The sequence below is a fragment of the Vibrio mediterranei genome (assembly GCF_013364395.1).
Taxonomy (GTDB): domain Bacteria; phylum Pseudomonadota; class Gammaproteobacteria; order Enterobacterales; family Vibrionaceae; genus Vibrio; species Vibrio mediterranei.
In genome coordinates this window covers 2,360,512-2,591,197 of the sequence record NZ_JABXGK010000001.1, presented here as the reverse complement: position 1 = coordinate 2,591,197, position 230,686 = coordinate 2,360,512, and the positions used below count along the sequence as shown (strand labels likewise).

196 protein-coding genes, 3 tRNA genes, 1 pseudogene and 1 riboswitch (1 of these 201 cut by a window edge) are annotated in these 230,686 nt (G+C 44.7%); of the genes and pseudogenes, 132 read left to right on the top strand and 68 right to left on the bottom strand.

Annotated elements, in window-relative coordinates; translation table 11 throughout:
• The first annotated feature begins 39 nt into the window (after window positions 1-39).
• The 22 genes from HOP38_RS12005 (at window position 40) to flhB (ending at window position 20,881) form a co-directional block, all read left to right on the top strand.
• The gene (locus HOP38_RS12005; RefSeq protein ID WP_006069954.1) at window positions 40-486 is read left to right on the top strand and encodes a flagellar protein FlaG; all 447 of its coding nucleotides are present in this window, start codon (window positions 40-42) and stop codon (window positions 484-486) included.
• 43 nt (window positions 487-529) lie between these two features.
• Entirely contained in the window at window positions 530-2,452 is a 1,923-nt protein-coding gene (fliD, locus tag HOP38_RS12000; protein ID WP_198558137.1) for a flagellar filament capping protein FliD, read from the top strand.
• 27 nt (window positions 2,453-2,479) lie between these two features.
• The gene (gene fliT, locus HOP38_RS11995; protein ID WP_006069956.1) at window positions 2,480-2,782 is read left to right on the top strand and encodes a flagellar protein FliT; all 303 of its coding nucleotides are present in this window, start codon (window positions 2,480-2,482) and stop codon (window positions 2,780-2,782) included.
• A 10-nt stretch (window positions 2,783-2,792) separates the two neighbouring features.
• On the top strand, window positions 2,793-3,203 hold the full coding sequence (fliS, locus tag HOP38_RS11990; RefSeq protein WP_006069957.1) for a flagellar export chaperone FliS: 411 nt from the start codon (window positions 2,793-2,795) through the stop codon (window positions 3,201-3,203).
• A 236-nt stretch (window positions 3,204-3,439) separates the two neighbouring features.
• Window positions 3,440-4,900 carry a sigma-54 dependent transcriptional regulator gene (locus tag HOP38_RS11985; RefSeq protein WP_006069958.1) on the top strand — a complete coding sequence of 487 codons (1,461 nt, stop codon included), beginning with the start codon at window positions 3,440-3,442 and terminating at the stop codon, window positions 4,898-4,900.
• Window positions 4,901-5,078: 178 nt separating this feature from the next.
• Window positions 5,079-6,152, top strand: coding sequence for a sensor histidine kinase (locus tag HOP38_RS11980; RefSeq protein WP_198558136.1), 1,074 nt, complete (start codon window positions 5,079-5,081; stop codon window positions 6,150-6,152).
• The gene (locus tag HOP38_RS11975; protein ID WP_198558135.1) at window positions 6,152-7,567 is read left to right on the top strand and encodes a sigma-54-dependent transcriptional regulator; all 1,416 of its coding nucleotides are present in this window, start codon (window positions 6,152-6,154) and stop codon (window positions 7,565-7,567) included. Before HOP38_RS11980 ends, HOP38_RS11975 begins: the two co-directional genes overlap by 1 nt.
• 130 nt (window positions 7,568-7,697) lie before the next feature.
• Entirely contained in the window at window positions 7,698-8,009 is a 312-nt protein-coding gene (gene fliE / locus HOP38_RS11970) for a flagellar hook-basal body complex protein FliE (protein WP_006069961.1), read from the top strand.
• Window positions 8,010-8,063: 54 nt separating this feature from the next.
• Window positions 8,064-9,776, top strand: coding sequence for a flagellar basal-body MS-ring/collar protein FliF (gene fliF / locus HOP38_RS11965; RefSeq protein ID WP_412104837.1), 1,713 nt, complete (start codon window positions 8,064-8,066; stop codon window positions 9,774-9,776).
• Window positions 9,776-10,828, top strand: a complete 1,053-nt coding sequence (gene fliG, locus HOP38_RS11960) for a flagellar motor switch protein FliG (protein ID WP_006069963.1) — start codon at window positions 9,776-9,778, stop codon at window positions 10,826-10,828. The genes fliF and fliG overlap by 1 nt, the downstream gene beginning before the upstream one ends.
• 55 nt (window positions 10,829-10,883) lie before the next feature.
• A complete protein-coding gene (gene fliH / locus HOP38_RS11955) occupies window positions 10,884-11,684 on the top strand; it encodes a flagellar assembly protein FliH (RefSeq protein ID WP_198558133.1) in 801 nt (266 codons plus the stop codon).
• Window positions 11,684-13,006, top strand: coding sequence for a flagellar protein export ATPase FliI (fliI, locus tag HOP38_RS11950; protein ID WP_006069965.1), 1,323 nt, complete (start codon window positions 11,684-11,686; stop codon window positions 13,004-13,006). The genes fliH and fliI overlap by 1 nt, the downstream gene beginning before the upstream one ends.
• Window positions 13,007-13,013: 7 nt before the next feature.
• Window positions 13,014-13,457, top strand: coding sequence for a flagellar export protein FliJ (gene fliJ / locus HOP38_RS11945; protein ID WP_198558132.1), 444 nt, complete (start codon window positions 13,014-13,016; stop codon window positions 13,455-13,457).
• Between the two features lie 120 nt (window positions 13,458-13,577).
• Entirely contained in the window at window positions 13,578-15,356 is a 1,779-nt protein-coding gene (locus tag HOP38_RS11940) for a flagellar hook-length control protein FliK (RefSeq protein ID WP_198558131.1), read from the top strand.
• 33 nt (window positions 15,357-15,389) lie between these two features.
• A complete protein-coding gene (gene fliL, locus HOP38_RS11935) occupies window positions 15,390-15,884 on the top strand; it encodes a flagellar basal body-associated protein FliL (RefSeq protein WP_198558130.1) in 495 nt (164 codons plus the stop codon).
• A gap of 7 nt (window positions 15,885-15,891) precedes the next feature.
• Window positions 15,892-16,941, top strand: coding sequence for a flagellar motor switch protein FliM (gene fliM / locus HOP38_RS11930; RefSeq protein ID WP_006069969.1), 1,050 nt, complete (start codon window positions 15,892-15,894; stop codon window positions 16,939-16,941).
• A gap of 18 nt (window positions 16,942-16,959) precedes the next feature.
• A complete protein-coding gene (gene fliN / locus HOP38_RS11925; RefSeq protein ID WP_006069970.1) occupies window positions 16,960-17,370 on the top strand; it encodes a flagellar motor switch protein FliN in 411 nt (136 codons plus the stop codon).
• A gap of 1 nt (window position 17,371) precedes the next feature.
• Complete coding sequence (gene fliO / locus HOP38_RS11920) at window positions 17,372-17,803, top strand: flagellar biosynthetic protein FliO (protein WP_006069971.1); 432 nt, start codon at window positions 17,372-17,374, stop codon at window positions 17,801-17,803.
• A complete protein-coding gene (fliP, locus tag HOP38_RS11915) occupies window positions 17,796-18,659 on the top strand; it encodes a flagellar type III secretion system pore protein FliP (RefSeq protein ID WP_006069972.1) in 864 nt (287 codons plus the stop codon). The genes fliO and fliP overlap by 8 nt, the downstream gene beginning before the upstream one ends.
• Before the next feature lie 13 nt (window positions 18,660-18,672).
• Window positions 18,673-18,942 carry a flagellar biosynthesis protein FliQ gene (gene fliQ / locus HOP38_RS11910; RefSeq protein WP_006069973.1) on the top strand — a complete coding sequence of 90 codons (270 nt, stop codon included), beginning with the start codon at window positions 18,673-18,675 and terminating at the stop codon, window positions 18,940-18,942.
• A gap of 7 nt (window positions 18,943-18,949) precedes the next feature.
• The gene (gene fliR / locus HOP38_RS11905) at window positions 18,950-19,732 is read left to right on the top strand and encodes a flagellar biosynthetic protein FliR (protein ID WP_006069974.1); all 783 of its coding nucleotides are present in this window, start codon (window positions 18,950-18,952) and stop codon (window positions 19,730-19,732) included.
• 18 nt (window positions 19,733-19,750) lie between these two features.
• Window positions 19,751-20,881, top strand: coding sequence for a flagellar biosynthesis protein FlhB (gene flhB / locus HOP38_RS11900; protein ID WP_198558129.1), 1,131 nt, complete (start codon window positions 19,751-19,753; stop codon window positions 20,879-20,881).
• Between the two features lie 13 nt (window positions 20,882-20,894).
• On the opposite strand, the gene HOP38_RS11895 is transcribed toward flhB, so the two are convergent.
• Entirely contained in the window at window positions 20,895-22,217 is a 1,323-nt protein-coding gene (locus HOP38_RS11895) for a patatin-like phospholipase family protein (protein ID WP_198558128.1), read from the bottom strand.
• A 269-nt stretch (window positions 22,218-22,486) separates the two neighbouring features.
• Between HOP38_RS11895 and flhA the strand changes: the two genes are divergently transcribed.
• The 22 genes from flhA to HOP38_RS11785 all read left to right on the top strand — a co-directional run bounded on the left by flhA (window position 22,487) and on the right by HOP38_RS11785 (window position 43,538).
• Window positions 22,487-24,586 carry a flagellar biosynthesis protein FlhA gene (gene flhA / locus HOP38_RS11890; RefSeq protein WP_124940102.1) on the top strand — a complete coding sequence of 700 codons (2,100 nt, stop codon included), beginning with the start codon at window positions 22,487-22,489 and terminating at the stop codon, window positions 24,584-24,586.
• A 28-nt stretch (window positions 24,587-24,614) separates the two neighbouring features.
• On the top strand, window positions 24,615-26,165 hold the full coding sequence (flhF, locus tag HOP38_RS11885; protein ID WP_198558127.1) for a flagellar biosynthesis GTPase FlhF: 1,551 nt from the start codon (window positions 24,615-24,617) through the stop codon (window positions 26,163-26,165).
• Between the two features lie 12 nt (window positions 26,166-26,177).
• A complete protein-coding gene (locus HOP38_RS11880; RefSeq protein ID WP_031495379.1) occupies window positions 26,178-27,065 on the top strand; it encodes a MinD/ParA family protein in 888 nt (295 codons plus the stop codon).
• Complete coding sequence (locus HOP38_RS11875) at window positions 27,058-27,789, top strand: RNA polymerase sigma factor FliA (protein ID WP_006069979.1); 732 nt, start codon at window positions 27,058-27,060, stop codon at window positions 27,787-27,789. The genes HOP38_RS11880 and HOP38_RS11875 overlap by 8 nt, the downstream gene beginning before the upstream one ends.
• A gap of 45 nt (window positions 27,790-27,834) precedes the next feature.
• The gene (gene cheY / locus HOP38_RS11870) at window positions 27,835-28,203 is read left to right on the top strand and encodes a chemotaxis response regulator CheY (protein ID WP_006069980.1); all 369 of its coding nucleotides are present in this window, start codon (window positions 27,835-27,837) and stop codon (window positions 28,201-28,203) included.
• A gap of 31 nt (window positions 28,204-28,234) precedes the next feature.
• Window positions 28,235-28,951, top strand: a complete 717-nt coding sequence (locus HOP38_RS11865; RefSeq protein ID WP_198558126.1) for a protein phosphatase CheZ — start codon at window positions 28,235-28,237, stop codon at window positions 28,949-28,951.
• 9 nt (window positions 28,952-28,960) lie between these two features.
• A complete protein-coding gene (locus HOP38_RS11860; RefSeq protein WP_198558125.1) occupies window positions 28,961-31,174 on the top strand; it encodes a chemotaxis protein CheA in 2,214 nt (737 codons plus the stop codon).
• A gap of 13 nt (window positions 31,175-31,187) precedes the next feature.
• Entirely contained in the window at window positions 31,188-32,315 is a 1,128-nt protein-coding gene (locus tag HOP38_RS11855; RefSeq protein ID WP_124940099.1) for a protein-glutamate methylesterase/protein-glutamine glutaminase, read from the top strand.
• A gap of 2 nt (window positions 32,316-32,317) precedes the next feature.
• A complete protein-coding gene (locus tag HOP38_RS11850) occupies window positions 32,318-33,097 on the top strand; it encodes a ParA family protein (RefSeq protein WP_198558124.1) in 780 nt (259 codons plus the stop codon).
• On the top strand, window positions 33,087-34,100 hold the full coding sequence (locus HOP38_RS11845) for a chemotaxis protein CheW (protein WP_198558123.1): 1,014 nt from the start codon (window positions 33,087-33,089) through the stop codon (window positions 34,098-34,100). The genes HOP38_RS11850 and HOP38_RS11845 overlap by 11 nt, the downstream gene beginning before the upstream one ends.
• A gap of 71 nt (window positions 34,101-34,171) precedes the next feature.
• Window positions 34,172-34,666: a chemotaxis protein CheW gene (locus HOP38_RS11840; protein WP_006069986.1), complete on the top strand. Its 495-nt coding sequence runs from the start codon at window positions 34,172-34,174 to the stop codon at window positions 34,664-34,666.
• Window positions 34,666-35,169, top strand: a complete 504-nt coding sequence (locus HOP38_RS11835; protein WP_006069987.1) for a DUF2802 domain-containing protein — start codon at window positions 34,666-34,668, stop codon at window positions 35,167-35,169. The genes HOP38_RS11840 and HOP38_RS11835 overlap by 1 nt, the downstream gene beginning before the upstream one ends.
• 289 nt (window positions 35,170-35,458) lie before the next feature.
• Entirely contained in the window at window positions 35,459-36,076 is a 618-nt protein-coding gene (gene ccmA, locus HOP38_RS11830) for a cytochrome c biogenesis heme-transporting ATPase CcmA (RefSeq protein ID WP_006069988.1), read from the top strand.
• Between the two features lies 1 nt (window position 36,077).
• Window positions 36,078-36,746 (top strand): heme exporter protein CcmB, encoded by a 669-nt coding sequence (ccmB, locus tag HOP38_RS11825; protein ID WP_006069989.1) that lies wholly within the window; start codon window positions 36,078-36,080, stop codon window positions 36,744-36,746.
• A 66-nt stretch (window positions 36,747-36,812) separates the two neighbouring features.
• Window positions 36,813-37,562: a heme ABC transporter permease gene (locus HOP38_RS11820; RefSeq protein WP_006069990.1), complete on the top strand. Its 750-nt coding sequence runs from the start codon at window positions 36,813-36,815 to the stop codon at window positions 37,560-37,562.
• A gap of 5 nt (window positions 37,563-37,567) precedes the next feature.
• Window positions 37,568-37,774 carry a heme exporter protein CcmD gene (ccmD, locus tag HOP38_RS11815; RefSeq protein WP_006069991.1) on the top strand — a complete coding sequence of 69 codons (207 nt, stop codon included), beginning with the start codon at window positions 37,568-37,570 and terminating at the stop codon, window positions 37,772-37,774.
• Entirely contained in the window at window positions 37,771-38,256 is a 486-nt protein-coding gene (ccmE, locus tag HOP38_RS11810) for a cytochrome c maturation protein CcmE (protein ID WP_006069992.1), read from the top strand. Before ccmD ends, ccmE begins: the two co-directional genes overlap by 4 nt.
• On the top strand, window positions 38,253-40,214 hold the full coding sequence (locus HOP38_RS11805; RefSeq protein WP_038229391.1) for a heme lyase CcmF/NrfE family subunit: 1,962 nt from the start codon (window positions 38,253-38,255) through the stop codon (window positions 40,212-40,214). Before ccmE ends, HOP38_RS11805 begins: the two co-directional genes overlap by 4 nt.
• Window positions 40,214-40,768, top strand: coding sequence for a DsbE family thiol:disulfide interchange protein (locus HOP38_RS11800; RefSeq protein ID WP_006069994.1), 555 nt, complete (start codon window positions 40,214-40,216; stop codon window positions 40,766-40,768). The genes HOP38_RS11805 and HOP38_RS11800 overlap by 1 nt, the downstream gene beginning before the upstream one ends.
• Window positions 40,765-41,250, top strand: coding sequence for a cytochrome c-type biogenesis protein (locus HOP38_RS11795; RefSeq protein ID WP_031493200.1), 486 nt, complete (start codon window positions 40,765-40,767; stop codon window positions 41,248-41,250). Before HOP38_RS11800 ends, HOP38_RS11795 begins: the two co-directional genes overlap by 4 nt.
• Window positions 41,250-42,467 carry a c-type cytochrome biogenesis protein CcmI gene (ccmI, locus tag HOP38_RS11790; RefSeq protein ID WP_198558122.1) on the top strand — a complete coding sequence of 406 codons (1,218 nt, stop codon included), beginning with the start codon at window positions 41,250-41,252 and terminating at the stop codon, window positions 42,465-42,467. Before HOP38_RS11795 ends, ccmI begins: the two co-directional genes overlap by 1 nt.
• 195 nt (window positions 42,468-42,662) lie before the next feature.
• Complete coding sequence (locus tag HOP38_RS11785; protein WP_124940097.1) at window positions 42,663-43,538, top strand: MlaA family lipoprotein; 876 nt, start codon at window positions 42,663-42,665, stop codon at window positions 43,536-43,538.
• A 72-nt stretch (window positions 43,539-43,610) separates the two neighbouring features.
• Here the strand turns inward: HOP38_RS11785 and HOP38_RS11780 are convergent, their stop codons facing one another.
• The 4 genes from HOP38_RS11780 to HOP38_RS11765 all read right to left on the bottom strand — a co-directional run bounded on the left by HOP38_RS11780 (window position 43,611) and on the right by HOP38_RS11765 (window position 47,875).
• On the bottom strand, window positions 43,611-44,852 hold the full coding sequence (locus tag HOP38_RS11780; protein WP_198558121.1) for an outer membrane protein transport protein: 1,242 nt from the start codon (window positions 44,850-44,852) through the stop codon (window positions 43,611-43,613).
• 291 nt (window positions 44,853-45,143) lie between these two features.
• Window positions 45,144-46,397 (bottom strand): outer membrane protein transport protein, encoded by a 1,254-nt coding sequence (locus tag HOP38_RS11775; protein WP_198558120.1) that lies wholly within the window; start codon window positions 46,395-46,397, stop codon window positions 45,144-45,146.
• Window positions 46,398-46,659: 262 nt separating this feature from the next.
• Entirely contained in the window at window positions 46,660-47,376 is a 717-nt protein-coding gene (locus tag HOP38_RS11770; protein WP_006070000.1) for a DUF3379 domain-containing protein, read from the bottom strand.
• Window positions 47,369-47,875, bottom strand: a complete 507-nt coding sequence (locus HOP38_RS11765; RefSeq protein ID WP_006070001.1) for a sigma-70 family RNA polymerase sigma factor — start codon at window positions 47,873-47,875, stop codon at window positions 47,369-47,371. Before HOP38_RS11765 ends, HOP38_RS11770 begins: the two co-directional genes overlap by 8 nt.
• A 523-nt stretch (window positions 47,876-48,398) precedes the next feature.
• Here HOP38_RS11765 and fadI point away from each other — a divergent pair.
• Complete coding sequence (gene fadI, locus HOP38_RS11760; RefSeq protein ID WP_006070002.1) at window positions 48,399-49,721, top strand: acetyl-CoA C-acyltransferase FadI; 1,323 nt, start codon at window positions 48,399-48,401, stop codon at window positions 49,719-49,721.
• Window positions 49,721-51,838, top strand: a complete 2,118-nt coding sequence (fadJ, locus tag HOP38_RS11755) for a fatty acid oxidation complex subunit alpha FadJ (RefSeq protein ID WP_198558119.1) — start codon at window positions 49,721-49,723, stop codon at window positions 51,836-51,838. Before fadI ends, fadJ begins: the two co-directional genes overlap by 1 nt.
• Before the next feature lie 39 nt (window positions 51,839-51,877).
• Here fadJ and HOP38_RS11750 read toward each other — a convergent pair whose 3' ends face one another.
• Window positions 51,878-54,661, bottom strand: coding sequence for an insulinase family protein (locus tag HOP38_RS11750; protein WP_198558118.1), 2,784 nt, complete (start codon window positions 54,659-54,661; stop codon window positions 51,878-51,880).
• A 293-nt stretch (window positions 54,662-54,954) separates the two neighbouring features.
• Between HOP38_RS11750 and sixA the strand changes: the two genes are divergently transcribed.
• Window positions 54,955-55,419, top strand: a complete 465-nt coding sequence (gene sixA, locus HOP38_RS11745) for a phosphohistidine phosphatase SixA (RefSeq protein ID WP_198558117.1) — start codon at window positions 54,955-54,957, stop codon at window positions 55,417-55,419.
• Between the two features lie 4 nt (window positions 55,420-55,423).
• Here sixA and smrB read toward each other — a convergent pair whose 3' ends face one another.
• Complete coding sequence (gene smrB / locus HOP38_RS11740) at window positions 55,424-55,954, bottom strand: endonuclease SmrB (protein WP_031493271.1); 531 nt, start codon at window positions 55,952-55,954, stop codon at window positions 55,424-55,426.
• A 62-nt stretch (window positions 55,955-56,016) separates the two neighbouring features.
• Here smrB and prmB point away from each other — a divergent pair, with 62 nt between their 5' ends.
• The 3 genes from prmB to fusA all read left to right on the top strand — a co-directional run bounded on the left by prmB (window position 56,017) and on the right by fusA (window position 60,481).
• A complete protein-coding gene (gene prmB / locus HOP38_RS11735) occupies window positions 56,017-56,949 on the top strand; it encodes a 50S ribosomal protein L3 N(5)-glutamine methyltransferase (protein ID WP_006070007.1) in 933 nt (310 codons plus the stop codon).
• 158 nt (window positions 56,950-57,107) lie between these two features.
• On the top strand, window positions 57,108-58,193 hold the full coding sequence (gene aroC / locus HOP38_RS11730) for a chorismate synthase (RefSeq protein ID WP_006070008.1): 1,086 nt from the start codon (window positions 57,108-57,110) through the stop codon (window positions 58,191-58,193).
• Between the two features lie 272 nt (window positions 58,194-58,465).
• Entirely contained in the window at window positions 58,466-60,481 is a 2,016-nt protein-coding gene (fusA, locus tag HOP38_RS11725) for an elongation factor G (RefSeq protein WP_006070009.1), read from the top strand.
• A gap of 98 nt (window positions 60,482-60,579) precedes the next feature.
• On the opposite strand, the gene HOP38_RS11720 is transcribed toward fusA, so the two are convergent.
• Both HOP38_RS11720 and HOP38_RS11715 read right to left on the bottom strand, forming a co-directional pair.
• On the bottom strand, window positions 60,580-61,050 hold the full coding sequence (locus HOP38_RS11720; protein ID WP_006070010.1) for a hypothetical protein: 471 nt from the start codon (window positions 61,048-61,050) through the stop codon (window positions 60,580-60,582).
• 180 nt (window positions 61,051-61,230) lie between these two features.
• Window positions 61,231-61,854, bottom strand: a complete 624-nt coding sequence (locus HOP38_RS11715; protein WP_006070011.1) for a trimeric intracellular cation channel family protein — start codon at window positions 61,852-61,854, stop codon at window positions 61,231-61,233.
• A gap of 194 nt (window positions 61,855-62,048) precedes the next feature.
• On the opposite strand from HOP38_RS11715, the gene HOP38_RS11710 reads away from it, so the two are divergent.
• The 3 genes from HOP38_RS11710 (at window position 62,049) to HOP38_RS11700 (ending at window position 63,502) form a co-directional block, all read left to right on the top strand.
• Window positions 62,049-62,579, top strand: coding sequence for an elongation factor P hydroxylase (locus tag HOP38_RS11710; protein WP_198558116.1), 531 nt, complete (start codon window positions 62,049-62,051; stop codon window positions 62,577-62,579).
• Between the two features lie 24 nt (window positions 62,580-62,603).
• The gene (locus tag HOP38_RS11705) at window positions 62,604-62,867 is read left to right on the top strand and encodes a YfcL family protein (RefSeq protein ID WP_006070013.1); all 264 of its coding nucleotides are present in this window, start codon (window positions 62,604-62,606) and stop codon (window positions 62,865-62,867) included.
• Between the two features lie 113 nt (window positions 62,868-62,980).
• Complete coding sequence (locus HOP38_RS11700) at window positions 62,981-63,502, top strand: NADPH-dependent FMN reductase (RefSeq protein WP_124940091.1); 522 nt, start codon at window positions 62,981-62,983, stop codon at window positions 63,500-63,502.
• A gap of 50 nt (window positions 63,503-63,552) precedes the next feature.
• On the opposite strand, the gene HOP38_RS11695 is transcribed toward HOP38_RS11700, so the two are convergent.
• Window positions 63,553-65,583, bottom strand: a complete 2,031-nt coding sequence (locus HOP38_RS11695) for a TonB-dependent siderophore receptor (RefSeq protein ID WP_006070015.1) — start codon at window positions 65,581-65,583, stop codon at window positions 63,553-63,555.
• A gap of 162 nt (window positions 65,584-65,745) precedes the next feature.
• Here HOP38_RS11695 and HOP38_RS11690 point away from each other — a divergent pair, with 162 nt between their 5' ends.
• The gene (locus tag HOP38_RS11690) at window positions 65,746-66,684 is read left to right on the top strand and encodes a helix-turn-helix domain-containing protein (RefSeq protein WP_198558115.1); all 939 of its coding nucleotides are present in this window, start codon (window positions 65,746-65,748) and stop codon (window positions 66,682-66,684) included.
• Window positions 66,685-66,790: 106 nt separating this feature from the next.
• Complete coding sequence (locus HOP38_RS11685) at window positions 66,791-67,768, top strand: Gfo/Idh/MocA family protein (protein WP_006070017.1); 978 nt, start codon at window positions 66,791-66,793, stop codon at window positions 67,766-67,768.
• 46 nt (window positions 67,769-67,814) lie between these two features.
• Here the strand turns inward: HOP38_RS11685 and HOP38_RS11680 are convergent, their stop codons facing one another.
• Entirely contained in the window at window positions 67,815-69,041 is a 1,227-nt protein-coding gene (locus tag HOP38_RS11680) for an MFS transporter (protein ID WP_124940088.1), read from the bottom strand.
• Window positions 69,042-69,269: 228 nt separating this feature from the next.
• Window positions 69,270-70,886, bottom strand: coding sequence for a long-chain-fatty-acid--CoA ligase (locus HOP38_RS11675; protein WP_198558114.1), 1,617 nt, complete (start codon window positions 70,884-70,886; stop codon window positions 69,270-69,272).
• A 335-nt stretch (window positions 70,887-71,221) separates the two neighbouring features.
• Between HOP38_RS11675 and HOP38_RS11670 the strand changes: the two genes are divergently transcribed.
• The 7 genes from HOP38_RS11670 (at window position 71,222) to HOP38_RS11640 (ending at window position 79,456) form a co-directional block, all read left to right on the top strand.
• Complete coding sequence (locus HOP38_RS11670; protein WP_006070020.1) at window positions 71,222-72,058, top strand: helix-turn-helix transcriptional regulator; 837 nt, start codon at window positions 71,222-71,224, stop codon at window positions 72,056-72,058.
• Between the two features lie 662 nt (window positions 72,059-72,720).
• Entirely contained in the window at window positions 72,721-74,352 is a 1,632-nt protein-coding gene (locus HOP38_RS11665; RefSeq protein ID WP_038221884.1) for an ABC transporter substrate-binding protein, read from the top strand.
• A 98-nt stretch (window positions 74,353-74,450) separates the two neighbouring features.
• Window positions 74,451-75,371, top strand: a complete 921-nt coding sequence (gene oppB, locus HOP38_RS11660; RefSeq protein WP_006070023.1) for an oligopeptide ABC transporter permease OppB — start codon at window positions 74,451-74,453, stop codon at window positions 75,369-75,371.
• 15 nt (window positions 75,372-75,386) lie between these two features.
• A complete protein-coding gene (gene oppC, locus HOP38_RS11655) occupies window positions 75,387-76,289 on the top strand; it encodes an oligopeptide ABC transporter permease OppC (protein WP_031493371.1) in 903 nt (300 codons plus the stop codon).
• Window positions 76,290-76,311: 22 nt separating this feature from the next.
• Window positions 76,312-77,283 carry an ABC transporter ATP-binding protein gene (gene oppD, locus HOP38_RS11650; RefSeq protein ID WP_006070025.1) on the top strand — a complete coding sequence of 324 codons (972 nt, stop codon included), beginning with the start codon at window positions 76,312-76,314 and terminating at the stop codon, window positions 77,281-77,283.
• A 5-nt stretch (window positions 77,284-77,288) separates the two neighbouring features.
• On the top strand, window positions 77,289-78,281 hold the full coding sequence (gene oppF / locus HOP38_RS11645) for a murein tripeptide/oligopeptide ABC transporter ATP binding protein OppF (RefSeq protein ID WP_038221908.1): 993 nt from the start codon (window positions 77,289-77,291) through the stop codon (window positions 78,279-78,281).
• A gap of 233 nt (window positions 78,282-78,514) precedes the next feature.
• Window positions 78,515-79,456, top strand: coding sequence for a glutathione S-transferase family protein (locus HOP38_RS11640; protein ID WP_124940085.1), 942 nt, complete (start codon window positions 78,515-78,517; stop codon window positions 79,454-79,456).
• Between the two features lie 61 nt (window positions 79,457-79,517).
• Here HOP38_RS11640 and pta read toward each other — a convergent pair whose 3' ends face one another.
• Window positions 79,518-81,662, bottom strand: coding sequence for a phosphate acetyltransferase (gene pta / locus HOP38_RS11635; protein ID WP_006070028.1), 2,145 nt, complete (start codon window positions 81,660-81,662; stop codon window positions 79,518-79,520).
• Window positions 81,663-81,789: 127 nt separating this feature from the next.
• Window positions 81,790-82,986 (bottom strand): acetate kinase, encoded by a 1,197-nt coding sequence (locus HOP38_RS11630; protein ID WP_006070029.1) that lies wholly within the window; start codon window positions 82,984-82,986, stop codon window positions 81,790-81,792.
• A gap of 338 nt (window positions 82,987-83,324) precedes the next feature.
• On the opposite strand from HOP38_RS11630, the gene yfbV reads away from it, so the two are divergent.
• The gene (yfbV, locus tag HOP38_RS11625; protein ID WP_006070030.1) at window positions 83,325-83,777 is read left to right on the top strand and encodes a terminus macrodomain insulation protein YfbV; all 453 of its coding nucleotides are present in this window, start codon (window positions 83,325-83,327) and stop codon (window positions 83,775-83,777) included.
• 72 nt (window positions 83,778-83,849) lie between these two features.
• Here yfbV and HOP38_RS11620 read toward each other — a convergent pair whose 3' ends face one another.
• Window positions 83,850-84,956 carry a PQQ-dependent sugar dehydrogenase gene (locus HOP38_RS11620; RefSeq protein WP_198558113.1) on the bottom strand — a complete coding sequence of 369 codons (1,107 nt, stop codon included), beginning with the start codon at window positions 84,954-84,956 and terminating at the stop codon, window positions 83,850-83,852.
• 392 nt (window positions 84,957-85,348) lie between these two features.
• Between HOP38_RS11620 and HOP38_RS11615 the strand changes: the two genes are divergently transcribed.
• From HOP38_RS11615 to malZ, 4 genes are all read left to right on the top strand, one after another.
• Window positions 85,349-86,314: an ABC transporter substrate-binding protein gene (locus HOP38_RS11615; protein WP_006070032.1), complete on the top strand. Its 966-nt coding sequence runs from the start codon at window positions 85,349-85,351 to the stop codon at window positions 86,312-86,314.
• Between the two features lie 71 nt (window positions 86,315-86,385).
• Window positions 86,386-87,327 carry an ABC transporter permease gene (locus HOP38_RS11610; RefSeq protein WP_006070033.1) on the top strand — a complete coding sequence of 314 codons (942 nt, stop codon included), beginning with the start codon at window positions 86,386-86,388 and terminating at the stop codon, window positions 87,325-87,327.
• Window positions 87,324-88,118, top strand: coding sequence for an ABC transporter ATP-binding protein (locus HOP38_RS11605; RefSeq protein ID WP_006070034.1), 795 nt, complete (start codon window positions 87,324-87,326; stop codon window positions 88,116-88,118). The genes HOP38_RS11610 and HOP38_RS11605 overlap by 4 nt, the downstream gene beginning before the upstream one ends.
• 155 nt (window positions 88,119-88,273) lie before the next feature.
• Window positions 88,274-90,106 carry a maltodextrin glucosidase gene (malZ, locus tag HOP38_RS11600; protein ID WP_198558112.1) on the top strand — a complete coding sequence of 611 codons (1,833 nt, stop codon included), beginning with the start codon at window positions 88,274-88,276 and terminating at the stop codon, window positions 90,104-90,106.
• Window positions 90,107-90,116: 10 nt separating this feature from the next.
• Here the strand turns inward: malZ and dusC are convergent, their stop codons facing one another.
• Window positions 90,117-91,079 (bottom strand): tRNA dihydrouridine(16) synthase DusC, encoded by a 963-nt coding sequence (dusC, locus tag HOP38_RS11595; RefSeq protein ID WP_198558111.1) that lies wholly within the window; start codon window positions 91,077-91,079, stop codon window positions 90,117-90,119.
• Window positions 91,080-91,202: 123 nt separating this feature from the next.
• Between dusC and HOP38_RS11590 the strand changes: the two genes are divergently transcribed.
• On the top strand, window positions 91,203-91,805 hold the full coding sequence (locus HOP38_RS11590) for a YecA family protein (protein WP_006070037.1): 603 nt from the start codon (window positions 91,203-91,205) through the stop codon (window positions 91,803-91,805).
• Between the two features lie 71 nt (window positions 91,806-91,876).
• Here the strand turns inward: HOP38_RS11590 and dsbB are convergent, their stop codons facing one another.
• Both dsbB and nhaB read right to left on the bottom strand, forming a co-directional pair.
• A complete protein-coding gene (gene dsbB, locus HOP38_RS11585; protein WP_006070038.1) occupies window positions 91,877-92,419 on the bottom strand; it encodes a disulfide bond formation protein DsbB in 543 nt (180 codons plus the stop codon).
• An 80-nt stretch (window positions 92,420-92,499) separates the two neighbouring features.
• Complete coding sequence (gene nhaB / locus HOP38_RS11580) at window positions 92,500-94,092, bottom strand: Na(+)/H(+) antiporter NhaB (RefSeq protein WP_038229448.1); 1,593 nt, start codon at window positions 94,090-94,092, stop codon at window positions 92,500-92,502.
• 672 nt (window positions 94,093-94,764) lie between these two features.
• Here nhaB and fadR point away from each other — a divergent pair.
• Window positions 94,765-95,604: a fatty acid metabolism transcriptional regulator FadR gene (fadR, locus tag HOP38_RS11575; RefSeq protein WP_006070040.1), complete on the top strand. Its 840-nt coding sequence runs from the start codon at window positions 94,765-94,767 to the stop codon at window positions 95,602-95,604.
• Window positions 95,605-95,653: 49 nt separating this feature from the next.
• Here the strand turns inward: fadR and HOP38_RS11570 are convergent, their stop codons facing one another.
• The gene (locus tag HOP38_RS11570; protein ID WP_198558110.1) at window positions 95,654-96,460 is read right to left on the bottom strand and encodes a hypothetical protein; all 807 of its coding nucleotides are present in this window, start codon (window positions 96,458-96,460) and stop codon (window positions 95,654-95,656) included.
• Window positions 96,461-96,660: 200 nt separating this feature from the next.
• Entirely contained in the window at window positions 96,661-98,727 is a 2,067-nt protein-coding gene (metG, locus tag HOP38_RS11565; RefSeq protein WP_198558109.1) for a methionine--tRNA ligase, read from the bottom strand.
• Window positions 98,728-98,894: 167 nt separating this feature from the next.
• On the opposite strand from metG, the gene apbC reads away from it, so the two are divergent.
• The 3 genes from apbC to HOP38_RS11550 all read left to right on the top strand — a co-directional run bounded on the left by apbC (window position 98,895) and on the right by HOP38_RS11550 (window position 103,082).
• Window positions 98,895-99,971: an iron-sulfur cluster carrier protein ApbC gene (gene apbC / locus HOP38_RS11560; RefSeq protein WP_198558108.1), complete on the top strand. Its 1,077-nt coding sequence runs from the start codon at window positions 98,895-98,897 to the stop codon at window positions 99,969-99,971.
• A 203-nt stretch (window positions 99,972-100,174) separates the two neighbouring features.
• Entirely contained in the window at window positions 100,175-100,816 is a 642-nt protein-coding gene (udk, locus tag HOP38_RS11555) for a uridine kinase (RefSeq protein ID WP_006070044.1), read from the top strand.
• 157 nt (window positions 100,817-100,973) lie between these two features.
• A complete protein-coding gene (locus tag HOP38_RS11550) occupies window positions 100,974-103,082 on the top strand; it encodes an AsmA family protein (RefSeq protein ID WP_198558107.1) in 2,109 nt (702 codons plus the stop codon).
• Between the two features lie 87 nt (window positions 103,083-103,169).
• On the opposite strand, the gene HOP38_RS11545 is transcribed toward HOP38_RS11550, so the two are convergent.
• From HOP38_RS11545 to cobO, 3 genes are all read right to left on the bottom strand, one after another.
• On the bottom strand, window positions 103,170-103,463 hold the full coding sequence (locus HOP38_RS11545; RefSeq protein ID WP_198558106.1) for a hypothetical protein: 294 nt from the start codon (window positions 103,461-103,463) through the stop codon (window positions 103,170-103,172).
• A gap of 217 nt (window positions 103,464-103,680) precedes the next feature.
• Entirely contained in the window at window positions 103,681-104,889 is a 1,209-nt protein-coding gene (locus HOP38_RS11540) for a NupC/NupG family nucleoside CNT transporter (RefSeq protein ID WP_063606545.1), read from the bottom strand.
• A gap of 322 nt (window positions 104,890-105,211) precedes the next feature.
• A complete protein-coding gene (cobO, locus tag HOP38_RS11535; protein WP_198558105.1) occupies window positions 105,212-105,820 on the bottom strand; it encodes a cob(I)yrinic acid a,c-diamide adenosyltransferase in 609 nt (202 codons plus the stop codon).
• Window positions 105,821-106,424: 604 nt separating this feature from the next.
• On the opposite strand from cobO, the gene HOP38_RS11530 reads away from it, so the two are divergent.
• The 4 genes from HOP38_RS11530 to HOP38_RS11510 all read left to right on the top strand — a co-directional run bounded on the left by HOP38_RS11530 (window position 106,425) and on the right by HOP38_RS11510 (window position 109,590).
• The gene (locus tag HOP38_RS11530) at window positions 106,425-107,375 is read left to right on the top strand and encodes an endonuclease domain-containing protein (protein ID WP_198558104.1); all 951 of its coding nucleotides are present in this window, start codon (window positions 106,425-106,427) and stop codon (window positions 107,373-107,375) included.
• Between the two features lie 204 nt (window positions 107,376-107,579).
• Window positions 107,580-108,014, top strand: coding sequence for a hypothetical protein (locus HOP38_RS11525; RefSeq protein WP_198558103.1), 435 nt, complete (start codon window positions 107,580-107,582; stop codon window positions 108,012-108,014).
• Entirely contained in the window at window positions 108,015-108,710 is a 696-nt protein-coding gene (locus HOP38_RS11520; RefSeq protein ID WP_198558102.1) for a TIR domain-containing protein, read from the top strand.
• Between the two features lie 136 nt (window positions 108,711-108,846).
• Entirely contained in the window at window positions 108,847-109,590 is a 744-nt protein-coding gene (locus tag HOP38_RS11510; RefSeq protein ID WP_198558101.1) for a YiiX/YebB-like N1pC/P60 family cysteine hydrolase, read from the top strand.
• 352 nt (window positions 109,591-109,942) lie between these two features.
• Here HOP38_RS11510 and HOP38_RS26115 read toward each other — a convergent pair whose 3' ends face one another.
• Genes HOP38_RS26115 through HOP38_RS11495 form a run of 3 tightly spaced genes read right to left on the bottom strand, consistent with a single transcriptional unit; the run spans window position 109,943 to window position 111,285 of the window.
• Complete coding sequence (locus HOP38_RS26115; protein WP_242456524.1) at window positions 109,943-110,464, bottom strand: tyrosine-type recombinase/integrase; 522 nt, start codon at window positions 110,462-110,464, stop codon at window positions 109,943-109,945.
• Window positions 110,382-111,071 carry a phage integrase Arm DNA-binding domain-containing protein gene (locus HOP38_RS26110; protein WP_242456523.1) on the bottom strand — a complete coding sequence of 230 codons (690 nt, stop codon included), beginning with the start codon at window positions 111,069-111,071 and terminating at the stop codon, window positions 110,382-110,384. The genes HOP38_RS26115 and HOP38_RS26110 overlap by 83 nt, the downstream gene beginning before the upstream one ends.
• Window positions 111,061-111,285: an excisionase gene (locus HOP38_RS11495; RefSeq protein WP_042474130.1), complete on the bottom strand. Its 225-nt coding sequence runs from the start codon at window positions 111,283-111,285 to the stop codon at window positions 111,061-111,063. The genes HOP38_RS26110 and HOP38_RS11495 overlap by 11 nt, the downstream gene beginning before the upstream one ends.
• Window positions 111,286-112,831: 1,546 nt before the next feature.
• On the opposite strand from HOP38_RS11495, the gene HOP38_RS11490 reads away from it, so the two are divergent.
• Window positions 112,832-113,380: a recombinase family protein gene (locus HOP38_RS11490; protein WP_198558100.1), complete on the top strand. Its 549-nt coding sequence runs from the start codon at window positions 112,832-112,834 to the stop codon at window positions 113,378-113,380.
• Window positions 113,381-113,659: 279 nt separating this feature from the next.
• Window positions 113,660-117,919, top strand: coding sequence for an NACHT domain-containing protein (locus HOP38_RS11485; protein ID WP_198558099.1), 4,260 nt, complete (start codon window positions 113,660-113,662; stop codon window positions 117,917-117,919).
• Window positions 117,920-118,134: 215 nt separating this feature from the next.
• On the opposite strand, the gene HOP38_RS11480 is transcribed toward HOP38_RS11485, so the two are convergent.
• The gene (locus tag HOP38_RS11480; RefSeq protein ID WP_198558098.1) at window positions 118,135-118,662 is read right to left on the bottom strand and encodes a hypothetical protein; all 528 of its coding nucleotides are present in this window, start codon (window positions 118,660-118,662) and stop codon (window positions 118,135-118,137) included.
• A 354-nt stretch (window positions 118,663-119,016) separates the two neighbouring features.
• On the opposite strand from HOP38_RS11480, the gene HOP38_RS11475 reads away from it, so the two are divergent.
• Window positions 119,017-119,481: a low molecular weight protein-tyrosine-phosphatase gene (locus tag HOP38_RS11475; protein WP_198558097.1), complete on the top strand. Its 465-nt coding sequence runs from the start codon at window positions 119,017-119,019 to the stop codon at window positions 119,479-119,481.
• 51 nt (window positions 119,482-119,532) lie between these two features.
• Here the strand turns inward: HOP38_RS11475 and ansA are convergent, their stop codons facing one another.
• Together ansA and sppA are read right to left on the bottom strand one after the other, a co-directional pair.
• Window positions 119,533-120,546 (bottom strand): asparaginase, encoded by a 1,014-nt coding sequence (ansA, locus tag HOP38_RS11470; protein ID WP_006070050.1) that lies wholly within the window; start codon window positions 120,544-120,546, stop codon window positions 119,533-119,535.
• Between the two features lie 113 nt (window positions 120,547-120,659).
• Window positions 120,660-122,513, bottom strand: a complete 1,854-nt coding sequence (gene sppA / locus HOP38_RS11465) for a signal peptide peptidase SppA (protein ID WP_006070051.1) — start codon at window positions 122,511-122,513, stop codon at window positions 120,660-120,662.
• 298 nt (window positions 122,514-122,811) lie between these two features.
• Here sppA and HOP38_RS11460 point away from each other — a divergent pair, with 298 nt between their 5' ends.
• The 3 genes from HOP38_RS11460 to HOP38_RS11450 all read left to right on the top strand — a co-directional run bounded on the left by HOP38_RS11460 (window position 122,812) and on the right by HOP38_RS11450 (window position 127,508).
• Entirely contained in the window at window positions 122,812-124,815 is a 2,004-nt protein-coding gene (locus tag HOP38_RS11460) for an NADPH-dependent 2,4-dienoyl-CoA reductase (protein WP_198558096.1), read from the top strand.
• 91 nt (window positions 124,816-124,906) lie between these two features.
• The gene (locus tag HOP38_RS11455) at window positions 124,907-125,455 is read left to right on the top strand and encodes an NAD(P)H nitroreductase (RefSeq protein ID WP_198558095.1); all 549 of its coding nucleotides are present in this window, start codon (window positions 124,907-124,909) and stop codon (window positions 125,453-125,455) included.
• A 100-nt stretch (window positions 125,456-125,555) separates the two neighbouring features.
• Window positions 125,556-127,508, top strand: coding sequence for a DNA topoisomerase III (locus tag HOP38_RS11450; RefSeq protein ID WP_198558094.1), 1,953 nt, complete (start codon window positions 125,556-125,558; stop codon window positions 127,506-127,508).
• Between the two features lie 18 nt (window positions 127,509-127,526).
• On the opposite strand, the pseudogene HOP38_RS11445 reads toward HOP38_RS11450, so the two are convergent.
• Window positions 127,527-128,212 (bottom strand): annotated as a pseudogene (locus HOP38_RS11445) (SDR family oxidoreductase).
• A 54-nt stretch (window positions 128,213-128,266) separates the two neighbouring features.
• Between HOP38_RS11445 and HOP38_RS11440 the strand changes: the two are divergent.
• The 3 genes from HOP38_RS11440 to HOP38_RS11430 are packed head-to-tail and all read left to right on the top strand — an operon-like array spanning window position 128,267 to window position 129,924.
• Entirely contained in the window at window positions 128,267-129,196 is a 930-nt protein-coding gene (locus tag HOP38_RS11440) for a histone deacetylase family protein (RefSeq protein WP_198558093.1), read from the top strand.
• Window positions 129,193-129,681, top strand: coding sequence for an NUDIX domain-containing protein (locus HOP38_RS11435; RefSeq protein ID WP_006070057.1), 489 nt, complete (start codon window positions 129,193-129,195; stop codon window positions 129,679-129,681). Before HOP38_RS11440 ends, HOP38_RS11435 begins: the two co-directional genes overlap by 4 nt.
• Window positions 129,682-129,735: 54 nt before the next feature.
• The gene (locus HOP38_RS11430; protein WP_006070058.1) at window positions 129,736-129,924 is read left to right on the top strand and encodes a DUF2986 domain-containing protein; all 189 of its coding nucleotides are present in this window, start codon (window positions 129,736-129,738) and stop codon (window positions 129,922-129,924) included.
• A 367-nt stretch (window positions 129,925-130,291) separates the two neighbouring features.
• Here HOP38_RS11430 and HOP38_RS11425 read toward each other — a convergent pair.
• The 4 genes from HOP38_RS11425 to HOP38_RS11410 all read right to left on the bottom strand — a co-directional run bounded on the left by HOP38_RS11425 (window position 130,292) and on the right by HOP38_RS11410 (window position 132,761).
• Window positions 130,292-130,382 (bottom strand) — tRNA-Ser (locus HOP38_RS11425).
• 161 nt (window positions 130,383-130,543) lie between these two features.
• Window positions 130,544-130,620 (bottom strand) — tRNA-Pro (locus tag HOP38_RS11420).
• 63 nt (window positions 130,621-130,683) lie between these two features.
• The gene (locus tag HOP38_RS11415; protein ID WP_198558092.1) at window positions 130,684-132,507 is read right to left on the bottom strand and encodes a DUF3413 domain-containing protein; all 1,824 of its coding nucleotides are present in this window, start codon (window positions 132,505-132,507) and stop codon (window positions 130,684-130,686) included.
• A gap of 26 nt (window positions 132,508-132,533) precedes the next feature.
• Complete coding sequence (locus HOP38_RS11410; RefSeq protein WP_006070060.1) at window positions 132,534-132,761, bottom strand: YejL family protein; 228 nt, start codon at window positions 132,759-132,761, stop codon at window positions 132,534-132,536.
• Between the two features lie 84 nt (window positions 132,762-132,845).
• Here HOP38_RS11410 and yejK point away from each other — a divergent pair, with 84 nt between their 5' ends.
• The 4 genes from yejK to asd all read left to right on the top strand — a co-directional run bounded on the left by yejK (window position 132,846) and on the right by asd (window position 137,890).
• A complete protein-coding gene (gene yejK, locus HOP38_RS11405) occupies window positions 132,846-133,844 on the top strand; it encodes a nucleoid-associated protein YejK (RefSeq protein ID WP_031494007.1) in 999 nt (332 codons plus the stop codon).
• A gap of 66 nt (window positions 133,845-133,910) precedes the next feature.
• A complete protein-coding gene (locus HOP38_RS11400; RefSeq protein ID WP_198558091.1) occupies window positions 133,911-135,218 on the top strand; it encodes an Hpt domain-containing protein in 1,308 nt (435 codons plus the stop codon).
• Between the two features lie 177 nt (window positions 135,219-135,395).
• Window positions 135,396-136,598 carry a chemotaxis protein gene (locus tag HOP38_RS11395; protein WP_198558090.1) on the top strand — a complete coding sequence of 401 codons (1,203 nt, stop codon included), beginning with the start codon at window positions 135,396-135,398 and terminating at the stop codon, window positions 136,596-136,598.
• A gap of 173 nt (window positions 136,599-136,771) precedes the next feature.
• Entirely contained in the window at window positions 136,772-137,890 is a 1,119-nt protein-coding gene (gene asd, locus HOP38_RS11390) for an aspartate-semialdehyde dehydrogenase (RefSeq protein WP_006070064.1), read from the top strand.
• A gap of 65 nt (window positions 137,891-137,955) precedes the next feature.
• Here asd and HOP38_RS11385 read toward each other — a convergent pair whose 3' ends face one another.
• The gene (locus HOP38_RS11385) at window positions 137,956-138,801 is read right to left on the bottom strand and encodes an ion transporter (protein ID WP_006070065.1); all 846 of its coding nucleotides are present in this window, start codon (window positions 138,799-138,801) and stop codon (window positions 137,956-137,958) included.
• Between the two features lie 143 nt (window positions 138,802-138,944).
• Window positions 138,945-139,583 carry a YchE family NAAT transporter gene (locus HOP38_RS11380; RefSeq protein ID WP_006070066.1) on the bottom strand — a complete coding sequence of 213 codons (639 nt, stop codon included), beginning with the start codon at window positions 139,581-139,583 and terminating at the stop codon, window positions 138,945-138,947.
• A gap of 659 nt (window positions 139,584-140,242) precedes the next feature.
• On the opposite strand from HOP38_RS11380, the gene adhE reads away from it, so the two are divergent.
• On the top strand, window positions 140,243-142,942 hold the full coding sequence (adhE, locus tag HOP38_RS11375; protein ID WP_198558089.1) for a bifunctional acetaldehyde-CoA/alcohol dehydrogenase: 2,700 nt from the start codon (window positions 140,243-140,245) through the stop codon (window positions 142,940-142,942).
• 133 nt (window positions 142,943-143,075) lie between these two features.
• Here adhE and HOP38_RS11370 read toward each other — a convergent pair whose 3' ends face one another.
• The 3 genes from HOP38_RS11370 to sodB all read right to left on the bottom strand — a co-directional run bounded on the left by HOP38_RS11370 (window position 143,076) and on the right by sodB (window position 145,173).
• The gene (locus tag HOP38_RS11370) at window positions 143,076-143,750 is read right to left on the bottom strand and encodes an SDR family oxidoreductase (RefSeq protein WP_038229491.1); all 675 of its coding nucleotides are present in this window, start codon (window positions 143,748-143,750) and stop codon (window positions 143,076-143,078) included.
• A gap of 209 nt (window positions 143,751-143,959) precedes the next feature.
• A complete protein-coding gene (locus HOP38_RS11365; protein WP_124940008.1) occupies window positions 143,960-144,466 on the bottom strand; it encodes a VC2046/SO_2500 family protein in 507 nt (168 codons plus the stop codon).
• Between the two features lie 122 nt (window positions 144,467-144,588).
• Complete coding sequence (gene sodB / locus HOP38_RS11360) at window positions 144,589-145,173, bottom strand: superoxide dismutase [Fe] (RefSeq protein ID WP_031493433.1); 585 nt, start codon at window positions 145,171-145,173, stop codon at window positions 144,589-144,591.
• A gap of 300 nt (window positions 145,174-145,473) precedes the next feature.
• On the opposite strand from sodB, the gene HOP38_RS11355 reads away from it, so the two are divergent.
• Window positions 145,474-145,812, top strand: a complete 339-nt coding sequence (locus HOP38_RS11355) for a Grx4 family monothiol glutaredoxin (protein ID WP_198558088.1) — start codon at window positions 145,474-145,476, stop codon at window positions 145,810-145,812.
• Window positions 145,813-145,903: 91 nt separating this feature from the next.
• On the opposite strand, the gene HOP38_RS11350 is transcribed toward HOP38_RS11355, so the two are convergent.
• Window positions 145,904-147,229 (bottom strand): Na+/H+ antiporter family protein, encoded by a 1,326-nt coding sequence (locus HOP38_RS11350; RefSeq protein WP_088875961.1) that lies wholly within the window; start codon window positions 147,227-147,229, stop codon window positions 145,904-145,906.
• A gap of 25 nt (window positions 147,230-147,254) precedes the next feature.
• Window positions 147,255-147,908, bottom strand: coding sequence for a ribonuclease T (gene rnt / locus HOP38_RS11345; RefSeq protein ID WP_062458260.1), 654 nt, complete (start codon window positions 147,906-147,908; stop codon window positions 147,255-147,257).
• Window positions 147,909-148,250: 342 nt separating this feature from the next.
• Here rnt and motY point away from each other — a divergent pair, with 342 nt between their 5' ends.
• A complete protein-coding gene (gene motY, locus HOP38_RS11340) occupies window positions 148,251-149,093 on the top strand; it encodes a flagellar protein MotY (protein ID WP_412104838.1) in 843 nt (280 codons plus the stop codon).
• A 69-nt stretch (window positions 149,094-149,162) separates the two neighbouring features.
• Here the strand turns inward: motY and gloA are convergent, their stop codons facing one another.
• The 9 genes from gloA to HOP38_RS11295 all read right to left on the bottom strand — a co-directional run bounded on the left by gloA (window position 149,163) and on the right by HOP38_RS11295 (window position 156,947).
• Window positions 149,163-149,579: a lactoylglutathione lyase gene (gene gloA, locus HOP38_RS11335; protein ID WP_006072936.1), complete on the bottom strand. Its 417-nt coding sequence runs from the start codon at window positions 149,577-149,579 to the stop codon at window positions 149,163-149,165.
• Window positions 149,580-149,597: 18 nt separating this feature from the next.
• Window positions 149,598-150,239: an endonuclease III gene (nth, locus tag HOP38_RS11330; protein WP_198558087.1), complete on the bottom strand. Its 642-nt coding sequence runs from the start codon at window positions 150,237-150,239 to the stop codon at window positions 149,598-149,600.
• A gap of 92 nt (window positions 150,240-150,331) precedes the next feature.
• Window positions 150,332-151,021 (bottom strand): electron transport complex subunit E, encoded by a 690-nt coding sequence (locus HOP38_RS11325; protein WP_006072938.1) that lies wholly within the window; start codon window positions 151,019-151,021, stop codon window positions 150,332-150,334.
• Window positions 151,018-151,650, bottom strand: a complete 633-nt coding sequence (gene rsxG / locus HOP38_RS11320; protein ID WP_124940006.1) for an electron transport complex subunit RsxG — start codon at window positions 151,648-151,650, stop codon at window positions 151,018-151,020. Before rsxG ends, HOP38_RS11325 begins: the two co-directional genes overlap by 4 nt.
• 5 nt (window positions 151,651-151,655) lie before the next feature.
• A complete protein-coding gene (gene rsxD, locus HOP38_RS11315; protein WP_198558086.1) occupies window positions 151,656-152,702 on the bottom strand; it encodes an electron transport complex subunit RsxD in 1,047 nt (348 codons plus the stop codon).
• The gene (gene rsxC, locus HOP38_RS11310; RefSeq protein WP_198558085.1) at window positions 152,702-155,395 is read right to left on the bottom strand and encodes an electron transport complex subunit RsxC; all 2,694 of its coding nucleotides are present in this window, start codon (window positions 155,393-155,395) and stop codon (window positions 152,702-152,704) included. The genes rsxD and rsxC overlap by 1 nt, the downstream gene beginning before the upstream one ends.
• Window positions 155,396-155,403: 8 nt before the next feature.
• A complete protein-coding gene (gene rsxB, locus HOP38_RS11305; protein ID WP_006072942.1) occupies window positions 155,404-155,985 on the bottom strand; it encodes an electron transport complex subunit RsxB in 582 nt (193 codons plus the stop codon).
• Window positions 155,985-156,566 carry an electron transport complex subunit RsxA gene (gene rsxA, locus HOP38_RS11300; protein WP_006072943.1) on the bottom strand — a complete coding sequence of 194 codons (582 nt, stop codon included), beginning with the start codon at window positions 156,564-156,566 and terminating at the stop codon, window positions 155,985-155,987. Before rsxA ends, rsxB begins: the two co-directional genes overlap by 1 nt.
• Window positions 156,567-156,871: 305 nt before the next feature.
• Window positions 156,872-156,947 (bottom strand) — tRNA-Asn (locus tag HOP38_RS11295).
• Between the two features lie 486 nt (window positions 156,948-157,433).
• Between HOP38_RS11295 and uvrB the strand changes: the two genes are divergently transcribed.
• The 3 genes from uvrB to luxU all read left to right on the top strand — a co-directional run bounded on the left by uvrB (window position 157,434) and on the right by luxU (window position 161,338).
• Window positions 157,434-159,464: an excinuclease ABC subunit UvrB gene (gene uvrB / locus HOP38_RS11290; protein ID WP_198558084.1), complete on the top strand. Its 2,031-nt coding sequence runs from the start codon at window positions 157,434-157,436 to the stop codon at window positions 159,462-159,464.
• Between the two features lie 132 nt (window positions 159,465-159,596).
• Window positions 159,597-160,994 carry a quorum-sensing sigma-54 dependent transcriptional regulator LuxO gene (gene luxO, locus HOP38_RS11285; protein ID WP_096442391.1) on the top strand — a complete coding sequence of 466 codons (1,398 nt, stop codon included), beginning with the start codon at window positions 159,597-159,599 and terminating at the stop codon, window positions 160,992-160,994.
• The gene (gene luxU / locus HOP38_RS11280) at window positions 160,991-161,338 is read left to right on the top strand and encodes a quorum-sensing phosphorelay protein LuxU (protein WP_198558083.1); all 348 of its coding nucleotides are present in this window, start codon (window positions 160,991-160,993) and stop codon (window positions 161,336-161,338) included. The genes luxO and luxU overlap by 4 nt, the downstream gene beginning before the upstream one ends.
• Before the next feature lie 64 nt (window positions 161,339-161,402).
• Here luxU and HOP38_RS11275 read toward each other — a convergent pair whose 3' ends face one another.
• Window positions 161,403-162,287 (bottom strand): YvcK family protein, encoded by an 885-nt coding sequence (locus HOP38_RS11275; RefSeq protein ID WP_006072948.1) that lies wholly within the window; start codon window positions 162,285-162,287, stop codon window positions 161,403-161,405.
• A 171-nt stretch (window positions 162,288-162,458) separates the two neighbouring features.
• Window positions 162,459-162,596, top strand: a riboswitch (molybdenum cofactor riboswitch).
• On the opposite strand from HOP38_RS11275, the gene moaA reads away from it, so the two are divergent.
• The 5 genes from moaA (at window position 162,585) to moaE (ending at window position 165,329) form a co-directional block, all read left to right on the top strand.
• A complete protein-coding gene (gene moaA / locus HOP38_RS11270) occupies window positions 162,585-163,574 on the top strand; it encodes a GTP 3',8-cyclase MoaA (RefSeq protein WP_198558082.1) in 990 nt (329 codons plus the stop codon). It overlaps the preceding riboswitch by 12 nt.
• A 44-nt stretch (window positions 163,575-163,618) precedes the next feature.
• Window positions 163,619-164,131 carry a molybdenum cofactor biosynthesis protein B gene (gene moaB / locus HOP38_RS11265; RefSeq protein ID WP_006072950.1) on the top strand — a complete coding sequence of 171 codons (513 nt, stop codon included), beginning with the start codon at window positions 163,619-163,621 and terminating at the stop codon, window positions 164,129-164,131.
• Window positions 164,132-164,147: 16 nt separating this feature from the next.
• The gene (moaC, locus tag HOP38_RS11260) at window positions 164,148-164,627 is read left to right on the top strand and encodes a cyclic pyranopterin monophosphate synthase MoaC (protein WP_006072951.1); all 480 of its coding nucleotides are present in this window, start codon (window positions 164,148-164,150) and stop codon (window positions 164,625-164,627) included.
• A complete protein-coding gene (moaD, locus tag HOP38_RS11255; protein ID WP_006072952.1) occupies window positions 164,624-164,869 on the top strand; it encodes a molybdopterin synthase sulfur carrier subunit in 246 nt (81 codons plus the stop codon). The genes moaC and moaD overlap by 4 nt, the downstream gene beginning before the upstream one ends.
• A 1-nt stretch (window position 164,870) precedes the next feature.
• A complete protein-coding gene (gene moaE, locus HOP38_RS11250) occupies window positions 164,871-165,329 on the top strand; it encodes a molybdopterin synthase catalytic subunit MoaE (RefSeq protein ID WP_198558081.1) in 459 nt (152 codons plus the stop codon).
• Between the two features lie 41 nt (window positions 165,330-165,370).
• Here the strand turns inward: moaE and HOP38_RS11245 are convergent, their stop codons facing one another.
• The gene (locus HOP38_RS11245) at window positions 165,371-166,174 is read right to left on the bottom strand and encodes a Cof-type HAD-IIB family hydrolase (RefSeq protein ID WP_198558080.1); all 804 of its coding nucleotides are present in this window, start codon (window positions 166,172-166,174) and stop codon (window positions 165,371-165,373) included.
• A gap of 169 nt (window positions 166,175-166,343) precedes the next feature.
• Complete coding sequence (locus HOP38_RS11240; protein ID WP_198558079.1) at window positions 166,344-167,114, bottom strand: glycoside hydrolase family 16 protein; 771 nt, start codon at window positions 167,112-167,114, stop codon at window positions 166,344-166,346.
• Between the two features lie 434 nt (window positions 167,115-167,548).
• Here HOP38_RS11240 and HOP38_RS11235 point away from each other — a divergent pair, with 434 nt between their 5' ends.
• Complete coding sequence (locus tag HOP38_RS11235; RefSeq protein ID WP_006072956.1) at window positions 167,549-168,535, top strand: glycosyl transferase family protein; 987 nt, start codon at window positions 167,549-167,551, stop codon at window positions 168,533-168,535.
• Window positions 168,536-168,584: 49 nt separating this feature from the next.
• Here HOP38_RS11235 and HOP38_RS11230 read toward each other — a convergent pair whose 3' ends face one another.
• From HOP38_RS11230 to HOP38_RS11220, 3 genes are all read right to left on the bottom strand, one after another.
• The gene (locus HOP38_RS11230) at window positions 168,585-169,952 is read right to left on the bottom strand and encodes a TrkH family potassium uptake protein (protein ID WP_038229531.1); all 1,368 of its coding nucleotides are present in this window, start codon (window positions 169,950-169,952) and stop codon (window positions 168,585-168,587) included.
• Window positions 169,949-170,611 carry a potassium channel family protein gene (locus tag HOP38_RS11225; RefSeq protein WP_006072958.1) on the bottom strand — a complete coding sequence of 221 codons (663 nt, stop codon included), beginning with the start codon at window positions 170,609-170,611 and terminating at the stop codon, window positions 169,949-169,951. The genes HOP38_RS11230 and HOP38_RS11225 overlap by 4 nt, the downstream gene beginning before the upstream one ends.
• Before the next feature lie 193 nt (window positions 170,612-170,804).
• Window positions 170,805-173,294 carry a molybdopterin oxidoreductase family protein gene (locus tag HOP38_RS11220; RefSeq protein ID WP_198558078.1) on the bottom strand — a complete coding sequence of 830 codons (2,490 nt, stop codon included), beginning with the start codon at window positions 173,292-173,294 and terminating at the stop codon, window positions 170,805-170,807.
• A gap of 427 nt (window positions 173,295-173,721) precedes the next feature.
• On the opposite strand from HOP38_RS11220, the gene cobA reads away from it, so the two are divergent.
• The 5 genes from cobA (at window position 173,722) to HOP38_RS11195 (ending at window position 180,861) form a co-directional block, all read left to right on the top strand.
• The gene (gene cobA / locus HOP38_RS11215) at window positions 173,722-174,528 is read left to right on the top strand and encodes a uroporphyrinogen-III C-methyltransferase (RefSeq protein ID WP_242456522.1); all 807 of its coding nucleotides are present in this window, start codon (window positions 173,722-173,724) and stop codon (window positions 174,526-174,528) included.
• Between the two features lie 17 nt (window positions 174,529-174,545).
• Window positions 174,546-177,101 carry a nitrite reductase large subunit NirB gene (gene nirB / locus HOP38_RS11210; RefSeq protein WP_198558076.1) on the top strand — a complete coding sequence of 852 codons (2,556 nt, stop codon included), beginning with the start codon at window positions 174,546-174,548 and terminating at the stop codon, window positions 177,099-177,101.
• 51 nt (window positions 177,102-177,152) lie between these two features.
• Window positions 177,153-177,491 (top strand): nitrite reductase small subunit NirD, encoded by a 339-nt coding sequence (gene nirD, locus HOP38_RS11205; protein WP_006072963.1) that lies wholly within the window; start codon window positions 177,153-177,155, stop codon window positions 177,489-177,491.
• Between the two features lie 55 nt (window positions 177,492-177,546).
• Window positions 177,547-179,016 (top strand): NarK family nitrate/nitrite MFS transporter, encoded by a 1,470-nt coding sequence (locus HOP38_RS11200; RefSeq protein ID WP_124939997.1) that lies wholly within the window; start codon window positions 177,547-177,549, stop codon window positions 179,014-179,016.
• A gap of 96 nt (window positions 179,017-179,112) precedes the next feature.
• Window positions 179,113-180,861 carry a bifunctional protein-serine/threonine kinase/phosphatase gene (locus HOP38_RS11195; RefSeq protein WP_124939996.1) on the top strand — a complete coding sequence of 583 codons (1,749 nt, stop codon included), beginning with the start codon at window positions 179,113-179,115 and terminating at the stop codon, window positions 180,859-180,861.
• Between the two features lie 4 nt (window positions 180,862-180,865).
• Here HOP38_RS11195 and HOP38_RS11190 read toward each other — a convergent pair whose 3' ends face one another.
• On the bottom strand, window positions 180,866-181,123 hold the full coding sequence (locus HOP38_RS11190) for a hypothetical protein (RefSeq protein ID WP_198558075.1): 258 nt from the start codon (window positions 181,121-181,123) through the stop codon (window positions 180,866-180,868).
• Window positions 181,124-181,376: 253 nt separating this feature from the next.
• Between HOP38_RS11190 and HOP38_RS11185 the strand changes: the two genes are divergently transcribed.
• From HOP38_RS11185 to udp, 4 genes are all read left to right on the top strand, one after another.
• Entirely contained in the window at window positions 181,377-181,793 is a 417-nt protein-coding gene (locus HOP38_RS11185) for a CBS domain-containing protein (protein WP_006072967.1), read from the top strand.
• 71 nt (window positions 181,794-181,864) lie between these two features.
• Window positions 181,865-183,331, top strand: coding sequence for an MATE family efflux transporter (locus HOP38_RS11180; protein WP_006072968.1), 1,467 nt, complete (start codon window positions 181,865-181,867; stop codon window positions 183,329-183,331).
• A 70-nt stretch (window positions 183,332-183,401) separates the two neighbouring features.
• Window positions 183,402-185,714, top strand: coding sequence for a zinc/cadmium/mercury/lead-transporting ATPase (locus HOP38_RS11175; RefSeq protein WP_198558074.1), 2,313 nt, complete (start codon window positions 183,402-183,404; stop codon window positions 185,712-185,714).
• Between the two features lie 253 nt (window positions 185,715-185,967).
• Window positions 185,968-186,726, top strand: coding sequence for a uridine phosphorylase (udp, locus tag HOP38_RS11170; protein ID WP_006072970.1), 759 nt, complete (start codon window positions 185,968-185,970; stop codon window positions 186,724-186,726).
• A gap of 67 nt (window positions 186,727-186,793) precedes the next feature.
• On the opposite strand, the gene HOP38_RS11165 is transcribed toward udp, so the two are convergent.
• Complete coding sequence (locus HOP38_RS11165; RefSeq protein WP_006072971.1) at window positions 186,794-188,050, bottom strand: MFS transporter; 1,257 nt, start codon at window positions 188,048-188,050, stop codon at window positions 186,794-186,796.
• A 643-nt stretch (window positions 188,051-188,693) separates the two neighbouring features.
• On the bottom strand, window positions 188,694-190,220 hold the full coding sequence (locus HOP38_RS11160; RefSeq protein ID WP_198558073.1) for a diaminopimelate decarboxylase family protein: 1,527 nt from the start codon (window positions 190,218-190,220) through the stop codon (window positions 188,694-188,696).
• Between the two features lie 683 nt (window positions 190,221-190,903).
• On the opposite strand from HOP38_RS11160, the gene HOP38_RS11155 reads away from it, so the two are divergent.
• The 3 genes from HOP38_RS11155 (at window position 190,904) to HOP38_RS11145 (ending at window position 194,397) form a co-directional block, all read left to right on the top strand.
• Window positions 190,904-191,839, top strand: a complete 936-nt coding sequence (locus HOP38_RS11155; RefSeq protein WP_031494278.1) for a bifunctional enoyl-CoA hydratase/phosphate acetyltransferase — start codon at window positions 190,904-190,906, stop codon at window positions 191,837-191,839.
• Between the two features lie 36 nt (window positions 191,840-191,875).
• A complete protein-coding gene (gene buk, locus HOP38_RS11150; RefSeq protein ID WP_006072974.1) occupies window positions 191,876-192,940 on the top strand; it encodes a butyrate kinase in 1,065 nt (354 codons plus the stop codon).
• 80 nt (window positions 192,941-193,020) lie between these two features.
• The gene (locus HOP38_RS11145) at window positions 193,021-194,397 is read left to right on the top strand and encodes an aldehyde dehydrogenase (RefSeq protein ID WP_031494279.1); all 1,377 of its coding nucleotides are present in this window, start codon (window positions 193,021-193,023) and stop codon (window positions 194,395-194,397) included.
• 74 nt (window positions 194,398-194,471) lie between these two features.
• On the opposite strand, the gene HOP38_RS11140 is transcribed toward HOP38_RS11145, so the two are convergent.
• On the bottom strand, window positions 194,472-195,353 hold the full coding sequence (locus tag HOP38_RS11140) for a LysR family transcriptional regulator (RefSeq protein ID WP_006072976.1): 882 nt from the start codon (window positions 195,351-195,353) through the stop codon (window positions 194,472-194,474).
• Window positions 195,354-195,717: 364 nt separating this feature from the next.
• Here HOP38_RS11140 and HOP38_RS11135 point away from each other — a divergent pair, with 364 nt between their 5' ends.
• Window positions 195,718-196,962: an MFS transporter gene (locus HOP38_RS11135; RefSeq protein ID WP_198558072.1), complete on the top strand. Its 1,245-nt coding sequence runs from the start codon at window positions 195,718-195,720 to the stop codon at window positions 196,960-196,962.
• A 58-nt stretch (window positions 196,963-197,020) separates the two neighbouring features.
• On the opposite strand, the gene HOP38_RS11130 is transcribed toward HOP38_RS11135, so the two are convergent.
• Entirely contained in the window at window positions 197,021-198,193 is a 1,173-nt protein-coding gene (locus tag HOP38_RS11130; RefSeq protein WP_198558071.1) for a DUF1887 family protein, read from the bottom strand.
• Between the two features lie 209 nt (window positions 198,194-198,402).
• Window positions 198,403-200,394 carry a methyl-accepting chemotaxis protein gene (locus HOP38_RS11125; RefSeq protein ID WP_198558070.1) on the bottom strand — a complete coding sequence of 664 codons (1,992 nt, stop codon included), beginning with the start codon at window positions 200,392-200,394 and terminating at the stop codon, window positions 198,403-198,405.
• Between the two features lie 418 nt (window positions 200,395-200,812).
• Here HOP38_RS11125 and hinT point away from each other — a divergent pair, with 418 nt between their 5' ends.
• The 9 genes from hinT (at window position 200,813) to HOP38_RS11080 (ending at window position 212,258) form a co-directional block, all read left to right on the top strand.
• Window positions 200,813-201,163 (top strand): purine nucleoside phosphoramidase, encoded by a 351-nt coding sequence (hinT, locus tag HOP38_RS11120; protein ID WP_006072981.1) that lies wholly within the window; start codon window positions 200,813-200,815, stop codon window positions 201,161-201,163.
• Between the two features lie 77 nt (window positions 201,164-201,240).
• Window positions 201,241-202,644, top strand: coding sequence for a COG3014 family protein (locus HOP38_RS11115; RefSeq protein WP_006072982.1), 1,404 nt, complete (start codon window positions 201,241-201,243; stop codon window positions 202,642-202,644).
• Window positions 202,644-203,036 (top strand): YcfL family putative periplasmic lipoprotein, encoded by a 393-nt coding sequence (locus tag HOP38_RS11110; RefSeq protein WP_006072983.1) that lies wholly within the window; start codon window positions 202,644-202,646, stop codon window positions 203,034-203,036. Before HOP38_RS11115 ends, HOP38_RS11110 begins: the two co-directional genes overlap by 1 nt.
• A gap of 40 nt (window positions 203,037-203,076) precedes the next feature.
• Window positions 203,077-203,667, top strand: coding sequence for a penicillin-binding protein activator LpoB (gene lpoB / locus HOP38_RS11105; RefSeq protein WP_006072984.1), 591 nt, complete (start codon window positions 203,077-203,079; stop codon window positions 203,665-203,667).
• 10 nt (window positions 203,668-203,677) lie between these two features.
• The gene (locus HOP38_RS11100; protein ID WP_198558069.1) at window positions 203,678-204,520 is read left to right on the top strand and encodes a phosphotransferase; all 843 of its coding nucleotides are present in this window, start codon (window positions 203,678-203,680) and stop codon (window positions 204,518-204,520) included.
• Window positions 204,521-204,635: 115 nt separating this feature from the next.
• On the top strand, window positions 204,636-205,175 hold the full coding sequence (gene ycfP, locus HOP38_RS11095; RefSeq protein WP_006072986.1) for an alpha/beta hydrolase YcfP: 540 nt from the start codon (window positions 204,636-204,638) through the stop codon (window positions 205,173-205,175).
• Window positions 205,176-205,386: 211 nt separating this feature from the next.
• Complete coding sequence (locus HOP38_RS11090; protein WP_198558068.1) at window positions 205,387-206,418, top strand: outer membrane beta-barrel protein; 1,032 nt, start codon at window positions 205,387-205,389, stop codon at window positions 206,416-206,418.
• A gap of 10 nt (window positions 206,419-206,428) precedes the next feature.
• Complete coding sequence (locus HOP38_RS11085) at window positions 206,429-210,574, top strand: Ig-like domain-containing protein (protein ID WP_198558067.1); 4,146 nt, start codon at window positions 206,429-206,431, stop codon at window positions 210,572-210,574.
• 394 nt (window positions 210,575-210,968) lie between these two features.
• On the top strand, window positions 210,969-212,258 hold the full coding sequence (locus HOP38_RS11080) for an NAD(P)/FAD-dependent oxidoreductase (protein ID WP_198558066.1): 1,290 nt from the start codon (window positions 210,969-210,971) through the stop codon (window positions 212,256-212,258).
• A 63-nt stretch (window positions 212,259-212,321) separates the two neighbouring features.
• Here the strand turns inward: HOP38_RS11080 and HOP38_RS11075 are convergent, their stop codons facing one another.
• The 4 genes from HOP38_RS11075 to HOP38_RS11060 form a co-directional block, all read right to left on the bottom strand.
• Window positions 212,322-212,867: a GNAT family N-acetyltransferase gene (locus HOP38_RS11075; protein ID WP_198558065.1), complete on the bottom strand. Its 546-nt coding sequence runs from the start codon at window positions 212,865-212,867 to the stop codon at window positions 212,322-212,324.
• A 58-nt stretch (window positions 212,868-212,925) separates the two neighbouring features.
• On the bottom strand, window positions 212,926-213,726 hold the full coding sequence (locus HOP38_RS11070; protein ID WP_031497044.1) for a peptidoglycan binding protein CsiV: 801 nt from the start codon (window positions 213,724-213,726) through the stop codon (window positions 212,926-212,928).
• A 108-nt stretch (window positions 213,727-213,834) separates the two neighbouring features.
• The gene (mfd, locus tag HOP38_RS11065) at window positions 213,835-217,293 is read right to left on the bottom strand and encodes a transcription-repair coupling factor (protein WP_198558064.1); all 3,459 of its coding nucleotides are present in this window, start codon (window positions 217,291-217,293) and stop codon (window positions 213,835-213,837) included.
• A gap of 5 nt (window positions 217,294-217,298) precedes the next feature.
• A complete protein-coding gene (locus tag HOP38_RS11060; RefSeq protein ID WP_198558063.1) occupies window positions 217,299-217,868 on the bottom strand; it encodes a PilZ domain-containing protein in 570 nt (189 codons plus the stop codon).
• Between the two features lie 174 nt (window positions 217,869-218,042).
• Here HOP38_RS11060 and lolC point away from each other — a divergent pair, with 174 nt between their 5' ends.
• The 3 genes from lolC to lolE are packed head-to-tail and all read left to right on the top strand — an operon-like array spanning window position 218,043 to window position 221,186.
• Window positions 218,043-219,251 carry a lipoprotein-releasing ABC transporter permease subunit LolC gene (lolC, locus tag HOP38_RS11055; protein WP_198558280.1) on the top strand — a complete coding sequence of 403 codons (1,209 nt, stop codon included), beginning with the start codon at window positions 218,043-218,045 and terminating at the stop codon, window positions 219,249-219,251.
• A complete protein-coding gene (gene lolD / locus HOP38_RS11050; RefSeq protein ID WP_038229573.1) occupies window positions 219,244-219,933 on the top strand; it encodes a lipoprotein-releasing ABC transporter ATP-binding protein LolD in 690 nt (229 codons plus the stop codon). Before lolC ends, lolD begins: the two co-directional genes overlap by 8 nt.
• A 14-nt stretch (window positions 219,934-219,947) precedes the next feature.
• Entirely contained in the window at window positions 219,948-221,186 is a 1,239-nt protein-coding gene (gene lolE, locus HOP38_RS11045) for a lipoprotein-releasing ABC transporter permease subunit LolE (protein WP_198558062.1), read from the top strand.
• Window positions 221,187-221,322: 136 nt separating this feature from the next.
• Here lolE and HOP38_RS11040 read toward each other — a convergent pair whose 3' ends face one another.
• Window positions 221,323-221,832: a DUF2062 domain-containing protein gene (locus HOP38_RS11040; RefSeq protein WP_006075333.1), complete on the bottom strand. Its 510-nt coding sequence runs from the start codon at window positions 221,830-221,832 to the stop codon at window positions 221,323-221,325.
• An 8-nt stretch (window positions 221,833-221,840) separates the two neighbouring features.
• Between HOP38_RS11040 and HOP38_RS11035 the strand changes: the two genes are divergently transcribed.
• Genes HOP38_RS11035 through kdsB form a run of 5 tightly spaced genes read left to right on the top strand, consistent with a single transcriptional unit; the run spans window position 221,841 to window position 227,831 of the window.
• The gene (locus HOP38_RS11035; RefSeq protein WP_198558061.1) at window positions 221,841-224,123 is read left to right on the top strand and encodes a DNA internalization-related competence protein ComEC/Rec2; all 2,283 of its coding nucleotides are present in this window, start codon (window positions 221,841-221,843) and stop codon (window positions 224,121-224,123) included.
• Between the two features lie 31 nt (window positions 224,124-224,154).
• Window positions 224,155-225,909 carry a lipid A ABC transporter ATP-binding protein/permease MsbA gene (msbA, locus tag HOP38_RS11030; RefSeq protein ID WP_006075336.1) on the top strand — a complete coding sequence of 585 codons (1,755 nt, stop codon included), beginning with the start codon at window positions 224,155-224,157 and terminating at the stop codon, window positions 225,907-225,909.
• Window positions 225,906-226,916: a tetraacyldisaccharide 4'-kinase gene (gene lpxK, locus HOP38_RS11025; protein WP_006075337.1), complete on the top strand. Its 1,011-nt coding sequence runs from the start codon at window positions 225,906-225,908 to the stop codon at window positions 226,914-226,916. Before msbA ends, lpxK begins: the two co-directional genes overlap by 4 nt.
• A complete protein-coding gene (locus HOP38_RS11020; protein ID WP_006075338.1) occupies window positions 226,897-227,076 on the top strand; it encodes a Trm112 family protein in 180 nt (59 codons plus the stop codon). Before lpxK ends, HOP38_RS11020 begins: the two co-directional genes overlap by 20 nt.
• Complete coding sequence (gene kdsB / locus HOP38_RS11015; RefSeq protein WP_198558060.1) at window positions 227,076-227,831, top strand: 3-deoxy-manno-octulosonate cytidylyltransferase; 756 nt, start codon at window positions 227,076-227,078, stop codon at window positions 227,829-227,831. The genes HOP38_RS11020 and kdsB overlap by 1 nt, the downstream gene beginning before the upstream one ends.
• Window positions 227,832-227,850: 19 nt before the next feature.
• Here kdsB and HOP38_RS11010 read toward each other — a convergent pair whose 3' ends face one another.
• On the bottom strand, window positions 227,851-228,573 hold the full coding sequence (locus HOP38_RS11010) for a pseudouridine synthase (RefSeq protein WP_124939982.1): 723 nt from the start codon (window positions 228,571-228,573) through the stop codon (window positions 227,851-227,853).
• A 313-nt stretch (window positions 228,574-228,886) separates the two neighbouring features.
• Here HOP38_RS11010 and HOP38_RS11005 point away from each other — a divergent pair, with 313 nt between their 5' ends.
• Window positions 228,887-230,686, top strand: the 5' portion of a protein-coding gene (locus HOP38_RS11005; RefSeq protein ID WP_124939981.1) for an NADP-dependent isocitrate dehydrogenase. Its footprint extends 423 nt past the window's final position; only the first 1,800 of its 2,223 coding nucleotides appear in the window; its start codon is at window positions 228,887-228,889; its stop codon lies off the right edge, out of view.

Sequence of the window (230,686 nt, the reverse complement as noted above, 5' to 3'; positions counted from 1 at the left end):
AGTTGGACAATAGAGAAGGTTAGAAACGGGAGAACGAAAGTGGATATCTCATCCTACGCGTCGAACATTCAGCCTTTTGCCTCTTCTAGTGGCACAGAACTTGCTTCGAAAAATACTAATAAAACAACACCGTCAGTTGATACCGATAAAGGCTCACAGCCGATAAAGGTCAATGAACTGAGAACGGCGGAAAGTGTGGCGTTTTCTAACCAGAAAACTTCCGAATTGATTCAGAAAATTGCGACCGAGCGTCATGACCTCAATCAGGCAGAACGTGAAAATATGGTCAAACGTCTTGATGAGTTTCTCACCTCAATGAATACGGGATTATCGTTTCGAAGAGATGAAGAATCAGGGCGCGACATCATTACTGTTTATGCAAAAGACAGCGGTGAGATCATTCGTCAATTTCCAGATCAAGAGCTTCTCGACGTACTAAAGCGTGTTGAAAAACATGGCGCACTCAGCATTGACATGTTGGTGTAGTCGCATCACTAAGATGCAATAGTATTAAATTCGAAGTGGTTTGGTGAATATGGGCCCGATAGGGATGTCTTCAGGCATGGATATCAATTCCATGGTGAGCAAAATAGTCGATGCTGAGCGGATTCCGAAACAGCAACGTCTCGACTATGAGCGTAGCAAAATTGATACCGGTATAAGTGCCTACGGACGACTCAAAGAGTCACTAGATACGATGAAAAATCTTATGGCAAGCTTTCGCCAGGAGAAGGCGTTTGCGCTGAGAAGCGTCAACACCTCCGAAGAAAGCGTTGTCACGGCAACAGCATCAACTGATGCTATTGCTGGCAAATACGCTGTCGATGTATTGCAGCTTGCTCAAAGCCATAAAATCGCTTCGGATGCTATTCCTGAAGATACGAAGTTTGGTCCAGGTAAGCTGCAAATTTCAATGGGTGATGACAGCTTTGATATTTCCCTTCGCAGTAATTCTCGTTTAACCGACGTAGTTCGTGCCATTAACGGCGCGAGTGACAATCCCGGTGTACGCGCATCTATCGTTAAAGACATCAACGGTCCTAGGCTTATTGTGGCGGCCAACCAATCAGGGGTTGAACATGCCTTGATAATTGATGTAGACGCTGAGCCCGGCAATGATCTCTATCGATTCGAATACAAAACTATTGAGCAGCGCGTTAAAGCGTTGGAGCAAGCTCAGGCTGATGCATTAGCTTTACTAGATGTTCCATCCTCTGAGGAAGATGAAGTTAAGAAAGCAGATGAGGTGAATGAAGCCACTGCTAATGAAGCTTTGGTAGAGGAAAACACCAAGGATGAACAAAGCGCAGAATCTGTCGCGCAAGAGGCAACATCTGGCCGCCCTGAAGACACTATTCCCGGTTGGACAGAAACTGCATCAGGAACCTTAATGGATTCCTATCAAGCGCCAGAGCCGGAGCTTGATCAAAAAGCATTAGAGAAATCGGGTGAAGTCCCGGGTTGGAGTAATACGGCCTCGGGCACTTTGACCGACTCTTATGTAACGCCAAGTGAAGCACAAGCTCAGCTAGAGCAAGAATTGGCCGATGAAAAAGCGGCCATTGCCCAAGCTGTTGCTGACGGTGATATGACCGAAGCGGAGGCCAAGCAACTAGAGCGTGCCAAGCTATCACCTGAAGAACGTGAGCGTTTAGAAAAAGTAGAATCAGTTCAAGCTGAACTTGCCGAAGCACAGCGATCGCTGCAAATCTACAATGGCATGTCACAAGTCCAAGCAGCGCAAGATTCAAAGGTCATACTCGACGGTATTGCTGAGCTATCAAGTCACAATAATGTCATTGAAGGTGCCATTGAAGGCGTGGATTTAACGTTGAAAGGCACGACCAAGCAAGGGGATCGTCCAGCTGAAATTGGTGTGGAATATGACCGCGCTAGTGTGCGTGCTGATATTGAACAATTTGTTGCCGCCTACAACCAGTTTTATCAAGTGTCCAAAGAGCTTTCTAGTGCAGATCCCACAACTGGGCAAACCGGTCCATTGGCGGGAGATAGTGTGGTGAGAAGTGCGGACTCGCGTTTGAAAAGTGTCTTTTCATCAGCGGTAGAAGGTGCCCCTGAAGGGTTAGAGACCTTAACTGAGTTTGGTGTCACTACGACGCGCCAAGGTAATCTCGAAATAAACTATCAAATGCTCGATAAGCAGTTGAATAATAACTTCAACAAGCTAGGCGAGTTTTTCGGCGGTAATAACGGATTTGCCAAACGCGTCGAAGATGCTATTCACAGTATGACCGGTGCTACCGGGACGATCCGTACTCGAGAGCAAAGCTTAGTTGAACAAAATTATCGACTGAATGACCAACAGGTCAATTTAGACCGTCGCATGGATAGCCTACAGAAACGAACTCACGACAAATTTGCCGCCATGCAAGACGCTACCGGAAAGATGCAGTCGCAATTAGCAGGCATGATGAGTGCGATGGGGGGATAAGCTGATGTCGAAAGTAGGGTCTACTAATTGAGCATATTCAATCAATTAGGTGATTTGGATCACCGTTTACAATCTGTTTTAGAAAATGATGAGTTGGATACTGAAGAAATTCACCTTCTGGTCGATAAAAGAGAACAGATAATCACGAAGTTAATAGCCGCTTGCCAAAGGAATCCGAACCTAAAGCAGAGTGATGAGTGGCTGCAAGTGGAACAGTCGACACGTCGAATTGCGACCCATATGCAAACCAAAACGGATCAATTGGGACTGGAACTTAGAAAGTACCGACATGGTAGAAAGTCCCTACAGCAGTACCAAAAATTTATTTGAGAGGATAGTGATGCGTGGTTCATTACAAGCATATAAGAAAGTATCTGTAGACAGCCAATTGAGTGCTGCGTCACCGCACAAAGTTATCCAAATGCTAATGGGTGGTGCGATAGAAAGACTGATTCAAGCCAAAGCAGCGATGGAACAAGGCAATGTGCCTGTGAAAGGCGAGCGTATCGGCAAAGCTCTAGATATCATCATTGCACTACGTAGTTGCTTGTCTATGGATGATGGCGGCGACATCGCTAAAAACCTCGACCAGTTGTATGAATTCATGATTGCGCAAATTACAACGGCTAATCACGAAAACAACCCAAAACCAATTGATGATGTGATAGAGATCATACGAGAGATAAAATCTGCTTGGGATCAAATTCCTAGTGATTACCACAACTTAACAGCACAAGAAGTTGGAATCTAAGCGGAATTAACCTCTTAAAGTCAACGTGACAAAGTTGCTATATCAGAATAATGTCAATAGAATAGACGCCATTCCCAGCCTAATGGCGTTTTTTTATATCTAACCACTTGTTTTATAAATTGCTTGTCAATTTTATAAGGTGTTTTTTGGCTTTTGTTAGCTCGGCGTAAAATTGACGAGTGACAAAAAATTGACGCCACTGTGGTTGGTTTTGATCAAGGCATAATTCCTGACTCATGCAAGGCTTAGCTAAACTTCTTGTTATTGCTGATGATCCGCAAATTCGCACTAATCTAAACACCATTTTGGAGTTTGTTGGTGAGCATTGTGTGGCGATTCCATCTACAGACATAAACCAAATCGATTGGTCCCAGACGTGGTCGGGTTGCATCGTAGGTGCTTTGGAAAGCCCAAATCTATCTCAAGTCTTGTTATCGCAGCTTTCGCTGTCTAATCATGTTCCTTTACTGGTGACGAGTGAATTTACCGGCGCGGTTGAGCCACTTTCCAACTTTGTTGGCGAGTTAGAACTCCCTCTCAACTACCCTCAGCTAAGTGATGCGCTGCGTCATTGTCGCGAGTTTTTGGGTCGTAAAGGCGTTCAGGTTCCGTCGAATCTTCGTAAAAATACGCTATTTCGTAGTTTAGTTGGACAAAGTCCTGGCATACAGGAAGTTCGTCATTTGATTGAACAGGTCTCTGGTTCGGAAGCGAACGTGTTGATTCTGGGCGAGTCAGGCACGGGTAAGGAAGTTGTTGCTCGCAACATCCACTACCATTCAACTCGTCGTAGTGGGCCGTTTGTTCCAGTGAACTGCGGAGCGATTCCACCGGACTTGCTAGAAAGTGAGTTGTTTGGTCATGAGAAAGGCGCCTTTACGGGGGCGATTACTTCTCGTAAAGGGCGTTTTGAGCTTGCCGATGGCGGTACCTTATTCCTTGACGAAATTGGTGATATGCCAATGCCGATGCAGGTCAAGTTACTGCGCGTATTGCAAGAGCGCGTGTTTGAACGCGTTGGCGGCAGTAGCGTGATTAAAGCCAATGTTCGCATTGTTGCCGCAACGCACCGCGATCTTGAAAGCATGATCCAACAGGGTGACTTCCGCGAAGACTTGTTCTATCGCTTAAATGTTTTCCCAATTGAAATGCCATCGCTTCGAGAGCGCAAAGAAGACATCCCTCTGTTGTTGCAAGAACTGCTAGCGCGTATGGAGGCAGAAGGTGGGCAACCTATCTGTTTCGCCCCTCGTTCCGTTAATTCGTTAATGGAACATGATTGGCCAGGTAACGTTCGTGAACTTGCCAACCTCGTTGAACGTATGGTGATCTTGTATCCAAATAGCTTGGTGGATGTGAATCATCTTCCGGTTAAATACCGCTATAGTGATATCCCAGAATTCCAGCCAGAAATGAATGCGTTCAAAACGATTGAAGAACAAGAGCGTGATGCACTAGACAGTATATTTGCGGAAAACTTTACCTTTGAAGAGCCTGAACTGGAAAGTCACAATGCGCCTCAATCGTTACCTCCTGAAGGTGTTAACCTGAAAGAAATGTTGGCCGACCTCGAAGTGAACATGATTAGCCAAGCTTTGGATGCTCAAGAAGGCATCGTTGCTCGTGCTGCTGATATGCTCGGTATGCGTCGTACCACCCTTGTTGAAAAAATGCGTAAGTATAACTTACACCGCTAGATTGGATCTGTTTGTGATGTGATTTAAGTCACGCTCAATTTGCTATGACAATTTATTGACGCGATTAACTTGTTGAAATATATAGGCTTAAGCCCGGCATGCTTTTTGCATTTTCGGGCTTAAGTCTTTTATGGACTACGTATTTCTGCGAGTCGTATTGAGAAGGAACACCTCGTAAATGGATCAGTTGGCAACGGGCGAATCACAACAAGATGAGCAATCAAGCTCACACTTAGATTCCTTGGAATCGCAAGTAGAACGATATCAGCAGGTTATAGAAGCGATGCCTGCAGGTGTCATTTTGTTGGATACACAAGGTGTGGTCAGGGAAGCGAACCCAGAAGCGCACCGTATTCTCGATATTCCCCTTGTTGGCCAAAAATGGTTTCATCTGATTCAAGTGGTTTTTGACCCCAAAGAAGATGATGGTCATGAGGTCTCTTTGCGCAATGGCCGCAAGGTTCGATTGGCTATTTCCGCTTCCTCAACTGGACAGTTGATTCTCATTACTGACCTCACTGAAACGCGCTTGCTGCAATCAAGAGTCAGCGATTTACAGCGCTTATCATCTTTGGGAAGAATGGTTGCTTCACTCGCGCATCAAGTTCGCACGCCGTTATCCAGTGCTATGTTGTATGCCTCTAACCTTGGTGCGCCTAACCTTCCACAACCTACTCGTGAACGCTTTCAAATCAAATTGGTCGACAGACTTCATGATCTTGAGAAGCAGGTTAATGACATGCTGTTGTTTGCAAAGGGGGGCGACAATAAGGTCATAAAGCCATTTACCTTAAAACAACTGGTGGATGAGTATCAGCCGATGGTCGAGACCACACTAAAAAGCAACAACATCGATTATTGTATAGAAGTAGAGCAAGACGAAGTAGCGCTGCTGGGTAATGTTAATGCGGTTGCCTCTGCCTTGAGTAACCTTGTACTTAATGCCGTGCAAATTGCTGGTAAAGGGTCGCAATTGGATGTGTTTTTCCGTCCAGTTAATAACGAATTAAAAATCTCTGTCCAAGATAGCGGGCCAGGCGTACCTGCTGAACTGCAACAGAAAATAATGGAACCGTTTTTCACTACTCGTTCACAAGGCACGGGTCTTGGTCTTGCGGTAGTGCAAATGGTTTGCCGTGCTCATGAAGGACGGCTTGAATTGATATCAGAAGAGGATGATGGCGCATGTTTTACCATGTGCTTGCCATTGGCAACGTCATCTCAAGAAGTAACAAATGAAGGAATAAGCTGATGGCTCAAAGCAAAGTACTTATCGTAGAGGATGATGAAGGTCTTCGCGAAGCTCTCGTCGATACATTGGCCCTTGCAGGTTATGAGTGGGTGGAAGCCGATTGCGCTGAAGATGCTCTAGTGAAGCTCAAAACTCAGCCGGTAGATATTGTTGTTTCCGATGTACAGATGGCGGGGATGGGCGGTTTAGCACTCCTGCGAAACATTAAGCAGCATTGGCCCAATTTGCCTGTGTTGTTAATGACAGCTTATGCCAACATTGAAGATGCCGTCGCAGCCATGAAGGAAGGTGCGATTGATTACATGGCGAAACCTTTTGCGCCGGAAGTGTTGTTGAATATGGTCAGTCGTTATGCGCCAGTGAAGTCAGATGATAATGGTGATGCGATTGTTGCGGATGCTAAGAGTATTCAACTGCTTACTTTGGCTGAAAAAGTTGCTAAGACTGACGCCAGTGTCATGGTGCTGGGGCCAAGTGGCTCAGGTAAAGAAGTCATGTCACGCTATATCCATAACAAATCGCTACGTGCGGACGGTCCTTTTGTCGCAATCAACTGTGCGGCCATTCCAGACAACATGTTAGAAGCGACCCTATTTGGCTATGAGAAAGGGGCGTTTACCGGCGCTATTCAAGCCTGTCCGGGGAAATTTGAACAAGCTCAAGGTGGCACCATTTTGCTTGATGAGATCAGTGAAATGGATTTAAACCTTCAAGCTAAATTACTTCGCGTACTACAAGAGCGTGAGGTAGAGCGGTTAGGTAGTCGTAAAAGCATTGCATTAGACGTTCGAGTATTGGCGACCAGTAACCGTGATCTTAAACAATATGTTCAGGAAGGTAACTTCCGTGAAGACCTATATTATCGCTTAAATGTGTTCCCAATTGCGTGGCCAGCTCTTTGTGATCGTTCTGGAGATATTGCGCCTTTAGCCCGTCATCTAACCGAGCGCCACTGTAAGAAATTGGGAATGCCAGTGCCAGAATTTGGTCAGGCAGCATTAGCAAAACTCATGAGCTATCCGTGGCCGGGTAACGTTCGCGAGCTAGATAATGTGGTGCAACGCGCTTTGATCTTATGTGACGAGTCAACCGTCTGCGCTGAGCACATTCTATTAGAAGGTGTGGACTGGCAAGACGCATCGAGCTTACAACAAGTGGTGTCGAGCCCTGAGCAAGTTGCACCGGAGATTGCTCCTGTTGCTCAGGTTTCAAGTGACGTGATGGGTCGCAGTGCAGCATCGAGCGAAGGCTTGGGTGGTGAACTTCGTGATCAAGAGTTTTCAATTATTTTGGAGACGCTGAAAGAGTGCGAAGGTCGCCGTAAAGAAATGGCGGAGAAACTTGGTATTAGCCCACGAACCTTACGCTATAAGTTAGCGAAGATGCGCGATGCTGGTATTGAGATCCCGAGCTAAGATGTGTCCTAAAGTGTTGGTTTAGAGCTAACACTTTAGGTTTAAACCATGGCATAATTTTTGCAATTTTCAGGAAAGAATCAAGATATTGTAAGGACACTGTCAAAAGATTGACGGCGATTGATAAAGCATGAAAGTAGACGGATTACACAATGAAATGCAGACCATGATGTTGGAAGCGGCCAACTCTAAGCCTGCAGCAAACGCCCATCAGGTTGGTGCTAACTTTGGCGACATGCTTTCTCAAGCGGTGAACAACGTGAATGGTCTTCAAAAATCATCCGGTGATCTGCAAATGCGTTTTGACCGAGGGGACGCTGATGTCTCTCTTTCTGATGTCATGATCGCTCGAAACAAGTCTAGCGTCGCCTTTGAAGCAACCATTCAAGTGAGAAATAAGCTTGTAGAAGCCTATAAAGAACTCATGAATATGCCCGTTTAATCTAGGTAGTAAAAAGTAGTGGCTCAAGAAAATCAATCGACAGACGTAGCGTTAATGGATAGTGGCTCAGATACCGCAATGGTGACGAGCTCAGACATCGCAGCAGAAAGTCAAAATCCAGACATCAACGAGAAAAGCAGCTCTAAGTTTGACTTAGCCGTAGGCGATCTCGATCTTCTCAGACAAATCGTCCTAGTTCTGTCTATCTCTATTTGTGTAGCGCTCATCGTGATGTTGTTCTTCTGGGTTAAAGAGCCAGAGATGCGCCCGTTAGGCGTATATGAGACCGAAGAGCTTATTCCAGTTCTTGATTATCTTGACCAAAAGAAAGTGCAGTACAAGTTAGAAGGTAATGCACTGAGTGTTCCTGCGAGTGAATACAATAACCTCAAACTTGATATGGTGCGTGCAGGAATAAATCGCGCATCAAACACCGGAGACGATATCCTGATGCAGGATATGGGATTTGGTGTTTCTCAGCGTCTTGAACAAGAACGTCTTAAGCTAAGCCGCGAAAGGCAACTAGGCAAAGCTATCGAGCAGATGAAGCAAGTGCGCACCGCTCGTGTACTTTTGGCACTGCCAAAACAAAGTGTTTTTGTTCGCCATAATCAAGAAGCATCCGCTTCAGTCTTTCTCACCTTAGCCACAGGCGCTGTATTAAGGCAGCAAGAAGTTGATTCCGTTGTGGATATGGTGGCGAGCGCCGTTCCGGGCATGAAGCCATCACGTATTACCGTTACTGATCAGCACGGTCGCCTATTGAGTTCGGGCTCTCAAGATGCTGCTTCTATGGCACGTCGAAAAGAGCAAGAACTAGAGCAAAATCAAGAACAAGCGTTACGTGAGAAAATTGATTCGGTATTGATTCCGATTCTTGGCTTAGGTAACTACACCGCTCAAGTTGATATTGAACTCGACTTTAGCGCCGTTGAGCAAACGCGTAAGCGCTTTGACCCGAATACGCCTGCAACTCGAAGTGAATATACCTTAGAAGACTACAACAACGGTAATGTTGTGGCTGGTGTGCCGGGTGCACTTAGTAACCAGCCGCCCGCTGATGCCTCTATTCCTACTGATGTCGCACAAATGAAAGATGGCTCGATCATGGGGCAAGGTTCAGTTCACAAAGAAGCGACACGTAACTTTGAACTCGATACCACGATTAGTCACGAGCGTAAACAAAGCGGTGTAGTAAATCGCCAGACCGTAGCGGTTGCAATAAAAAACCGTTCAAGCGTGAACCCAGATACTGGTGAGGTCACTTACCAGCCGCGTTCAGAGAGTGAACTGGCGGCAATTCGACAAGTACTTATCGGTGCTGTTGGTTTTAATGAAAACCGTGGTGATTTACTCAATGTTTTGAGTATGACGTTTGAAGAGCCTACGGCCGATCTATTACCGGATGTACCAATTTGGGAGCACCCTAATTTCAATGATTGGATTCGCTGGTTTGCGAGTGCCTTGGTGATCATCGTCGTGGTCTTTGTTCTAATTAGACCAGCAATGAAGAAGCTGCTTAACCCAGCAGCTCAGGAAGAAGACGACCAGCTTTATGGCCCGGATGGTCTGCCGCTTGGCGCCGACGGCGAAACTAGCTTGATTGGTACCGATATTGACGGCAGTGAGTTGTTCGAATTTAGTACCGGTATTGACCTACCAAACCTACACAAAGACGAAGATGTGCTTAAAGCAGTACGAGCTCTGGTGGCGAATGAGCCGGAACTCGCGGCACAAGTTGTTAAAAATTGGATGGCTGAAAACTAATGGCAAACGAGATCGTGGCAGCAAATGGCGGCCAACTTGCAGAAACCAGTGTCGACATTTCTAGCATTGGCGGAGATGAAAAAGCGGCTATTTTGCTACTCAGTTTGAATGAATCCGATGCGGCCAGCATCATTCGTCATCTTGAACCTAAACAAGTTCAGCGTGTGGGTAGTGCGATGGCGAAAGCCAGCGATCTGAGCCAAGACAAAGTGGGGGCGGTTCACCGCGCCTTCTTAGAAGATATCCAGAAGTACACCAATATTGGTATGGGTAGCGAAGACTTCATGCGCAATACCTTGGTAGCTGCATTAGGTGAAGATAAAGCCAACAACCTTGTGGACCAAATCCTTCTGGGAACTGGCTCCAAAGGTTTGGATTCATTGAAATGGATGGATCCGCGTCAAGTTGCCAGCATCATTGTTAACGAACACCCACAAATTCAAACTATCGTACTTTCTTACTTGGAAGCTGATCAATCAGCAGAAATTCTTTCTCAGTTCCCTGAGAGAGTTCGTCTTGATTTGATGATGCGTATTGCGAACTTGGAAGAAGTTCAGCCGTCTGCGTTAGCAGAACTGAACGAAATTATGGAGAAGCAGTTCGCAGGCCAAGCAGGCGCTCAAGCCGCGAAGATTGGCGGCCTGAAGGCGGCTGCGGAGATCATGAACTACCTCGACAACAACGTCGAAGGGATTCTTATGGATCAAATTCGCGACCAAGACGAAGATATGGCGACTCAGATTCAAGATCTTATGTTTGTATTCGAGAACCTTATCGAAGTGGACGACCAAGGTATCCAAAAGCTGCTTAGAGATGTACCGCAAGACGTGTTGCAACGTGCTCTTAAAGGTGCCGATGATGCGCTTAAAGAGAAGATTTTCGATAACATGTCGAAACGTGCTGCTGACATGATGCGTGAAGATATTGAGGCGATGCCACCTGTGCGTGTTGCTGATGTAGAAACGGCACAGAAAGAAATTCTCACGATTGCTAGACGAATGGCGGACAACGGTGAGCTGATGCTTTCTGGTGGCGCAGATGAGTTCCTATAAAAACTCATAACATATTCATTTGGAAAACTTTCTTAAGAATAAAAGGGAAGGCTTGATGTCTGGAGATAGAAAACGTGGCTTTTTGCGTCCGTCAGAAGACAATACCATAGAGTCAGCTCATTCTTGGGGGTTACCAGATTACACCTCACAAACTAATCAACATGCCAAAGAGACCGCGCTTAATTACGATCCTAGTTGGGCTCCTCTAGAAGAAGCACCCGCTGAAGAAGAGCCTTTGATGCTCACTGAAGAGCAGATTGAGCAGATCAAACAGGGTGCTTATCAAGAAGGCTTGTTCCAAGGCCAAGAAGCCGGTTTTAAACAAGGCTACGACAAAGGCAAGGAAGAGGGAACTCAAGCAGGACATGCCGAGGGACTTGAGTTAGGCAAAGTAGAAGGCGTTGCCGCTGGTGAAGAGTACATTAAGCAGCAGGTTGAAGTCTTCATGAACATGGCGAACCAATTTGCTCAACCGTTAGAGCTAATGAACAACCAAGTCGAAAAGCAATTGGTCGACATGGTTCTCGCGTTGGCCAAGGAAGTGGTGCATGTTGAGGTTCAAACCAATCCGCAAGTCATTCTCGATACCGTCAAGCAATCGGTCGACGCGTTACCGATTGTTGGTCATGCAATTACGTTAAAACTCCATCCGGCTGATGTTGATATTATCCGTGCCGCTTATGGTGATGAAGAGCTTGATATTCGCAATTGGACGCTTGTTATTGAACCGTCTCTCAATCGTGGTGATGTATTTATCGAAGCGGGTGAATCGAGCGTGAGTTACAAACTCGAAGAGCGTGTGAAAAGCGTATTACAAAGTTTTTGTGGAACCAATCGCCATCAGGGAAGCGAGTGATGCAAGCACTTGCCGAGCGACTGGCCAATTACAAAGTTGAAGGGCATAAGTCTCGCGCGATTGCTTCTGGCAAACTGGTTCGTGTTGTTGGATTAACACTCGAAGCCATCGGTTGCAAAGCACCCATTGGTAGTGTCTGTAAAGTGGAAACCATGCACGGCGAAATGGACGCCGAAGTGGTAGGTTTCTCCGGTGAACACTTGTATCTAATGCCAAGTGAACAGATTACCGGAGTTCTTCCTGGCGCTCGGGTAACGCCAATGACTTCTGATGCTGGACTTCCAGTAGGAATGGAACTACTCGGTCGAGTGATTGATGGAGTGGGAAACCCGCTTGATGGACTGGGTGAGATCTATACTGACAAACGCGCGTCGTTCAATGCTGAACCTATCAACCCGCTAGCGCGTAAACCCATCTCTGAACCACTTGATGTTGGCCTTAAAGCCATTAATGGCTTATTGACCGTTGGCAAAGGCCAGCGTATTGGTCTTTTTGCAGGTTCAGGTGTTGGTAAGTCGGTCACGCTAGGTATGATGACTCGTGGTACGACGGCACAAGTGGTTGTGGTGGGACTGATTGGTGAACGTGGCCGAGAAGTTAAAGAATTTATCGAAGAGATTCTAGGGACATCGGGTCGTGAGCGTTCGGTGGTCGTTGCAGCACCAGCTGATGCGTCACCACTTATGCGCCTGAAGGGCTGTCAAACCGCTTTAACCATTGCCGAGTATTTCCGTGATCAAGGGCTCGATGTCTTACTTCTGATGGATTCATTAACTCGTTTTGCGCAGGCGCAGCGTGAGATTGCGCTTTCAGTAGGTGAGCCACCGGCAACCAAAGGTTATCCGCCATCGGTCTTTGCCAAGCTCCCCGCTTTAGTTGAGCGAGCGGGCAACGGTGATGTGAATCAGGGCTCCATTACTGCATTCTTCACTGTGCTTACTGAAGGGGATGATTTACAGGATCCTATCGCTGATGCGGCGAGGGCGATTTTGGATGGTCATATCGTTCTGTCTCGTGAAATGGCAGATGCTGGTCACTATCCAGCCATTGATGTGGAAAAATCGGTGAGTCGTGTTATGCCACAAATCACGGATGATCAGCATGTACTAATGTCTAAAGCTGTTAGGCAGGTGCTATCGGTTTGTCGCAAAAATCAAGATCTGGTATCCATAGGCGCTTACAAACCGGGAACTGACCCTGCTATTGATAGCGCCTTTACGCTGAAACCTAAGCTTGACCAGTACTTGCAACAAAGTATGCGTGAAACGGTGCCATACGATATGTGTTTGGGTATGCTTAAACAACTGTTGCAGGTAAACTGATTCGGTTATGGATAATGCTCTCGATTTTCTTCTAGAACAAGCCAAAGACAGCGAGCAACAAGCGGTCTTAGCCCTCAACAAAGCACGATCAGAGCTTGAAGACTATTACAATCAAGTAAGACAAATTGAGCAGTATCGCCTTGATTACTGTAATCAACTTGTAGAGCGTGGCAAAGGAGGGCTGACGGCGAGTGAGTATGGTCACCTCAATCGTTTTTTGACACAGCTAGATGAGACATTAACCAAGCAAAAATCCGCAGAAAGTCACTTCAAACAACAGGTCGAAGATTGCCAAGATTACTGGCACAATACTCGTAAACAACGTCGGTCCTATGAGTGGCTTATCGATAAAAAAGCTAAAGAGAAACAACTGCAAGAACAAAAGATTGAACAAAAACAGATGGATGAGTTTTCTAACCTGCTTTTCGCTCGTCGTCGCTCTGCTCGTTAACCCTATCCTTTAGTAAAACTCACTGTTCGGTACAAATTTTGCATCGATAGATGACATAACTGTAAGCGGCGGCATTTTGCCACCTAGCGTATTTAACTCTTCTTTACGGGCCTTAATGGAATGAGTCTGGCAATTACTAACAACAGTATTTCAGCGACACCAAATGCTAAGTCTAGTGACAACACCACCTTGGTGGATTCCGCCGATAACGCGGAAGAACAGGGCTTTTTTGATAAGCTTAAAAGCGCAATTTCTTCAGAAAATACTGAGGAAAACCAAAAGGTTGAAGGTAAAAAATCAGGCGAAAAGATAACGTCGAGTTCGACAGGTGTTTTATTGGAAGATGGCGCTGAAGTGAGTGATGAGGTAGGAAAAGCCGCTGAGACCACGAAGTCTTCACAAGCCACCCCAGCAACGGTAAAGAGTCAGGCGAATGATGAAGATGTAGAAGGCACTGAAGAGAAGAGCGTCAAAAAAATGGCGGCTGGTGGTGCTATAGCTGTGGGTGATGAGACGTTAAGCTCCGATTCTCAAGGCAGCAGTGTCGAAGCCAAAAAAACCGTGAGCGACAGTGCTGAATTGCTTAATCGTTTAGATGAATCAAACAGTGCGCTAAAGCCCAAAGCAACATCAGTTGAGTCTCAAGATGAAGCCAAATTAGCAGGAGCCGCGATATTAGGTGCTACAACTGCAAACGCTCGCAACCCTCAAGCGATGAATCAAGTTGATGGACACGCAGCATCAATGAGTGGCGACGGCTCGTCAATAGAGAAACAAAGCAAGAATATCGTTGCTCCTGATGGGGTTGTCAGTGAAGCTACCGCCGAAGAATTGGCGGCACTTTCTGCGTCTCAGGGCAATCTTTCACAAACGGGGTCTACGCAAAATAATCCTACACAAGGTAGTGCTTCGCTTTCTGGTGATAACCTCGACGGTTCACACAAATCTAAGGCGGTTGCCGCAGGAACTGCAGCACATTTAGCGTCCGGGCAAGAGGTGAGAGCAACGACGTTTGATGGAGACACAAAAGCTGGCACACAAAACCAAATTGCTTGGTCTAAGCCTGATGCGGAGCAAGGCGGAAAATTAGACGCCAAGACTCTCGCGGCGACGGCTTTTACTGCAGATAAGCTTCATTCGAGTGCAAGTCAAAGTGCTGCTATGGCGACGCCAGCTACTCAGGCAACAGCAGTGCCAATACATAGTGCAACTCAAGCCGGCTCAGAGGGGGCGATGGCCGCAAGTGTATTAGCGGCTAATGCTGCCGCAACCAGTCACAATACCAATAATCCATCGTTAACCTCGGGGAATGCAAGTTTAGCTGGCGTGCAAAAACAAAAAGGAGCCGCCAACCTTGGACAAGCAAATGATGCTCCCGCCGGTATAACGCATGCCGCAGCAGCAGGTGTGACTGCTAATCAACTGCGAGCTGAGCAATCACAAGCACCAACAAACGTACAGTCGCCCCTAGTGCTCACCAAAGAGAACGCGAGTGACCAAGTTGCAGAGCGCGTTCAAATGATGATGGCGAAAAACTTGAAACATGTGGATATTCGTTTAGATCCGCCAGACTTAGGTCGAATGCAAATTCGCATGAGTTTAAACAATGATTCTGCGACGGTGCATTTTACGGTTCAAAACCAACAAACGCGCGATATGGTCGATCATGCTATGCCAAGGCTGCGTGAAATGCTGTCTCAACAGGGAATTCAACTGGCAGATTCGTCGGTTCAGCAACAGAGTCAAGGTCAGCAACAACGTCACGCTTCTCATGAATCGAGTGGTTCTGGATCTCAATCTAGTGGTCAGTCGAATCATGGTGTCGATGATACTGAAGAAAGCGTAAGCTTGAACGTGAATGTTGCCAATAAAAAAGATGGTATTAGTTACTACGCCTGACGCGAGTAATCTCATGGAAAATAGAAGAACAAAATGGCAGAAGATACTTTAGAACAACCTAAGAACAACAAAAAACTGTTGATCATTATTGTCGCAGCGCTGGTGCTATTACTGGCTGCTGGTGGTGTCGCCTATTGGTTACTGGGATCTGATGAGGCGCCAGCAAGTGCTCCCGCGGCACAAAGCGGTGCTGCAGCGGTGCCAGTTGACCCAATATCGTATGTGAATATCGCCCAACCATTTATCTTTAATGCCGCTGGCAAACAGCGCGATCGTGTTGTTCAGATCAAAGCGCAACTTATGGTCCGTGGCCTAGATAACGAAGAAGTGGCGCGTTATCACTCTCCTTTAATAGAAAGTACATTGTTGTCGACGTTTGCGTCGGCGACGGTTGAGCAATTGCGCAGTACGAATGGACGCGTTGAATTACGTGACCAAGCTACCGCTGATGTTCAAGCCAGTTTGTCTCAGGTTGTCGGTAAGCCTGTAGTCGAAAGAGTGTTATTTACCGATTTTGTAATCCAGTAGGTATTGTGTGACCGATTTATTAAGCCAAGACGAAATTGATGCGCTTCTCCACGGAGTAGACGATGTCGATGAAGTTGAAGATGAGCTAGATCAAGACCCCAATGATGTGGTGCATTTTGACTTCTCGTCGCAAGATCGCATTGTTCGTGGTCGAATGCCTACACTCGAACTTATCAATGAACGTTTTGCGCGCCATATGCGAATCAGCTTATTCAATATGTTGCGAAAAACCGCTGAAGTGTCGATTAACGGCGTTCAGATGATGAAGTTTGGTGAATACCAAAACACCTTATACGTGCCAACAAGCTTGAATATGGTGCGCTTTAGACCGCTAAAAGGAACAGCTCTCATTACTATGGAAGCGCGTTTGGTGTTCATTTTGGTAGAAAACTTCTTTGGTGGTGACGGCCGTTTTCACGCCAAGATTGAGGGTCGAGAGTTTACCCCTACAGAGCGGCGTATCATTCAGTTATTGATGAAAACCGTTTTCGAAGACTACAAGGAAGCGTGGTCGCCAGTTATGGGCGTTGAGTTTGAGTATTTGGACTCAGAAGTGAACCCAAGCATGGCGAACATTGTCAGCCCAACCGAAGTTATTGTGGTCAGCTCGTTCCATATCGAAGTGGATGGCGGTGGTGGCGATTTCCATGTGGTGATGCCGTATTCTATGGTGGAGCCTATTCGCGAATTACTCGATGCAGGTGTCCAGTCGGATAAGATGGAAACCGATGTCCGTTGGAGTAGCGCCCTGCGTGAAGAAATTATGGATGTTCCGGTGAACTTCCGCGTGAACCTGTTAGAGAAAGACGTATCACTTCGCGACCTTATGGAGTTGCAAGCCGGAGATATCATTCCTATCGATATGCCGGAAAATGCCACCATGTTTGTCGAGGAATTGCCGACGTTCAGAGTGAAGATGGGACGCACTGGCGAAAAAGTTGCCGTACAGATTTCCGAAAAAATAAGACGCCCAGATGTAGTGAAAACCGACTTAGCTTTCCTTGGTAAGGATATTATGGCTGAGTTGGAGCATGTGGAAGACGCAGACGAAGAATAACCAGAGTAGATATAAATAATGACGATAAGTGACGACCAAAAACTTGCGGACGAATGGGCAGCCGCTTTAGGTGAAGATCCAATGGCGCCAGAAATTGATGTGGATGAGGTACTCGCCGCACCACTGGATGAACTGCAAGACTCACCAGCGCCGATTTCAGAGGATGAGCGTCGTAAACTGGATACGATTATGGATATTCCAGTGACCATCTCTATGGAAGTTGGCCGCTCACAAATTAGCATCCGTAACCTACTTCAGCTGAACCAAGGTTCGGTAGTGGAATTAGACCGCATTGCCGGCGAATCGCTCGATGTCATGGTAAATGGCACCTTGATCGCTCATGGTGAGGTGGTTGTGGTAAACGACAAGTTTGGTATCCGTTTGACGGATGTCATCAGTCAAACTGAGCGAATTAAGAAGTTGCGTTAATATGGCGATAAAGCTTTTGTCTAGAGTTCTGCTAGTGGCAGTTTCATTAGGAGGGGCATCGACGGCGGTCGCCTCTCAAGAAAGTGCTCCACTAAGCGCTTCTGGTTCTCCATTTGACCTAGCTACTACGCTAGGTTCTTTAGTGTTAGTTATTCTGATAATTCTTGGTTTGGCATGGGTGCTAAAACGCATGAAGGTGCCATCACTGGTCAACCAGCAAGGGCTTAAGATTGTTAGGCAAATTCCAGTTGGGACAAAAGAACGTATTGCTATAGTACAGGCAGGTGAAGAGCAGTTTTTAGTGGGTATTACCTCGCAGTCAATTCAGCTGATTTCAAAGTTGGAGACGCCACTAGAGGAAGCCGATTTGGCTCAGCCTGCGTTTGCTGCGCAGCTATCGAAACTGATGAAGAAACCGAATTCCCATGACTAACTTAACTCGACTGATTTTCATCTGTTTGACGCTGCTTCTTGCGCCACTGTCATGGGCAGAAGAGGCGGTAGCGACACCAGTACCGAGTAATGCTGCACTAGACACAGGTGTGACTGTCACCGCTATGCAGAATGACCGGGGGGCAGCGGGCAGCGCCTCCTCAAGCTCGTTTGGCACAGGGCCAGGTATTCCGGCGTTCACCATGAAAACCAACCCTGATGGCAGCGAAGACTACTCAATAAACTTGCAGATTTTGGCGTTGATGACCATGTTGGGCTTTTTGCCTGCCATGGTTATTTTGATGACCTCATTTACCCGTATCGTTGTTGTGATGTCGATACTAAGACAAGCGATGGGTTTGCAACAAACACCTTCTAATCAGGTGATTATCGGTATCGCGATCTTCTTGACGTTTTTCATCATGTCGCCGGTATTGAATCAGGTGAATGACCAAGCGATTCAACCCTACTTGAATGAACAAATCACGGCAAAAGAAGCGTTTCAGCAGGCACAAGGTCCGATGAAATCCTTTATGCTGAAGCAGACAAGAGTCAAAGATTTGGAGACGTTTGTTGAAATGTCGGGCTCGACAGCACAGAACCCAGAAGATGTGTCAATGGCGGTACTGATTCCGGCATTCATTACTTCAGAGTTGAAAACGGCATTTCAGATCGGCTTTATGTTGTTCTTACCGTTTTTAATTATTGACTTGGTTGTGGCGTCGATACTAATGGCGATGGGTATGATGATGTTGTCACCAATGATCGTATCGCTGCCATTCAAGTTGATGTTGTTCGTGTTGGTTGATGGATGGAACTTAATACTGTCCACACTGGCCGGCAGTTTTGCTTTGTAGCTGGAGATAATCGATGACTCCAGAGGTATTTGTTGAACTGTTTAGAGACGCATTATGGATGGTGTTGATCCTCGTCTGTGCCATTGTAGTGCCAAGTCTTCTCGTCGGTTTGGTGGTGGCAATTTTCCAAGCGGCCACTTCTATCAATGAACAGACGCTGAGTTTTCTACCAAGATTGATAGTCACCATATTGGCGTTGATTGGCTTTGCTCACTGGGGCACTCAGATGATGATGGAGTTTTTCTATGAAATTATAGAGAGACTGCCACAGGTACTCTGGTAACAACATTATGGAGTACCCTACCAGCGCTGTACTCGAATGGATCAGTAATTACTTTTGGCCTTACGTGCGTATTTCTGCCATGTTGATGGTGATGTCGGTGACGGGGGCCAACTTTGTGTCACCTAGAATTCGATTGTTTTTGGGGCTAGCGCTGACACTGGCTGTCATGCCTTCTATCCCTGCCGTTCCGCAAACTATCGAGTTGTTTTCTTTCCAAGGCTTTCTTACGGTCGCAGAACAGATACTGATTGGTACTGCGATGGGGATGACGACCGTCTTCATGATTCAGACGTTTGTTATGCTAGGTCAGATCCTCGGTATGCAATCGAGTCTGGGTTTTGCTTCTATGGTCGACCCAGCGAATGGTCAAAATACTCCTTTGCTTGGTCAGCTATTTATGTTCCTAGCCACGATGTTTTTTCTGGCAACGGATGGTCATTTGAAGATGATTCAACTGGTGGTGATGAGCTTTAAGACTCTGCCTATCGGGTCTGGACATCTCTCTAGTGCCGATTTTCGTGAGATGGCTGGATGGTTAAGTATCATGTTCCAAACCGCCTTGAGTATGGCCTTAGCCGGGATTATCGCTCTATTAACGGTGAATTTGTCGTTTGGTGTGATGACTCGTGCGGCACCGCAGTTGAATATTTTCTCTCTTGGTTTTGCCTTTGCATTGCTGATTGGTTTGATGATCTGTTGGTACATCATGGCTGGCCTGTACAGTCACTACCAATTGTATTGGCTCGAAGTGGAAGGTCAGGTATGTCGCTTGATCGACCTGAACTGTTAAGCGAGTAGGAGGCTGACGATGGCAGAATCAGATGGCCAAGAACGCACCGAAGACGCCACCCCCCAGCGGCTTAAACAAGCTCGCGAAAAGGGGCAGGTGGCACGTTCTAAAGAGTTAGCGTCGGTCTCAGTACTGATTGTTGGTGCGCTTTCGCTGATGATGTTTGGTGAAGGGCTCGCGCGCGCTTTGTTTGGTTCAATGGCTCGGCTGTTTAACTTGAGCCGAGAAGAAATCTACGATTCGACCAAGCTGTTTGATGTGGCACTTGGCGCACTTTCCAGTCTATTGCTCCCACTTCTGCTTATCTTGTTTGTTCTATTTATTGCGGCGTTAATCGGAGCTGCTGGTGTTGGTGGTATTAGTTTCTCTGCAGAAGCGGCGATGCCAAAACTATCCAAAATGAACCCGCTTAGTGGCCTTAAACGCATGGTAGGAATGCAAAGCTGGGTTGAGCTGATCAAATCAATTTTAAAGGTCACGTTGGTGGCAGGGATGGCATTCTATCTCGTTAATGCCTCCAGAGCAGACTTGTTCCAGCTTAGTATGGAAGTCTTTCCACAAAACATTTTTCACGCGCTCGATATTTTACTTAACTTTATTTTGTTGATTAGTGCGACACTATTGATTGTGGTCGCCATCGATATTCCATTCCAGATTTGGCAGCATGCGAATCAGCTCAAAATGACAAAGCAAGAAGTCAAAGATGAGTTTAAAGATACCGAAGGTAAACCCGAGGTGAAGGGACGGATTCGAATGCTGCAAAGAGAAGCCGCTCAACGAAGAATGATGGCAGAAGTACCGCAGGCCGACGTTATTATTACCAACCCGGAACACTTCTCTGTTGCACTGCGCTATAAACAGGGGCAAGACAAAGCGCCTGTAGTGGTTGCAAAGGGTATCGACCACATGGCACTTAAGATACGAGAAGTGGCTAGAGAGCACAGCATCTACGTAATTCCTTCGCCTCCGTTAGCGCGTTCTCTTTATCATACAACAGAACTGGAACAGGAGATTCCAGATGGCTTGTTTGCCGCGGTTGCTCAGATATTGGCGTATGTGTATCAACTTAAACAGTATCGCAAAAAAGGTGGACAGCGCCCTACGCTGCAAAATGATCAAATTACCATTCCAAAAGATATGAGATTTTAATGAAGCACCTTATTTATTGGGTGTGCTGTAAAATCATAGTTTGAAATTCAGAGTGATTTAGTAATTGTTGACGACCCTCAGTGATCATTATGTCTATTGAGTCTGGTTCTAAGGTAAAGTCGGTGGGGATCTCATTCATTATCGCTTTGAGTTTTGCATCTTGTACATTCTGAACACTGATCTCAATAAAATAAGGCTTGATAACCTTGTGCTTTGTTGAGCCTTCTTGTGACCATTTCTGCATAGAATCGAGGATTAAATCCTTGGTTGAGTCATTGTAGCGATGGAGCTGAATGTCGGTTACCGCATCCAAGGTATCTTTGATACTTGGAGCTTCAGAGTGACGACCAATACCAAGTTCTGGGGAGGTGGAAGCGTCAACAGAAATAATCACGAATGGAATGCTAGATGATGAATGAGAGGCGTTAAGTATTTGTTCTGCTTCATAGTGCTCCATCAGTTCATAAATGGCTAATAAACCTAGGTTATCGGTAATTCCACCATCTACTAGGTGTATGTATTGGTTTTTCTTTTTGCAGCTGTAGCTATCTAAGCTGTCTACGAATTGTTGGCTTCGGTTAGGTGACCCATGATTGATTAGCTCAAGCGGGATTGGTGTAGATTCACATGTTGGATAATTTTCTAGCACAACGGGCGGAAACAAAACAGGCACTGCAGACGATGCCATGACGGCGCTTGAAATAGGGTAGTTATCTACGTTAGAACATAACAAATCAAAGTATTCCGGTGTAAATGAAAAACGCGTCCGAGTCGTAATATCAGAAGCATTAATAATAATGTATGGTGATTGGGTATTATCTATATCCGAAAAAATGGCGTCACCAAAGATATGATCTTGATAATAATTGGTGGCGTCGGCAGTTAGGTTTTTTGGAACCATCCATCGAAATGGTGAGAGGAAATGCGAAGCGATATCATGGGAAACCTCTTGATATAAGAAATCTTGCCTATATTGCTCTAGCTTGTCATGTCCATATAAGCCAAGGTAGGCCGCGGTGAAACTTCCTCCTGATACAGCACTTACGACATCTACCTCGTCAATTAACGAGATTGACTGGCCGTCTACTTGTATTTGAGTTTGCGCTAGAGCCTCCAGTACACCATAAGAGAGCGCCGCAGCTCGACTACCTCCTCCTGAAAATGAAAGCATAACAATCATATGGTTAGGTCGTTGTAGGTACTTTTGCAAGGTATAATCAGAAGTGGACTGTGATGTACTGAGTTTTTGGTTAACAGGTGGCGTGTGTGACGTACACCCTAGTGCCAAGCTCATTAACAACACTGGCACGGGTCTAAAATTTCTGATAGCTAACATTGATTCAAAATTTTCCTGCTCAATTCGTTATGACTTAGTCAGTTCGCGAAAATTAATGCGTCTGATCCTAAATTTAATCAACTCATTTTTTAAGCAGGGTAATATCGAATTGTCTGTCTCAAGAAATGAGACAATCAGAGGTGCCAGAATATAAAAATATCGTCAAATATTTGACGAATCTAGTGGCTTGATTCTTGCTAGTTGCTGTTGTTATAGGATTATTTTCACCAAGGGCTAGTGGTTTTGGTGACGCAGTGACGTAGTTATTAATGAAGTTGACTTTACCTTTTACCGATAGGTTGCCAAACATTCCTCGCAGAGCATTACCAGCTATTGGTGCGCCAATTATGGTTCTTGCAGCGTTGGCAATGATCGTTCTTCCGATACCGGCATTTCTTCTCGACCTGTTTTTTACCTTCAACATCGCGTTAGCGATGGTGGTACTATTGGTGTCGGTCTATACCCGTCGTCCTCTCGACTTTGCTGCTTTTCCGACGGTGTTGCTCATCGCTACTTTACTGCGTTTGGCACTAAACGTTGCTTCAACTCGAGTGGTGTTACTGTATGGTCACGAGGGAAGTGGTGCAGCGGGTAACGTTATTGAGGCCTTTGGTAACGTAGTGATTGGCGGTAACTACGCAGTTGGTTTAGTCGTGTTTATGATTTTGATGATCATTAACTTTATGGTGGTTACCAAAGGTGCGGGGCGGATCTCTGAAGTAAGTGCACGCTTTACTTTGGACGCCTTACCAGGTAAACAAATGGCCATCGATGCTGACTTGAATGCCGGCCTTATTGATCAAGAGCAGGCTAGAACACGCCGATTTGAAGTAACCAAAGAAGCAGACTTCTACGGCTCGATGGATGGTGCATCAAAGTTTGTTAAAGGTGATGCCATTGCTGGTATTCTGATTTTGTTCTTAAACATTATTGGCGGCTTGAGTATTGGGATGATGCAGTACTCACTCAGTTTTGGTGATGCCATCCAAATCTATACACTATTAACCATTGGTGATGGTTTAGTAGCACAGATTCCATCACTTTTACTCTCTATCGCTGCTGCAATCATGGTAACCCGTCAAAATACTGACGAGGATATGGGCCAGCAAGTTGTTTTCCAACTGTTTGATAATCCGAAAGCTCTAACCATTACAGCGGGGATCCTGGGTGTGATGGGTATTGTGCCTGGTATGCCTCATTTTGCATTCTTGATGCTGGCATTGATTGCCGGTTTGGGGGCTTACTGGTTACACAGAAAACAAGCTAAGAAAGAGGAACAGAAGAATCTTCCTGCGGAGATCAGCAGCAATGAAACCTCATCAACGCCTAAGGAGTTGTCTTGGGATGATGTTCACCCTGTGGATGTCATTGGCTTGGAAGTAGGTTATCGACTTATACCGCTTGTTGACCGAGACCAAGGTGGTGAATTACTCGAGCGTGTTAAAGGAGTTCGTAAGAAGCTGTCACAAGATTTTGGCTTCCTCATCCCAGCTGTTCATATTCGCGACAACCTAGAGCTAACACCAAATTCCTATCGAATCACGTTGATGGGAGTCGCGGTAGGTGAAGCAGAAATTCGTCCTGATCAAGAGTTAGCGATTAATCCGGGGCAAGTTTATGGTTTGATTGACGGCGAACAAACCATCGATCCAGCATTCGGACTTGAAGCGGTCTGGATTCAGGAAGCACAGCGAGAGCACGCTCAAGCACTAGGCTATACCGTTGTCGACTCATCTACTGTGTTGGCGACTCACTTAAGTCAGTTGCTAACTAACAATGCTGCGCAATTGCTTGGACACGAAGAAGTGCAAAACCTTCTTGAGATGCTGGGACGAAGTGCGCCAAAACTGGTCGAAGACTTTGTACCAGAGCAATTACCTTTAGGAACCGTGGTGAAAGTGCTGCAAAACTTGCTGCATGAAGCAATACCAATTAGAGATATTCGAACTATTGTGCAAACTTTGGCCGAGTACTCCGGCAAGAGTCAAGAACCTGACGTTCTCACAGCAGCGGTTCGAATAGCGCTAAAACGACTAATTGTTCAGGAAATCAATGGAATAGAGCCAGAGTTGCCGGTCATTACGCTCATTCCTGAGCTGGAACAAATATTGCATCAAACAATGCAAGCTTCTGGTGGTGAATCAACCGGAATTGAACCTGGATTAGCCGAACGACTGCAAGCGTCACTAACTCAAGCGACACAAGAGCAAGAGCTAAAAGGTGAGGCAGCTGTGCTGCTGACATCAGGGGTATTACGTTCGACATTGGCTAAGTTTGTGAAAAATACCATTCCTAACTTACGTGTCTTGTCTTACCAAGAAATCCCAGATGAGAAACAAATCAGAATTGTGCAAGCCGTTGGTAATTAGCGGTTTGGATGGAAAATGGATGTAACAGTTGAAAATTAAACGATTTTTTGCCAGAGATATGCGTCAGGCATTACTCCAAGTGAAAGAAGAACTTGGTGCTGAAGCGGTGATCATGTCCAATAAAAAAGTGGCGGGTGGGGTAGAAATCGTTGCTGCCGTCGATGGTGATAGTTCACCATCGGAACCACGTCAGATGCAAAGCAACGCATTGGCGGCACCAACACGTCCACAAAGCGGCTATGACGGTGGTCGTCAGACCAATGACCGTCAGGCTGATGGTAGAAACCATAACAGTGGACGCAGCCTCAAGGACGACGTTGTGAATCTCAATCAAAAAAGTTCAGCAAGCGCGCCTTCGGTCACCGATCGATTTGCCAATATGCTCAAAAACTATCGTGGTGCTGACAGCAACGCGAGTAAAAGCGCATCGACACCACCTGATTCTCTTTCTGCTTTGTTAGAAAGACAATCAGAGCGAGCAAAATCGGTCAGTGACGGTTATCAAAACAGCGATCGCTATCAATATGCTCAAGAAAATCGCTCAGATTTTGACTCTCGCGACAATCGCTTAAGCGTACGTTCCACAGGGCGTCATCAATTTGCTGAAAATAGCACAGATGCACCGCGCCGAGGTTCCAGTCCACGTGACGCGAAAATCGGTGAAGAGCTCGAAGCGATGAAGGAAGATATGTCATCCATCCGTCGCCTTCTTGAACATCAGGTGTCCGGTTTAATGTGGCAAGAAGTCGAGCGCCGAGAGCCACTTCGAGCCATGTTAATCAAACGATTAGAAAGAATGGGGCTGTCTCCAGAACTTTCCGATCAGCTCGCTTGTTATATCCCAGAAGATACGCCGCCTCAAAAAGCATGGAAGGCATTGCTGTCTTTAGTCTCAGATCAAATCGTTGTGAGCAAGCAAGATATTCTGCGCAAAGGTGGGATTGTCGCGTTGCTTGGGCCTACGGGTGTCGGTAAAACGACGACAGTGGCTAAATTAGCGGCAAGAGCCGCTATGGAATACGGTTCGGATAACGTAGCGCTAGTCACAACGGATACCTACCGAATTGGTGCTCATGAGCAATTATCCATTTATGGCAGAATTATGGGATGTCCCGTCAGAGTTGCTAAAGATTCTGAAGAACTTGCCGATGTACTATATCAGTTAAGAAACAGACGCTTAGTGCTAATTGATACCGCAGGTATGGGGCAGCGAGACGTTAGGCTTTCCGAACAGCTCGATACGCTGATGCAGGAAAGCGGAGAAGTAATACATAGCTACTTGGTGCTACCAGCGACAGCGCAGCGTCAAGTTTTGCAAGAAACGTTAGACCACTTTAGACGCATCCCGTTATCAGGGTGCATTATGACTAAGTTGGATGAGTCGTTAAGCTTGGGCGAATTTATCAGTGTTGTAGTACAAAATGCACTACCAGTCACCTATATTGCCAATGGACAACGGGTGCCAGAAGACATTGTAATTGCGCAGCCCAAATATATGGTCGCGAAAGCGAACGAACTATTAGAGAAGTCGACAGAGAATGAACCCCACTTCTGGAACAGTGATATGGAGGGGGTTTAGGTGCAAGCGAATATGACAAATAACATGATACATGACCAAGCGAGTGGCCTAAGACGTTTGACTCAGCCAACGTTGACGAAGGTAATTTCAGTTACTGGCGGTAAAGGTGGTGTTGGTAAATCCAATGTGACGCTTGGACTTGCAATCTGTATGGCTCGTCAAGGCAAAAAAGTAATGGTGTTGGATGCCGATTTAGGTCTGGCAAATGTCGACGTCATGCTTGGTATTCGACCTAAGAAAAACCTCGGCCATGTATTAGCAGGCGAATGTGATTTAAAAGATGCTATTGTCGAAGGTCCTCACGGCATTCGAATTATCCCAGCGACATCTGGAACGCAGAGCATGACGGAGCTGAGCCATGCTCAACATATGGGATTGATTCGAGCGTTTGGTAGCTTAGAAGAAGAAATGGACGTCTTGCTTGTTGATACCGCAGCGGGCATTTCCGATATGGTGGTGAGTTTTTCTCGCGCAGCGCAAGATGTAGTAGTGGTGGTTTGTGATGAACCAACCTCAATTACCGATGCTTATGCACTTATTAAGCTACTTAGTCGAGAGCATCAAGTTCAGCGCTTCAAAGTGGTGGCGAATATGGTTCGTAGCTATCGAGAAGGGCGAGAATTGTTTACAAAATTGACATTAGTCACAGAACGATTCCTCAATGTGAGTCTTGAGTTAGTCGCATGCATCCCATTAGATGATAAAGTGCGACAAGCAGTGAAGAGACAAAAGATAGTAGTTGATGCATTTCCACGCTCACCTGCTGCTCTAGCGCTAAGTTCTTTGGCGAACAAAGCGTTAACTTGGCCTATTCCAAAAGTACCAAGTGGGCACCTAGAGTTTTTTGTCGAAAGGCTACTAAATAGACCAGAAGCGCTAGAGGAACCGTTTAGTGAATAAAGCTTTGACCTATGACCAACATGCCAATTTGAGTGGTCAGCAAGCTTTCTTAGAGAAGTACTCAGTATTGGTGAAGCGTATCGCCCACCATTTGATTGGGCGACTTCCACCGAACGTGTTGGTTGAAGACTTGATCCAGGCTGGAATGATCGGCCTGATTGAAGCACAAAAAAATTACGATGGCAGTAAAGGCGCGAGCTTCGAAACCTACGCAGGGATTCGGATTCGAGGAGCCATGCTTGACGATATTCGTCGCGGTGATTGGGTGCCACGTTCGGTACATAAACATAGCCGTGATATCTCTCAGGCCATTTCGGTGTTGGAAGTCGAGCTGAATCGAGACCCAACCGATTCTGAGGTGGCCAACTATTTGGGGCTGAGTCTTGCTCAATACCACAAAGCTCTGACCGATATTAATTGTTCGAAGTTGGTGGGAATAGAAGATTTAGGCGTTTCGGAAGATTCTGTCTCTGTTTCAGATGAAGAAGATAATACTCCGTTTCAAGGCGTCGCGGACGATGCGTTCCGTGAAGCGTTAATAGAATCAATAAAATCGCTACCAGAGCGTGAAGCATTAACGTTATCCTTGTATTATGACGAAGAGTTAAATTTGAAGGAGATAGGTGAAGTATTGGGCGTCAGCGAATCGCGCGTTAGTCAAATATTGAGCCAATCGATGCAGCGTCTTCGCACCAAGCTAAGTGCTTGGACAGATAATAATTAATAAACACTGATCTTGCTTTCAGTGGAGGCAATTTTGAATAAAAACATGAAAATCCTTATTGTTGACGACTTTTCAACAATGCGCCGTATTGTCAAAAACCTTCTACGCGACTTGGGCTTTAGCAACACGCTAGAAGCTGATGACGGTTTAACGGCACTACCAATGCTCAAGAAGGGCGATTTTGACTTTGTCGTAACCGACTGGAATATGCCAGGCATGCAAGGGATCGATCTACTACGACACATCCGAGCGGATGAAGAACTTAAACACCTACCTGTTCTTATGATCACTGCAGAAGCTAAACGCGAGCAGATTATCGAAGCGGCGCAAGCCGGTGTAAATGGTTACATCGTTAAACCATTTACCGCAGCAACACTAAAAGAAAAATTAGACAAAATTTTCGAGCGTTTATAACGCGCTCAGCATAGCGAATGGCTATATCAGAATGATTTCATTAGAACAAGCTAAGCAGCTTGTTGATTTGTTGGAAAACGACAAACAACAAGAAGCCAATGAGCTGGTCATGATGATTCAAGGCGGCAACGAAAGTCGAGTACTTCAAGAAGTTGGCGCTCTGACTCGTGACCTGCACGATGCTTTAAAGGAATTCAGCATTGATACGCGTCTTAATGAGATCGCCAATGATGAAATCCCTGAGGCTCGCGACCGCTTAGAATACGTCATCAACAAAACGGAAATTTCTGCCAACACCACAATGGACGCGGTAGAACGTTGTCTGCCTATGGCGGACAATCTCCATGAATGTTTATTGCAAGTTCGTCCACAGTGGAACGAGCTAATGCATGGCAGGCTTGAGCTAAAACAATTTAAAGACCTGTGTCATCGTATTGATGATCTACTTAGTCAGGTGGAAGGGGATGGTACCGAACTGCGTACTCAGCTCACCAACATTCTAATGGCGCAGGATTTTCAAGACCTTACTGGACAAATCATTCGCCGCGTTATCACTTTAGTCAGTGAAGTGGAAACGAGGCTGGTGGAAATCTTGAAAGTGTTCAGTGACGAACAACAACCAATAACATCAAAACCAAAGCAGGCACCAGTTGGCGTCGAGGGACCGATTATTAACCCTCATGAGAGAGACGATGCCGTCTCTTCGCAAGACGAAGTCGATGATTTGCTTTCGAGTCTTGGGTTTTAGGGGTGGACAATGAGCTACGAATTAGATGAAGAGATTCTACAGGACTTTCTAGTAGAAGCGGGTGAGATACTCGAGTTGCTTTCAGAGCAGCTAGTCGAACTAGAGAACAATCCTGAAGATAAAGATCTTTTGAATGCGATATTTAGAGGTTTCCACACCGTAAAAGGTGGTGCAGGATTTCTAGCATTAACTGAACTTGTTGATACCTGTCATGGTGCGGAAAACGTCTTCGATATCCTTCGAAACGGCCAGCGCTCAGTGAATGCCAGTCTAATGGATACCATGCTTAAAGCGTTAGACACCGTTAACCATCAGTTCCAATCAGTTCAGAACATGGCTCCGATTGAACCGGCCGATCCTGCACTACTAGAGGAACTTCATCGCCTAAGTAAGCCAGAGTCCGCAGACGAGGCCGTAGCTCCTAAGGTTGAAATCCCAGAACCTCCGACCGTCTCTGAGCCAGAACTCAGCGTAGTTGAATCTTCAACGGTGGCGCAAGGCGACTCCATCGATGACATTACTCAAGATGAGTTTGAGCGTCTTTTAGATGAGCTTCATGGCAAGGGGAGTGGCCCGAGTAAAGTTGCGGCTGCGCCTGCCATCTCTGCGGTGGATAGCGCGCCTGTGGCACCAGCGGAACTTAGCTCGTCAGACATTACGGACGATGAGTTTGAAAAACTGTTAGACGAACTACATGGTGTCGGTAAGGGACCTTCTGCGACAGATATTGCCCCAGCGGTGACAGCTGTAGCTGCCTCTAAGCCTGAGGTTAAAGAGACACCAGCAGGGCCTGACAGCGGTGATTTGATGACGGACGAAGAGTTCGAGAAACTGCTGGATGAATTGCATGGTGTTGGTAAGGGCCCTTCTCCAGATGAACTGGATGTAGCAACAAAACCTGCATCTCAAAACGTTGCACCAGCGACGATCGAGCCTAAAGTAGCAGAACATGCCAAAGCGGCGGCCCCCGCTGTTGCGCCAGCCCCAGAAAAATCCTTACCAGCGGAAAGCAAAAACACGGCTGTGCAGGTCAAGAAACCACAAGCCGAAGCAACAGTTCGTGTTGATACTTCAACACTGGATACCATCATGAACATGGTTGGTGAGCTGGTGTTGGTTCGTAACCGCTTGGTAAGTCTTGGTCTCAACAGTAATGATGAAGAGATGTCTAAAGCAGTCTCCAATCTCGATGTTGTGACAGCAGATCTGCAAGGTGCGGTAATGAAAACCCGCATGCAGCCTATTAAGAAAGTCTTCGGTCGCTTCCCGCGAGTGGTAAGAGATTTAGCGCGTAGCCTTAACAAGGACATTGTTCTTGAAATGCAAGGTGAAGATACCGACCTCGATAAGAACTTAGTAGAAGCCCTAGCGGATCCACTGATTCACTTGGTTCGAAACTCGGTTGACCATGGTGTGGAGATGCCAGATGTTCGTGAACAGTCAGGTAAATCTCGCACGGGTAAGATAACCCTTTCTGCCTCTCAAGAAGGTGACCATATCGAACTTGCCATTATTGATGATGGCGGTGGTATGGACCCTGAGAAGTTGCGTGCTATTGCGGTAAAACGCGGCATGATGGATGAGGACGCAGCCTCTCGTCTGACCGACAAAGAGTGCTTTAATCTTATCTTTATGCCGGGCTTCTCCAGCAAAGAAAAGATCTCGGATATATCGGGTCGTGGCGTAGGTATGGATGTGGTGAAGACCGCCATTAATACCTTAAACGGCTCTATCGATATTGATTCAGAACTCGGTAAAGGCACCAAAATTACCATTAAAGTTCCGCTCACATTAGCGATACTTCCAACCTTGATGGTGGGAGTGGGAGGTAATCCATTTGCACTGCCTTTGGCAAGCGTGAACGAAATTTTCCACCTAGATTTAAGCCGTACCAATGTGGTTGATGGTCAATTGACGATCATTGTTCGTGATAAGTCTATTCCTCTGTTCTATCTGCAAAACTGGCTCGCACCACATGCGGGTCGCGCTGAGCAGCGTAAGGGTCATGGGCATGTGGTCATCGTTCAGATAGGCAGCCAGCGTGTTGGCTTTGTTGTGGATACTTTGATCGGCCAAGAAGAAGTGGTGATTAAACCGCTAGATAGCCTATTACAAGGTACGCCGGGCATGGCAGGCGCAACCATTACTAGTGATGGTCACATCGCATTGATATTAGACGTACCTGACTTACTCAAGCAGTACGCAGCAGCATCGCGTATCTAATTTAGGGAAGTCTATGTCACTTAAAGTACTCGTCGTCGACGACTCAAGTTTTTTCCGCAGACGTGTTAGCGATATTATTAATGCAGCCCCTCGATTAGAAGTGGTTGATGTTGCTGTGAATGGCAAAGAGGCAGTCGAAAAGGCACTGTCTCTGAAACCCGATGTGATCACTATGGATATAGAGATGCCAGTTATGGATGGCATCTCTGCGGTACGTGAGATCATGGCGTCTCAGCCAACCCCGATACTTATGTTCTCGTCTTTGACGCATGAAGGCGCCAAAGCGACCTTAGATGCATTGGAAGCTGGTGCTTTAGATTTCTTACCAAAGAAATTTGAAGATATTGCGCGCAACAAAGACGAAGCCGTCAGCCTGTTGCAGCAACGTGTGCAGCAAATTGCTAGCCGTCGCGCGTTGTTACGCAGAACACCTATTCGCCCAATATCAAGGTCAGCGGGCACAATAACATCGAGAACAGCCGCTTCACGTGTCGAACCTTCAGTGAGTGCTGTAAAAGCCACCGCGCCAGCGACCCCAGCCGCACGGTTTCGTGCCAGTGGTAAGTCGTATCAGTTGACAGCGATCGGAACTTCAACAGGCGGACCAGTGGCTCTACAAAAGATCTTAACCAAGTTACCTGTTAATTATCCCCATCCGATTCTGCTTGTACAGCATATGCCAGCGACGTTTACTGCAGCGTTTGCAGCACGCTTAAACTCTCTTTGCCAAATTACGGTCAAAGAAGCGGCGGATGGCGATATGTTACAACCAGGTGTTGCCTATTTGGCGCCAGGCGGAATGCAGATGATGCTCGAAGGACGTCCTGGTAATACCAAGATCCGCATCATTGATGGTGGCGAACGCATGAATTACAAACCCTGTGTTGATGTCACCTTTGGTTCTGCCGCTAAGATCTATCAAGACAAAGTGTTGTCGATGATATTAACTGGAATGGGTGCAGATGGTAGAGAAGGCGCTCGTATGCTCAAAGCTGCAGGGTCAACTATTTGGGCACAAGACGAAGAGTCTTGCGTGGTTTATGGCATGCCTCAGGCTGTAGCGAAAGCAGGTATTTCGACGGAAGACCTGCCGTTGGAGCGCATCGCCGAACGTATTTTAGTAGAGCTCAAGAGGCACTAACTATGATTGTTTGGAGTGTAGCTAACCAAAAAGGTGGAGTGGGCAAAACCACCACCACGGTAACGTTGGCAGGGCTATTGAGCCAAAAGGGGCATCGAGTCTTGTTGATCGATACCGACCCTCATGCATCATTGACCACTTATCTGGGTACGGATTCAGACGAGCTGACTCATAGCTTGTTTGATTTGTTCCAACTGAAAGAATTCAGTGAGACACGTGTTAAAGCCTTAATTCACCAGACCGAGATAGATAATATTGATATTTTGCCAGCTCATATGTCGCTGGCGACACTCGATCGCGTTATGGGTAATCGCAGTGGCATGGGGCTTATCTTAAAACGCGCATTATTGGCACTTCGTGACGAGTACGATTATGTGTTGATAGACTGCCCACCAATATTAGGTGTGATGATGGTCAATGCGTTGGCGGCGAGTGATAGAATTTTAATCCCAGTACAGACCGAGTTTTTGGCTATGAAAGGGCTGGAAAGAATGGTGCGTACGTTGGCTATCATGCAGAAATCACGTCAACGCCCATTCAAAGTAACGATTGTCCCTACCATGTATGACAAACGCACTCGGGCATCTTTGCAAACACTCATCCAGCTTAAACACGATTATCCATCGCAAGTTTGGAGCTCTGCGGTACCTATCGATACCAAATTTAGAGACGCAAGTCTTAAACACTTACCTGCGTCGCATTTTGCCGCTGGAAGTCGTGGCGTATTTGCCTATAAGCAGCTGCTGATTTATTTAGAAAGGTTGGCTCAAGATGAAAGCTGATGCAGCTCCCCTCTCAAGCGAACAAGCGCTAGACGATTACTTTACGTCATTATTAGGGCTAGAAGATGGCCTTGATTTCGATAGTGGAGAGTCTGAGCCAATCGAAGTGAGTGAACCAGTTTCTGTTGCTGAATCATCGGAAGCTGAGGCTCTTATTGAGCAGCAGGATTCGCTATCTACATGGCAACCTGAGCCTCAACTACAACTTAGCCAATCAAAAGAAGTAGCACGCACTTACGACGAACTTATCGCGGAAGCTGAAGAGCCTGATCTGCAACACCTTGAGAAGCTGTTTAGTGGGTTGCAGCACCAGTCAGAAACCCAAGCAACTGAAGAGTCAATAGTTGCTGAGCCAAACATAGCCGTTCAGGTGGAGTCGGAACAAATTGCTGCTGAAGCAGCAACAGAAGAAATTCAATCGTGGGATCTAGAAGAAACTTCGGATGTAATTAGTGATATTAAAGTTGATTCTGAGATTGCCGATACAGTTGATGTAGAACTGGTTACCGCAGATGGTGGGTCGGGTGAGCAGAACATTTGGCAAAATGGCGAGCGTACTGAAGGTTTTCAGGTGCTGTATTTTGATGTCAATGGTATGACGTTTGCCGTGCCTTTGGATGAGCTTGGGGGTATCCACCAGATTGGTGAGCTAAACCATTTGATTGGCAAACCTGCTTGGTATCTGGGGCTGCAGTCGAGTCGCGATAGTCAACTTGATGTGGTTGATACGGCTATGTGGGTAATGCCTGATGTTCTTAATGACGATAGTTACAAAGATGCCTACGAGTATATTGTGATGTTAGGTGAGAGCCATTGGGGACTGGCGTCTACAGAGCTTAAAGGTACTGAGCTACTTCAACCAGAAGCGGTGCGCTGGAGAGAAAAATCCGGTAAGCGTCCTTGGCTTGCTGGGATGGTAAAAGAACAAATGTGTGCGTTAGTTCATGTGTCTGAGCTAATTGACATGCTTAATGCTGGATTAGATGTTAAATCGGTACAGTAAACAACAAAATTAATGCTATTTGCTTCCGCTTTCATTATGAAGCAAGGCAGAAATGAATTGAGAGGAAGACTATGTCTCAAACGATGGATGTTGAACTAAGAAAAGATCAAGCTAACGATGAAGTGCTGCAATGGGTGACGTTTCAGTTAGAAGAAGAAACCTACGGCATCAATGTTATGCAAGTTCGAGAAGTACTTCGTTATACAGAGATAGCGCCTGTACCTGGAGCACCAGACTACGTTCTCGGCATTATTAACCTCCGTGGCAACGTGGTCACGGTGATTGATACTCGTTCACGTTTTGGCTTGATGCCTGGTGAAATCACGGATAATACTCGTATCATTGTTATCGAATCTGAACGCCAAGTTATTGGTATTCTAGTCGACAGTGTGGCTGAAGTGGTTTATCTGCGCTCTTCTGAAATTGATACAACGCCAAGTGTTGGTACAGATGAAAGCGCGAAGTTCATTCAAGGGGTGAGCAACCGTGAAGGTAAATTGTTGATTCTTGTTGACCTTAATAAACTGCTCTCTGAAGATGAGTGGGATGAAATGGCTTATCTATAATGATTGACTCTGTGTCTTTGATGTCACCACTGCTATGGGGAGCGGTGGCATTAGCAATTATTCTCTTTGTATGGTTGGTGAAGGTTCATCGTGGCCTGAATCTACATAAGGCACATGCTCGCCAGCAAAAGCGAGCGCTAGAGAAAGATGTAGAAAAATGCAATAAACAGCTTCTTGAAGTACGTTCGGTGTTAGTTGGACTTGGTCAGAAAGTATCTGAACAAGAAGAAATTATAGCTCACCTAACCGAGCGTATTATCGAGCTGGAAAATGTCGATAGTGATGGTCGTTTGTACACTCGCGCTAACAAAATGGTCAAACTGGGCGCGGATATCAACGAGCTTATCGAAGAGTGCGAACTTCCAAAGGCAGAAGCAGAGCTGATGCTCTCCCTACAGAACAAAATTGCCGGCAAAGAAAAAGTGCCGCCTTTACACAAGGCAAAGCAACCTGTCCGAGCACCCGCCAGTCAAGGTTATCCCTCCCTTAAAAAGAGCAGATAGGCGTTACAGAACATCAATAACTCATTGATGTTCTTGTTCTATTTTAATAACAACGTTAACAATTCTTTACCTTTTTCTAGTCGTCATAGGTGTACGGTTTGCTATTCTATGGTTCGGCATGATATGACAAATTAAGAAAATATCTACCACTTTATGGGTATATATTTCGTTTTAAGAACAGTAATTTATAGTTTCTTACCAAGTTTCGTGAAGCGAGTTTGATCATTATCGTTTAACGCTATTTTAGCTATGGTAAGATGGACGCCCTGTCGAACCAGTACGTAAATGAATGTTAGAAGTAACAAAATTAACAGCGATTCGCGATGACCGCGTATTATTTGAGAATTTATCTTTTTCTTTACAATTAGGCGATCTCGTACAGATTGAGGGCCGAAACGGTACCGGTAAAACCACGCTGATGCGTATTGTTGCTGGACTGGGAGATAAAGAAGAAGGTGAGATCAAATGGAACGGTGAAAAAATCGAATCCAGTCGGGAAGATTATCACCAATCTTTGTTGTTTCTGGGACACCAAACTGGCGTCAAACGCGATCTGACCGCGTTCGAAAATCTAAAGTTTTATCAGTCTATTCATGCTCCTGACACATCGACGGAACAGATTTTTTCTGCGTTAACCCAAGTCGGCCTTGCTGGTCGAGAAGATGTACCTGTTGCTCAACTTTCTGCAGGTCAACAACGCAGAGTAGCGTTGGCGCGTCTTTGGCTCAGTAAGCAACCATTGTGGATTTTGGATGAACCACTGACTGCGATCGATAAGCAGGGTGTTAAAGTGCTAGAAGATCTATTTCTCAACCATGCGGAACAGGGCGGTATCGTATTGTTAACGACTCACCAAGATATGTTTAGCGACAATCCTAAACTCAAAAAGATCAAACTTGGAGAGTAGTATGATTGCGTCCATGATGAAAATAATCCGTCGAGAGCTACTCATTGCGTTTCGTCGTCAAGCCGATATTTTCAATCCACTATGGTTTTTCATCATAGTGATTACTCTTTTTCCGTTAAGTATCGGACCTGAGCCGAATCTACTGGCGCGTATTGCTGCGGGTATTGTGTGGGTTGCTGCTTTGCTTTCTGCACTTTTGTCATTGGAGCGACTGTTTAAAGATGACTTCCAAGACGGGTCTCTTGAACAGATGATGCTCATGCCTATTCCTCTACAACTGGTTGTTATAGCAAAGATTATTGCTCACTGGTTGCTGACAGGGTTGCCTCTTATCATTATTAGTCCACTGCTGGCGATTTTGTTATCACTGGACTCAAATACATGGATTGCTGTCGTCTTAACTTTATTGGTGGGGACACCTACCTTGAGTTTTATAGGCGCTATCGGTGTTGCATTGACCGTTGGGTTGCAAAAAGGTGGGGTGCTGCTGAGTTTGCTCGTATTGCCTCTCTATATTCCTATTCTAATATTTGCTACCTCTGCGATTGATGCTGCATCATTGGGTGTTGCGTATAATGGTCAGTTAGCTTTGCTAGCTGCTATGTTAGCCGGAGCAATGACTCTGACTCCGTTTGCTATCAGTGCCGCACTAAGAGTTAGCGTAAACTAAAAATATACCACGCTTACATTGCCGATTCGGCGATGAGAGAAATGTCGTCAAAGAGTGAGAAACACTATGTGGAAATGGCTCCATCCTTATGCCAAACCCGAAACCACTTACCAATTGTGCGGTAAGCTTTTACCATGGTTTGCCACGATAGCATTACTATGTCTATCCATCGGCACCGTCTGGGGACTTGCTTTTGCACCTTCAGACTATCAACAAGGTGATAGCTTCCGTATTATCTATATTCATGTCCCTTCTGCAATTTGGTCTATGGGCGTGTATATGTCGATGGCGATTTCGGCATTTATTGGTCTAGTGTGGCAGGTTAAGTTGTCTAACTTAGCGGCTCTGGCGATGGCGCCAATTGGTGCGGTCTACACCTTCATCGCCCTGTTAACAGGTGCAGTGTGGGGCAAGCCTATGTGGGGTGCATGGTGGGTCTGGGATGCTCGTCTGACGTCAGAACTGATTCTTCTATTCCTTTATTTAGGTGTCATTGCGCTTTACCACGCTTTTGATGATCAAAAAACGGCAGCAAAAGCAGCGGGTATTCTTGCCATAGTAGGTGTGATTAACCTCCCTATAATCCATTTCTCTGTGGAGTGGTGGAACACGCTACATCAAGGCGCGACAATTACTAAGTTCGCTAAACCTTCGATTTCCAGCGACATGCTGTGGCCACTACTATTGAATATTTTCGGATTTGCCTTCTTCTTTGGAGCTGTGACGATGATTCGTTTACGTAATGAGATCATCAATAAAGAGGGGCACCGTCCGTGGGTGATCAAACTGGCTGAACAAGCCAAGCAAAGAGGTTAGATATTATGCATTTTGAATCTTTAGGTGACTTTTTTGCTATGGGAGGTTATGCCTCCTATGTTTGGAGTGCATTTGGCATCACCTTTTTGTCCATGATTATTCTTCTTGTGACTAGCGTGTCACGAGGAAAAAAACTACTTAAAGACGTTCAAGCTAAAGTCGATAGGCAGGCGCGTATCGAAGCAGCGAAAAATATGGAGAACACTCTATGAACCCAAGGCGTAAGAAAAGGCTCGGCATTATTCTGGCCATTTTCATTGGTATCGGTGCGACTGTTGGCTTGATCATTTATGCACTTAATCAAAACATGGATCTGTTCTATACACCAACGGAATTGGTGAATGGTAAGAAAGACGGCTCAAAACCTGAAATTGGCCAACGCCTGCGTATTGGTGGAATGGTGGTTGCAGGTTCGGTAAGTCGTGATACAGAATCACTGCGCGTCAGCTTCGATTTAGCTGATGTCGGTCCTAAGGTGACAGTGGTTTATGATGGTATTCTTCCTGACTTGTTCCGTGAAGGGCAGGGCATTGTTGCTCAAGGAGTACTAGTGGAGCCTACTAAGATTGAGGCTTTTGAAGTACTAGCTAAGCACGATGAAGAATACATGCCGCCTGAAGTAGCAGAAGCTATGAAGAAGACGCATGAACCACTGCAATATTCTCAAGAACAGAAACAAGGAAGCGGTCAATGATTGCTGAAATTGGTCACTTTGCACTGATACTCTCGTTGAGTTTATCAGTGCTACTCAGTATTTTGCCGCTCATAGGCGCATCGAAAAACAACACATTGCTGATGAACACGGCAAGGCCTCTCTCTTGGGGTATGTTCATTATGCTACTGTTGTCCTTTGTTATTCTCGAGTGGGCGTTTTACGTTAACGACTTTACGTTGCAGTATGTGGCGAATAACTCGAATACTCAGTTGCCTTGGTACTACCGTCTAACGGCAGTATGGGGTGCTCACGAAGGCTCATTATTACTTTGGGTGTTGATTCAAGCGGCTTGGACCGTTGCTGTAGCTAGCTTTAGCCGTGGTATGCCTCAAGAGTCAGTCGCGCGAGTACTAGCAGTAATGGGCATGATCACAGTCGGTTTCTTACTGTTTATCATTGTTACTTCAAACCCATTTTTAAGAACATTACCTTTCTTCCCGGTTAATGGACGAGATCTCAACCCACTGTTGCAAGACCCTGGTTTGATCATCCACCCTCCAATGCTATATATGGGTTATGTTGGCTTCTCGGTTGCGTTCTCTTTTGCGATTGCATCATTGATGTCAGGTCGCTTGGATACTGCTTGGGCTCGCTGGTCTCGACCTTGGACAACCGCTGCATGGGTTTTCCTAACTCTAGGTATCGCACTGGGTTCATGGTGGGCATATTATGAGCTTGGCTGGGGCGGCTGGTGGTTCTGGGATCCAGTTGAAAATGCCTCGTTCATGCCTTGGTTAGCGGGTACCGCATTAATGCACTCATTGGCAGTGACTGAAAAACGCGGCACGTTCAAAGCTTGGACGGTATTGTTGGCGATTTCAGCATTCTCTTTGAGTTTGTTGGGGACCTTCTTAGTACGTTCCGGCATTTTGGTCTCAGTGCACGCCTTTGCTTCCGATCCGTCGCGCGGTATGTTTATCCTCGGTTTCTTAGTATTCGTGATAGGTGGTTCCTTACTGCTGTTTGCTTTGAAAGGTGCCTCGGTGAGAGTACGTGGTAACTTCGACTTGCTGTCACGTGAAAACGCGCTGTTGGGTAACAATGTTCTGTTGATGGCAGCACTCGTCGTGGTGCTTGTTGGTACTTTGCTACCACTTGTTCATAAACAGATTGGTTTGGGCTCGGTATCGATCGGTGCGCCATTCTTTAATATGTTGTTTACTTGGCTAATGGTGCCATTCGCGTTCCTACTGGGTATTGGCCCTCTGATTCGTTGGAAGCGTGACAAAATGTCGACGCTTATTAAGCCAATGGTCATCTCTGGTGTTATCTCACTTGCTTTCTCTGCGCTGATGGTAACCGTTTTGGCCGAATACTTTACAGGTCTAGCATTCCTTGGTTGGTTGATGGCATCTTGGATCATTACCATGCATGGCTTTGAACTTTACGAGCGTGCAACTCACCGCCACAGTTTTGCCAAAGGCATTACTAAGCTACCTCGCAGTCACTGGGCGATGATGTTGGGTCACATCGGCTTAGCAGTAAGCGTTATTGGTATCGCTATGGTGCAAAACTACAGCATTGAACGCGATGTGCGTTTAGCGCCGGGTGAGCATTACCAGATTAATGACTACGATTTCTATTTCAAAGGTCTGCGTGACAAAGATGGTCCGAACTACGATGGTTATATCGCTGACTTTGAAATCACCAAAGATGGTAAATACATCAACACCCTTCATGCAGAAAAGCGTTTCTATCGCACTGCTAAGTCTATGATGACTGAAGCCGCTATCGATCGTGGAGTGACTCGTGACTTGTATATCGCGATGGGTGAGCGTCTAGATGATGGTAAGTCATGGGCAGTTCGTATCTACCACAAACCGTTTGTTCGTTGGATTTGGTTAGGTGCGCTGATTATGTCTATCGGTGGTGCATTAGCTATCAGTGATAAACGTTACCGTTTCAGAAAGACAGCGAAGGCGGAAGGAGACGCATAATGAATAAGAAGATCCTATTTATTCCTTTAGTCGCATTTCTAATTTTGGTGTCGGTCTTTGCCGTTCAGCTAGGGCGTAACCAGGCTGGGGACGATCCTACCAAGCTAGAATCGGTGCTGATTGGCAAACACGTTCCAGAGTTTCGTTTAGAAGATCTTGCCGAGCCTGGAAAACTGTACAATCAGGATATCTTCAAAGGTGAGCCTTTACTGCTAAATGTTTGGGCTACATGGTGTCCAACTTGTTATGCAGAACACCAGTATCTCAATGAGCTTGCGGGGAATGGCGTCAAAATCATCGGTTTGAACTACAAAGATCAACGTAACAAGGCGATTCAATGGCTTAATGAGTTGGGTAATCCTTACTTGATTAGCCTGTTCGATGGTGATGGCATGCTAGGTCTAGATTTAGGGGTTTACGGTGCGCCTGAAACCTTCTTAATCGATGCTAATGGTGTGATTCGTTACCGTCACGTTGGCGATGTGAACGCTCGTAACTGGAGTGAGAAACTTCAGCCTCTATATCAGCAAATGTTAGAGGAGGCGAAAAAATGAAAAAGTGGTTAATCGCTTTAACGTCTTCACTAGTGCTCGCATTGGCAGCTAATGCTGCAATTGAAGTTCATGAGTTTGACTCGTTAGAACAGGAAAATCAGTTCCAAGAGCTAAACCACACGCTGCGTTGCCCTAAGTGTCAAAACAATACTATCGGTGACTCTAATGCTGAGCTTGCTGTAGACCTTCGTCAGAAAGTCTATGAGATGACCAAAGAAGGCAAATCTAAGCAAGAGATTATCGACTATATGATCGCTCGCTACGGTAACTTTGTGACTTATAATCCACCGCTGACATTCGCAACGGCGATCCTCTGGGTTGGCCCGTTATTTGTCGTGGTGTTCGGTTTTGGTTTGATTGTGATGCGCAGTCGTAAGAACCGCGCTAAGCAAACTGAACAAGCAGGCAGCGAGTGGAGCGATGAAAAAGAAGCTCAACTGAAAGCGTTGCTGGATGAAAAAGAGACTGGAGATAAGCAGTAATGACACTTTTTTGGATATCAACAGTCGGTCTTGTTGTCGTTGCAATCGCACTGCTGGCAATCACTCTTAACAGTAAGAAAGCCAACAACGATGAACAGCTTCGTGATGAATTAAACAAGGCATTCTATAAAGATCGTCTTTCTGAGTTGGAAGTGGAAAACGAAGAAGGTTTGGTGGAGAACCAACAAGACTTAATCGATGACCTTAAACAATCACTGCTTGACGATATTCCACAACAGCAGCAACAAACCGAGAAATTCAATATTTCGCCAATGGCGGTACTGATTCCTTCTGTTGCTTTGGTTGTGATCTTGACTTACGGTATGTATATGCATTTTGGTGGTGCAACCAAGGTGAAAAATTGGCAAGAAGTCACAGCTAACCTTCCTGAATTATCGAAGAAGCTGATGGCGGGCTCTGCTGAGCCAATGACTGAAGATGAGATGCAAGATCTTACTTTGGCCTTGCGTACTCGTTTGCACTATCAAAAAGACGATGCAACGGGCTGGTTGCTATTAGGTCGAATCGCCCTTGCGAATCGCGACGTGACAACCGCAACAGACGCGATGGAAAAAGCCTATCGGTTAACGCCTAATGATGCAGATGTTAAGTTAGGTTACGCTCAAGCTCTGATGATGTCTCAAGATGAAATGGACAATAATCGTGCAAGAAGCCTTCTTACTAGCTTGATTCAAGAAGAGTATGTTGATCTTCGAGTGTTCTCGCTATTGGCATTCGATGCATTTGAGCGAGAAGATTTCCCAGGAGCTATCCGTTACTGGTCGATTATGCAGAAAATGATTGGTCCAGAAGATAGCCGCTATGAAATGCTTTCTCGAAGCATTGAGAGTGCCAAAGCGCGCATGGGTGAGCCGATTGTTCAAGGTAAGTCAGTGGCGGTGACGATTTCACTAAGCCCTGATGCTCGTATCCCAGAAGATGCAGCACTAATCGTCTCAGTACACCCAGCAGACGGTTCGCCAATGCCAGTTGCGGCGGCGCGCTATCCGCTAGGTATTTTCCCACGTACTGTTGTTTTGGATGATAACAACAGCATGATGGAAGGGCGTAAACTATCAAGTTTGGATGGACTCATTGTGAGAGTTCGTATCGATAGTGATGGTAATGTTGCGACTCGCGATGGCGATTGGTTTGGTGAAAGCCAACCTGCTAAATTGGGTGATACCGTGGAGGTGTCTATTAATCAGCAGTACTAATTCCTATAACATATAGTCATACTGATTAATAAATATTGGCCTAGATTGTTGCTTTAACTAGCCTGTGTAGTTGCATACCGCTATACTCATTACTAGTGGTTATAACAACAATCTAGAGCTTAATTCCTAATTATCAAAGCATTAGGACAAAAAAATACGAAACTGCTCAGATTGTCATGGCTTATGGATGAGGTTATGCAGTCAGCATCAACCGGCAAAAAGATCACTCTTTTTGCCGTTTTTGTTTCTTGCGTATTTCTGTTTGGTTGTTCTTCATCTCCTGAAGATACCCAACCAATAGAAAGCCAAGAGGCAACTTCGACTTTGGATTCTAGCTCAAGTGACTCCAGCGATCTGCAAGTCGAGAACAGTGAACTACAACCTGACAATGATACGACTCAGGTTGGAACCGACGTCTATGATCCCTTCGAAAGCTTTAACCGAGCAATGTGGGCGGTTAATTATGACTATTTAGACCCCTATTTTGTGCGTCCCGTCTCTCTCGCTTACGTCAACTACACGCCTGATCCAGTCAGACTAGGGGTACGTAACTTCCTAGCTAACCTTGATGAACCATTTAGTGCTGTGAACAATGCTGTTATGGGTAATGGTGGTAAGGCGCTGGATCACTTCAATCGATTTTGGATAAACAGTACCTTAGGCTTATTAGGCTTTATTGATATCGCTTCTGCGGCCGGTATTGAAAAGCGAGATAAGAAAGAGTTCGGTGATGCGATTGGGCATTATGGGGTCGGTACGGGCCCATATTTTATGATACCGGGTTATGGGCCGATTACTTTACGTGAAGGTGCAGATGTCGTAGATGGATTATATCCGCCAATATCTTTCTTGAACTTCTGGGCTAGCTTTGGCAAGTGGGCCTTAGAAGGAATGGAAAAACGCGCGCTAGTCGTCCCTCAAGAAGCAACACTCGAACAGTCACCAGATCCTTATTCGCTTACTCGGGATATTTATATCCAACGTCAGAACTACAAAGCAGAAGTAGTGGATGATGAAGTGGATGCGGAGGAAGAAGCTTATATTGATGACTACTTGGAGGATTTTGAGTAGCTCGAGAAGGCACTTTGTAAAGAGATCCTCATTGTGAATAATAGAGGATCTCTTAATTAGCTATAGAGACTATTAGAAGCGATAGTTAGCTTGTACGCCTACTATCCAAACATCACCTGAGATTTCACCAGTGAAATCACCAAAAACTGACGCGGCTTGGTCATGTGAGTCGCGAGGTTCAACAATCGGAGCTTTACGCGCCATAATATAAGTTAAACCACCACCCAAAGTGAACTGCTCTGTAAATGCGTAGCTAGCACCAGCACTTAACCATGTACGATCTGTTTCAGGAATAGTGGTTGTACGGTATTTATCGTCAACAGCTGACATATCGTAAGCAATACCACCACGCAACGTTACTTTTTTATTTAAACTGTACGTTGTACCTAGAGCAAAACGATAGCTATCTTTCCAGTATTCACCTTTAATATGATCGCTCATACCATTGTCGTATTCTGCAACAAGTTTGTCGAAGTCACTCCATTGAGTCCAGTTGATACTTCCGTGAACTGCCCATTTTGCGTTCAGTTGATGGAATGAAGCTAGTTCAAGAGTTGCTGGTAGTGGGACTGATAGAGTTCCACCGATACTTTGGTTTGGTACTAATAAACCACTGGCATCACCTTCGAAGTCCATAGTCACTTTCGACTTATAAGCAATACCAACACGGTTGTTAGGATTAATCTGCCAAGCGGCGCCAAGTTGGTAGCCCCAAGAGCTATCTTTTCCTTCCATATACTTCAGATCAGTGCCTGCGACAGGGACTGAAGCACCAAAATGTCCTTCTCCAGTGACAAAACGAATACCGCCACCAATACTAAATTGCTCATTGATTTTATAACCTAAGCTAGCGACAGCTTCTACCGTCATTACTTTCGCTTGATTGCCATACTGGGTCGCAAGAAAGCTACTATCAAGCTCTGTTTCCATACCGTAGTTTGACCCTAGAGCGAGGCCAGCTGTAAAACTATCATTAATTTGATGTGACACGTATAAGTTAGGTACAGGCGCACTATGAGCAATGTCTTTAGCTTCAGTGTAGCCAAATTTAGAAGAGGTACCGGTAACGTCTATATTTGGGTCGACATAAAGTACACCGCCAGATACCTGAGTACCCTCTAGATAAGTCAACATCGCTGGGTTACGCCATTGTGCGCTTGCATTGTCAGCCATTGCTGCCTCACCTGCAAATGCACGTCCTAGACCAGTCGCTGAATATTCTGCTAGTTGAAAACCTGCCGCTGAGACCTGTGAAGAGGATAGCAGCCCCAAAACCACTGCAAGAGATAGGGGAGTTCGTTTTGAAATTGTCATTGTTGTTCGCTCAAAGTATTTCCATTTAGAGCGGTGATTCTATTTTTAGAGTAAATGCTTTAAAACTAATTTATTACAAATACATCATTTTTGAATTTAAATATCGTAGAACTAAATTTTTATGGGTCAATAATCTAGATGTTATGGTGATGTTTCAAAAAATCAGCTTACACCTGTATACAAAAATCAAGAAAAGGTATGACCAGTTGTATGCTGAAAGTGAAGGGTTGAGTCAGGGGAGATAGAAAAAAGGGTCGGAATACCGACCCTTAAGAAGTTTAGTTATTTAGCTTAGAAGCTGTAGCTGTATTGGATACCTGCTAGCCATGCGTTAGCATGTGTGGTAGCAGTTAGTTCTGGAGCTAAAGGAGCGCTCGATTCAGTTACAGAAACATCTTTACCTGCTAGGTAAGTTAGACCTAGGTCAATAGTGTGGTGTTTCTTGAAGTTATAACCTGCACCGACAGAGAACCATTGACGATCTGAGTCTGGTACAGAGATTGAGCGGTCTTGGTCTTGTGCTGCGGTGTCATACATATAGCCAGCACGTAGGGTCCATTCTTCGTTTAGGTAGTACGTACCGCCTAGAGCAAAGTGGTAGCCATCTTGCCAGTTGTATTCTTTAATAGTTGCGCTGTTATTAGTTTCAACTTTGTCAAATACGCTCCAACCAATCCATTGAACGCTATAGTGAACCGCGAATTTTGTGTCAGTAATTTTGTGGAAACCACTAAACTCAACCATGCTAGGTAGTTTTAGATCGATACTACTTGCATTTGGATCCAATGCATACTCTACTGTACCGTCAGCGGTGACTGTCGGGCTGTAGTGATATGCTAGGCCAAATCGGTTATCTTCATTTAGCTCAAACACAGTGCCGACATTAAAACCAACACCAACGCCGCTAGCATCAATGTTTACAACTTTGGTTTCATTTAGCCCAGGTGTAGAAGGACTAGTTGTACGTTCTAGCTTGCCTGAGCCTTGGACGATATCAATACCACCACCAACACTCCACTGCTCATTAATGCGGTATGCAGCATTTAGTGTGTAGTTGATGCTGGAAATCTCTGTCGTACCGCCATAGACCTTAGCCAAGTTATTGTCTCCGAAAGAGTCATCGAAGTTGTTGGTGGTTCCAAAGTTAGAATAGATACCAGCACCTAAAGCCCATTTATCATTTAAGCGATGGATATAATAGATATTAGGTACATATGAGGTTGCCGTGTTGTTTGCATCAGGTTCTTGCAATCCGTAAGGTGGAGACCCTGCACCACCAATATTTTTAACATCAATGCTAGATGCTATTACATTCAAGCCACCAGAAAACTGGTGCGAGTCAAACAACGTCATCGCTGCTGCGTTACGCGCCATTACCGAAGCGTTATCCGCAATTACAGCATCACCCGCAAAAGCACGGCCTAGACCTGTTGCTGATTGAGAGTTAAGTTGGAAACCTGCTGCTGCTGCATGTTGAGAGGCGAAAGTGAGTGACGAGACTGCCACTGCTAATAGTGTTTTTTTATACAGACGCGAAGTAGTCATTTAGTATACATCCTTTTTTGTAATCGCCTCTTTGGGCGTTAGTGAAAATTGAGTTAATGCTCAATTTCGGGGCTGATCCTAATCGCTAGTATAGGCAATAGAAATCTGACCAGTAACTAAAATCGCGTAAAAAGTATATAAATGATGACTATTTGGCAGGAAATGCATCGAAAAAGGTTATTTCTAGAGTTGATACTCTAAAAATAACAATATCAATAAAAAAAGAGCCCTATTCGGAAATAAGGCTCTTTTATCTATAAAATTAAGCAGGGTTAAGGATTTTCTTAATGTTTTCGCCGATTTTACTAAAGTCTTCACCTTCTTCACCAACAAGGATGAAACTGGCATCGCCAATCGGTTCGACCATTCCCGCCATTCCATCTTTATCGAAAGACTTAGTTTGTTCGCTCGCGATGCCTGTTAAGAACAGGGTCACTTTGCCTTTTTCACCTTGAAAAACCATGTGCATTGCATTGGACTCACCAAAACCGCAGTGATTCAAATAATAAACATGGTAAGGAAAGCTCTGGCCGATCTGATAAGCAAATGGCAGCAATTTAGCATTAATTTGAGCTTTAGAGACGTTTTCATCAAGTGGTTCAATAAAGCCCATTTCTTCATGAACATGTTTCATAGCTGTATCAGATAACGAAGCTTGCGCCGGTGAAACAACCACATTCCCCCAATTAACTTGGCCTACTAGTAAACCAAAGGCAAAAGCGATAGACGCTGCTAATGAAAGCGCGCGCTTACCGAATTTCACTTTGACCACGTTGCTTTCTGGTTGGTTAAATAAGATCCGGTCAGCTAAATCATCGGGAACATCGACTTTCATCGCTTGTTCGATTCGAGCGTCCAATGACAAAATATCGTCCATATATTTCGCATTGTTTTCGCTTTGTTGGATCGCTTCCAATAACTCAGCATCTTTCGCCTTCGGATCGGACATAATACGACGACGGAATTCTAACTCATCCATTGTGTTGCCCCCTAGGTGAATCCGCAGACTCCAACATTTCCTTGAGCTGATTGCGTGCTCTAAATAATCGAGTCATTACAGTGTTTTTGTTAAGGTCGAGGATCGAGCCGATTTCTTCACCACTAAAGCCACCAACGACTTGTAGAAAGAGCGGTTCTCGATACTCGACATCGAGTTTCATAATTTGTGCTTGAAGCCATTCCTGCTGATGGTGCGGATCATCAGAAACCTTTGCATCATTGCCATAATCATCGATATCGACGAGATCAAACTGCTTACGTTCAAAACGTCGAGCATTCTCTCTACGTAGAATCGTGATAAGCCATGACTTCGCGGCTTTTTCATCTTGGAGGCTATCCAGAGACTTCCAAGCACGCAAGCAGGTTTCTTGAACAAGATCTTCAGCGACGGGCTTATCTTTACACAACCAATAAGCGTATCGATAAAGATCTCTATGATAAGCACGAACCAGTGCTTCGTATTTTCTTTGTTTGTCCATATTCGAGTTGACCGGACTACTCGAAGATTTCTTTCCAAACTTTTTTATAAATGACACAGGAGCCCCCGTTTTTGCTCTGTGATTCGTGTTTTTTTCCCTGGATTTACAGCAAAGTCACTCAAAATTGATCTAGTTCAAAATTAAGACCTGAGGAGCGGTTATATTAACCCTTGTCATCTCGTTGGTCTTTCGGGACTAACATGTTGAGCAAGATGACACTTCCTTTTGAAGGCTGACTTTACTTTCTCCTAATCAGGAAACTGATTATTTTCAATTGGCGCAAGTTAATTGCTTTATAGATTCCAACCACACAATTTACTGTGTGGTTTTTTTTTGCTCGTAGAATCTATCTTCTTGTTTTCACTATTCCTATTGTCGCTTAGCTTGCGTCATTCTCATATTCCATTTTGGTCGACCATATCACGTTATTCAATAAATCCATCAAGTTTTATTAAACGACTGTTTTAAATTCTTAACATCTTCGTTACAATGCTGTGGTCAGACCTCTTAGGAAGGAGAAATTATGAGCAGTAAGGAAGTGGGGAAAATCGATCTCACCACCCGTAACGGCGAACGTATCGCTGTAGTTGCAGGCTTGCGAACACCTTTTGCGCGCCAAAGCACCGAATTTAGCCAAGTACCCGCTGTTGACCTAGGAAAGATGGTCGTTGCTGAAATGATGGCACGTACCGATATCGACCCTAAGTTAATCGACCAAGTGGTATTTGGTCAGGTTGTTCAGATGCCAGAAGCCCCAAACATCGCGCGAGAAATTGTACTTGGCACTGGTATGAACATTCATACTGACGCTTATAGTGTGACAAGAGCTTGTGCGACAAGTTTCCAAGCCGCTGCCAATGTTTGCGAAAGTATTATGGCTGGCACCATTGATGTTGGGATTGCTGGTGGCGCCGATTCATCTTCTGTTTTACCTATTGGGGTTTCTAAAAAACTGGCGGCGAACCTACTTGCTTTGAGTAAAACCAAAACAGTCGGCCAAAAACTTAGCATTCTTAAGAAGTTGTCGTTCAAGGACCTTATGCCTGTGCCACCTGCGGTCGCTGAGTATTCGACTGGTTTATCTATGGGACAAACGGCTGAGCAAATGGCGAAATCTCATGGAATTACTCGCCTTGAACAAGATGAATTAGCACATCGCTCTCACTCCCTTGCGTCGCAGGCTTGGAAAGAAGGCAAAGTGCGTGATGAGGTAATGACGGCCTTTCCTGAACCATATAAAAAGAGCCTAGAGCAAGACAACAACATCCGTCATGACTCAGAGCTTGCTAGCTATAGTAAGCTTCGTCCGGCATTCGATCGCCAATATGGCACTGTAACTGCGGCTAACAGTACGCCGCTGACCGATGGCGCTGCAGCGATTATGTTGATGCGTGAAGGTCGAGCTAAAGAGCTAGGTTTAGAAATCAAAGGCTATATCCGCTCTTATGCGTTCTCTGCTATTGGCGTTCGTGAAGATATGCTGATGGGGCCATCTTATGCGACACCTATGGCACTAGATCGTGCTGGAATCTCGCTGTCAGATTTAACGCTTATCGACATGCATGAAGCCTTCGCTGCCCAAGCACTTTCTAACGTCAAGATGTTTGCAAGTGAGTCATTTGCTAAAGAGAAGCTTGGCCGTTCGAGTGCAATTGGTGAAATCGATATGGAGAAATTCAACGTACTTGGTGGTTCACTTGCCTATGGCCACCCATTCGCAGCCACTGGTGCACGAATGATTACGCAAACACTGAACGAGCTTAAGCGTCGCGGTGGTGGATTAGCGCTTAACACCGCTTGTGCGGCTGGTGGTTTAGGTGCGGCAATGATTCTGGAGGTAGAATAATGAGCGAGCATAAAGCCTTTCATCTTAATGTTGATGAGCAGAACATTGCATGGCTTGGAATAGATGTTCCAGGTGAGAAAATGAATACCCTTCAAGCTGCGTTTGCCGATGAAATGGCACAAGTTTTTTCTGAGCTTGAAGAGAAAAAATCGGCACTTAAAGGGTTGATTGTCCACTCGTTAAAATCGGATAACTTTATTGCCGGAGCAGATGTCAGAATGCTTGATGCATGTACATCTGCAGAAGAAGCACAAGCGTTAGCTGCAAAAGGGCAAGAGATGTTTCAGCAGCTTTCCGATCTCCCATTCCCTGTTGTTGCTGCGATTCACGGTCCTTGCTTGGGCGGTGGTCTAGAACTCGCACTTGCTTGTGATTATCGTGTATGTAGTGATGCGGATATTACTAAGCTAGGACTACCAGAAGTTCAGCTTGGTTTGCTTCCTGGCTCAGGTGGCACACAGCGACTACCGAGACTTATTGGGCTACTGCCTTCTCTTGACCTTATTCTTACGGGTAAGCAACTTCGCGCCAAAAAGGCGAAAAAACTTGGTGTCGTCGATGCGAGTGTGCCACACACTATTTTGTTGGACGTGGCGAAAGATTTCTTAGGTAAGGGCAAAAAGCGCAAAGCGAAAAAGCTCACCAAGAAAGAAGTGTTGATGTCAGGTACCGGTCTTGGTCGTAAAGTTATCTTTGACCAAGCAGCGAAGAAGACCAACGAAAAAACACGCGGTAACTATCCTGCGGCCGATGCCATTTTAGATGTAATTCGCTATGGTCTCGAAAAAGGCATGAAGAAAGGGCTGGAGAATGAAGCTAAACGCTTTGGCGAATTAGTGATGACTTCAGAATCTAAAGCATTACGTTCTATTTTCTTCGCTACCACAGAGATGAAGAAAGAATTTGGTAGTGACGCCCAGCCTAAAGCCGTCGACAACGCTGTGGTACTTGGTGGTGGCTTAATGGGGGCGGGTATTACTCACGTCACCGTATGCAAAGCGAAAGTGCCAGTTCGCATTAAAGATGTTGCTAATGAAGGCATTGTGAATGCGCTTAATTACAACTTTAAGTTGTTAGAGAAAAAGCGTAAGCGTCGCATTATCTCTAAAGCGGATCTACAAGCGCAAATGTTGCAAATGGCCGGCGGCACAGACTTTACCGGTTTTGCCAAGGCCGATGTTGTGGTCGAAGCGGTATTTGAAGATCTATCGTTGAAACAACAGATGGTGAATGACGTCGAGAGCAACGCTAAACCAGAAACCATTTTTGCTACCAATACGTCATCCATTCCTATCGCGCAGATTGCTGAAAAAGCGGAACGTCCAGAAAATGTGGTTGGTCTGCATTACTTTAGTCCAGCCGATAAAATGCCGTTGGTGGAAGTGATTCCGCATGAAGGTACATCGGATGAAACTATCGCGACTATGGTTAAGTTTGCCAGAAAGCAGGGTAAAACACCGATTGTTGTTAAAGACCAAGCAGGCTTCTACGTAAACCGTATTCTAGCGCCTTACATGAATGAAGCGGCAAACGTTCTACTATCAAACGAGCCAATTGAAGCGCTTGATAACGCTTTGTTGGACTTTGGTTTCCCTGTGGGTCCTATCACACTGTTAGATGAAGTAGGTGTTGATATTGGTGCCAAGATCATGCCAATTCTAGTCGCTGAGCTAGGCGAGCGATTCCAAGGTCCGGATGTCTTCGACAAACTATTAAACGATGGTCGTAAAGGCAGAAAAACAGGTAAAGGCTTCTATACCTATAAAGGTAAGAAGAAGTCAGTGGACAGCTCGGTGTACAGTGTTCTTGGGCTAAAACCTGAAGCTAAGATGTCTGAGAAAGATATCGCTATTCGCTGCGCTTTACCTATGTTGAACGAAGCAGTGCGCTGCTTGGACGAAGGCATTATTCGCAGTCCACGTGATGGTGACATTGGTGCGATCTTCGGTATTGGTTTCCCACCATTCTTAGGTGGTCCTTTCCGCTATATGGATACGATTGGAATTAAGAAAGTCGTTGAGTTGATGAACCAGCACGCTGAGAAATACGGTGACCGCTTTGCGCCATGCGACGGCTTGTTAACTCGAGCTGGACTTGACGAAACCTTCTATAAATAAGCGTTAAAAAAGAAAACCCCTCAAATGAGGGGTTTTTTATTATCCTAAATCCGTATCCTTCGGCCTTAATTGAAACTCTTCAATTGAGCCTATCTCGAAACCTAGGTCCAAGCGTGGCGCGTTAATATGCGCTTTACCTTGGCTGTGCATGATCAGTCGATTGGCGGTTCTGGGTTTTAGCTCATTCACAACAAAGCGAATCATATCCGCCCTTGTGAGTGATTTAAGTTCAGCTAGTACTTTCTCTCGTTGGTTGAACTCTGTGTCTTTGTTGCCAATAGCAATCCAGAGTCGCTGAGCTCGTCCTCGTAATGTGGTATCAGGGGTTGAGATTTGATTCCAAAGCCCTTTCTTACTGCTGTGCCACTGGTAATCATTAAGCTCTAGTAACACCATGTAGAAGGCGTTAAGAAACTCGTCGATTGAGCGAATCAAATCGTTGGGCGCCGCATTTGGCGATTGGACATACAATACAATACCAGGGTGACGGTTAAGCGGCATATTACCAGTGCCAACCATATAGCCGAGCTGCTGCTTGGTACGAATCTCATGAAAGAAGGTGGCGGACATCAGGTGGTTCGCCAACGAATACAGCGCAATGCTTCTTGGTTCAATATCTTCACACTGATAGTAAACCACGATGGCAGAGTCATCTTGGTCGCAGAACACTTCTTTTTGGAAACTGCCATTCTCCCCAAGCATGACCAAAGGACGTAGGCTTTCTTCGTATTTTTGATTATTCAGTCTAAGGGCATCTTTCAAAGTAGTGGCGATATCGAGTGCGCCTTGGCGATGCCAATCACCGTAGACAAACATCTCAATATGCAGCTCGGACAAAATAGACTGAACGAAGTTCGGTAGCTCGTCTACTTCGATAGACTCAAGAGCTTCGATTAGTACCGGATAAGGTGGGTTGTTTGGTTGCAATATCCCAGTCATCGCATTGAATAACTGTGAAATAGGACGATCTTTGGCGGTATTGCGCCAGCTTCTTAATAGTTGAGATTTGATGCTTTCGAACCGAGCAGGATTAAACTCTCTAGACGCGAATCGCTTAAGAATCATTTCCAGTAGTTGAGGCTGTTTTTTACTGAATCCAGAGATGGACAGCGTGACACCACCTTGGTGTGCATACATGTCATATCCAAGACCAGCCACTTCAGCGGGGTAAGTCTCTTCAGACAATGAGTCGAGGAACATTTCAACACATAAGCGAGTCTTGACAATGTTCTTGGGTGAATTGACAGAATGAGGACTATCGATAGCAATAAACACTACGCCTTTTGGGACGTTGAATTTATCGTCTTGTAGGTGCCACAGCCTAAAGCCGTCAAGGTCTTCAATTAGCTCAGGGTGCTCACCATTGGACTCAACAGGGTAGGTCTTTAAATCGTAGTTAATAAATGGGTTTTTCTCTGGCAATCCAAATGGAAGGTCAGAAAACGCAGGCAACTGATTAAAGAATGCTAACTGTTCGTCAGTAAAACGCGTTACTGAATAGGGCGTAAAATACCACTTCGCTTGTTGGTCGTAATGTTGCTCTTTAGCGACTAAGGTTGCTTTCAAATTGTCTGTGGTGAGATAGGAACCATATTGCTTCAATAGCTCTTCATCATAACCAGACATTTTATAGTCGCCGTAGACAATATCCTCTGGCAAATAGTTTTGCATGTTCATTACAAGGTGGCTAACGAGATCTAATGGGCGTGCAGGTTCTTGAAATTGGAACGCTGATTCGGTAACAGCCCTTTTTTCATCGTAGCGCCATTCATCCATGCCGTCAGACTTTATTAGCGCGGTAAACTGGAAAACGGCTTGGATGATCTCATCAACATGCTCTAAGCCAACAGGTGTTAAAGAGACGCTGACACTGAATTCGCGAAAGTTACTGCCCGACGCTCCACCACCAGCAGATAGCGAGGTAATCCACCCTTTGTTTTTAAGATAAAGCATTAAGCTGCCTTGACCTTCGTAGCCGAGTAAGTTGGCGAAGTATGACATTGGCTTTTGGTGGTAATGCTGATTCGTGGCAGGTAATGGGAAAGAGAGAATCAGCTTGCGGATCTCTTTAATAGGTTCTACTTGAATTAGAACTTCGGTATGTTCTTTCGTCGTAAAAGGGACATCAACTACTTTTCCGTGTAATTGATTATTGCCCACATCGCTAAACTTGCCGGCAGCCCATTGCTCTAGCTCATCAAGTTCATGAGGACCTATGAGTGCTAATGTCATAAGGTCAGCAGAGTATTGTTCTTTATGAAAACGAACAATTTCTTCGCGAATACTTTGCCCATTTCGATCACTCAGCGTGTCGATATTTCCGACGGAAAATTTAGAAAATGGGTGAGCTTGGTTAATGGTCTCTTTTTGGACCTGATACAAACGTCGTCCATCTTCATTCAGCTTTAGTTTGTACTCTGAATCTACCGCTTGACGTTCTTTGTCGAGCGCTTCCTCATTAAAAAGAGGGGCAGAAAAAAACTGGCTGAAACGGTCGAGACCTTTTTCAAAGGCGTTTGGATAAATATCGAAGAAAAAGCACGAGTGCTCAGTGCCTGTCCACGCATTATTTGAGCCACCATGTTGGCTAATAAAAGACTGGAATTCACCAACTTTGGGGTATTTGTCTGTGCCGAGAAACAGCATATGCTCCAAGTAATGAGCGAGCCCTTCACGATCATCAGGATCGTCAAAATGACCGACATTAACGGCCAGAGCGGCAGCCGATTTTTGAGCCTGCATATCTTGAATAAGCAGTACTCTTAGCTCATTGTTGAGAGTAAGGTAGCGATAGGAGCGACTATCATTAGGACTTAGATGCACTTATCTTCTCCAGATTAAGCGGAAGCTTGGACAGCTCAACCAAGCACCTGGCAACAAAAGCAATGTCTCACTATTGGTACTAACAGGGTTTACCAATACTTAAGTAAAATAATTATGACGTTAAATAAGAGACACGCAAAAACAAAGTTACAAATATTTTTAGACTACTTATTAAATTGTTAAGAAAGTCGAAGCCTTTAGCAAGTGAATTGATATAATTAATTTTTTTAAATAAGTATAGCTCTGTATCGATGGAACGATGAAGTTAACCATCAGTAGAAACAGGTAAACATATGAAAGTTTTTATAATGCGCCATGGCGAGGCTGTCCATTACGCACCTAGCGACGAAGAGCGAGCTCTGACATCTCACGGCAAAGAATGCTCGGTAATCGTTGCGAGAGCTTGCAAACAGCAAGGTTACTCGGAATTCGACAAAGTGCTGGTAAGCCCATACCTGAGAGCACAACAAACTTGGGCTGCAGTTAGTAGCGAGTTTAGTAGTAACGACGTGGTGACCTCTGACGATATTACGCCTTATGGTCAAGCGGAAGACGTGGTTGAGTATGTGTCGGCTATTGCTGAGTTAGAAAATCTAGAGTCAATTTTGCTGGTATCGCACTTGCCGTTGGTTGGTTACCTAACTGCCGAGTTTGTCGGTGATATCAGTGCACCAATGTTTCCAACATCAGGCTTAGTGTGTATTGAGTATGATGTGGAGAGAAGGCAGGGCGAAGTGCTCTGGCACATTCACCCTTAGGACGTTACTTTTCTGGTATTGAAAGCAATACCAACAGAGCACCATCACCACCAAACTCGAGTGGTGCTTGGTGAAACGCCATTACGTCTGGATGCTGCGCCAACCAAAGAGGCGCTTTTTGTTTCAGAATGTGCTTGCCGATGCCATGCATAACGCAAGCACAATGAATGTTCTCTTTCACGCAATGAGCAATCATTGCGCCTAATTCACGTTTTGCTTCTTGTTGTGTCATGCCGTGCATGTCTAAGAAAACATCAGGCACATAGACACCACGACGTAACCTCTTTACTTCATACGTAGACACATCATCGCGAGCATAGCGCGTTGGACCTTCATCGCTTAGGTGCGGAACAAACTCGTCCGAGAAGTAAAACTCTGCGTCTTTCGCTTCTCTATTGGTTCTTTTCGCTTCTTTTTGTTTCTTATTTCGGTTTGGCTGCTGGACTATGGTATCCTGTCGCAACTTTTTTACGCCTTGTACTGCGTCCCGGAATAGACCGAAATCATCATCGGTATTGTCGTCTTTCTGGCTCATTAATGGGAACAACTCATTAAATTAGGTTATTAGCAGTATTGTAGCGCTTTTTGGAGGCAATTTTGGATAAGATTTTTGTGGAAGAAGCCGTTTCTGAGCTTCACACATTACAAGATTTGATTCGTTGGACGGTCAGTCGCTTCAACGCAGCGGGTCTTTTTTACGGCCACGGCACTGACAATGCTTGGGATGAAGCGGTTCAGCTGATTCTGCCAACGCTGTACTTACCTATCGATGTGCCACCGCATGTTTTGAACTCTCGCTTAACAAGTAGTGAGCGTCTTCGCGTTGTTGAGCGTGTTATTAAGCGTATCAATGATCGCACTCCAACAGCTTACTTGACTAACAAAGCGTGGTTCTGTGGTTTAGAGTTCTTCGTTGATGAGCGCGTATTAGTGCCGCGTTCTCCAATTGGCGAATTAATTGAGGCGCAGTTCCAGCCATGGTTAAGTGAAGAGCCAGTACGCATCATGGACCTTTGCACTGGCAGTGGCTGTATTGCGATTGCATGTGCACATGCTTTCCCTGATGCCGAAGTAGACGCGATTGATATCTCCACAGATGCATTGGAAGTTGCAGAACAAAACGTTCAAGACCACGGCCTCGAGCAGCAAGTGTTCCCAATTCGCTCTGATTTGTTCCGCGATCTGCCAAAAGAGAAATACAACCTGATTGTCTCAAATCCACCATATGTGGATGAAGAAGATATGAATTCTTTACCAGAAGAGTTTACTCATGAGCCGGAGCTTGGTCTTGCGGCAGGGACCGATGGATTGAAATTGGTGCGTCGTATTCTTTCTAATGCACCAGACTACTTAACTGATAACGGCATTCTTATTTGTGAAGTGGGTAACTCTATGGTTCACATGATGGAACAGTACCCTCATATTCCATTTACTTGGATTGAGTTCGAGAACGGCGGTCACGGCGTATTTATGCTGACGCGAGAGCAGCTTGTTGCCCACGCTGAGGAATTTGCAATCTATAAAGATTGATCGTTAACGAGATGACTGAAGACGCCGCAATGAGAATTGCGGCGTTTTTTTGTTTGGGGGTTTACAACGTCTGCCTTTGTCGTCACTATGAAATCACGAAGAACAGACAGGCATTGAACAAGCTCGGATATAGCTTGTTCTGACAGACAGAGGAAGTAATGGCAGGAAATAGCATCGGACAACATTTTCGTGTAACAACATTTGGAGAAAGTCACGGTATTGCATTGGGTTGTATCGTTGATGGTTGTCCTCCAGGGTTAGAAATTACCGAAGCCGATCTGCAAGTAGACTTAGATCGTCGCCGCCCAGGTACCTCAAAGTACACCACTCAGAGACGTGAACCTGATGAAGTAAAAATCCTCTCTGGGGTATTTGAAGGTCAAACAACGGGTACATCAATTGGCCTGCTGATTGAAAATACCGATCAGCGTTCTAAAGATTATTCAGAAATTAAAGATAAATTCCGTCCCGGTCATGCCGACTATACCTATCACCAAAAATACGGGGTACGTGATTACCGAGGTGGTGGTCGTTCATCAGCTCGTGAAACCGCAATGCGTGTTGCGGCTGGTGCAATTGCAAAGAAATATCTTAAACAAGAATTCGGTGTAGAAATTCGTGCTTACTTATCACAAATGGGCGATGTGTCTATCGATAAGGTCGATTGGAATGAAATCGAAAACAACGCGTTCTTCTGCCCTGACGTGGACAAAGTCGAAGCATTTGATCAGCTGATTCGTGACCTAAAAAAACAGGGTGATTCCATTGGCGCTAAGCTGCAAGTAGTAGCAACCAATGTACCAGTTGGCCTTGGGGAGCCTATCTTTGATCGTCTTGATGCCGATATCGCTCATGCATTGATGAGCATTAATGCCGTTAAAGGTGTCGAGATTGGCGATGGCTTTGATGTGGTAAACCAAAAAGGCAGCGAACATCGTGACCCTTTAACGCCTGAAGGCTTTTCAAGCAACCACGCTGGGGGTATTTTAGGTGGTATTTCTACCGGGCAAGATATCGTTGCGAATATTGCTCTAAAACCAACATCAAGTATTACCGTTCCGGGAGACACAATTACTCGAACTGGTGAGCCAACTCAGTTAATTACCAAAGGTCGCCACGATCCTTGCGTGGGCATTCGTGCTGTGCCAATCGCGGAAGCGATGCTAGCGATTGTTCTCCTTGATCACTTACTGCGTCATCGTGGTCAAAACCACGGTGTAACGACAGAAACACCGGTTATTTAGCTCGAATAAGCAACAGACTTGAAGCCTCGCAGTAACGCTGCGAGGCTTTTTTTGTACCTCATCACGTCTTGGACAATAAATGCTCAAAATTAGTAATGATATGAAATTAGTCACAATAATTTTAGGGGTATAGGGTCACACTAGAACTTCATCGAGAAAAGGAGTGCATTTATTGGACAGAAGGATCCGAAAAATGACTTGGAAGACGAGCTGGCGGGAAACCGCCGACTCGATGCAACTGTGCTTGTTTCCAATCATTTTAGGAGTCCATTATGTCTCAACATGAAATCAGAAATATTGCCTTTGTCGGTCAAACAGGAACCGGTAAAACCAGCCTAATTGAACGCCTGCTTTTTGAGTCCCATTCCAGCCAACATCTTGGTCATGTGGAAGATGGTGACACCATCACTGATTTTGATGACCAATCCATACACTACCAGCATAGTGTTGAAGCAACTCCCGTTACGCTCTCTTGGCAAAAACACCAAATGAATATTATCGATACTCCAGGACAAGCTGAGCTGCTTGGCCGCACTTTGAGTATCTTTCCTGCTGTTGAAACGACGGCATTGATTCTTGATGCCAGTTTACCAATTAACCAAGTGTCAGAACGCCTTTTCAAATTTGCTCAAGAGCAGAAAAAATGCCAAATGATCGTGGTGAATAAGATTGACCAACATACCGATAAATTAGTGGCGCTCTTAGAAGACATTGAGCAACGATTTGGCGCTCAATGTTTGCCAATAAACTTACCTTCCGATAAGCCCGCAGAGGTCATAGACTGTTACTTCGAACCTAATCCAGAACAAGCGACCTTGTTTAGCGGAGTTGAAGATGCCCATGAACTGCTCATCGATCAAGTAGTGGAGGTTGATGAAGCTTTGATGGAGCTATACCTAGAACAAGGCTCAGAATTAACACCAGAACAGCTTCATGATCCATTTGAGGAAGCCTTGCGCACTGGGCATGTAATACCAGTATGTTTCGTATCATCCGATACGGGGGCAGGTTGTGATCTTCTGCTTCGTACATTGGCAGAAATTATGCCAATGCCAGATGAAGGTAACCCGCCTTTATTAGAGAAAAATGGCAAACGAGTATCAATTGACTGCGATAAACGTGACCATACGGTCGCGCATGTCTATAAAATAAATGTAGACCCATACATGGGCAAACTTGCTTATGTCCGAGTTTTCCAAGGGGAGCTCACAACAGGTAGCCAGTTGTTTGTTGGAGATAGCAGCAAGGCATTCAAAGTGGGCCATTTGTATAATCTGCAAGGTAAAAAACGACAAGAAATTAGCAGTGCTAAAGCCGGCGATTTATGTGTACTTGTTAAGGTGGATGATCTGGAGTTTGATTCGGTCATTCATGACTCCCATGATGAAGATGGAGTGGCGTTCAAAACACTAAACTTCCCTGAATCCATGTATAGCTTAGCCCTGCGCCCCAAAAAACGTGGTGATGAGCAGAAGCTTTCTGATGTTTTGGCTAAGATTGCCGCAGAAGATCCGACACTGAAAATTGAGCATCGCACTCGTACCAATGAAACGGTCTTGAGTGGACAGGGTGAATTCCACCTCAAAATTGCGCTCGAAAAAATGCTTAAAGTGTTTAAGTTGGACGTTGAAACCAGTCAGCCAAGCGTTGAATATTTCGAGACCATAACTAAGCCAGCAGAAGCGCAATATCGTCACAAGAAACAAAGTGGCGGAGCTGGGCAGTTTGGAGAGGTTCAGCTAAAAGTAAAACCGCTAGCAAGAGGCGCAGGATTTAAGTTTGTCAATAAAGTGGTAGGTGGTGCCATTCCAACGGCATTAATCCCTGCTGTGGAGAAAGGCATTCAACAGGCCCTTGAAGAAGGGGCTATTTCCGGTAACCCAATTCGTGATATTGAAGTGACGGTTTTTGATGGCAAATACCATTCAGTAGATTCAAAAGAAATTGCCTTTGTTATCGCAGGTAAGAAAGCCTTTTTGCAAGCGGTTGAAGAGGCAGGTCCAATAGTACTGGAGCCGATAGTGGATTTAACACTTGAGATACCGACTGCGTCAGTAGGTGATGTATCTGGCGACTTGTCCGGCAATCGTGGATTGATTGTTGGCAGCGAACAGGGGGCGTTTGGTAGTACGTTACTGGAAGCCAAGTCGCCAATTAACGAACTACAAGATTACTCGAGACGCCTCAAAGCACTGACGGGTGGCGAAGGGCGATTTAGTATGACGCTTAGCCACTATGAACCGGCACCGCCAACGATACAAAAGAAAGTATGTGAAGGCGCTGATTGATTCTGATATTTCCTAAACGATGAAAAAAAGCCCCGCACCTCGAATGAGGTTGCAGGGGCTTCCAACCGACGTTGTTGTTATTCTTCAAACGCTATAAGTTAGGATCTGTCACTCTCTTGTTGTGATTCTAGTTTAGTTGTAGTTTGGTCATTTTCCGAATCCGTGGCTTGTTCTTGCTGCTCCATCTCTGCGATTTGCTGCTCAAGTTCTTTAATTCGAATTTCTGCTTCAAGCTCGGCAACACGTTTTTCTGATTCGCTGCGCGTATCTTTGTCCAAGCTTTCGGCAAGGATCTCAGTACGCTCGGTTTCTCTCGCTTCTGCGGTATCTTTCATAGAGCCCGATACGCCACCGGCAACCGCACCCATAGTGCCTGCTTTTACTGCGACTTCAGGGCTACCAGTTAAAGCACCTGCTGTGACGCCAATAAGCGCACCACCAATAGCACCACGATTACGCGCTGCATTTCGATTCTCTTCCTCGCCATCCGTAGCCTTATTAGACGCGCATCCCGTTGCGAATATAGCCATAACGATCGCGAGTGCTTTTAAAGAATTAGACTTAAACATAGTTGAGTACCTATTGTGCGGCCACGAGCAAACGTTGCTGCGCAGCTAACATTTAATGTTGGTTGCTTTGGATGAGTCTTACTATAAAAGCAGAAGAGAGTAGGAGCGATAGAGCGGAGAAGATAGCTGATATTTACTTTGTAAATATCAGCTAAGAGAAAAAATGGTGTTGAATTGGGCTTAGTGGACGGCTTCTTCACTATCAAGGTGGAAAGAAGGCAAACGCCATTTAAACCGAACCGCTGCCATGCGCAGGGTATAACCGATCACTAAGGTAACTATCGTTGTGGTCAAAGTGCTCACACCGTATTCCAGAAGAACAAGGTACAAACAAGCAGCGATGACAGAGATCGACGCGTAAAGCTCTTGGTGTAATACCAGAGGTGTCTGACGACAAATCAAGTCACGCAGCAAGCCACCAAAAACGCCGGTTACTAATCCGGAAACGATACAGATAAACGGGTGTAATCCCATGCCAAGCCCGACGTTAGTGCCAATGATGGTGAAGACAACAAGACCGAGAGCATCTAAACGAATGAACACCCCTTTGAACTTGATGATCCATTTGGCAAGCCCAGTAGTGAGAACACCTGCCACACAAGTGATGGCGAGAAATTCAGGATGTTTTACCCAACCAAGAGGGTAATGGCCAAGCAGAATATCGCGAACGGTACCACCGCCAATAGCGGTAGCACTCGCTACTAACATAACTCCAAACCAGTCCATATTGCGACGGCCAGCGCTTAGTGCGCCAGTCATTGCTTCGGCGGTAATCCCAATAATATATAAGACACTTAGCAACATGACACGATACTCGAAAATAAAAGATGCGCTAGTGTAGTGGCATAAAGGCGTTGTGACGAATGAAATATTATATAAAGGAAACGTTTTTCTGATTAATAAAACTAATGATACGACTTGTTCCTTCACCTCAAGACTTTACCTCTAGCAAAATTCCATAGACAATACGCCCCAATTGTTTTCGCTTAACTGTCACTATGCAGCATCAGTACCAAGATTTAATTACTATTTTTAACCAAACTTTCTATCAGGAATACAACACTAAGCTAGAGCTTGGTGGAGAAGAGCCTATCTATTTACCTGCCGACGAAACAACGGAATATCATCGTATTGTCTTTGCACGAGGTTTTTACGCTTCAGGCTTACATGAGATTGCACACTGGTGTGTGGCGGGACCTGAAAGAAGATTATTGGAAGATTTTGGCTACTGGTATCATCCAGATGGGCGTACTCAGGAAGTGCAGAGTGAATTTGAGAAAGTAGAAATTCGTCCTCAAGCTTATGAATGGATTTTATCCGTCAGTGCAGGGTTCCCGTTTACCGTAAGTTGTGACAATCTAAGCGGCGACTTTGAGCCAGATAGAGTGGCGTTTATGAGTAAAGTACATGACGAAGTAATGGCAATACTTTCCGAAGGTATTCCTAAGCGGGTATTGGCACTTTCTCAAGCACTAAGACAGTTTTATCAAACCCCTGAACTTAGCCGTGACCAATTTGCGGTTCGTTAGAGTAAACTAGGAAAAACCTAAACTATGATCATCGAATATGAAGAAAAACTTCTAGAGACCATTGATTCTCGCATCCAAGACGCATCCGAAGATGAGTTGTTTGCTGGTGGGTATCTTCGCGGCCACATTTCGTTGTCAGCGGCTTCTTGTGAGGAAGAAGGGGTAGTGGATTTGGCTGAGTTCAAAACTCGTATTCAGGCTAGTATTGATGAAGCGAAATCTGAATTGTCTCCAGCCGATAGAATCATAGTGAACGATCTTTGGACCGAACTACAAGCCGCGATCTAATCTTGTTCGAAAAAATCGATTGATTTGATTGGTTTTACTCGCTTGTTGAAAACGATGGATAGGTTAACCTTTAAACAACTTCTTAAAACGTTGTCACTAATAAGGAACTTGTCATGAAAGTAATCGCATTCGGAGCCAGCACGAGCAGCACTTCTATAAACAAAGCATTAGCTACTTATGCTGCAAATCTGATCGAAGGCGCGGACGTTGAAGTACTCGATCTTACCCAGTTTGATGTGCCAATGTTTAGCGAAGATAAAGAGAAAGAAATTGGCCAAGCCGAAGGGGCAAAGGCATTCTTAGCGGCTATTCATCAAGCCGATGCTTTGGTGGTGTCTTTTGCTGAACATAACGGCCATCATCCAGCGGCTTATAAAAACCTGTTTGACTGGGCAACGCGCATTGAACGCGAAGTGTTTAAAGGCATTCCGGCGGTTTATTTAGCTACCTCACCGGGCCCAGGCGGAGCAAGTAACGTTCTTGCGGCTGCGGTTAACTCTGCACCTTATTTTGGCGGCAATGTTAAAGCCACAGTCTCAGTGCCAAGTTTCTACGACAACTTTGACTTGGAAGCGGGAAGTCTGCGCAATGCAGAACTAGTTGAGCAAATTCAAACTGCTGTTAAACAGTTATAAGTAAAGGCGCCAAATGGCGCCTTTTCTCTATCAGATCGTCTTATATTGATTTAAAACTCGTATGCTGCTGAGATTTTAATGTTGCGTCCAGGCTCATAGTCGTCCAACGTAAATCCTCTTGCAGTTCCAGATCGTGAAGCATGAGAGACGTACTGCTCATTAAAGATGTTATCAATACCAAAGGTTACCGAAAGCTCAGGCGTTTGGTTAGGAACCCATTGTGCGTAGAAATTGTGAACATTGTAACCTTGCTTAATAGGCGCTCCATCCTGAACGTTCGTTTCATCAAGTACCACTATGGATGTCCATCCAATCAGCGTATCAACGGCAAAAATATCATATTCCAAGGTTACGGCAATACTATCCCCAATGTCCGCACTGCGTCCTGCAGCGTTGACTACGGGCCCACCGTTGGTCAAATCTTTGTTGTCCGACTTGGAGTATGATGCTTTCGAGCGGAATGCTTGATAGCTGTATGTACCGCTTAGCTCAAAGCCACGGTATTGGGCGTCGCCTTTGTTGTAAATGTTGTAAACATATGGGCGACCACTACCTTCTGCGACGATATAGTCATCTATACGAGTATTAAATAGAGTTAAGTTACCGCCAATAAAGTGTTCCGAGATATGTCGATTGAACTTGAGTCCACCTTGAGCGTTGTAACCTGTTTCTGGTTTGATATCGTCGGACAAATAAGCCACATCCTGATATCGAATAAAGGTTTCTAATAGTTCTGGTCCTTTAAAGAGTGTTCGCCCACTGGCAAATAATGTCCATCCATCCACAAACTCCCAATCTGCTGCCAAAGCCCATGTGAAGTCAGAAAATGTCTTGTCGCTGGTTGTGGCTTCACGTTTATAGTTGTCGTAACGACCTCCAAGCGTTACTGCAAACCTATCTGTAGCATAAAACTTGTCTTCGATGAATGCAGCGCTGGAAATAGCGCTTTCATCCATAAATTCGACCCCACCGTAGGCACTTTTTGACTGTTTGTCGACATAATCGACACCGTAAGTGAGTGAGTTGTCGAAGCCAAAGACAGGCAGTTGAGATTGCACTTTAGCGTTGAAGCCCTGATTACGGTTTTCAGCGCTATTGTTGGAATGTCGGTTGCCCGGCCAGCGCCCACTGATGGCGCTCTCATCGCGCTCTATCTTGGTTTTACTGTAAAACGCATTTACCCGACCTATATGTTTCTCTTTGTTGAGTTCGTAATTAAGCGTAATGGTATTGCGGTCATAAGTTGTCGGAATGAGATCGTCCTGAGTGAGCCCTATATTGGCGTTTCCACCCATATCAGGGCGAGGGTTGTAATCACCTTTGTCACGATAGTAGTCATAAGCCAGTTCAAAGCGGTGTTCGTGAGTGGGTTCAAATCCTAGTTTACCCAGAATGTTATAAACATCACCTTCGGAGCCATAAGTTTGATTACCATCACCATCTTTAAAATTACCACGGCTTACACCGTGGCCGTATACCATATAATCAACTTTCTCTGACATCAGTCCATAAAGAGTTAGCGAGCCTTGCTTACTGTTGTTGTCAGCATAGCCACCAAACACACGGGCGCCAAACTGATCAGAACCTCGAAGCAAATCCCGTGCATCTTTCGTTTCAAAATAAACCGCGCCACCGATGCCACTTTGAGTAACAGAGTTATTGCCAACTTGAATGTCTACTTGTTTGATGATGTCAGGGTTGAGTGTCAAGTTACCGATGTGATGGAACATATTCGCGTGCTGCGAAGCGCCATCTAAACGAATATCTAAATCAGTTTCACCAAATCCGCGAATATTAATCCGCTGGTTTACCGAGTGCGTACCGCCAACATCGACACCGGGTATATCTCGTAATAAGTCGGACATATGATCGGCCTGGCGTAGTGACATATCTTCAGCAAACACTGACTCCGAGCTACTGGAGACTTTTGCTCCCCAGACCACAACGGTTTCTTCAAGTGGAGTATTTTCGTTATTGATAGCGGTATCCGCTAAAGATTGGGCACTCACTAAAGCAAGAGCCACCGCTAAGCTGGTTTTAGATAAGTCGTGATAGGGCTTTGAGGGTAGACAAACATTCATAAAATTAACCAATGATGTAAATGATAATAGTTTGCATTTATGATAAGTTTGTAATTTGGTCGTGAATAGCAAAAACAATTATGAGAAATCGTCCAACAGTTATGAGTTTTATAAAGAGGAATGGCAGTGGAATTGGCCAATAGTGTTTTTAAGAAAGTGGTAATGACAAAAAGAGTCGCTGACAACGACCTTGAGGCGATTGTTAGTGAGATACCTTCCCGACGTTCGCAGTTGGCTAGAGGGGTGTTTATCTCACACCCTTCTACTATTGAGGAAGGGTATGTTCTTCACGGAGGCATCAGTGAAGAATTAATGAATACCAAAGTAGTTTCTGTCGCCACGCCAGCTCTCATCGTAACTGTGCTACTCGAGGGGAGGCTCAGCTTTGGGTACGATGACCTCTGTTTTGATTTATCGGTAACGAATCAATCGCAAGCGATAGCGGTTAATCTGACGAAGCCAGCAAGTTTTCGAAGAGATATCATCAAGCAATCGACATTAAAGAAAATCAACATCTTGTTTTCTCACCAGTGGTTGCAATCTAGGCTGGGGAGCGGGTCTTGTACACTGAATCAATTTCTCAATACTCATAAGGCACATATCGACGTTCATTATTCTGAAGAATTGGATCGGATAGTTCGTAGTCTTATTGAACCAAGACAAAACAGCAACTTTAATGACACGATCTCAAGAGATATTGCGACATTGCAGTTGGTTAAAATCGTCACGGATGAAATTGAGCAGCGTTTACCAATCTCCAACTTGTCACAACAGAAACGGCCAGATAGTGTGGCGCAGTTGATTAAACACATTGAGTACAATTTAGATCAGGATCTAGGTTTGGAAGAACTCGCTCGCTCGATGGCAATGAGTGTTTCTAAGTTACAAAGAAAATTCAAGAATCAGATTGGCATGACGGTCATAAGTTATGTGAGAGCGCGCAAACTGGAGCGCGCTAAGCAGTCTATTGAACAGGGTGGGCTATCCATATCCGAAGCTGCATACGAAGCGGGCTATCATCACCCTTCTAATTTTACCTTAGCGTTTCGCAAGCACTTTGGGCAGTGCCCGTCCAAACTGATAGTGGAAGAGATCGAATAAGGTGAAGCGACGAATCGTGATGGCCTATCAATATTGACGATTTCATTTGATGTTTATCAAGCTGAAGGAGTACCCTAGCAGCAAACTAAAATCATAAGGATGTATCATGATTAAGCTTGCGATAGTAGGAACCAATTGGATTAGTGAGAAGTTTGCTCAGGCGGCACTAGAAAGTGAAAAATTCATCGTGCGTGGCGTTTATTCTAGAGCGTTAGAAACAGCAAAGCGTTTTGGTGAGCCTCTTGGAGCGACGTTGTTTTTTGATAGTTTAGATGAGCTTGGAATATCGACAGACATTGATGCAGTATATATTGCTTCTCCTAACAGTCTGCACTGCCAACAAGCGATTCAACTTATGCGCGCGGGCAAACACGTGATTTGTGAAAAGCCGTTAGCTTCGAATATTAAAGAAGTTGAGCAGATGTTTGAGGTTGCCAAAGAGAATGGCGTTGTCCTAATGGAAGCCTTCAAAACGGCGTACTTACCTAACTTTATTGAGTTAAAAAAAGCCACGAAGGAATTAGGTCGCCTACATAAGGTTCATTTGACCTATTGCCAATATTCCTCACGTTACCAAAGATACCTTGACGGCGAAAATCCAAATACGTTCAATCCTGAGTTTTCTAACGGCTCTATTATGGATATTGGTTTTTATTCCGTTGCGGCAGCGGTTGAGTTGTTTGGCGCCCCAAACAAGATTCAGGCGTCTGGGCATTTACTGGAGTCGGGCGTTGATGCGCATGGCAGTGTATTGCTAAGTTATTCGGACTTTGATGTGACGCTGGAGCATTCAAAGGTGAGTAACAGTTACGCGGCGAGCGAGATTCAAGGTGAAGAAGCGAGCTTACTACTCACTCACTTTTCTGAGTGTCTAGGCTTTGAAAAGCGAGAAAGAAGCGGTGAAATCACCAGCGTGTCGCTTCCACAAGTAGAGAACAGCATGATGTATGAAGCTGAGGCGTTTGCTTCTATGATCACTGCGCAAGAAATGGATCCGCATGCGGTGCAGCGTTCATTGGATATTTCGAGAATAATTACCGAAGTACGATTGCAAACCGGTGTGGTGTTCCCGGCTGATAAATAATCGATAGAAAAAGTAAAGGAGCCGATAAGATATCGGCTCCTTTCGTTTATGCTTTCTGATGACTTGAATCAGTTGACGTCGCTAAAGAGCGTTCTATGAGTTTGGATTTTCCAAGGCCAATGAACACCATCACGGTGGCGACGACAATGCAGATAGCACCGACACCGACTTGTCCTTGAAAGTCACCAGTTGCCGTAGCTGACTGGGCGACAATTGGCCCAAGTGCAAGACCTACTGTACCAATCTCTGGCCCGTAGGAACTGAAATACCCTGACTTATCGGTGGTGGCTAATGCGGTGTAGTAACGTGCGTACATCATGTTCCATAGCATGATATAAAATGCTGAAAAACCGAGGAAAGAGGTGGTGTCATTGGTGCTAGCCATACCAAAGCAGACTGCGGCATTGATGATACTTAGCGAGACAATTATCGTGGTATGACTGTACTTTTTATCCACTACAGCCGTCAAAATACCACCAACAACTGCCATTACTGAACCAACCGCTAACACCAACCCAACATCTTCAGTGGAAGCTTGCATATCATCGCCAATAATTTCGATGTACGGGTAAATAATTCCTAGACTCAAACTGTACACAAGAAACGCGCCGCCGACCCATATCATCGGGACGACAAATGTTTTCTTATCCACCTTGCTCTGACTACCCTCTGATATCTCAAGATCTTTGTCGAGACGGCCATTATCTGGGTAGAACCAAAATGCCACTAGACAAAGAGCGGATGCGAACATGAAGAATTGATATAGCGCATTCAAACCATAGGTAGCCATTAACTCTGGAATGAGGATAAACCACGTGATCAGCCATACATTCAGAGCTGCAATCATATAGCCAAAATTCCGACCAGGGTGACGGGTCACACTCATTCCGACAAGACCTAGTGAGTAACCAATACCCTGACCACTACCTGCAATGAGGCGACTTAAGATAAAACTGTCAAAATCTTGTGCCGTCATACTTAAATAGTTGCCCACAATCAATGCAAGTGCAGCAAGGTATCCAATATAGCGCCAATTAGTACGACGAATGAGTAGCAACGAAAAGAGAAGTGATGAAAGGGCGGTGGCTAATAATTCATACATGGCAATACTTTCGATTTGTGCGTCATTTAAAGACATCACTTCGGCCGCACCACCTAACATAAAAGGTAGAAAGTTAAAGGCATTTGGGGCGAACATTACCAGCATCATGGCTGCAATGATCAGGGCTTTGGAGTCGATAGTCCTAGCGGGGCTCACAAAGTGTTTTAACATAGTTATCTCCTATCCATCCTAGATTAGGGTTGTTAATGATATGTTAATCATGAGTGCTATTGATGAATTACAGTAGTACCCTTATGGGTTACAAAAATGTTACAACTGTGCTTATTGTGTAAATTATTACTGCCTTCAATATCTGTTTATCGAACACATATTGAAGGCGGAGAGATTTAGAGGGGAGCGCTATCTATTGGCGTGTTATCGTTTAACTCAAAGTGACGATCAACCGAGAACATAGTCTTTAAAGTGATCTCGCAGATCTTTTTTACTGAGTTTGCCAGTGGCGGTGTGAGGAAGTTCGTTAATAAACTCAACGGCGTCGGGGATACAGAACTTCGCAACTTTACCATCGAAGTGAGCCAAGAGCTCTGATTCCGTCACAGTCACATCATTAGTGACTGCAATAAGCAGCGGGCGTTCACCCCACTTGTTGTGCGAAACACCGATCACTGCAGCTTCCTTGATATCAGGGTGCCCTACGGCGATATTCTCCAGTTCAATTGAGCTAATCCATTCGCCTCCTGACTTAATAACATCTTTTGAACGATCGGTGATTTGCATGTAACCATCAGGATCAATGCTGGCTACGTCTCCGGTATCAAAGTAGCCGTTGCTATCAACACTTTCTCCTTGCTTGTAATACCCTGATGCAATCCACGGGCCTCGTACTTTGACCGAACCAAATTGGTGACCATCCCACGGCACCTGATTGCCTTGCCAATCTTCTATTCGCATATCTACGCCAAACACAATGCGACCTTGTTTAAGCTGGTACCCCATCTTTTGTTCATCAGCAAGTGAACGTAGCTTTGGCTTGAGTTTATTGAAGGTACCAAGGGGGCTCATTTCGGTCATACCCCAAGCATGGTGCATCGAGACATTAAATAATTCATCGAACTCCCTTATTAATACTTCAGGACAAGCAGAGCCACCGACGACGATTCGCTTGAGACTTGGTACTTGAAGCTCTGATTGTTTTAAATGCTCCAACAACATCAGCCACACAACAGGCACACCCGCTGTCATGGTCACGCCTTCATTGTTGATAAGCTCAGTCAATGTAGCTCCATCTGCCATTTTGGGACCGGGCATCACGAGTTTAGTCCCAGTCATCGGGGCACTGTACGCCAGACCCCATCCGTTAACATGAAACATAGGTACGATAGGCATTACGCACTCATCGATGGAAAGCCCAAACGCATCAGGTAGAGCACTGCCTAATGAGTGAAGGACTGTCGACCGGTGTGAGTAAAGCACGCCTTTGGGATGGCCTGTTGTCCCCGAGGTATAGCATAAAGAACTGGCGTCATCTTCTTCTAGCTCGGGCCAAGTAAATACAGTGCTTCGGTCTGCGATAAAACTTTCGTAGTCCAATAGGTTTTGGATTTGAGATTCAGGTAAGTGAGCGTGATCCGTTAGTGCGATGAAGTGGTTAACGGTAGAGAGTTTGCTTTGCAGTTTTTCAATAAGAGGTGTGAAGATGGGGTCAAAGAACACTATGGTGTCTTCTGCATGATTGATGATGTACTCAATTTGTTGTTCAAAGAGTCTAGGATTGACGGTGTGTAATACTCCCCCAGAACAAGAGATGGCGTAGTACAACTCAAGATGTCGGTAGTCATTCCATGCAAGCGTAGCGACGCGCTGACCTTTTTTTAATCCCAGTGATTTGAGTGCATTCGCCAATTGTCGAGTTCGTGAAAAGGCGTCCGACAAGGTATAGCGGTGCCTAGGGTTGTCGTAGGTCACCGAGACTATCTCGGTATCGCCATTGACGCGGTCGGCGTGACGCATGATTTCAGTGATGGTGAGAGGGACGTTCATCATCTGTCCTTTCATTATGCAACTCCATTTGTGTTGATTAAATGTAAACAGTATGTGATCGCTTTCCTTTTGGGTATGTACCCTGATGGGGTTACGTGTTCGAAGTGACTTAAGGGGTCTATGTTCTAACTCGGTTCAATCTGTGATGGTCTTCATCAAAACGCAGGTATTTTACTTTTTATCATCAAGAATATTTGCCATCGTGTACTAAATAATGCCCAAAAATAGTCGCAAGTTTGACAAATCGAATAGGTCATTGGGTCATCGTTTGAGATGTTGAATTGGTGGATTTGAGCTCGTGCCCCTGACGTGGTATTTCATCAGGGAGCGATACGTGATAAGGAGTGTCTATGTCAGTTATTATGGACGGGTGGATGGAGTTTAGCCATCGCTATCCTCCTCTTATTGAAGCAATCGGTGAGCAGAGCTTTTTGGAAAAACTGTCTCAGCTCATCACCAACATTGTTGACTATGAAAGTCTAGTGGTTATGGGCTTTAGCGAAGATAAAGCTCCAGTGGTCATCTATAACGATACCAACTTCTTTGCCGAACAGAGCAGAGATAAAGAATTTATGGGGGCGTTAGTTTTGGATCCGTTTTACCAACTGATCCGCAGAGGCGTGAGAGAGGGGGTGTATAAACTGGATGAAATCGCCCCAGATGAGTTTTATAGCAGTGATTATTACCATCAGATATACAAGAAGACTGGCTTACAGCAAGAAATAGGCTTGATTGTTACTTGTACCGAAGGGTTCACTTTGGTGCTTTCTGCTGGGCTGAGAAATAAACAGAGTGTTGATTGTGATGAGAAGCGACGTCTGAATTTGTACTTTGACATGCTTAAATCAGCCATTCGTAAACATTTTGAGTTGGGTAGTCCAGAAGAGAGAACGATTGGGCATCAGCTCAATGACATTTTTAGTAATTTTGGGAAAGACTTCTTAAGTGAAAGGGAATGCCAAGTGACGCAACTGGTTCTGCAAGGCTATTCAACCAAAGCGATTGCTCCATTGTTAGAAGTCAGCACCGAAACCGTCAAAGTGTATCGAAAGCGGATTCATAACAAACTAAAGATATCTTCCCAATCTGAGTTGTTTTCTCTTTTTCTTGAGGCGGCATCAACGGTTCCCGCTGATAGTAATATCGATCCATTGACGGTCTATTTCGGAGGCAAACATGTCCATTGATGATGAGAGTAATGTCACCTCATTGGGGAATTCAATTTCTACCGAAAGCGCGGAACAATGATGATGTTGGAACAGGCAAGCAGCAATCAAGCAGTAGCAATCAAGTTTGCTAGTGACACATCTCCTTATCTGAACTCACGCTTGAGCCGCGTGAAAACATCAGTTTCCCCGACCTCCTGGTAGTCAGAGGTCGGGTCTTTTTGTGATCTCTATCCTAGGGTTTCTGTACATCATTCACTTGTATGTGATTATGTTCACATTTAGGTTTTTTTTGACATTTGATAATTCTACAGCAAGGGTAGAATGAAAACGAATTGTTAAACTTGATGCTAGATGGTTGGCATAATGTGCTGAATAATCGTTAATAAATAGAACTATCAATATTAATTTCTAGCTATATTTCTCTGAGCAGAGAGAAGTTGTCAATTTACCTTCACATTGCAGTATATTCATCTGATTTTTACCTGTTGTAGGAGAATTATGCCATTTTTGCTACAAAAATATGGCAAATTAGTTCGAAGGTTGGTAATGTGAACCGCAATCTTTGTATGGATTTAGAATTAAATGCTCAAAAAGTGAGCTAAATAAATCTAAAATGCTGTCCGTTCTAGCAATCTTACGAAGAAGTCATGGATGCAAAATTAAAACTTGGAGTTAAATGCATGTATAAGAATAAAATCACGCAAGCCCTTCTTCTAGGTGCTGGCATGGCAGTGGCTGCCACTTCTTTTTCTACTCTTGCCGCAGATGTACCAGCGGGCACTAAACTAGCAGAGAAACAAGAGCTTGTTCGTGGTAACGGTACCGAGGTAGCAACACTCGATCCACACAAATCTCAAGGTGTTCCAGAGTCACACGTAATTCGTGACCTTCTTGAAGGCCTAGTGAACCAAGATGCAAATGGTAAGACTATCCCAGGTGTTGCCGAAACTTGGGAAACGGCAGACAACCAAACTTTCACTTTCCACCTACGCAAAGACGCAAAATGGTCTAACGGCGATCCTGTAACGGCAAACGACTTCGTATACAGCTTCCAACGCGCAGTTGATCCAGCAACAGCATCTCCATACGCTTGGTACATGGAATACACCAAGATGGCAAACGCTAAAGACATCGTTGCTGGCAAGAAAGACAAGAGCGAGCTAGGTGTTAAAGCAGTAGATGACTACACGCTAGAAGTGACGCTAGATACAGCAGTACCTTACTTCGTCATGATGATGGGTCACACAACGGTTAAGCCAGTTCACCAAGCGACGGTAGAAAAATTCGGTGACCAGTGGACTAAGCCAGAGAACTTCGTTGGTAACGGTGCGTTTGTTCCTAACAAATGGGTAGTTAACGAGCGTCTAGAGCTTGTACGTAACGACAACTACTGGGATAACGACCATACTGTTCTTAATAAAGTAACGTTCTTGCCTATCGAGAACCAAGTTGCTGAAATGAACCGTTTCCTTTCTGGCGAACTAGATTTCACATACGAAGTACCTAACGAGCACTTCCGTCGTCTACAAAAAGAGTACCCACAAGATGTAAACATCAAGGGTAACCTATGTACTTACTACTATCAGTTCAATGCACAAAAAGCACCGTTTAACGACGTTCGCGTACGTAAAGCAATGTCTTATGCAATGGACCGAGATATCGTTACTAAAGCTATCCTTGGCCAAGGTCAAAAACCAGCTTATTTCCTAACGCCAGAGATCACTGCAGGCTTCGACCCTGTAACTCCTGAGTATGGTCAACTTTCTCAGAAAGAGCGTATCGCTGAAGCGAAGCGTCTTCTTGAAGAAGCAGGTTACACGAAGAGCAACCCTCTAGAGTTCAACCTACTTTACAACACATCTGAAAACCACAAGAAGATTGCTGTTGCAATCGCCTCTATGTGGAAGAAAGAGCTAGGCATCAACGCGAAGCTTGAAAACCAAGAGTGGAAGTCTTACCTGGACAGCAAAGACACAGGTAACTTTGACGTTGCACGTGCTGGTTGGTGTGGTGACTACAACGAAGCGTCCTCATTCCTAACACTAATGGTTAGTCAAAACACAACGGCGGGTCAGCACTATAAGAGTGCAGAATACGATAAGATCATCGATAAAGCCCTACACTCTACTTCTGAAGAAGAGCGTACTCAGCTATACATCGATGCAGAGAAATTGCTAGCGAAAGATATGCCAATTGCTCCTATCTATCAGTATGTTACAACACGTCTAGTATCACCTCAGCTTGGTGGTTACCCAGAAGGTAACGCTGAAGATAAGATCTACTCAAAAGATCTATACATCAAAGCAAAATAATCCCCTATAAAAAATATAACTAACTAAGACCTGTGTGTGCGTAAGCACACGCAGTGTCTATTTTATTTTAAATTGTCACAGACTGGATGGATGAGTTTATGATTAAATTCATACTTAAACGGATATTTGAAGCGATACCAACACTGTTGGTATTAATTACTGTCTCCTTTTTCCTGATGCGATTCGCACCAGGTAACCCTTTTTCAAGTGAGCGCCCACTTCCACCGGAAGTTATGGCTAACATTGAAGCAAAATATGGCCTTGATAAGCCAGTGTTCGAACAGTACACCACGTACTTGACCAACATCTTACAAGGTGATTTTGGTCCATCTTTTAAATATCAAGATTACACCGTAAACGAGCTTATTTCGGTTGCTTTACCTGTATCGGCCAAAGTAGGTCTGATTGCCTTCATCTTTACCGTTATCATGGGGGTAACCGTAGGGACTATTGCTGCTTTACGGCAAAACACTTGGCTCGATTACACGATTATGTCTACGGCCATGCTTGGGGTCGTTATGCCCTCTTTCGTATTGGCACCAGCATTGATTTATCTGTTCTCACTGCATTGGAATCTTTTCCCTGCTGGTGGCTGGCATGATGGTGGCTTTCAATACATCGTGTTACCCGTGATCGCCATGTCACTGCTTTATGTTGCAACGTTTGCACGTATTACTCGTGGCAGCATGATTGAGACATTGAACAGTAACTTTATCCGCACAGCTCGCGCAAAAGGCTTGAGCTATCGTTATATCGTTCTTAAGCACGCTCTTAAGCCTGCACTGTTGCCAGTAGTATCGTACATGGGCCCCGCGTTCGTAGGTATTATTACCGGTTCGGTAGTAGTAGAGACTATTTTCGGATTACCTGGTATCGGTAAGCTGTTTGTAAACGCAGCCTTTAACCGAGACTATTCGTTAGTAATGGGTGTCACCATCTTAATTGGTTTCCTATTCATTCTATTTAACGCCATCGTAGATATCTTGCTTGCGATGATCGACCCGAAAATTCGTTACTAAGGGAGTGTGGTAATGATGCTAACGAAAAAAGAAAACTTGGAAGCGGTAGAGAAGTTTTCCGAGAATTTAGAAATTGAAGGTCGTAGCTTGTGGCAAGACGCGCGTATCCGTTTTATGCGTAACAAAGCTGCGATGGTGAGTTTATTTATTCTAACCCTGATGACATTAGCAGTGATTTTCCTGCCAATGTTTGCTCAATACGCGTTTGATGATACGGATTGGTATGCCATGCATGCTGCACCAAGTGCTGAGCACTGGTTTGGTACTGATAGTCTTGGACGTGACCTTTATGTGCGTACATTAATGGGTGGCCGTATCTCTCTAATGGTAGGGGTTCTAGGTGCATTTGTTGCGGTATTGATTGGTACACTTTACGGTGCAACATCAGGCTTTATTGGTGGTCGTGTTGACCGCGTTATGATGCGTGTACTTGAGATTTTGTACGCTGTACCGTTTATGTTCTTGGTTATCGTTCTAGTAACATTCTTCGGTCGTAACATTGTGCTTATCTTTGTGGCTATCGGTGCGATTGCATGGCTGGACATGGCGCGTATTGTACGTGGTCAAACTCTTAGCTTACGCAGCAAAGAGTTTATCGAAGCGGCACACGTTTCGGGCGTGAGTAATTGGAAAATTATCACACGTCACATTGTCCCTAACGTACTTGGTATCGTAGCGGTGTATTCAACACTACTTATCCCAAGTATGATTTTGACAGAATCTTTCCTTTCATTCCTTGGCCTTGGCGTACAGGAGCCGATGACCAGTTGGGGCGCATTGCTTCAAGAGGGTTCTCAAACAATGGAAGTGGCTATTTGGCAGTTAGTTTTCCCTGCTATTTTCATGGTCGTAACCTTGTTCTGCTTTAACTATGTTGGCGATGGTCTTCGTGACGCGCTGGATCCAAAAGACAGATAAGAACTAGAAGAAAGGATTGAATATGAGCTTATTAGATGTCAAAGATCTGCGTGTTGAGTTCACCACGCAGGACGGTATTGTTACCGCTGTAAACGACTTGAATTTCTCCCTCAACCAAGGCGAAACGCTGGGTATTGTAGGTGAGTCCGGTTCAGGTAAATCGCAAACTGTATTCGCTATCATGGGCTTGTTAGCGAAAAACGGTATCATTTCGGGTAGTGCACAATTTGAAGGGCGTGAGATCCTCAACTTGCCAGAAAAAGAGCTGAACAAAGTTCGCGCTGAGCAAATTGCGATGATTTTCCAAGACCCAATGACGTCGCTTAACCCATACATGAAAGTTAGCGACCAATTGATGGAAGTACTTATGCTGCATAAAGGCATGGGTAAAGCGGAAGCATTCGAAGAGTCTGTTCGTATGCTTGAAGCGGTAAAAATTCCAGAAGCGCGCAAGCGTATTACTATGTATCCACATGAATTTTCAGGCGGTATGCGTCAACGTGTGATGATTGCGATGGCGCTATTGTGTCGTCCAAAACTGCTGATTGCTGACGAACCGACAACGGCATTGGATGTAACGGTTCAGGCTCAGATCATGGACCTTCTGAACGAGCTTAAATCGGAGTTCAACACAGCTATTATCATGATTACGCATGACTTGGGTGTTGTTGCAGGTTCATGTGACAAAGTACTAGTTATGTACGCAGGTCGTACGATGGAGTACGGCACGGTAGATGAAATCTTCTATAACCCTAGCCACCCTTATGCGGAAGGTCTGTTAAAGGCAATCCCTCGTCTGGACACGGAAGGGGAGATCCTACCAACGATTCCAGGTAATCCACCAAACTTATTACGTTTGCCACCGGGCTGTCCTTACCAAGAGCGCTGCCACCGTGCAACTCCACAGTGTAGCGTGTCTGCGCCAACACTAGAGAACTTTGGACAAGGTCGTCAACGTGCGTGTTTTTCTGATTGGGAGGCTTGGGCAAAATGAATGCAATGACAAACAACAAATCACTATTACTTGATGTAAAAGAGCTAAAAGTACACTTCAGCATTGCATCGAAATCAGCTTGGCCTTGGTCAAAGCCGGCTCAGCTTAAAGCCGTAGATGGCGTAAATGTTCGTCTATACGAAGGTGAAACACTGGGTGTAGTAGGCGAGTCAGGTTGTGGTAAGTCTACGTTTGCACGCGCTATTATCGGTCTTGTAGAAGCGACAGATGGTGAAGTGATGTGGCTTGGTCAAGATTTGACTAAGATGCAAGCGGTTCAGCGTCGTGACACTCGCAAAGAAATCCAAATGATTTTCCAAGATCCTTTGGCATCACTTAACCCTCGTATGACGGTGGGTGACATCATTGCCGAGCCATTAGAGACCTTTTATCCAGAGCTCTCAAAACAGGAAGTGAAAGATCGCGTCAAAGAAATGATGGCAAAAGTAGGCCTGCTACCAAACGTGATTAACCGTTATCCGCACGAGTTCTCAGGTGGTCAGTGTCAGCGTATCGGTATTGCGCGTGCACTAATCTTACGTCCTAAGATGATTATTTGTGATGAGCCTGTATCGGCATTGGATGTATCTATCCAAGCTCAGGTGGTTAACCTACTGAAAGAGCTGCAAAAAGAGCTAGGCTTGAGTCTAGTGTTTATTGCGCATGACCTGTCAGTCGTGAAGCACATTTCTGATCGTGTTTTGGTAATGTATCTTGGCAATGCTGTTGAGTTAGGTGAGGCAGAAGCATTATTTGCCAATCCGTCGCATCCTTATACTAAAGCGCTAATGTCAGCGGTTCCGATTCCAGATCCAAAAATTGAGCGCACTAAAACCATTCAGATGTTGGAAGGGGATCTACCATCTCCGATCAGTCCTCCATCAGGTTGTGTGTTTAGAACGCGCTGCCCACAAGCAACGGAGCAGTGTGCTCAACAGAAACCAACAATTCAGGGAACGGACGTACACGCAGTGTCGTGCCTAAACGTCAGTGTTTAGGGAATCCCACTAACCAGCAAGGAATGGCTCTAGTTGTTTGTGTGTGAATAATTAGAGCCGCTATTTTCAGCCTGTGACGGGCCTAAGCGCGGCAACTTTTTTGGTCGCGCTTTTTTTGTTCTCACCAAAAGATCATTCAAGTTATTCGAACGACTTCTTTCAAACCATCCCCTCAAGTTCTTCATGCTCGCTTCATATAATGTCATCACTAAATGAAGAGAAGGAATGAAAGCATGGGGAAATTGGTTGAAGGTGTTTGGCATGATGTATGGTATGACACTAAAACGTCTGGCGGTAAGTTTGTGCGTGAAGATGCTGGCTTTCGTCATTGGATAGACAATAGCCCACAAGCAGAATTCCAACCTGAATCTGGTCGCTATCATTTATACGTATCGCTAGCTTGTCCTTGGGCTCATAGAACACTGATCTTTCGCACTCTTAAAGGCTTGGAAGCGCATATTGATGTTACTGTCGTGTGTCCTGATATGCTTTCAGAAGGGTGGTCTTTTGGGCTTCCCGAGCCACTATTTGGATTCACCAAACTTCACCAAATTTATACACAAGCTAAACCGGACTATACCGGTCGAGTTACTGTACCTGTTTTGTGGGATAAAAAGACCAACACTATTGTGAGTAATGAGTCATCGGAAATCATCCGAATGTTCAACTCGGAGTTCAACCATCTGACAGGTAATAGTGACGATTTTTATCCGGAGAAATTGCAGTCCGCGATTGACGAGTGGAATGAGTTTATCTACCCAAACATTAACAATGGGGTATACCGTTGCGGTTTTGCAACTACTCAGGAGGCGTATGAAGAAGCTTACAATAGCTTGTTCGATGCTTTGGATAAGGTAGAAGCGCAGTTGGCGACCCATCGATACTTAACGGGTGACCAGATAACGGAAGCTGATTGGCGATTGTTTACCACATTAGTGCGTTTCGATGCGGTGTATGTGGGGCACTTTAAGTGCAATAAAAAACGTATCGCTGATTACGAAAATATCCAAGGTTTCCTCAAAGAGCTATACCAAGTTAAAGGTGTTAAAGAGACCACGGATCTCTACCATATTAAACGCCACTACTACTTCAGTCATACGGGTATCAATCCAACTCAAATTGTTCCTGCTGGCCCTGATTTGGACTTGGATTCGCCTCATGGAAGAGAGCGTTAAACTGCATACAATAAAAAAGCCTCCGATGACGGAGGCTTTATTCATTCAGTTAAAGGGCAAATTACTTTTGCTCTTGACCTGACTGAATCGCAGTTAGTGCTACTGTGTACACGATATCGTCTACTAGTGCGCCACGAGAAAGGTCGTTAACTGGCTTGCGCATACCTTGCAGCATTGGACCGATAGAAACTAGGTCTGCTGAACGCTGTACCGCTTTGTATGTTGTGTTACCAGTGTTCAGATCTGGGAATACAAATACAGTCGCTTTACCTGCAACCGGAGAGTTAGGTGCTTTAGAAGCCGCTACGTTCTCCATGATCGCTGCATCGTACTGTAGAGGACCGTCGATGATAAGATCAGGACGTTTCTCTTTTGCTAGTTTGGTTGCTTCACGTACTTTATCTACATCAGCACCTTTACCAGACTCACCAGTAGAGTATGAGATCATTGCAACGCGTGGGTCGATACCGAATGCTGCAGCAGAGTCTGCAGATTGGATAGCGATTTCCGCAAGTTGCTCAGCTGTTGGGTCAGGGTTGATTGCACAGTCACCGTATACCAATACTTGATCAGGCAGAAGCATGAAGAAGATTGACGATACGATAGATGTACCCGGAGCCGTTTTGATGATTTGGAACGGAGGAACGATAGTATTTGCTGTTGTGTGAACAGCACCAGATACTAGACCGTCTACTTCGTTTGCTTCAAGCATCATTGTGCCAAGGTAAACAGAGTCTTGTAGCTTCTCACGAGCCACAACTTCAGTCATACCTTTCGCGCCGCGTAGTTCTACGAGACGAGCAACGTAGTTTTCACGTACCGCATCAGAATCGATGATTGTAACACCTGCACCTAGTTCAACACCTTGTTGTGCAGCTACGCGCTTGATTTCGTCTGGGTTACCAAGAAGCACACATTCCGCGATGCCACGCTCAGCACAGATAGCCGCAGCTTTAACTGTACGAGGCTCATCACCTTCAGGAAGAACGATACGTTTGCCAGCTTTACGAGCAAGTTCTGTTAACTGGTAACGGAATGCTGGTGGGCTTAGCTTACGAGTACCGATAGTACCTTCAAGTAAAGAGTCAATCCATGGACCGTCGATGTGACCAGCAACGTGCTCGTTAACGAACTCGATACGCTCTTTATCGTCTGCAGGTACTTCTAGGCTAAAGCTCTGTAGGTTCAGAGACGTTTGCCATGTGTTACCTTGAGCCTTAAAGATTGGCAGGCCAGTGTCTAGTGCTGGCTTGATTAGGTCAGCAATTTCAACAGGAACATCGTAGCCACCTGTTAATAGGATAGCGCCGATTTCTACACCGTTCATTGCAGCAAGTGCCGCAGCGACGATAACGTCTGGACGGTCTGCTGAAGTAACAAGTAGAGAACCTGGTTTGAAGTGCTCGATCATGTTCGGTAGAGAACGTGCACAGAACGTGATGCTCTTAATACGACGCTTCTCGATATCGCCCGCGTTAATTACTTCGGCATTTAGGTGCTGAGCCATGTCGATTGCACGCGTTGCAATTAAATCGATCTTCCAAGGCACGCAGCCAAGAACGCGGATTGGGCTAGTGTTGAAGATTTGCATTACTTCAAGGTTAGCTTGCTGCGCGGTGTCTGCGTCATCAAAGATTTCAGAAAGATCTGGACGAGTACGGCCTGCTTCATCAACAGGAGCGTTTAGCTTGTTGATGATAACGCCAGAGATGTTCTTGTTTTTAGTACCACCGTAGTTAGTACATGCAACTTCGATACGCTCTTTAAGCTGACTTGGGTTGTCAGTACCTGGCGTTGCTACGAATACGATCTCTGCACCAAGTGTTTTTGCGATTTCTGCGTTAACTGCGTTCGCAAATGGGTGTTTACGAGTCGGTACTAGACCTTCGATAAGCGTTACTTCAGCGTCTTTGCTTACTTGATTGTAACGTTCAACAATTGTCTCAAGTAGTACATCAACTTTTTCGCTACCGTATAGGTTCTCAACGTCAGACATTGGAAGTGGTTGGCCCACTTTCATATCGCTGCTGTTACCAACGATAGTTGAAGTTAAGTCTGGTTGATCGCCACCGTGGCGAGGCTGAGCGATAGGCTTGTAGAACGCAACGTTCACACCTTTGCGCTCCATAGCACGCAATACACCCATGCTAACACTGGTAAGACCTACGCCAGCGCTAGTTGGTACAAGCATAATAGTACGGGACATTCTTTGAGTACCTCAAACTATATGTAGGGAAGAAACTCAGCGTGGTGAACGTCCTTTTAGGAGAAAAACAGACGGTCGGCTGAGCCCAATAAGAAAACTGGCTAACCTAAGTTAGCCAGTTTGAAAATTAAAGACCCGCTAGACGCGCAGTGTCTTCAGCAATTACTAGCTCTTCGTTAGTAGAGATAACCATTGCAGGGATACGGCTGCTTGCTGCAGTGATAGTGCCTTCGCCGCCAAAACGAGCTTTAAGGTTAGCTTCACCGTCAACTTCGATGCCGAATACGCCTAGACGGTTTAGAACCATCTCACGGATTGGTGCAGAGTTTTCACCGATACCACCAGTGAACACGATAGCGTCTAGACGACCGTCAAGAGATGCAGTGTAACCCGCTACGTATTTCGCTAGACGGTGGCAGAACACGTCCATTGCACGAGTTGCTTCTTCTTTCTCACCGTAGTTGTCTTCAACGAAACGGCAGTCAGAAGTCACTTCAGTTAGACCTAGAAGGCCAGACTCTTTAGTTAGCATGTTGTTGATTTGCTCAACAGAGTAACCTAGTGCGTCGTGTAGGTGGAAGATGATCGCTGGATCGATATCACCACAACGAGTACCCATTACTAGACCTTCAAGAGGAGTTAGACCCATTGAAGTATCTACAGATTCGCCGTTCTTGATAGCGCAAACAGAAGCACCGTTGCCTAGGTGGCAGTTGATGATGTTCAGTTCGTTAGCTGGCTTACCAAGTAGTTCAGCTGCTTCACGTGCGATGAATAGGTGAGACGTACCGTGCATGCCGTAGCGACGGATGCCGTGCTCTTTGTACAGGTTGTACGGTAGAGCGTATAGGTAAGACTCTTGAGGCATAGTTTGGTGGAACGCAGTGTCAAATACTGCTACGTTCTTAAGCTCTGGGAAGTTGTGCTTCGCCGCTTCGATACCGATGATGTGAGCTGGGTTGTGAAGAGGTGCAAATGTTGCAGAGTCTTCGATACCTTTAAGTACATCGTCTGTAATTAGCGCAGAAGATGTGAATTGCTCACCACCGTGAACGATACGGTGACCGATAGCGCCTAGGTTAGCTTTTAGCTCAGGTTTAGAAGCAAGGATAGTTTCTACCATGAATGCTAACGCTTCTTCGTGAGCAGCGCCGTCGCCTAGTTGAGCTTCGTGTTTACCATCAAGTTTCCACTTGATACGAGCTTCTGGAAGGTGTAGACATTCAGCAAGGCCTGTTAGGTGCTCATCACCGTTTTCTGCATCAACGATGGCGAACTTAAGAGAAGAACTACCGCAGTTTAAAACTAAAACCAGCTTAGACATTAGAGGTTACCTGTATTTTATTGATCATGGATCATTGGGGTATAAAACGTATCTCAAGGCTGAGAAGGTACAAAAGATTTACCATTCAGTCTTGGTCAAAAATTCATCAATTGCCGTATAATAATATGCGATTTCTTCATTAAAATCACATTTGCGTCCTTGCGACGTTCATCTCTTGGTTGCCTTATTTGTAAATAAAGACAACAATGAGATTGAGGAAACGCAAAGAATAACGATAATGACAGAAGATAACAAAATAAATTTGAAAGAATATTAACTTCAGTCAATATTTTGCTGATTTAGTTGAAGAGTTCAACTTTTTTTTAGTGAGGTTGCCTATGAGCGAGCGAGTAAGTCTGACTCAGAGTATAAAAAATGGCCAAAAGTACATGGAGCTGTGGCCAATGAGAAAGGAACTCACACCATTGTTCCCAGAGCAGCGCATAATCAAAGCAACAAAGTTTGGTATCAAAGTCATGCCTGCGGTTGCCGCTATTAGTGTGTTAACGCAAATGGCGTTTAGCAATGCTCAAGCCATGCCACAATCTATTGTTATCGCGTTGTTTGCTATCAGCTTACCAGTTCAAGGTATGTGGTGGCTTGGAAACCGCTACAACACACAACTACCTCCAGCACTTGCGTCTTGGTATCGAGAGCTGCATCAAAAGATCATTGAGACGGGCTGTGCGATGGAGCCAGTTAAGGCCAAGCCCAAATATAAAGAACTCGCTGTCACTCTAAATAGAGCGTTTAGACAGCTCGATCGCAGCGATTTTGACCGTTGGTTCTAATTTAATTGGCTTCAAAACAAAACCCCGCATTAATGCGGGGTTTTGTTTTATAGAGGCTTGTCTTAGTAACCGCTATTCATAGGCACGACGGATCTTGTAGACGCTGCCACTGTCTGTCGTAAACCATACGTTACCCGCGGCATCAGAAGTGATATCGCGGATACGTTCGCCCAGCTCTTCATAATAGCGGCGTTCTTCGAGTACTTGGCCTGCTTCATTGACATCGAGGACGTTCATATGAGTGAGCTTTAATGCGCCAATCAGAAGTATGCCGTTTAATCGAGGGAACTTCTCTCCTTGATAAAGGTGTAGTGAACCAGGTGCGATAGAGGGGATGTACACTTTCTTCGGCGACTCTATTCCATCTTTTTCTTGAGCTTCCCCCGCATTAATCGGCCCCCAATATTCCTTTCCATGAGAAGTAATTGGCCAGCCATAGTTTGCCCCAGCTTTGATTAAGTTGAGCTCATCTCCACCTCGTGGTCCGTGTTCAATGGCCCAAAGCTGTTTTCTATTGCTGTCGTAGATTATGCCCTGTGGGTTTCGGTGACCATACGAGTAAATCTCGGGGGCAAAGCGCTTGTTATCAATAAATGGATTGTCTTTAGGCACGCTGCCATCTTGATTAAGCCGAATTATAGTACCCGCGTGATTGTCGGTTTGCTGCGCATTATCCCGTTCCCCTGCGTCTCCGATGGTCATGTAGATATAGCCTTCATCATCAAAAGCAAGACGACTGCCAAAATGTCGCCCCGAGGTGACGACAACGTTGCTGGAGAACAAGTCCTGCCATGATTCTATTGTTGACCCGTTTAAACGCGCTTTGGCAAGTGTCGGGGTGCCACCTTTACCATCGGGTTTGGCATAAGTGAAATAAAAAACATTTTTGTCTTTAGGACTAGCGATGATGTCCATTAAACCGCCTTGACCCGACGAATACACATTTGGCATACCGGAGACAGCAGATACCTTCCCGGTTTCCCCATCAAGGATAACAAGACTGCCTTGGCGTAAAGCTATCAAAAAACGTTTGTTATCAATTGGCTCTATTGACCACGGTACGCCATCAATGACGGCAACTTTATCGAGCTTGCTGCTTTCCAATTCCCTCGCAAACCCGAATGCAGAGAACACACAAATTAGAGATATGAATAAAGCTTTTTGAATATGTAGGTTCATGAAGGTCTTCCTTGGTAACTATCGGGAGCGAGCATATATGAAGCTGAACGCTATCTGTATGAATATAGACACCTTTCACAAAAAATCACTCACAATCCTTCACTTTTGTCAAAAATGCATTACGCTAAGATTTGACTAAATATTAGTCGCATGTATCGTATAGTGTACATTCTGATTAAAATGTATGTCATTAAATCAATCTTTCAGCACGTTTATCTGGTCGGTTTGTTAATATTATCTTTCAATTTGGTAAGCTTACTGGTAGAAATAGCAGTAAGTCGAAAATTAAATAAATATTCGACATTTAATGTAAAACAATAATTACACCTAATTTCCTCTTGAGTGAGAGCTTTCTGCCTCACAAGGAAAAATTGCTGAATCAAGGAGTGAAGATGAAAGCAAGCAAGTTACTTGTCACAGCAGCACTAACTGGCGTGGCTCTATTATCGTCTACGAGCATTATGGCAAAGACGGCAAAAGTGGCAGTATCCCAAATCGTTGAACACCCAGCGCTTGATGCGACTCGCCAAGGCTTGGTGGATGGTTTAAAAGCGAAAGGGTATGAGCAAGGAAAGAATCTAGAATTTGACTATAAAACGGCGCAGGGCAATCCAGCTATTGCGGTACAGATTGCACGCCAATATGTAGGTGAGCGCCCTGACGTTCTTGTTGGTATAGCAACTCCAACGGCTCAGGCTCTGGTATCAGCAACGCGCGATATCCCGGTTGTTTTCACTGCCGTTACTGATCCAGTGGGAGCGAAGTTAGTGAAGCAGCTTGAGCAACCAGGTAAAAATGTAACGGGTCTGTCTGACCTTTCTCCTGTTGATCAACACGTTGAATTAATTCAAGAAATCATGCCAGATGTAAAAAGTATTGGTGTAGTTTATAACCCAGGTGAAGCTAACGCGGTTAGCCTTATGAAGCTGCTTAAAGAGAGCACTGATAAGCGCGGTATTGAATTGGTAGAAGCGACGGCACTTAAAAGTGCTGATGTACAAACTGCGACTCAAGCAATTGCTGCTAAATCAGACATCATCTACGCACTTATCGATAATACGGTTGCTAGTGCGATTGAAGGCATGATTGTTTCTGCAAATCAAGCGAAGAAACCGGTATTTGGTGCAGCAACGTCTTATGTTGAGCGTGGTGCGGTAGCAAGTCTTGGGTTCGACTACTACCAAATTGGTGTCCAAACCGCAGACTACGTAGCCGATATCCTAGATGGTAAAGATCCAGGCCAAATGGATGTCAAAGTTGCGAAAGGCTCTGACTTGGTTATCAATGCAACAGCAGCTAAAAAATTGGGTTTAGCGATTCCTAAATCAGTGATGGATCGTGCAACAAGCGTAAAGTAACGCACGAGTGATAGTGGCTGGGCTTTGTGATTTAAGGCCCAGCTTTTTTATTAAGCAGAAGAGGAGTTGTTATGTCTGCTTTCGCTTTTTTCGGCGCTCTAGAAATCGGTCTTATCTACGGACTGGTCGCGTTGGGTGTCTATCTCACCTTCCGAGTTCTTGATTTTCCAGATCTTAGTGTTGATGGCAGTTTCCCTATGGGAGCGGCCGTTGCAGCGACCGCTATTGTGGCTGGAATCGACCCTTGGATTGCAACGGGGATGGCTATCGTTGCTGGTGCAGCAACGGGTTGGGTGACAGCATTCTTAGCCGTTAGGTGTGGCATTCTTCATCTTCTAGCATCTATCTTGACTATGATCGCGGCGTTTTCGATCAATATTCGAATCATGGGACGCCCAAATATTGCACTACTTGGTGAAGATACTATTTTAACTCCATTTGAAATGATGGGTGATGCCATGTACATCAGGCCTTTAGTGGTGGGTGTACTCGTTCTGGTGTCGGCATGGTTTGTTGTCCGCCTTCTTAATAGTGATTTCGGTTTGGGGCTACGAGCGACTGGTGTCAATGCGCGCATGGTTAAGGCTCAAGGTGCAAGCACATCGTTTTATACCTATTTTTGTCTTGCTTTATCCAACGGTTTCGTAGGTTTCGCTGGTGCGCTGTTCGCTCAGACCAATAGCTTTGCGGATGTGACTTCTGGTGTGGGTACGATCGTGGTTGGCCTTGCTGCTGTTATTCTGGGTCAGACCTTGATTCCGGGTAAAAAGATTTGGGTAGCGGTGACCGCGGTGATTGTCGGTTCCGTCTTGTATCGTCTAGCTGTGGCGTTCGCATTAAGTTCTGGCATGTTTGGATTGCAGGCATCGGACCTTAACTTGGTGACGGCGGTCTTGGTAGCCATTGCACTGATTGCTCCGAAACTAAAAGGAAACCTCAAAGCAAAAAAGGGCGTTAAGCCTGTAAAGAGTCAAGCAGTATCTAATTCAGGCAAAGCGGGGAAAGTAGCATGATTCGTTTAGAAGATATTCAAGTTACCTTCAACCCAGGTACTATCCTAGAAAACCAAGCATTGAAAGGCGTTAATCTAGAGGTTCCGGAACATCAGTTTCTAACGGTGATTGGTTCAAATGGAGCGGGTAAATCTACGTTACTTGGCGCTGTTACTGGTGAAACACCTATGATTGGCGGTCGAGTGCTCATTGACGAAATGGACGTGACCAGACAAACGGTAGATCAGCGAGCAAACCAATGTGCTCGTGTATTCCAGGACCCCTTAGCAGGAACGTGTGGAGACCTCTCTATTGAAGAAAACATGGCCCTAGCATATATGCGTGGTAAAAAACGTGGTTGGAGTTTGTCGCTATCGTCAAAGCGTCGCAAGCTATTCCAAGAGCGCATTAGCATTCTTGGTTTAGGCCTTGAAGACCGATTGAGTGACAATATTGGGTTACTTTCAGGTGGTCAGCGCCAAGCGGTAAGTTTAGTGATGGCAACGCTGTCAGATAGTAAGCTGTTACTGCTTGACGAGCATACAGCGGCACTTGACCCACGTATGGCAGCTTTTGTTATCGACTTAACTAAAAAGGTGATCAAGGAGTTTAACCTTACGGTAATGATGGTAACGCACTCGATGAAAGATGCGCTGGCCTGCGGTGATCGAACCGTAATGCTACACCAAGGAGAAATCGTCTTGGACGTTGAAGGGGAACAGCGCGCAAATATGCAAGTTCCAGATCTATTAGAAATGTTCTCAAAAGTTCGTGGTGAAGAGCTGGCGGATGACAGTTTGCTATTGAGTTAACATTCTATTCTTAAACATCATTAACCGAGCTGTTTCTAAGCCTCAGTGCTACGCCTACAGACTGTGATCCCTCTTCAATTTGAAGGGGGATTTTTTATTGCGGTTATTCAACTAAGATAACGTAATCTCGTTCCCTCTATTTAAGAAGAATAACAATGACACAGCCTTTTTTATTTCATCCACAGACTCATGATGGGGTGGTGCGCGTCGAAGATAAGCTAACCATTACTTTGTTTGCTGAAGCAAAAGATTATGAGTCGGTAAGCCTTCGTCATGAGCCTGACAATGAAGAGTACATAGTCCCTATGTCTAAAGTGGGCACGAAAGGACGACTTGATATTTGGCAGGCGACGCTTCCTCTTAGCGAAGATAAAGATGTTACTTACTACGTGTTTAAAGCTCTAACGCAAACGGAGCAGTACTGGTTAGATGCCCGCGGTGTTCAAAAACGTATGCCCGGGCGAGAGTACCATTTTAAGTACAATCGCTGTCATCAGCCCCCAAGTTGGGTAGCAGAGCAAGTTTTCTACCAAATCTTCCCTGAACGTTTTTGCAACGGTGACCCAGACTTAGCGGTGGAAACGGGTGAATATCAATACCCTGCTCGGAATAGACAGTCTGTGAAAAAACAGTGGGGAGAAAGTGTTGGTACTCATGGTGATACTGGCGCAGTAGAGTTCTTCGGTGGTGACCTTGCGGGCATCGAAAGTAAACTCGACTATCTTCAAGATTTAGGTATCACTACGCTTTATCTGAATCCAATATTCACGTCATACTCAAACCATAAATACGATACCGTTGATTACTACTCAATTGATCCAAAATTTGGCACTAATGAACAATTTGCCCAATTGACGGATAAGCTTCATCAACGAGGCTTGAAAGTGGTGCTAGATGCAGTACTCAATCACACATCCATCTCACATTCATGGTTCGATATCCTTAGTCACGGCAATGGAGCTTATACATCGCAAGACAGTCCATATCGTGATTACTACTTTTTTGAAGCTGATTCAGATAGGTACGTCGGCTGGAAAGGGATTGACACGTTACCAGTATTGAATTTCCGCAACCAAGAGGTATGCAACCAGATCTATCAGGATGAAAGCTCAGTTATCAAGTACTGGCTAAAGCCCCCATATAATATCGATGGCTGGCGTTTTGATGTGATTCATATGTTAGGTGAAGGAGAGGGAGCAACCAATAACGCGCATTATGTGAAAGCATTCCGTGATTCGATGAAGTCGGTGAACCCAGATTCTTATATGCTCGGAGAGCATTTCTTTGAGGCGACTCAGTGGCTACAGGGTGATCAAGAAGATGGGGCGATGAACTATTATGGATTCGCGCATCCAGTTAGGGCTTTGCTAGCAAGCAAGGACATTCAATTTGATCCAATTAACATTGACTGCCATGACTTTCTTGAGTGGCTTCAGGAAGCAAGTGCAAAGGTTCCATGGAACAACCAGCTGTCACAGCTCAACCAGTTAGATAGCCATGATACTGAACGCTTTATTACAACACTTAGTGGAGACAAAGCGAAGTTTGCTATCGCGAACCAGCTATTGATGTCTTTTGTGGGGGCGCCTTGTTTGTATTACGGTGCCGAGATTGCTCTAGAAGGCTCTCACGACCCAGACAACCGTCGTTGCTTCCCTTGGGAACAGATTGAGCACAGTGAATGGCTACCGTACTTTAAAAAGATGATTGCCATTCGTCGGAACTCGAAGGCACTGCAAAAAGGTAGCTTTATGCCTTTGTATGTTGATGAGGCTTGTTTGGTGTTCGCTCGCCAACTCGATAGCGAAGTGGTGCTAAGTGGTTTCAATCTAGGAAAACAATCGAACCAAGTAGAATTGCCCATATGGAAGCTGGGGATTGAACAGGGAGCGTTTCGTTGTCCAATTACCGAGAAGATAATCTCTGCTAACAAAGGAATGCTCACCGTCTCGATAGAAGGCGAACATTCACTGCTACTAACCCATTAGCCTGAGTAAACTACTGTGACAATGTCTCAAGTACATTGTCACGGTAGTTTTGTATATGCTCAACGATAGGTGCAGCCTTATTGAAGGTGCGGATTTCTCGGAACAACTCGTTCGCTTGAGGATATTGCTGACGAAGATACGAGAACCATTGTTTTACTCGGTTAGGGTAGTACAGTCCCTTGTCGCCTTTGATTTCATAAGTCGAATAGACCAGCAACAAATCAACCACGTCTTGCCATGGCATCACGGTGTGGTTATGTTTCACTACATTGCCGAGGTTAGGGACATTAAACGCGCCACGGCAGACCATGAGTGAATCAACACCGGTAGTTTCTATACAGCGTTGACCATCTTCAAAGTTCCAGATTTCACCGTTGGCAATTAAGGGAACTGATGTTTTCTTGCGGATCTCATTGATATATTCCCACTTGATCTCGCTTGCCTTATAGCCACCAGTTTTGGTTCTAGCATGAACGGTTAACTCGTTGGCTCCAGCTTGCTCTATCGCATCGACAATCTCAAAGCAATCATCCGGGTTTTCCCAACCTAGGCGGATTTTTGCTGTCACCGGAATATTGCGGTCAACAGCTTCACGACACGCTTTAACGACGTTATGAATAAGCTCGGGATGTTGCAATAGGGCAGCGCCCCCTTTGCTTTTGTTAACCAGTTTTGCGGGGCAACCAAAATTAAGGTCGATACCTTTAGCGCCAAGGCTCGCCGCTCTTACCGCATTTTCTGCCATCCAGCGAGGGTCTTGACCCAGTAATTGAATATGAACGGGTGTACCGGATTTGGTCATTGAACCTTGCGCTAACTCAGGGCACAGTCGGTGGAATACGTGATCGGGTAGGGTTTGGTCAACGACACGAACAAACTCAGTCACACAGAGATCGTAATCGTTGATCTCTGTAAGAATCTCTCGCATTAGATGATCTAAAACGCCCTCCATTGGGCCCAAAACAACACGCATACCAGTTCTCACTATACTCAGGGAGCGGGGATTCTACCTGTTATAGGGTAAAGAATCGACCATTGAGTTCAGCGACGTAGCCAAATATACTTGCTGCAAATTTTTAAGATAAAAGATCAACGTATGAAATTCATCGAGCTACCTGCTGATTGGACAGGTGAGTCTAGTGCATTTATTGAAGGCGCAATCTTGGCGGCAAACTTTGCGGTCGAACCATTAAAGCCGGAAAGCTGGTTAGCTAATGTGGTCGGCGACTATTCGGCTGACCAAGAAGCATGGATTGTAGATCATCTAAATGCTCAATACGCCCAATTGAAGACCGCTCATTACCATCTTACGGATTTTATTGGCAGTAATACTGAGCAGTTAGCAGACGTAGCCGAAGGGTTTATGACTGTGTGGCCTACTGTTGAACAGCAATGGATTAACAAGCAGTTTGCAGATGGCACGCAGCGCATGCTTCAAGCGCTGTTAACTACGTTTATGCTGGCTATTGATGAAGAGCAGACGCATAACGAAATGCGTCAAGCAGGGTATGAACAGCTACCACAACTAACGGAATTTCTACCACAGTTAGATGCGATGATACACGAAGTAGGTATGGCGGCTGATGAAATGATGATTGGACATCAATCTCAAACCGTTAACCCGTTTAAAGACGTGGGCCGTAATGACACTTGTCCTTGCGGTAGTGGCAAAAAGTTCAAGAAGTGCTGTGGTCAGTAATCGCTTACAACCATAAGAAACAAAGCCTCCAATTTGGAGGCTTTGTTTTATCAATTAGTTACCCAAAAGCGTTACTGAAAACCACGTGCTCTGGAGCCAGACAGTTTCGCGCTTTGGGAGATAATGATGATGGCCAGTGCAACTAAGTTACCTGCAAAAATAATCACCAGCCATTGTGGCATTGATAGTGTCAGGAACTGCCATACGACTTTAGAACAGTCACCGTAGGCTTCAAATAACCAAGGAGCCCATTGATTTAAAGGTGCCCAATCTGGGAAGGTGACGAACAAATCACAGGTCTTGAAAGGTGATGGATTGAACTGATAGTCCACGTGTTCAAGCGCCAATGTTAATCCTTTGATTGCCGAAGCACCCCAAGCACCAAATCCAATCCAACGCATTACCGTATTTTTCGGATTGATCATACCTATTAGCGCAGCACCGGTAATACCAAACATGGCAACCCGTTCATAAATACACATCACGCATGGACCAAGCTGCATAACATGTTGGAAGAATAAGGCACAAAGCTCGAAGAAAATGGTGCATATAAAAAGCAGGCCCCAAGACAAACGAGTTTTGGAAAATGCTTTGATGTTGGAAAGAACCGTCACTGATACGTCCTTGTTGAAATAAAAAAGCTCTGAATACTCAGAGCTTTTTAACGCGGATTAGTTTCACAATCAACTAAAAATTAGTGCCCAGATGAGACACTCGCCTCAATTACCTTACCTGTGGCTTCGGTAATCCAGCCTAGATCGTAGAATATTGCTGTCATTGGCTCTAAGAGATAAACAATACCAAATAAGCCGACCAAAGCGAGAACGATAGTGTATGGCAGGGCCATGACTACCATCTTGCCATAAGACAAACGAATAAGTGGTGCCAAAGCAGACGTAAGCAGGAATAAGAAGGCTGCTTGTCCGTTCGGTGTTGCTACTGAAGGTAGGTTAGTACCTGTGTTGATAGCGACGGCCAATAAGTCAAACTGCGCTCGGTCAATGACACCTTCGACCAATGCTGTTTTCACTTCGTTAATATATACCGTACCAACGAAGACGTTATCAGATACCATCGACAACAGACCGTTCGCAACATAGAACAGCGCCAACTGAGTACCTTTGTCTTCGATATGCAGCACAGCATCAATGATTGGCTTGAACAGCCCTTGATCAATAATTACAGCAACAATTGAGAAGAACACTGCAAGTAGTGCCGTGAATGGTAGTGCCTCTTCAAACGCTTTACCCATTGAGTGCTCTTCAATAACACCGGTAAAAGACGTTGCAAGAATAATCACAGACAGGCCAATAAGACCGACAGCGGCCAAGTGCATTGCAAGAGCAACAATCAACCAAACTGCGATAGCACCCTGAATCCAAAGCTTAGCAACATCTTGTTTAGTACGTGTTTTACGTTCTTCGCGGTCGAAATCAACAAGGATTTGACGAACGTTGTCTGGTAGCTTGGCGCCATAGCCAAATACCTTGAATTTCTCAACAAGTGCACAAGTAATAAGGCCACAAACGAATACTGGCGCAGTAACTGGCAGCATTCGCATGATGAACTCACCGAACAGCCATCCTGCTTGATCGGCAATAATCAGGTTCTGTGGCTCACCAACCATGGTCATTACGCCACCCAGTGCGGTACCAACACCAGCGTGCATAAGTAGTGAGCGTAAGAACGCGCGGTAGTCTTCCAAGTCATCACGAGTTAGTTCAGATAAGTGTTCATCTTGAGTATGGTCATGAGAAGAACTGCTAGGTTGACCAGACGCGACTTTGTGATAAATCGAGTAGAAACCTACAGCTACGCTGATAACAACAGCGATAACGGTCAGAGCATCTAGGAACGCAGACAGAAAAGCAGCTGCGAAACAGAATGCGAGAGACAACATTGTTTTAGAGCGGATACCGAGAAGTATTTTGGTAAAGATGAACAGCAAAAGCTGCTTCATAAAGTAAATACCGGCAACCATAAACACTAGAAGCAATAGAACTTCAATGTTGTTGACGATTTCATGCTTCACCATACCCGGGCTGGTCATCCCAATTGCAACGGCTTCGATTGCAAGTAGGCCACCAGGCTGTAATGGGTAGCATTTTAGCGCCATAGCAAGCGTGAAAATGAACTCAATGACCAACAGCCAACCAGCGGTAAACGGGTCAATGAAGAAGAAAACGATAGGGTTGATAATTAGGAAAGCGATGATCGCTACTTTATACCAATCGGGAGCCTTACCAAGAAAGTTCTTGATAAAAGCATTTCCTAAAGACATCGGCATAGTAATACTCTTATGTTGTTATTAATCGACAAATGCAAGGGTACGAGAGTATTTGAGAGGGCTTCCAAAATATCTAACTTAAAAAACTTAGTAAACGAACAATGCTTACATGGAGTGGAGACCATTGTTCACTTGCCAAGTCCCTCAGTTGCTAAGCACTCCTTGCTTCGCCCGAAACTCTACTCTTCGGTAAGATATAGTCAACAAAAATTACAAATTCAGATTGGTAAATTTCTACTTTTTGTTAAAAACGCGATCTATGTGTAATAAGCAAAACATAGACCTATACAATATTTGCGTTTTTAGCCTCTAGGTGGCTGACCACCTAAAACATGACTCATGGATAATATTCGAAACATAGCCTTCAAAAAAGTATGTTTTTTAGCGTGATTTGCGCCTAATACTCGATAAAAACGTATTGATTAGTTTTGGATATGATAGGTTGAATAACCATAATCTATAAGGGGTTTGAGGTTAATAGAACATTAATAAATATGTAATACTTATGCCTCGTACCTATAAATGGTTATGCTGAGAAAATTGTTAAAATGGAGTATTTGCTCTATTTTGGTATTGTTACAGATATAAGTAGTGTAGGTTTACCAAATTCTCGAAGTAGTGGTATGATGAGTTCTATACACGAATAAATAAAATGATTGGATACACCCCATAATGGTAATTAAGGCGAAGAGCCCAGCAGGGTTCGCTGAAAAGTATATTATTGAGAGCATCTGGAATGGCCGTTTTCCTCCTGGCTCCATTCTTCCAGCTGAACGAGAGCTATCTGAACTAATTGGGGTAACAAGAACCACGCTTCGAGAAGTACTACAGCGCCTAGCAAGAGATGGTTGGTTGACGATCCAACATGGCAAGCCAACAAAAGTGAATCAATTTATGGAGACGTCTGGTCTTCATATCCTAGATACGCTGATGACTCTTGATGCGGATAACGCGACTTCTATCGTAGAAGATTTGTTAGCAGCGAGAACGAACATCAGTCCAATCTTCATGCGCTATGCGTTTAAAGCTAATAAAGAGAATTCTGAGCGCACGATTGAAGGTGTGATTGATTCTTGTGAGAGTCTGTTGAAAGCGGAGTCGTGGGACGAGTTTGTTGCTTCTTCCCCATACGCTGACAAGATTAAACAGAACGTAAAAGATGAAGGTGAGAAAGATGAAGCTAAGCGCCAAGCCATGCTGGTAGCTCGCACTTTCAACTTCTATGATTACATGCTTTTCCAGCGCCTAGCATTCCATTCTGGGAACCAAATCTATGGTTTGATCTTTAACGGTCTTAAGAAGCTTTATGATCGTGTAGGTAGCTACTACTTCTCGAATCCAGAAGCACGTGCCTTGGCTCTTAACTTCTATAAAGAGCTTCTAGATGTTTGCCAAACGGGTAATAGAGACAAATTACCGTTGGTTATTCGTCACTATGGTATTGAGAGTAGTCAGATCTGGAATCAGATGAAGACCACTCTTCCGACGGATTTTACCGAAGACGACAGTTAAAAATGAAAAGGCCACAATTGTGGCCTTTTTTGTGAGTGCAAGTCTTGCTTCAGACGATGACCGAATTGGGAATCGGCTGGTATAGTTCTTCTGCTAGCTCTTTAATGATGCCATCGTAGTTGGTGAATATAAGTTCAGAGAGCTCCGACGTGAGCTGATACATAAATTCTTTATCGAGCTCGGCTTTCGGATGGTCAATCAACGCCTCTATTTTTCCTATGGCAGTGCTGTATATAGGAGAAGGAATAGACAGCGGACCAACTAAGCTAAGTTGGTTAACCTTGCGATGGATTTGATTGCAGTAATGCAAGGCGCGTTGTTTGCCGAGCTCAGAGTCAATGCTATCAATACAAAGTCTTAACTGAGTTAGGCAATCAAGCGAGTCAATAACACTTTGCCATAGAGTACGATACTCTTGTTCTAAGTCCTCTCTTTCTACAGCCATCAACCAAGCAACCAGAATGTCATCAATCAGCAGTAATGTCTGGCGGATGAGCTTGCCATGTACAATTTGGTTTTTGTTGACGCTGTGTTTCTTCCAAGAACGACTTAATAGCTTAATATTGCTGTGCAGCACACGGTACATAGGCTTGTTGTCGAAGTGAGCAATGTCAGTCAATGCAAGACAGCACTCTTCCATTGCAACTTCAATTTTCTGTAGCTGCTTATTCTTCTTCTGCTCAAACATCAATGTGTAGTGAGTAGCGGTGCGGTGCTGTCTGACTAATGCGACTAACTCACGTAAATGAACGATGAGTTGATATTTACGCTCAGTTTTTGCCTCGGTGACTTTGGCATATCGATAGATTGCTGCAAGTATGGCTAAAGATAGAAGTAGAGACAGTAATACAAACATAACGACCTCCTTTGTCGAACAATATCTACTGTCTATGTCTCAGCAAGCTCAATGCCAATTGATTATCCCATTGAAAACAATGGCTTATATATTGGTCAATCAATGGGAATGCGACTAATTGGTGCAAATGCACATTTTGTGTGAATTCTGTCACAAAAAAAGCCAACACGAAGGCTGGCTTTTAGTCATAAAAGAGTCGGTTACATCACTCGCATACCTGGCTGAGCGCCTTCATGCGGTTCAAGTATCCAAAGATCGCTGCCACCTGGTCCTGCAGCTAGGATCATGCCTTCAGACATGCCAAACTTCATCTTACGAGGTTTTAGGTTTGCGACCATCACGGTTAGCTTACCCTCAAGCTCTTCTGGCTTGTACGCGGACTTAATTCCTGAGAATACTTGACGTGTTTCACCACCAATATCAAGCTGGAATTTCAATAGCTTGTTTGCTTTTGGCACTTCTTCGCAAGAGATGATACGAGCAATACGCATGTCAACTTTAGCAAAAGCATCAAACTCGATCTCTTCTGCAATTGGGTCTTTGCTTAGTTCAGTTTCCGTCTTAGCTGCTTCCGCTTTTTCCTTCGCAGCTTGCTCTGCCGCTGCGTCTTCTTTAGACGCTTCGATCATTGCTTCTACTTTCTTAGGATCAATACGGTTGAACAGAGCCTTGAACTTAGTGATCTCATGAGCAGTGAGTGGCTGCGCGATGCCATCCCATGATAGCTCTTCGTTTAGGAAAGCTTCGGTGCGAGCAGCAAGAGCAGGCATTACAGGCTTGATATAAGTCATCAGCACACGGAACAAGTTGATACCAACAGAGCAGATATCTTGTAGCTCTTGGTCTTTACCTTCTTCTTTCGCGACAACCCATGGCGCTTTTTCATCAACATATTGGTTTGCTTTGTCAGCAAGTGCGGTGATTTCACGAATTGCACGACCAAATTCGCGAGCTTCATACAACTCAGCAATGCGATCAGCGGCGGCTACAAATTCATTGTATAGCTCTGGCTCTGCGAAGTTTTCAGAAAGCTTGCCTTCGAAACGCTTAGTAATGAAACCTGCATTACGTGAAGCCAAGTTAACAATCTTATTCACCACATCGGCATTTACACGTTGCGTAAAGTCTTCAAGGTTAAGGTCAAGATCGTCGATACGGCTGTTCAGTTTTGCAGCGTAGTAGTAACGTAGACATTCTGGGTCTAGGTGGTCAAGGTAAGTGCTTGCTTTCACAAATGTACCTTTAGACTTAGACATTTTCGCGCCGTTAACCGTTACGTAGCCGTGAACGAATACGTTGTTTGGTTTGCGGAAACCAGAGCCTTCAAGCATTGCAGGCCAGAACAAACTGTGGAAGTAAACAATGTCTTTACCAATGAAGTGGTAAAGCTCAGTGTTACTGTCTTTGTTCCAGTACTCTTCGAAGTCTAAGTCGTCACGCTTGTCACATAGGTTTTTGAATGAACCCATATAACCGATAGGTGCATCTAGCCACACGTAGAAGAACTTGTCTTTTTCGCCAGGGATTTCGAAACCGAAATACGGTGCATCGCGAGAGATGTCCCACTGTTGTAGACCAGATTCAAACCACTCTTGCATCTTGTTTGCAGTTTCAGTTTGAAGTGAGCCAGATCGAGTCCACTCTTTCAACATGCTTTCAAATTGAGGCAAGTCGAAGAAGAAGTGCTCTGAATCCTTCATGATTGGTGTTGCACCGGATACCGCAGACTTAGGGTTGATAAGTTCTGTTGGGCTATATGTTTCACCACAGTTGTCACAGTTGTCACCGTATTGGTCTTCAGACTTACACTTAGGGCAAGTACCTTTAACAAAACGGTCTGGGAGGAACATCTCTTTTTCTGGGTCAAACAACTGAGAAATAGTGCGGCTTGAAATAAAGCCGTTCTTTTTCAATTCCAGATAGATGTGAGATGCAAGCTCGCGGTTCTCTTCTGAGTGCGTGCTGTGGTAGTTATCAAAACTGATATCGAAGCCAGCGAAATCTTTTTGGTGCTCTTCGCTAACTGCTGCGATCATTTCTTCTGGCGAGATCCCCATCTGCTGAGCTTTCAGCATGATTGGTGTGCCGTGAGCGTCATCAGCACAAATGAAGTTTACTACGTTGCCACGTAGACGTTGGTAGCGCACCCAGATATCCGCTTGGATATGCTCAAGCATATGTCCTAAGTGAATAGAACCGTTAGCGTACGGTAGCGCGCAAGTGACCAACAGTTTCCTTGAGTTAAGGTTTCTTGGATCGGTTGCCATACTTTAGTTTCGCTTTCTTTATTCAGAGTAAAATATTCGCTAATACTACATGATGACCGCCATGACTCCAAGGTATCCAGAGTCAATCCCCATAACTTTTTTGGGGTTCTGGTTCTGGCGACGTAATGCTAATCTTAACAGGACTAAAAAATAATAAGGAAAGCAAGATGCGCACGTTCGAATCAAAACAAGATTTTTGCCAGTGGCTCGGGGAGTTTCACGGGGAAAACCTAAAACTGGGTTGGAGCGAGTCACCGGATGTAGTGTCTGTATCGGCATCTGGTGAATTTCAGATTAGGTTGCCTTTCGCTAATCAATCGCTGATTTCAGAGCTGACGACTTGGATTAAAACGCAGCAACAATCAAACCAAGTGGCAGCATTTGAGTTTTCTGTATCAAGCCAAGTGAAAGCGCTAGAAACTACGGTGGCGTCAGAAATCAAAGGCGTGAAGAACGTTATAGCGGTCACGTCCGCAAAAGGAGGGGTTGGGAAATCGACAACAGCGGTCAACCTAGCGCTTGCCATCAGTAAGCTTGGAGCAAAGGTAGGTATTCTCGATGCCGACGTTTATGGACCATCTATTCCGATGATGTTTGGGCAAATCAATGCGCATCCCGAAGTCCGCGACGGAAAGTGGATGCAACCAATTGCCGCGCACGGCATTTATACTCAATCTATCGGTTACCTTATTAGCTCTGATGATGCGGCGATTTGGCGCGGCCCGATGGCATCCAAAGCGTTAGCTCAACTGCTTAATGAAACCGAATGGCCAGAACTTGATTATCTGGTGATTGATATGCCACCAGGTACTGGTGATATCCAACTCACCCTGTCTCAACAGATCCCGGTGACTGGCGCATTGATTGTCACCACCCCACAAGACTTAGCGTTAGCAGATGCTATCAAAGGTGCCGCTATGTTTGAAAAAGTGTCTGTTCCTGTGGTGGGTATCGTCGAAAATATGAGTTATCACATTTGTAGCCAATGTGGCTCGAAAGAACATATTTTTGGCGCAGGTGGTGCTGAATGGATGGCTTCGAAATTCGGTCTTAACCTGCTGGGCCAAGTTCCGCTTCATATTGATATTCGAGAATCCATTGATAATGGTGCGCCAACTGTGGTGTCCAATCCAGAGGGAGAGCATGCTCAGATCTACACACAATTGGCTGAAAGAGTATGTGCAGACCTGTATTGGAATGGAAAAGCGAAACCGGAATCCATCTTGTTTAAAATGGTGGAATAACGGAGAAACCGAGCTAGTTGTGAGCTCGGTTTCTTATTGCCTTCTACTTTGTAAAATGAAGTAATCGATTGCAATTTCCTATTTCTTGAGCGAGGGCAAAATTGGGCATCAAATAAGTGAGATCTCGACTAGTATCTAAGGGTTGATGTCCATATAATTACCCGGTTTTGTCCTCACCACCATATATGTACTAGGTGCAAAGAATGTCTGATAATAATCAATGTGTCATCGTAGGTATCGCTGGCGCTTCTGCTTCCGGAAAAAGCCTCATTGCGAGCACAATCTATAACGAACTTCGCGAGAAGGTAGGCGACCATCAAATCGGAGTGATCACGGAAGATTGTTACTACAATGACCAAGGTCATTTGAGTATGGAAGAGCGTGTAAAAACGAACTACGACCATCCAAGTGCACTGGATCATGACTTGCTTTGTGACCATCTTGAAAAGCTGATTCAAGGCGAAGCGGTAGAAGTGCCAGAATATAGCTACTCCGAACATACTCGCACTGATAACACTACGTCGATGACACCAAAGAAAGTCATCATCCTTGAAGGTATTCTTCTTCTGACTGATCCTCGTCTTCGCAAGCTAATGCATGCGACGGTATTTATGGATACTCCGCTTGATATCTGCCTACTGCGTCGCGTTAAACGTGATGTTGAAGAGCGCGGACGTACCATGGAATCCGTTCTTCAGCAGTACCAAAAAACGGTTCGTCCTATGTTTATGCAGTTTATTGAACCGTCAAAACAGTACGCTGATATTATCGTTCCACGTGGCGGTAAAAACCGTATTGCGATCGATGTACTTAAAGCACACATCGCAAAGCTGTTAAAAGCGTAATCCTTACAATATTCGGATTGAATTCTTACGTTATAAGTAACCAAACTGTTCTATACTGAACGGGTGCACGTATAACGTTTAAATTGCTTTATTTTTTAATAGATTAGTGGCACTTTATGTGCCACTTTTTGTTTTCCGCTTTGCAAGGAAGATGCGAATGAAAAAACTACTCCTTATCTTGGCGATCCCGATTGTGCTTATCGTCGTCGCTATCGCCGCCTTGGTGATGTTTGTAAACCCTAATCAGTTCAAACCTATGATAACTGAGCAGGTTCAGGCACAAACTGGTCTAGAACTTGAAATAAGCGGTGACATCAGTTGGCAGTTCTTCCCTTCACTTGGATTTGAACTTGGTCAAACAAATCTCAAGAATCCTCAGGGCTTTAAGAATCCCAATCTATTCAGTGTCAGCCAAGTTGGCGTGAGTGTTGGGGTGATGCCTCTGCTCGATAAAACCCTAGAAATTGGTTCTGTGACGCTTGATGGTGCGCAAGTCCATTTAGAAACATTAAAAGACGGAACGTCTAACTTGGACGCATTGACTGCCGCTAGCAAAGAGGCTGAATCTGCAACCCCAGCCGATAAGGCAGCGATCGAGCCTGAGACTACGTCGTCCGCGTCTGCCGCACAAGGTTGGAGCATTTCACTTTCTGGTGTGACGGTGTCCAATGCGTTACTTGAGATTTCTAACGAAGAAACAGGGTCATTTACCAAGCTTTATGATGTCGGTTTAAATGTCTCTCAGTTCGCAGCGGACCAATGGACTACAGCCGACTTTGATTTGAAAGGTCAAAACAACGACCAGAGTTTTACTGCTAAAGGTACTGCAGACTTTAAGTTGAGCAAGGACTTTGCTGAGTACGCACTGAAAAACATCAAGTTTGATGCTACATATCAAGATACGGTTAATAATGTTGAGCAAGCTCAGCTTACGGTAGCGACATTCGAATTTGATAAACCAAACAGTATTGAGTTTGCGGTTAAAGGTAAAACGCCAGATCTTAGCTTCGATGCCAAAGGTGGTACGTCATTTGAAATTGATAAAGCGATGACCATGCTTAAGTTAAGCGCGTTGACACTTGACTCTACCTTAGAGGGTAAACCACTACCTCAGTCTCCAATGAAAGTGGGAATGTCATCAGATCTTAGCTTTGATCTTAAGAAGAACTTCTTGAACTTTGTGCTTCAAAAACTATCACTCAATAAAATGGAGCTAGATGGGAAGGCGACTGTTCAATTGGCTGATATTCCGAAAGTCCGCTTCTCACTGCATAGTCCTAATATTGACCTTGATGAGTTCTTAGGATTAAACCAAACTCAGACTGGCAATAAAACAGCCAATTCTGGTGGCCAGCCAACCGCTTCTTCAGGCAAATCTGCACCTGTGAAAGAGGTAGAACCTGACTTAAGTGCACTTAAAGGCTTGGATGTAAAAGGCAGTGTAACGATTGATAAGTTTAAAGCGGCTAATGCGCACATGCAGAAAGTAAAAGCCGACTTTTATGTTAATCGTGGCGTAGCAGAACTAACGTCATTTAGTTCTCAACTGTATAGCGGATCAATTACAGCAAAAGCAAAACTGGATGCGCGTAAATCACCAGCATCTTATAGTGCCGTGAAGCGTATTAAAGGCGTAAAAGTACAACCGCTTCTAAAAGATGTTGCTAACAACGACATGCTCGAAGGCACCGGCAATATCGATGTGAATGTTACAGGTAGGAGCTTGACCCCAACGGGTATTGAGAAAAATCTAGCGGGTACGGTGAAGATCAATTTTGCTGATGGTGCCGTCAATAGTATCAACGTTGCACAGATTATCAGAGAAAATTATGCTCGCTTTAAAGGTCAGTCTGTTGAAGCTGAAAAAGGGCCTAAGAAAACCGACTTTAGCGCGATGAAAGCTACACTCAAGCTAGCCAAAGGTGTCGTATCTACCAAAGATATGTCAGCAGAATCGCCGCTATTGCGTATTCAAGGTGAAGGATCTGCGAATTACATTAATGAGACGGTCGACTTTTTGGTGCGCACTTCTATCGTAGGGACATTGGAAGGGCAAGGTGGTCAAAGCATTACGGAGCTGCGTGATGTTACGATTCCAATCAAGGTGACCGGCGCTTGGACTGATCCAAAGTTCGCTCTTGTGTTTGACGATGTGTTGAAACAGAAAGCTCAAAAAGAAGTAGAACGCGCGACTGAGCGTCTTGGTATTAAAGATGAAAAGACCAAGAAAGCCGTCGATGGGCTACTAAAAGGGCTGTTTAACTAAACTAGCCAGCTACAAGTAAAGCCAATGCCAGCGTGTATCACGCTGGCATTTTTCGTATTGGCGGAACGAATTACGTTAGAGATGTTGCTACCAATGGTAGTCAAGATCTTGCTCTTCTTCGAGCTCCTCAACTGCTAGAAGCTGCCATGATTCTATAAGTGCGGTGGCAGCGGCCATTGTGATAGTTTTGTATAAGTTGTGAGTAGCATGGGTAGGCAAGCCGTCATGTTGCAGAGTAATCGAATAGCTACTCTCATGTTGGCTCTTTTCGATATTTTCCCAGTCTTGCTTTAACTGTTTGATAGGTTGAGTTGTACTTTGGCCAAGTATAAATCGGTGCTCATTACTACCAATCCATAGGATCAAACGACCACTTTCCATGAAACTCTCCTTGTTATCAAGATGTTGTGTTTGTGTTAATTTAACCAATTGTGACGACAGTTTCACGCCAAGTTGATTGTCTGATTGTACCTAAATGGGGTGACAGAGTGTTGTTGCTGGGAGAGGAGTCAGTAAGAATTAAGGCGAGGATAGCAGATTTAAAGTACTAACAAGCTGACACTTTAAACTGCTACCCTGAAGATAGTTTTACCTGGCGTTAAAGCGCAATGAAAATGCCCGCTAAACAAGCACTCATTAGGTTGGCTAACGTACCGGCTAGCACGGCTTTAAGGCCCAGGCTTGCCACGTCAGAGCGGCGCTCCGGTGACATTACACCAATAGACCCTAGCTGAATGGCAATAGAGCCAATGTTGGCGAAACCGCAAAGAGCGAATATAACGATAACTTGGCTGTGCTCCGATAAGCTAGCTTGATGCTGAATGAAGTCGATGAAAGCAACAAATTCGTTCATGACTACCTTTTGGCCGATAAATGACCCTGCCATCAGCATCTCACTTTGATCGACACCAATAAGCCAAGCTACTGGAGCGAAGAGGTAACCGAATAGCAGTTGTAATGTGATTCCTTGCGCACCAAACAGCTCCGCTATGGATTCAATAGCGGCGTTAGCCATCGCAATAACACTGACAAAAGCGATAAGCATCGTACCCACTGCGACCGCAACTTTTACTCCGTTCATTGCCCCCGCTGCTAAGGCATCGATCACATTACTTTGATCGCCAGTATCTAAGTCGACAGAGTCATGAGCTACCGGAGTTTGTTGCTCAGGTACGATAAGCTTAGCCATCATTAGGGATCCTGGCGCAGCCATAAAACTTGCGGCGATTAAGTACTTTAGCTCTACGCCTAACCCGGCATAGCCACCAAGAACACTACCTGCCACAGACGCCATTCCGCCCGCCATGACTGCGAACAGTTCCGAGCGTGTCATAGTTGCAAGGAAAGGACGAATAAGCAGTGGGGACTCACCTTGTGATAGGAATATGTTGCCGGTTGCCACCAACGATTCCGCTTTGCTTGTTCCCAAGAACTTCTGAATTAAACCACCGAGTACGCGGATAACCGCTTGCATGATGCCAAGGTAGTAAAGTGCTGAAATAAGAGCGCTAATAACGATGATGATAGGAAGAACACGGATGGCAAAAATAAAGCCTTCAGAAGCTAAATCACCAAATAGAAATTGAATACCAACGTCGGAGAAGCTAAGTACTTTGGCAACACCAGAACTCATCGCGCCAAGAACATGTTGACCAAAAGGAATGTAAAGAACAAAAGCAGCAAACAATGTTTGAAGGAGGAGTGCGCGTAATACGGTATTCCAGTTAATTGCTTTACGGTTTTCGGAGAAAATAAAACCGATGGCTAACAACGAGATAATGCCTACAAAACCAAACAGGATAGTCATTAACATTGGGCCACCTCACCGTAGCTTAGACAGTTAAGCATGGAATACGATGACCAAGAGGAAACAGCGGAAAGCTGAGGAAACCACTGATTGTGGTAACTGAAGATAAATTTGCCCATTTTTATACCCTTTACAAGCGTGGAGATTGCAGCTGGTCCAAATCCTTGGGTCGTTCACAGTTCCTTGGTGACGGCTTGTATTGGTGTATAGCTAGAAGATTACGCAACAATGCGAAGTGCCCTAGCAAACGGGAGGGCAGTATACAGTAAAAAATGAGACTTACATCTCATTTTTTACTCTTTTGGTTCGATTGGCTAGAACATCACCAATCGACACCTTTTAGCGCTTTTATGCCTGATTCGAAGGCGTGTTTGACATTTTTAACCTCTGAAACGGTATCTGCAATGTCTATGAGCGTTCGGTGGGCACCGCGACCTGTGATAATGACAGATTGCATTTTAGGTCGGTTGGTTAACGCTTCTACTACTTCTTCCAAATCGATATAGCCGTAGCTCACCATGTAGGTCAGCTCGTCAAATAGAACCACGTCAAGTGATTCGTCTTTAAGCATGCGTTTACATTCTTGCCAAACTAACTGAGCTGCTTCCGTGTCAGCGGTTTTGTTTTGGGTCTCCCAAGTAAAGCCTGTTGCCATCACTTGAAACTCAACACCTAACTTCTCTAGTAGGTTACGTTCGCCGTTATCCCATGTTCCTTTGATAAACTGAGCAACCGCGCACTGCTTTCCATGACCAACGGCTCGAGCAATGGTACCAAAGCCAGATGTTGACTTGCCCTTACCGTTTCCGGTGATGACTAACAACAAACCTTTTTCTTCTTGAGCGTTGGCGATCTTCTTATCAACGTTTTCTTTTACTTTCTGTTGTCGTGCTTTATGACGATCTTGTTTTTGCTCTTCGGAGAGTGACATGGTGATTCCTTATGTTTAGCTGCTAGTCCTCTGTGTTCGGTATATGATAATGAAATAGAAACAGAAAAAAACAAGACAAAGTTCAGGGGTAATCGGATGAAAAAGATATTGGTGGTATGCATGGGCAGCAGAGTTGTTTCTATTAACTAATTAAAAAATAGAAATAAACTTCCGTTTCCAAAAATGCTCCAACGAAAGTTCTCCAAAATGTGAGCGTGTTTTAGTTGCATTTCAAGGTGGCTATAGGTGGCGTAGTATGAGTTACTGGGTCACGTATAGTTTCAGAAGACATAAAGCCTCTCACTTTTTCCCGTTAGATTATTACTAGAGATAGTGTGGAAGCACTAATTGCTGGCTCGCTTTTGCCTCACGGCTTTCCGGAACCAACAGAGGAAGAACTAGCCAGCCATAATTAATCTGCTCGGTACTTTGGTCTCTTATACGGATTTTAACCGTAGCACGGCCCGTGTAACTCCATACCAATTCACACAACAGGTTGATAATACTTGAGTTTCATAATAAATGGCAGCAACATAGGTGGAATGCAAAGACGAATAAATTCCGTTTATAAGGCGTTAAGCTTTACGATAAAATTGAGGGCATAATGAGTAATATTGGTCAGCCTAAACCTCCACCAAGTTGGTACAAAGACCGTGGGCAGTCATACATTGAAGAGGAATTCAGCAAAGAACTTGGTGAACTTGCTGATGCCATTGAAACTGAGCATTGGTTTGGTGACAAAGAGAAGCATGCGAGATTTCGAGTGGATTTTTTACTTAAGGATGCTCGGCTTATTATTGAGTTGGACGGGCATGACTACCACTCTTCAAAAGAGCAATTGGAAAAAGATGCGCTTCGGCAGAGGTATTTGTCTCGGGCTGGATATACAGTTATAAGATTTACTGGGAGAGAAGTTGTTCGTAACCCTAAGGCGTGTGTAGATGAAGTACGAGAAATCTATAAAGAACGAATGCATCGAGCCCCAGCTAAGTATCGGGTTATGTACATCGACTATCCCTACTTATGTAGAGAAACATCAAAAGCCTTAGCATTCTTTAAGCAATTGCACCCTAAGCGAAACCTTGAAGCTGTAAGAGTTGAAGAGTTTATACCTCATGCTATTGAATGGTTACACGAAAAGTCATTTGTTACTGCTTTTGTTTTCCATCCTCCAGAATATACTCGAGAATTAGTAGATTTAGATGGCTATATACAAGAGTACCCAAAAGGTGAAGTTCGCATAAACACCATTGAAAAAGAGATGTATTCGCTAGAATTAGGGGATCATATGGAAGCTTTTTCTCATCTTTTTGACGAGTTTATGCTAATTGCAGATGATCCGGTTTACGTTCATCCACTTCGTTCAGTTCTTCCTGAACAATTGAGTGTAAAGACTATGGCGTCTTATGACTTATCCTATCTAGCTAATGGAAAACTTTTGCGCAATGGGAATGAAGACACAAGCTTTGTTGGAACAGATCTTGTCCATGTTCTTTGGCAAAGAGTCTGGTATGTTATTGGGGCATCTATGGGATTAAGTTTGTACGAAATGTAAAGCCTAACAAACAACTCAACAGTGATTCGCAATGCTTGGCGCTCTCTCTTCGAGTTGAGTTAAGTGTTTACGGCGCCGTGTTTAAGTTCAGTGTATGCGCTGCTCAAACGTTAATTGGGCGTTAGTTGCTTAATTTGAACTTCGCGTTAGAACGAAAGTTTACATTGCTATACAATGCATAAAATTTCAAATGAGGATACGTAAGTGATTGAAGATGTGCCAAGTTTTCTCACTGCTATAACTACTTGGTTAATCAGTGAAGGGGTATGGTTTTTTCCGCTTATCTTGTTAGTGACTAACTTTGCGTTGAAGTGCTATATCAACAACGTTCCTGATAAAGCGGATATTTGCCAGAGTATAGTTGCTGTTCCTGCCGAAGTTAAAGTAGTTGCTTCATCGTTTGTTTTCGCTGCGGCTATTGCGTCAACCAATAAACCTAGCGAAGCGTTTGCTTTACAGATCGTGGGCTTTTTTTACCTAATAATTTTGGCTGTATCTATAGGCTTCTTTAATAAATATGACGGTTCTGAGGCGCGAAGCATTGAGGGACCGCTTTTTACATACTTAATAATTTCGTCGGCGGCCGCGTTGGTTATGCTCGGTCTTTCAATTCAACTAATGATGCATACGGTGAGCTAAATGGATATTTATAACTTATTTACAGAGTCACTCATTAGTAGCTTACCAATTTATGTCATAGTTCTTGCTGGCATCTTTTTTCTGCGCGATGTGATGAGAAAGTATTTCGAAATGAAGCAAAAGTATGACTATAAAGAAGATCGTTATCGTCAAGATATTGAAGTTGAACTAGCTAAGTTAAATGAGAAAATTCAGATTAATGATGAGCGTTTCAAGTCTGTAAACCACCTGATTCTAGATGGCGATGATATTAACAATAAAGTACTAAAGCAGTTTGGTGTTACAGGTGTCGACGCAAAAGTTAAGCCGAATACAGCTTTCGTGTTAACACCTTTTAATGATCGTTACTCAGAAGACTACAATTGGGTGAAAAGTTTTTTTGTTGAAAATGACTATAAGTGCACGAGGGGAGATGACGTTAAAGTCATGAACAACATCTTGGGTCATATTATACGTAGAATGGTTACCGCTGAAATAGTGGTGGCAAATATATCAGGAAGAAATCCTAACGTATTCTATGAGCTTGGAATAGCCCACGCGCTAGGGAAAAAAGTCATAATAATAGCTAGAGCACCAGAAGACATTACGTTCGATATTTCAGGTAGTCAAGTGGTTTTGTATAACGATGAAGATACGTTAAAACGTGGTCTTAATAAGTGGTTAATCACAATTCTGAAAGGTGAAAAAAGCAACTAACAAACTGTTTGAAAGTGATCCGCAACGCTTGGAGTCTTTGCTATGCGTTGCGTTTAGTGTTTAAGGTGGTATGCGGCGGCATCGGTATTGCGTTGCTCACCCCTTTACAAAGCTTTAGTTCTCTAGGAGATATGAAATGATAGGCGATATTCTTCTTGTCAGGGGAGGTACTAAGTTTTCTTCTGCATTAGTTAATGCGCAGAAAGTGATTTACAACGGAGTAGCTTCTAGTCATGTAGAGCTGAGTATAGGTGATGGTTCATTAGTGCATTCTACGAACGATGGAGGTGTTCACTTTGTTTTTCTTCTTGATGAACTTGAAGATATAAAGGATGCTTGGAAAGCAATCCGCCTAAAAGGAATAACTGAACAAGAGCAAGAAGAGTTGTTGAAAGCAGCTTTATATTACTTGAGACAAGGCTATAACAAAAAATATATGGGAAGCGGTGAAGAGGACAGCTCATTTTGTTCAGAGCTAATTGCTAAAATTTATGACAAAGCAGGAGTCCCGCTTCTTGATGATAAATTACCTAGTAAAACAGCCCCTGCTCATTTTGACCGTCTTGCTGACGAGAGTGAACAATGGGAAGATGTAACTGACGAATATTTGGCATTAATTGAAAAGATAAGAGAAAATGATTTTCCATTTCGCTTTGCTTTCGAGACAATTAAAGGTTCCATGATTAAGCGTTCGGCTTTAAGTTCAATGAGACAATCAGTCTTTCAGGCTATTCAAAAAAACGCCGAAGACTCAGGGGATCAAAAGCAAATTAACTTTATCGAGGACGTTAAGCAAAAGCTTGTTTCCGAGAGGGTTCTAGATTTTTGGGATGAAAAAGATACCATCCCATATAAAGCTCAAAGTGACAGCAAAAAGTAACTAACAAACCATTCAAAGGGGATTCGCAACGCGTGGCATTTTTACTATGCGTTGAGTCTATTGATTAAGGTGGTATGCCGCAGCATCGGTATTGCGTTGCTTACCCCTTAGCTGGGTGTTCTTCTGTGAGTTAATTAGTTGTAATCTAATCTATTAATTTAAAGAACAAAATTTTGTCAAAAGTACGCTTTGGAATCTACCTGCATGTTGTGGTTACTAAGAGATTCTGTCGTAATTTTTATCAGAATTTATTGTTCGTCGACATCTAGGTTGATACAGAAAATAGCTCTGCCTGTACATGAGATCGTAGAGCTTACTGGCAAGTCAGTTTTTAACGTCCACGACTACTCTTTCACTCTCCCACAACAACATACTCACTTCCTCGGTTATCCGAATACCTATCCGTCGTTCGGCGATCTTTATGACCAAGTAGCTTTTGAGTATCAACGCCTGCTTCGTGGTATGTGCGTTCAGCTAATGATCTCAGTTCATGAAAAGTAGGAGGAGTGCCTTCCCATTTTAGGTTGGCTTTGTCTCGAGCCTCGGCAAACCTGCGAGTGACAGTGTTGACGTTGACCTTGTCTCCTGGTTTGGTGCTGTGTACCCGCGCTATATTGTGAACGAGATAGCGTGACACTATATCCGTCTTTCGGCACATTCCTATGATGTCTGCCAGCGTCATATCGAGAATTGGATTACGAAGGGTGAGGGGGAAGGCGAGTTTCGTTTTCTGCCCAGATTTACTTGTGGCAACGTAGAGTAGACCATCTTCAATGTCCGAGAACTTGAGGTTACAAATGTCCTCTCGACGCAGTCCTGTCGTCAAAGCGAGAAGGGCGGCGTGATAGCAGTAGACATGAGGTGAGTTTTTCAAGACGCGGTCGATTTGCTCCCAGTGAGATACGGTTAGACGAGCACGGCGATGGGGGCTTGGTCGCTAAGGCAGGGTTATAACCAGCCTCAACCTCACCAGCATGTTGAGCCTCTTTGAATACATCAATCCAAATAGACCTCAGAACTTGAGCCATTCGTGTTTTGCCTTCCCGTTTGTACTCATCAATGATGATGGCGAGAGTCTTTGTATCGAGCTCCCTGATAGCAACATGCTTACATCTGTCATTTAGGACTTTGATGCCACTTCTCCGTGTTTTGAAGGTAGCATCAACGATTTCACCAGTCTCAAGTCTTTCGGCTTGAATCTCCATGTATCGTTCACACCATTCACCGGTACTGATCCCCATTCGTTTTTTCTTGGCAGGATTAGCATTGAAAATGTGGTGATATTGCTCGACTAGCTGGGCAGCGATGAGTCGATTAAGCTCTGTTGCAACCTTAATCGCTGTTGTTCTGTCGGTTCCTAATCCATGGAATCTACCAGTTCGAGTATCTCGGTATTGGTAGTATGCCTTGCCATTTCGCCTATCAAATTTCTGATAGAGATTGGGGATGTTTAGATTGTGTGCTCTAGGTCTAGCTGCCATGACGGAAAATCCTAGCTACGACAGGGTCGTTGATTTCTATGGAGTCTGTTGAGCAAAGACCGACAAATACCGCTTTTTCATCGCACATCCATTTTCCGCCGAATTTGACCGGCGCAGGGTGTATCTGCTTTGTTTTTGCGTAGCTCGCCAACGTACTCGCACTTGGGGCAAAGCCAAACTCTTGGATTGCCCATTCCCGAATCGTAATATGCATAGTTCACTCCTGACCTTAGTTGCTGCCTGAGTCAGCCAATCGCCTTGCTGTAACCGACCATCATACCTTTGGGTTGAGCCCAAAAAGTCCGTTTACCTACTTTTTCTAGATTAGCGAGGCCGCAATGGTGGCAATGGGATTAAGCAGCCAAAAACGAGTGCACAAAAATTTTTTGGGGTAAGCCATCGGAGAAATATCGAAGAAGCTAAGTACGTTTTGTTCAGATAGCTTTCTTGCTCTGAACTGCGGAATTAATTACCACTCGACATACATCAGAAAATGAGAAAACAGCTAGAAAACACAAAGTGCACTTAGCGACAAAATTACCGTTGGTTTATCAATATTGGGTGGAAGATGTAGGGCAAATTTGTGAGAATTTAAAGAAAACACTTAAAAACAATGACATGGGAAAATCGATAGTTGGTGATTCTAAGTGAAATGCCGGTATTGGGTGGAGAGCCCTCTTTTACTCAATGGAAAATAGGTCAGAAAAACAAAAAGTGAAATGAATACGATGCATTACGTTAACTTCTGAATCATGAAAAGTGTCATATTTCTCGTAATGGGTGGAAGGCGTGTTTTGACGTTGGCAAAAAAGCATGAGAAAACAAGAATATATCGATTAATCAGATGGTTGTAAGGCGAGGTTACAAGTAAAAATAGGTTGTTTTGGGTATTTGGGTGGAAAGCCTAAAAACCCCGAAATTATCTGTAATGGGTGGAGACCCTCCCCAGCTTCCACCCAGAATTTATGCTGGGGGGAATTTCACTAACAAAAAATCCCATATCCAGCGCGACTATCGCAGAGAAAGTATCTTCATCGACGCTTATCGTAGCCGCTTAAATCGTACAACTTGGCCATAGCGGCCTTGAGCGACGGACAGGGTTAGCAAGCGTGTAAAACAAGCTTTGAAACCGCCAATCTGCTGGGCAATGTCGCGAGGCGCTCTTGTTACTGCAAACATGGCCAACGCGGCCTTGAGCGCGCTCTAAGTTTACTTTTGGGGATGAATAACTGTGCAAAGCGCAGGCCTTAATCTTGAGTACGGCCAGCGCGATTATCACTGCTGATAAGGTTCGCATGGAGCTTAAAACATCGCTCTTTTCTGGGATTGTTCTATAGAACTTACACTGGCAGGACATCCTCACATGCCTGAAGAGAACTCACTGAATGGTACTAACAGGTGTCATTTGGGCTGCTTAATCGAATTTCCGTCGCTTCCCCTGTGCTTTACTAGAACAAAGAAATACAGGAGGGAACTATGATTGAGCCAGCTAACAGCAACTTTCCAGTTCTGAGTTTGGAACCAATGGCCGAGTTAAGATCAACTATCGAGCAGGAGCTGGCAAGATTGTGTGATCCGAGTTTCTAGACTCTGCTTGTGTCAGGTACTCGTCGAATAGACCGTCCAAAAAGGTGTACCTTCTCGGACTTGGGCAAAACGACCAAATGGTAAGGTAATCACTGTACGTTAAGTCGGCAAAACGCTTGCCGTACATGTCTTCATTTTTGCTGGGACTTATTGGACAGTCTCGAGGAGGAATTATGTTGATTGGTTATGCTCGTGTGAGTAGCGATGAACAAGATTTGGGGGTTCAGGTTGAACAGCTTACTCGTATCGGTTGTGAAAAGATCTATCAAGATAAAGCCAGTGGTAAGAGCGCGGAGCGTCAGGGTTTAAAGCAGCTTCTTGAGTTTGCTAGGGAAGGGGACATTGTGCATGTCACCAAGGTTGACCGGATTGCCAGAAATACAATCGATGCGCTTGGCGTCGCCGATCAATTAAGCGCGCGGGGCGCAGGGCTCATCTGTCATGACTTGGGTGACCTAGATATAAACAGTGACGTGGGGCGCGTTATCTATACCACAATTGGCGCATTTGCAGAGATGGAGCGCTCAAGAATATTGCAGCGATGCAATGAAGGGCGAGAACGAGCTAAACAGCAAGGAAAGCACCTTGGGCGTTATCCTAACTTGACATTACATGAACGCATAAGGGAGCTAGCTAAAAGCGGATGGAACAAGCATGCTATTAGCCGTGATCTCGCCTGTAGCCGATCTACGGTTTATAAGGTGCTTTCCGAACGGGTATAGAGTGTGATGTGGTTTTATCAGGTTCTAGTGGAGATTGAGAGACTTCTACGTCTGGCTGCTAAAGTGCCGTGATACGTTGTTGTCCAGAATAGTGCTGGTTGGTAAGGGGAACACGAAAATGCCCCTACCGTTTTAGAGCGTGTAAGTTTCACGATGAAACGGGCTAATGGATAACTTATTAATACTAGTGGTTATTTTATGAGATCTAGACTAGTTGGGTAAATTGTGTAATTAGTAGAATATCGGAAGTTTTTATGTCACATGGAGCTCAATGCAGTTATGCGGAAGTACATCGCCTTAGATCGTCAGTTTTTACCCATAATAGAAAGCCACAAAGACTCTGAAGAGCTAATTATGTCTCTTAGTTTGGGAACCAATAAAGCTGACAATTGGAAGTCTATATTAAACCAGTATCGTACGGTCATTTTGGCCGAGGCAGGCGCTGGTAAGACGGTCGAATTAATGGAAATGGCGAGTAAACTCTCAAATGAAGGGAAGCCGTCTTTTTTTATTCGAATTGAGGATATTGACCGTAATTTTGATGATGCTTTCGAAATAGGTGATGAAGATGAGTTTGAGGACTGGCTCAGCTCCAATGATGAGGCTTGGTTTTTCTTAGATTCGGTGGATGAAGCAAAATTAGCTCATCCCAGAGCTTTTGAAAAAGCTATCAAACGTTTTGCAAAAGGAATTGAGAAAGGAGCTAAGCGGGCTCATATTTACATTTCTAGTCGTCCATATAGCTGGCGTGCCGAGTCAGACAAGGCTCTAGTTGATGCTCACCTATTCTATCCCGCTACTAGCCCTAGAGGAGATGACGACAAAGATAAGCATCCCAAAAGTGCATTAAATGTATATAGCTTACGGCCGTTAAACCGAACGAAGGTTTATACCTACTGTATTGAAAGTGGAGTTAGTAACATTGATGAACTCCTGGATGAGATTGAGCGGTTAGGCCTGTGGAACCTCGCAGAGAGACCTTTTGATTTGGATATCATCATAACGAAATGGTTAGATGATCAATCTCTTGATGGGCGGCTGCATCTACTACAACATAATATTGATGTTCGTCTTAATGAGGTACATAACAATGCTCGAAAGCCTCTCAACTTAGACAAGGCTCGTGAAGGTGCTCAACGGTTGGCTGCTGCTGTCATCTTAACGGGTAATGTTGGGATCAATGTACCTGATGCCGAAAAGGTAAAGCAAGGAATTGATGCCGACATTATTCTGTACGACTGGGAACGAGAAGACGTTAAGTCTTTACTTGAGAGTGGTTTGTTTAATGACATTATTTACGGCGCAGTAAGGTTCCGGCATAGGGATGTTCGTGAGCTATTAGCAGCACAGTTTTTCGCTAGTTTATTGAAAGAAGAAGGTTTGCGATCCCAAATCGAGTCTTACTTTATTAGGGAAGTTTTCGGTGAAACTGTTGTTACCCCTTTATTTCGTCCGATATTGCCATGGTTAATTCTATTTGATGATAGCCTCCGGGCGAAGATATTGGCTATCAAGCCTGAAATCGCTATAGAGGAAGGCGATCCCTCTCAGTTGCCGTTGTCAGTAAGGAGGCAAATTCTTTCTGATGTTATAGCTCAAATTGCCAATGATACAGGTGACCATTCTGCTCGAGGCAACGCCGCCATAGCGCGAATTGCACAGCCAGATCTAACGAAGGATGTACTCAACCTTATTCACAAATATGTAGACAATGATGATGCAATATTTTTCCTTGGTCGTTTAGTCTGGCAAGGGAAGATGAGAGCTTGCACCGAACCTCTTATAGAAATTTCTGTATCTAGCATGCGAGATGAGTATGCCAGAACTGCGTCAGTACGAGCTGTATTAACTAGTGGGGATGAAGAGCAAAAAGCTCTTGTCTGGCAAGAGATTGTTCACAGAGGGGAAATCCCTATAGCCTTACTGAGTGAGTTGGTTGACCATACCACACCCGACGAAGATTCTATTAGATATCTAGTTGAATCCATTCGGCAAATAAAGGATTCAAAAAGGTTTGAAGTATTAGACTTGGATCGAACGCTGCTTGACTTTATAGAGAGAGCAGAAATCAAACTTATTCCTGAATTACTAAAAGGGTTAAATAGTTACCTTAGCGCCGCTCCTTTTATAGAGACAAGAGAATGCAGAGTTTCTAAGAAATATGCATGGTTGTTTGGTTCTGCTATCAAATGTTTGGAAAAGCTAGTGGTCAATAGGGATCCATTCGCTTTGTCAGAGCTTTCGCTGTCTACTATGGTAAATGTAGGAGCTTGGCAGTATTGGAGAGAGGAGAACTTATATGATGTTGAACATGAGCTCTGTAATCTGGTACCTGGATGGCAAGAGCTGAATGATGCTCTTTATTGGCATAGTATCGAGAATGCAAGAACGCATCTAAGTGGGCAAGATAAGCCCCTGACCGATGATTGGTGCATATCATATTTAGAACACTTTTGGGCTTTCAATCGTGATGATTTCTCAAGGTTAGTATTATTTGTTAGCACTCGTATTGAACAAGATGACCGATTAGTAGCACTGAATGCCGCGTTCAGACTCTATCAACAGTTAGGCTCACCTGTAAACATGCTGGAAGAGCTTCATATCGCTGTGTTTGGGGAAGAAATCTTAGTATCACGATTAGAGAATTTGCTAAATCCGATAACTCCTGAATCAACACTAATGTACAAAGCTGCGCAAGCGGAATATCGCCTAGTGGCAGAAAAAAAACGGAAACATAGAGAAAGCAGCCGAAACGATTGGATACACTCACTAATAGAGAATCCGTCTCAGATTACGAATCCAAAGGTAAAATCTGGCGAAATTTCTAACAATCATGTCTGGTTATTACGTGAGCTAGAGAAAGATAGTTCTGCTACAAGTCGACGCAGTGCAAGTCAATGGGAGCGGCTAATTCCTGAATTTGGTGTACAAGTAGCAAACTCATACAGAGAGTTTTGTATGAATCATTGGCGAAACTTTCGCCCAAAGTTGCATTCAGAGGAGGACATTGGCAATTCGATCCCGTTTGCTTTGTTATTTGGTTTAGCTGGGCTAGAAATTCAAGCAAAAGAAGACTCTAATTTTCCGAAGTCTCTAAGTGTTGAAGACCTTGGAACTCTATTGCGTTATATTACATGGGATATAAATGGATTCCCAAGTTGGCTTGAGGTGGTACATCGAACTTATCCAGAGGAAACAAATAAGGCCATTCTTAAAGAGGTGTTTTGGGAGCTAGAGAATAATAGTAAAGTCAAAGAGGTTTCGAGCCATATTCTACACGATTTGGTGTATCACGCACCTTGGCTCAATCAGCATCTCGCCGGAAGAGTATTTGAGTATCTAGTCAGTTCTGAGAACTTAATCCAAGCCAATAAGGAATACAGCTTAAGACTCTTGATTGAGGGTGGTATTAGTGCAGAACAACTATCTATTCTAGCCCAAAAATACATATCAGAAAGTCAAGGTGACGATCATGAAATTGCATGGTGGTATGCGCTGTTAGTCGATAGTGAGCCTGGCCAAGGTATTCCAGAGTTAGAGGAGTGGCTAGCAACGCTTGAACCTGAACAGGCAACGAACGCTGCGGAAGTATTTCTGGAAGCGTTATTAGGTGGGAGGAGCTCACATCGTTCTGTTTATAACTTAGGACGGTTTAAAGTCGTTGCTCACCTAAAGGCATTGTACGTACTGATGCATAAATATATCAGAGCCAGTGATGATCTCAAGCGAGCTGGCACCGGAGTCTATAGCCCTACAACACGAGATCATGCTCAAGAAGCAAGAGATATGTTGTTCAACTACTTAGTTGAGATTCCCTCAAAGGAAAGTTATTACGCATTGACACAGCTAATAGAAGATCATCCTGACAAGTCACATCGACCGTGGATGAAAAAGAATGCATACAAAATGGCTGAAGCTTATGGTGATGCCCCACTATGGTCAGATAACCAGTTTAAGGAGTTTCACAAAACTAATATGATCTCTCCTGAGTCGCACAGGCAGCTATTTGAACTGGGTGTCCAACAAGTTCTTTCGATTAAAGATTGGGTCGAAAATGGTAATGATAGCCCTTGGATGACTTGGCAAAGAGCAACCAAAGAAAATGAGGTTAGAACGCTTATTGCTGCTGAGCTAAGAAAAAGTGCCAACGGATACTACACAATCGCAGAAGAGCCAGAGTTAGCTAATGAACAAAGGATGGATATTTGGCTTGCTAACCCGAAAGTTGCCTCTCCAGTTCCGATTGAGTTGAAGTTACTTGATAAAGGTTGGAGTGGTCCTGATTTGTGCGAGCGTCTTAGAAACCAGCTCGTTGGTGATTATCTAAGAGAGGGCACTGCTGGTTGTGGTGTATTTCTACTAGTATCACAGAAGTCTACGAAGAGTTGGGAAATAGATGGTAAGCGAGTAAGAATTGATAAGCTCGCTCCAGCACTTAAAGACTATTGGAAGTCGATTGCGCATGGCTATGTAGATATCGATGAGATAGAAGTGATAGTCATTGATATGAACAAAAGAGCTTTAGCCTCTGACACATGACCTCATCATCACGTTAAATCAGAGAGCGCCTAGAATAGGGAAACGCTTTCACTGTGCCATCTAGTTTAGCCAAACTTTAGCTAATCCGTATTATTCTCGTTTAGCAAAGTCACCGACACGTTTATGCTTACTTTCGAGTTAGACTCAAAACCACAGCTAACTCGAAAGCTCCTAGCCCTCACACTCAACGCTTAAACCGCCTCAACAACGAACCCCTACGAAAACATGTCGTCATCCAATCCCGTGCTGAAGCCATCGTCAAAACCGCTATCACAACTATTATCAAAGCCTGTAGTAGTGAATTCGTCAGAGCTGTGATCAGTACATGAGCTAGAATCAGTTTCAAAAGCGCTATCAGCAGTACTTGAGGCGGTATCGTCTGGGTACGTGCCTTGAGACAGACTGTCGTAGCCGTACGGATTTCCCATAGTATCCAGCCCGCCAATACCTCCAACCATTGGAAGGCCTGTTGCTGGGTTAATGACGGTGTTCTCATCATCGACATGAGATTGGTTGGTAAAGTCCATCGATGCAAAATCGGTGTCGTTAGTTGGCTCATACGAGTTGCTATCGACCGAGCTTTGAGTTTGGTCTTGGTAAAATACCCAGTTTGGTTCATAGTTTGACTCCTTGGTGTTAACGCCAGGTTCGATGGTGCTTCCGATAGCTTCGTAACTGCGCATTTTGGTTGCCAAAAACAAGCCAAAGATGACTAAAGCCAGTAAAGTAAAAATGCCGCTCATACTTCCCCCCCTTGTTTGGATTGAGATAAGTTGGAGAACACTCTGCTCCTTTCATCGCTGATGCTAACACCCGGCCAAACCCCAAGAGTCCGTTTGGTGATTACTTTTTGCTCTTCAAGATAAATAAAACTGGCAAGCAGCCTTGTGAACACGCTTAAATTTATTATGTTTTGTTTTTCAATGGTTTATGTGAAAGCTAGTTGTTAGGATGGTTTTCACATCGATGCTGAATGGTCGTTTTGAGGCCAAATTCGCTCCAAAATCCCTCCAAAACTATTCACAAGTACCTGATTTATAGACTAAAATTTTTTGTATCTTTGACGTGAAAATTGGCCGAAATTAGGTGTTAACTATATGAATAATAAAAAGAAACCATCGATTCTAGTTGTATGCATGGGCAATATTTGTCGCTCGCCAACGGGTGAAGCGGTATTACGCTCTAGAGCAGCGAATCAAGGGGTTGAGGTCCTCATCGATTCAGCAGGGACGATTGGCTACCATCACGGCGACGCCCCTGATAAGCGAGCGCAAGCCGCTGGCGAAGCTCGTGGTTACTCGTTTTCTGGAATAAAAGCGCGACAAGTGACAGATGAAGACTTTGAGATCTTTGACATGATTCTAGCCGCAGATAAGGATAACTTGGCCGACCTTAAACAACGTTGTCCTCAACATCTCAAGTACAAACTTTCGTTGTTTCTTAGCCATGGTTCTTCATCCTATAGTGAGATCCCAGACCCTTACTATGGAGGAGAGCAGGGCTTTGAGTTGGTGTTGGATCTCATTGAAGAAGCGGCCGATGCAGTGTTAGCCAAAGTCTAATGGCAAAAAACGCAGCTTAGCTGCGTTTTTAAAACGATCAATAGTAAGGATTTATTTACTCATTTCACCACGTAGCACTTCTAACATTTGGGCTTTAACTTCTTCGTAGCCCAAGTTTTGGCTAAGTAGGTAGTGTAGCTTGGCTAGAGCCGCTTCTGGGGTCATGTCAAAACCACTTATAACTCCGGCATCGGCTAGGGCACAACCAGTGGCATAACCGCCCATATTGACTTTACCGGCTAGACATTGGGTAAGGTTGACCACAATCACGCCACGTTCAGAGGCTTCTTTTAGGTGTGCGAGAAGCTCAGGGTTTTGTGGCGCATTACCAACACCGAAAGTTAGCAATATCATAGCGTTAACAGGTTGAAGTAGCGTGTTACGAATCACTTCATGTGAGATGCCAGGGTACATAGTAATGACCCCAATAGGCTGTGGTGTGATGTCGTGTACTTTAAACTTGCCCTCAGGCATTTTGTTCAGTTCTACACCACTACCTAACTGAATATTGATACCCGCCTCTAAAATCGGCGACATGTTTGGAGACGTAAACGCGTTGAAACCATCGGCGTGAGATTTGGTACTGCGGTTACCGCGCATTAGTTGATTATTGAAGAACAGTGTGACTTCGTTAATCGGATAGTTAGCCGCAATGTGCAGTGCATTCAGCAGGTTAGCTTGTCCATCAGAGCGTAGCTCCGCTAAAGGAATCTGTGATCCGGTGACAATGACTGGCTTACCTAGATTTTCTAGCATAAACGATAGTGCCGATGCGGTATACGCCATCGTATCGGTGCCATGCAGAATAACGAAGCCGTCATAGTTGTCATAGTTATCACGAATATCGTCAGCAATCTGTTGCCAATCTGCAGGTGTCATGTCTGAAGAGTCAATCAACGGGTCGTATTCGTGAATAGTAAACTCTGGCATTTCAGGGCGATGGAATTCCGGCATACTAGCCAGTTGCTTTTCCATAAAACCGGCGACGGGAATATAGCCGTGATCGGACTTTTGCATGCCGATGGTGCCGCCAGTGTACGCAATATAGATGTGTTTTCTTGTCATGCCAGGGATCGCTTTATTATCAAGGGGAACAGATGCAGGCGATTATAACCAAAACAAATAAAAGAGCCACCGATTGGTGGCTCTAGATAAATGAATTTGTTAGCTCTGCATGCCTACTGGATATTACAGGTCAAGCACAGTACGTACTGGCCTTTTGGGTCGTTAAAGCTTTCCAGCAAACTGGCTTGTTGTTGCAACTGAGTCGCGACAGGCAGTAAGCTTTGTGGGACCCAAGCAGATATGTCGAGTCCAAGACTCACTTTTACCTGCTGCATAATATCTTGGACGAACTGTTGCGCTGGGCTTAACGGTTCTTCGACCCAGTAGATATCGTACTTCTCCATACCTCCGAGTTCAGCAGCGAGAGCGACAGCATCATCAAAATCGCCAATCTGGTCAACCAAGCCTCGCTCTAATGCGTCTTTACCGGTCCATACTCGACCTTGCGCGACAGAGTCGACATCCGTGACAGACATGTTGCGGTTATTCGCGACTAACGTAATGAAGCGCTTATATCCATTTTCGATGCCCATTTGGAATGCTTTTGACGCGCCTTCACTGATGCCTGTGGTTACACCAACGCCTGAGAAGGGTGATGTACCAACGCCATCGGTATTAATCCCAATATTGTTTAACCCTTTCTCGAAGGTTGTTACCACACTAAAGATACCGATTGAACCAGTGATGGTCGTTGGCTGTGCCATGATCTTATTAGCGTTCATAGAAATCCAATAACCACCGGAGGCAGCAACACTCGACATGGACACTACGACAGGCTTACCAGCATCGCGCAGCGCTTGAACCTCGTTGCGAATCACTTCTGAAGCAAACGCACTTCCACCTGGGCTATCAACACGCAATACCACTGACTTAACGGAGTCGTTTTCACGAGCCTGTTTGAGAAGGGCTGCTGTTGTATCACCGCCGACAGTACCACGCGGTTGCTCACCATCCATGATGGTGCCGCTCGCTACGATGACGGCAACTTGGTTATCTGGCTGCTTTGGTAGGTCATATGGCATGGATGCCAAGTACTCGTAATAACCCACAGCGTTAAAGCCACCATCGCCGTCGCTACCAAATGCCTCGACCATAGCCTGATTGACTTGCTGTTTGGTAACAAGTTCGTCGACCAATCCTAGTTGCTTAGATAATGCGGCTAAATCGCCGTCAGCAGCTTCTAGTTCTTTAAGAAATTCATCCATGGTTGGCGTTAAAACGCTGGTTTCGATTTGACGGTTAGAGGCAACATCATCTACGTAAGCGCCCCATAGCTGTGAAACCCAGCGAGTGGCAGATTCTTTCGCTGCATCAGACATGTCATCACGAAGGAATGGCTCGACCGCGGATTTGTAAGTCCCGACTCTGAATACATGAGTTGTCACATCGAGTTTTTCGAGTAACGTCTTGTAGTACATTGAGTACGCGCTGTAGCCTTTGATAAGTACCGCACCATCAGGAGCAAGGTAGACTTTGTCGGCATAGCTGGCTAGATAGTATTGACTTTGATTGTAGAAAGCACCGTAGGCATAGATAGGCTTGCCTGTCGCCTTAAACTCATTCAACGCTTTAGCAATGTAGCGAAGTTTGGTTAAACTAGTTTCCGGCATGTCTCTCAACGATAGCACTAATCCTTTTACAGAATCATCAGTCGATGCGTGGCGGATTGAATCTACTATATCAAACAGAACGTTTTCTTTTGGAAGGTCGCGCCCGAACAGTGATCCAGTGACAGAATCCATAGGATTCACATAACTGCTTTGCTCGACGATAGGCCCAGAAATGTTCAGGACTAACGCTGACTCTTTTTTGACGGTAGCTGGCGCAGGTTCGACTTGAGTGAAAGCAAAATAGATCATTGCAATCACAGCAAAGAAGAGCAGGTTAATAATGGCAAGTCTGGTAAAGTTAATGACTTTCCAGAACCCTTTGAAGATCAAACCGATAAATCGAAATACTTTTTTCATCATCTCTCCACATCACCAATTGGTGAGTGTTTTTGTCCCTAAACATCAATTACTAGTGTAGCGTTGGCGTGGCAGATTCGCTGTATGAATAATGTAATTGTACATGCTTGTTGCCACTATCACTCAATCAAGGTTTTAAGTGAATAAAAATTAAAGACTTAACATACTAGATTAAGTTCAAATATTCAGGAAAAAATTTTTAATAATGTTGAGAAAATGTAAACGCTAGTTTGATTTTTTAACCTTTACATAATATTCTGGTCAGACCACAACTATAACAACGGAAGTGAAGTCTGCTATGTACCCGAACTTACTTAAGCCTCTGGATTTAGGATTTACCCAACTACGTAATCGTGTGCTGATGGGATCGATGCACACAGGTCTTGAAGAACACAAGGAAGGACTGCATAAGCTTGCTGCATTTTATGAAGAGCGAGCCAAAGGAGGAGTAGGCTTGATTGTCACTGGCGGATTTGCGCCAAACCTTCGCGGACGTCTTGCCCCTTTTGCTGCTGAATTTAGCAAGCCAAAACATGCCAAAGCGCATAAAGTTGTTACTGAGGCTGTGCATAAGCATGGCGGTAAAATCGCATTGCAAATTCTTCACGCTGGTCGTTATGGTTACCACCCGTTTTCACAAAGCGCATCGAAAATAAAATCACCTATTTCTCCTTTTGCACCTAGTGAAATGAGCAGCCGTCAAATCTGGAAGACTATCGACGCTTATGCAAACAGTGCATCACTGGCGCAAGAAGCAGGGTATGACGGTGTTGAAATCATGGGTTCGGAAGGTTACTTCATCAACCAGTTCATCTGTAAGCGCACCAATGTTCGCTACGATGAGTGGGGTGGTAGTTATGAAAACCGTATCCGCTTGCCGTTAGAAATCGTTAAAGCAGTAAGAGCGGCTGTGGGTAAAGAGTTTATTATCATTTTCCGACTCTCGATGCTGGATCTGGTCGAGCAAGGCAGTACTTTTGAAGAAGTGGTACAGCTTGGCCAGGCGCTTGAGCAGGCTGGCGTAACGATAATCAATACTGGTATTGGTTGGCACGAAGCGAAAGTACCGACGATTGCCACTCAAGTTCCTCGCGGTGCTTTCACCTGGGTAACCGAAAAAATCCGTCCTTATCTCAATGTGCCTGTTATCACGACTAACCGAATAAATACACCGGAAGAAGCCGAGCGGATACTTTCATCAGGGCACGCTGATATGGTCTCGATGGCGAGACCTTTCTTGGCCGACCCAAACTTTATCGCGAAGGCAGAGCAAGGCAAGTCACAACTAATCAATACGTGTATAGGTTGTAACCAAGCGTGCTTGGATAATGCATTCAAAGGCAAGCGCGCCACTTGTTTGGTCAATCCTCAAGCGTGTTATGAAACGGACTTAATCGTCAAGAAGACCGTAAATAGTAAGACCATTGCCGTTGTAGGTGCCGGACCTGCAGGATTAGCGTGTGCGACCATGTTGGCGGAAAAAGGCCATTCTGTGGATCTTTTCGAGAAGAGTGACCGCATTGGTGGCCAGTTCCGTTTAGCGATGCAAATCCCAGGTAAAGAAGAATTCAGAGAAACTATCCGTTACTTTGCCAACCGTATTGAAGAGACCGGCGTCAAGCTACATCTTGACACCGAAGCGACGTCTGACCTGCTACGCGAATATGATGAAGTAGTGATGGCGTCCGGTGTTCAGCCAAGAATGCCCAAGCTTGAAGGTATCGATAACCAAGATAAAGTCATCGACTATCAAACATTGATTCGCGATAAGACACCAGTAGGTGACAACGTGGCGATCATGGGGGCAGGCGGTATTGGGGTCGATGTTGCGAGCATGATTACTGAACCTCATGGTCAGACGTTAGATGACTGGTTACACGAATGGGGCATCGACAAAACCATCGAGCATCCAGGTGGTCTATTCCCATTCCCGGAAGAAGTGACCGATACCAATGTCTGGGTAATGCAGCGTAAAGAAGGCAGAGTAGGTAAAGGCCCGGGTAAAACGACAGGCTGGATCCACAAAAAAACCCTTGAAAAGAGAGGTGTACATCTTTTAGGTGGTGTGACTTATAACAAGATTGATGATCAAGGTCTGCACATTACTGTCAAAGGTGAAGAGCAGTTGATACCCGCAGATAAAGTGGTCATCTGCGCTGGACAAGAGTCTGTAAAACCATTCGAAGACCAGTGGCAAAGCTTTGGTGACAAATTGCATGTTATTGGTGGCGCTGACTATGCTGGTGAACTGGATGCGGTTAGAGCGATTCGCCAAGGTGTCGAATTAGCTGCCAAGCTATAAAGTACATTGAGAACAGTTCTCACTTTTGCTGTCATGGCGTTAACGTTTTGTTATAATGAGCGTTATTACAACAAACAAAAAGGGAAGTGTTATGGATGCCCTAGAACTGTTACTCAATAGGCGGTCGATTGCTCGACTATCAGAACCGGCTCCTGAAGGAGAAGCGTTAGAAAATATTATTAGAGCGGGCTTGCGTGCTCCCGATCATGCAGGACTTACTCCTTGGCAGTTTGTGCTGGCGCAAGGTGATGGCAGACAGAAACTGGCTGATATCTTAAGTGATGCCGCTGCTCAAGCGGGCAGTGAGGAGGCGGTGATTGAAAAAGCTAAGAAAGCCCCTTTTCGTGCTCCTCTAGTCATCACCGTCATTGCGAAAGTGACGCAACATGACAAGGTACCCGCAATCGAGCAGCATCTTTCTGCTGGCTGTGCAGTTCAAGCAATGCAAATGGCGGCTGTAGCTCAAGGCTTCCAAGCATTCTGGCGTTCGGGCAAATGGATGTTTGATGAACACGTTCGTCGGGCGTTTGGCGTTGAGGGTGATGATCAAATCGTTGGCTTTCTCTACGTCGGTACGCCCGGATGTACACCAATGAAAGCGCCAGAGCGTGATTTAAATAAATACGTTAAGTTTCTATAACGGAATATTTAACTGGCTATTTATACAGTTTTTCTTGATTCTTAAAGGTAAGCTTAGTTAAGCTTACCTTTATTTTTTCAGATACCAGTGACCCTTCTCTATGACTCGTCTCTTTATTGCCGAAAAACCCAGCTTAGGGCGTGCTATTGCCGCCGCTTTGCCAAACCCTCAAAAGAAAGGCGACGGATTCATCCAATGTGGGAATGGTGATGTGGTCACATGGTGTATTGGTCATCTGCTTGAGCAGGTAGAGCCTGATGCCTACGATGAGCGTTATAAAAAGTGGAATCTGAATGATCTGCCTATCGTGCCAAATCAGTGGCAACTCAGACCTCGAAAAAGTGCTTCAAAACAGCTCACTGCGGTAAAGAAACTACTAAAAACAGCGACCAGTATTGTTAACGCGGGAGACCCAGATAGGGAAGGGCAACTTCTGGTTGATGAGGTGATCGACTACTGTAAGGTTCCGAAAGCCAAGAAAGATACTGCTCAGCGTTTGTTGATTAGCGATTTAAACCTTCCGGCGGTAAAAAAAGCGCTCAATTCTATGCGCATGAATCAAGAGTTTATTCCACTTTCGGTATCGGCATTAGCACGTTCACGAGCGGATTGGCTTTATGGGATGAATATGTCTCGGGCCTATACGCTTCTCGGACAAAAGGCGGGTTATCAAGGTGTGTTATCTGTTGGGCGAGTACAAACACCCGTGTTGGGATTGGTGGTTCGTCGTGATGAAGAAATCGAGAACTTTGTTCCCAAAGACTATTACACTTTATACGCCTTGATTCCTTACCAAGATTCGCACGCGGCCTTTGACATTCGTGCCAAATGGAAACCAAGTGAAGCCTGCCAACCATGGCAAGATGAAGAAGGAAGAGTGCTGAATAAAAAGCTGGTGGAAAATGTCGCGAGTCGTATTCAAGGACAGCCAGCAAAAGTCACTAAGTCAGAGCATAAGTCGACAAAACAGAATGCGCCTTTACCGTACTCTTTGTCTGCTTTACAGATTGATGCGGCCAAGCGTTTTAATATGAGCGCGCAACAAGTGTTGGATGTTTGTCAGGCTCTGTACGAGAAGCACAAACTGATTACCTATCCACGTTCTGATAACCGATATTTACCTAAAGATCATTTTTACCAAGCGAATGATGTCCTAAGTGCAATAAAGAACAATAGCAGAGAGCATGCTCAGGCGGTTGATGACGCGGACAGCAGTCGTAAGTCTAAAGCGTGGAACGACAGCAAAGTGGATGCACACCACGCTATTATTCCGACACCAAAGAAAACCAGCAGTGTGCTATCTGGGTTTGAAGAGAAAATCTATGGGTTGATCGCGCGTCAGTATTTAATGCAGTTTTATCCAGCCGCGGTGTACGCCGAAGCCATGTTAGAGTTCGATATTCAAGGTGGCTGTTTTATTGCTAAAGGCAAGCGCTTGCAGCAACCTGGGTGGCGAGTCTTGTTAGGGAACTCTGCTAATGAACAAGAGGATGGCGTAGATGCCGTTCCGCCTTTGGAAGTCGGTACCGAACTCATCTGTCGCGAAGGTGTGATCGCAGAGAAGAAAACCGAGCCACTAAGACATTTCACCGAGGCAACATTACTTCAGGCTATGACCGGTATCAGCCGATTCGTTGAAGACAAATCGCTGAAGAAAATCCTACGTGATACCGATGGTATCGGAACAGAAGCAACGCGTGCGGGTATTCTTGATACACTTTTTAAACGCAAGTTGCTTAATCGTCAGGGCAAGTCAGTTATTAGCACTTCTGCAGGAAGAGGTTTAATTCATGCGCTACCTGATGAATCGACCTATCCTGATATGACAGCACACTGGGAGTTTCAGCTGCAAGGCATGGCTGAGAAAACGCAGTCCTATACGCCATTTATGGCAGAGCTCAATAACCGCCTTGAACAGCTTATGCAACAAGTGAAGTCGGGTCCTGTGCCGGACTCTCTCAGAAATTTGCCCAAAGTTGAGAGACCGGCATTTAAGAAACGACGTTTTAGTAAGGGAAAAAAAGCGCCTAGTAAGACCAAGAGCCGCAGCTAATATCGAATGACTAATGACCTACCAAGGAAGTGGTTGACCGTCGAAGTTAATAAATTGGCCTGACTGGTTGGAGTCAGCGTTTTCGATGACCTTGAACAAGCCAGATGCTGATTCTGTGGTTGAGATAAGAGCATTTGGACCGCCCATCTCGGTTTGAACCCAACCCGGATGTAATGCCAGAACGGTAATACCTTCTTGGCTTAAATCGTTACTCAAACTCTTAACTACTGAGTTCAGTGCGGCTTTTGAGGAGCGATAGATGTACCCACCACCTGATGTGTTTTCTGTCATGCTACCAACTTTAGAGGATAAGCACGCAATTTTCCTAACCGCGGAGCGTTGAATTTTGGGATACAGCGCTTCCACCAATTTAAGCGGAGAGATGGTGTTTATTTCTAACACCTTGCGCCACTCATCGATGTCTGTATTGCCGAAACCGTAGCCTTTGGGCCATAATAGCCTGCATTATTGATTACTATATCTAGGTTGGGTAACTGTGCGAGAAGTTGTGGATAGGTTGGATAATCGGTGACGTCAAAGCAGTATGTAGACAGGTTTGACTCACTTACCTCCAGAGACAGCAGCTCCTTAGCGCTGCATGCACTGCGATAAGTGGCGTGTACTTGGTAGCCAGATTGAAGGTATCTTTTGGTAAGAGCAAGACCAATACCTCGATTTGCCCCTGTAATGAATACGGTTTTCATATGTGCTCCCTAACGATAAGATGCTCCCATTATAAATGAAATCTAGAGCGTCTGATGCACAACAACGTTGTTCCTTTGATTTATCACCCTATCTATTCTGATTTACCATTGCCAGAAGGACATCGTTATCCTATCAACAAATACCGTTTGCTGTATGAAGAGGTTGAGCGAAAGTATTTACACTTGGCTGAATCTCCTTTTGTCATAAAAACACCTAGCCCGTTGACGGTAGAGCAAGTGCAACAGGTTCACTGTAGAGACTATGTTGAGGGTTTAGTCACAGGAAGCTTACCTGCAGCGAAGATAAGAAGAATAGGCTTTCCTTGGACAGAGCAGCTTATTCAACGAACACTGATCTCAGCTGGTGGGACGTGTTTAGCAGCACAACAAGCGATGGAGTATGGTTTAGCGATTCACTTAAGTGGCGGTTATCATCACGCTCATTACGATTTTGGTAGTGGTTTCTGCTTGTTCAATGACCTTATTATCGCCGCGCAAAATGCAATAGAGCATGGGATGGAGAAAGTACTGATTGTTGATAGTGATGTACATCATGGCGATGGAAGTGCGACCCTTGCCGCAGGTACTGATCAAATAGTGACTCTATCACTTCATTGCGAAAAGAACTTTCCCGCGAGAAAGCCGTTATCTGATATGGATGTGCCTTTAAGTCGAGGTGCGAGTGACAAAGAGTTCTTGGCAAGCTTCAAGCAGGTGGTTGAACTAGCAATACGACTGCATCAACCCGATCTGATTATTTATGACGCGGGTGTAGATATTCACGAGGACGATGAACTAGGCTATCTACAAGTGACCTTGGACGGAGTATGCCAGCGTGATTTATGGATGCTGGACTACTGTCGAAATAAAGGTATCCCTGTCGCTTGTGTCGTCGGTGGTGGTTATCGAACAGAGCATAGCGATTTAATTCCTATTCACATGTCACTTATCGATGCGGCATACCAGCAAAGGAGCGGCAAATGAAGCACAGAATAAGAGCGGCAGGTATCGCGTTACAAAATAATAAGATACTAATGCTTCGTGTGCGCGACCAATACTCAGGAGAATACTGGATTCCACCAGGTGGTGGCCTTGAGGATTCGGATGTGTCTTCCAAGCAAGCGTTAGTGCGAGAGTTTCGTGAAGAGACTGGGCTTGATGTGACCGTCGGGCCGTTATTGTGTGTACGGGAGTTTCATGAGACCTCATCCGATCGCTACCACGTTGAGTTGTTTTATTTAGTTGAGTCATGGAGAGGAGAGCTTTCTCTAGTTAACCTAGAGGGACTTAATGACTCTGAGTACATTCAACAAGTAGCTTGGGTTGATGTTGAAGATCTCAATCAATACAAAGTCTTTCCAGCTGACATTGTGTCTACGGTACTTCCACTGATTCAAGCCAAGCAGTTTGCGACCCATTTAGGAAGTTATGTCCAAGGAGAGAATGACGATGTGAACCACCTAGATTAACGGCAATAACCTCTGTATGATGCACGACCAACACAGAACCAATGAGTACCTGCGATGAACCGTAAGAAAAAAATCAACCAGATTCATAAAGCGCGAATGAAAAAAGCGAACGCTAAAAAGAATGGCGCAGGGAAGAACAAACCGCGTTACATATCTAAAGCCGAACGTGCGAAGATGGAAGCGGAGCAAGAAGCACAAAATAACAATGAAGTGTTAGATGCGCCTGAACAGGCAACATCATAATGTTTAGCAAGTCTGGTTGAGCAGTTGAAAACTGCTCAACCCCAACCATATCAATTACTTCAACTCTAGCTTCAACTCTAGCTTCAACTCAAATACTGCGTAGTGCAAAAAGTATCTCCAGAAACTCTCAAGCCAAAATACCTTAAATAAGACACACAACATTATGTGTGCGTTTTTAGGAATAGGAATCATCAATCGACCTGCATATTTTATTAATACTAACTGTGCGCCATGAGTCCGGTATAAACCATCACGTCTTTATGGGTGTAGATAAGCACACTGCGGATATTTGATACGTGTTGTTAAGTAGGTGTATAGAAACGCTAGATGCAAAAAAGCCGCTACTTAGTAGCGGCTTTTTTGAATGTGGCGGAGAGATAGGGATTTGAACCCTAGATACGCTATTAACGTATGCCGGTTTTCAAGACCGGTGCTTTCAACCACTCAGCCATCTCTCCGTTGTTGATGCGCATAATAATAGGCATCTTACTGTTTGTAAACCCTTATTTTAACTGTTTGCTGCAATTATAAGCACTTGAATTAAAAAATAGGTCTGGGTGTCTATAAACTAAACATTTCTTCAGTAAAAAGCCCCTAGTTTTCACTAGGGGCTTGAATATGGTCGGACTGACTGGATTTGAACCAGCGACCCCCGACACCCCATGACGGTGCGCTACCAAGCTGCGCTACAGTCCGATGGGATTAATCTAAACCAGAGGATTTTCTAGGTCAAGAGTCCAGAGTTATTAAATCCTTGATTTACTGACTTTTTGCGTAGAAACGTTGTAGTTCTGTGAAGCCTTGCATCAGTATCGGCAGCTTCGGATTCTTATCGTCTAGTTTACGATAGTTGTGATCGTATAAGCTGTAGTTACCAAATTTATCGACAACAGTAGTATCTGTCGGCGTAATTAATGCGAGCTCTCTAGTGTCCCCTGCGATAATCCATTTGCGTTTACGTTCATCAAACAAGTTACGACCACTGCTGTAGTTTTTTACATTCGTGGACACGCCACTTAAGTCTTGCATGATGGTTGCTGAGAGGTCAAGGTGACTGGTCATATGGGTATAGTCTGCAGCCAGTTTTCCAGGCCAATGGACCACCATAGGAACGCGAAGTTGATATTGACTGTAGTTGGTATTAGAGCCCCAACTGCGCGTCTTCGTTTCGTTGAATTCAGTGCCATGATTAGACGTAAGAATAATCACGGTGTTGTTCATCAACCCTTGATCAGCGATTGTTTGCAATATTTTAGCAAACTCACCATCCGCTGCTGTCGCTGCAGCAGAATAAGCAGCAATAAACTGCTGTTCCGGTGATAAGTCAGTGCCTTGTGGTTGATAGGCGTCGAAGTTATCAACGGTCGTAAGCTCTATGTAGCTGAACCAAGGTTTTCCGGCCCCTGATTCAATATCAGCTTGCCAACGTTTGATGGCAGTGAGGTCAGAGACGACAGGTGGGTTCGTTTCACCTTCTTGCTGAACGGTTAGGTCTACCATAGGGAATTTGCGGAATATGGTGTCTCTATAAATATCATCTTCAAAATTATCACCGCTATAGAGTTTGAAACTATAGCCTTGGTCGCGAAGAATTGACATAAACAGAGGCGCAGTCCCTTGAGCTTTGATGCTACTTGCGTAGCTACTTGGCAGACCATACATCAAACCAAATACACCAAAGTCATCATTGCTAGAACTATAGTGATTAGTGAAATTCTGGTTGTTTAGAGCAAAGCCATAACTAACAGGCATGGTCTCCGCAGTTAACATATCGCTGCGTAAGTTATTAATGCTTACGACAAGTACGTTTAAATTTTCTGAGCGACGATTGAACTCTATCTCTGTTAATGGGTAGCTAACAAGGTCTACCGCACCTTCATTCTCTTTCAATTTTTGAAGGTATTCTTCTCTATCCAATAGACCATGCTTTTCCATGAATGACTTAGCTGTCATTGGGTAAGAAAGCGGGAAGTTCGCTTTTTGAATGGTAATTGGATTATAGAAATAAGCATCTGCCCAGATAAAAATCAGGTGGCTAGAAATAAAGCACAAGAAGAACACCGCCGTGAGTGGGCGTCCGACATGCTTGTGGGAGAGTTTACGTTGTTTCTTCCAAACCCACTCTGAAAGTGCCAACTGCGCTAAGAATATTGGCGGTAGCACAATAAATAGATGTTGTAGGTCCGAACTTATCGGGCTACTTTCGTCATTGAACAGTAGCTCCCATACCACCGGAGAAAGGTGTAAGTTGATTGACTGGTATGCTTGAGTATCAATGAGTAGGACTGTGAGTCCGAACGTTGCGAAACAAACGGCAAGCAGCCTAAAGAGCTTGCGCGAAGGAACAATAAACGTTAGCGGAAATAACACTAAAAGATACAAGGCAAATACTAAAAAGCCAAAATGCCCAATCCACGAGGTCAGCAGATAGATCTGCCCCAACAGTGTATCTGGCCATGGCGATGCGGCGATATAACGCGTGCCAACCAACATAGCTGCGATAATATTGAAGAACGCAAACCAGTGTCCCCAACCGACTAGTCGTGAGACTCGTTCACCATATGAATTTTCGCTATCTACCATCTGCCGTTTTTTCTGTCCGTAGTTGATTAGTGTTGGTCTTTAGTTTCTAGAGAAGAAATCAGAGCCTTAGAGAATTTTTCCGCAATTGCTTGGCGTTGTGAAGGAGCAACGTTCTGATTTAAGACATTGGTTGCGATATTGCCTGCAATCATAAGTGAAAGTTCTGCACTTGCGCCATGCTTATCAAGCACTGCTGCAACTTCAGAAAGGATATCTTCAACTTGTTGATCGGTATATTTAGATGTAATTGGCATAAAGACTCTGCTAATGATAATGAAAGCGGCTTATGATACCCTACTCTGCATCACAAACGAAACAGCAACGATAATAATTTCACTATGAGTTTGAACCTATCTAACGTTATTTTACACCAGTTGGCGATAAATGAGCAGGAAGAACTGGTTGTTCATTACCGTGAGGCCCTTTTACCAAACGATAATTCAACCGAAAGCCTTGTTGCTGAGCTTCATCGCGTATTTAATTCGAAAGCAGGAAAAGGATTTGGTTCCTTCACTCAAGAAAGTGACTTCCAAGTTTGGTTGGGTGAGTTGCTAAAAGGTGATAAAGACTTTTACGCATTCTCGCAAGACAGCGCCGAGCGACTAAAAACTGAGTTAGCTAAATACCCATTTGCAGAAGCGGGTACCTTGGTAATGGCACAGTATCAGTCTTTAGCAACCGACTATCTGTTCATTGGTTTGCTGCCTTCATACAACAGCTTGCAAATAACCGAAGGGTTGAACATCGGTTCAATTGATTATCTCGATATCGCCAAGATGGACATTGCCGCACGCATTGACCTAACCAGTTATGACCTAGATAAAAGCTCTAACCGTTATCTTACCTACATCAAAGGTAGGGTAGGTCGTAAAGTAGCAGACTTCTTCCTCGACTTTTTGCAGGCACAGGTGGGGCTGGATACTAAACAGCAAAATACCATTTTGATGCAAGCGGTAGAGGATTATTGTGCGGATGCTCAGCTTGATAAAGATGAAACCGTTAGTTACAAGAAGCAGGTCTTTGATTACTGCAGTGATCAGTTGAAGACTGGTGATGAAGTTCAAATAAAAGAACTGTCCGGAGAGTTACCTAGTAATGAAGGCGCGAGCTTTTTAGATTACACTCAAGAACAAGGCTATGATCTTGAAGACAGTTTTCCAGCAGATCGCTCCACAGTTCGCAAGCTAACAAAATTTGTTGGTGCAGGTGGTGGACTGAACTTAAGCTTTGATAGTCTATTACTGGGTGAGCGCGTATTTTACGATCCAGAAACTGATACATTGACGATCAAGGGGACACCTCCTAATCTCAGAGATCAGTTGACTCGGAACCGATAAAATAACGAAAGCGCTGCCTTGTGTAGCGCTTTTTAGATCGCAAGAACCAAGGAAGGGGAACGGTTGTTGAATTCTTATAAACGTCTTTTTACTGTCGTTGCCATTATTGGCATGATGTGGGCGCTGGCCATTTCGGTTGTCGTTTACCTGACTTCTAAAGAAGATCAAATTAACCATTTAATGGATGAGATATCCATTAGTATCAATAAGCTGCAGCAGACTCTCTTTCTCCCTCAACCTTATCGCTCTAAGTTTTCGGAACAGATAGAGCTTGATATTCAGTTAATACATGCGCAAGCGATTCAACTTAAATCTCTAACCAGCTCGGATCTACTTTCCGACGTATCACACACTGTATATTTGCTAGAACGGTTTGTTGAGCAGGCAGAATTGCTTGCAAGTGATGAAACTCGTCTTGATGAGTTTATCGCGCGAGTTAGCGAGCAAACGCCAACATTTAGTGCAAGTGCAAAAGCGCTAAGTAATCAATTGTCTTATGTAGTATTGGACACATTGTTTAATGAATCTATCGAGCCAAGACAAGTCTATCTGCGTCTAGAAGAAATTCAGCGTGCGGCGTATCAACTACCAGAGGAGGATAGGTTGGAGCTATTAGCTCTGAATTCTCAAGCATCGGTACTACTCTCACAATCTGCGAATACTGAGTTCCTAATCGAACGAGTTGTAAATCACCCGGTGATGCGTGAGCTTTCTCAAAGAACGGATCAATCTAAGCTTATCGTTAATCATCAAATATTAATGATAGTAATGCTAAGTATTGTCGCGATGGCTCTAATCATCCTAATTGCGATCCGGACAATGCGTGTCGCTCAGGATAGTCAATTGCAGCCTACTACCCAGTCATTGGCGACGGAAAGCTCGGTTGAGCAGGAGCTGCACATCTCAGAACCTGAATTAGCACTCGCTGTGGAAATTGAATCACAAGCCGTGCCTAATCAACCCAAAACCGCGCTGAATGTGGAGACTGAGGTAGAAACTGAGCAGCAAGCTCCAGCTCAAAGGAAGGAGCTTTCTGAGGCGATAGATTTCTCAAAGATGTTGAACACTCTTGACGGTGACCGAGAGTCTATGTTGTTGCTATTGGGGGTATTTGTTTCAGAGCACGCGCAAGATGCAGAAAGATTACAACAACATTTAACCGACGACATTGAACAAGCCACGCGTATTGCTCATACGTTGAAAGGCGTTTCTGGAAGTATTTTTGCTGATGAACTTCGTAATGTTGCGACAGTAGCGGAAAAAAGCTTGAAAGAGAGTCAAACACTATCTGAAACAGTGCTCGCTGAGCTGGACAATAATTTACAGCAAGCGATAGTGTCAGCTCAGGCCTACATTGCGAAATCGACGACCTAGTACTTTTAATTAGCGAAAACAGCCTAAGGCTCTCACGCATTTAGGTTAAAGGCTGAAAATGCACCTTGAAAAGAGTTTGTCAAAATCACTCAAAAATACTGACACTTAGCGAGAACTTTGTGTTTTAGAAGTATAATGGATGTGTTGTACATTTATTCACGATCAGAGGCTTTTTTGATGAACGCATTGCGCGCCACTCGCAATTTTCTTTTACTACTGCTCATGGTAGCTCTCTCTGGCTGCTCACTTCTCGAGGTTCAACTCGATAGCCAAACGACCCCGCTGACGAAGCAAGAATTGAATATGCGCTTGATGACGCGAGAATACAGTCGTGAGTTTTTTAGCCAAGTTGAATCAACAGCGGACTCACTTGCGGCTCAGTATCCTGAAAATGACGTGATGAACCAATCGTACGTGTTACTTTGGAAAATCCATGCAGAAGAGGGCCTACAACAAGCTGCTTATCAAGTTTCGCCGACTGCAGGGTTGATCGATTCGTGGGTGTTTACGATCCAGATGAATAACTTTTTCAACCAAGGTAATGGTCAAGCTCTGTTTACAAGTGATGACGCTAAACAAGTGTCTCAGCAACTTAGCAGCGAAATTGATCAGTTAGCAAAATCGTTGTTCAAAGGCGATAGCTACGCAACTAGCAAAGAGTTTGTCGAGAAATTTGCCGCGTTACACCCTTTTGAAAATCTAACTTTTTCTAGAACACCAGCTTATCGTGAGTGGTTAAAAGCGCAGGGAATTGACGAAAGTGAAGTTACAACAACGCTTGGAACCATGCCAGAAGCACTATCGGATGTCTCGGATCGTTTATCTCTTATGTCGGAACAAACACCAAAGCTAATGACGTGGAAAGCGCAGCTGATTGCTCTAAATAGCAACGTAAATGGTGATGACATTCGAGGAGCTATTCAGAGCTTCCAATTAAGTGCAGACGCGTTTCAGGACTTCGTTAACAATAATCCAGAGTACATGAGAGATCTAGCGCAGAAGATGGCGATTGAATTGCAGCCACTACTCAATGATCTGGATGCTAAGACTCAAGATAAGTTGACGCAGTTAAGCGCGGAAAGACAAGCCCTTGATGATATGGTGGCGAGAGAGCGTGAAGAGTTAATTAAAATGGTTGAACGTGAACGGAAGGAAATTGCGCTTATCGTTAATCAAGAGAGAGAACTGTTTGCTCAAGACCTCGACAAGATTTCTCAAGATGTCGTAACGTTAGCTGTAGAAAAACTTATCCAACTGATTAAGAGCACTATTGTTTACTTTATCTTGTTTATTTTGGTGATCTTTTTTGCGCCTCTCGGGCTTGGTTACATCCTTGGTAAGAAGGTTCAAGCAAGAAAAGAAAGTAAAACAAGCGCGTAAATTTATAGAAGCCCCGTATTGGGGCTTTTTTACAACTTAATCTTCTCAAATTAGCAAAACTGGTAGGGTTAGTTAAAAAAAGACACACTTATTGTTACTTTGCTCTTGTGTTATGGCTCGGAAAATTTTATAGATGGAGTAGCCTTTTTTAAATTCACACGGAGAGTAATTCAATGAGAGTAGGTTTAGTTGGTTGGCGCGGCATGGTTGGTTCGGTATTGATGCAGCGTATGGTCGAAGAAAAAGACTTCGACGTTATCGAACCAGTATTCTACAGTACCTCTCAAGTAGGTATCCCTGCCCCTAACTTCGGCAAAGATGCCGGTATGCTTCAAGATGCTTTTGATATCGAAAGCTTGAAACAACTTGATGCAGTCATTACCTGTCAAGGTGGTAGCTACACAGAAAAAGTCTATCCTGCATTACGTCAAGCTGGTTGGAAAGGCTATTGGATTGATGCAGCTTCTACTCTCCGTATGGACAAAGACTCTATCATTACTTTAGACCCAGTGAACTTAGGTCAGATTCAAGATGGTCTAATTAAAGGCACAAACACTTTTGTTGGCGGTAACTGTACCGTGAGCTTGATGTTGCTTGGTTTAGGTGGCCTGTATGAAAAAGGCATGGTCGAATGGATGAGTGCCATGACGTACCAAGCGGCTTCTGGTGCCGGTGCCAAAAACATGCGTGAGCTTATTTCACAAATGGGTGTAGTTAATGATGCTGTCTCTTCAGAGCTTGCAAACCCAGCTAGTTCGATTCTAGACATCGACCGTAAAGTGGCTGAGACTATTCGTTCGTCTTCTTTCCCAACGGATCAATTTGGTGTGCCTTTGGCTGGCTCTCTCATTCCATGGATCGACGTAAAACGCGATAACGGTCAAAGTAAAGAAGAGTGGAAAGCTGGCGTTGAAGCCAACAAGATCCTTGGTACGGATGGCAACCCAATTGCTATCGATGGTACTTGTGTTCGTATCGGCGCGATGCGTTGTCATGCTCAAGCACTCACAATCAAGCTTAAGCAAGATGTACCAATGGATGAAATCGAAGAGATCATCGCCACTCATAATGACTGGGTTAAAGTTATCCCGAATGAGCGTGACATTACCGCTCAAGAACTGACTCCGGCGAAAGTTACCGGCACGATGTCTATCCCTGTTGGTCGTCTAAGAAAGATGGCGATGGGTAATGACTTCTTGAATGCGTTCACTGTAGGTGACCAGTTACTTTGGGGGGCTGCGGAACCGCTACGCCGTACACTGCGCATTATTCTTGCAGAAAAAGCATCGTAATCAATGCATTGAACAATAAAAAAGCCCTCAAGATGAGGGCTTTTTTTGGTATTGGGGGGCGGAAATTATTCTTCTGAACTGGCTGTCACACGCTCGTCTGGTGGAGCAAGTTCACTGCCACAGTGCTTGCAGTGCAAAGCATCACTTTCGTGTCCCGCCTTTGAGCAGTTTGGACACTTTACCAGGTTCCTATGTGTCTTCATTTCTTGATTTAGCTCCGCCGTAATAATACCAGTAGGCACTGCAAGAATAGAGTAACCGAGTAGCATGGTTAATGATGCCAGCGCTTTGCCAAGAGGTGTACTTGGCACCAAATCGCCGTAGCCAACCGTCGTTATAGTGACGATCGCCCAGTAAATACTTTGTGGGATGCTAGTAAAACCATTCTCGGGGCCTTCTATAACGAAGATCAAAGCACCAAATATGGTGACTAGAATTGCTACTGTGCTGAAGAATACAAAGATCTTACGTCTCGACATGAGTAGAGAACGCAACAAAATATTTGAATCTTGAAGATAGCGCACGAGCTTTAAGATTCGGAATATTCTCATGACTCGAAGCAGCCTGATTACCCCCATAAACGAAGCCGATGGGAAAAGAAGGGCTAGGTAGGTCGGTAAAATGGCAAGGAGGTCAACCACACCGTAAAAACTTGTGGCGTACGCTTTGGGTTTTGGAGAACAATACAGCCGGAGTATATATTCCACTGTAAATAATGCAGTAAAGAAGTACTCGAGTAGTTGAAATTCTTGATCCCATTCTGTCGCAAGCCCTTCGATTGAGTGAAGGATTAACACTGTGAGCGAAAGAAGAATGGCAATAATGAGCGCAATATCAAACGCTCGTCCCGCTCGGGTATTATGGCCAAATATGATGACGTAAAGCTGATGCTTTAACCGATTGTTTTCCATAGCAAGTACATTTCGTTAACGACTAAAAACTAGTATATACCTAAGTGAGGTGTAGGGGCAGGGGGCTTAGTTTCGGAGAGCGGAGATTAAGGGCAGACGGCAAGGTAGCCCCACCTTTATTAAAGTGGGGCTTGAAAGGTTATTTAAGCCAAACCAGGGAACAAAGCTTTAAGGCCATTTGCCATAAACTCAATACCCAATGCACCGAGAATCAAACCCATGATACGGGTGATTACGTTAATTCCTGTCTGCCCTAAGAAACGCACGATTAAAGGCGCTGAGCGATAAAGTAGCCACGAACACAGAGCAAAAGCGATAATGGTAATGATGATACCCGTTGTTTCCAGCATTCCTGGGTAGCGAGCGCCATAGACAATAGTAGAGCTTATCGCACCAGGCCCTGCCATTAATGGCATTGCCAGTGGAACGACGCCGATTTGCTCTTTGCTGACATACTCCGATTTTTCTTGTTTATTCTGCTTATCTTCACCGAGCTTACCCGACATCATTGAAAACGCGATGCTCAGTAGCAGCAAACCACCTGCAACGCGGAATGAGTCTAGCGAGATACTAAACATATCAAGAAGTACTTGGCCTGCTAACAACGAGGTGATCAAGATGATAGCGACAGCAATATTGGCTGTCGCTGCGGTTTTGTTTTTATCTTCGAGCGACATATGTCCAGTTAGCGACACAAAAACCGGCATGATTCCTACAGGGTTCACTGCGGCAACTAGACCTAAGAAGAACTGCAAATAAATAGCGAATTCGATACTACTCATTTCTCGATACTCTATGTGAAAGAGGTGGATAACATGGGCTTGGAGTCCCCAATTTTAGGACGCTAATGTACGCTAACATTTGTCGATAAGCGAATGAAAAAATCTAACGATATGTCACTCAATAACCACAAAAAATCTAATGGCAAATGATGCTGGTCGCATTTATGAATAGAATGTGAAAATAAATTTCAATACCAGTAGCAAACTGAATTGAAGCTTGTTTCGTATTTGTTATCGCGAGCACGTTTTTGATAAAAAAATGTGATGTCGGTGGTTTTAGAGGTGGCTGCGGATATACTTGCTGTAGCACGTGCAGGGTGGTTTACTTGATTTATCTGTACAAAAATGAAACTTTTTTACAGAAATTTGTAGTTTATTTAAAAAAATCATTCGATTGCTGTAATTTTGAGCTAAGTATTTTACTCAATATAATTATTATAAAACAATTACTTACCTTGCATTACCCTTAATGGTTACTACTAAGTAGGTAAATTACTTTTCAGAACTGATCTGAGTCAATTTTTTTCACGTCCTGAAATATTATACTCAGCCATGAAAGCAATTTACTAAGTAGAGTTGGGTTACCTAAGAGTAACTATTGATGGCAAACAGCTAACTTACTAAAAAGTTTTTAGTTTTTTTATTTTAGGAGATTCATTATGCCTGTAACAAATATGGCTGAACTAGATGCAATGGTTGCACGCGTTAAAGCGGCACAAGCAGAATTTGCAACTTACTCTCAAGAGCAAGTTGACAAGATTTTCCGCGCAGCATCTTTAGCAGCTAACCAAGCTCGTATCCCTCTTGCACAACAAGCGGTAGAAGAGTCTGGTATGGGTATCGTTGAAGATAAAGTTATCAAGAACCACTTTGCGTCTGAGTTCATCTACAACAAATACAAAGACGAGAAAACTTGTGGCATTCTTGAAGAAGACGACAACCTAGGCACTATGACTATCGCTGAGCCTGTTGGCATCATCTGCGGTATCGTACCAACAACTAACCCAACTTCTACTGCAATCTTCAAATCTCTAATCTCTTTGAAGACTCGTAACGGTATCATCTTCTCGCCACACCCACGTGCGAAGAACTCTACTAACGATGCAGCTAAACTAGTTCTAGATGCAGCAGTAGCAGCAGGTGCTCCAAAAGACATCATCGGTTGGATCGACCAACCATCTGTAGAGCTTTCTAACGCTCTTATGAAGCACGACGACATCGCTCTTATCCTTGCAACTGGTGGTCCAGGCATGGTTAAAGCAGCTTACTCTTCTGGTAAGCCAGCAATCGGTGTAGGTGCAGGTAACGTTCCTGTAGTCATCGACGAAACTGCTGACGTTAAACGTGCAGTTGCCTCTATCCTTATGTCTAAAACGTTCGATAACGGCGTAGTTTGTGCTTCTGAGCAGGCTGCAATCGTTGTTGACGCTGTATACGACGAAGTTAAAGAGCGTTTCGCTTCTCACAAAGCATACGTTCTAAGCAAAGCTGAAGCTGAGAAAGTACGTAAAGTACTTCTAATCGACGGCAACCTTAATGCTAAGATCGTAGGTCAACCAGCTCCAGCAATCGCTGAAATGGCAGGCGTTAAAGTTCCAGCTGACACTAAAGTTCTAGTTGGTGAAGGTCTAGGTAAAGTTTCTTACGACGACGCATTTGCTCACGAGAAACTATCTCCAACTCTAGGTCTATTCCGCGCTGACGATTTCGAAGATGCAGTTGCTCAAGCAGTAACTATGGTTGAAATCGGTGGTATCGGTCACACATCTGGTCTATACACAAACCAAGACGTTAACGCTGACCGCATCCGTTACTTCGGTGACAAGATGAAGACTGCACGTATCCTTGTAAACATCCCAACTACTCACGGTGGTATCGGTGACCTTTACAACTTCAACGTTGCACCTTCTCTAACTCTAGGTTGTGGTTCTTGGGGTGGTAACTCTATCTCTGAGAACGTAGGTCCTAAACACCTAATCAACAAGAAAACTGTAGCGAAGCGAGCTGAAAACATGTTGTGGCACAAACTACCTAAGTCTATCTACTTCCGTCGTGGTAGCCTTCCAATCGCTCTTAGCGACCTAGAAGGTAAGAAGCGCGTATTCCTAGTAACTGACCGTTTCCTATTCAACAACGGTTACAGTGATGAAGTAGTGAAGCTTCTTAAAGCTCAAGGCATGGAAGTTCAAACTTTCTTCGACGTAGAAGCGGATCCAACGCTATCTGTTGTTAAGAAAGGTGCAGAAGCAATGCAAAGCTTCCAACCAGACGTAATCATCGCTCTAGGTGGTGGTTCTCCGATGGATGCTGCTAAGATCATGTGGGTAATGTACGAGCACCCAGAAACTCACTTCGAAGAGCTTGCAATGCGCTTTATGGACATCCGTAAACGTATCTACAAGTTCCCTAAAATGGGTCAAAAAGCTGAGCTTGTATGTATCACTACAACATCTGGTACTGGTTCTGAAGTTACTCCATTCGCAGTTGTTACTGACGACGAGACTGGTGCTAAGTACCCACTAGCTGACTACGAACTAACTCCTAACATGGCTATCGTTGACGCGAACCTTGTTATGAACATGCCTAAGTCTCTAACAGCATTCGGTGGTTACGACGCAGTAACTCACGCTCTAGAAGCTTACGTATCAGTTCTAGCGAACGAATACTCTGACGGTCAGGCTCTACAAGCACTTAAGATGCTTAAAGAGTACCTACCTTCAAGCTATGCGAACGGTGCAAATGACCCAATCGCTCGTGAAAAAGTACACAACGCGGCAACTATCGCTGGTGTAGCATTTGCGAACGCTTTCCTAGGTGTTTGTCACTCAATGGCTCACAAGATTGGTGCTGAGTTCCACTTACCACACGGTCTGGCGAACGCACTACTAATCTCTAACGTTGTTCGTTACAACGCTAACGACAACCCAACTAAGCAAACTGCGTTCTCTCAGTACGACCGTCCACAAGCACGTCGTCGTTACGCTGAAGTAGCTGACCACCTAGGCCTAAGCCAAGCTGGTGACCGTACTGCTCAGAAGATTGAACGTCTGCTAGCATGGATGGAAGAGCTTAAGCAAGACCTAGACATCCCAGCTTCTATCCAAGCTGCAGGTGTAGCTGAGTCTGACTTCCTAGCGAAGCTTGACGAGCTAGCGGTTGAAGCGTTCGATGACCAATGTACTGGTGCGAACCCACGCTACCCTCTAATCTCTGAGCTTAAAGAAGTTCTGAAAGCGGCTTACTACGGTAAAGCATTCGTTGAAGGTGAAACTTTCGAAGGTACGACTGTTATCAAGAAGAAAGCAGACCAAGAAGCTAAGCCAGTAGCTAAAGCTAAAAAAGAGAAAGCTGAAGCTTAATTCAGTTGTAGATTTTCGCTAGCACGAAATCTAAATCGGGAAAAATGATAAAGCCCCTTCAGAAATGAAGGGGCTTTTTTTATCCGGTTTTCAAAGAGTCCCTATTTATGGCGTTACTCGAACCTGTGCACGGCTATGCTTCAGTGCTTACAACTCGACCACTGAAATAATCATTACTCACTATGTATTCCGTTGTTCTCGTTAGCTCGTCCTGCACTTCTGACCAATTTGTGGCAATGTGATAGTTATGCGTTGTGACCGGAATGACACCTCCAACACGTACATTGTGTGCTTTTAGTTCTTTCGCCCAACTTTTGGTAAACCCGGTCACCATCGACGTCGTGTTATCCAAATCACTATGATGCTGATCTGGCTCTTGCGCGACCACATTGACTATCACACCAGATTGGTGAATAGCCATGCGCTCCGCTGCCACTTGTCCAAACATAAATAGACTGGAGGCGAGCATAGAGAATTTTTGAATAAAGCTCGAGTTTGATGAACTTCCTGTTAAGGATTGTTGTGGGAGTGACGTCCAATGATTAACCAGAACATCAGGAGATCGACCAGTTTTTGACTCAATCACATTGAACAGAGATTCTACCGAATCTAACGATATATCCTCAATCTCAACCATGTCGACAAGCTCGGTAAGTTCGAGGCAACGCCGGTAAGTAGCCAGTAATGAAGATGGATTCACATCGCACAGAACAATACGTGCACCAAGTTTAGCAAAGTGCAACGCAATCATTGCACCCAAGCTAGTCCCTGCGGATGTGATAAGTACAACTGAATTTTTAATGATCATAGTTACCCCGAAAGTGTCGGTTTCGGATAGATTTAGCCAAAAAGGCATTCCCCTGAATTAATAACTTGGTAGAAAAACTGTGAATCAAATGTGAATAACTTCAAACTTTTCTAGAAAAGTGCTAAACGAAAGGGTTATTTCTGCCACATATCACATTGTGTACGGAAAAAGTGGACAAGATTACATTAGTAACCACTTATAAAGTGTGGTTAAGCTTGGATAGCTAACGTATCTTTACGGTAGGCGGTGGAAAGGTGGTTATATAAGTAATCTATATTATTTGGGGTATTAACAGACCCTTGAGCCAACTGTCGGCGCGTATGTCCTGACAGATTTTGATAGACTTCTTCACTGAGACCTATGGTATCTGTTGGCTGGTAGTTTAGAGGTTCAGGTGTGCTGTAATGCTGAAGTTTTGCGCTTGCCAGGCCACCTTGGTGGAATTGATTAGCAATTGCCGCTGAGGTTTGATAATCATCCAACTCCCCCTGAAGTTTCTGAGCAGTAGGGACATTGAAGCGTTGGCGCAATACTGTTTCGTCCGCTATAGCAGTATCGATATCCTCAATGACGCTGGTTTCACGGCAGTCATGACTGAACATAGATAGCATTAATGCGAAATCAGCGCGTCTACCTTGTTCTACGGCACGGCAAAGCGACGTACCACATTGTAGTTCGTTGATTAAATTCGCTTTGTCTAAGCTATGAATTTGCATATATACCCCTCATGACTCTTTCTTTATCGGCATGAGGCTAGGGGGCTTTAGTAATAATTGGCGGTTATCATAAAAAAAGACCTGCGAAAGCAGGCCTTTAAAGTAATCAGTTATCGATCCGATTATTTAGCTAGGTTTTCTTCTACGAATGCCCAGTTAACTAGAGCCCAGAAACCATTCATGTAGTCTGGACGAAGGTTACGGTAATCGATGTAGTAAGCGTGTTCCCACAGGTCTACAGTTAGTAGTGGAGTCACACCTTCTTCTGTTAGTGGAGTCGCTGCGTTTGAAGTGTTCACGATATCTAGAGAACCGTCAGCTTTCTTAACTAACCAAGTCCATGAAGAACCGAAGTTGTTGATTGCAGAATCAGTGAACTTAGCTTTGAACTCTTCGAACGAGCCGAATGCAGCGTTGATTGCATCAGCAACCGCACCTGTTGGTTCGCCGCCAGCGTTTGGCGCTAGACAGTGCCAGTAGAACGTGTGGTTCCAAATCTGAGCTGCGTTGTTGAAAACACCGCCAGTTGAAGTCTTAACGATCTCTTCTAGTGTTTTACCTTCAAACTCAGTACCTGGAATTAGGCCGTTTAGTTTAACAACGTAAGTGTTGTGGTGCTTACCGTGATGGTAGTCCAGAGTTTCTGCTGAGATATGTGGTTCTAGAGCATCTTTTGCGTAAGGAAGTGCTGGTAGTTCGAATGCCATTGCTCGCTTCTCCATTGATTATTAGCGGGTTTTTACCCTGATTGCTTCCAAGATATTTATTATTGAGTCGGGTGTTGACTGACTGCTTGCTATTTTAGCAAGTTTTTACTTTATTAAAAGAGTTCTCAAGAAAATTTATTGTTATGACTTATTAAAAACCGAACTCAGGTAGCTAAGATTAGAGTCGGTTGCATCACATCTTAGCTACAATAGTATAACCACATAATTATTGTGCTTTTTATTCTGTGGCGATTCGCTAGAATGTGACCATATCCGCAGTAAAAGCATTTCGAGGAAGCAATGGAAACTATCGATAAAATCAAACAGCAAATTGAAGAAAACGCAATTCTTCTTTACATGAAGGGTTCACCTAAATTGCCTAGCTGTGGCTTTTCTTCTCAAGCTGCTCAAGCACTAATGGGTTGTGGTGAAAAATTTGCCTACGTAGACATTCTACAAAACCCAGATATTCGCGCTGAACTGCCTAAGTACGCACAATGGCCAACGTTCCCACAACTATGGGTTGAAGGTGAGCTAATTGGTGGCTGTGACATCATTATGGAAATGTTCCAAAAGGGTGAACTACAACCTCTAATCAAAGAAGCGGCTGCACGTAGCGCTGGTGAAGAAGAAGCGTAACGCGTTGTTTTCAATCATTTCTCTTTATTGAGTGATGACAGAAATAAAAAAGGCTTGGTCAATGACCAAGCCTTTTTCGTATCTGATGTGATTACAGAACCATCGCAGCAATCCAACCGAAAATAATCAGTGGGATGTTGTAGTGAATAAAGGTCGGAACAACAGTTTCCCAAATGTGTTCGTGTTGGCCGTCGGCATTCAATCCCGAGGTTGGACCTAGGGTTGAGTCAGAAGCTGGAGAGCCCGCATCACCAAGGGCAGCGGCGGTACCAACTAGAGCAATTGTTGCCATTGGTGAGAAGCCAAAAGCCAGTGCCAGAGGCACATAAATAGTTGCGATAATTGGGATGGTTGAGAACGAAGAACCGATACCCATAGTAACTAGCAAACCGACGATAAGCATAAGCAGAGCAGCTAGTGGTTTATTGTCACCAATACTTGTTGATAGCGCTGCCACTAAAGATTCTACGCCGCCCGTTTGTTTCATTACCGCGGCAAATCCAGCAGCAGAAATCATGATGAAGCCAATCATTGCCATCATGTGAACACCCTTAGTGAACACATCTTGGGTCTCTTTCCAAGCGATAACACCGCCAAACGTGAAAACCATGAAACCTGCAAGTGCACCAATGATCATAGAACCAGATGTTAACTGCACAGCAAGCGCTGCGACGATACCTGCAATGGCTACAGCAATGTTTTTCTTATTAATATGTGTTGGCTCTTCATCGATTTGAGTCATCTCCGTTTCAGCATACACACGAGGTTTTCTATAACTAAAGAAAATAGCAAATAGAAGGCCAGTGATCATACCAGCAGCAGGAAGAAGCATTGCCATTGGCACTTGTGCCGCTGTCACTGATTCCAAACCGTTGTCATGAAGGTTCTTAAGCAAAATGTTGTTTAAGAAAATGCCACCGAAACCAACAGGTAACACCATATAAGGCGTCACCAAACCAAAAGTTAGTACACATGCTACCAGTCGACGGTCGAGCTTTAACTTGGCAAAAACGCCCAATAGAGGTGGAATTAAAATTGGGATAAAGGCGATGTGTACAGGAATAATGTTCTGCGAAGACATGGTAACGAGAATGAGTGCTGCAAGTACCGCATATTTTAGGCCAGTAGTTGAAGCAGAGCTTTCTTTGCCGTGAATACGCTTAATAACACTTTGAGCTAACAGGTCAGTGATGCCAGACTTTGAAATTGCCACCGCAAAGGTACCAAGCATTGCGTAGCTTAGTGCGATAGTTGCACCACCACCCAAGCCACCTTCAAAGGCGCTCACAGCTTCAGTCAATGACATACCAGACACGACGCCACCAACAATGGCACTGAATGTTAACGCAACGACAACGTTAACTCGCATCAAGGCCAAAACCAGCATGATGCAAACGGAAATAACGACAGGATTCATATTAATCTCTAAAAGTTGTGTTTATTTATTCTTGGGCTTGTTCATCAACAATAGGCCAGCCACCAAGCGCTTTCCATTTGTTGACGATTCGACAAAATAACTCAGCCGTCTTTTGAGTGTCATAAAGGGCAGAGTGAGCCTCTCTATTGTCAAACTCCATACCTGCGGCTTTACAAGCTTTTGCCAATACCGTTTGACCATAAGCTAAACCACTTAGAGTGGCTGTATCGAAAGTGGCAAACGGGTGGAAGGGAACGCGCTTAAGTTTAGCGCGCTCATTCGCTGCACTAACAAAACTATGATCAAAGTTAGCATTGTGAGCCACCATGATAGCTCGGCTGCAATCATGTTGCTTTTGCTCTTTGCGAATGACTTTGTAGATTTCTTTAAGTGCTTCCTGTTCGGGCACAGCACCTCGAAGCGGACTAAATGGGTCGCGAATCCCTGTAAATTCCAGTGCTTCTTTCTCTAGGTTAGCGCCTTCAAATGGCTCTATGTGAAAGTGCAAGACGGAAGCTGGCTGCAAATTTCCTTGGTCGTCCATGGTTAAAGTGATTGCGCAAATCTCTAATAACGCATCGGTCTTAGCATTGAAACCTGCGGTCTCAACGTCAACGACGACGGGAAAATAGCCACGGAATCGCTTTTTTAGGGTGAGTGCTTCGTTTTCTACGGTCATTTCAGAGTTTTCTAGTGTGACGAAGGCAGCATTATTGCAGATTATCCAACTATAAAAAACCAGACGAGTCATTTAATTTTCGCAGACAAAGTTTGAAAAATCATGCTTGGCTATGATTCATGACTATTTATCAAAACATTAAAGGGAACAAGTTGAACAAAGAAGCAGAGGAAACGTATGTTGGTGAATTGAGCCGATAACATGGCGAGGTTTTTGCAGTAACTGATGTGGAGATCCATCTAGCACGTAGAGCGGCAAAACTGTGCCGTCGCGTATATTGCAAAAGAGTTACTTAACTGTATGAAATTAAAAGCCTTACTAACAATATCATTGTTGCCTATTATGACTGCTACTGCGGCCAATGCGGCAATTGAGAAACGTTATGTGGCAACACCAACACAGTCACAATGGGAAATGGTCAGTAATTCTCCGCTAGAATGCCGACTTGTTCATCCGATTCCTAATTTCGGTGACGCGGAGTTCATCGCACGTGCAAGCAAGAAGATGAATCTGGATTTTGAATTAAAAATGCGCCGTTCTATGGGCGAGACTCGAAATGTGAGTTTGGTGTCTTTACCGCCTCCATGGAGACCGGGTGACAGTGCCGACAGAATTACTAACTTACAGTTCTTTAAGCAGTTTGATGGGTATGTCGGTGGACAGGCTGCTTGGAGTATATTGAGTGAGCTGGAAAAAGGACGCTATCCAACTTTCAGTTATCAAGATTGGCAAAGTAGAGATGAGCGAATCGAGGTCTCGTTGTCTTCGGTTTTATTCCAAGCCAAATACAATGTCTTTAGTGACTGTATCGCCAATCTATTACCTTATAGCTTCGAAGACATTTCATTCACGATTTTACATTATGACCGTAATAGTGAGCAGTTGAATAAAACTTCCCAACATAGGCTTGAGCAAATCGCCGAGTATGTTCGATACAATCAAGATATCGATTTGGTTCTTGTCTCGACCTATACGGATTCTTCAGATTCCAAAGGTGAGAGCCAACAACTTTCCGATAAACGCGCATCGATTCTGCAAGACTATTTTCAATCACTGGGACTACCTAAAGACCGTATTCAAGTTCAAGGCTATGGGAAGCGTCGTCCTGTTGCTGAAAATTCTTCTCCAATAGGTAAAGCGAAGAATCAGCGCGTGGTGATTTCTTTCGGGCGTACCGAAGTTTAGTTTTGATAGAAAAAAACGCCAGCTAACTAAGCTGGCGTTTTAAATTAAGGCGTGGTGAAAGAGTAGAGATTACCCCTCTAAACCTGCACTTGCTTGTTTGTTCTGAATAAGCTCAATCATGTAGCCATCAGGGTCTTTTACGAATGCAATTTGAGTGGTGCCACCTTTCACAGGACCTGGCTCACGAGTGACGTTACCGCCTGCTGTTTTAATTGCATCACAAGTACTGTAAATATCATCGACACCAATAGCGATATGACCGTAAGCGCTGCCCAGATCGTATTCAGTTACGCCCCAATTGTAGGTTAACTCAATTACTGCACCTTCTGACTCGTCACCAAACCCTAAAAACGCTAAAGTGTATTTATACTCAGTATTTTCGTTTTTACGTAGCAACTTCATTCCAATAACGTCGGTATAGAAAGAAATTGACTTGTCTAAATCACCCACGCGCAGCATGGTGTGAAGGATACGACCGTTAGACATAACATTGCTCCTTTGTTTTTAATTCTCTGGATAGACTTTTTCTTTAAACTCACAAAGATCTTCAATAATGCAGCTACCACATCTCGGTTTTCGAGCGACACATGTGTAACGCCCGTGAAGGATCAGCCAGTGGTGAACGTCTAGTTTAAACTCTCTCGGTACAACTTTTAGTAACTTGTGTTCTACATCATCCACCGTTTTGCCCATCGCAAATTTGGTTCGATTTGAGACACGATAAATGTGGGTGTCTACAGCAATGGTAGGCCAGCCAAACGCAGTGTTTAGCACTACATTAGCGGTCTTACGCCCAACACCGGGCAGCGCTTCTAGTGCTTCGCGGTTTTCTGGGACTTCGCTATTGTGTTGGTCAACTAGGATTCGGCAAGTCTTGATGACATTCTCTGCTTTAGAGTTAAACAAGCCGATAGTTTTAATGTATTCCTTTACGCCATCCACACCCAATTCGAGTATTGCTTCAGGTGTATTAGCGACGGGATAGAGCTTATCGGTCGCTTTATTGACGCTAACATCGGTTGCTTGAGCAGAGAGTAAAACGGCGATAAGTAGCTCAAATGGGGAGTTCCAGTTGAGCTCAGTCTCTGGCTTTGGGTTGTTTTCTCGAAGTCGTTCGAGGATTTCTCTTCTTTTTATATTGTTCATTGGCTGACTTAGCTCTTCCCAAAAAGTAGTGGGTTCTTCCGGTGATTAAAAGCCCAAGATTAGCAAAGTCTTGGGCTTGTTATAGATGGTGATTAGTTCGTTACACGAGCGCGTTCTATCTGCTGTTTTTCTTGTTTCGGTTGACGAAGCTCTATTTGCTTATCAATAACATTTTTCAGAGCTATGAGAAAGCCAACCCCGATAAATGCGCCTGGTGGTAACAAGGCGAGTAAGAACTGGCTATCAAATTGGAAGACTTCGATACGAAGCGCCGCCGCCCACGGCCCCAATAACAAATCAGCACCATCAAATAGAGTACCGTTGCCGATAAGTTCGCGCATGGCACCAAGAACGACCAGTACTGAAGTCATGCCTAGCCCCATCCACAAACCGTCAAGTGCCGCTGGTAGCACCGCATTTTTGGAGGCAAACGCTTCTGCTCGCCCAATAATAATGCAGTTGGTCACAATAAGAGGGATGAAAATACCGAGGGATAAATACAATCCATAAGCGTACGCATTCATTAATAACTGAACGCAGGTAACTAGCGCAGCAATGATCATTACAAAGACAGGGATTCGAACTTCTTTGGGGACGTAGTCTCTGATAAGAGAAACGGTCACGTTGGAACCGACTAACACCGCTAAAGTCGCAAGGCCAAGACCCAACGCATTCGTCACTGTGGATGACACTGCAAGGAGAGGGCATAGGCCAAGAAGCTGAACTAGCGCGGGGTTATTATTCCATAGGCCATTTTTTAACAACTCTTTAGAAGTACTCACTCTTCACCTCCACAATTTAGTGGTTGGTTTAATATCTTATCGCGATGGGTGTTCACGTAGTTTACTGTATTCTTCACGGCCTTAACGACGGCACGTGGTGTAATTGTGGCGCCAGTGAAAGAATCAAATTGACCACCGTCTTTTCGCACGGCCCACTGTGACTGATTATCTTCTGTGACTTGCTTGCCTGTAAAGCCAAGCACCCAGTCAGTAATTCTTAGGTCGATTTTATCGCCTAGTCCTGGTGTTTCTTGATGGGCCAGAACCCGAGTACCTAAGATCGTGCCTTCGATATCCATACCAACAATGATCTTAATTGCGCCATTGTAGCCATCAGGTGCTATTGACTCGATAGCCATGGCTTTGGGTTCATTATTAATGGTCGCGATATAGACCGGCTGTGGCTGTGTTGTTCCAAGAGCTGGATCACTCACCAAAGTACAAGATGCGTAAAGTTCATTATCATGCAGTTCATGCGGGATAACTTCATTAAGTGTCGCTTGAAGTTGTGCTCGCTCCTGGTGAACGATCTGATCTTTGGTTAGATACTGCGTAACAGCGACTACCCCTGTTGATGCACAGGCAAAGATAGCCAAGGTTAAGCCATTTTTTCTAATTGCATTCAACATGGTGATTAATGTCCATAAGTTCTTGGTTTAGTGTAATAGTCTATGAGCGGAACGCACATATTCGCTAACAGAACAGCAAAGGCGACACCGTCAGGGAAGCCACCCCAAGTACGGATTACGAAGATCATCACGCCGATAAATGCACCAAATATCAATCGACCTTTTACTGTTGTCGAGGCTGATACTGGGTCAGTAGCAATAAAGAACGCCCCAAGCATGGTTGCACCAGATAACAGGTGTAATATTGGTGACGCCGTCGCGCCTGGTGTAAACAGCATGAATAGACCACTAATCACGGTTAACGAGGCAAGAATCGCAACAGGAATGTGCCACTGAATGATTCGTAGCTTAAGTAAGATAAGACCACCAGCTAAATAAGCAAGGTTCACCCACTCCCAACCAATACCCGCTAGACCGCCAAATATAGGCTGTTGAACGACTTCCGCAATAGTGTTGCCATTTTTAATACCCGTTTTGAAAGCATCAAGTGGTGTCGCCATGGTAATACCATCAATACCAGTACGAATTTGCTGTAATGAATACCCGTCAGCATCAAAACCCGAGAAAATGAGCGAGAATGCATCGGTGAAAGTAACGGGTTCACTGGATAGTGAATGAGGCGTAATCCAACTAGTCATTTCAACCGGGAAGGAAATCAGCAGAACAACATAGGCTACCATCGCTGGGTTGAACGGGTTCTGTCCTAGGCCGCCATATAAATGCTTAGCAATGATGATGGCAAATACTAAGCCGATGACTAATACCCACCAAGGAGAGAGTGGCGGTATCGCAATTGCCAATAACCAAGCCGTGACGAGTGCGCTATAGTCACGAAGAGCAGAGAGAGGGGAGCGTTTACGAAACAGCATTACGATCGCTTCGAGCATCAAGCCGACTATGATAGCTAAACACAGTTGAATAGCGGTGCCCCAACCAAAAAAGTATGTTTGCGCTATCAGACCTGGTAACGCACAAAGCGCCACACCTTTCATTAGATCTGGAGTGCGTTTACGACTGTGCGCATGTGGAGAGCTAGCAATAAAGAAAGACACTAGTTGTTCTCCTTGTTATTTTGTTCTTTTTCAATTTTTCTCGCTTTTGCGCGTGCAATTGCAGCTGCAACTGCCGCTTTTTTGGGGTCATCCACAGCAGGCTCGTTCTCACCTTTAGTCTTAGGCTCTGTTTCGGCAGCAGATTGCTTACGCGCTTTAGCACGAGCGATAGCGGCAGCAACGGCTGCTTTTTTCGGATCCTCTTCAGTAGGTGCGTCGGCGTCTTGAGCTTCTGGCTCGGTCTCTACAGCGGCTTGTTTACGCGCCTTAGCACGAGCGACAGCGGCAGCAACAGCTGCTTTTTTGGGATCGTCTTGAGCTTCTGGTTCTGTAGCGGCAGCGGCTTGCTTACGCGCTTTAGCACGAGCGATAGCGGCAGCGACGGCTGCTTTTTTTGGATCGTCTTCAGTAGGTGCGTCGGCGTCTTGGGTTTCAGGTTCTGTTCCGGCAACGGCTTGCTTACGCGCTTTAGCACGAGCAATAGCGGCAGCGACGGCTGCTTTTTTTGGATCGTCTTCAGTAGGTGCGTCGGCGTCTTGGGTTTCAGGTTTTGTTCCGGCAACGGCTTGCTTACGCGCTTTAGCACGAGCAATAGCGGCAGCAACAGCAGCTTTTTTCGGATCGTCTTCAGCAGGCGCATCGGTGTCTTGAGTTTTCGGCTCGGTTTCGACAGCGGCTTGCTTACGCGCTTTAGCACGAGCGATAGCGGCAGCGACGGCTGCTTTCTTCGGATCGTCTTCAGCAGGTGCATCGGCATCTTGAGTTTCCGGCTCTGCTTCAGTTGCTGCTTGCTTCCTTGCTTTAGCACGAGCAATCGCAGCGGCAACAGCGTCTTTTTTCGACGTCTGAGCCTCTTCACCTGATGATTCTTCAGCTTGTAACTGTTGAGCGGCTTTCTTTGCTTTTGCCCTTGCTAATGCAGCCGCAATAGCCGCTTTTTTAGGGTCTTGCTCAGTACTGTCTGAGCCTTGTGCAGAGTCCGCTTCAGCTGGCTTATTTGCTTTTCGTTCTCTAGCCAAGCGTTTACGTTCTTCTCGCAACTTGGCCATTTCGGAGTTGTCTGGTTCTGCTTGTCCTTGTTTAGCGGCTTCAGCTTGTTTGGCTTTAGCACGAGCTATGGCTGCGGCAACGGCAGGCTTAACCTCATTCGTTGCAGAAGGGGACTTCTGCGCTTTTACGCGTTCAATCGCAGCAGCGATGGCATCGTCGCCACCAGATGATTTCATCTGTTTGCGGCGGTCGTCAGCGGCTTTCTTGAAGCGATTTTCTCGCTCGGCTTTATCACGCTCTAGACGTGCTTTCTTCTCTTCAAATCGAACTTTGGCTCGTTCTGCTGCCTCAGACTCTTGTTTCCGAGTACGAATTTCGGCTTTAGCTTGGCGATAGTAATGAACTAATGGGATCTCACTTGGACAAACAAAAGCACACGCTCCACATTCGATACAATCTTTGAGGTTTAACTCTTCACACTTATCGTATTCTTGAGATTTCGCGTACCACTGTAACTGCTGAGGTAACAAGGATGCAGGACAAGCTTCTGCGCATTGACTACAACGAATGCATGACATTTCATGTGAACGAGGATCAATCTCTCGATAAGTCGGAGCTAGAATACAGTTCGCTGTTTTAGTAATTGGCACATTCGCATGAGGCAATGTGAAGCCCATCATAGGGCCGCCCATAATTAAGCGTGGAGATTTTTTATCGGCTTTGTAACCAAATTGATCCAATAAAGATTGCACAGGAGTGCCGATCAATGCCCAAACATTACGTGGTTGTTTAAAGGTTTTCCCTGTTAGAGTGACAACGCGCTCAATCAAAGGTTCACCATCGCAAACGGCACGTTTGATTGCGTAAGCCGAGCCAACATTTTGCACCATCAAACCAATATCAGCAGGAATACCGCTTACAGGGACTTCCAGGTTGGTAAGTATTTTAATGAGCTGCTTTTCGCCCCCAGATGGATATTTAGTTGGAATGACTCGAATGACGATATCTTCATCTGTCGCTGCTTGTTCCAGTGCTTTAATTGCTTCAGGCTTATTGTCTTCAATACCAATGATCGTCAGCTTTGGTTTGAGAATGTGATTGAGGATCTTAATACCTTCAATGACTTCCTGTGCCTTATCTTGCATCAAGCGGTCATCAGCAGTGATATAGGGTTCACATTCGGCCGCGTTGAGAATTAGAATCTCAGTGCGTTGTAAGCCAGACTGGATTTTTCTTGCAGTTGGAAAACCTGCGCCGCCCATACCAGAAATGCCTGCTAAGCGGATTCGCTCTATCAAGGACTCTGGTAGCTCATCAAGATAATTCTCACATGGGTTTAGATCGAACCATTCGTCTTGTTGATCCGCTTCGATAACAATACATAGGTCGCTCAAGCCTGATGGATGTGCAATAGTGCGCGGTTCAATGGCCTTTATCGTTCCAGATGTTGGCGCGTGAATCGGCAGCATAAATGCCGCATTGACTTGGCTGAGAGGTTGTCCTTTCAAGACACGCTCACCCACAGTTACTAATATATCGCCTGGTTTACCAATATGCTGTTTGAGTGGAATCACTAACTCATTTGGAATATTTGCCTTGGCGATAGAGCTTTGGTTGGATTGTTTCTTGTTTTCTTGCGGGTGTACGCCACCGGGGAAATCCCAAAGAGAACCAGATTTGATTTGTTCAATAAGTGATAACATGACGCTCCCTACTCACCGCTAGCTTGTGTTTGAGTTTCGGAAATATTGACAACAGGAATAGCATCAAGCTGCCACTTCCAAGTATCAGCGGTTGTTTTTACAGGAATCATTTCAATACAGTCAGTAGGGCATGGGGCAACGCATAGATCGCAACCAGTACATTCGTCTTTGATTACAGTGTGCAGCGCCTTTGTTCCGCCAACGATGGCATCTACTGGGCACGCTTGGATGCATTTAGTACAACCAATACACATATCTTCATGGATAAAAGCCACTTTCTTTATCGACTTTTCTGCGTCATGAGCGGAGTCTTCGACTTCAACACCCATTAAGTCAGCAAGCTTCTCAATAGTTGCTTGGCCACCGGGAGGACACTTGTTAATAGCGTCGCCGTTTGCAATAGCTTCCGCATAAGGGCGGCAGCCAGGGTAGCCACATTGTCCGCATTGTGTTTGAGGCAGAATACCGTCGATTTGGTCAACAATTGGATCGGCTTCTACTTTAAACTTAATCGAAGCAAAACCGAGAACGGCCCCAAAAACGGCCGCTAAGATAACAAGAGCAATAATTGCAATAAGAATTGTCGTCATTACAGTTTCACCAACCCAGTGAAGCCCATAAATGCAAGAGACATTAGTCCCGCTGTTATCATGGCAATCGAGGCTCCTTTAAAGGGAGCTGGCACATCAGCTGCGGCAATACGCTCACGCATTGAAGCAAACAAGATAAGAACTAAAGAGAAACCTACAGCCGCTCCGAAGCCATAGATAATGGATTCGATAAAATTGTGGTTTTCGTTGATGTTTAGTAATGCTACGCCTAAAACTGCACAGTTAGTGGTGATCAAGGGTAGGAAAATACCTAGCAAACGATAAAGCGTTGGACTGGTTTTATGAACTACCATCTCAGTGAACTGCACGACAACGGCGATAACCAAGATAAAACTCATGGTTCGTAAATATTGAATGCCTAAAGGTACTAAGACGTAAGTTTCTACTAAGTACGCGCACACTGACGCAAGTGTCAGCACGAATGTCGTGGCTAACCCCATGCCAATTGCAGTCTCGAGTTTTTTAGAAACGCCCATGAAAGGGCATAACCCAAGGAATTTTACCAGTACGAAATTGTTGACGAGGACAGTTCCCACCAACAATAAGAAATATTCGGTCATAATAATAAGTGTAAAGAGCTCCGATCCCGTTATTATCCTGCTTTGCGTAGCGAATAACAACCAGTGAAACATAAGGTTTTGTCTGTTTGTACGAAAAGTATAGGTATTAAGCCTAAAATCAGGAAAGGGAAGTTTTAGGTTTCTGAAACGCAACAAGCATTTCTTGCGACACGACCTCTTTGGAATTTGGCTCCACATGAGGGACTCGGACGCGGGCGGCGAGCTCTGCGACATAAAGCTCGGTACGAGTTTCGTCGCATTGAAACGTAAAAAGCCGCGTCTTTCGACACGGCTTTTTTGGAATTTGGCTCCCCCTGCGGGACTCGAACCTGCGACATACGGATTAACAGTCCGCCGTTCTACCAACTGAACTAAGGGGGAATTGCTTTAAGCGGGGCGAATGTTAGCTATCTCACCAGATAGAGTCAATATTTTTCTGCAAAAAAAAGCAGAAAAAAAACCGAAGAAAAAACTTTACTTTTCTGTATGCCTTGCTGGGTATAAGGCTATTTTACTTATCCACCAAATTTGTGGATAAATGTGTTAATTACACTGTATCAAATTAGAAGTAGGTGAAATGCAAGAACAAGAGGTTGTGAATAAGTTTAAAGCTTTGATGGTAACTTGCTGAATCTTCTGGAATTAAACGGAAAGGTAAAATTAATGTCAGAATTGAGAATTGTGTGAATAAGACACTTTTATCGATTGATTGGGGAAAAGTCGTGGATTAATTAACAATAATTATTTGGCTGTGACGCCGAGCAGGGCGAATACAATATCAAAAAGTCTGCCCGATAGCGAGCTTTAGGTTGCAAATTCTGTCGGCTAGGGGTGAAATACTAGGTTCGTTAACAAAGGAATCGCATTATGGCAAAACACTTCGAATTGGTTTCGGATTATCAACCTTCTGGAGATCAACCTACCGCCATCGCGCAGCTAGTCGATGGGCTGGATTCTGGTTTAGCACACCAAACATTGCTCGGCGTGACCGGGTCAGGTAAGACGTTCACGCTTGCCAATGTGATTGCGCAATCTCAGCGACCAGCGATTCTGTTAGCACCAAACAAAACTCTTGCGGCTCAGCTGTATGGTGAAATGAAAGGCTTCTTTCCAAATAATGCGGTTGAATATTTTGTCTCTTATTATGACTACTACCAGCCTGAAGCTTATGTGCCTACCACCGATACCTTCATTGAGAAAGATGCGTCAGTCAATGCACATATTGAGCAAATGCGTTTATCTGCGACTAAGGCATTACTAGAGAGAAAAGATGCCATCATTGTGGCTTCAGTATCAGCGATTTATGGTTTGGGTGACCCAGACTCTTACCTGAAGATGATGTTGCATGTTACTCGAGGTGCGGTTATTGACCAGCGGGATATTCTATTGCGTCTGGCCGAACTGCAATATTCTCGAAATGATGTGGCCTTTGAGCGTGGTCAGTTCCGAGTTAGAGGGGAGGTCATTGATATCTTCCCAGCGGAATCCGATCAAGAAGCGGTTCGATTGGAAATGTTTGACGATGAAATCGACTGCATCAGTCTCTTTGATCCTCTTACCGGAGTGATTACTGAGCGAGACATTGCTCGCTATACGATTTACCCAAAAACTCACTATGTGACGCCTAGAGATCGTATTTTAGATGCTATTGAGAATATCAAAGTAGAGTTAGCAGCTAGACAGACGTATCTAAAAGATAATAACAAGCTACTTGAAGAACAGCGTATTTCGCAACGGACTCAATTTGATATTGAGATGATGAACGAACTTGGCTTCTGTTCTGGTATCGAAAACTACTCACGTTATCTCAGCGGAAGAAGTGAGGGAGAGCCGCCTCCGACACTGTTTGACTATCTCCCTGCTGACGGTTTATTGATTATCGATGAATCTCACGTCACCGTGCCTCAAATTGGAGCCATGTACAAAGGGGACCGTTCAAGAAAAGAGACGCTGGTGGAGTATGGATTCCGATTACCTTCAGCGTTAGACAATCGCCCCCTCAAGTTTGATGAATTTGAGATGATTGCACCACAGACTATTTTTGTTTCGGCAACACCTAGTACTTATGAGCTGGAAAAATCGGATGGCGATGTCGCTGACCAAGTTGTTCGTCCGACTGGTTTGCTTGACCCAGAAATTGAAGTACGTCCTGTAGCAACTCAGGTTGATGATCTGCTATCTGAAGTACGCGCTCGATCAGCGATAGATGAGCGTGTGTTAGTAACTACACTAACAAAACGTATGGCCGAGGACCTTACTGAGTACTTGAGTGAACATGGCGTCAAAGTACGTTACTTGCACTCAGATATTGATACCGTGGAGCGGACTGAAATCATACGCGACTTACGATTGGGTGAATTTGACGTGTTAGTAGGTATTAACTTACTACGAGAAGGTCTAGATATGCCTGAGGTGTCATTGGTAGCTATACTTGACGCTGACAAAGAAGGTTTCTTGCGCTCTGAGCGCTCCCTGATTCAGACCATAGGTCGAGCTGCACGTAACCTAAAAGGTAAGGCGATTCTTTACGGTGACCGCATTACCAATTCCATGCAAAAAGCCATCAATGAAACCAACCGCCGTCGTGAAAAGCAGCATGCTTATAACGTTGAAAACGGTATGGTCCCGATGGCCTTGAAACGTAATATCAAAGATATTATGGAGATTGGCAGCGTGGCCAAGGGTGGTAAGCCCAAGAAAGGAAAACAAGTACCGTTATCGAAAGTGGCTGAGCCTTCTCAAGCGTATGTGGCACTATCACCTCAAGATCTAGAAAAACAAATTCTAAAATTAGAAGCAGAGATGTACCTGCATGCTCAAAACCTAGAATTTGAACTAGCCGCAGAAAAACGTGATGAAATAGAAAAACTTAGACAGCATTTTATTGCTAATAGTTAAAAGTTTTGGTTGAGTTTGATAGGCTGTTTCAAATATAAACAGCAAAATAAAAATGGTCTTTATTGGATAAAAATTGCAAAATGCGAATATTCTTATAAAGACCAAATTATAATCAACAGTTAGCTAGGAACTATGCAACAACTATTCGACGAGCCCAAGTCTCGCTATCTACTTATGGTAGAAGACACGGCTTCCGTTGCTGCGCTGTATCGCTCATATCTATCTCCATTGGGTATAGATATCAATATCGTTGGAAACGGTAGAGATGCAATTCAAAGTTTAGCGCACCGGACGCCTGACCTCATTCTACTGGATTTACGACTTCCCGACATGACGGGTATGGATGTATTGGACGCTGTAAAAGAGTTCAATCCCGATGTTCCTGTCATCTTTATGACAGCTCATGGTTCTATCGACATTGCGGTAGACGCTATGCAGCATGGCGCGCAGGACTTTTTAATCAAACCGTGCGAAGCCGATCGACTTCGCGTGACGGTAACCAACGCCATCCGCAAAGCTTCTAAGCTACGTAATGAGATTAATGATTCTAGTAGCCAAAACTACCAAGGATTCATTGGCAGCAGCCAACCCATGCAGGCGGTTTACCGCACTATTGACTCTGCCGCTTCCAGTAAGGCCAGTATCTTTATTACTGGAGAAAGTGGTACAGGTAAGGAAGTGTGCGCAGAGGCGATCCACGCTGCGAGTAAACGAGGCGATAAGCCATTTATTGCGATCAACTGTGCCGCCATACCAAAAGATCTTATTGAGAGTGAGCTGTTTGGTCATGTCAAAGGTGCCTTTACGGGGGCGGCAAGTGACCGACAAGGTGCGGCAGAGCTCGCTGATGGCGGCACGCTGTTTCTTGATGAGCTCTGTGAAATGGATCTTGATCTACAAACTAAACTACTGCGCTTTATTCAAACGGGTACCTTCCAAAAAGTGGGGTCTTCACGTATGAAGAAAGTGGATGTACGTTTCGTATGTGCGACCAACCGAGATCCTTGGAAAGAAGTACAAGAAGGGCGATTTAGAGAAGATTTATACTACCGACTTTATGTTATCCCTCTTCATTTGCCACCGCTTCGAGAGCGTGAAGAAGATGTGATTGAAATTGCCTACTCGTTATTAGGCTTTATGTCGCATGAAGAAGGTAAGAGTTTTGTGCGCTTTGCTCAAGACGTCATTGACCGCTTCATTCAGTACGAGTGGCCAGGTAATGTCCGCCAATTACAGAATGTACTGCGCAATGTGGTGGTATTGAATCAGGGTAAAGAAATAGAGTTAAGTATGTTGCCGCCGCCTTTGAATGAGCCAGCGATTAAGCCCGCAAACTCAAGCAATGTGGTATCAGTATCATTTGGGCCACAGGACATCCAACCTTTGTGGAAAACTGAAAAAACCACCATAGAGCAAGCGATAGAAGCGTGTGACGGTAACATTCCACAAGCAGCGAAACACTTGGACGTGAGCCCCTCGACAATCTACCGCAAAATACAGGCATGGAATGCAAGCGAGAAGAAAGCATGAAGTTTATGAATCGAGAAAAAGTAGAGCAGCTCACTCGCGAGATTGGTCAAGATAACATTCCTATTCTTCTAGGGATTTTCACCGGAGAGTTGGTGACATATCAGGCGCAGTTAAGTGAAGGTGATTTAACCGAAAAAATGTCGCACATGAAGGAAATCTGCCATGCGCTTAAGAGTAGTGCAGCTAGCTTTGGAGCTGAGTCACTGTGTGAGTTTGCTGTTGATATCGACGCTCAAGTGAAAGGTGGCAAATTACGAGAAGATCAAGCTCAGGTCGACAGTATGCTGGCGAATCTTTCGGAAACACACTCTTGCTATATAGAATTCTTAGAGTCGATTAAATAATGTCATCACCGAGTTGCAAAACGGGGGGCACCATTTGGCGCCCCCGTTTCTTTTGCATCAATTATTAAAGCAGTGACTCGATAGCATGCTTTAGTTTTACTCGGTCATGACGCCAATCTCTATTTGGCGATGCCAGAGGAAGGGTAACGCAGTTCCATTGACTGCAAATATCAGAGTGTGCTTCTTCACCTAAAACAACGTCCAGTTTTCTGCCTTGAAGTGCACGTTCACACCACAGCAGCTTCTGTTCTAATGTCATGCGGCCAGCTGGGCCATATTCGGGTGATAGGTTCTCGACAAATACGACTTTAGCGGTTTGATTCTGGCAGATCGCTTGGCTCAAATCAGCGAGAAGCAGCGGTGGCATAATACTGGTTAAGAAACTGCCTGGTCCGAGAATAATACAATCGGCTTGAGTAATCGCTTCTACTGCTTCTTTGGTGGCGGGTACGACGGGGTCAAGATCCAATCTTTGTAAATCTTGTTCCATCTCATCAACGGATGTTTCACCTGTCACCCATTTACCGTCGACAGAGAGAGCTGTCAGGTCAGATGGATGTTCTGACATTGGAATGATATTGACATCAACCGCGAGAAGCTTGCGGATTAAATGTATGGCTTCAAGTGGACGAACGGACAAGTTATCCAGCGCAGTGAGCATTAAGTTGCCAAGGTTGTGGCCGTTTAGATCGCCAGAGCCTTTAAAGCGGTACTCAAACATCATGGAGCCAATAGACGGGTCGGTAATCAGCTGATTAATACAGTTACGAGTATCACCCCAAGCGATGCCGCCTTGACATTCTCGGATGCGCCCAGTAGAACCACCATTATCTGTAGTAGCTACGATACCAGTGGCATTCCCGCCAAATTCCTTCAAAGCCGCCAACATACGACCCAGCCCATGACCACCACCAATGGCCACGACTTTCTTTGATGAATATATGCTCATCTTGTACTTCTTTTGAGTTATCTGAACTTTGTAACATAGGTTAAATTGTTCATTTGAGATACTCAACTATAATAAAAATGACGAATATGTAAGGTTTTTTGACATGAAGGCTGGAAAACCATACCGTTATTGAGTATTTTACTCAAAAGCTGTTACCGACTCATTATGCGGTAACTGCCATAACTCCGAGCTCTACGCGCTAAGTCGAACCAAAGATAAGCTTCTAGAGCCAGTGACAATTTGTCACAAGGGCATAATTGGAAATGATTGTGCCTCCCGTGTTTGGAAAGGTGTTCCGTGGCGCAACAATTCGAAGATAAATTTAATCGCAAGTTCTATTACTTGCGTCTTTCGGTTACAGATGTCTGTAACTTCAAGTGTACATATTGCCTCCCTGATGGCTACAAACCGCCTGGTCACAAAAGACCAGCCTTTTTGACGCTTCCAGAAATCAAACGCGTGGTTACCGCGTTTGCAGATTGTGGTACTTCCAAAGTACGAATCACTGGTGGTGAGCCGAGTTTGCGCAAAGATTTCCCTCAGATCATTGAAACGGTAGCGAATACACCGGGTATTACGAAGGTAGCAACGACGACCAATGGTTATCGAATGGCTAAACAAGTTGATACATGGCGTCAAGCTGGCCTTACCAATATCAATGTAAGTGTAGATAGTCTCGATCCAAGAATGTTCCACCAGATCACCGGTGAAAACAAATTTACTGAAGTGATGTCTGGCATCGACCGAGCGTTTGAAGTCGGCTATGAGCAGGTCAAAGTCAATGTGGTATTGATGAAAGATCTCAATGCCAAAGAGCTTCCTGCCTTCCTCAACTGGATCAAAGATCGTCCGATTCAATTGCGTTTCATCGAGTTGATGCAAACTGGCGAAATGGACGAGCTATTTAACAAGCATCATGTCTCCGGCACTGACATTCGTAATCAACTGATTGCCAACGGTTGGATCTTGAAAGCTCGAAGTCAAAATGATGGCCCAGCTCAAGTTTTTGTTCATGCGGACTACCAAGGTGAGATCGGCCTTATCATGCCATACGAGAAAAACTTCTGTGAAAGTTGTAATCGTCTACGTGTGTCGGCAATGGGCAAACTGCACCTCTGTCTATTTGGTGACCATGGTGTAGAGCTACGCGACTTACTTCAAGACGACGCTCAAGAGAGCGCTCTGATCGAACGAATTCAAGCACAATTACAGACCAAATCAGTCAGTCATTTCCTGCATGACGGTAATTCAGGGATGACACCGCATTTGGCATCTATCGGCGGCTAATAGACCGCGAAAAAATACGTAAAAATTTTATAGGGTGAATAATCATGGGTCACGCAGAAAGCAAGTTCGTGCCTGCAAATATCGCAGTGCTAACCGTATCGGATACACGTACCGAAGAAAATGACACGTCAGGTCGCTTTTTAGTCGAGAATCTACAAGAAGCAGGCCACACACTGGCGGATAAGCAAATCGTTATTGACGATATCTATCAAATTCGCGCAGTGGTGTCGAAATGGATCGCTGATGAGAGTGTGCAAGCGGTAATGATCACTGGCGGTACGGGGTTTACTTCTCGTGACAGCACGCCTGAAGCACTCGTTCCACTATTCGACAAACAAGTGGAAGGCTTTGGTGAGCTATTCCGTGCAGTTTCTTACGAGGAAATTGGCACATCAACTATCCAATCTCGTGCAATCGCAGGTTTTGCAAACCACACGGTTATCTTTGCGATGCCAGGCTCGACTGGAGCATGTCGCACAGGTTGGACGAAGATCATCAAGCAGCAACTTGATGCTAGCCACCGCCCATGTAACTTCATGCCTCATCTAAGTAAGTAATCATCTAGGGAAAGTCATGTCCGAATTTACCCATATCAACGCCTCTGGCGAAGCAAACATGGTCGATGTATCGGCCAAAGCCGAGACGGTGCGTGAAGCAAGGGCCGAAGCTTTTGTTCACATGGCACCAGAAACTCTGCAGATGATTACTTCAGGCAACCATCACAAAGGTGATGTGTTTGCTACTGCACGTATCGCAGGTATTCAAGCGGCTAAGAAAACATGGGATCTTATTCCTTTGTGCCATCCGTTGTTACTGTCTAAAGTGGAAGTACAGCTGGAAGCTATCGAAGCGGAAAACAAAGTACGTATCGAGTCTGTTTGTAAGCTAGCAGGTAAAACTGGCGTAGAAATGGAAGCGTTAACAGCTGCGTCTGTGGCGGCTTTGACTATTTACGATATGTGTAAAGCGGTACAAAAAGACATGGTTATTGAAAACGTTCGTCTACTCGAAAAAACGGGTGGAAAATCAGGACACTTCAAGGTGGAATCATGATTAAAGTACTTTTCTTTGCACAAACTCGCGAGCTGATTGGTCAAGACAGTGTGGAGCTTGCTGCTGAGTTTGCCACAATCGAAGATATTCGAGCCCATCTTGCCGCTCAGCAAGGTAAGTGGGAACTAGCTCTTGAAAGTGGTAAGTTGCTTGCTGCTCTTAATCAAAATATTGTTGCTCTGGATGAGAAAGTTCAAGACGGCGATGAAGTGGCTTTCTTTCCACCGGTAACGGGAGGTTAACATGACCTTAAGAGTATCCGTTCAACACGAAGACTTTTCAGTGGGCGCTGAATACGATGCGTTGGCTGAAGGTACAGCGTCGGGTGCAATTGTCACGTTTACCGGCAAAGTTCGCGATATGAACTTAGGCGACAATGTTACCGGGTTATCACTAGAACACTATCCGGGAATGACAGAACGTTCGCTGGAAAAGATCTGTGATGAAGCAGAAGAGCGTTGGATGTTAAATGGTATTCGTGTAATTCATCGCGTGGGTGATATGGATGCCGGTGACCAAATCGTATTCGTTGGAGTATCTAGTGCTCATCGTGGATCTGCGTTTGAAGCTTGCGAATTCATAATGGATTACCTTAAAACCAAAGCTCCGTTTTGGAAAAAAGAGCAAACGACAGAGTCGACGCGTTGGGTTGAGTCACGAGACTCCGACGCCGAAGCGGCTGCACGCTGGCAAGAAAAATAATCTAAATCAAAAGAGCATGTCGATGACATGCTCTTTTTGTATCACTCGACGGTGGCTAAGTATTTATCTACCACTTTCAAGACGCCTGCTTCATTGTTGCTTGGAGCAATAAAGCGACTCAGTTTTTTTATCTCAGGATGTGCATTGTCCATAGCGTAAGAGTGGTAGCTCTCTTTTAACATTTCAACGTCATTGAAGTAGTCACCGAAGCTCATTGTTTCTGCAAACTTAAACCCTAAATGCTGTTGCAAGAAACGAATAGCAGCCCCTTTTGAGGCTTCTTTATTCATGACATCCAACCATATTTTTGCGCTTACCACCACTTGATACTCATTGCCAAAATGATCATTGATGGCTGGGAAAACATGTTGCTCAGCCCCCTCAAAGTTGCAGATCGCGACCTTGATAAAATCGTCTTCGACAGAGAGTAGGTCTTCGACATACTCGTATCGATGATAGTATTTACGGATTTCTTCAAGCGCTCTAGGATCCTGAGTTTCAATATAGGCTGAGTGCTTACCGCATAGAACTATATAAGTGTTATCTATAGATCGGGCAGTTTTGATGATCTCTTTTGCGGCGGCCGTATCCAATGTGCAGCTGTAAAGCTCCTCATCGTTTTGCATGACCAGCGTGCCGTTTTCGGCGATAAAAATCAGCTCATCTTGAATAGAAGAGAACATGTCTTTAAGGCTGTAATACTGACGGCCGGAAGCTGGTGCAAAGTGAATACCTTGCTCTTTAATACGCTCGTAGAGAGGGAAAAAATCTGGAGTCAGTTGACCGTTTGGGTCTAGCAGTGTGCCATCCATGTCCGTTGCTATAAACTTGATTGTACTGTGCATATATTATCGCTGTTCAAATGGTAAGAGACGTGTGCAGTATACGTAAATCGACGCGATGGTGAAGTAAATAACTGGAATCTTAGTTAATGACTTGGTCACGTTGACGACAGACGGTTCAGTTGTTGGGTAAATAGGTTCTTATCACACTCAAAATCACCTTAAGAGATAGCTAGTTATTGCATTTCGAACGTGTGAAACGGAAATTTCGATAGTGGGCCGAATGGTGAGCGCCAGTACTTTGATCGTACAACCCAGCCCAGTTTGAGAGCTCTGGCGCGGTGGCCCAGATATTCATCATCGCTCTTAGCTTCGTATCGGATTGGCTAGGAATAGGTTGTGTTTCAGTATTGCGCACTTTGTATACCAGTTCATCGTCGATGTACCATTTTATGGTGTTTCTATTCCATTCTATGGCGTACTTATGAAACTCATCTGCGGCGTCAAAATCTAGGTAGTGAATATATTCATTACGCTGCTCGTAGCTATCGTCGTTACTCCAAAAATTAAACTGTACCAAGTTGGTGTTCAGGCCAATAAATTCAATGTCAATTTCGTTATGGATTCCATTGCCACTTTCAGGCTGATCGTAGGGACCTGCAAACAGGAAGAACGCGCTCACGACACCTTCCGCTTTGACAGGCTTCATTTCTACCTCAAAACAGCCGTTCCCATAAAAGCCTTGAGTGCGTATCTCTCCTGATACGATCTCTGGATAGCCATGATTGTCGATGATATTGGATAAGTTGAGTGCCAACCCCTGTGGACTAAATTCTGCGTGGTCGTGTTGCCATCGATTTAAAAACGGATAACCGTTCTCCCACCCGTCGGCGATAAACCAACGATTGGTGTCTAATGAGGTCAGCGGGTCGTCAAATGCTTTCCCAGCCTCGGCAGAAGTGGCAAGACACACCATAGCAAGTGTTGTAGTCGTTGTTTTCATTATCGAGTCCTTTCATTGGCTTAGAGCTTTCACCTCGGGCTGAAATCGCTGTTATGGCCCGCTCTTTATAGTAGTTGTGGACGACTGACAATCCATCAGAGCGTTGTAACAGTTTTGAGAAACAACAAAGTTAAGAATCACACTATTGGTGCAACTGCATGATGATAGATCACAGTAAGACGTGGTAAATACAAAGAAATAGATACAAATTGTTGATATTTAGTGACTTTAATAACTGGCAATGTTCTTGCAGTGACATGAAGACTTCTAAATAAGAAGCGTGACATAAAGTGTCTCACTAATAATCAGTTGGCGACGGTGCGTTCTCATTCATTCGAGGCGCACCTTTTTTCTATTGAGTAAGGGATATGTTGTGGCGATGGCTAATTCTTGGATTACAATGGGTGAGTCAGTACATATAAAAAGGATTAAGTTTGTCGATTATTAAAGAGTGTATTCGCACGGTTGGCCGTGGGTCTCGTGGACGTGGTCCGTTAACTCAGGAACAAGCTAAGCAAGTGATGGAAGAGTTTATCGATGGACAGATCGGTGATGATCAAATGGCTATGTTGATGATGCTTATCCGCGTCCGCGACGAAACCCCAGAGGAAATCGCGGGCTTCGTGGAAGGTTTGAAACCTCATTACCCAGATATTAGCGCTGATTTCGACTGGCCATTATATGCGGGTAAAAGAGTAGGGCAGTCATCGGGAAAACCTTGGCATCTTATTGCTGCGAGCATTTTGGCGGAACATGGTGTACGGGTGGTGTTGCATGGCGACTTGGATAAAGAAAGTGATCGCTTACATGCAAAAGACTGTTTGGGTACACTCAATATTTCCAAAGCGGAGGATTTAGCTCATGCACAGCAACTTCTTGACCGCGATAATATTGCCTATTTACCGCTGAACCACTTTTGTCCACTCGCCAAGAAAATGTTGGATTGGAAGCATCGCTACGGTCTAAGAACACCGATCAATACTGTTATTCGAGCCCTGAATCCAGCGAATGCACCTTTTGGTATGCGAGGAAGTTTTCACCCGGGTTTCCAAGAACTGCACGCCAAAGTCGAACATCTTCTCGCTCGACATGGAAGAGACAACAATGACTATCAACGAATGCTATCGTTCAAGGGACAAGGTGGTGAAACGGAATACAATCCGAAAGTAAGCCAAACTGTGTGGTGGGTCGAATCCGATACGATTCATTCTGAGTACGTTGAAGAAAGTATGGCCGAACTAGCGCTTCCACAACACTGTCCATTACAGACACCGCAAGAAGAAATGCAGTTGATGGCAAATACCGTTGTATCCACATTGACGGCAGCGCTGTTTTCAATTTCAGGGGATTGGCAACAAGCATCCGAGAAAGCAAACCAATACTGGAATGGTTATTGCGAGACTCCACACTCAAGTTGTTAAGTAATAAACAGGCGCAGCCATTGACCGCGCCTGTTTTAGTTTACCGTTATTAACCTGTCAGGACGTTGTCTTCAGGGTATTTTAGTAATGTCGGTTTTGGTCTGGCTAGCATGTAGGCTAAGGTTAGTGGTCCAACACGACCAATAATCATCACGACAATCATAATCCACTTACCTTCGGTATTGAGTTGAGCAGTTAAACCTGCTGTTAGTCCGACGGTAGCAAATGCCGATATGGTTTCAAACAACACTTGTTCAAATTTTGCCTGTTGGGTGACCATAAGTAAGAACATGGCGATAGTCAAAATAGCACCGCTCACCACTATGATTGCAAGCGACTTAGTGACGGTCTGCCAACTAACAGTGCGATTAAAGATCTCCACGTATTGTTTCTGCCTTAAGAATGCCCATGTGGCATAGAAGGCAACTGCGAATGTCGATACCTTAATACCACCACCTGTCGATGTAGAGCCTGCACCTATCAGCATTAAGATAATCATAATCAGTAGGGCAGGTTGCCCAAACTGAGCGATATCAACGCTATTAAAGCCAGCAGTACGAGCACTTGCCGACTGGAAGAATGCGGAGAGCCATTGTCCACCAAGAGGTAAAGCCCCTAAAGTTTCTGGGTTGGTGCGTTCCAGTAAGAAGAAAAACAGTGTGCCGCCCAACAACAAGATGGGTGTGGCAGTGAGCATGATTTTTGTATGTAGCCCTAGCCTAGAAAAGCCTTTCTTACCGTTGATCGCAAGATCACTGACCACGGTAAAGCCCAACCCGCCGAAGATGAATAACCCAGACAAAACAAGCAGAACGACTGGCTCTGATGCGAAACTCATCATACTATCTGAGAACAAAGCGAAGCCGGCGTTATTAAAGGCGGAAATCGCGTGAAATATCGAATAAAACACGCCTTGAGACAAGCCCATTTCGGGGATCCAACGCATAGCTAAAACGGCCGCACCGATAGCTTCAGCAATGAAGGCAAAAATGATGATTTTCTTCACTAACCCTTTAATATTGACCCGGCGATCTTGGCCAAGCGCTTCTTGGGCCAAAGCTTGTTGCTTTAGGCTTAATCTAACACCAAACATGTAGAGTAAAACCGCTGAAAGCGTCATTTGCCCAAGGCCGCCAATTTGCATCAACAGCATCAGTAACACTTTCCCTGAAGTCGTGAAATGCTGACCAGTATCGACCACACCGAGTCCAGTCACACTGATAGCGGATGTCGCCGTAAAGAAGGCGTCGCTAAAGCTCAATCCGGTAACCGAAAATACGGGTAGTGTCAGCAGCAAAGCAGAGGGTACTAAAACCGCCAAAAAGCTTGCTACTATAAGGTAAGGCTCTGACGGTACTGCTGATTTCCTAGTGAGTTTAATCGGGTAAATCAGACCTTTTTGGAAACGACGATTCATGACAGTCTGATCTTTTCGTGCAGGTCTTTTTCTGGGCCAGCAACAATGATCATGTCACCAATTTCAAGTGTTTGACTCATTTTTGGGTTGGCGTCCAGCTCAGGACCGCGCTTGAATCCCAGTACTTTAACATTGCTAGCTTGGCAAATGGCGACGTCAGCCAAGGTTTTGCCCATTAACTTATTGCCAACGACGATTTCGGTTAGCGCTAAGCCACTTCCTAGTTCATTGAAAGCAATCACTCGGTTATCAAGCATACGCTGCGCTACTCGGATACCCATATCTCTTTCAGGCATGATGATTTTATCTGCCCCTATCTTTTGCAAGATTTTGTACTGGAACTTGTCATTCGCCTTAACCCACACTTTCTTCACTTTGGCTTCTTTAAGCACCAGTGTGGTGAGAATACTGGCATTGATGTCATTACCTATGGATACCATCACCATGTCGAACTCATTCAGTCTGAGCTCTTCAACGGTTTCTTCTATCGTACAGTTGGCAATAATGCCTTGTGCGACGATTTTAGACACTTCCTTTACACGATCTTCATTGATGTCGATAGCAAGAACTTGAGCACCGGCTTCAGATAACTCTTTACAGATACTCATTCCAAAACGCCCTAAACCAATCACGGCGTATTGTTTGGTCACTGCTTTCATAATATCTACCTGCTTACTTTGTTTTTATGCATTCGGAGCTTAACGCTAGGTGGCTGTTGTTTAAATATAGTATTAATTATCGGATAAAAATTTCAGTGTTATCTGACAATAACAGCGGTTCACGTAAATATACATTAAGCGCCTAAAACGTAGACAGGTCAATGCTCTATTCGATTCGGCTATGTCGAGGAGATTAGGTTCGACTCATAAACTGGCTTTCCAGATGGTCGTTGACTGATTGCTCAAACAAAGATGTCAACCAGTCTAGGTCATGTTCTTGTATCGTGGTTTTTACGATAAAGGCTCGTTGCATAACATTGGCGCTAATGACTGCTTTGCGATGTTCCAAATCCGTAATACCTCCATCAAATGACAGCGTTTTGTTGTTCTTTACAGCAATGATGTTTGTGAGCTGTACGATGAGCGACATGGCATCACATTTCGAGGCTATACGATACAAGTAGCCGGATTCAACCTTCTGTTTCACCCAGTAATCCATGTCAATGAGGCTTAACGGAGTGCGGCTGATGAGCAACGCTTCACACTGTTTTGGCCAAAGCTCTATTGATACTGGGGTATGTTTGAATTCGGGTTGGCCAGAAAAAGGGTCAGTATTGGGCGAGATAAGTTTACACGCTTTTGCATTACTGGCGGTTGCTAAGTTCCAGTGAATGGGTACAAAGGCGTGCTCAGCAGTCACGTCGGAATCTACCGCTACCCGCATGTGAATATTGGCGTGTGGGTTGGATAGCTCTGCGATGTCTCCAGATTTAAGTCCCCACATGAGCGCTGTATCAGGATGCAGGCTTATAAACGGTTCTGGAGTATGAGAGGCCAGATGAGGTGACAATCCAGTACGGCTCATGGTGTGCCAATGATCTCGCGTCCGGCCACTGTTAAGCAAAATAGGCAGTGCATTGCTGGTTGTTTGTTGTGGGGCTTGATAACCCGTGGCGACAAAGTGTGCTTTTTGGTCAGCAGTATAAAACTGATGTTGGTTAAACAATCGCTGGTTGACGATATCGGTTTGTAACGTTAACACTGGCCATTGTTGCGGAATAAGCGTGTTATAGCCTTTGTCATCCAACTGAGTTAACCCACTTAATGTCAGATCACGCTGTTGACCGCCCTCATTACCTAAGGTCGTCATGCGAGCATACTCGTTGAAGATTTGCCCCTCATGTAGATAATCAAAAGCATTGGTGAAACCCATTTTCATTGCCACCTCGCTTACTATCCACCAATCAGGCATAGCCATGCCAGGGCTGGGAAGCAATCGACGTTGTCTTGAAATACGGCGCTCAGAATTGGTGACCGTGCCCGATTTCTCGCTCCAACCTTGTGCGGGTAAAAGCACGTCAGCTAGTTGGGCGGTTTCGGTTTCCTTAATACAATCCGAGACCACTACAAACGGGCACTTTTGTAGCGCTGATTTTATTTTTTCTGAGTTAGGTAGACTCACCATGGGGTTGGTTGCCATGATCCAAATCGCTTTGATTTTTCCTGCTTCGACTGCGTCAAACAGGTCGATCGCTTTAAGGCCAGGCTTAGTGGCAAGAGTGGAGGTTTTCCAAAACTCACTAATTAATGAGTGATGCTGTGGATTATCAAACTCCATATGACTTGCTAATGTGTTTGCCAGTGCACCTACCTCTCTTCCTCCCATTGCATTAGGTTGCCCAGTGACAGAGAAGGGGCCCATGCCAGGCTGTCCAACTCTGCCTGTAGCGAGATGGCAATTTAGAATGCTGTTGACTTTGTTCGAGCCACTGCTGGATTGATTAACGCCTTGCGAATAGATGGTGACGGTTTTTGGGGTGTTAGCAAACAGAGTGTAAAACTCTTCAAGTTGCGATTGAGTTAGCCCTGTGATGGAACCAACGTCGACCGTCTGCTTCGCAACGGCCAACGCGTCATCAAACCCTTGCGTATGGTGTTCTATGTAGTTTGCGTTGAGCTGTCCCGTCAGTGAGAGATGATTCAATAGCCCGTTGAACAGAGCAACATCACTGCCAGAATGAATGGCGAGGTGTAGATCGGCAAGCTCACAAGTTGCGGTTTGACGAGGGTCAATTACCACCACTTTCATGTTTGGATTATTCTGCTTAGCAGTCTTTAAGCGTTGAAAAAGGACCGGATGACACCACGCCAAGTTAGAACCAGTAATGACAACCAAGTCAGCCAGTTCGACATCTTCATAGACCACGGGGACAGTATCGCTGCCGAAAGCACGTTTATGGCCTACGACGCTCGAGGCCATACATAACCTGGAATTACTATCGATATTGCCGCTGCCAATAAAGCCCTTCATGAGTTTGTTGGCGACATAGTAATCCTCAGTGAGCAACTGACCTGATACATAGAATGCGACAGAGTCAGGACCATGTTGTTGAATGGCCTTCTGGAATTGTTCAGCGACAAGAGACGTCGCCTCATCCCAAGTCATAGACTTTTCCTCTAAAGCATCAATGCTGCGAGTGCGATGGATCGGTGATAAAAGGCGACCGTCGGTAATGACCGTATCCCCAAGTGCGATACCTTTGGTACACAGTTTGCCATAATTGGAGGGATGCTGTTTGTCGCCTCTTATTTCCAGAAGACCGTTTGCTTTTGGTCTCGCTTCAACACCGCAACCGACTCCGCAATAGGCACATGTTGTCTTAATCCAGCCTTCTTTAGTCATAACCTTTGTCCTTGCTGATAATTTCCGTTAATTGTTGTTGAAAGCAAAACGCGCGCCATTGGGGTATTGTTGGGTTAAATAAGTATTTATCCCTAATATAGTCAATCAATACAAATGGTTAGCCCATATACCACTAAAGTGGTATATGGGCTTTTTTGACAAAATATCAGTTATTTATTGTTTATTTGCACTGTTTTGGGATTTATCGCACTAAAAATGCTCAAAATCTTCTCTAATTGGATTTTTGTGGGTGTTGTTTTTGTGTTTCTAAATCAAAGGCTGAAATTATATTTCATTGTTTTTAAAGAGTTTATTCAAAAAATAACGAGACTATTATCATCGCTGGCATCCTTATTGCCTCTAAGTTGGCAAGCGAATAAAAAAATTTCGCCTGTCTATAAGGAGAAATGCCATGCAAGGAAATAGTATGAGAAGTAATCATATCTCATTGGTGGGTGCTGGACCGGGCGATCCTGATTTGCTCACGGTTAAGGCTCTTCGAGCAATCCAATCTGCTGATGTCATTATCTTTGACAATCTCGTTAGCCAAGAGATCAAGGCACTTTTTCCATCCAACAGCGAGCAGGTTTATGTTGGCAAAGCTAAGGGTTGCCATAGCTATACCCAGCAGCAAATTAACCAAACCTTAATCGACTATGCCCATCGAGGTGGACGAGTTTGCCGAGTTAAAGGGGGCGATGCCTTTATATTCGGTCGTGGCGGAGAAGAAATGCTACTCCTCAAAAAACAAGGCTTTGATGTCGATGTTATTCCAGGCATTACGGCTGCTTCGGGGTGCACCACATACTCTGATATCCCGCTTACTCATCGCGGTTTAGCTCAAGGGTGTACTTTTATCACCGCCCATGCCGAAAAGGAGTTGGACATACATTGGAAAGCACTGGCTGACCTGAATCAAACTCTCGTTATCTACATGGGATTAAGCAAAGCGGAGATGATTGCGAGCTCTCTTATAGGCGCAGGTTTATCGGCGTCTACCCCCGTAGCGTTAATTGAAAACGGCTGTTGCCCAACGCAAAGAACGGTGCTTGGCAGTTTGGATGAGCTTGTCGAGTTAAGAGATAGCCATCAAATTCAGTCGCCTGCTCTCATTGTCATCGGTCAAGTGGTCACAGTGGCTGAGCAAATGCAGTGGCTGTCGCAGCTCAACGAACGAGTATCGATAGAAGCATCTAATCAAAACCAACAACAAAAATTACAACTGACAGCGTAAATATCAAAGGAAGCCTTATGAAAACACAAAGGATTGTGGTGGTCGGCAATGGAATGGTAGGCCACAAGTTCATTGATAGCGTGATTGCTGCAAATGATGAGTCAGCGCAAATTATCACGTTTTCAGAAGAGTCGCGACTTGCTTATGACCGCGTGCAGCTTACCAGCTATTTTGATGACGACAAAGGTGCTGAGCACCTTGCCCTCACCGATGAAACTTACTATCAGAATCATGGGGTTAACTATGTCTTAAACGACAAAGTTGTCTCGATTGATACAGACCAAAAGCAGGTAACAACCGAGAGTGGGCGTCAAGAGAGTTACGATAAGTTGGTACTTGCCACGGGTTCATTTCCTTTTGTACCGCCCATTTCTGGTAATGACCAAGAACACTGTTATGTTTATCGCACCATTGAAGACCTAGATGCCATCGAGTCGGGCAGTAAAGTCAGTAAAACAGGCGTCGTTGTCGGAGGTGGATTACTCGGCTTGGAGGCCGCTAACGCGATTAAAAACCTTGGTTTAGATACGCATGTGGTGGAGTTTGCCCCGCGTCTAATGGCAGTGCAGCTTGATGAAGGTGGCGGCGCATTGCTGCGCAGGAAAATTGAAAATTTAGGCGTATCGGTGCACACCGATAAAGCGACGACTGAAATTATTGCAGGTGAGCAGGCTCGCTATCGAATGAATTTTGCTGATGGTACTTACCTTGAAACCGACCTTATTGTCTTTTCGGCCGGCATTCGTCCTCAAGATGAGTTAGCGCGTCAAGCAGATATTGAGATAGGGCCGCGCGGCGGAATAGTGATTGATGATCAATGCCGCACCAGCGTCGAGGATATCTATGCGATTGGCGAATGTGCGTTGTGGCAAAATCAGATCTTCGGGCTTGTTGCACCGGGTTATCAAATGGCAAAAGTCGCAGCTAGCCAAATTGTCGATTCATTGGAGCCACTGGCATTTACTGGTGCCGATATGAGCACCAAACTTAAATTGTTGGGCGTTGATGTTGCGAGTATCGGTGAGGTTCACGGCAAGACAGTTGGTGCGCAGTCATACACCTACAATGACGAAATTGAGCAAGTCTACAAGCGGCTAATTGTGTCTGAGGATGGCAGTAAAATTGTAGGTGCTGTTTTGGTAGGGGATGCTGATGCCTACGGCAGCTTATTGCAACTCAAACAAAACGACATGGCTCTCCCAGACAGTCCATCGGTATTAATCTTGCCTAATGTGGCTGACGATAGCTCAGCAGGACTCGGCGTGGATGCTTTGCCTGACTCTGCGGTGATCTGCTCCTGTTTTGATGTGACAAAGGGTGATATCAAACAAGCGGTGGCGAGCGGTTGTAACACGATGGCTGCGCTAAAAGATACCACTAATGCATCGACAGGATGTGGTGGCTGTTCAGCGTTAGCAAAACAAGTACTCGATAGTGAGCTGATGAACCTCGGCGTGGAAGTGAACAACGATATTTGTGAGCACTTTGCCTATTCCCGTCAAGAACTCAGCGACATTATTCGCGTTAACCAAATTAAGACGTTTGATGAATTACTATCGAGCCATGGCTCTGGGTTGGGGTGTGAGATTTGCAAGCCAACAGTGGGCTCAATTTTAGCGTCGTTTTGGAATGACTATATTCTAGAAGAGCAACACATGGAGCTCCAAGATACCAACGATATCTATCTAGGTAATATGCAAAAAGATGGAACATATTCGGTGGTTCCTCGTATCGCTGGTGGTGAAATCACACCAGATAAATTGATTGTACTTGGTCAGGTAGCTAAAGATTTCGACCTGTACACCAAGATTACCGGAGGTCAACGTGTTGACTTGTTTGGGGCACAACTCAATGAGTTGCCTTTGATTTGGAAACGATTGGTGGAAGCTGGATTTGAAACCGGACACGCTTATGGCAAATCGGTACGAACGGTGAAATCGTGTGTCGGGAGCACATGGTGCCGCTATGGTGTCGGTGACAGTGTAGGTTTAGCTATCGACATTGAAAATCGTTACAAAGGACTAAGATCGCCTCACAAACTGAAGTTCGCTGTCTCAGGCTGTACTCGTGAGTGTGCAGAAGCTCAGTCGAAAGACATTGGTGTGATTGCCTCCGACAAAGGTTGGAACTTGTATGTGTGTGGTAATGGTGGAATGCGTCCTCGTCACGCCGACTTGCTAGCCACTGATCTTGATGAACAAACACTGATTCGCTATATCGACCGTCTATTGATGTTTTACGTCCGCACTGCAGACCGTTTACAACGAACTTCTGTGTGGCTTGAAAACCTAGAAGGTGGCATTGAATACCTAAAACAAGTGATTGTCGATGACAAATTGCAACTCGCCGATGAGCTGGAAAAAGACATGGCTACCAATGTCGGTAAGTATCAGTGTGAGTGGAAAACCACACTCGAAAATCCAGAGAAACTAAAACGATTCCAACACTTTATTAATACCGATGAGCTGGATGGTAACCTTCAGTTTGTCAATATTCGCCAACAAAGATTCCCAACTAATAATAAGAAACAAGCGCTTGTTTTGGAGCAACGTATTGATGTTGTTGAAGTTTAACGACGTTGCCTCGCTATAGGCGAATGAAATTTGATAGTTAAGGAGAAGAATATGAGTCAGTGGTTAACTGTTTGCTCAACTGATGACTTAGTACCCCATACCGGAGTGTGTGCTAAAGTCGAAGATAAACAGGTCGCTATTTTCTATTGTCAGCGTAGCGACCAACTGTACGCGCTTTGCAATTACGATCCTTTTGGCCATGCCTATGTGATGTCTCGCGGCATTATGGGCTCGCTAGATGGCCAACCTTGTGTGGCTTCACCGCTTTACAAGCAGCACTTTAACTTACAAACGGGTGTCTGCATTGAAGAGCCAGAGGTCCAACTGACTCGGTTTGATGTACGAGTCAGTGGTAATGATGTTCAACTCAAGTTGCCACTTGCAGCTTAACTCTTCGTGTACAAGGAAACTTGATCAACACATTGATCAGTAAAAGGAATTTGTTATGGAAAGCACTAAATTTAATTTGTTTTCGTTTTCTGGGAAGATGAAAACACTGCACTTAAGCTGGATGGCCTTTTTTATTACCTTTGTGGTTTGGTTTAACTTTGCACCATTACTTCAAATGGTAAAAACGTCATTGGGCTTATCAACACAAGAGATCAAAACCTTACTTATCCTCAACGTGGCGCTGACGATACCAGCGAGGGTAATCATTGGTATGTTGACCGACAAATATGGTCCACGTCTGGTCTACTCCGCATTGTTGGCAATATGTTCTATTCCATGTTTTGTTTTTGCGTTGTCAGATTCATTTATTCAAGCGGCTATCGCTCGTTTCCTATTAGGTTTTATTGGTGCAGGGTTTGTTATTGGTATTCGTTTAGTATCTGAGTGGTTCCCACATGATGAACTGGGTACTGCGGAAGGTATTTATGGTGGTTGGGGCAACTTTGGCTCAGCGGCGGCGGCTTTCACTTTACCAACCTTGGCTCTGATGTTTGGTGGTGACGACGGATGGCGCTATGCCGTTGGTGTGACGGGCCTAATGAGCTTGGTGTTCTCAGTCATTTTTTATCGCAACGTTCAAGATACGCCAAAAGGATCGACTTACTTTAAACCTAAACATTTAGCTGCGATGGAAGTGACATCGAAAGGGGACTTTTTCTTCCTGTTGATCATGAAGATCCCTATGTATGCTGCACTCGCGCTACTCGCTTGGAAACTTGCGCCATCGAATATTGGTATGTTGAGTGACACTGTGGTTAACACCTTCTATGTGGGCTTAGTAGTCCTATACGGATACGAAGTTTCTCAAGTATGGAAGGTCAACAAATCTATCTTCTCTAAGCCAGTTCCGGAGATGCATCAATATAAGTTTAAGCAAGTAGCGGTGTTGAACGTTTTGTATTTTGCCACGTTCGGCTCGGAGTTGGCGGTGGTCTCGATGTTACCTCTGTTCTTCTCTGAAACGTTTGAACTGACGCCTGTTTTAGCCGGTATGGTGGCTTCAGCTTATGCCTTTATGAACTTAATGTCGCGTCCTGGTGGCGGTTGGATCTCAGATAAATTTGGTCGTAAATCGACATTGTTAATTCTAACAGCAGGTTTGGCTGTGGGTTATTTCATGATGGGCCAGGTCAACAGTGAGTGGCCGTTGTGGCTTGCAGTATGCGCAGCCATGGTTTGTTCATTCTTTGTTCAAGCTGGTGAGGGTGCAGTATTTGCGACGGTGCCATTAATCAAGCGCCGCATGACAGGTCAAATCGCTGGAATGACAGGCGCTTACGGAAATGTCGGTGCTGTGGTTTACCTGACGGTTCTGTCGTTTGTTGACTATCAAACCTTCTTCTATGTTATCGCGGGTACAGCGGTTCTTGGTTTCGCAACTTTGATGTTTATGGAAGAACCCAGCGGTCAAATAGCAGAGGTAAACGAAGATGGTAGTGTAACGTTAATCAACGTATCTCATTAATGGTAATCGGGGAGTGAGCACTTAGCGTGCTCACTCGTTCAAAAGCTCTGCTTGCACAGAGCTTTTGTTCTCCGAAGGTTTAATTAGGGAATGATTATGGGATTACCGCTTAACCATCCACAAACGCTGACGACATCATACGGCGGCGTGTCTTCTGCTGGTACTCGAAGCGAAAACCAAGATGCGTTTGTGGTTCGAGAGCCAAAACTACAAAGTGAGTTGGAAACCAAGGGTATGCTTGCTTGCATTGCCGATGGTGTGAGTTGCAGTGAACACGGGCAGAAAGCCAGTCACACCAGTGTGATGCAGTTTGTCGCCGATTATTATGCAACGCCAGAAAGTTGGAGCGTTCGGCGTTCGGCCATTCAGGTATTGACGTCATTGAATACTTGGCTATATGAACAGAGTCTAAAGCAACCGCTGAAGCATAATGGACTGGTTACCACCTTTAGTGCCGTTGTCGTCAAATCCAATACGGCGTATCTATTTCATGTGGGTGATAGCCGAATCTATTTGCTTAGACAAGGCAAACTCCGTTTGTTAACCAGAGATCATCAGCGGACCAACATCGGTAAAGCGGCGTACCTAACTCGCGCTTTAGGCATGGATAGCAAATTGGAGGTCGATTTTCAGACCGTAGCCGTCGAAACTGGCGATCTTTTCTTGCTCTCAACCGACGGGGTACATGATTTCATCACTGAGAAACAGTTGGTCAACGTTATCCAAAATCACCTCCAAGGCTTTGAGACACGAAGCCAAGCATTGACGGATCTTGCCATAGAAAATGGTAGCCAAGACAATGTCACCAGCTTATTGGTTTCTATCGATCATGTTCCCAACCTAACATTGCATGAGTTTCAACAACAATCACTTAACCAAGTGGTGCCACCCCCGCTTAAAGTGAACAACAGAATTGATAGTTACACGGTGACAAAAGTACTTCATGCTGGAACTCGAAGCCATGTTTATGAGGTGCGGCAGGAACAGACGGATCAGAAGTATATTCTCAAAGCGCCTTCTTTACTGCATGTGGAAGATAAACAGGCTCTACTCGACATTAGTAATGAGTATTGGGTGGGAACGCATGTGAATAGCCATCGAATCATGCGTACTTATCCACGACCTGCTAATTCTCCCTTTCTCTACTTACTATGTGAGCCGATAGAAGGGATCACGTTGAGGCAGTGGATGCTTGATAATCCGACGCCCAGTTTAGACTCTGTGAGGAGTATTGTTTCTGAGATAGTAAAAGCGGTGCGAGTGTTGCAACGGTTAGATATGGTACATCGCGACTTAAAGCCGGAAAATGTGATGATATCAGAGTCGCTGCAAGTGACCTTGATTGATTTGGGGTCTGTTTCGGTAAAGGGCTTAGACGAAGCAAGACAAGAACAATGTGCTCAAATGCCTAAAGGCGCGGCGAATTATATTGCCCCTGAGTATTTGAATGGCAACGAAGCGACAACTGTATCCGATTTATTTTCTGTCGCGGTAATGACGTATGAAATGCTGTCTGGCACGCTTCCCTATAAAGCGGCGATTGCACGTAGTGTCGACAGTGCACGCCATCAACAGTGGAAGTATCAGAGTATTCAAATCACCAATCCTGAACTCCCCCTATGGTTGGATATGGCCTTAAAGAAGGCTTGTCATCACAATCCGCAACATCGTCATCAAGCGTTGGGAGAGTTCTTATTGGATTTGAGCCAGCCGAATAAAGCGTTAATGAAGCAATATGAGACGAGCCCGCTCATTAAAAAGCACCCATTGCTCTTTTGGAAGGGAGCGACAGCATTGCTTGCATTATTGGCCGCCATCGAGTTGATGCTATTAATGATTCAATAGCTGTTTATTTGACGCGCATAAGCTGGTGTTTAGTGCGACCAAGTTCAAACACTAAGATTTGTGAGCGCTTCATGCTCTCGACTTTACTCAGCATCTCTTGATCGTAGCCTTTGCCTTTCATCCAAGACAACGGAGACGAGAACTGATCTTCATTGACCACATATGACTGGTCTTTGAGTATGGACTCGGAAACATGGACTACCCAAATGCGAGAGCGAAATTCGACCGCATTCGCAAGAGAATTGAGAAGTTTTTCTAGCATGAAAATGACTCAGTGCATTGAGTTAACAGACAATAAGGCGACCGATTGTTACAAAAATCTTAACAATAAGATAGGCAAAACAAGAAAATTCGTCTTACGCTTAATTTAAACGGGACAAACAATTCTTACTTAACATCATGGATTGATAGGTAATGTCTATTACAAGAATCGTAGAATCCCATTTAGCAATATTGAAAATTTGGACAACAATAAACTTATCAAGATTAAGTTATTGGGGCTGAAGGAGATCGCCATGGAATCGCTAAAAGTTAAAGACTACATGACTCAAAGAACGGTGACCTTTACACAAGACATGTCATTGAGTGCTGCGCTTGATAAAGTCATGCAATCTAACCACCTTGGTGGTCCAGTTATTAATGAACGCGAACAAGTTATTGGCTTTATTTCGGAACAAGACTTGCTCGACAAGTTGGTTAAAGTTAGCTATCACTGTCAAGACACGCATACTGTTGGAGATTGTATGCATCAAGAGGTGCTGTCAGTGACACCTGAAACGTCCATCATTGAACTCGCAGATATGATGAAGGTCGGTAAACCGAAAGTCTATCCTGTTATCGACAATGGAAGATTGGTAGGGACGATTACTCGCCGCGATGTACTTCGAGCCATCGGCAAAAATATTGAAGCGTGCTTCAAACATCCTGTGTAAACTAAACAATATTCCCCTATGGGCGCTTCGGCGCCCTTTATTGTTTGTTGCATGTAAATAAAAGGACTGATATGGCGGACCAATCGGCTAAATTCGTTGAAGGATCAACCATGAGGCATATCCTGGTGATGTCAGGAACCTCAACTGTCGGAATCATGGCGATATTCATTGTCGATTTACTCGATATGCTGTTCATCAGTATGTTGGGTCAAGCCGAACTGGCTGCTGCGGTTGGGTTCGCTGGTACGTTAACCTTTTTTGCAACCTCCGTTTCTATAGGAACTTCCATTGCTATGGGTGCATTAATGTCCAAAGCGATTGGAGCTAAGAACGTAGATTATGCAAGGCAGATAGGCTCTAGTGTTCTTGTCATCGCATTTATCATTAGCGCGATTGTAACGGCAATAATGTGTGCCTACATTCCAGAACTGCTGACGGCCATCGGTGCAGAAGGGAGAGCACACGAGAGGGCAGAAGCCTACCTTTGGATCTTATTACCGAGTACGCCTCTGATTGCTTTAGGTATGGCTAGTGGTGCAGGTTTGCGAGCTGCGGGTGATGCGAAACGGTCGATGTGGGCAACGCTTGCGGGTGGGATCGTTAACGCTATATTGGATCCTATTTTCATTTTCGGTTTTAATTGGAATGTGGAAGGGGCCGCCGCCGCTTCGGTGGTCGCCCGATTTGCTGTGTTCTATTTCTCGTTTGCACCGTTATTACGTGTTCACAAATTACTAGCCAAACCTACATATTCGAATGTCATTAGTGATGCCAGAGTGATGTTGGCGATCGCTATTCCTGCCATTATTACTAATACCGCAACGCCTATTGGTAATGCGATTGTGACCACTGCTATTGCCCAGTATGGTGAGGATTTTGTTGCTGGGTTTGCGGTAATAGGTCGTCTGACGCCAGTTTGTTTTGCCTTTATCTTTGCGCTGTCTGGGGCTGTTGGGCCTATCGTGGGGCAAAACTATGGAGCGGTAAGAATTGATCGTGTGGAGGAAACGCTAAAGAACTCACTCATCGTGACGACCATCTACACATTAGTGGTTTGCGCTTTATTGTATCTTCTCCAACAGCCGATTATTAACATGTTCTCGTTAACCGGTGATGCATCGCTGATCGTGGCGGCATTTGCGACTTATGTAGCAATTACCTTTGTGTTTAATGGTGTGCTGTTTGTTGCGAATACGTCGTTCAATAATTTGGGTAAGCCACTGTATTCTACCGCACTTAATCTGAGTAAGGCGACTTTAGGTACTTTGCCATTTGTGTACTTAGGCTCATTATGGTTTGGTGCGTTGGGCGTCTTGTATGGACAAGCGGTGGGTAATATCGTGTTTGGGGTGTTAGGTTACATTGTTCTTAAATTCCATATCTCTGAACTGCGTAAGACTGGCGAATGTCAAAGTACAGAAGAAGACCCAAGTTTGGTTTGTGTTAACTCTCAACCATTCAGTACAACAGATCCGGTTATGATTAATGATGTGTCGAAAGTTGAGGAGCAGTTAGAGTCGCCAACACTATCAGGGTAAAATTCTTCTTGACCTTGGAGCTAGCTCCAAGGTTTACACTTGGGATGTAGGATAAGCAAAGGAGAATCCCATGTGTACAAAACATAAAGCGTGCAGCTCACAATCTATCAACGCTATTCGTCCCGCGGGTGATGCGTGCAACGCGCCAAAAATCGCACAAGTAACGGCCATTTCTAGCGAGCAATCTGCGGATTGTTGCGACTCAGAGAGCAGTTGCTGTGCGTCAGAACCTGATGAACCTGCCGCCTCCGGTGGGAAAAGTGAATCTGATTCTGGACTATTAAAATCTTGGAAAGTTGTCGGGATGGACTGTCCTGCATGCGCCAGAAAAGTGGAATCAGCAACCAATAAGTTAGCTGGTGTGGTGAGTTCTAAAGTTCTGTTTGCCACTGAAAAGTTGGTGGTTCGAGTTAATGATGCTGCGTTATTTACTCAAGTTGAAGCAGCCGTTGTTGATGCTGGCTTTACTCTGAACGCTCTGGATGGCAGTACCAATGGAGCGCCGCAAGACCAACTAACAGGCTGGAAAAAAACCTTAAAAGACAACTTTCATATCCTTGCTATCTCTACCGGTATGGCGATCGCTGCTGCGTTTAAAGGCAGCTTGCCGCAGTTAAGCGAATGGCTATTCACGCTTACATGTATTCTTGGTCTTATCCCTATTGCCTCAAAGGCATTGAAACTTGCCAAATCTGGTACTCCTTTTGCCATTGAAACACTAATGAGTGTGGCGGCGATTGGTGCTCTGTATCTCGGTGAAACGGTAGAAGCTGCAATGGTTCTGTTACTGTTTCTTATCGGTGAGCGATTGGAAGCGTTTGCTGCTTCTAGAGCGCGCAGTGGTGTCCAAGCGTTAATGTCCTTGGTTCCAGAAGAAGCTACAGTGATTGTAGATGGTGTGCGTCAAACCAAGAGTGCATCGGCACTTGTGCCCGGTGACATTATCGAAGTTGCACCTGGTGATCGTATGCCAGCCGACGGTTCGTTATTGGATGCTAACGCCAGCTTTGATGAAAGTGCATTGACAGGCGAATCGCTCCCTGTCGAACGCCATATCGGTGAGACCGTTATGGCGGGTGCGGTCCTTGCAGACAAAGTTGTGCGACTCATGGTTACGTCCAAACAAGGTGAAAACGCCATTGACCGCATTCTCCACCTCATAGAAGAAGCGGAATCGAGAAAAGCACCAATCGAGCGATTCTTGGACAAATTCAGTCGTTGGTACACACCATTAATGATGTTGGTATCGCTACTAGTAATTATCACGCCGCCTCTTATGTTTGCACAGCCATGGGAAACCTGGGTGTATCGTGGTTTAGCGTTACTGCTAATCGCTTGTCCTTGTGCGCTTGTGATTTCAACACCAGCAGCGATTACGTCAGGTCTTGCCGCGGCAACAAGACGTGGTGCACTGATTAAAGGCGGAGCAGCGTTAGAGCAGTTAGGCAACGTTCAAGCTATTGCATTTGATAAAACGGGTACACTGACGTTAGGCAAACCTCATGTTACTGACGTAGTAGTGACAGCAGATTTGGATACTGAGCAAGTGTTGGCGCTATCTGGCGCGATTGAACAAGGTTCAAGTCATCCTTTAGCAACGTCATTGATTAAGCACGTAGAGCAGCGTGGCATTACTATTCCAGAAGCCCAAGAGAAAAAAGCGCTGGTTGGTGTTGGTATCGAAGGTATTGTTGATGGTAGTAAGTGGATATTAAGCGCACCATCTAAAGTGACTTTTGACATTGCTGATGAGGTGATGGATAAAGTAGTTGAGCTGGAAAATGGCGGTAAAACGGTGGTGGTACTGGCAACAGAAAACACGGTGAAAGGTATCATTGCATGGCAGGATGAAGTTAGAGCGGATACCGCAGAAGCGGTGGAAAAACTCGCTAAACTCGGTATCGATACCATCATGTTGACCGGTGATAATGAGCGAAGCGCACATGCGATAGCAACGCCTCTGGGTATGGATTATAAAGCAAGCTTGTTGCCCGCAGATAAAGTCACCTTTGTAAATGAGTTAGCTCAAGGTCGTCGTGTCGCTATGGTCGGCGATGGCATCAACGATGCACCTGCGATGAAAGCGGCCAATATTGGTATTGCTATGGGTGGGGGGACTGATGTTGCGCTGGAAACGGCTGATGCAGCTTTGACTCATAACCGCTTGAGTGAGCTTCCTGTGATGATCGAACTCTCAAGAGCAACACTCAGTAACATTAAGCAAAATGTTACGTTAGCATTGGGTTTAAAAGGCGTATTCTTAGTCACTAGTCTTTTAGGTATTACAGGGTTATGGGTTGCTGTCTTGGCAGATAGTGGCGCTACCGCCATCGTGACCCTCAACGCACTGAGATTACTGCGTCATAAATCTAAATTTGATTGAATGTCGTATTCAGCTTCGCTGTATTTATAAATAATTCCATCAATAAACCGCCCCTCTGTAGGGCGGTTTTTTTGTGAACAGCAAAGAGTTATTCGTGTAATTTATAGACCGATATGACAATAAAGTGTGATGCAAACCGTTTTTATTTGAAATGTTGATGCTGTTACATTAGTAAAGTGTGATCTGTGTACGTTTATGTTTGGCGTGATCTTATAAGCTTTACCACATATCCAAGAGACAAAAGGAGTCCCCCATGTCCCAAGCTGTTTTCCATCTCGGAGTAAATAAAGAAGATCTACAAGGCGCTACACTAGCGATTATTCCAGGTGACCCAGCTCGAGTTCAAAAGATCGCTGAGTTAATGGATGAGCCAGAGTTTTTGGCTAGTCAACGTGAATACACAGTATACCGTGCAAAACTAGACGGTAAGACGGTTGTTGTTTGTTCGACAGGTATTGGTGGTCCATCAACTTCTATTGCTGTTGAAGAACTGGCTCAATTGGGCGTTCGCACTTTCTTGCGTGTTGGTACGACCGGTGCGATTCAATCTGACGTAAACGTTGGCGACATGATTGTCACCACTGGTTCTGTTCGTCTAGATGGTGCAAGCTTGCATTTTGCTCCTATGGAATTCCCTGCGGTAGCCGATTTCGATGTAGCAACGGCAATGAAAGAAGCAGCAATTGAAGCGGGTTCTACGGTTCATACTGGTGTAACGGCATCAAGTGACACTTTCTACCCTGGCCAAGAGCGCTACGACACCTTCTCAGGCCGTGTTGTTCGTCGTTTCCAAGGTTCTATGGAAGAGTGGCAACAAATGGGCGTACTGAACTTCGAAATGGAGTCGGCAACGCTACTGACTATGTGCGCAAGTTCTGGTCTAAAAGCTGGCTGTGTTGCGGGTGTTATCATCAACCGTACTCAGAAAGAAACGCCTGACCATGATACGTTGAAGCAAGCGGAAACTCGCTCTATCAAAGTGGTTGTAGAGGCTGCGCGTAAGCTTCTTTAAGCATTGATTCAATTAGAAAAGCCTCCTGTTATGGAGGCTTTTTTTTAGTCAAAAATCGCCAAATTTGCTAAGCATGTTTTGTCGAGGTTTGGTGTTTTGCTTCTTTGTTGTCACGAGTGACGGCCCAAATACATACAAAGGCAACTGTTGTTAGTACACCAATGGCGACGGGTAATGCGCTCCAGCTAAACGATTCGACAGTAAAGCCGCTGATCGCGCTGCCAGTTGCAAAACCGATGGAAATGAAGAACATCATTAGCCCTTGCGTATATCCAGCGCCAACTCTTGTTAAGCGGGAAGCGACGGCTGGAGAGCACATGTCTGTCACAGTAATACCTTGTAAATAAATGATGACTAACGCAACAGGAAAAATAATGGTTGGTATGAGTTGGAACTCAGCAATAAAGTAAAGTGCTGCAACAACAACAATAGACGCTACCGTACACAGCCTAAATAGTGCTGCTGGACCAAATTTAGCTGAGAAGCGCTCGGCCATAACGACGACGATTAACCCCAGCACTGCTGAAATTGATAGGCTGGTGGCGGAGACTGCTTCAGATACCGAGAACGCATTTTTCATTAAGTTTGGGAATTGAGCTTGAAACGCGCCTTGACCTGCGCATAATGCTGCGACAGCAAAAAGGAATAGACCGAATTTAGAAAACAGCACACTCAACAGATTCACTTTTTGTTGAGACTCAGCTTTCGCTGCTTCTTCGCGAGCTTTTGCGGTATCAAGTACTCGCTGACCAGCCTGTTTATTAGTCATAAAGGTGATCAAGGCTAATACAGCGACGGTGCCCATCATCGTGTAAAAGCTCGTTTCATAGCCAAACCCTCCATCGGTTAAAGCTGCTAACACGCCACCACCAATCAAAGTACCTATAATAGCGGCTTGTGCCATTCGACCCAGTTTGAGAGCTTCCGTTTTATTGTCATAACCGGCGAAAGCGATAAAGACGGGGTTTAACATTAATAGTGTTGCAGAACCTAGACCAAAGAAAATAGAGCCAATCGCCATCATCGTAAAGTCACTGCCTGAAGCGATGTAGCAGAAACCGGCAATCACATACGCCACCATGCCTAAAAACTGAGCTAATCGATGTGCTTTATATTTGTCTGCTAATAAGCCAATAATAGGAGCTGCAAGACCCGCTACACCGAAGAAGCCCATCGCTAAGCCTGCATTGGCAAAACTGCCGGTTCGCTCTGCGACAAACGCAGGCATTACGATCGGGATAAACACAAGCTGGACAAAGCCATAGGCAAGGTGAGCGGAGAACCAAAGCTCAATGCCCAGTTTATTACATATTTTTTTTAGCATAATCAATCTGCGTTTCCCATTTAGCTTCCCTCGTTCAATCGAAAGAAGATAAAATTTCAACCCGCATCCTTCTAATTAATATTTCAGCCATCGTGGCTGCAATCACACTGATAAGTTTTCAAGAAGTGAATTATTAAAATTAATAAAAAATCTTTTGTTAAAAATATTATTAACAAAAAAACACCTAATAGGATGATAGTCATTCACTTGATAACTGTTACTTAAGTTAGCTAGAGATACTCCTTTTGGATATACCTTAAATAGGTACAAAGTAGTGTTATATATTGCTCTATGTCTCAATATTATTTTCCTAAAATAGTAGCGATAATTAATTGCAAATAGCTTTGTTTATTTGTTAACTATGATGTTTTTGAAATGTTAATTTATATAAATTACTTTCAATGCCAGGTATTGGCTCTATCTATGTGATATTAAGTTGGATTAAAGTAAGTTCTATTAAATAATCGGATGGAAACAGCTGGTATAATTAATGGAAAACCTAACCAATAGAGAAGTAATGTAGGTTTATGTAATTAGTAGACGGGAAGTTTAGATAATAAAAAGGCTTAGCAATAAGCTAAGCCTTTTAAATAGAACAGCTCATATGACAATTGAGAGGTTTCTATTCCTGATACGTTAAAGCTTACGCTTTAGCGGTTTTCTTTTTAGCGATTTCTGCTTTGGCCTTCTTAAAACGTTCTGGAAGGATTTGAGTAGCGAATACGTCCTCAACTGTTTCTGCACGCTTAATGAGTTCAGCTTGACCATCTTTAACAAGCACGGTTGCTGGACGTGGCAGTGAGTTAAATTGACTCGCTTGAGATTCAGCGTAGTGACCCACATCCATAATTGCTAGCACGTCTTTTGGCTCTAATGCAGGCATTGTTGCAGCGCTTTCCCAGATTGAAGGAATACAGATTGGACCCGCAATTTCTGTTGTTTTCTTAACAAGAGGTTGTGTCATCTTGTTTGCTGGTAGTACAGGGTTCTTCGACTCTTGAGACTCGACTAGCGTTGCTAGATAGGTTGACGCATCAACCATAGTGTAAGTGTAATCCATCTCTTGGTCGTCCTTTACGACGTATACAGATGTCAGTAGAGTACCAATGTTACCTGCAATGTAACGGCCAGGTTCTAGCCATAATTGAGGAACTTCGAAGCCTTCTTTAGTGAACTCTTCTAGCATACCTTCACAGACGATTTTTGCGTAATCTTCGATAGTGTTGGAGTTCATCATATGTTCTTTGCTACGACACTCTGGCTCACGTTCACGAGGCCAACCACCACCTAGGTCCACTTGGAAAGGTTGTACACCACATTCACGAGAGATCTCGATTATGTTACGTGCATACTCACGGTATAGCGCATCCCAACCTTCAGGCTGCTTAGAGAAGCGACCTAGGTGAGTATGGAAGCCGTAGAATTCGAAGATATCGATTTCTTTAACGCGGTTGATGATTTTCTTCGCTTCTTCTTTAAGAAGACCGAATTTAATCCACTTCATCGCACCGATAAAGTTAGGGAACGGGTAGGCGTCTGGTTCGAAGTCGTTGAAGAAATCTTCAGGGATGACTTTTAGGCGTACCGCGATACGTACTTTCTCAGCAGGCTTCACTTCACGAGCGATACGCTCAACAATCTCGATCTCTTCGTAAGAATCTAGGTGGATAGCGTAGCCGTATTCAATGGCTTTGCGGATGGCAAGCTCAGGTTTCACTGTACCGTTTAGTGCGATAGTTTTTGGATCAGCGCCCGCAATGTGAGTCGCTTCAACTTCACCGGGACCGAAACAGTCGCCACCAACACCTTCCTCATTACAGATAGCGCGAACCGCAAAGTTTGTGTTCGATTTGATAGCAAACATAACGTTTACAGGTTTTGGCCAGTAGTTCCCGAAGGCGTTTTTCACACGGCGTAAGTTACCACGCAGTGTGTCTTCGCTTAGAACGAATAGCGGGCTGCCATATTGTTCAATAAGGTCAGTCGCTTTACAACCACCAATCAATAGATCGTCGCCCTGTGTGGTTAACTCGTCAGTTGGAGTCAATAGGTTGTTTAGACGCTCAGCGTAGTTTTGGTTAGCTTTGTGCTCTGCAAGTAGTTGTTTTTGTTCTTCAAGAACAACGCTAAGGTTGTTTACACTTTCTTCTAAGCGGTTTTGAATTGTCATCTTCGACCCTTACTATTTAGTCAATGATTATCATGAAGTTACATTCGATTTATTTACGGAGTTTTGGACTCTACAAAGGCTCGAATGCGGTATTGATTTGTTGCTGTTGAGTATATTCTTGGGCGTTGTCCCCAAGCACATCACTCAGCGTCAAAAAAACTTACGCTAGCGAAAAATAACAACTTGCATCAGGAAGCAAAATCATTCCTCTGGTGAATGAATGTGGCTTTCTGACTTTGGTGTTGAAGTGGTTATTAGAGCGTGACAATCCATAAATGCCACTAATAAAGGCAATAACCAGTAATTGTTACCTATTCGCTCTAAAGTAAATTACTCGGTTACTTTGTAGTGTTACCTAAGGCTAGGACAGTAAAAAGTCTATTTTTCTACGCGAAAATATAAGTTGTTTTTGTGATGAAGATCGCCAGTTATAGCCCTGGTTGATACTTCATTGTTTTAATTATTCATCGTCAAATCATTGTTACCGTAAAACGGTCAAAAAACCTGACTCTGAGTGAAGTTTATTTCGACGATACCTGAGATAGATTAATTCCATCCTTTGAAAGGGTTAAAAATAGTCTCAATTTATTGCTCCACAATAATTGATTACTCCCTTTGATGAATATTTATCGAAGATAAAAAGAAGGTTGTTTCCTTCTTCTTAATTAAAAGGTATCGCCCCTATGTACAATAAAGATTTCTTTATTCAGCAAGCTAAAAAGTTCGGCAAGAAGCAACGTATGGTTGTTGCGGCAGCGCACGATGATGCAACGCTTGATGCAGCAAACAATGCATTCCAAGAAGGTATGGCAGACGTCATTCTTGTTGGAGAGCGCGCGTTAATTAACGAAGCAGCGGCGAAAGCAAATGTTGACCTAGCCAACTTTGAGATCATCGAAGCCGACGGTCTTGAAGCAATTGCAACCGCATCAGTTTCAGCTATTGCAGAAGGTAAAGGCGACCTACTAATGAAGGGTCTTATTGACACTTCTGTTCTACTTAAAGAAGTCCTAAAGAAAGAACACGGCCTTCGTACTGGTAATGTACTTAGCCATGCTGGCGTTCTATTCAAAGAAGGTGGCGACAGCTTCCACGTATTTACTGACGCAGCGATGAACATCATGCCTACGCTTGAGCAAAAAGCGGGCATCATCAAAAACGCTGTAAGCCTAGCGCACTCTGTAGGTATCGAAGAGCCTAAAGTCGCTAATCTATGTGCGAAAGAGAAGCCATACGACAAGATGCCAGCGACGATGGACGCGGCAGAGCTTCAAAAAATGAACCAAAACGGTGAAATCGAAGGTTGTATCGTTTCTGGTCCTATCTCTTTAGATATCGCGGTATCTCAGTACGCTGCAAACCTAAAAGGTTATGAGTCTCCAGTAGCGGGCAACGCCGATATCCTAATGGTTCCAAACATCGAAGTAGGCAACGTGTTTGCGAAAGCACTTCAGTACATGGCTGGATTTAGCATGGCGGGTGTTCTACTTGGTGCTCGTATTCCTGTTGTTCTTGTGTCTCGCGCTGACGGCGAAGCAGAGAAGACAGTCTCTATCGCGCTTGCTTGTTCTGTTGCTGCAATGAGCCAACAGAAAACAGCCGCAGAAGCGTCTGCTTAATCATAAATAGCAATAACTAAATTAGGTTTATAAGTGATGAAAATTCTAGCTATCAACCCTGGCTCTACCTCTACAAAAATCGGTGTTTTCGAAGGCACTACTGAGCTGTTCGAGAAAACACTACGTCACAGTGCTGAAGAGTTGGCACCGTTTGGCGCGGTTGTTGCTCACCAGAAAGCATTCCGTAAAGAAGCGATCCTAGCGGCACTAGAAGAAGCTGGTGTTAAAGCGTCTGAACTAGGTGCTATTGCATGTCGTGGCGGTGTTCTTAAGCCAATCGCTGGTGGTACTTACAAAGTTGATGATGCAGTCATCGCTGATCTTCTTGAAGCACAAATTCAACACCCAGCAAGCCTCGCAGGCATCATCGGTAAAGAGATTGCAGACGAGAACGGTATTGAAGCGTTCTTCACTGACGCACCAGTGACTTATGAGTTATCTGAGCTAGCTGCTTTCTCTGGTCACAAAGCCATTAAACGCAAAGGTCGTTTCCATGCGCTTAACCAGAAAGCGATCGCTCGTCAGTTTGCTGAACAGCAAGGTAAGAAATACGAAGACGTAAACGTTATCGTGTGTCACATGGGTGGCGGTATCACAGTTGGAGCTCACATGGGCGGTCGTACTGTTGACGTAAACGACGCGGTTTCTGAAGGCCCTTTCACTCCTGAGCGCTCTGGTGATCTGCCAACTCGTGAGCTAATTGACATCTGCTTCAGCGGTGAGTACACGCATGCTGAGATGAAAGCATTCATCCAAGGTAAAGGCGGCGCCTTTAGCTACACAGGTAGCATTGATATGCGTGAAATCGAAGAGAAAGCGGAAGCAGGAGACGCTGAGTTCAAACTAGTCACTGATGCAATGGCTTACCAAGTGTCTAAGCAAATCGCGGCAATGGGCGCGGTATTCGGTGGTGAGAAAGTTGATGGAATCCTGCTAACAGGTGGTATCGCTTACAGCAAATACATCACAGCTGAAATCACTAAGCGCGTTGAGTTCATTGCTCCGGTAACTAAGTTCCCAGGTGAAGTTGAACTAGAAGCACTTGTACTAGGCACACTGCGTGTGGCTAACGGCGAAGAAGCGGCGAAAACATACGCTTAATGAATTAAAGATTAGGGCAGGTCATCAACCTGCTCTGTAGAAGTGGCTCGCCACTGAATACTTTACAGAAGGTAATTAAAATGTCATTCGATATCAATAACGCACAAGGTGTATTCGAAACTGTTGAAGCAGCAATCGAAGCAACTCACAAAGCTCAAGTTGAATTCTACGCTAACTCTACCAAAGAAGGCCGTGAAGCTATCCTTACTGCTATCCGTGGTGCGGTTCTAGCTAAAGCTGAAGACTTCGCGAAAATGGTTCGTGAAGAAACTAAACTAGGTCGTGTTGAAGACAAGATCGCTAAGCACCAGCTAACTGCTGCTAAGACTCCGGGCACTGAAGTTCTAGAAACTAAAGTATGGTCTGGTGACAACGGTATCTCTCTAGAAGAGCGTGCACCATACGGTGTTATCGGTGCTGTTACTCCCGTAACTAACCCAACTGAAACTATCGTTAACAACGCTATCTCTATGCTAGCGTCTGGTAACGCGGTAACGTTCAACGTTCACCCATCTTCAAAAGTTGTTTCTGCGGTAATGATTGACATGATCAACAAGACTATCGTTGCAGCAGGCGGCCCAGCTAACCTAGTTACTATGGTTAAAGAGCCTACGCTAGAAACTCTTAACGAAATCGCTAAGTCTCCACTAGTAAATATGCTAGTAGGTACTGGTGGCCCAGGTCTAGTTAAAGCAATCCTACAATCTGGTAAGAAAGGTGTAGGCGCTGGCGCTGGTAACCCACCTGTAATCGTAGACGCTTCTGCTAACCTAGACCTAGCTGCTGCAGGCGTTTACGGCGGTGCATCTTTCGATAACAACCTACTATGTATCGGTGAGAAAGAAGTCTTCATTGAAGATTCAGTAGCTGACGAGTTCCTAGCTAAGCTAGAAGCAACTGGTGCGTACGTTCTTTCTGCAGAAGAAGCTGAGAAGCTAACTGCACAAATCCTAACTATGGATGAAATCGATGGTGCTAAGCCATGTACTGCACAAGAAATTGCTCGCGTATGGCATCCAGTTAAGCAGCACGTTGGTCAAGATGCTGGTGAGATCCTTAAGTCTATCGGCGTTGAGTCTGAGACTCGTCTAGCGGTTATGGTTGTTGAGAACGATCACCCACTAGTGCACGTAGAGCAAATGATGCCAGTACTTCCAGTTGTTCGTTGTGCGAACATCGACGAAGCTATCGAGCGTGCTGTTGCAGCTGAGCGTGGTAACAAGCACTCTGCATGTATCTACTCTGGCAACATCGAGAACGTAACTAAGTTCGGTCGTGCTATCAACACAACTATCTTCGCACACAACGGTCCAACACTATCTGGTGTAGGTTACAACGCTGAAGGTACTTCAACGTTCACAATCGCAGGTCCAACTGGTGAAGGTATTACAAACGCGTACTCGTTCACTCGTGCACGTCGTTTCGCAATTGCTCAAGGCGGTCTGCGCATCGTTTAATCGATTTACCCCAATCGAGAAACAAAAAAGCCGAAGCATTTGCTTCGGCTTTTCTCGTTTATGAAAGCGGATCGTTAAAACAAGTCGTAGATACCTTCTTCGATGCCATCGATCAGTGCTTGTCTTGTTTCTACCGCATGATCGTTCGGGCGTGACATCTCGCCAAAGCTCTCAAAATACATGCCGTTCGGATGCTTCACGACCACTAAATGTTCTTGGCGTAACTCTTGTTTTACCAATGTCTCTGGAATGATCGCCCAACCTAAATTATCGATAACCGCATCCAATACTTCTTGGTAATTAGAAAAGCTCATTGTGCTACTCGAAATGGGGCGAAAGTCTTGATGGATCTCTTCAAACAAGTGAGACAGCACGATTTGCCGATGGGCACTAATGTCAGTACTGGTGACGTTGGTGAGTTTAGCCAATTCATGCTTAGGGGAACATACCGCCATCATTCGAATACGATGCAGAGCACGAACCTTAACTTGTGGGTCATCGCCTGAGCTAAAGACCAAACCATAGCCAAGATCTACGTGATTTTCACGAACGAGTGTCGGGATATCGGCACTGGAGGCTTTGATTACGGTCAGGGAGACATGTGGAAACTCGTCAGACAAAGCAACAAGTTGTTTGCGCCAGAATGAAGACGGTAGTGTGTCGTCATAGGCGATGCGTATTTTGTCACTGTCACCTTGTCGAAACTGCTCGGCTTTTGAGTACAGACTTTCTGCCATATTGAGGATGTTTCGACAATCGGGCAGTAAAGCACTTCCCGCGTCATTTAATACCAGACGATTACGAGTCCGTTCAAACAGTTCAACACCCAATTCATCTTCTAAACTGGATAGCGCCATACTTAGTGAGGTGCGCGTTTTACCCATAATATTAGCAACTTTGGTCAATGAACCATGCTCTGCAGTTAACGCAAACACTCTAAGTTTGGTGAGATTCATAAGGCAAACTCCTACCTTAATAATTAGCGGCAAAGTATATACCCAACACGTCTGGGTAGATGACTACTATTCTTTCTGTCAGCATGTTTAGAGTATAACAAACTTGACGCTGAGAGAAGTGTGGGCTTAACACTGGAGACTTTAGGCTATTACGACTTTGTAGGTAGGCTGATATTATCATCACTATAAATAAGCCCAGTATTTTTATGGTTAACAACGGGTCAAATAGAGTGTTTACTCGGTTGATTATTTACCTAGATTTGGCGTGGGCTAGCTATTCGCTCAGTAGAAAACGGATCTTTTTGCTGTGGTTTAATTTGTTACCCACAACACTAAGGGTAATGATCTATTGAGGTCTGTGATCATGTTGAAAAAACTTGGCTTAGAGGGCTGGTTTGCCGCGCACTTTGCTTATGGCATTGTTCAAATCGTGTTTATTCCTATGTTAATGCCTTCCTTTATTCTTGCTCGTACTGGTAGTGCGACTCAAGCTGGTCTGGCAATGGCTGTATTTGGTATGGCGGGTCTTGCCGCTCCAATTATTGGAGGCCTCGCTGATAAGTACAAAGCGCATCGACATGCACAGCTTTTCGGTATGATCTGTTATCTGCTTGCTGGGACAAGTTTTGTCGTCGCAGGTGAAAGCTTTCCATTGATGTTAGTGGGGGCTGCATGTTTCGGTGTTGGCTCAGCTATTCTTCTTATGCTCAACCCTGTTTTTATTACGTTTGCGGGCTACGATACAAAAACTGAAGCGATGAAGCTTGGCCGTATGGCTCAAACGCTTATCATTGGTGCTTTATTATCTGGTGTAGCCTTGGCATATATCACTGATTTAGGTTGGTCTTACGAACAACGTTTTGGCGTTATGATGGCGATTGTTGCTGTGCTGTTGGTTATAACCATGTTTACCAATAAAGCAGCAGCTCAACGAGTACTGGATAACGCTGAGGCGAGTGCCGAAGCGGATGTCGATGGTAAAGAAGATGTTGGTCTAGCAAAATCACTATTCTCAAACTTCGGTTTGTTCCTACTGGCCGTTGGTTTGTTATGCGCTGGACAAGGGGCATTTCAGGCTCAATATCCGAACCTACTAGAAAACGCTTACGGTGTCGCGCAATCTCTATCAGCTGCGAATCTCTCGGTGGCGTCAGTTGTAGGTCTGTTTATCTTAATCGCGGCTGAGCGCTTTGTGGCACGCTACGGCAACCTTAGCTTGTTCAAAGTGTCAGCGATTGCTTCTATCGTCGTGATTGGTTTGCTTTACGTGATAGCTGAAGCCGGAATGAGTGTGCACTACATTATTACCCTAGGCTTGTTCCTGATTTATCTGCAAGGTATCACTATTACCGATATGATTTCACCAGCGATTGCTGCTCGCTTGACCGTAGTAGGTGGCGGTCTGACTCAAGGCTTAATGATGTTCTTCATCTCATTAGGTTTTGCTGCTGGTAGCGTTATCAGTGGTGTTGCTGTAGATGGGTTTGGTTGGGCGGCGTTGCCATTTGCTATTTTAGCCCTGACGATTGCTGCATATGTATGTATTGTCATTGTTGGCGCGAAACACAAAGCGTCGGTAAAGCATAAGCAGCAACAAGCTGCAGCGTAAACGCAAAATCAAAGTAAAAAAGCTTGGCGATGGCCAAGCTTTTTCTGTTTCTATCTGCTTAAGAAAGGTGAGCTTTCTCATCGATACCGCCGGCACCTTTAAACCATTTGGTTAGATGCAGTTTTAGATCCTTCAACTCATCCGGTCCAATAAGTGCTAAGCCAAGATCTTCTGCACGAGTAATATCGTTGTGACGTAGCGGTCTAAAACTAACCAACATGGCACGGGCTTGCAGGCCACCTAACAAGTCACGCAGCGATTCCAGTTTGTATAGAGTGTCGTCACCATCGTCGCGCATACCTTTGGTCTTACATTCAATAATATGCAATTTATTGTTTACAACGGATGCGACATCCAGTTCGTTGCGAACTTCTCGCTCACCAAGCTGACGGTATACTTGAACATTCAAAGAACGGTCTTGAATGGTCGGTAAGTCGTCTTGGATTTGTTTGACCGTGCTATGAACTAGGTTCTCTAACCATTCCCCATTGGAAAAGCGACGTGCGTCTTCACTGATAAAGGTCAAAATGCCGTTGTCATAAGTCGCTATTTCAGATTCTACCAAATCGCTAAGTAGCATATTGAGTTCGCGATAACCTTGTTGTTTTTCGGAAAGCTCAACATCGAGTTTCTGTTCTTTTCGGCACGTGGTTGCCAAGTAGTTTAGCGTCGCTAGACCCGGACCTAATTCCAGTGCGTTACTCGCCCATTTTTCACCCAGCTCATAAAGTTTTCTGTCAAGTTGTGGGGGAAGATCGTAGTCAGTAAATTCACCACGAGCACCAAAAATCGTGAGGTAATCACCAATGGTGATATGATCTTGTACCTGCGCATCAGTTGCGCCTTCCGGGTATAACCAGCACATCTTATCGCTGTTCGGTTCAACAACGAAGATTGGCCAATGGAAGGTACGGAATACTTCATAGACAGAAAGCAGTCGATGTCTTAAGCCGCAACTGGCATTCAATTTAACTTCGACATTCTTTTCTTTAAGTTGCTTAGCTAAACCGAGAATGGATTGTTTGATAACAGACGTATTGACGATATTGGGAATTTCATAAAATTCTGCAGTAATGTCGCGCTCCGCCAATACTGACCTCAAACGCTCATACATTTCAAATTGGGATTCGTCACCAATAAAGATGATGTGACGACTAACGGTTCGGTCATCCAATAAAGGAGTTACCAAACGAATGGGATCTTGATCAATTATGCCTACGTGAACGGCCATTATAGCTTCCTTCAACTATTGGCTTGCTGAAGAAAATGAGAGCATGACATTCGTCATTGATATCGAAACTTGGGCTTTCAAAATCAAAGGTCATGGAAAAGTGAAGCAAGCCATAATTCAGATATAATGCCGTTACTTGTAAAAAACAAGAGCAGGTCTCAACGAAACCTGCTCTTCAGGGGAGAATTTACGTGTTTCTTACACGAAAACTAAAGTTTGAAGCGGTGTACTAGTTCACTTTGCTGATTGGCTAGGCTAGTTAAGCTTTCACTTGTTGCCGCGATTTGCGACATGGCTTGATAGCTTTCATCGGCGATATGATTGATTTCTTCGATGTTTTTAGCGATATCTACGGTAGTTTCACTTTGCTCGCCTGCGGCTTGAGAAATATGCGTACTCATTTGGCTGATTTCGATGATCAACGCTTGTATCTCTTCCATGGCTCCATTAGCGGTAGAGGCTTGCTCAACCGATAGTTCCATATCCTTCATACAGCTTTCAATGACTTGTCCTGCACTCTTAGAGCTGGTTTGTAAGTTACTGATCATAGTTTCGATTTCAGTGGTAGATTCAGTGGTCTTCTGAGCTAGTACGCGAACTTCGTCTGCCACCACTGCAAACCCACGTCCTTGCTCGCCTGCACGTGCTGCTTCAATAGCAGCATTGAGGGCGAGTAGGTTGGTTTGCTCAGCGATGTTGCGAATGACATCTAAAATGCTGCCAATTTGGCTGCTCATCTTCTGAAGTTCGCCAACCGCTTCAACCGATTCATTAAGACGAAGCTCCAACTGATTGATGGTGCTGATATTGGTACTCATGATTTGACGACCAGATTCAGAGGCCGATTCGACTTGATGTACCTTCTCTAACGAGTTTTGCGCACTGTTTGCCACTTCCTGTACTGAATGAGACATTTCGGTCATTGCCGTCGCGACGTTAGCGGTTTGCTCACGCTGCGCACTAAGTTGGCTTTGCGCACTCAAAGACGTGCTTTGGTTGTTGCTTGCAGTATCAGTGAGGTTGTCCGATGCATCATTCAGTTTGACCAACACGTTGTGCAGGCTGTCTGCAAGCGTATTAATGTGGTTGCCTAGACGGCGGAACTCATTGTTGTATTTCACTTCAATGCGCTGCGTCATGTCGCCTTCGGTTAAGCTTTCTAGTGTTTTGAGTGTGCTGTTCAGTGGTTGACGTACACTTTGCGCAATGTGGTAACCAATACCGACTGCAATTAAGATAACGACCACACCTATACCAATGGCTTTTATTACGCCTTCGTCATAGATAGTGCCTGCTTGTTCAAGAGATTGGTTTAGATTGGCTGTCGCAGTTTCGGTGAAGCCGTTAAGTGTCGCCATCGCACCGTCTACTTCCAGAGCCAGGTTTTCGATGTTTTGATACAGAGCGGCTCTGGCGATCAAATAATTATTATGTTGGTCTAACACGCCGCCTTTCTGGCCGACATCTTTGGTAAATTGTTCCACAGAGCTCTCAAACACTTTCTTCAACTCTGGCATTTGCGTAACTAAGCCGCGGTAAGCGTAGTTAAGGTGAGTGACGGCTTTGCGGTTTTTATTAACGGCTTCTTGAACGAAGACGGTATCGCTGCTGGCTAGTGCATCTGAAGTGATGAGTTCGGCGTCTTTTAGTTTGATAAAGTAACTTTTTGCCATCACTTTGACAGAAATACTCGACGCGTCATCTACATACTCTTTCATACCAACAGAAAGGTCTGAGTGGAGTTTTTGGAATCGTCGTGTGGAGAGTTGAACTTGTTCTTGAGCTGAGAACATGGATTGGTAGTTATCCATTGCTTCTTGAGCTTCTTCGCTATAGCGAGCTTGAACCTCACGCAGTTCGCCAATTCGGTTTTCTAGTTCAGGGAAACCGGCACTAGCGCTAGCGAGTTGTTCTAAGTCACGACCAAACTCTTCCATTGAAGCGGAAAACTCTTCGCGACGGATAGTCATTCTTTCTTCGTTCTGCGTAGTGAGGAAATCTTTGAAGGATTTGTCCGCAGACAACAATTGCACACTGGTTTGATTCGAAAGAGAAACTAGTGGGAGAGAGGACTTAGAAACAGAGCCAAAATACTGATGAATTTGGTTCATGCCACTGAGCATAATCATGATGGTGATAACAAAAAGAATGACGATGAGCGTGAACCCGGCGTACATCCTCCGTATAACGGAACCCTGCATATATCTCTCCCTAGTGATGTTGCAGCAATACAAAAATCATACAAAATTTAACTGGACGCTTTACGCTAAACCTTGCACTATCCGTCCACTCGTAACATCAGGTCGGAATTGAGGTTTGGCGCTTTTGTCTCTTTATCGTTACAAATAACAAAAACTGAAATATATATGACTTGTCGTGCTACGTTTTATGACGCACTCGTCAAAAATGTAATAAAAGCCAAGGTTTTGTCGTGAAGTGTTATCTCAAAAAAAGTACTTCTAGCGAGATAGAGGTTGAGAATCGAACAATAGTGAAAACAACAAGCTATGTTGGCTTTGCTTTAAATTGTGATTCTATAGACCTTAGTGCATACTTCTAAAGTAAGTATGTGCTGGCGATCCTGTGTCAGTATTATTGGTTTGGTAATTGGAGAACTTCATGGCTGAAGAAACCATTTTTAGCAAAATTATTCGTAAAGAAATTCCTGCCGATGTGTTGTATCAAGACGATCTTGTTACCGCATTTCGTGATATCAATCCGCGTGCTCCAAGCCACGTGTTGATCATTCCAAACAAACTGATTCCCACTGTTAATGAAGTTGAAACTGATGATGAAGCAATGATGGGACGTATGTTCACCGTTGCAAGGAAGATCGCCCATGATGAAGGTATTGCAGAAGATGGCTATCGTTTGATCGTCAACTGTAATTCTCACGGCGGTCAAGAGGTGTACCATATTCACATGCATCTCGTTGGTGGTCGCCCACTTGGCCCATTGTTGATGAGCTAATTTCGAGAGGCTTTGGCAACTTAGTACTAACGTAATTGTCAAAGCCTCACTAAAGGTATCTATTCTCTTCAAAACATATGTTAATACGTAGCGTTAAACACGCACTCATCGTCGTACTTGCTGCATCACTTACCGCTTGTGCGGGACTAAGTGCAGGTAATCTGTTTAGCCACTATACCCAGCAGAATACGGTGGTGTATCAAGCGGTGAAAACTGGCCAATATGAAAAAGCGCAGGCTGCATTGCCTCAGGCTGAAGATGTCGTTGCGGGTGATATCTTGGATAATTTTGAGCGCGGCAGGGTCGAGTTCTTAAACCAATCCTATCCGCAAAGTAAGTCAGCGCTTGAAGTCAGTGATAAGGCCGTTAGAGTCCAGCAAGATAAGGCGCTTATTTCTATTACTGATACTGCGACTAGTGTTGGCGCTTTAGCGGTCAATGACAATATAACCGAGTATGTGCCGCCAGATTATGAGCTAGGTTATTTACACCTGTATCTAGGGCTCAACTATATTCAAAAGAACGACCTAGAGGGTGCACTGGTTGAAGTGCGACGAGCAAACCAAGTTCAACAGCGTGCTCGCCAGGCGCGAGAGAAAGACTTACGTTCTGCTGAAGCTGAAATGAAGCAGAAGGGGTTATCACCTAATCTAGGGTCGGTGTTGTCGCGTTATCCTGATGCGGGAAATCAACTGAAAGCGATTCAAAATGGCTATTTGTTGTTTTTGTCAGGCTTGATGTACGAAGCTTCAAATGACCTCAATGGGGCCTATATTGACTATACTCGCGCACTTGCTGTTGCACCAGATAACGAAGCCGTTATCGACGCGGTAATTCGTGTGGCTAAACGCTCAAGTCGTAACCAAGATCTTGCGAAGCTTAAAAAGCAATATGGTGATCGACCAGGTGTTAAAGCTGGTGAAGGTCGTGTCATCCTGCTCGAAGAGCAGGGGGTTGTGAGCGCCATGCAATCTTGGAATCTGACTTTGCCAGTTTATGACAGCCAAGGTAATACTGCGTTGTATACTGTGGCACTGCCGTATTATGTTCCAGCGGTGACGCCTAAATTTTCGAATATTATGTTGGATGGTAAGCCCCTGAAGTCGGATGAATTAGTGGATACTAATTTAATGGCGCAGCAGCAGCTTACCGAGAATATGCCGACCATCTTGTTGCGACAAGCACTGCGCGTGTATGCCAAAGACCAAATTCGGAAGAGTACGGCGAAAGACGATGATGTCGGTAACCTTATCTTCAACGTGTGGAACACCTTGACGGAACAGCCTGATACTAGGAGTTGGCAAACATTACCGGGTGTCGTGAACGGTGCAAGTCAAATCGTTAAAGCGGGCAGCCACAAAATGACGTTAGATGGTCAAGACTATACTTTTGATGTGAGAGACAGACAAACCACTTTGGTTTGGGTGTCGCGCCAGGGCGGCAATGCCACCATTTGGCATAAACAATTAGGAAGAATGTAATGAAAAAATGGTTAGTGAGTATTGGTGTGCTGTTGACGCTGTTTGGCTGTGCTTCAAGTAAAACCTCAGGGATCAAAATCGAAGGCCAAACTCAGGCTGTGCTTTATGGTGACGCACAAATGGGTAAAAAATTCTCTATTGATGATATTTCGACCATTGATACCAATGGTCATGCGAGAGGCGTGGTGCGATTGTCTAATACGACATCTACGGACCAAATCATCCAATATCGATTCTATTGGTATGATGCGCAAGGACTCGAAGTAAATACTAAACAAGCCCCTTGGAAAAGAGCCATCTTACGCGGTGATGAAACTATTACCCTATCTGAGGTGTCTGTAAATCCTAATGGTAAAGAATTCCGTGTGCAATTGCGCGGAGCGGATGAGTAATTTCCACCCGTTGGAAAGTAAGTAAGACTAAGGAAACAAAATGAAAAAAAGTATTATTGCTTTGTTGGGTTTGGCTGTCATTCTCGGTGGCTGTTCAAATAAAGTAAGTTACGGCGACGCGCAAGCTACTGAAACGACAACAATCGATTTCGGTTCAACTGACCTACAGAAGATCGCTGGTGATATGGTTGATAGCATGCTGATGTCTGGTTCAGTTGCGGCAATCACGCGCGACAGTCGCCCTATTGTATTTGTTGAACGTATCAAGAACAAAACAACGGAGCACATTGATACCGAGTCTATCACTGACAGCATCAGCACCAAAATGCTGAACTCTGGTAAGTTCCGCTTCGTAGATATGGATCGTGTTGAGTCTGTACGTGAACAGCTTAACTTCCAAAACAATGATGAGCTAGTGAACCAAAGCACAGCTATCCAATTCGGTAAAATGGTTGGTGCGCAATATATGCTTTACGGTAACCTAAGTAGTATCGTTAAAGAAGCGGGCAGCGATAAAGACGTATACTACAAAATGACAATGCGTCTTATGGATCTAGAAACGGGTCTGATTGAGTGGGCTGACGAAACTGAAATTCGTAAGCAAGAGTCTCGTTCAGTACTAGGTCTATAACAAGCGCTCAATGCTTAATTGGATTGATGCGGTCCAGCAATCACCAGATTTGGCTGGATTATCTTCCTTGTTAAACGAAGTGCCCTTAGGGGCACTTCCGTTATCTGGCGGCCTGACAAATCGGGCGTGGCGTGTATTGACTCCATCTCATGGTTGGGTGATTTGGCGTGCCAACTCATCGCTATGTCAGTCATTTGATATCAGTCGCGACAATGAAGCTGAGGTTTTGAACTCGGTTGCCGGACACCTCCCTACTAACAAAGTCATCGCTCGCGGCCCAAAGGGTATCGCGCTCAGTTGGTGTAATGGCATTCCTGTTAGTCAGTTAGACGATCATTCAAAGGTTATCGCGCTTCTTGCGAATATCCATACCATTCAACCTATCAGTCAGGTGAGACGTTTTGATTACCAAGATAAAGTGGATCATTACTGGTCTCAGCTTGACGATTCTGTTCTAAAGCGGCGCTTTCGTCCGATCTACGAAAGCCTTCGAACGCTACCAAAATTAAGCTGTGCGCAACAAGCGCTTTGTCATTTTGATTTTGGCATTCATAACTTAGTGCAGATTGAAACGGGCCTTGCGGTAATTGACTGGGAATATGCTGCAATTGCCAGTCCCGTTCTGGACCTAACAATGACCTTGGATATGCTTCAAATGGATGTCGTTACAGGAATTGAACTCTACAAACAGCACCAGCCCACGATAGAGAGTAGATCTTGGCAAAAGGATGTGGAGATTTGGCAAAGACACTCGCAGATGATGGCTATGCTCTGGTATCTACTTGCAGCGCAGGTGTGGCAAGATGATGGTTTTTTAGTCGAAGCTGAGGCTATTTATCTACGATTATGTTGAGGGGATCACTGTTTAACGTTATCTTTTCTGAAAAATCATCTTACCCCCTATGAAACTAGGGCTTTCGTGGTAGATTTAACGAAAGCGTACCAATAAGGACGGATTGAGAGGTACTATGATTATTTATCTTCACGGCTTCGATTCAACAAGCCCAGGCAACCATGAAAAAGTGCTTCAGTTGCAATTCATTGACGAAGACGTTCGTTTCGTCAACTACAGCACACTTCACCCCAAGCATGATATGCAGCACCTTCTTAAAGAAGTGAACAAGCTGGTTCAAGAGTCAAAAGATGAAGCGCCGATTATTTGCGGTGTAGGTCTGGGAGGCTACTGGTCAGAGCGCATAGGCTTCTTATGTGGCATTAAACAAGTTATCTTCAACCCCAATTTGCACCCTGAAGTAAATATGCAAGGTCGTATTGATCGGCCAGAAGAATATGAAGACATTGCCACTAAGTGTGTTGAAAAGTTCCGCAGTAAAAATGCGGGTCGTTGTATGGTCATTTTGTCCAAAGAAGACGAAATTCACGATAACCAAAAAACGGCGGATGCCCTTAAAGATTATTACGATGTAGTGTGGGATGAAACTCAAACACATAAATTCAAAAAGATCTCTCAGCACCTTCAAACAATGAAGGCGTTTAAAGAATCGTAATGTAAGAAACGTCCGAGTGGCGTGTACTACTTTTTACAAAAGCAGCGGATTTCGCTGCTTTTTTTTGTTCAATACGGTAACAACTTTCACACAACATTAAGATTTTATTATGGTACGCCCAGTTAATTTAGGTTGGTTACTCTTACAAGGTCATTCTCACACTCTTCAGTAGCCTGCCTCACGCTCGTATTAGACGAAAACGGAGGAAGCAGTGGTTTCTACTCATAAAGTACTCAGTTTAGCGATAGTTGTATCGCTCAGCTTTAACGTCCTCGCCGATGAAACGTCGGCTGACAGTGACGCTTTTTCATCGCATTGGTACCTAGGAGGAAAACTAGGTGTAATGAAATACCAAAATGCCTGTGAAGAATGGGCGGTAGATTGTGATGGAACTGATGTTGCGTTAGGGGGCTTTATTGGCTATCAGGTTTGGCAGCACTGGGGACTAGAATTAGGCTACCTCGATTTTGGTGAAGCGAAAGCTTTGTATCCAGAAGGTAGTAAAGTCAACCAATATGCGGGTTCTATGTCAGGCATAGAAATGTCAGTTGTAGGTCGTATTCCTGTGACCGACAATTTGGACGCGTTTGCAAAAGCGGGCACACTCTACTGGCAAGGTAAGAATAGCGGACCAACCAGAACTCTAACAGATGACGGTTGGGCTCCAACAGCTGGTGTCGGCTTGGAATACCACTTCTCAAATCATTGGGCGGGCAGAGTAGAGTACCAATATGTCAATGCGCTTGGCAGCGACAAACTTGGTGGAAGTAACGGGCATCTAGCTACTTTGGGTATTGTGTATCGATTTAGCTCGGCAGAAGATTCCAAGCCAGAGACTCAAACCGAGCCCAAACCAGTTACTCCAATAATAACAACGCGCTTGCCAGAGCTGCATTCTTCGGTTCTCTTCGCATTTGACTCCGAAAAAATCGAGAATGTTGAGGTGCTTAACCCTATTGTCTATCGATTAACTCGCTATCTTGAAACTCGTGCAACCGTATATGGTTACACCGATTCTACTGGACCGAATGAGTACAACCAAAGCTTGTCCGAGCGTCGAGCAAATGCGGTTTATGAGTACCTAAGACATGCGGGCGTAAGTACTGAGCAACTAAGGGTTGCTGGTTATGGAGAAGACTCTCCTGTTGTTCCTAATGACACAACGGAACATCGTCATATGAACCGAAGAGTGACCGTTCATATCGAAGAAATGACTACCCCGTCTAGTACTAATCAAAACTAAAGAGTGACTCATGCAGATGACAAAAACACTTTATCGCTTATGTGTGTTATGGATGACATTCTTTTTGGCGGCATGCAATGGAGACAATAGTGGCTTTCCAACCAGTGAGTGCGGTGGGCCAGATAATCCGTGTGCACCTTATATTACCAGTATCGCTGTTGTGCCACCGGTCAAGGCGATAGCGAATGGGACACAGTATCAGTTTCAAGCAATAGCGAATTATTCTGACGGCAGCGTTCAAGATATTTCAGCGTTATCACAGTGGAGCATTATCGATTCCTCTATTGCGACGATTGTCGCTGATGGCGCACAAGGTGGACTTGTTGGCGGAAAGCAAATCGGAATTACGACGGTCAACGCTCAGTATCAAACCTACCAAGCTTCATCGGAACTAACGGTTACCGATGCGGTATTGGATTCGTTGTCTATCTCTCCTGTAAACAAGACGGTTCCAGCAGGTATCGCGGTTCAGTACCAAGCGATGGCGCTCTTCTCTGATACAAGCCAACAAGATGTGACTAAATTCGGTAACTGGCAAAGTGGCACTGCTAATGTTGCAACGATAGGTTCACAAAGCGGTAATGCGGCCACGTTATCTCAAGGTACAACTCAGATCAGTTTTAGCTATCAAGGTAAGTCGGTACAAACGGATTTAAACGTTACTAATGCGGTTGTATCGAGTTTACAGGTCACCCCGAAAAATCTGGCGAAGCCTGTGGGTACCACAGGTAAATACACTGCGACCGCGTATTATTCAGATGGGCATAGTGAAGACGTAACGCAATTAGCTACATGGAATTCGTCAAATGGTAGAGCAGTTTCAATTGTAGTAGATGGCACAGATGGCGGCTTGGCGACGGCGAACGAGATCGGCACAACCCAAATAACCGCAAGCTATCAAGGCATCGCATCATTCTCGAAAATGAGTAATACCATTTCCGATAGTACAGCAGCGACCGTGACTCAGGTTTCCGTTACCGATTTGGTGGTGACACCAGCAAAAGCCAGCGTAGCGGCGGGTAATATTCAGCAGTATCAGGCGTTCGCTTTATTTAGTGATGGGACAAGTCGAGAGGTAACTGAGCTGGCAAGTTGGCAATCTTCCAACAACAGTGTGGCATCTATTAATCAAAAAGGACTGGCAGATAGTTATCAGAGTGGTGATGTTGTTGTGACGGCTACTTATGCCAGCCAACAGGCGGATGCTTTATTGAATGTGACTCAAGCTCAACTAACAGAGCTGGTGGTAGCTCCAAACAAGGTGACTATACCTGCAGGGCATCAAACTAGGCTACAAGCTTTTGCCGTGTATAGTGACGGGTCATCGAATGATGTAACTCTGCAATCGGTTTGGGCATCGATGGACCAGAGTTTAGTAAACGTTGAAACCGGTAATATAAGCGCCGGAACGGTACATGGTTTAGTTTTAGGCCAAGCGGGTGTCACGGCGAAATTTGGCGGTATGGAGCAGAGCAGCATGATCACGGTAAGTAGTGCAACGCTAACTTCGGTATCCATATCACCTGCTAATGCGACGATTCCAAAAGGAACGACACAAAGTTATGTGCTTACTGCTCAGTATTCAGATGGAAGCAAACGAGATGTCAGCACTTTGAGTAGCTGGCAATCGAACAATACTGATATCGCTACCATTAACGCCTTTGGCGTGGCACAAGGAGAGGAGCAAGGAACTAGCCAGATCAGCGGATGTTATTTAGGACAGTGCGCTACCGCGAACCTTTCTGTCACTCAAGCGGTAGTAACAGGGCTGCAAGTGACGCCTGCTAGCGCCATTATTGCAGATGGTCAGAGTCAGTACTATCAAGCGACTGCGTTTTACTCTGATGGGACAAGTAAAGTAGTGACTCAGATAGCAACCTGGACTTCTTCGGATATCAATATTGCTACTATTTCTTCTACAGGAATAACAGGGGGAAAAGCGACGGCTGTTGAACAGGGAAATGTCGTTATTTCAGCTCGTTACGGGGGGCAACTGAGTCAGGCAACGTTGACTGTAACAGCTGCAACGGCAGTTAAGTTAATTGTGTCTCCGGCCATTACTAAGGTTCCTGCGGGATTGAGCTTACCGTATCATGCGGATGCGCTCTACACAGATGGAACCTTGCAAGATGTCACCTTGCTGTCTGTTTGGCAAAGCTCGGATAACGATGTTGCTTCTATAGATGCTTCTGCGAATGCGGTGACGTTTATTGCTGGTCAAACGACAATCAGCGCGCAGTACTTGGGTCTTAATGGTGAAGCAAGTTTAACGGTTACCGCGGCGGTAGTTGATCACCTAGAAGTGACGCCAAATGCTGTTACAGTACCAAAAGGCACAAATGGGCAGCTCGAGGCAACGGCCATCTATAGTGATGGAAGCAGTATTGATGTGACATCTAGCGCTAATTGGAGCAGCTCGGATTCAAGAGTGGTCAATGTTGATAACAGCTCCGCTAACGCGGGGATAGGTAGTGCCTTGAACATTGGTAATGCAGTCGTCACTGCTACCTACTCTGGCATGAGTGATACTTCGAGTGTCACCGTCGTTGCCCCAAGCTTGGTTGAACTTACTATTAGTCCTCAAAATGAGACCGTACCACTGGGTTTAGAAGTACAATATGAGGCCCATGCTCGCTATTCAGATGGTACTAGTAAGACTGTAACTTTAGAATCCAGTTGGCAAAGCAGTATGACGACGGTAGCGACAATTAGTACTGATGGGATGGCTTCAACCGTTTTTACAGGGGAAACCCAAATCAGCGCGACTTTTGAGTCAATTACCGTGTCGACATCGTTGATAGTTACCGAGCCAATTTTGATGGAGTTACAGGTTACGCCAGCTACAGCTACCATTAACATTCAAGATCTACAGCAATATAAAGCAACAGCGGTATTTTCAGACAAAACCGTGACGGATGTGACGAATGGTGTGACTTGGACGACTGCTGATGATGTGGTTGCCCATGTAGATAACGCGCGCTTTAGAGAAGGATTAGTCACAGGTTTAAACTCTGGACAAACGTCAGTCATCGCGACCTATTATGGTAAAACGGCAAACGCGGAAGTAGTGGTTGGTAGCCTGACCTACTTAGGCGTGAACGTTGAGCCTGCCGATTCCATGGTCAAAGTAGGGGATACAAAGCAACTTACTGCTTATGCAGTATACAAAGACGTTAATACTAATAAGGTTTCATTTAAAGATGTAACAGCGCTAAGTGATTGGCGGGTGCAACAGAGAGATAAACTTGCCGTGAATACGACGGGGTTGATAGAAGGAAAATCTGCGGGTCACAGTGAAGTGTATGCGATCTATCAAAACATCGAAGGAGCAGGTCAGGTTAGTGTTGTTGACACATATATCAGACAGCTAGTCGTTACGCCGGACAATGAGACAGTTCCAGAAGGAACTGTAGGACGATATAAGGCGATTGCTAAATATCATCAAGGATTGCCTGCTGAAGATGTAACTTCAAAAGCGACGTGGTCTTCTAGTGACCCTAATGTGATTCAAGTGGTCACCACAGGGGAGTTAGGAGGTAGTGGTGAAGCGTTATCCGCAGGCAGCGCGCAGATCAAAGCTGAGTTTGATGGGGTTGAGGATGAGGTAACTACCACGGTTGCTCCTCTAGTTCTAGCACAAGTCGCAATAGAACCAAGACAGGACATCCTCTATTCGGGAACACCATTCCAATACCATGCTATTGCATACTATCAAGGTGGGTCGAGCAAAGATGTTACCTTAGATGCTGAGTGGTCGAGCAGCGATACCACTGCCGCGACGATTGAATCCGGAAATGCCAAGGCGGGTTTAGCGCAAGGTGTTTATGAAGGAGGGCGCGCGACGATTACGATGTCATACCAAGGCATGACAGATTTTGTTGAAACGCAAACCTATCCTGCCACAACGACAAAGGTAGAAATTGTGCCACAAAATATCACGGTTGCTACCGGTGATACTGTTGAGGTAACTGTTAATGTCACTTTCTCTGATGGTCGTGTTGAGAACTACGCCAAATATGTCTCTTGGAGCAGTTCAGACATGGATGTTGCATACCCATCCAAGCAATATGTCAGTGGCATTTCGGTGGGTACTGCTACCATCACTGCATCATTTGAAAATGTCACGGGTGATGCATTAGTTACGGTAACGCCCTAGGTATTGACTTTGAATTATGAAGTTAAAAACGGCTCCTTTGAGGAGCCGTTTTTAGTGATGGAACTATCGATTAACAAATGGCCATTTAATTCACTTAACAAAAATAATTCCATTGAATAGTTGCGGACATTGATTTGCCCTATATAATAAAACCATTCTACATTATTTGATAAATATCAAAAAAAGTTGAGAGCAAGAAGAGAACTTGCCCTAAGATGTTCAAACAAAGACGATTTTGAACAAATTTGTGAAGTGAAACCATGATTGTACCGCGCTAGGGGCTGCCACTTGGAGTCTATATTTGCGCATAATGACCAAATTTTAAGCATTTCGCCTTGGGCGGGATGTAAGACCATTTTCTAACTTTCAAATTTCACTTTTTAGGAGAGCCATTGTGACTAATATTGTCGTTGTTGGTGGTGGCGCAGGCGGACTTGAGCTTGCGACCAAATTAGGCCGAACACTTGGACGTAAAGGGCGCGCCAATATTACGCTTGTTGATCGTAAAGCAAGCCATTTATGGAAGCCACTTCTGCACGAAGTAGCGACCGGCTCATTGGACGAAGGGGTTGATGCGCTAAGCTATCGTGCTCACGCGAAAAACCACCATTTTGACTTTCAAATGGGCAGCCTGAATGAGATTGATCGTGAGCGCAAAAGCATTACGTTAAGTGAATTGAGAGATGAGCACGATGAGCTATTGATGCCAAGCCGCGAGATCGCTTATGACATCTTAGTGCTTGCGATTGGCTCAACATCAAACGACTTCAATACTCCTGGTGTTCGCGATAACTGCATCTTCTTAGATAGCCCAGAACAAGCACACCGTTTCCGTACAGAAATGAACAATGAGTTCCTAAAACTGCATGCGAAAAATGGTCACGGCACTGTCGATATTGCGATCGTTGGTGCTGGTGCAACAGGGGTAGAGCTGTCTGCCGAACTGCACAACGCAGTCAAAGAGCTTCGTACTTATGGTTTCGGTGATCTGGATTCGAGCAAGCTGAACGTAAACTTGATTGAAGCGGGTGAGCGTATTCTTCCAGCGCTTCCTCCACGTATTTCAAGCGCAGCGCATTCTGAACTGACAAAACTGGGTGTAACCGTTCGCACTGCCACCATGGTGACTCAAGCGGACAAAGATGGCTTAACTACGAAAGATGGTGAAAAAATCCCAGCACAAATAATGGTTTGGGCGGCAGGAATCAAAGCGCCAGACTTTATGAAAGACATTGCCGGTTTGGAAACTAACCGTATCAACCAGTTAGTAGTAAAAAACACACTGCAAACCACGCGTGATGATGATATTTTCGTTATCGGTGACTTGGCTCAATGTACCCAAGCTGATGGTAAATTCGTACCACCACGTGCTCAAGCTGCACATCAAATGGCGAGCCGTGCGTTTAGTAACATCGTTGCTAAACTGACAGACAGAGAATTAAAGCCTTACGTATATAATGATCACGGCTCATTAGTATCATTGAGCCGATTCTCAACGGTAGGCAGTTTAATGGGTAACCTAACCAAGGGCTCTATGATGGTGGAAGGCCGAATCGCTCGTGTGGTTTACATTTCGCTTTATCGTATGCACCAGGTGGCGTTGCATGGTGTATTAAAGACCGGATTAATGATGTTGGTTGGTCGCATTAACCGTGTATTGAGACCAAACTTGAAATTGCACTAATACCTAGTAACAACAGAGAGGCGCTGAAAAGCGCCTCTTTTTTTTTATCTCATATTCACTGGCTCAGCGGGTGGGAGGAATGAGGGAATAGACTAGTCCCGCTTTTGGTTTACCATCAAAAACAAAGCGATTCTGCGCTAAGCATTCGTAGGTTGCTCCGATACGTTCAGCTAGCTTATGGCTAGCGGAGTTGTCTGGGTCGCAAACAATTTCTAGGCGAGTGAGTAATAAATTAGCAAAACTGAATTCCACCAACGCATCGAGCGCTTCCAAGGCATAACCCTGCTTTTGAGCATCATCTCTTAGCCAATAGCCAAGACTTCCCATATTGAAGGTATGATAAAACTCATTGAGCGCCACCATACCCAGAAATTGTTCGGTTTTTCGGTCAAACAATGCAAAGCCAAATGCTACGGCTTTCACCCAGTTAACTCGAGTCGCTCCAATGAATTCCATCGCTTCATGTTGAGTAAAGTCTTTATGACACCAATCTATCCATTGATGCAACGAGGGAGATTCTTGGATTGCAATTGCCAGTTGCTCGGCATCGTTAAGATCCATTAATCGAAGGCATAATCTTTTTGTGTAGATGGTGTAATGCGTATTCATAATGCCTTGGAACGGAAGAAGAAATGAAAAAAGGGCCGTATTTCAGGCCCTTTCTGGATTAGTTCTGCACTCTTCGAACTTGGATGATCATGCCCATTAACGGATGGTCTAGGTAGTGTGTTTCACTACTTCTCATGCGACGTTTCTGATCAAATCGATAGTCCTTAAGAAAGGTTTGAACTTCACGTTGAGGCTCTATGGCCTGTAAGTTGCCAGCAATGACGTTACTGTCTTCAGTCCCCGTCGCTACAGAATTGTCTGCAGACGGTTCCATCGGTTCTGTTGCCGTGACGGAATCAGTAACAATCACCTCTTTGGTGCTTGGCGAGCGAAGGTCTAGTTGGGCTTCTGCATACAAGTAATGCTGCACGTAAATCTGTAGTTTACCGTCAAGCTCGTACAACGGTTTGTCAATGGCCACTTCCGTTACGCCATCAACCGGGCTTGTGGTGTTGCTGTTGCTGCCCTTTTCTGTTCCATCGGCATTAAAACCAGCTGAGTAATCTTTCCCTGCACGAATATGGAAGATTGGAGCAGAGCCTCTACCGTTATCGCCTTGACGCCATGCTTTGTGCATAAGCACCGTATAGCCTGCATGATTTTTTAGTTTTGCCGCTTCATCATTCAATTGGTATGAAGAGTAAGGCAGCATCTGAACGCCTTTCGACGCGCGATAACTGGCATCGTTCATTGAACCAGCGCGGCTAAAGTCTATTTGCGGCATAGTGTTTGGCCAAGACTCGTTTACTTTTTCAGGGTTTACCGCACGTTTGAAAACGATCACTTCTATATCAAATTGTCTCTGCGCCAAACTTGGCATAGAAACCAATAGGAGTAGCAGTGGGATCAGTTTTTTCATTGTTTCTCCATTGATTGCCACTATCATTGAGTGCAATCCCATTATATCAATTAATACAGGACGTTGCTGAAACATTTCACGGTGAAAAATCGTTGCAGCTGTAAGCAATTATGCGTTCGGAAGTCGATTGGCTTCAAACTCGTCAAGCATGTTATTGAGGTAGCTTAAGCGTTTACGCCTATCGGTTAACGCTTCCATAAACTTGAACTTAGTTGGCCCTTCCATCGCAAACTTTGTTGGCTGCGCTTGAAGTAGTTTAACCAAGAAGGCTGGGTTAATGTCAGCATCCGGATAAAATTCAATATAGCCACCTTTATCATGGGCTTCTACTTTTTTAACTTTCAGCGCTCTACCACGAAGCTTCATTTGTGAGACGGCAAGAAGGTGTTTGGCAGCATCCGGCAGCAGGCCAAATCGATCAATAAGTTCCACTTTTAGCTCGTCGAGCTCTTCGTTATCTACAACGCTTGCGATTCGTTTATACATGGATAGACGAGTATTGATATCCGGAATGTAGTCATCAGGGAGCAAAGCGGGGATACGTAATTCCACTTCGGTTTGTTCGCGAAGTAGATCGTCCAAAGAGGGCTCTTTGCCTTCTTTTAGCGCTTCCACGGCTTGCTCTAACATTTCCATATAGAGTGAGAATCCAACGGACTGAATTTGGCCACTCTGTTCATCCCCTAAAAGTTCTCCAGCGCCACGAATTTCAAGGTCATGAGTCGCTAGAGTAAAGCCAGCCCCAAGATCTTCTAGCGAGGCGATAGCGTCTAATCGCTTCACTGCATCTTTTGTCATGGCTTTTGGATGAGGAGTCAGCAGATAAGCATACGCCTGATGGTGCGAGCGACCCACACGTCCACGAAGCTGGTGAAGCTGCGCTAAGCCAAGGTTATCAGCACGATCCATGATGATGGTGTTGGCAGTTGGCACGTCGATGCCCGTCTCAATGATGGTCGTACATACTAGTAAATTAAAACGTTGATGATAGAAATCATTCATAACTCGTTCTAGTTCACGTTCACGCATCTGGCCGTGGGCAACTGTGACGCGTGCTTCGGGGACTAACTTTTCTAAGTCTGCCGCTATCTTTTCAATGGTTTCAACCTGATTGTGGAGGAAATAGACCTGACCACCCCGCATGATTTCACGAAGTATTGCTTCGCGTACAACACTGTCTTCGCTTTGACGCACAAAGGTCTTAATGGCAAGACGTCTCGCTGGCGGTGTAGCAATGATGGAAAGATCGCGCATGCCACTCATGGCCATATTCAGCGTTCGTGGAATAGGCGTTGCTGTTAAGGTCAAAATGTCGACATCGGCACGCATCGCTTTCACTTTTTCTTTTTGCCTCACACCAAATCGATGTTCTTCATCAACGATGAGTAGGCCAAGATCTTTAAACTGAATGTCACTAGAGAGCAGTTTGTGGGTGCCAACGACAATATCCACCTTTCCATCGGCGACGTCTTGTAGGATGGCTTTTTGCTCTTTGGCCGATTTAAAGCGCGACAAGACTTCAACACGGATTGGCAGGTTGGCAAATCGATCGCGGAAGTTCTCAAAATGCTGCTGTGCCAGCAGTGTTGTAGGAACCAGCACTGCGACTTGTTTACCGTTGTCGGTTGCCACAAATGCTGCGCGCATTGCGACTTCTGTTTTTCCGAAGCCAACATCACCACAAACCAAACGATCCATGGCTTTAGGCTGACACATATCAGACATGACAGCATTGATGGCCTGTGCTTGGTCGTCAGTTTCTTCAAATGGGAAACCAGCTTTAAAGGTCGCATATTGGTCACGATCTAAGCTGAATTTAAAGCCAGGTTTTAACTCGCGCTTGGCGTATACGTCGAGCAACTCTGCCGCAACATCACGCACTTTTTCAGCGGCTTTTCTACGGGCTTTAGCCCAAGATTCACTGCCTAATTTGTTGAGTGGTGCCGATTCTTCCGCACCACCAGAGTAGCGTCCGATTAAGTTCAGTGAAGCGACAGGGACGTACAGCTTGGCATCGTTTTGGTATTCGAGTGTGACGTATTCTGTCGTCATGCCGCCCGCTTCAAGTGTTTGCAAGCCGACGTAGCGGCCAATACCGTGGTCAATATGAACAACGGGTTGGCCTGGCTTGAGTTCAGCAAGGTTGCGAATAACCGTGTCACTATTAATCGAGCGTTTTTCTTTCTTGCGTCGTTGAATGACGCGATCGCCTAGCATGTCACTTTCGCAGATCAGAGCGAACTGTTGTTGATAAGCAAAACCATGTTCACATTGACCAATAACAAGTGTGAACTTATCGTCACTCTTCAGCGCATCGAGAAAATGTTCTTTCTCTTGTGGCCTCAGTTTTATGCGATGAAGTAATTCAAGCAGCGCCTCTCGACGGCCCTCAGATTCCACCGAGAAAATCACTTTACCAGCGTACTGCTCAGTAAACTGACGGATTTGAGCCATCGGCTCTTTTAATTGATGCTGTACTGCTAAATCAGGAAGTGCCTCGACGGGAGCATTGACGCGTCCTGCTTTTTCATCCACGGAATCAACGGAGCACAGCAATTGTGGATAGGCTTTTAGCTGTGAATAGAACTCATCTTTTTGCAGCCAAAGCGCACTCGGTTCTAACAGTGGGCGCAAAGGGTCGACCTTTCGCTGCTCATAACGTGTTTCCACGTCAGACAAAAAGGTATCTATGGCGGACTCAATATCACCCACCGCAATAATTTGGGAGTCTTGACTGATGTAATCAAATAGCGTTTCAGTATGCTCAAAGAACAGGGGCTGCCAATACTCTATACCCGCTGGCCAAGTGCCTTTTGTTACCTGCATGTAGACTGACTCTGGTTCGCGCCTTGCGTCGAATTGTTGTCTCCAGCGAACACGAAACTCTTCAATCGCGTCTTTTGTCGTAGGAAACTCATGAGCTGGGAGGAGTCGAATCTCGCTAATATCTTCGATGGAACGTTGGTTTTCCGGGTCAAAGGTGCGAATAGTGTCGATTTCATCGTCAAAGAAATCAATGCGATAAGGCGCAGAGCTTCCCATAGGGAAGAGATCGAGAATTGAACCCCTACTTGCATATTCACCGGGACCAAACACTTGGTCTACATGTCGGTAGCCTGAGTTTTCTAGCTGTAGACGTAGTTTATCCAGTGAAAACAAATCACCAGTTTTTACCATCAAGGTATGTTGCATTAAGAAATCGCGAGGACTTTGCCTTTGCAACAAAGTGCTTACCGGGACGATAGTGATCCCTTTTGACTGTTGCGGTAGGGCGTATAGCCGTGCAATACGATCTGAAATTATATCCTGATGTGGCGAGAAATTATCGTATGGCAAGGTTTCCCAGTCAGGAAATAGCGCAACCTCCCCTGGAAAGAACTGTTCTAGTTCACCTTGAAGTTTAAGAGCAAGCTGTGGGTCTGGCACAACCAGTAAAGTATGATCAGTATAGGCGTTAGCATGCTCGCTAATAGCAAGGGCTAATGCGCCACCAATCAGGTTACCGAGAAACTTCTTATCACCGGCACCCGTTGGTGCATTAAGAGGAAGTAGTTGACAATTACTCATAGTATTTATTGGTTGTCTCTGTCTAGCGAGCGCTGTCGAAGCAATTTCTGTTGTTGGTACAAAGCGGCTTTAATTAGTAGGTCTTGGTGTTCTTCAAGGATTCGTACAAAACTCAACGTAGCCAGTTGGCCTGATTCGGAGTTCTGTATATCGGTGACTTCTGCATAACAATAAATACCAGCAGGTGGGTGATCTAGGAAAAGCTTTACCTTGGCTATTTGACCAACTTTCAGTGCTTCTGAAGTGATATAGGTAAGTTGACCTGCACCAAAACTGTGAGTCACATGGCGTTGTGCAGGGTCATCTTGTTGCGAAATAATATAATTAAGCAGCAAATTAAGCTTGCTGTTTTGCTGTTCAATTAACTCGGCAACGTGCTTGAGGTTATGTTGATTCAGTTCGTGCTTTGCAGCGTCATTTTGCTGATCGAGCAGACTAAATTCACTCGATGCCATAAACGGAGCTGGAATTTCAGCAATGTATTGGTCTAGGTCGGGTAGAGTACTACCAAGTGCTAATGGCTCAATGTTGGCTTTTAAAGGTCCATTTACGGTGAAGAATTCGTTCTGCTGCATACATTTTTCCTAATCGACTTGAATTAATTATCTCTGTGTATGTCTGAGTTATCAAGAAAATGACCGAATGAAAGGTCAAAAGTACGTAATTTAAAAGGAAATTTACAATCGGGGCTACAACCCAATGGGTTTTCTGGTTACATTACTCATAGATTTCGTCCCATGGCCATTATTATGTTTCACCCTTTGCCCGTTTTTATTGGATTACGTTACCTAAGAGGTCGCTCTGGCGATCGCTTTAGTCGGTTCGTATCTTATATGTCGACCGCAGGAATCACTATCGGTGTTTTGTCGCTCGTTACTGTTCTCTCAGTAATGAACGGATTTGAAGCTCAACTGAAAGGTCGAATTCTTGGCGTTTTGCCTCAAGCGGTTATTTCACATTATTCAGGTCGAGTCGACTTAAATGACAAGCCAGATGCGTTGCTGAATAGTTTTGCTACTAGTCAGCCAGCGGTCCCTATTGTCCGCAGTGAGGCTGTGGTCCAAAGCCATCAGGGATTGTCTGCTGCCATGATGATTGGAATAGAGCCCGAAACTGATGATCCGATTCGCTATCGTCTGGTAAGTGGTAGCCTAGATAATTTACAAGCAGGAAAGTATCAGGTTTTGTTGGGTCATACGCTTGCCCGAGAGCTCGATGTGCGCGTTGGCGATAAGGTAAGACTAATGGTTACCAGTGCTAGCCAGTATACGCCGCTTGGGCGAATCCCGAGTCAGCGAATGTTTACTGTTGCTGGGCTTTATAGCACTGGCTCCGATGTGGATGGCCAATTAGTCGTAACTCATTTGAAAGATGCCGCCAAGTTAATGCGTTACAAAGCCGATGAAGCGAGTGGATGGAGACTGTTTTTTAATGACCCGTTCGTTGTTTCCAATTTAAGTGAACAGCCATTGCCGGATGGTTGGTTATGGAGTGACTGGCGCGATCAACGTGGCGAATTATTCCAAGCAGTAAAAATGGAAAAGAATATGATGGGGCTGATGCTTGGGCTCATTATCGGCGTAGCGGCGTTCAATATTATTTCCGCACTGATTATGGTGGTGATGGAGAAACAATCAGAAGTCGCCATTTTGAAAACGCAAGGCATGACTGACCGTCAAGTGCTCGCCATCTTTATGGTTCAGGGTGCCAGCAGTGGTGCACTAGGAGCCATTGTTGGTGGCATTCTTGGTGTGTTGTTGGCAAACAACCTTAATAGCCTATTGGAAGTCATGGGTGTCGCTTTATTTAGCTTTGGTGGACAGTTGCCGATAGTGGTGAATCCTAGCCAAATTATTGTCGTTGTTATTTGCGCTGTGTTGCTGAGTTTAGCAGCCACACTGTTTCCTTCTTTCCGAGCATCATCCGTTAAACCAGCAGAGGCTTTAAGATATGAGTAGTCCGTTAATCGCCTGTCAAAACATTCGAAAAACGTATCACGATGGGGCGGTGGATACCGAGGTACTTAAAGGCGTGAGTTTTGAGATCTCCAAAGGTGAGTTGGTGTCTATAATTGGTTCTTCTGGCTCCGGTAAGTCAACGCTACTTCACGTACTAGGTGCTTTGGATGAGGCAACGGAAGGGGAGGTTACTTTCCTTGGTGAGCCTCTACTGACTTTAAGCAGCAACCAACAAGCCAAGCTTCGTAATGAACACTTAGGGTTCGTATATCAGTTCCATCATCTACTCAGTGACTTTACAGCGGTAGAAAACGTGGCGATGCCGTTACTCATTGGTGGTATGGGAACCAAACTTGCGAAGGCCGAAGCGAGTGCATTACTAGAGCGTGTGGGGCTAAAACATCGTTTAGAGCATCGACCTTCTGAGCTTTCGGGAGGAGAGCGCCAACGAGTTGCCATCGCTAGAGCTTTGGTCAATAAGCCTGCGTTAGTGTTGGCTGATGAGCCGACCGGTAACCTTGACCATACTACGGCTTTATCTATATATGATTTGATGCGAACACTTAACCAAGAATACGGAACCGCTTTTCTAGTGGTGACTCATGATAATGAGTTAGCCGCGAAAATGGATAGGCAGATGCATATGCAAGATGGCCTGCTACTCGATGCCAAAATTGCGTAATTCAAGGAGCTAATGTGTCACTATCGTTTTTTATTGGTAAACGTTTTAGCAAAGCCAAACAACGTAACAAAATGGTGTCGTTTATTTCGATTTCATCCATTGTTGGCATCGCCGTTGGGGTGGCGGTGATTGTCATTGGTTTGTCTGCGATGAATGGCTTTGAGCGCGAGCTGAAGAATAGAGTGTTATCCGTAATTGCCCATGGTGAGTTTGAAGGTGTGAATGCTCCGATCAAAAATTGGCAAAAGGTGATGGACTCGGCAATGAAACACTCAAAAGTAGAGGCGGCTGCACCCTATATTCGAATGACAGCTTTGGTTGAAAAGGGCAGCCTACTCAAAGCTGTTGAAGTTCGCGGCGTTGACCCCGAACTTGAAACCAAAGTGTCGACACTACCAGGCTTTGTGAAAGGCACTGCTTGGCAAAATTTTCATGCCGGTGAACAGCAAGTGATCCTCGGCAAAGGGGTCGCAGATCAAGTGGGTGCAAAAGTAGGTGACTACGTAACGTTAATGATCCCAACCACTAGCAACACCAGCAAAGTGCAAGCACCAAGACGAGTTCGAGTCCAAGTATCTGGTTTGCTCGAGTTAAATGGACAGATTGACCATAGCTTGGCGATTGTTCCGTTAGCAGATGCTCAGCAGTATGCTCGACTAAGTAATCAAGTTACTGGCGTTTCTATAAAAGTAGATGACGTATTCAATGCCCCTTTGATTGTTAGAGAGGTGGGTAATACCTTAACGGAGTATGTCTATTTACGTAGCTGGAAACAAAAATACGGTTTCCTATATCGAGATATTCAGTTAGTTCGAACCATTATGTATTTGGTGATGGTTCTGGTTATTGGTGTTGCGTGCTTCAATATTGTTTCAACACTGATGATGGCGGTAAAAGATCGCGCATCTGAAATCGCAATATTACGTACGATGGGCGCCAAAGATGGCCTCATAAAACGCATCTTTATCTGGCAAGGTGTATTTTCTGGCGTAGTGGGTAGTATTGTCGGTGGTATGCTGGGTAGTTTAGTGGCACTGAATCTCACTCCATTGGTTTCTGGCCTTGAGTCTCTCATTGGTCATAAGTTTTTATCTGGCGACATTTACTTTGTAGACTTTCTGCCATCTGAGTTGGTTTGGAGTGATGTGGCTTTAGTGGCGGGGACTGCAACGGTGTTAAGTCTGATTGCGACATGGTATCCAGCAACTAAGGCAAGTCAGTTAAACCCAGCTTCAGTACTGAGCGCCAAGTAATTTAATCTCAAGAAAAAGCCCGTCAATGAATATCATTGACGGGCTTTTTCATATTTGGTCGACAGTCTTGTTGCTTAGAAGTGTCGTCACACTCGTAGTTTCTGTTTACGACTCTGTTGTCAGTTTCAAGCTAACGTTATCTTGTAGCGCGTTGCTGCCAACTGCGAACCACAGAGTAACGCCAAAGGCCACGAATGCCGAAATACCCAGCAACAGAAGCAACAATACCACATATCGCGCACCCTAAGAGGAACGGAGGGCCAATGGTGGTCATTTGGTCGGATAAATATTGCCAAGACAACTCAAAATGGAATGGCTGAGGAGGCGTATTCAAGCAAAATGCGCCGATCTTGTACGCAAAATAAAATAGTACTGGCATGGTCACAGGGTTACTAATCCAAACAAGTGCGACCGATAACGGAAGGTTTACACCAAACAGGATAGCTAACCCTGCCGCCATAATCATTTGGCTTGGTAGTGGGACAAAAGCCATAAACAAACCAACCGCAAAAGCGCCTGCCGCTGAGCGTCGATTTAAACACCAAAGGTTTGGGTTATAGAGGACATTGCCGAACACTTTCAATGCCTTTTGTCGCTTGATCATCTCGTGATCGGGCATGAAACGTTTAATGAACTTTCTTGGCATAGGGAAACATGACTCTCTTAACAGGCATTGTTGCACCGTTGGTTTTTTCACTAACACTTATCAGTGTTGCATGGTGGCCAATGATGCCTCATTACTACTGGTTGATTCCTACATCCTTAATTAGCATAGCCTTACTAATAAAACGCTGCTCGATAATTGCAGTGGTTTTTATTGCAATGTCCGTGGCTTTGATACAAGGGAATCTTTACAAGCACCAATCAGAGGTGCTTTACCGATTTGGCACAGATATTACCATAAAAGGACGAGTTGACAGCTATTTTAAAAAAATAACTCGTGGATATGAGGTTGAATTGACGATTTTATCGATTGATGGAGAAAAATTGTCATTCTTTGAGAGGCCTAGCGTTAAGTTATATGCACCGATAGCGTTAACAATGGGCGATGAACTCCAAGCTTTGGTTCAACTAAAACCCGTTGTTGGTGTTCTTAATCAGGTTGGTTTCGACAAAGAGCAATACTATTTCTCGAATCGTTTTTTAGCCGACATTGTTCTAGCAGATGACAGTCATTTTATGGCTCGAAGTACGTATGATTGGCGTTCGAAATTACATCGGTTGGTAACGTCTGCGACTAAAAACAGCATACATCAAGGTTATTATTTAGCGCTAATTTTCGGTGATAGAAGCAAACTCGCGTTTGAAGACTGGGCGCGATTAAAACACAGCGGATTGTCTCATCTCGTTGCCATCTCTGGCCTACATATAGGAATAGTTTTTGCCGTTGGGTATTTGGTTGGGCGAGGGGCACTGCTGGTGTTGACTTTGCTTCTACCAACAGAACTACGTTATAAAACGACGAAGTTACGTTTATTGTTAGGTATCTTCACAGGATTAGTGTTAGCGTTTTTTTATGCGGCTTTAGGTGGGTTTGCTACGCCAACAGTTCGCGCTCTACTCATGCTTGTCATTGCCAATTCGCTTAGCATTATTCACATCAGGATAATGAGTATGACCACTCTATTAGTAGCTGCCTCTCTCATACTCACCTTGATACCTTTTTCTGCCGCAAGTACCAGTTTTTGGCTTTCTTTTCTCGCTGTCTCCGCACTTATGGTGACCAACTCGGTTGTTTCGTATCAATTTGGTGTTCGTACTGTGTTGTATACCCATGCTTTGCTCTGCTTACTGTTCATTCCCATTGTGGTCAGTTTATTTCAAGGGGTTGCTGTCGCGTCACCTTTCTATAACTTGCTGTTTGTCCCATGGTTTAGTTTTTTAGTCGTTCCTTTATTGCTTTTAGCGACTGTGATGACAGTCCTCTTGGAAGAGGAGAGCTTTATTTGGTCATTGGTCGATATTCTGATGATGCCCTTTGATTACTCTTTGAACCTATCAAGTTGGTTCTGGATTAACACCCCAAGTTACTTAGCTTTCTATGCGATACCATTAATTTTCGCGTTTATTCTGAGAAAAGTAGTGTCATTGAAGTGGCTGGCATTGTTACTGATATTATGTGCTGTCACATTGCCATTAAAACAAAGCGGGCAAGAAGTTAGTGTTCACTTTTTTGATGTAGCCCATGGGCTCTCTGTTGCCATCAAACAGGGAGATCAAGCTGTACTCTATGATACAGGACGCGCGAGTCCAACTTTCTCAATGGCGAGGACGGTAGTGACTCCCAATCTTTTAGCTTTAGGAGTTAGAGAACTGCACGGAGTTATTATCAGTCATGCTGATAATGACCACGCTGGTGGTGAAATTGAACTCCGTAATTATTGGGAACCTGATTGGGTCAAGAAGCCAGATGGAATGACAGAAGAGCAACTCTGTATTCGAGGTAGAACTTGGCAATGGAAGGCAATTCGATTTGAGGCGCTGTGGCCTCCAAAGAGAGTGGACAGAGCTTACAACCCACACTCTTGTGTGGTTCTGATTAGTTTTGCTCAGAGAGACAATTCAGTTCATCGAATATTGCTTACAGGCGATATTGAGAAAGTCAGTGAAATATTGATCGCCAGAACACTCTCTGAACTAGATGTTGATGTTATGAGTGTACCTCATCATGGTAGCCGGACCTCCTCTTCTACGTTTCTGACACAATTGATTCATGCTGATCACGTTGTGGCCTCTACGAAATTTCGTTCCCACTGGCAACTGCCTAACGACTTGGTTAAACAACGATACCTAGAGCAAGGTGCTCAATGGTATGAAACAGGTACGCAGGGGCAGGTTAATTTCGTCTTTTTTGATGGAGAATTAACCGTTTCAACGCTTCGCAACCAGAACCTCGACCCTTGGTATAGGCAGATGTTGCGAAGCAGAGTAGAATGAACAGATAGATAAAAGAAAACGAACAATAATTATGTCGCTAAATCAAGATGAAACGACGCTGCAGACCTTTAAGCGTCTTTGGACTTATATTCGAGAGTACAAAGCGGGTCTCGTCGTTGCGGTGATCGCACTGGTGATCAATGCTGCTGCAGATACCTACATGCTATCACTACTTAAGCCTCTACTCGATGAAGGTTTTGGTGATGTCGAATCGAATTTCTTAAAAGTCCTTCCTTTTATCATTCTTGGAATGATGTTCATACGTGGCACCAGTGGATTTGTCTCGACCTACTGTTTGAGTTGGGTATCCGGCAAAGTCGTCATGGAACTACGACGCAAAATATTCAGTCACTTTATGCACATGCCAGTCTCCTTTTTTGATAAAGAGTCTACTGGTGGGCTGCTCTCTCGGATTACTTATGACTCAGAACAAGTTGCAGGAGCGACGAGTCGCTCGCTAGTCAGTATTGTCCGAGAAGGGGCAAGTATCATGGGTTTATTGATACTGATGTTCTGGAGCAGCTGGCAGTTATCGCTGGTTCTTTTCGCTGTCGCTCCTGTCGTAGCTTGGGCGATTAGCTTTGTATCTAAGCGTTTTAGAAAGATCTCTCGCAACATGCAAACCTCGATGGGTCATATGACCACCTCAGCCGAGCAGATGCTAAAAGGTCATAAGGTAGTGTTGAGTTACGGTGGTCAGCAAGTTGAGAAAGAGCGTTTTGATCAGATGAGTAACCAAATGAGGCAGCAAACCATGAAGATGGTAGCAGCCTCAGCGGTAGCGAATCCTGTGATTCAAATGATTGCCTCATTAGCATTGGTTGCGGTCCTTTATTTGGCAAGTTTCGATGAGATTCGTGAGCAACTTACCGCGGGTACTTTTACGGTTATTTTCTCGGCTATGTTCTCATTGATGCGTCCATTGAAAGCACTGACTGGTGTTACGGCTGAGTTCCAGCGTGGTATGGCCGCGAGCCAAACTTTATTTGGGTTAATGGACCTAGATACGGAGCGTGATACTGGTAAAGTTGAGCTGTCGAAAGTGAAAGGCGACATTAAAGTTAACGATATCACTTTCACTTATCAGGGAACCGAAAAGCCAGCGTTACGCCATGTTAGTTTTGATCTTCCTGCGGGTAAAACCATTGCGCTTGTAGGGCGTTCGGGTTCGGGCAAAAGTACCATCGCTAACTTGTTTACACGCTTCTATGACGTCGATAGTGGACATATTGAACTTGACGGTCACAAGATTGATGATATCAAGCTGACCAACTTGCGTAAGCATTTCGGGTTGGTTTCTCAAAATGTTCATCTGTTTAACGATACTATTGCCAACAACATTGCCTATGCAACTGATGGCGAATATAGCCGAGAGCAAATCGAGCATGCGGCTAAATTAGCTCATGCTATGGAGTTCATTAATGGTCTCGACAACGGCCTTGATACCGTGATTGGAGAAAATGGCGCAAGCTTGTCAGGTGGTCAGAGGCAACGTCTCGCGATTGCACGAGCTTTGTTGCGTGATGCTCCCGTTCTGATTTTGGATGAGGCGACTTCTGCATTAGATACTGAGTCTGAGCGCGCGATTCAATCTGCGTTGGATGAACTTCAAAAGGATAAAACGGTGCTAGTTATAGCTCATCGCTTATCAACAATCGAAGAAGCTGACGAAATTCTCGTTGTTGATGACGGTGAGATCATCGAAAGAGGTGATCACAATACGTTACTTGCACATAAAGGTGCGTACGCTCAACTGCATAAAATTCAGTTTGGTGACAACGAGTGATTGAGAAACTGTGGTTTGGTCGTAATCCACTAAACTACTTATGGTGGCCGCTTTTGTGGCCACTTAGTGCGTTATATAGAGCGATTGCGAAGCGACGTAGGAAAGCTTTCAGTGATGGTTCAAAAGAATGCTACCGCGCTTCTGTGCCTGTGATTGTCGTTGGTAATATTACCGCTGGTGGTAATGGTAAGACACCGATCGTTATTTGGCTGGTTGAGAATTTGCAACGTCAAGGTTTCAAACCTGGAGTAGTCTCTCGAGGTTATGGGGGTAAATCTAACCATTATCCTTTGCAAGTTGAAACCCAGACCAGTACTAAAGCCTGTGGCGATGAGCCGAAGCTTATTTATGAAAGAACCAAAGTCCCTGTTGTTGTGGATCCGGTAAGATCGAATGCAGTCAAGGCACTAGAAAGTCTTGGTGTTGATGTGATTATCACCGATGATGGTCTACAGCACTATGCGCTTGATAGAGCAATGGAAATTGTAGTGGTTGATGGAGTGCGTCGCTTTGGTAATGAGCAATCTATTCCACTAGGGCCACTACGAGAAACGCTGTCTCGCTTGGAAGAAGTAGACCTTGTTGTTACCAATGGCGGGGAGCCTCGTTTAGGGCAAGAGAAGCGTTTTGAATTACAGCCTGAGCTTGCTATCAATCTAACAACCAATGAGAGTAAAGCTGTGACCGAACTAGGGCAACTCACTGCGTTTGCTGGTATTGGCCATCCTCCACGTTTTTTTAAGACGTTGAATGATCTTGATGCAGATGTGGTACGCAGCCAAGGCTTTGCAGACCATAAAGATTTTCAACCGGAACAATTATATGCCCTAAGTGATGGGTCTGATAACGTCATTATGACGGAGAAAGATGCCGTAAAATGTCGTTCATTTGCACAAAACAATTGGTGGTATTTACCTGTATCGGCTCAATTTACTGAGCAAGACGGTAGGGAAATACTCAAAAAAATAAACAAGGTAATAGAAAGTTATGGATCACAGACTTCTTGAAATCGTGGCATGCCCAGTATGTAAAGGAAAACTCACTTTTGATAAAGATAAGCAAGAGCTTATCTGTAAGCTTGATCGTCTTGCTTATCCGATTAAAGAGGGTATTCCGGTTTTACTAGAGCCTGAAGCGAGACAAATGAGTATGGAAGAGGGACGCTAATGTCTTTTACGGTCATTATCCCAGCAAGGTATGAATCTTCTCGTTTGCCAGGTAAGCCGTTAGCGGATATTGGTGGCAAACCGATGATCCAGCACGTTTATGAGAAGTCGCTACAATCTGGTGCCGATCGCGTGATCATCGCAACCGATGACCAAAGAGTGGAGCTCGCTGCAAAACAATTTGGTGCCGAAGTTTGTATGACTTCTCCATCTCACGAGTCTGGCACCGAGCGGTTAGCGGAAGTGGTTGCGTCGATGAAAATCGCACCCGATCACATCGTTGTGAACGTACAAGGTGATGAACCTTTGATTCCAGCATGCATTATTAAGCAAGTTGCTAATAATCTTGAGAGCAGCACGGCGCCAATGGCTACCCTCGGTGTAACGATTGAGAATGAATCAGAAGTCTTTAACCCAAATGCGGTAAAAGTAGTGACGGATGAGCAAGGTTATGCGCTGTACTTCAGTAGAGCAACGATACCTTGGGATCGAGATGCTTACGCTGCAGAGCCGAAAAAACGTGCAACTAACCCTCTACTGAGACACATTGGCATCTATGCTTATCGTGCTGGGTTTATTAAGACTTATGTAGAATGGGAGCCGAGTGCACTTGAACGAATTGAGTGCCTAGAGCAGCTTCGAGTGCTGTGGTATGGAGAAAAAATCCACGTCGCAACGGCTCAGGAAGCACCACCTGCTGGGGTAGATACTCCTGAAGACCTAGAGCATGTGAGGGCTATTGTTGCTCAGCAATAATAGCTTTGCTTTGGGTTACTTATCTCTTTAAAGCTGGGTGATCGGTGGGGATTTCCAACCAATCACCTGGCTGCAAGCCTCCAATCTCAAACCCTGCCATCGAAGCACGAATAAGCCTTAATGTTGGGAAACCAATATTGGCTGTCATTCGACGTACTTGTCGATTTCTTCCTTCAATAATTGTAATGCTTAACCATGTGGTAGGAATGTTGGCACGAAAGCGCACCGGTGGGTGACGCTCCCAAACGTCAGGCGTATCCATAAGGCTGACTTTCGCAGGCAATGTAGGCCCATCTTTAAGCACTACACCGCGTCGCAGCTTATCTAAGTCATCCTCACAGGGCGCTCCATCGACCTGAACCCAATAGGTTTTTTCTGACTTGGATTTTGGTTGAGTCAGTCTAGCTTGCAAAATACCATCGTTGGTAAGAACCATCAGCCCTTCGCTGTCTCTGTCGAGGCGTCCGGCGGCGTATACATCTTTGACAGGTATGTAATCGGCAAGTGTTTTTCGTCCGTCACCATCTGTGAATTGACTTAAAGTGTCATAAGGTTTGTTGAAGAGGATCACTTTGCGTTCTTCAATGGGTAGTCTGCTTCGGTTAGTGTCTGTTTTTCGTTTAACCGCAGGTTTCGAAGTGGACTTTCGCGGTCTACTTCCTGGACCTGAGTGCTGTTTGAAACGTGTAGAAGCAGCGCGGCTTTTCGACTTACTACGAGGTGCCGCTGTTTTATTCGTCATGTTAACTACCTTGCAAAAATGTAAACAAACTGTGTGGTGTAGTTTTGTCTACGGTTGTTTTGAGCTATCATAAGCGCGCTCAAAAACAGGAATAACGCACAAGATAATAGACTAATTGCCCAAATTTGTTTAATTATAAGTGCTTAGGATTTCGTTTGACTGAACAAAAAAAGCCCAATTGAGAGGGTTTTCATGTGCAAACTTTTTGTATCAACCACTCAATCGCGTTCCGTCATAACGTTTACGTGTCCTTGATGAAGGCACGTTGATTAATAAGGGTACTCATACCCAATTAGAACGATAGGGAAATTTCATGCCTACAGAAAAGCCGACAATTATCTATACCATTACTGATGAAGCTCCAGCGCTCGCAACTTACTCGTTGCTGCCGATCATTCAGTCATTTACTGCTTCATCTGGTATCAGTGTTGAAACGAGAGACATTTCACTAGCAGGGCGTATAATTGCTAACTTCCCTGAATACCTCAAAGAAGAGCAACGTATTGGTGATGCACTAGCTGAACTTGGTGAGCTGGCGAAAACACCAGAAGCGAACATCATCAAGCTACCAAACATCTCTGCGTCTATCCCACAGCTACAGGCTGCTATTAAAGAACTTCAAGCAAATGGCTATGATTTGCCAAACTACCCAGAAGAGCCAAGCACGCCAGAACAAGAAGCTATCAAAGCTACTTATGACAAGATCAAAGGCAGTGCGGTAAACCCGGTTTTACGTGAAGGTAACTCAGACCGACGCGCACCGCTATCTGTGAAGAACTATGCTAAGAAAAACCCGCATTCAATGGGAGCATGGTCGAAAGATTCTAAGTCTCATGTTTCTAGCATGACAGATAAAGACTTCTTCGGTAGTGAAAAATCGGTCACTGTTGCTGATGCGACGGATGTGAAGATTCAATTTACTTCAGCTACTGGCGAGACTAGCGTTCTTAAAGAGAAGGTTGCCCTACAAGCGGGTGAAATCATCGACGCATCTGTAATGAACAAGAAAGCGTTGGTGTCTTTCTTTGAAGAGCAAATTGCAGAGGCGAAACAGCAAGATGTTCTGCTTTCATTGCACATGAAAGCGACGATGATGAAGGTCTCTGACCCGGTTATTTTTGGTCACGCAGTTAAAGTTTACTACAAAGATGTATTTGCAAAACACGGTCAGCTATTTGAAGAACTAGGTGTTGATGTAAACAACGGTATTGGTGATGTATACGCAAAAATCGCCTCACTACCAGCCGCTCAAAAAGCTGAGATTGAAGCCGATCTAGCAGCTGTTTATGAAACTCAACCTGCACTTGCAATGGTTGATTCTGACCGTGGTATTACCAACCTACACGTACCAAGTGACATTATCGTTGATGCTTCTATGCCAGCGATGCTTCGTTCATCTGGCCAAATGTGGGGCCCGGATGGTAAGCAGAAAGATACCAAAGCAATGATCCCTGATCGTAGCTATGCAAGTATCTATCAAGCAGTTATCGACTTCTGTAAAGAGAATGGTGCATTTGATCCAACGACGATGGGTAGTGTGCCAAACGTAGGTCTAATGGCTCAAAAAGCAGAAGAGTACGGTTCACACGATAAGACCTTCATCCTAAAAGGTGATGGCAAAGTCGAAGTTATCGATACAGCCGGCAATGTGCTTATTGAGCAGTCAGTTGAAGAAGGCGATATCTTCCGTATGTGTCAGGTGAAAGACGCACCGATTCAAGATTGGGTGAAACTGGCTGTGACGCGCGCTCGTGCATCAAGTACGCCAGCGGTATTCTGGCTCGACGAGAACCGTGCCCACGATGCTGAGTTGATCAAAAAAGTGAATCAATATCTTCCAGAGCACGATACGTCAGGTCTAGAAATTTATGTGAAAGCTCCACTGGAAGCAACACTGTTCTCACTAGACCGAATCAAGAAGGGTGAAGACACCATTTCTGTCACTGGTAACGTTTTACGTGATTATCTAACAGACTTGTTCCCAATTCTTGAACTTGGCACATCGGCGAAGATGCTATCTATTGTTCCATTGATGAACGGTGGCGGCCTATTTGAAACAGGCGCTGGTGGCTCTGCGCCTAAGCACGTTCAACAGGTTCAAAAAGAAAATCAC

Bases quoted from the DNA above. Each gene is read 5' to 3' on its own strand.
- fliS (WP_006069957.1), top strand. From the start codon at position 2,793: ATGCGTGGTTCATTACAAGCATATAAGAAAGTATCTGTAGACAGCCAA.
- HOP38_RS11985 (WP_006069958.1), top strand. From the start codon at position 3,440: ATGCAAGGCTTAGCTAAACTTCTTGTTATTGCTGATGATCCGCAAATT.
- HOP38_RS11980 (WP_198558136.1), top strand. From the start codon at position 5,079: ATGGATCAGTTGGCAACGGGCGAATCACAACAAGATGAGCAATCAAGC.
- HOP38_RS11975 (WP_198558135.1), top strand. From the start codon at position 6,152: ATGGCTCAAAGCAAAGTACTTATCGTAGAGGATGATGAAGGTCTTCGC.
- fliE (WP_006069961.1), top strand. From the start codon at position 7,698: ATGAAAGTAGACGGATTACACAATGAAATGCAGACCATGATGTTGGAA.
- fliF (WP_412104837.1), top strand. From the start codon at position 8,064: ATGGATAGTGGCTCAGATACCGCAATGGTGACGAGCTCAGACATCGCA.
- fliG (WP_006069963.1), top strand. From the start codon at position 9,776: ATGGCAAACGAGATCGTGGCAGCAAATGGCGGCCAACTTGCAGAAACC.
- fliH (WP_198558133.1), top strand. From the start codon at position 10,884: ATGTCTGGAGATAGAAAACGTGGCTTTTTGCGTCCGTCAGAAGACAAT.
- fliI (WP_006069965.1), top strand. From the start codon at position 11,684: ATGCAAGCACTTGCCGAGCGACTGGCCAATTACAAAGTTGAAGGGCAT.
- fliJ (WP_198558132.1), top strand. From the start codon at position 13,014: ATGGATAATGCTCTCGATTTTCTTCTAGAACAAGCCAAAGACAGCGAG.
- HOP38_RS11940 (WP_198558131.1), top strand. From the start codon at position 13,578: ATGAGTCTGGCAATTACTAACAACAGTATTTCAGCGACACCAAATGCT.
- fliL (WP_198558130.1), top strand. From the start codon at position 15,390: ATGGCAGAAGATACTTTAGAACAACCTAAGAACAACAAAAAACTGTTG.
- fliN (WP_006069970.1), top strand. From the start codon at position 16,960: ATGACGATAAGTGACGACCAAAAACTTGCGGACGAATGGGCAGCCGCT.
- fliO (WP_006069971.1), top strand. From the start codon at position 17,372: ATGGCGATAAAGCTTTTGTCTAGAGTTCTGCTAGTGGCAGTTTCATTA.
- fliP (WP_006069972.1), top strand. From the start codon at position 17,796: ATGACTAACTTAACTCGACTGATTTTCATCTGTTTGACGCTGCTTCTT.
- fliQ (WP_006069973.1), top strand. From the start codon at position 18,673: ATGACTCCAGAGGTATTTGTTGAACTGTTTAGAGACGCATTATGGATG.
- fliR (WP_006069974.1), top strand. From the start codon at position 18,950: ATGGAGTACCCTACCAGCGCTGTACTCGAATGGATCAGTAATTACTTT.
- flhB (WP_198558129.1), top strand. From the start codon at position 19,751: ATGGCAGAATCAGATGGCCAAGAACGCACCGAAGACGCCACCCCCCAG.
- HOP38_RS11895 (WP_198558128.1), bottom strand. From the start codon at position 22,217: ATGTTAGCTATCAGAAATTTTAGACCCGTGCCAGTGTTGTTAATGAGC.
- flhA (WP_124940102.1), top strand. From the start codon at position 22,487: ATGAAGTTGACTTTACCTTTTACCGATAGGTTGCCAAACATTCCTCGC.
- HOP38_RS11880 (WP_031495379.1), top strand. From the start codon at position 26,178: ATGACAAATAACATGATACATGACCAAGCGAGTGGCCTAAGACGTTTG.
- cheY (WP_006069980.1), top strand. From the start codon at position 27,835: ATGAAAATCCTTATTGTTGACGACTTTTCAACAATGCGCCGTATTGTC.
- HOP38_RS11865 (WP_198558126.1), top strand. From the start codon at position 28,235: ATGATTTCATTAGAACAAGCTAAGCAGCTTGTTGATTTGTTGGAAAAC.
- HOP38_RS11860 (WP_198558125.1), top strand. From the start codon at position 28,961: ATGAGCTACGAATTAGATGAAGAGATTCTACAGGACTTTCTAGTAGAA.
- HOP38_RS11855 (WP_124940099.1), top strand. From the start codon at position 31,188: ATGTCACTTAAAGTACTCGTCGTCGACGACTCAAGTTTTTTCCGCAGA.
- HOP38_RS11850 (WP_198558124.1), top strand. From the start codon at position 32,318: ATGATTGTTTGGAGTGTAGCTAACCAAAAAGGTGGAGTGGGCAAAACC.
- HOP38_RS11845 (WP_198558123.1), top strand. From the start codon at position 33,087: ATGAAAGCTGATGCAGCTCCCCTCTCAAGCGAACAAGCGCTAGACGAT.
- HOP38_RS11840 (WP_006069986.1), top strand. From the start codon at position 34,172: ATGTCTCAAACGATGGATGTTGAACTAAGAAAAGATCAAGCTAACGAT.
- HOP38_RS11835 (WP_006069987.1), top strand. From the start codon at position 34,666: ATGATTGACTCTGTGTCTTTGATGTCACCACTGCTATGGGGAGCGGTG.
- ccmA (WP_006069988.1), top strand. From the start codon at position 35,459: ATGTTAGAAGTAACAAAATTAACAGCGATTCGCGATGACCGCGTATTA.
- ccmB (WP_006069989.1), top strand. From the start codon at position 36,078: ATGATTGCGTCCATGATGAAAATAATCCGTCGAGAGCTACTCATTGCG.
- HOP38_RS11820 (WP_006069990.1), top strand. From the start codon at position 36,813: ATGTGGAAATGGCTCCATCCTTATGCCAAACCCGAAACCACTTACCAA.
- ccmD (WP_006069991.1), top strand. From the start codon at position 37,568: ATGCATTTTGAATCTTTAGGTGACTTTTTTGCTATGGGAGGTTATGCC.
- ccmE (WP_006069992.1), top strand. From the start codon at position 37,771: ATGAACCCAAGGCGTAAGAAAAGGCTCGGCATTATTCTGGCCATTTTC.
- HOP38_RS11805 (WP_038229391.1), top strand. From the start codon at position 38,253: ATGATTGCTGAAATTGGTCACTTTGCACTGATACTCTCGTTGAGTTTA.
- HOP38_RS11800 (WP_006069994.1), top strand. From the start codon at position 40,214: ATGAATAAGAAGATCCTATTTATTCCTTTAGTCGCATTTCTAATTTTG.
- HOP38_RS11795 (WP_031493200.1), top strand. From the start codon at position 40,765: ATGAAAAAGTGGTTAATCGCTTTAACGTCTTCACTAGTGCTCGCATTG.
- ccmI (WP_198558122.1), top strand. From the start codon at position 41,250: ATGACACTTTTTTGGATATCAACAGTCGGTCTTGTTGTCGTTGCAATC.
- HOP38_RS11785 (WP_124940097.1), top strand. From the start codon at position 42,663: ATGCAGTCAGCATCAACCGGCAAAAAGATCACTCTTTTTGCCGTTTTT.
- HOP38_RS11780 (WP_198558121.1), bottom strand. From the start codon at position 44,852: ATGACAATTTCAAAACGAACTCCCCTATCTCTTGCAGTGGTTTTGGGG.
- HOP38_RS11775 (WP_198558120.1), bottom strand. From the start codon at position 46,397: ATGACTACTTCGCGTCTGTATAAAAAAACACTATTAGCAGTGGCAGTC.
- HOP38_RS11770 (WP_006070000.1), bottom strand. From the start codon at position 47,376: ATGGATGAGTTAGAATTCCGTCGTCGTATTATGTCCGATCCGAAGGCG.
- HOP38_RS11765 (WP_006070001.1), bottom strand. From the start codon at position 47,875: ATGGACAAACAAAGAAAATACGAAGCACTGGTTCGTGCTTATCATAGA.
- fadI (WP_006070002.1), top strand. From the start codon at position 48,399: ATGAGCAGTAAGGAAGTGGGGAAAATCGATCTCACCACCCGTAACGGC.
- fadJ (WP_198558119.1), top strand. From the start codon at position 49,721: ATGAGCGAGCATAAAGCCTTTCATCTTAATGTTGATGAGCAGAACATT.
- sixA (WP_198558117.1), top strand. From the start codon at position 54,955: ATGAAAGTTTTTATAATGCGCCATGGCGAGGCTGTCCATTACGCACCT.
- smrB (WP_031493271.1), bottom strand. From the start codon at position 55,954: ATGAGCCAGAAAGACGACAATACCGATGATGATTTCGGTCTATTCCGG.
- aroC (WP_006070008.1), top strand. From the start codon at position 57,108: ATGGCAGGAAATAGCATCGGACAACATTTTCGTGTAACAACATTTGGA.
- fusA (WP_006070009.1), top strand. From the start codon at position 58,466: ATGTCTCAACATGAAATCAGAAATATTGCCTTTGTCGGTCAAACAGGA.
- HOP38_RS11720 (WP_006070010.1), bottom strand. From the start codon at position 61,050: ATGTTTAAGTCTAATTCTTTAAAAGCACTCGCGATCGTTATGGCTATA.
- HOP38_RS11715 (WP_006070011.1), bottom strand. From the start codon at position 61,854: ATGTTGCTAAGTGTCTTATATATTATTGGGATTACCGCCGAAGCAATG.
- HOP38_RS11710 (WP_198558116.1), top strand. From the start codon at position 62,049: ATGCAGCATCAGTACCAAGATTTAATTACTATTTTTAACCAAACTTTC.
- HOP38_RS11705 (WP_006070013.1), top strand. From the start codon at position 62,604: ATGATCATCGAATATGAAGAAAAACTTCTAGAGACCATTGATTCTCGC.
- HOP38_RS11700 (WP_124940091.1), top strand. From the start codon at position 62,981: ATGAAAGTAATCGCATTCGGAGCCAGCACGAGCAGCACTTCTATAAAC.
- HOP38_RS11695 (WP_006070015.1), bottom strand. From the start codon at position 65,583: ATGAATGTTTGTCTACCCTCAAAGCCCTATCACGACTTATCTAAAACC.
- HOP38_RS11690 (WP_198558115.1), top strand. From the start codon at position 65,746: ATGACAAAAAGAGTCGCTGACAACGACCTTGAGGCGATTGTTAGTGAG.
- HOP38_RS11685 (WP_006070017.1), top strand. From the start codon at position 66,791: ATGATTAAGCTTGCGATAGTAGGAACCAATTGGATTAGTGAGAAGTTT.
- HOP38_RS11680 (WP_124940088.1), bottom strand. From the start codon at position 69,041: ATGTTAAAACACTTTGTGAGCCCCGCTAGGACTATCGACTCCAAAGCC.
- HOP38_RS11675 (WP_198558114.1), bottom strand. From the start codon at position 70,886: ATGAAAGGACAGATGATGAACGTCCCTCTCACCATCACTGAAATCATG.
- HOP38_RS11670 (WP_006070020.1), top strand. From the start codon at position 71,222: ATGTCAGTTATTATGGACGGGTGGATGGAGTTTAGCCATCGCTATCCT.
- HOP38_RS11665 (WP_038221884.1), top strand. From the start codon at position 72,721: ATGTATAAGAATAAAATCACGCAAGCCCTTCTTCTAGGTGCTGGCATG.
- oppB (WP_006070023.1), top strand. From the start codon at position 74,451: ATGATTAAATTCATACTTAAACGGATATTTGAAGCGATACCAACACTG.
- oppC (WP_031493371.1), top strand. From the start codon at position 75,387: ATGCTAACGAAAAAAGAAAACTTGGAAGCGGTAGAGAAGTTTTCCGAG.
- oppD (WP_006070025.1), top strand. From the start codon at position 76,312: ATGAGCTTATTAGATGTCAAAGATCTGCGTGTTGAGTTCACCACGCAG.
- oppF (WP_038221908.1), top strand. From the start codon at position 77,289: ATGACAAACAACAAATCACTATTACTTGATGTAAAAGAGCTAAAAGTA.
- HOP38_RS11640 (WP_124940085.1), top strand. From the start codon at position 78,515: ATGGGGAAATTGGTTGAAGGTGTTTGGCATGATGTATGGTATGACACT.
- pta (WP_006070028.1), bottom strand. From the start codon at position 81,662: ATGTCCCGTACTATTATGCTTGTACCAACTAGCGCTGGCGTAGGTCTT.
- HOP38_RS11630 (WP_006070029.1), bottom strand. From the start codon at position 82,986: ATGTCTAAGCTGGTTTTAGTTTTAAACTGCGGTAGTTCTTCTCTTAAG.
- yfbV (WP_006070030.1), top strand. From the start codon at position 83,325: ATGAGCGAGCGAGTAAGTCTGACTCAGAGTATAAAAAATGGCCAAAAG.
- HOP38_RS11620 (WP_198558113.1), bottom strand. From the start codon at position 84,956: ATGAACCTACATATTCAAAAAGCTTTATTCATATCTCTAATTTGTGTG.
- HOP38_RS11615 (WP_006070032.1), top strand. From the start codon at position 85,349: ATGAAAGCAAGCAAGTTACTTGTCACAGCAGCACTAACTGGCGTGGCT.
- HOP38_RS11610 (WP_006070033.1), top strand. From the start codon at position 86,386: ATGTCTGCTTTCGCTTTTTTCGGCGCTCTAGAAATCGGTCTTATCTAC.
- HOP38_RS11605 (WP_006070034.1), top strand. From the start codon at position 87,324: ATGATTCGTTTAGAAGATATTCAAGTTACCTTCAACCCAGGTACTATC.
- malZ (WP_198558112.1), top strand. From the start codon at position 88,274: ATGACACAGCCTTTTTTATTTCATCCACAGACTCATGATGGGGTGGTG.
- dusC (WP_198558111.1), bottom strand. From the start codon at position 91,079: ATGCGTGTTGTTTTGGGCCCAATGGAGGGCGTTTTAGATCATCTAATG.
- HOP38_RS11590 (WP_006070037.1), top strand. From the start codon at position 91,203: ATGAAATTCATCGAGCTACCTGCTGATTGGACAGGTGAGTCTAGTGCA.
- nhaB (WP_038229448.1), bottom strand. From the start codon at position 94,092: ATGCCGATGTCTTTAGGAAATGCTTTTATCAAGAACTTTCTTGGTAAG.
- fadR (WP_006070040.1), top strand. From the start codon at position 94,765: ATGGTAATTAAGGCGAAGAGCCCAGCAGGGTTCGCTGAAAAGTATATT.
- HOP38_RS11570 (WP_198558110.1), bottom strand. From the start codon at position 96,460: ATGTTTGTATTACTGTCTCTACTTCTATCTTTAGCCATACTTGCAGCA.
- metG (WP_198558109.1), bottom strand. From the start codon at position 98,727: ATGGCAACCGATCCAAGAAACCTTAACTCAAGGAAACTGTTGGTCACT.
- apbC (WP_198558108.1), top strand. From the start codon at position 98,895: ATGCGCACGTTCGAATCAAAACAAGATTTTTGCCAGTGGCTCGGGGAG.
- udk (WP_006070044.1), top strand. From the start codon at position 100,175: ATGTCTGATAATAATCAATGTGTCATCGTAGGTATCGCTGGCGCTTCT.
- HOP38_RS11550 (WP_198558107.1), top strand. From the start codon at position 100,974: ATGAAAAAACTACTCCTTATCTTGGCGATCCCGATTGTGCTTATCGTC.
- HOP38_RS11545 (WP_198558106.1), bottom strand. From the start codon at position 103,463: ATGGAAAGTGGTCGTTTGATCCTATGGATTGGTAGTAATGAGCACCGA.
- HOP38_RS11540 (WP_063606545.1), bottom strand. From the start codon at position 104,889: ATGACTATCCTGTTTGGTTTTGTAGGCATTATCTCGTTGTTAGCCATC.
- cobO (WP_198558105.1), bottom strand. From the start codon at position 105,820: ATGTCACTCTCCGAAGAGCAAAAACAAGATCGTCATAAAGCACGACAA.
- HOP38_RS11530 (WP_198558104.1), top strand. From the start codon at position 106,425: ATGAGTAATATTGGTCAGCCTAAACCTCCACCAAGTTGGTACAAAGAC.
- HOP38_RS11520 (WP_198558102.1), top strand. From the start codon at position 108,015: ATGGATATTTATAACTTATTTACAGAGTCACTCATTAGTAGCTTACCA.
- HOP38_RS11510 (WP_198558101.1), top strand. From the start codon at position 108,847: ATGATAGGCGATATTCTTCTTGTCAGGGGAGGTACTAAGTTTTCTTCT.
- HOP38_RS26110 (WP_242456523.1), bottom strand. From the start codon at position 111,071: ATGGCAGCTAGACCTAGAGCACACAATCTAAACATCCCCAATCTCTAT.
- HOP38_RS11495 (WP_042474130.1), bottom strand. From the start codon at position 111,285: ATGCATATTACGATTCGGGAATGGGCAATCCAAGAGTTTGGCTTTGCC.
- HOP38_RS11490 (WP_198558100.1), top strand. From the start codon at position 112,832: ATGTTGATTGGTTATGCTCGTGTGAGTAGCGATGAACAAGATTTGGGG.
- HOP38_RS11485 (WP_198558099.1), top strand. From the start codon at position 113,660: ATGCGGAAGTACATCGCCTTAGATCGTCAGTTTTTACCCATAATAGAA.
- HOP38_RS11480 (WP_198558098.1), bottom strand. From the start codon at position 118,662: ATGAGCGGCATTTTTACTTTACTGGCTTTAGTCATCTTTGGCTTGTTT.
- HOP38_RS11475 (WP_198558097.1), top strand. From the start codon at position 119,017: ATGAATAATAAAAAGAAACCATCGATTCTAGTTGTATGCATGGGCAAT.
- ansA (WP_006070050.1), bottom strand. From the start codon at position 120,546: ATGACAAGAAAACACATCTATATTGCGTACACTGGCGGCACCATCGGC.
- sppA (WP_006070051.1), bottom strand. From the start codon at position 122,513: ATGAAAAAAGTATTTCGATTTATCGGTTTGATCTTCAAAGGGTTCTGG.
- HOP38_RS11460 (WP_198558096.1), top strand. From the start codon at position 122,812: ATGTACCCGAACTTACTTAAGCCTCTGGATTTAGGATTTACCCAACTA.
- HOP38_RS11455 (WP_198558095.1), top strand. From the start codon at position 124,907: ATGGATGCCCTAGAACTGTTACTCAATAGGCGGTCGATTGCTCGACTA.
- HOP38_RS11450 (WP_198558094.1), top strand. From the start codon at position 125,556: ATGACTCGTCTCTTTATTGCCGAAAAACCCAGCTTAGGGCGTGCTATT.
- HOP38_RS11440 (WP_198558093.1), top strand. From the start codon at position 128,267: ATGCACAACAACGTTGTTCCTTTGATTTATCACCCTATCTATTCTGAT.
- HOP38_RS11435 (WP_006070057.1), top strand. From the start codon at position 129,193: ATGAAGCACAGAATAAGAGCGGCAGGTATCGCGTTACAAAATAATAAG.
- HOP38_RS11430 (WP_006070058.1), top strand. From the start codon at position 129,736: ATGAACCGTAAGAAAAAAATCAACCAGATTCATAAAGCGCGAATGAAA.
- HOP38_RS11415 (WP_198558092.1), bottom strand. From the start codon at position 132,507: ATGGTAGATAGCGAAAATTCATATGGTGAACGAGTCTCACGACTAGTC.
- HOP38_RS11410 (WP_006070060.1), bottom strand. From the start codon at position 132,761: ATGCCAATTACATCTAAATATACCGATCAACAAGTTGAAGATATCCTT.
- yejK (WP_031494007.1), top strand. From the start codon at position 132,846: ATGAGTTTGAACCTATCTAACGTTATTTTACACCAGTTGGCGATAAAT.
- HOP38_RS11395 (WP_198558090.1), top strand. From the start codon at position 135,396: ATGAACGCATTGCGCGCCACTCGCAATTTTCTTTTACTACTGCTCATG.
- asd (WP_006070064.1), top strand. From the start codon at position 136,772: ATGAGAGTAGGTTTAGTTGGTTGGCGCGGCATGGTTGGTTCGGTATTG.
- HOP38_RS11385 (WP_006070065.1), bottom strand. From the start codon at position 138,801: ATGGAAAACAATCGGTTAAAGCATCAGCTTTACGTCATCATATTTGGC.
- HOP38_RS11380 (WP_006070066.1), bottom strand. From the start codon at position 139,583: ATGAGTAGTATCGAATTCGCTATTTATTTGCAGTTCTTCTTAGGTCTA.
- adhE (WP_198558089.1), top strand. From the start codon at position 140,243: ATGCCTGTAACAAATATGGCTGAACTAGATGCAATGGTTGCACGCGTT.
- HOP38_RS11370 (WP_038229491.1), bottom strand. From the start codon at position 143,750: ATGATCATTAAAAATTCAGTTGTACTTATCACATCCGCAGGGACTAGC.
- HOP38_RS11365 (WP_124940008.1), bottom strand. From the start codon at position 144,466: ATGCAAATTCATAGCTTAGACAAAGCGAATTTAATCAACGAACTACAA.
- sodB (WP_031493433.1), bottom strand. From the start codon at position 145,173: ATGGCATTCGAACTACCAGCACTTCCTTACGCAAAAGATGCTCTAGAA.
- HOP38_RS11355 (WP_198558088.1), top strand. From the start codon at position 145,474: ATGGAAACTATCGATAAAATCAAACAGCAAATTGAAGAAAACGCAATT.
- HOP38_RS11350 (WP_088875961.1), bottom strand. From the start codon at position 147,229: ATGAATCCTGTCGTTATTTCCGTTTGCATCATGCTGGTTTTGGCCTTG.
- rnt (WP_062458260.1), bottom strand. From the start codon at position 147,908: ATGACCGTAGAAAACGAAGCACTCACCCTAAAAAAGCGATTCCGTGGC.
- motY (WP_412104838.1), top strand. From the start codon at position 148,251: ATGACTGCTACTGCGGCCAATGCGGCAATTGAGAAACGTTATGTGGCA.
- gloA (WP_006072936.1), bottom strand. From the start codon at position 149,579: ATGTCTAACGGTCGTATCCTTCACACCATGCTGCGCGTGGGTGATTTA.
- nth (WP_198558087.1), bottom strand. From the start codon at position 150,239: ATGAACAATATAAAAAGAAGAGAAATCCTCGAACGACTTCGAGAAAAC.
- rsxG (WP_124940006.1), bottom strand. From the start codon at position 151,650: ATGTTGAATGCAATTAGAAAAAATGGCTTAACCTTGGCTATCTTTGCC.
- rsxC (WP_198558085.1), bottom strand. From the start codon at position 155,395: ATGTTATCACTTATTGAACAAATCAAATCTGGTTCTCTTTGGGATTTC.
- rsxB (WP_006072942.1), bottom strand. From the start codon at position 155,985: ATGACGACAATTCTTATTGCAATTATTGCTCTTGTTATCTTAGCGGCC.
- rsxA (WP_006072943.1), bottom strand. From the start codon at position 156,566: ATGACCGAATATTTCTTATTGTTGGTGGGAACTGTCCTCGTCAACAAT.
- uvrB (WP_198558084.1), top strand. From the start codon at position 157,434: ATGGCAAAACACTTCGAATTGGTTTCGGATTATCAACCTTCTGGAGAT.
- luxO (WP_096442391.1), top strand. From the start codon at position 159,597: ATGCAACAACTATTCGACGAGCCCAAGTCTCGCTATCTACTTATGGTA.
- luxU (WP_198558083.1), top strand. From the start codon at position 160,991: ATGAAGTTTATGAATCGAGAAAAAGTAGAGCAGCTCACTCGCGAGATT.
- HOP38_RS11275 (WP_006072948.1), bottom strand. From the start codon at position 162,287: ATGAGCATATATTCATCAAAGAAAGTCGTGGCCATTGGTGGTGGTCAT.
- moaB (WP_006072950.1), top strand. From the start codon at position 163,619: ATGGGTCACGCAGAAAGCAAGTTCGTGCCTGCAAATATCGCAGTGCTA.
- moaC (WP_006072951.1), top strand. From the start codon at position 164,148: ATGTCCGAATTTACCCATATCAACGCCTCTGGCGAAGCAAACATGGTC.
- moaD (WP_006072952.1), top strand. From the start codon at position 164,624: ATGATTAAAGTACTTTTCTTTGCACAAACTCGCGAGCTGATTGGTCAA.
- moaE (WP_198558081.1), top strand. From the start codon at position 164,871: ATGACCTTAAGAGTATCCGTTCAACACGAAGACTTTTCAGTGGGCGCT.
- HOP38_RS11245 (WP_198558080.1), bottom strand. From the start codon at position 166,174: ATGCACAGTACAATCAAGTTTATAGCAACGGACATGGATGGCACACTG.
- HOP38_RS11240 (WP_198558079.1), bottom strand. From the start codon at position 167,114: ATGAAAACAACGACTACAACACTTGCTATGGTGTGTCTTGCCACTTCT.
- HOP38_RS11230 (WP_038229531.1), bottom strand. From the start codon at position 169,952: ATGAATCGTCGTTTCCAAAAAGGTCTGATTTACCCGATTAAACTCACT.
- HOP38_RS11225 (WP_006072958.1), bottom strand. From the start codon at position 170,611: ATGAAAGCAGTGACCAAACAATACGCCGTGATTGGTTTAGGGCGTTTT.
- HOP38_RS11220 (WP_198558078.1), bottom strand. From the start codon at position 173,294: ATGACTAAAGAAGGCTGGATTAAGACAACATGTGCCTATTGCGGAGTC.
- cobA (WP_242456522.1), top strand. From the start codon at position 173,722: ATGAGAAGTAATCATATCTCATTGGTGGGTGCTGGACCGGGCGATCCT.
- nirB (WP_198558076.1), top strand. From the start codon at position 174,546: ATGAAAACACAAAGGATTGTGGTGGTCGGCAATGGAATGGTAGGCCAC.
- nirD (WP_006072963.1), top strand. From the start codon at position 177,153: ATGAGTCAGTGGTTAACTGTTTGCTCAACTGATGACTTAGTACCCCAT.
- HOP38_RS11200 (WP_124939997.1), top strand. From the start codon at position 177,547: ATGGAAAGCACTAAATTTAATTTGTTTTCGTTTTCTGGGAAGATGAAA.
- HOP38_RS11195 (WP_124939996.1), top strand. From the start codon at position 179,113: ATGGGATTACCGCTTAACCATCCACAAACGCTGACGACATCATACGGC.
- HOP38_RS11190 (WP_198558075.1), bottom strand. From the start codon at position 181,123: ATGCTAGAAAAACTTCTCAATTCTCTTGCGAATGCGGTCGAATTTCGC.
- HOP38_RS11185 (WP_006072967.1), top strand. From the start codon at position 181,377: ATGGAATCGCTAAAAGTTAAAGACTACATGACTCAAAGAACGGTGACC.
- HOP38_RS11180 (WP_006072968.1), top strand. From the start codon at position 181,865: ATGGCGGACCAATCGGCTAAATTCGTTGAAGGATCAACCATGAGGCAT.
- HOP38_RS11175 (WP_198558074.1), top strand. From the start codon at position 183,402: ATGTGTACAAAACATAAAGCGTGCAGCTCACAATCTATCAACGCTATT.
- udp (WP_006072970.1), top strand. From the start codon at position 185,968: ATGTCCCAAGCTGTTTTCCATCTCGGAGTAAATAAAGAAGATCTACAA.
- HOP38_RS11165 (WP_006072971.1), bottom strand. From the start codon at position 188,050: ATGCTAAAAAAAATATGTAATAAACTGGGCATTGAGCTTTGGTTCTCC.
- HOP38_RS11160 (WP_198558073.1), bottom strand. From the start codon at position 190,220: ATGACAATTCAAAACCGCTTAGAAGAAAGTGTAAACAACCTTAGCGTT.
- HOP38_RS11155 (WP_031494278.1), top strand. From the start codon at position 190,904: ATGTACAATAAAGATTTCTTTATTCAGCAAGCTAAAAAGTTCGGCAAG.
- buk (WP_006072974.1), top strand. From the start codon at position 191,876: ATGAAAATTCTAGCTATCAACCCTGGCTCTACCTCTACAAAAATCGGT.
- HOP38_RS11145 (WP_031494279.1), top strand. From the start codon at position 193,021: ATGTCATTCGATATCAATAACGCACAAGGTGTATTCGAAACTGTTGAA.
- HOP38_RS11140 (WP_006072976.1), bottom strand. From the start codon at position 195,353: ATGAATCTCACCAAACTTAGAGTGTTTGCGTTAACTGCAGAGCATGGT.
- HOP38_RS11135 (WP_198558072.1), top strand. From the start codon at position 195,718: ATGTTGAAAAAACTTGGCTTAGAGGGCTGGTTTGCCGCGCACTTTGCT.
- HOP38_RS11130 (WP_198558071.1), bottom strand. From the start codon at position 198,193: ATGGCCGTTCACGTAGGCATAATTGATCAAGATCCCATTCGTTTGGTA.
- HOP38_RS11125 (WP_198558070.1), bottom strand. From the start codon at position 200,394: ATGCAGGGTTCCGTTATACGGAGGATGTACGCCGGGTTCACGCTCATC.
- hinT (WP_006072981.1), top strand. From the start codon at position 200,813: ATGGCTGAAGAAACCATTTTTAGCAAAATTATTCGTAAAGAAATTCCT.
- HOP38_RS11115 (WP_006072982.1), top strand. From the start codon at position 201,241: ATGTTAATACGTAGCGTTAAACACGCACTCATCGTCGTACTTGCTGCA.
- HOP38_RS11110 (WP_006072983.1), top strand. From the start codon at position 202,644: ATGAAAAAATGGTTAGTGAGTATTGGTGTGCTGTTGACGCTGTTTGGC.
- lpoB (WP_006072984.1), top strand. From the start codon at position 203,077: ATGAAAAAAAGTATTATTGCTTTGTTGGGTTTGGCTGTCATTCTCGGT.
- HOP38_RS11100 (WP_198558069.1), top strand. From the start codon at position 203,678: ATGCTTAATTGGATTGATGCGGTCCAGCAATCACCAGATTTGGCTGGA.
- ycfP (WP_006072986.1), top strand. From the start codon at position 204,636: ATGATTATTTATCTTCACGGCTTCGATTCAACAAGCCCAGGCAACCAT.
- HOP38_RS11085 (WP_198558067.1), top strand. From the start codon at position 206,429: ATGCAGATGACAAAAACACTTTATCGCTTATGTGTGTTATGGATGACA.
- HOP38_RS11075 (WP_198558065.1), bottom strand. From the start codon at position 212,867: ATGAATACGCATTACACCATCTACACAAAAAGATTATGCCTTCGATTA.
- HOP38_RS11070 (WP_031497044.1), bottom strand. From the start codon at position 213,726: ATGAAAAAACTGATCCCACTGCTACTCCTATTGGTTTCTATGCCAAGT.
- mfd (WP_198558064.1), bottom strand. From the start codon at position 217,293: ATGAGTAATTGTCAACTACTTCCTCTTAATGCACCAACGGGTGCCGGT.
- HOP38_RS11060 (WP_198558063.1), bottom strand. From the start codon at position 217,868: ATGCAGCAGAACGAATTCTTCACCGTAAATGGACCTTTAAAAGCCAAC.
- lolC (WP_198558280.1), top strand. From the start codon at position 218,043: ATGTTTCACCCTTTGCCCGTTTTTATTGGATTACGTTACCTAAGAGGT.
- lolD (WP_038229573.1), top strand. From the start codon at position 219,244: ATGAGTAGTCCGTTAATCGCCTGTCAAAACATTCGAAAAACGTATCAC.
- HOP38_RS11040 (WP_006075333.1), bottom strand. From the start codon at position 221,832: ATGCCAAGAAAGTTCATTAAACGTTTCATGCCCGATCACGAGATGATC.
- HOP38_RS11035 (WP_198558061.1), top strand. From the start codon at position 221,841: ATGACTCTCTTAACAGGCATTGTTGCACCGTTGGTTTTTTCACTAACA.
- msbA (WP_006075336.1), top strand. From the start codon at position 224,155: ATGTCGCTAAATCAAGATGAAACGACGCTGCAGACCTTTAAGCGTCTT.
- HOP38_RS11020 (WP_006075338.1), top strand. From the start codon at position 226,897: ATGGATCACAGACTTCTTGAAATCGTGGCATGCCCAGTATGTAAAGGA.
- kdsB (WP_198558060.1), top strand. From the start codon at position 227,076: ATGTCTTTTACGGTCATTATCCCAGCAAGGTATGAATCTTCTCGTTTG.
- HOP38_RS11010 (WP_124939982.1), bottom strand. From the start codon at position 228,573: ATGACGAATAAAACAGCGGCACCTCGTAGTAAGTCGAAAAGCCGCGCT.